Raw genomic sequence first — 230,686 nt, 5'->3', positions numbered from 1 at the left:
AAAATACTGTTTTCTAATAGTTTCTCTTCAAGATGGGGAACTTGAATTGGCTCCAATCTTGTATATACTTCCAATGCTGAAAGACTTGCGTTTCTTTCTATCTTTGTGATATTTTGCCTTATTAATATCATGTCTTCTATTGTGGTCATTGTGTCTCCTCTGTCTTATTTTCTTAAAGACTAGATAATTAGTAATTTTTCCTAAAAAATATATACTTTTACTAATTGTATTTATTATCAGTAATTATATAATTACTTTTTAGAAAGATTTTTAACTAATGGTTTATCTGTGCACTCTATGAAGCGTAAGATCAATCGGGTTGGCACTAATACTCTTACAGTTAGTTTGCCTAGTAAATGGGTGAAAGAAAATGGATTACAGGCTGGTGATGAGATTGATCTTGTTGAAAATGGAAAAGAACTTTTATTTAATTCTAGTAAGCCATTAGCGTTAGGGAGTATTACTGTTGATGTTTCAAATCAAGATACGTTTGGAGGGTGGATGGTCTATGTCCCTTATAGGTTAGGTTATGATGTGATTAGGATTAATTTTAACAGTTCTGATCATCTTAAGCGAATTTATGATTATCTTCCTTACTTGATTGGGTTTGAGATTATTGAGCAGGGTGAAAAGTATTGTGTATTGAAAAATATCGCGTTTGGTATTCAAGAAGAATTTGATTCAATGTATCATCGATTGGTTAATGTGACAATTAGTATGGGTATTGAGCTTTTAGAGCTGCTAGCGGAAGGAAAATATGATAAAATTGAAAAATGTATTTTGTTAGAGAAACAAGCAAACAAATTAGACCTGTTCTGTCGACGAATGCTCAATCTTCGAGGATATAAAGATTCTAAAAAAACAAACTCAAAATATCGTATAGTCTGTTTATTAGAAGAGATTACTGATCAATATCGTAACATAGGTAGATATGTTTTGGGGAAATATGGTGTGTCTGCTCTTGGTAAGAGAAAGGTGAGCGATTCCCTTCTTCATTTTTTCAGAAAGATTTCGGATTTAGTTCAATACTGTGCAAGGATGACGGAACATTATACTCCTCATGAGTTGACGATATTTAAATCAAAAATGAACTTGTTAGAGCTAGAAATGGTTTCGTTATCAAATAGCAATACTGAAAAAGATCGAGCAATCCTATTGTTTTTGTCGCAGGTTCTTTATTCGACACATAATATTGTGGAAGAGATATATTGATTAATTTATACCTACTAACTCTTTCTTTAACAAACCTTATAAACCACTTTTAATGGATTTGTATTTATGTGTGGCATATTGGGGTATGTTGGACCAAAACCGGCAGGTGCTTTGATTCTTAAAGGGTTGCGGTTGTTAGAATATCGTGGTTATGATTCTGTGGGTATTGCGACGATCGAGGGCAATCATATTGATTTGCGTAAAGATGCTGGTCGGGTTGATGCGGTTGAGAAAACAATGCATTTCGAGCAGATGAAAGGCACATATGGTATTGGGCACACACGTTGGGCCACACATGGGCCGCCAGTACAGAAAAATGCTCATCCGTTTGTAGATGAAAGTGGTCAATTTGTTTTAATTCACAATGGTATCATTGAGAATTATCTTGAACTTAAAGAGGAGTTGCGATCACAGGGTGTTAATTTTAGTTCTGATACCGATTCTGAAGTGTTGGTTCATTTGATTGCAAAAGTATATCGTGGTGATTTACTTAAAGCGGTTTTTTCTATTTTACCTCGTTTACAGGGTGCTTATTCTCTGTGTGTGCTGCACACTGGATCACGAGAAATTATTGGAGCGCGTAATGGCAGTCCGCTTATTGTGGGGGTAGGTGAGGGTGAGAATTTTTTTGCGTCTGATGTTGCTGCGTTGGTAGAGTATACTCGTCGTGTAATTTATGTGCGTGATTTTGAAGTTGTGCGTATTACAGATCAGGATGTAATATCCTACACTTTTGAAGGAAAGCAGGTTGCTAACGAGATTAAAGAAGTACATTGGAGTATTGAGCAGGCACAAAAACAGGGTTATAAACATTTTATGATCAAAGAGATCAGTGAACAGGATAAAGTTGTGGAAGAGTCTCTCAAAGTCCGTTTTTCTTGCGCACGTTCGTGGAATCAAGTCTATATCGTGGCTTGTGGTGGGGCAAGTTTTGTGAGTGTGCTTGGAAAATATATTATTGAACAGGTGGCTCAAATTCCCGTGTCTATTGATCTTGGTTCTGAGTTTCGTTATCGCGTGCCAATCGTGACGAAAGGGGATTTAGTTGTGGTTATTTCTCAAAGTGGCGAGACGGCTGATACACTTGCTGCTGTTCGTTTAGCTAAACAAAGAGGAGCACATACTCTTGGTGTGATTAATGTTGTGGGCAGTACGATTGCGCGTGAGGTTGATGAAGTAGTCTATACACGTACTAATGGTCCAGAAATTAGTGTTGCTTCGACGAAAGCATTTTTAGCGCAATGTATTGCGATGTATCAATTAGCGTATCATCTTGCAGGCAAGACGTTTGAGTTTGAGGGTTATTCTTCTCATATTATATCTTTAATTGAACTCTCGGCAAGTATAAAATCTGTTTCACAGCGTTATGCTTTGTATCAAAATTTCTTATTTATTGGTCGTAATCGCAATTTTCCTCTTGCTTTAGAGGGCGCGCTCAAGTTGAAAGAGATTGCGTATATTCATGCGGAAGCGTATCCTGGTGGTGAACTAAAACATGGTCCATTGGCATTGGTGTGTGAAGATATGCCTACCTTTGCGATATGTCCTCAAGATGAGTTTCATGATAAAATGTTAAGTAATATTCAAGAAGTAAAGGCTCGACGTGGAAGGGTAGTGGCGTTGGGAACTATCGGAGATGGGAAATTAGCGGCACTTGCGGATGATATTTTCTATTTGCCTAAAGTGGATCCTTTGTTGTATCCTTTGTTGGAATCGGTAGTGTTACATTTATTTGCGTATCACATTGCTGATATGAGGGAATGTGATATTGACAAGCCGAGGAATCTTGCGAAGTCGGTTACGGTGGAATAAAATGAGAGACGCACGAATTTTTATAACCGGTGATGATAAATGCTTTTTACAATTTGGTGAGCGTTATTGGCCTGTGACTTCTTCAGAACATGAGAGATTAGTAGATTTGTATTTTCATCGATTTATGTTGGAAGGATCATTCACTGACACTTTTGTTACCCATCAAGATGTTGCAGATCTGTGTGGTGTTCAACCATTTAATGGAGATTATGTGATTAATACGGTAGGGAGAACTTCTCAACCCGCACAGAGCTTATACGATAAGGGGTTGGTCATTGCTAGAAACACTAACCGCACTAATCTTGTTGCACCAAAATCTCTGATAGGGCGAATATGGGATTATTTTGGTTAAGTCTTGTTCTTATTTTCTGCTTATTCTTTATTTTTTAAATTCATTTCACGGTTTCTTTTCCATAATGTTTAAAAGCCCATTTCTCGCCCTTGTCTCATGGTCAATCCTGCTAAAAAAATTGTTGTCATAGGGGGTGGTACGGGCAATTTCGTCGTTCTTTCTGGTTTAAAGAAATATGATGTTGATATTAGTGCAGTTGTTTCTATGGCGGATGATGGTGGCAGCACAGGTATTCTTCGTGATGAACTAGGTGTTCTTCCGCCTGGTGATGTACGTCAATGTTTAGTTGCCCTTTCTGAATCAAGTGATTTAATGCGCGATTTGATGAATTATCGTTTTGAAAATGGCGGTCTTAAGGGCCATAGTTTTGGCAATATTTTCTTATCTGCGTTAGAGAAAGTGACGGGCAGTTTTGAGCAGGCTGTTGAAGAAGTAGGGCGTATCCTCTCGATTAAAGGAAAGGTGATTCCTGCAACGACTAATCAAGTACGTTTGCGCATGGTGCTTAATGATGGAACTCTTCTTAATGGGGAAGGGGAAATTTATACTTCAGATAAACTGGATCAAGGATATAAAAGCATTTACCTTGAACCAAAACCGCGCGTTGATTCTCATGCGGTAGAAGAGATCATGAACGCTGATGCAGTGGTAATGGCTCCTGGCGGATTGTATACTTCGTTGATTCCTGTCTTATTAGTGGATCAAATTTGTAAAGCACTTTTGCGTACTAAAGCAAAGAAAATTTTGGTGCTCAATTTAATGAACCGGAATGGTCAGACCACTGGGTTTAAAACAAGTGATTATGTGCGTGAGATTACGAAGTTTACTGATGAAGATATTTTCGATTTCATTCTTGTTAATACTGCGTCACCTTCTGCGTCGGTTCTGAAGAAGTATGCTGCGGAGAAGGAGTTAGTTGTTGATGATTTGAACGGAGATAAGAGAATTATTCGGGCAGATCTATTAAGTAAAACAGTCAATGAACGTAAAGCAAATGATGTTTTGGCAGCTCAACGCGCGTTGATTCGTCATGATCCGGACAAGGTGGCAAAACAGGTGATGGATATTGTTGGTCGTTGAATCATTGAGGGGTATGGAATGTTAATCATTTTTGATCTTGATGACACATTAGTTGATACTGCTAAAGTAGCACGTGAGTATAAAACAAAAGATGCAATCAATGCTATGATTACAGCTGGACTAAAACTTCCCTTTGGCAATGATGATGCTCTAAAACAATTACGGGAAATTGATTCAACTGCTCCCACCGGATCTGAAGCAATAAAGATATTTCTGTCTACGATTAAGTTTGAGAAAAATACAGACAAAGATAAATTTGCTCTTATTGCAGAGAAAGCGTATTATGGCAATCTAGACAAAAATACCTATTCTGCTCTTCCTGGTGCGGTGGAATTACTTCAATCACTTCAGGGTCAGCATACATTAGTAATTGTTTCAAAAGGCGAGGAGAAGCTTCAGTATCATAAGATGGCGACGGCGGGTATTGCTACTTCTTTATTTCGTAAAATAGTGGTTATTTCTATTTATGATAAAAAAACCGCGTACCAAGAAGTTCTCAAACATTTTCAAATATCTCCAGTTAAAGCTATTGTTGTTGGTGATAAATTTGATCTAGATTTAATGCCGGCAGCATTGTTAGGCATGAAAACGATTCACATTCAATGGGGTCGCGGTAAACATGACGAGAAAGGGAAGAAAATGGCGACTGCTTCTGTTCGTAGTCTTAATGAGATTCTTGATGTGTTGGCAAAAATTGAGAAAGGGGCATTATGATTATGGTGGATGTAGGAAACATGAAAGTCGTGATTTTAGCAGCGGGAAAAGGCACCCGTTTAGCACCTCTTACAGATACTCTTGCAAAAGTTCTCGTGCCAATCAATGGCAAACCCTTTTTATCCTATGTATTAGATAACTTAATTGCTGCAGGATACAAAGAAATCGCCATTGTTGTAGGATATCGTAAAGAACAGATCATTGATTTTGTCATGAGGCAGTATAAAGCACCCACTTTAGTTTCGTTTACATTTCTTGAACAACAAGAACAAAAAGGAACGGGAGATGCGTTACGTTGTGCAAAGACATTTTGTGGTAGAGATTCATTTGTTGTGGTAGGTGGCGATGGGTTGCTTTCCATTGAAGATTTCAAACGTCTCAACCATAATGATGGTTTTTGTTATATTATGGGCAAAGTTGTTGATGAACCCGAACGCTATGGTATTCTAGACGTGAAAAATGGGTTTTTAGAACATGTTGTTGAAAAACCTCGTGAATTTATTGGGAATCTTGCAAGTGCCGGGGTGTATACTTTTACTTCTGAGATTTGGGATACATTAGATGGTCTTCAACCTTCTCAGCGAGGGGAGTTTGAACTTACTGATTCTATTAATATACTTGCAAAACGTAAGAAAGTTAAAGTGCTCACAATTCATGATTATTGGTTGGATTTGGGTAAGAAGGAAGATGTTAACAAAATTGAATTGTTTCTTGGAAGTCTTTCTCGCTAATTTTTTAAGCATAATCTTTATGTAGAAATCATGTTCTTCTTGTTCTATGCATGAATCCATCTACGAACCAGCTGAAGATTCTTACTTGTTACAAAAAGCAGTAGAAAAATATGCGTTTGGGAAAGTATTGGATGTTGGTACTGGTTCGGGAATTCAAGCGTTAACTGCTTTAAAGTTAGGTTGCGTTAAAGATGTTACTGCTCTTGATCTTAATCCGGAAGTTATTAAACATCTTCAAACTATCAAAAAACAGCGGAAATTATCAAGACTTAAAGTTATTCACAGTGATTTATTTGAAAACGTTCCAAAACAACAATTTGATGTCATTATTTTCAATGCACCGTATCTGCCTCAAGGAAGAGATGATGTTGCAGATATGGCGTTGTATGGGGGGAAGAAAGGTTGGGAGATTTCAGAACGCTTTTTCGAGCAAGTTGATTCTTATTTGAGTTCTAACGGAATTATTCTTTTCCTTTTTTCTACACTTACTAACAAGAACAAGATTGAAGAAATTTTGCGAAATCATCTTTTAGATTGGGTAGAAGTAGGTAGACACAAAATTTCATTTGAAGAGTTGTATGTATATAAAATTACCAAATCTCAACTTCATCAAGAATTAGAGCAAAAATGGGTATCTCGTTTGGGGTACTGTGCTAAAGGAAAACGTGGTGTAGTCTATGTTGCTTATCTTAGAAAAAAGAAGGTTGCAATTAAAGTTCAGCGTGCTGATTCTGGGTCATTAGCGGCGCTTGATCGGGAGGCGCAGATGTTACGGATCGTGAATACAAAACAGATAGGTCCAAAACTCATTGATCAAGGGAAAGATTACATTATCATTGAATTTGTTGAAGGATTGTTATTTGAAGAATGGTTAAAAAATCAATCTTCTCCAATAATTCACAAGATGTTAAATGCAATTTTAATGCAGTGTTATATCTTAGATACTCTCAAAATCACTAAAGAAGAAATGCATCATCCTTTTAAACATATAATTATTACAAAAACCAATAAGCCTGTTTTTCTTGATTTTGAGAGAGCAAAGTATACTGATCGACCAACTAATGTTACTCAAGTAGTTGAATATTTTTGTCGATTAGAACGACGTTTGAAGTTGTTGGGCGTAGAAATTGATTGTGATATTTTACGAAAGCTGTCGTTTGAGTATAAACAGGGGTATTCTAAGGACTATTTTCAAAGAATAGTCCGAAAATTATCTTAATAGTCTCATTCTAGGATCTTTTAAGATTATAATTTTAGTTAAATGCACTCTTTTTTTATTTTTTCTACCTCGTTTTTTCAAATTTTTAAAAAACGTCAATCCAAACCTATATAAATCAAAATCTCTTTTCTAGAACTAAAATTCATAAAAGAGGTCTTTAAGATGAAGCGAAATTTTGTATTGTTGTCTTCTGTGTTTATTCTTTTAGCGTTGATTCTTGTCATCGCTGGTGAGCAGTTGACTGTGACGGTTAATTCTCCCGTTGCTAACCAGAACATCTCTGGCACCTTTTTGCTTAACGCAACTGTGGGTAATGCAACAGGGGGTAATGCGACCAATGTCACATGGAGCTTTTGGAATGGAAGCAATGGTTTTACCGAAACTAACTTCACTAATTTAACTGGTGGTGGTGGGTCTAACTTTTCATGGCTTTACCCTGCAAACACCTTAACTTTAAATGATGGGGTTTACAATCTTACTGTGTATGCAGTTAACAATACTGGTCAGATTAATGCTTCTGTAAACATTACGGATGTTCGTATTGATAACTCAGCACCATTAGTCGTTATTAATTATCCTATTGACGGAGAATCTTTTAATGCGACAAATGAGTCAACTATTCTTAATGCAACAATTACTGATAGCGTAACTAATATCATGGTTGTTACCTTGAATGTGTCAAATAGAAGTGGACAAGTTATTCTTAGTCCTGCAACTGTTGCGGGTAGCGAATACCGAAATACGACTTTTAATCTCTCTGTTCTTGCGGAGGGGGCGTATAATTTTACGGTTATTGCTAACAACTCGGCAGCTCGCTTTAACAGATCGGTAAGCTCTCAATTTTTCATTGATATAGCTAATCCATACTTTGTTACATTTAGTTGTTCTGATGCAACATTAGGAAATGATCCTACTTGTACTTGTACTGCAGCAGACAATACTGATGGTAATGTAACAACTAGCGTTAGTGGTCATATTGATGTTGGAAGCACAGGCGGGCATACAGCAACTTGTGTCGCTACTGATGACATGGGTAGAACTAATTCAACTACCGCTGGATTTACTATTAATGCAGCTGCTTCAAGCAGTAGTGGCAGTAGCGGTGGTGGAGGGGGAGGAGCAACTGTAAGTAATTATGCCTCTAAGACTGTAGTTCATACCTTTGCGCATGTGGCAGCTGGTGAGACAGTAACGATGCAATCAACTGATGCCTCAGTTGCAGTTAGTTCTGTTGCAATTACTTCCAATGCAGAGATATATGGGGTAAGAATGGTTGTTGGTTCTTATGGATCCAAACGCCCATTAGGAACTCCTGCTCTTGAAGGGACGGCATATCAATACTTAGAGATTACTAAAAGTGGTTCCAATCCTGATGCAGTTACAAACGCGAAAATTAAATTTTCCGTTCCTAACTCTTGGGTTGATTCAAATGGTGTTATGCCTCGTGGTGTAGTACTGTATCGATATGTTGGTCAGAAATGGGTAGCATTACAAACCACCTATTTGGGAACAGGGCATACTGCTCAAGGAGAAGTTCATCTTTATGATGCACAAACTCCTGGGTTTAGTTTCTTTGCTATTGGTGGAACAAAAGGTAGTTCTGCTCCAACTACGTCAACTACTCCAACTCCTGTATCTGCTCCAAGCAAACCTGTGGTTGCGCAGAGTGGGCAAGAGGAAGATGTTGTAGCTAACTCTGGTTCAGGCTCAAGAGAAGCAGCACCTGTTGCTGATGCTCAAGAAGCTCCTGCACAAGTAGAGGAAGAATCTTCAAGTTGGGGTTGGATTGCAGCTGTTGTAGTTGTACTCGTTATTATTGTTGTGATCTTTTTTACGAGTGGAAGCAGTTCAACTAAAAAAACCTCTAAGAAGTAAGTTTTTACTTTTTTTGTTTATTTTACTTTTTTATTCTATTTTTATTTATTCTTTTATTACTTATTTTTGGTGATGTTGAATCTATGCTGTAAATAATTTTATGATGTAAATTTGCTGGTGAATTTTATACTTTTGAAAATTTCTATGGTGATTGTTCTTTTTTGTAAAATGTTGTGCCTTGTTCAGGGGTATTAATTGCTTGGTGTAGTTCAACTGGTCTCCAATTATCTTGAACTAATGTTGCATCCAGCCATTTTGCTAGTTGTTCGGGGTTACCAATTGTAGCGGAAAGACCAATTAATTGCGGTTTGATAGTGGTTTTGAGAAGAGTGAGGATGACTTCAAGGGTTGGGCCACGGCTTGTGTCATGTAATAAGTGGATTTCATCAATAACTACTGTTCTAATTTGTGAAAGCCAGGAGATTTTATGACGTAATAATGCGTCGAGCTTTTCTGTGGTGAGAATTAATAAGTCATATTTTTCTAGGCGAAGATCTGGTTCATCCATATCTCCTGTGGCTATAGTTATTTTGTAAGGTGTATTTTGCAGGAGCAATTTGTATTCTTTGTACTTTTCATTTGCAAGGGCTTTGAGGGGAACAAGGTATATTCCTTTACCTTTTTCTAGTTGGTTAATGAGTCCCATTGTAGCTACAAGAGTTTTTCCTGATGCGGTGGGTGCGCAAATAAGTAAAGAGTTGTTATCTAATAATCCTGCATTGACCGCTTTTTCTTGGATGGGGGTAAGGGCTTTAAATTTAGTATAATATTGTTTGAAAAAATCAGGTAATGGTAGGGTGATAAGGTCCATGGTATGTCTTCTTTTTTCCAGCAATATATTAATATACTTCTACTTGGGGCTGCTTTTTGGAATTACCCTTAGTGCAAGTTCAGCCCAAAAATATGGAACTTTGTTCTATATCTCTCCATTTGTCATTCCCAAATGATGAATGCCTAAAAGTTTAAAATTTGTGATAAACAGGTCTTTATTGTAGGGTTTGTCTTTTTCTAGCCTCGGTTTTTGCGAAAGGCTTATAAAACATTTTTCGGATTGGTAGGTTACACATAGTAAACCCTGGCTAATGCTATACAATAGTATTGGTCACAGATTTACTCTAAATTCGAAAAGAGGCATACCTTAGTTTAGGTGTGTTGTTCGTAATTTTTAGAGTAAATCTGAAAAGTAACAACTATATATTCAAACACGGAGGTGTGTTTTGAAATGAAAATAAAAAGAGTGGTTAAACGCCTTTTCGCAGTAGGAGCTGGCGTAGGTATGCTTGGTGCTACCGCAATGGGCGCAATGGCTGCCGATTTGAAGAACTATCCAGACATGTTTGTCAAAGATGGTGTATTCAATGGCTATTTTGTTGTTGGTGAAGCAGCTGCTTCAGTTGACAACCTTGCAATGACTGATATTGCTGCAAGTATGATGTACCATAAACCTGTATCTGCAGGCGCTGGTAAAGTTACTGTTGAAGGCGACGTTGTTGAAGTTTCCAAATCTGGAGATCTTCTTGAACTTTACGAAGACATTGGAACAGTTCGTGAAACCTTAACCGGTTCCGATCTTGAAGCTTTGAAATCGTATACCATGAGTACTGATAAAGGAACAACTCCTGTTAATCAGTTCATGCGCTTACAGAAACAAACTACCACTGGTACTTTTACAAGAACCAAATTATTCTCTGGATCCGTAGGCTTCCTTGAGAATGATAACGACGTTTCTGCAGAATTCCTCTACTTTGGAGACGGAGATTATGTCTTTGAGTATGAACTTGAATTCAGTGAAGGTCTTGAATCAGATGTAGTATCTGGTACTCTTGACGACGTTGAAGACGAGACTATCTGGGTTCTTGGAAAACAATTTACCATTGTTGACACTGCTGCAACTGCTGCAAGCGGTGGACCAATCTCATTAACTCTTGAGATGATGGGCGGTGCTGTTCGCGACGTAGCTACTTTAGGAACTCCTAAAAGTTACACCATCGACGGTCAAAACTACAATGTTGAATTGTCTTTCGCTGATTCCGACGAGTGTAAATTCGTTGTTAACGGTGAAACCACTGATCTTTTAACTGACGGTGAAACTGATCGTTTAGCTGACGGAACTGAAATTGGTGTAAGTGAAGTTCTTTACCAAGATTTCGCTGGTGGTATTCAATCATGTGAGTTCTTTTTAGGAGCTGACAAAATTGAATTCCAAGACACCAACACTGCTGATGGATTATTCTACACTGCTGGCGTTGAAATTAACGAAGAAGATATCGAAGACGCTCAAGTACGCATTGTAGCTTCCAACACCAGCGCACTTGCTACTGTTGAGATCACTGATATTAAATATCAACTCAAAGCAGACGGCAAATCCGGTGACGAAGCATACATCGCAGCAGGACACGGCTTACGTGAAATGCTTGACGAACCTCAAGGTATGTTACACAATGGTTGGGACGTAACCTTTAAAGGCGTTAATGAGGGAGATTCAGAAACCTTCCAAATTGATGCAAACGGTGACGATGCGTACACTATTCGCTTTACCAACTTAGCTGGTAATGAATACAATGTACCATTTGTTGATAACTCCGGAACAAGCTTTGTTTGGGGAGACGACAACGACCGACTTTGGTTTACTGAATTTGAGTCAAGCTTTAACGGTAGTGATGCTAACGGAGAAAGTTACAATGCAAGTTACTTCGTTATCGATGAAGATTCATATGTAGTATTATCAGACGATCCAATTGCATCTGCTGATGAGACAACCTACACATATGTACTTCGCTTTGATAGCTTAGATACTAGCAACAACGAGATTCAATTTAGTGATCTTTCAAATGGTCAAACCTACGAAGATACCTACGATGCTGCTACCAACGCAACTGTTGCTGCAGTACTTTCAGACTGGAACAACATGAGTTCTGATAGTATCACTCGTTTAGGAGTAGGAGAACTTATTGTTGGCGGTAAAACCTATGAGTTTGTTGTTGATGAGACTACCGGTAACGTGAGTATGGACTTAGATCAAAGTGGACTTGTTACTAACACCACTCAGTCTGCTCTTGTAACTCAGTATGGTCTTGTTGTTAACATGTTAAATGGTAACGCATCATCTGCTGACTTTGGGCAAACCTTTAACGGTGTTGCTGGGTCTTCAGTACAACCATCTAAAAACCTTGTAGCTCAAGCTGCAGCATCTGGTAATGGTCAATCATTTAACATTACCTTGAGTATTGACTCTGATAACCTCGACGAAGCAACTGTTGATGAAATCACTTGGGTTGATATTCAAAAAGCAGCAAGCAACGAAGTTGACTTAGATGTAACCACTACTGTAACAACTCTTAACACAAGCGTAACTATGGTTGATGTTGAAGGCGTTGATGAAGAACGCGGTCGAACTCTCTACGGACTTCTTTTAGTGCAAACTGAAGAAGAAAGTGGCGACGATACCGGCGACGAGCTTACTGTAACTGTTCCTAAAGAACAAGTTCAAGCTCAAGTCTTCATCGAAGCTGGCGCAGTTTCAAGCGCTGTTGATGCACGTGGCGACCTTGCTCCAGTTACTGTTGTTGACGCAACAAAACTTGACAGCGAAGTAAACAACGTAGCAGCTCAGAACTTGATTGTTGTTGGCGGACCTTGTGTAAACACCGTTGCAGCTCAACTTCTTGGCAACCCTGCTGACTGTACTGAAGGATTCACCCCTGGACGTGCTCGTGTTAAACTCTTCGAACATGCTAACGGAAACGTAGCAATGCTCGTAGCTGGTTACACTGGTGCTGACACTCGCCTTGCTGGCCGTGTTATCGGTCACAGAGCTGGTGAACTTTCTGGTATGGAAGTAGAAGTTGAAGGTACAACCTACCAAGATGCTCGTGTTGGTGCTCCTATGCCTGCTGCAGCTCCTGCAGCTGAAGTAGAAGCTCCAGCAGCTGGTGAAGAATAAACCGAATAGGTTTTTTTCTTTCTTTTTTTCTTTTTCTCTCTTTTTCTAATATAATCTTATAAAATGGGTATCGTTTTTTCAGGGTATGGCTAAATTACAAGAAGCACTTATTATTGGTGGGTTTGCAGTGGCAACTTACGCTGGAATTGTAGGGGCTCAATATGTTGGCACAACTGCGGCAGTGTACACTCGTGAAATTCTTTATGGAAGAAATGATGCAGTTGAAACTGCAACTAATGCAATTGCTCGTGTAGATAAAGTAGAGGGAAATTGGTTTTTTCTAGCTGGAACTAATGCTGCGGTTCAGCATTATTTAGATAGTGATTTGTGATTCTATGGTTTTTCTAATCTTTGACAGCAAGTCGGGTATAGAAAAGAATGGACCCGCCCGGAGCTTCGTGAGTCCTAACGAACGAAGAAACGAACGCAGTGACTGTTTCGAACCGGGGATCTTCCGCGCTCTGAGAAAAGTAAGTTTTTCTGGATGAAAAACCAGTTTTTCAAGTCAGGCGAACGTCATGTGTGGGCATGAGCCATCATTGTTGCCAATTTCCTGCTCATGTAAGCCACTAGACCACGGGTCCATCCGAAACAAAAGACTTATATTCTTTTATAAAGTTTATTATCTTGAATGTTACGTCATCATGAATTTTGGTGTCGTGTTCCTGGTGGGAAGGAACTGTCTCATATTGCGATCTCTATTACTCTGCGTTTCTTTGCGTTGTCGTTGATTAGTTTGTTTATTCCTCTTTATCTTTATCATGAGTTAGGGTACTCTTTGACGCAGACGTTACTTTTCTTTATCTTCTATTCTTTGATTTTTGCAGTGTTTACGCCTATTGCCGCAGCGTTTGCAGCACGGTTTGGTGTTAAACATGCAGTATTATTTAGTCTTCCTTTCTATGTTGCATTCCTTGCGGGTCTTTCGCTTCTCAAGACTGTAGCGATTCCTTTGGTGGTTTTATCTTCGTTAGTGGGAATTTCTTTAGCATTTTATTGGATGGGAATGAATCTGCTTTTTTATCATGCAAGTGATCAGAAACATCGTGGAGAGGAAGTGGGTAAAGTAAGTTTTTATAAAATTCTTGCGACGGTGGCAGGTCCTCTTCTTGGTGGGTTATTGATTAGTTTGGTTGGTTTTCGTATTGTTTTTGTTATTGCTTGTGTTATTCTTATTGGTTCAGCAGCAATTTTGTTTTTACGCAAAGAAACACATATTCGATATCATTTTTCGTTTAAAGAGGTTCTTGCAAAAGACCACTGGAAGGATTCATTTTTCTTTATGTCCAAAGGAACTGATTCGATGGCAACCTCAGTATTATGGCCATTATTGATTTTTTTCATTTTGGGAGATTATTTTAGCTTAGGTATTGCCGAAGCGGTTCTTGCTGGTGGTTCAGCAGTGTTAATGTGGATTATTGGGAAATATAGTGATCATATGAATAAGCATACATTAATTCATGTTATGGGTGTTTTAGAATCATTAGCGTGGGTTGCGCGAGCATTTGTTGCAACGCCATTTCATGTTTTTGCGGTTTCTATTATTGGCGCAATCATTAATGGGGTGCGTATTCCTCCGCTTGAAGCTGTTGAATTTGATAAAGCACGGGGCCATAGTGTGAGTTATTTTGTGAGCAGAGAGGTTTTTATTTGTCTTGGTCGAGTTCTGATGTTGAGTTTTGTGTTATTAATCGGAAGTATTCAGGGAGGAGTTTTGTTTCAGGCGTTTAGTGGTCTTGCAGCGTTACTCTTTTAATGCAGCATACTCTTTTAATAAGTCCTTATTTTAAGATGTAAAAAATGGAAAAACCACCTATCCCTGATCCAGAAGCGCAATTTTTAGAGGGTCTTGTAGAGCTACAATATGGGTTAGATGTAGAGAAAAAGCTGCGAAGTTTGTCTTTGAATGTTTCTTGGGCGGTAGGCTGGCCTGAAAAAAATACGGCGTTTTGGAATGCTGAAGCATTTTTATGGCGTACTAAAATTGATGGATCTACTCGCGCGTTTATTACGCAAAAACTTTCTTTTTTGCACGGGAAAAAAAATCTTGATTTGGGCTGCGGGTCTTGTAGTTATCTTTCTTCGGTTGGTTTAGATGTTTCACCTAAAATGTTGGCATTTAACGATGAATGTTATGAAAAGGTGCAGGGAGATTTAGAAAATCCTTTGCCTTTTTCAGATCAATCTTTTGGCAGCACTACTGCTGTATTTGTTTTAAATTATGTGTCACATTTAGATTCTTTGATTAAAGAAGTTTGGCGTGTTTTGGAGTTGGGGGGGACATTTGTTGTAGTGTTATCAGCTCGTCCTATCAACGATTGGCAACGGCAAAAACAAGTTTGGACTAAGTCAAAACAAGAATGGTGTGAAGATCTTGGGAAAGTATTTTCTTCAGTTCTCGTTGAGGAGCAACAGGGTCTTTTATTTTTTACATGTGTAAAATAAATTTAAAAAATCCTAAAAAAAGTATTTCCATTTAAAATGTTAAATGAAATCAAATGTGTTTGAATTTATTTTTTTAATCTAGAGTTTGGATCATCCAGAACCATAGATATATAAATCCATTTTTCTTTCTAATACTCAGAGGTGTGATTATGAATCGTTCATCAATTCTTGCTCTTATTGTAGTAGCACTTGCGATAGTTATTGTTGCTGGTTTTTTTATTAACTCTTCTTTTAGGGATGCTGTTTCGGGAAAGAATCAAGCTCAAACTGATAGTGATGGTGATACTATCCTTGATCAGGTGGATAATTGTCCTTATGTTGCTAATCAGAATCAACTAAACCGAGATGGTGATATCTATGGGGATCTTTGTGATCGTTGTGTTTTAGTATCTGGTGAAGATAATTTTGATTCTGATGATGATAGTTTTGGAGATCTTTGCGATAATTGTCCTCAAAAATCGAATCGAGATCAAGCAGATCGTGATAGTGATACTGTTGGTGATGTGTGTGATGAAACCCCTCTTCCTGTTGAACCTGTAGTAGCGCCACTTGCTGAGTTTTGCCATTATGTTGATATGCAAGGGCGTACTGTTCCTGATCGTATAGAAAATCGGTTTGATCTTACGTTAGGCGGGGTTGTAACTCACAAGGGGATCTTTCGAAATGCTTGTTCTAACATCAATGCTCCTCTACCTCAAGCTGTAGATTGGCGAGATATCGGAAAACAGCACCCGATTTCTTCAAAAAACTATTATTGTTCTGACAAACCTAAGAACCCTGATGGGTATGCTGCTAATCGGGCAGGTGGAGATAATCTAGTTAAGATTGAAGCTGATGTTGTTTGTCGGGAAAGATTAGGCTGTGATGTTTCAACAGGTCGTTGTTGTGTTGCTCTCCGTGCCGAAAATTTACGATGTGAAGGGACTGTCTTTAAGAATGAAACATTTACCAGTTGTGGATCTGATCCAGTAACGGTTATTTCTGATTGCGCAACGATGGGTCAGTATTGCAATGCTAAAGGAACTCGACAAGGGTTTGGTCCTGGATGCATGCCTAAAGAGTAGTTTCTCTTTAGTTTATTTTTCGGTCTATTTTTTATTTTTTGATCTGATTTTTGGTTTATTAAAAAGAAAATTTTATTAACGCTATATGCTATTGGTAACATAAAGAGGATATAAGATGAATTTATGAGCAGCGCACATTCTGATAAGGGTCATAAGGAAGAAAAGAGTTCTAAAGATAAACCTAAACGGCCGCTTACGCGCAAAGAGCTTCTTGCTCAATTTGGGTTTAAAGATGAAGAAAAATGCGAAATTTTGGCTACAAAAAATGTAGGAAGTGATTTTGCTTCAACTGGGTTTCCTAAACCAAAAAAATCGTTTCGTCTTTCTTATGAGGTGTATGATCTTAGTCTTGAGGAACCTTATTTTTGGGTTCTTGAAGAGCTTCGACAAAGTTTTGCTATTGTTGAAAAATTAGAAGATACATTTGCTGCAGCGGAAAATTCTGCGTTTTTTGGCGTTACTCAGCAAAGATTAGGCGCTCAACAAGATAAGATTTCTCAATTTTTGGCAACGACGGGAAAAATGATCAAAGAATTGTTTCAGATGGTTCGTGAACTACGTATTATTGATGAACGTCTAGAGTATTACATTGAAGCAGAAAAAGAACTCGCTAAACCACTTAAATCACGGGGAAATAGCGCAGAGATTACTCTTAAAGGAATTTTTGTGGATTTAGTGCAGGGCGGTGGTAAGAGTGCTGCATCAGTTTATGGGATGGCTCGGGAACTTGAATTTATTACACTTCCAGATTTATTCTTTGATGCTCCTGGGTTTAAAGATTCAGGGGAACTTGAAGCACATGTCAATGGGTTGGGGAAAGATTTTAACAAAAATGTTTTACGGGTTCTTGCAAGGCATCTTCAACAGTTCATGCAATGGAAAAAGAGCACCCATATGGAACATGCAAGTCGTAAGCGGTTCATGTTGAACTACTTAGAACAACATTATCAAATCATCAACATGTACTTAGAGTGGGTTAAACCCTATCTTCGACATGTGGAACGTCTTTCATTTAAAGAAGCAAGTATGCGTTCTCCTGACATTATCTCTGCTTTTGAAGGAAGTATGCTTGATATTGAGTTATTAGCACGTAAACGAGTCGTTGCTGGAAAACTTCATGATGAACATGGTCATGAAAAAGAAATTGGTGCTAATGCGTGTGTTTTGGCAACATTTAACTATCGCACTCGACCAGAATTGAAAGTAGTTCAGGAAGGATATCAACGAGGACCAGTACATATAGGCAGGTATGAAATGAATTATCGGGTGTATACTTGGTCTGATGAACAAGTTGAAAAATATAAAGAACTTAAGAAAGAAGAAGCACTTCATCTTATGGGAAATGTCTCGGCATCAGTGCAACAAGCTATGGAGGCATTAGGCGATGATTTGAAAATATATCTTGCACAAGCTCGTGATCAACGTGAATCTGCTAAAAAAGAGCATCATGATGGTGGAAAAGGGCATGCAACGAAAAAGGGGTTTATGCGAAAATTATTTGGTGATTTTTATCATGATGAAGGAAGTCATGGGGAAGGGCATGGCGGGCATGGCCATGGGGGACATGATGCTAAACATGCTAAAGAAGTAATGGATAAGTTAGATAGTCTTTTGGACGGTTCTCTTAAAAAGTATGCAATTCAAAACTGTTGGCCTGCGTATCATAATTTTAAGAAAGCACATAAAATGATTACATGGTGATTTAACGGTTGTTTTTTAGTAAGTTAAATGCACTTTTTTTATTCTTAGGCTGGTATTAGATATTTTTATAAAAAAGGAATAATTATAAACTGTTTGATCTTACTTTCTTTCTAAAAAGAAGGTGATATTATGTCTTTAACGAAACATCAAACTATAGGTATTGTTCTGGTCATCTGTTTGGTCGTTGCTCTGGGAGCGTATTTTATTTCCCAACGATCTGTGGGTGATGGTTTTCAAGAGAGAAGTGAAGAAAGTGAGAATACTGCCTTTGCTGGTCAAGCAATTCAGGTTCAGAAAGCAGGAATGAAAGCTCCATCACTAAAAATGCCAGCTCGTCTTGCTGAGAGTTGTGTTCCTCAAGCAGCTACTGCGTGTTCAAAAGTAAATGGAAGAACAACAGCGACCATTAAAGGGCGCAACGTCGTAGGTACCGATCAATGCACGAATGGTCAATCGTGGACTTATGGTTGTGTTGGTGAAGGTGCTGGATTGCAATATTATAGATGCGTAAACACCTGCCAAAATGGATGTGGTGCAACGTCTTGTAATGCTCAACCAGCTCGTGATGGTGATATTACTGGTGATAATCTTATTGCTTATGATGATGCTCAATGCTTAACTGAATGGTTTAATATGCGAGCTAAACCAGCCTGTGCAGTTGTGGAGTCACGCCGTGCTGATTTGGATTGCACAAGTGGAGCTCAGCTTAATGATGTTTTCATCTTAACCAAACGTGTTTTAAGTGGTAAATGGCCTAACGATAGAGCCGATGTAGCTATGCCTGTCGATTCCAATGTTGATGGAAAAGTAGATTGTTTTGAAACGGACAGCGATGCTGATGGTGTTATGTGGGTAAATGATAATTGTCCTGCTGTTGCTAATCCAGGTCAGGCAGATACTGATGGTGATGGTATAGGGGATATGTGTGAAGCGAGTTGTACTCCTGGGCTTAATTGGCGTAATTACAATAGAACAACTTCTCCTGAGTTATACACTGGAAACTATACTGTTTGTGCTGGTGACGAAGAGAATCTTCTTACAAATGTAGCAAGAACAGTGGTTTTTTCATGTACTGATGCTGTTAAATGTGAATCGCTATGTAGTCCTGGATTTAGATTAAATCAGGAAGGGGATCAGTGTGTCGCTGATCCTGCACAAGTTGTTGTACAACCGTTCTGTCGTACAACCGCAACAGGTGTTGAGTCTGATAATGGTAATCTTCTAAATACCTGTGAAGGTTCATTACGAACGTACAATTACTGTTGGAATGATAGAGTTAATACTCAACAATATACTTGTGAGATGGGTTGTAATGCTCAAACACAAGATTGTTGCAGATCAGTTAGTGCTGTTAACTTACGTTGTGAAGGGAACATGTTTGCAAACGAAACTACTACCAGTTGCGGTACTACTGTAACATTGAACTCTAATTGTGCTCACAGTTGTGTTGTTGAGAGGCCTGCAAATGCTCCTAGAGAGTGGAATCCAGGTTGTCAAAGAATTGTGAATTGATTAGAGATTTTGTTTTCATTTTTTATTTTTCCTTTTTTTTGAAGGTTTGCATTTAACTCGTTTTTCGTCCTAAATGTTTAAATTTTGGAGTTGTTTTCTATACTGAATGGCTAAGGACTCCAAAGAATCATCAACGAAAGATGCCATTTCTACGCTTCAACCAGAGGATCGTATCAAGAAGTTAAAACAGCTTGAAGGGGAAAAAAAGAAAGAAATCGCTGAAATGGAGAAGCTGATTAAAGAAAGCGAGAAAGAGATTACCGAACAACGTAAGTTTGTTGAGAAAGTTCCTATCCCTCAAGTAGCTCAGCAGGATTTGCTCGGATTAAGTGAAGAAGCAAAGCAGTTGCTTAAAACACATCGAGGGGTAGATTCTCTTAAATCTGATTTACTTGATTCTGTTGTGCCGGTTGCTGGAGTATCCAAGCGTAAGTCTAAAGAAGATGAGGGAGCAGGAAATCTTGAACAGACTGTTGCTCGTGAACCAACTCGTGACTTACCTCATCCAGCGATGTCTCAATATTGGATTGAGGCGCAGCGGGCTCCCGCAGTTTTTGATTCAGCATATGTTGCTCATCTTAAACATACACCTGCTATTGATTTATACAAAGAGATGTCAGTTATTGGGGAATTGGTTTCCCAAAAGGGATATGCAACTGCTGATGAGATGAGGCGGGTTGAGCATATTGCTGGTGCAATGGAAGAGAAGATAAAAGATGTACAACGAGGAAAATATTCTTCGTTTACAGAAGATGTTGCTAAGGCAGCATTGGTGACACAGACTTTGGGTTCAAAGATTCGCGATGCCTATAAAGCGACGAGTAGTCATGTTGGGCATGATTATTACAAAGGGAATTGAGAACTGTAATCTTTTAAGAACTATTTTTTTAAGAACTATTTAATTTTGTTGGCAATTTATTCTAGCCGTAAAGCATAAATACCCTCAAAATATTCTATCCTTTAAAGAGGCATTGATCTAGATATGGTTACGTTTGGTTCTGGGTATTATAATCCTATGGAAAGGGGCTATGCGGAGCATGGTCATCATGGTAGTGCTCACGATCATTCTCATGATACAGTGGGAACGGACAATGTAGGAGTAGGTATTGGGGATATGGGGATGAGTTTGGGTCTTGGTCCTGTTCCTAATGTTTCAGCTATTGCGGCAAAATTGCGTCCAGGGGGAAAGAAGCTTGAATTTGTGTTTACGGGAAGCGGAAAAGGTTCTGGGCAAGGTCAGACTCCTGAGATGTATGGCGAGAAACAACGTCAAGCATTACGTGAGATTGCGAAATCAAATCAAGTTGATTTCACTACACACTCTACAATTGGGGTATATGGTCTTGCAGGAATGGATCAACAAGGTAATTTTTCTAAACAAGCTAAATCTCATTCATTAAATGAAGTAAAACGAGCAATTGAGTTCGCTGCTGATGTGGCACGAGGGGGTCCAGTTGTGGTTCATACTGGAGAGTTTCAACGTCCAATTGCGGATTCACCATGGAACAAAGAAGATCCTCGTTGGAAAGGCAAATTTGAGATTCATGCTGAAGAAGCAGAGAGGGCATCGTATCGAGTCGTGGATACTCGTACAGGATCAACGATTCAGGAAGCGCGTCGGAATAGAAAAGTAGCACGACCAGAATGGAATACGGTTAAGCAAGGCGAAGAGTATGAAGAAATTGATATTCATGGCAAAGTCATAAAAGATCATAATGGTAATCCAATTAAAAAAAGAGCAGTAGGGTTTGATAAAAATGATGGCATAGCTATCGACGAGAATGGTCGACCTATTTATGTGGATTATTTTGGACAGCGCTTACTTCCCGAGCAACGTGTTCCGGAGTATGACAAAAAAACAAGTACATTCAAAGTTCGACAGTTAGGGTGGGAAGATTTGGAGAGAGAGGCAGATCGTATGACGCAACGAGCGCGGGATGCCATTGAGAAGTTTCATCGAAAAGATCTTTCAGAAGCGGAACTTAAAAAGTCATATTGGTATCGTTTTAAAGATGTTAAACCAGAAGATATCAAAGTCAAAGCAGAGGAAGCATACATTATCGAAACACTCGAAACAAATGCGGCGAATGCGCGTGGATGGTCATATCAATACGGCTCGGGGTTTGAAGATTCTGTTGATGCGATCAAGAAGTTACGCAAGGCAAAAGAATTTTATGAAAAATTAGAAAAAGAGACTGATCCTCAAGAGAGATGGAGATTAGAACAAGAAGTGAATCGCTTACGTTTACCTGGTGGTCTAGTTCCTCCTGAGACTATGTTACCTTCAAAAATAATTGCTGACCAGATTAAAGAGTTTGAGTCGCGTATGAAACAGGCTCGGGAGGCGTCAGCATCACAGTGGGCGCAGGCAGAAGAAGCGATAGAGACAATTCGACATGTTCAAAGCGCGGATGCATATGCGTTTAATGAGGCGTGTGATGCGTATGCACGTTTGGCTCTTACGGCGATGAAACAAACTGAAAAATTAAGACAACAAGGCAATTTGAAAAAACCCATTCAAGTAGCTATGGAAAACTTGTTTCCTGAGCAATATGGGTCTCATCCAGATGAGTTAATTCACTTAGTTCAAAAGAGCAGGGAACAGATGACGGAATTGTTGGTCAAAGAGAATAGGGATTTTTCAAAAGAAGAAGCGCGAAAACGAGCTGAACAACATATTACGATCACGTTTGATACAGGGCATATCAATATGTGGCGAAAATATTGGAAAGGTGATCCTGGCAAATCTTTGGCGGAAAATGATAAAGAGTTTGATCGCTGGATGTTAGATAAAGTCGGAAAAATGGCACCGTTTATTGGTCACGTGCATATTGATGATAATTATGGGTATCATGATGATCACCTGGCTCCTGGTGAAGGAAACACGCCGATTCGGGAGATGGTGAAATTGCTTAAAGCAAAAGGATACAAAGGGGAAATTATTATTGAACCAGGAGCAGATTACACGACAGATACATCTGGTTTTAATTCAGTGATGAAAACATGGAGGCATTTTGGCATGCCGGTCTATGGTCGCGGAATGGCAGGACGCGGTGGCGGACGAGGAAGATCGTGGGAAGATGTGGGGTATGGGTGGTTTGGACAGAATGCGCCACCTTATTTCACATTTGGGGGGTATTCGCCATCAGAAGATTGGACGTTGTGGAGTGGTGTTCCTCTGGAATAAATTTTTGGAATTTTGGGATGACTTCTTGTTCTTGTATGTTGTGATAGGTTTTGTTTTTGGTTTCTTTCTTGCAATTTTCTCTCATTTTTTGAATACCATTTTGTTTCTGTTTTAGGGTTAGATGTTTGATGAGATGTTTGAGTGTTTGGATGTTTTTTTGTTTTCCTTTTTCAAAGATGGCATACGCACTTTTTGTTTTCCAATGATGGGATTTGAGAAATTGATATTCAAACAAAAGCCAAGTTTGATCATTTTTTGCGTGAACATGAAGAAGTGATATAGGGTATTGTTGTGCTTCTATTTGCAGTGCTTTAGACCAATGCCAGAAATCCTGTTGACCAAGAATACTTAAATCGGCATCACGCAGTATTTTTTCATGTTTGGCATGGAGGGGTGTGGTGAGATTCGTTGCTATAATTGCTTCTTCTACGATCTTTGCTTGTTCATAGGTATAGGGGAAAGGGCATTGACACATATATTCAAACGCTTTTTTTGCGGCGTCGATTTCGTTATTTTCATACTTTGAAACGTATCCTACGTCGTGAAACAATGCTGCGATTATGAGTAATCTTGTATGTGAAGAAGAATATTTTTCAGCGAGAGCAATTTTTCTGGTTGCGGTAGCAACAGCCATGGTGTGTTCTTGATGGTGGTATGCAAATGTTGAAGGAAGAGTTTGTAGAATTGAGCTGACTTGATCTTGGGCATGCATAACGTGAGCAAGAGTTATTGTTGCATGTGAGCAAAAGACCATTGGATCTAAATGGGGGTAGCTCTTTAGAAGCTCTGTTTCCCCGCAGGGAAGGCGAAATAGTGGGGAATAGGTCGGGGATGAGGGCAGGGAAAGTAGCGGGTAGTGGAGAATTGAGTGGACTTATACGGAAGCATTCGTAAGCAGAATCTCCAGAAGGTTTTTAAAGTGCCTGAAGATTTAACTACTATTGAGTAAGACAAAGTTTGTCCTAGAACAATGCTCTAGAATTAGACTTGCATTACCTTTAAAATACACAGCCTTGCGTGATTACTATGTTTCGACTCTTTTCCACTCCCGATTGGTTTGCAACATGGGATTTGTTGTTCTCTTCAATAGGTTTTGTTATAGCGTTGCTTATTGCTGCGTATAGTTATCGCTTATATCGAATTCACAAAGATGAAAATAAGTTTGCTTACTTTTCGTTTGCGTTTGTTCTTGTGGCAGTAAGTCTTGCTGCGAAAATGATTACTGGTAGTGTTCTTGCGTATCAACCCCTTCGGGATGTTACAGCCGTCGTTCTCAAACCTCTTGCTGGACCTAGTTTACAGTTTTCAAATCTATTATATCGAGCTGTTTTTTTTGTGGAAATGGTTTGTATGTTAGGCGCATGGCTTTTGATCTTTTTTATCTCTCAAAAGTCACGAGACCGGCTTCATACGTTTCATGAATTAACTCAAATTGGTCTTTTTATTTATTTGGTGTTTTTGATTTCAATTATTAGTAATTTTAGATCAGAAGTGTTTTACTTGACTAGCACTGTTTTACTCTCGTTAATTGTGTTAAATTATTATAAAAATTATAATGATAAACAACGCAATCGTAATGCCTGGCGGGTTATGGTTTCATTCCTGCTTATTTTTGTAGGAAATCTGATATTAATCCCAGTATTTCTTGTACCTGGGCTTTATGTTGCAGGAGAAGTATTAATCCTTTTAGGGTTTTTATCACTTCTCTACACGTATCATTCCGTTACTCAAAGGTGAATTATGACAGGCAGACGATCTCGATTGGAATTGGTATCAGACATCCTTGTTGCTATTCAAAATAAAGGTGGAAAGATTAAACCTACTCATTTGATGTATAAATCTAATTTATCACATAAACTACTTAATTCATATCTTGATGAACTGGTTGAGAAAGAGTTAATCCAAATAGTTGAGGAACAGGCTCGCAAGCGTGAAAAACCTCTTAAAACAGTTATTATCACTGATAAAGGTCTTAACTTTCTTGCTGAATTTAGGCGCATGCGCGAATTTACTGATGCGTTTGGTCTCTAGATTGCCTAATACTGCTTTTCTAATAGTTTAATTTTAAAAGTTTAATTCTAATAGGTAGTATCGTAAAAGATATAAACTCGCTTTTGTTTTACCCTTTGTGGAAAAACATCTTCGATCTCCTAAAAAAGCAAGCATGCTTCCAAAAGTAAACACGCCTCATTTTAAGGATTCAACAAAATTAGAATCAATCATTGTTTTTGAGAAAGTTTCTAAGATCTTTCAAAAGAAACTTATCCTTGATGAAGTGTCTTTAAGCATTCATCGCGGTGATTTAGTGGGTTTAATTGGTCCAAGTGGCGCAGGAAAAACGACTTTGTTCAAATTATTTTTAGAGATTAGCAAACCAGATTCAGGTACGATTTTTTTCCGAGAAGAAGACTTACATCGGCGAACAGGTTTTGCAAGTCAGGACTATTCATTTTATCCTCTTTTGAGTCTACGTGAGAATATTGAATATTTTGGTACAATGGTAGGTCTTTCTTCCAAAGAGATTAAATCTAAAACTGCTTCTTTGCTTTCGTTGGTGGGGTTATCTCATGCTCGCGACACTCCGGCAGGAAATCTTTCAGGAGGTATGAAGCGTCGTTTTGATGTTGCGCTTGCTCTTCTCGGTGACCCAGAATTTTTGATTGTTGATGAACCTACAACTGGTCTAGATGTGGTAACAAAAAAGCAAATTTGGGAACTTCTTGCGGATATTAACCGACAGGGAAAGACTATTTTAGTTTCGAGTCATGATTTAGATGAAGTTGAACAATATTGTTCTTCGATTCTGTTTTTGAATAATAAAAAGATTATTCCCAATGCGGAATTACAAAAAGTTCTTCATTCATTATCAAAACCAACTCTAGAAAATCTTTTTCGGGTGATTACCCATGCGTAGACTCATAGCTTCTCTACGTAAAAATGCGCGAAATCTTTTGCGTAATTGGACTACGGTGAGTGTTATTTTTATAGGTCCATTTATCTTACTGCTGATTTTGATGTTCTCCTATTCTTCTTCTGTTAGTGGAGTAAGGGTAGGGTATGTTCTTGTTGATCAATATGATGGAACATCTACTCAAAAATTTGTGGAGACGGAGCTACTTTCGTATTCCTGGAGACCGCAATTAATGTATTCTATTAGTCAGTGTCATACTGCTTTGCGAAACGGACAAGTTCATCTTTGTTTGTTGTATTCTGCAAAGAAAATGGATATTTATTACGATCCGGCTCGTGAAGAGGTAGGTTTAATTTTACTTGCGGATATTCGACGTAATCTTGCTGAAATTGAACAAGAACGAATTCGAACTCAAACAGGAGAAGTCCTTGATGATATTAAGAATACTGATTATTTTCTAGAACAAAGTAAAGTCTTGGGTAATCGCTTGGTTGCTGATTTAGATGCTGCTGATGTGACGCTGGTAGGTGTGCTTGACCAAATTGATCTAGCAAGGCAGAATATTACTGGTCAACGTGCTCAACTTTCTTTTACGCGAGAAAGACTGGTTTATTATAATGGACGAATACAAGATCCTTATCTTAATAATGTTGCGTTAACCCGAAATTCACTCACAGTAACTCGTAATCAATTAGTGTGGCTCCAAAGTCAAGCAGGGCAAAATGCGCAGCTTAAAGCAACAATAGGGCAAGCAATTAATCAAATCATGTTTGTTGATGATACGTTGCTCCAAGCTGAAAATGATTTACGTTCAGCGCAAACTGATTTGACGCAGGGTATTGCAACAATTGATTCTGCTACGGAAGCATTAGTACAAGCTGATGCGACGTTACTTACAACACGAAATGATGTTGAAAATGCTCGTTTGACTATTGGGAAGCGTCGTAATGAAGTCACTGCGTTGCTTATTGATCTAGACAAAGAGCAAGAAAAATTAAATCGAATTGGTAATCAGAATGTTGATGATCTTATTGGTGTTAAAAAAGTAGATGTGTATGCTGTTGATCGATTGAATCAAATCTCTCCAACTCAAGGTGATATAAAATATAAAGTTCCTACTATTTTAGCGATGCTGGCGATGTTTATTTCTATTATTTTATCAAACATCTTATTTCAAGAAGAAGTTCATGGGAAAGCGTATCTTCGTAATCGACTCATGTCGTTTCGGGGTAGCCAGATGTTATTTGTTGGGTCAATTTTACTGACTTCTATACTCATTACTTTTGTTGAGTCTATCTTGTTTTTGACTATTGCGGAAGTTTTCTTTTCATTTGCTCATTGGAGTATCTTCACTGTGAGTGTAGCGCTTCTTAATTTGATCGTGATTTATTCTATTGTAGGAATAATTATTGGGTATCTTGTTTCTGAGAAAGCATCATCGTTGTTGGCATGTGTTTTTGTGATTTTAATCAATATTCTTTTAGGGGGTATTTTTGTTCCTATTGAAAAAATTGTGTCTGGTGTTGCTTTTGTTTCTTCAATACTTCCTATTTCAAGTTCAATTGGCATTTTAGAACGCGCATTGTTTCATTCGGTGTCTGCTATTTCTCATTATGTTGCTCTCTTTTTTGGTGTGGCAGTGTCGTTGATTTTGCTGGTTGTGGTGCATCTTATTGTTAAAAAGAAGGAATAAATCTGATTTGATTAGGGTAAGGGCAGTTCGTTTTTTTCTCACTTTTTGAGATAAGGTATTTAAAATTCCTCTCTCTTTTAGGCTTATGGCTTCTTCCTCTCGTACATCTCCTGAAAAGATGGCAGAAATGACTTCTCCTCATTCTATTGTTTCTCCTATCCCCTCTTCTCCTCATTCGTCTGTCTCTGTTACATCTTCACCAAAGAAAAAACCATCATTAAAACTAAAATCCACACTAGAGAAAGCGACTTCTCTAAAAGAACCCACTTCTTCAAAATCTGTTAAGATTATTGTGGGTGTTGATGAGGCGGGTAGGGGTCCAGTTCTTGGTCCGATGGTGATGGCGGCGTTGGCATTTAAAGAAGAGGATATTCAAAAGCTTGCGTGGTTGGGTGTTAAAGATAGCAAGTTACTTAGTTCTGAGGTGCGTGAAGGATTATTTGATCGTATCCATGAAGTTGTTCATGATTTTCGTATTGAGGTGATTGAGCCAGATGCGATTGATCTTTCTTTGTCGGAATCGAATTTGAATTGGCTTGAGGCTGATACAAGTTCGCGTATGGTGAGTGAGCTTGCGCCTCATACAGCAATTATTGATTGTCCGAGTGTGAATTTGATTTCTTATAAAAAATATTTTTTAGATAAAATCCCTCCTCCTCTTAAGAATTCGATTTCATTGGTTGTAGAACATAAAGCAGATGTCAATTATTTAGCGGTGGCAGCGGCGTCAGTGATTGCAAAAGTGATTCGTGATCGATGGATTGATCATCTTAAGCGTGAAATTGGTATTGATTTTGGGTCTGGATATATGTCTGATCCTAAAACGCAAAAGTTTCTTCAAGAGTATCATGACCAATATCCTCATCTATTTCGTAAACGATGGGAATCATTTCGTAAAGCCCAAGAGGCAAAAAAACAGCGCAGTCTGGGTGATTTTTGAGATTTAAGTTTAGGTAATGTTTAGAGTACTGTAGAAAGTCTCGCTCCGACCCTCGCTGGTTGTTTTCTCGTTAGGAAAATTCAGGTTTATTTCGATAGCGAGGGCATAGTCAATGCACCCAAGTGTCGTCGTCGCTGGCGCTAAGCGCGACTTTTTCTACAGAACCAATGTTGAGGTAATGTTTATTAATTTAGAATAATTCCTTGTTTGAAAAGTGAAAAGGGGTTATGATGACGGTCTTTCTTCATGTTACAACAGCAAAATTACGGTTTTTACTAGATCTTGGTTTTATATTAGAAAAAGCGAATACAGTATATGAATTAGGGCGTTATGTTGGACAAGGGGTCGTGTGTATTTTGTATGTTTCTGGTAAATTGCTGCTTCAGGGAAAAGTAGTTGATGTTGCGAAAGTTACACTCCTTTTAGAGAAGAAGGGATTCACAAAAGCGGATTCTTCGAACAAAGCATCTTTGAATCAGTCTGAATCTTCTCGTTATGACTCTAATTTTGATCCTGCAAAAGAATCCGGATGGGTTATTGGTAGTGATGAAACTCTTAAAGGAGATACGTTTGGGGGAATTGTAGTGGCAGCAGTAAAAGCTGATGCAACACTGCGTTTGAAATTGCTGGAGTTGGGTGTTGATGATTCTAAGAAGTTGAGTGATGAAGAGATGATACCTCTGGCTCAGAAGATTCGGGCTTTGGTGTCATGTGAGGTGCGAAGTTTGTTGCCGGAAGAATATAATACGCATTCTAATCAAACTCTTTTACTTAATATGCTGCATAAAGAATGCGCACTTGCATTAGGAGAAGGAACACATATCGTTGATAAATTTCCTGGGTGTGTTGTGGGCAACATTATTGAAGAAAAAGCAGATAGTAGATATGTTGAGGTGGCTGCTGCTTCAATTATTGCTCGGGTAGCGGGGTTAGAGCAGTTACGATTTTTGTCTGGACGGACTGGGTTTGTTGTTCCAAAAGGCAGTACTCATGTCCGCGAGGCGTTAGAGATGGTTAAAAGAAAAGGATTAGATCCTACATTGCTGGTGAAAATGAATTTTAGGAATGTGAAGGATGTTTTTGATCGTTAAATGCAATCCGGTTAGTTTTTTCCCTGATTTTTGCTTATTTTTATCTTTCCAAAACATTTATATATCATTTTACCCTCATTAAATTATAAAAAGTAGGTGATCTTATGGTTAAACATTCTAAAAAGGTTGATAATAACAAACACAAGACGCTTTTTGCAGTTCTTGGCATTTGTCTTTTGGTTGCAGTTGCAGCGTTTTTCTTTTCGGGTAGAACGGCTTCAACTGAAGAAGGGGCTTTTGCTGGTCAAGCAGTGTCGCTTGCAGGAAGTGGAGCCCCTATAACTCTACGTTATGTTGTTGCTAGTTGTAATCCTGCTCCAAATGCAGAAAATCCAACGGGTATTGCTGTTGTTGAGAAAGACGGCAAAACCATGAGAGGATATCAGAATGCTTGCGCAGGGGGAAAACTGGTAAATTATACCTGTAATGCTGATGGCAAGTCGTATCAAAAAGCAACAAAATCGTGTGATGCTGGTTTAGTTTGTTCTGCTGGTCAATGTATTCCTGCTGTATGCCAAGGCAATGTGGCTGCAAATTCTGTTTTATGTGCTGGTGATGATGCTGGTCTTGCTCGTAATACTAACAGAGTTTTAGTTGGCGCTTGTACTGATGCTACCAAATGTGAGTATGTTTGCGCAGAAGGTCGTCAATTATTGTTAAATAGAGTAAATCGACGTATGGAATGTCAAGTACCTGGTGCTGGAATTCAACAGGGACTTTTGTCGTGTAGTAATGTTCCTGTGAATGCAACGCCATGTTTGTATAATGCAACTGCTTGTGCCCAGGGTAGAAATGCGACCGAATGCATTCCTGATAATACTAGATTAGGCGTGAATTCTGCTCGAGATGCCGTAGTTGTAGCAAATATTTCTGCTTGTACAGTAGGTAGGAAATGTGAATATACTTGTAATGCAGGGTTTGTTGCACAGAATGGTGTGTGTGTAGTTGCACCTGTTGTAGTAGCTCCATTTTGTCGTTGGCTTCCTGCAAATACAGGAGCTGAAACGGAACAAGGAGTGTTTAGAAACACGTGTGTTGATGGTCAAAATACTGTTTATTCTTGTGCTTGGAATAGTAACCAGCTAAGACAGAATTTAGATGTTTGTAGGGATGGTTTAGGTTGTAATGCAGACGGTGTGAACTGTTGTAGAACTGACTATAACAATTTTAGAGAAGTAGCTGCACCTTCTTGTAATGGAACAGTTCTTTCAAGAAGCTACGGGACAACCTGCGACCGACCTTGGGTATATACTACTGATTGTAATCGAGACAGTGGGAACGGTCGAGTGTATACTTGTACTACTCAGTCGACTAACCCTAGTTGTGGTACATGTGGTGGGCCTGTATGTAGTAACATGACTGGTGGGATTTATGCTGGAAATATTACTGCTGGAAATTTAGTATGTCCTCCAGGTGTAAATCGTGAAGCAGGATCACCTACGGGAGATCTTGTCACTGGTCCAGGCTGTCCATAGATCGTGTGTTGATTCTTTGAGTTTTCTTATTTCTCTTTTTCTTTTTTCTCTCTTATTTTCTGTTTTTGTGTTCTCTTGCTTTTGGTATTCTCTATGCTCTACTGCTCTTATTTTCTACACTCATAATGTTTATAAAGCAGATTCGACTCCACCTATTTGATGGATGCTTCTCAATTAACCCCAGAACAACGCAAGGAACTTGAGGAAAAAATAAAATCAATGAGTCCGGAACAGCTGGCGGCGTTGCAAAAACAACAGTGCATTTTCTGTCAGATGATTTCTGGCAAAATTCCTGCAAAAAGAGTGTATGAGGATGATCGTACTATTGTCATTTTAGATATTAATCCCGCGGCTAAAGGGCATTTGTTGTTAGTCCCAAAAGAGCATTATGCGATTATGCCCCAAGTTAAAGAGGCAGATTTGTCACATTTTATTGTTCTAGCAAAACTGCTTTCACAAGTACTATTGCGAACATTACGATCTACAGGTACAAATATTTTCGTTGCCAATGGTCTTGCAGCAGGTCAGCGATCTGCGCACTTTTTGATTCATATCATTCCACGAAAAGAACAGGATGGGTTGTTTGTTGTTCACGAAAAGCTGCTGGAAAAAGATATGATTATGAAAATTCGTACTGCGCTCGAGCCAAGTATTACTAATGCTTTTGGCACTCATTCTGGTACTGTCCATTCTGGCAATATTGCTCAAGAAAAACATCATCCTGTTGAAATAGAATCACATGAACGGGTGTTTAGCCGTGACCCAGGGTTAAGTACAGTAGAATCTCGTGGTCATGATAGTGAACATGATGAAGTTGCGGAAGCGTTGGGTAAAAAGAGCACTTCTAAATCTCATAATACTTCTTCAAAACCAAAGAAAGAGGTTGTAAAAGAAGTTGTAAAAAGAGTTGGATCAAAAAAGAATACAAAAAAAGAAAAAATTGTTGAATCAGAAGAAGAGGATACTGATGAAGAAGATGAAGAACAAGTAATACCAACTTCAACGAGTGATAAAAATAATGTGTCATTAGATGATATTGCTAATTTATTCAAATAATAATTTGATGAATGAGTAATTCAATAAGTTTAACGAATGGGCGATAAAAAAAGGTGAACATAATTGAAATGTGATTATTGTGATATTATCGAACGAACGAGCAGGGCGGAGATTCTCTTTGAAGATGAGGAGATTATTGTCGCAATCAAAGATCTTGCGATAACTCCTGGTCATTTAGTTGCGTTTCCTCGTGTTCATTGTACTATTTTGGAAATGATGTCGCATGATCTGTTAAGCAAATGTATGATTGCATCGACTAAAGTGAGTACGGCGGTTTTTGAAGGATTGGGAAGTCAAGGGACAAATGTTCTGATTCAAAATGGTCTTGGCGCAGATCAAAAAGTTCCTCATTTTGGTATTGAAATAGTACCGAGGTTAGAGAAGGATGGTGTGGCATTGCAGTGGGAAGGCAAGCCTTTGCCTGAAGATGAAATGGATCGGTTATTTACCCAAATTTCAAAAGATGCGGCTGCGTTTATTAAAGAGGGATTAAAACAGAAACCTGTGGTAAACAGTGAGAGAACGGTTCGAGAGGTAGATGATTTTTTAGAAAATGAAACTGGTGAAAAAAATTCTAAACATGGTCATTCTGAAAAGAAAAAGGAGAAAGAAACTAATTATCTGATTAAGTCGTTGAGACGGATACCATAAATTTTCAAGGTATTTTGTACTTATTTTTGATTGGATTTAGTTTTGTTGAAAACTTACCCTTCGGGTAGGTAGCGGCTGTCGAGCACTGGGATGTTTTTTCTCGTGAAAATGACATTCCCCGTAGGGGGCGTCCCCCATGTCGTCTTTAATGTTAGAAATAAAAAGCTCGACCCTCATGCCGCTACCGAACTTTTCAACAAAACCACTGGATTTAGTTTTCCCAAGAATTGAATTCTTTATATTTTTCTTGAAATTCAGGTGGCATGCTGGGAAAACTTCTAATCACTTTTCGACAATCTTTGCTGTTGCAAAGGCATTCCATGTCCCATTTAGGTGTATGCACAACGGTAGAATAATCAATCGTTATTTCTTCATTTTTTTGAATCTGGTTAAGCGCAATAATCTTGTTAGGAAGTTTAAATGCGGCATTAGGGGTACAAGAATGATTTAGATACCATCCCCATTCTTCTTTGCTTGGAGTTAACCATCTATCTTTTGCTAGATGAATTGACCGATGAGTTGCTTTTTTCCATGGTTGTATATTTTCTGCAAAAACAAATAACTCTTGATATGGATTAAACTGCGCTTGCGCAAAAATACCATCTCCTGCGCCATAGGTCGTTTTACGAACAATCAAAGTTGATTCTTCTGGTTTCATGGTTTACTCATAAATCCATTTTATAGTGTTTTACTCTTTTTTGTAAATAAATAAACAGCATTCTCCATCTAATGATTTTTCAACATCCATTTCAATACGCACATTATACTCAGCTTCTAATTCTTCTTTAAGTGTTTGTGGATTTTCAAAGTGATATGGTCCTGCTGAGAGTTTTTCTTTATTGCATAAGAAATTAAGTCCTACACCTTTCTTTGCAAGTTGAATCATTTTTTTAATCATAGAACGGAAGAACATGTCAAAACCTTCAGAGCTAATGTTGAGCGCGCCAATGCAAAATACATAATCGTATTGGGGCAATTCTTCTTTGAGAATATTGCATACTTTGAATGCAGCGGTCGTTGTTGCTACGGGAAATCGTCTTTTTGCATGTTCGATCATTTCAGGTAAAATGTCAACGCCGGTAAATTGAGTATGGATGCCTTGTGAGATTAAGTAGCCGTATAACCCCCCAATGCCGCAGCCTACATCAAGAATAGTAGTATTGTTGAGATCAGCAATGGCTGTCATAACTTTGAAGCGGATGGCATATTCATCTTGGTCGTGCCAGCCCATGGTTCGGATATCGCCCTCGGGATATTTTTGAACGTGTTTTTTGTAAAATGCTTTGACTTTGTCAAGGTTGTATTCTTGAGTTTGATCCTGATGAGGATGAACTGAATTTGTGTTGCTCATTTTGCTCTTCTTTATGGTTTCCCTTTTTAACTCTTGCCTTTGTGTGGATTTAGACAAGACTTTGGACTTAAGCAGGATTCTTGGTCAGGAGGGGTTGTTAATTTAGATAGGGCATGAAAGATGTCAAGCTCGTTTCCTATATAATGCATAATATGGTTCTGACTGGCAGTTCCAAAGTTTCTTCCAGCCGCTATCTCCTGCAAGAAAATCAATTCTATTTGCTTTAAGATTCATAGCTCGTTTGAGGTGTTCGAAAATGAGTAATTTGCCGATATTTTCTATTTTGGGGTCATACCCTCCATTAAGAACATAGTACGTTCCTTTGTAAAGCGCGGCGTATTCGATAGCGATGACTTGGTTATTAAGTGTAATTACGAGTGTGTGGAGGAGTTTTTTTTGATCAAAGTTACTTAAAAATTTCTTAAAAAGATCTGCAAAGCGTTGGTTAGTGAAATCAGATTCTTCCTGAAAACGGGCAATGTTAAGATCAGTAAATAATTTGTAATGGTGTGGGTTAAACGGTTCCCAAGATAAAACATATTGCATTTCTTCTAGTTTACGAAGATCATACAGCAGATTCTTTCGGTGTTTTTTGCTAAATGTTTGGAGGTATTGGGCAATTTGATGGTTGTATTGTTCCAGATCGATGAAATAATGAAAATCGTCTTCTTTAAGATATTGGCTGAGCGCAGGGGCTGTATCGAGTGCTTGGGTTGCAGCTTGAGCATTGATGTCAAAGAGTTTTATGTCTGCAGGAAGAGATTCAATTACTTTAAGTAGCGTTATGGGGTCAAGCCAAAACGTATAATCTTCTCCATATTCACCGTCAAAGCGCCGATAGAGATTTTCTTCTTTTTTATACACAAGGGGTAGAAGACCTACATTATGGTTAGGATCTGCGTTATCTTTTATAACAATGAAGTGTAATTGATTATTTTCTTCATCGTAAAGAGCAGAGACATAGTTCCATTCATCCCACAGATTTTGATGGGGGGAGAATGTGTTCCAAAGTTTTTCGCATTCTGTAATATTGGTAATAATCTCAAAATTCATAGAAATGTAACCTTCATGTATTTATTTAGATTATTATTGGTTATTTGTCTGTAATGATATTATTAGGTTTATTGTATTTATCCTTCACGCAGATATCCCCAGTTGTGCAGTTTATCACTGTCTTCATACCAACGATCACTAATGTCTGTTCGATAAAACATATGGGGGATAAGGATGTTGTGGATTCGGTTATAGGCTTGCTTTTTCGCTTCTCGCATGGATTGTCCTGCTCCACATACGATGAGAATAATTCCGGTGCGACCGGTAACGACCCATTCGCCATTAATCATTTTAACGTCTTCAATATGAACTCCGTTATAATCTGGTTTTTTGAATACAATGGTGCTTCCTTTGGAATGTGATTCAAATGTTTCTTCGTCATAAAATGGAAATGGTGGTACGACAATTCTGATGCCAACTTGAAACCCTTTCTTGGTTTTAATTTCAAATTTTTCTCCATTAGCCATTCGATAGAAGAATTCCCCTATCGGCATGTTAAGTCCTTCTTGTTGGATGGAAATGGTAGGGTAGCCAAATCGAGCAGTGAATTCAAGAGGGTAAATCCCATTGCCATTAACGATGCAGTTGAGGTCAATATATCCATTATATCCTTCTTTTCTAAGAGTTTCTTCTAATTTTTTAAGAGTTGAACTAAATAAACGATTAGGCATACTCCAAAACATGCTTGTACCCATTTCTCCAGTCGATGGACCAAGATTGCCTGGGAAGAGTTTTTTGTGTTCAAAGTTAATATTGACCGGATAGAGAAATTCATTTCCATTAAAAAACGCGCCAACTGCGACTTCAACGCCGGTAATTCGACGTTGCAGTTGAACAACAGTAATATAATTTGAGCGGGTTTTCTTATATGATTCTAAAACCCGAATAACATCAGCGCCATCATCTTCTTCTCCTACAAAAAGAAGACCTTTCTTGTTTTGCGCTTCGCCACTGGGTTTAATAACGTATTTCGCCGGATTATTCTTAACATAATTTATTGCTTCATCAAAAGATGTAAATTCAGCATAGGGGATAATAGCAATACCATGTCGTTTGAGCTCTTCTTGTCCGAATGATCGGTCGTCTTCTAATTTATCAGTATATGCTGATCCACCAATCACTTTTTTCCCTTGTTCTCGTAACTTTTGCGCGATTGCACCTTGACCTAAGACATCATCAAAGACGATAACATCTGCCCAGTCAACTTCTTTTTCCCAATTGTCAATCTTATCAACAAAACCATCACCAATATCATGTTCTGAGATGCTTTCAATAAAATACTTAACGTCATTACCTTCTTTAGAAATCTGCCATGCAGTGTCGCTAATTAGCGCGTCTTTGGAGACAAATAAAAATTTTTTAGGTTCCATACAATGAATTCACTTCGAATAACTTCAATTAATACCTTCGTTTTATGTGTTAGGATATTGTTCTCATATATAAAAATTGTGAGACCACAAGGTAGAGACACATATGTTGGGGCATTTATTTTTGAGAAATTTATTTTTAGGAGTCTAATAGTTTGCTAATAGTCTATTAATTATCTGTTTTATCAATACTTTGTTAACAATGGTATGTTATTACTATATTTCTTTCTTGGTTGTTTTTTGGAATTAAATTTGGTTGCTTTCTATGGGCAGATTACTGTTTCCTGTGTTTTTCTGATTTGGTGTTATTCTCTTTTTTATCCAAACAATTTATAAAAAGTTGTCCTGCCTATATCTCTATGAAATTACAGTTCGTTGCCTATGATTTTGAGTATGTTCTAAAAGAAGATAGAGTCTTGGTTTTGATCTATGGGAAGGATGTTAAAGATCGAAAAGTCTGCATACATATAGCTCATGAACCCTATTTTTACGCCACGATTCCTCATGAGGGACGTGAGACTTTTGAAACAAATCTTGTTAAGATGAAATTAAGTGAAAATGTTGATAATCGTGGTGCGTGTGTCACACGTTTTGAAGTAGTAGAAAAAGAGTTTCTTGGACGAAAAGGCAATTACTACAAAATTTATACTAATTATCCTAAAGCAGTTCCTCTTATTGCAAAAGAACTGGAAAAAAAAGGGGTTGTTACCTACGAGAAGGATATTTTATTCGTTCATCGTTTTTTGCGGGATATTGGGTTGGTTCCTTTTAGTGCTTGGGAAGCTGAAGTAAATCCAATTAGTATAGAGGGTCAAATTAATGCGGAAGATAATAACTTACCTCATAACTTACTTTATAACATACCTCATAATATACATCATTTTGAGACGTCTCACATTACTTCTGGTTCTTTTATTGTACCTTCATTACAAGTTTTAGCGATTGATATTGAGACGTATGCGCATAAGAAAGAGATTGATTTTGTGAAAAATCCTATTCTAATGGTGGCGTTCTATGGGGTTGATGCTGCGGGTGAGAAGTTTGAAAAGGTCATTTCTTGGAAAAAAATCAATCATTCGTTGCCTTATTTGGAGATTGTTGCAAATGAAAAAGAGTTGTTAATGCGATTTAATGAAGTTATTGCCACTTATTCTCCAGATGTTTTGTTAGGTTATTTTACTGATGGGTTTGATTTTCCGTATCTTCTGGAACGAGCATCTCAACATAAAGTGCCATTTACGTTTGGTGTTGATAGATCTGGGTTACAACTTCGCCGAGGAGCAGGAATGCGTGATAGTGAAGTGAGTGTTCGCGGAATATTGCATCTAGATTTACTTAAATTTGTAAAATATATCTTTGGGAAGAATCTTAAGACTGATTCTTATTCTTTGAACGCTGTTGCGCAGGAATTGCTTGGTGAGAAAAAGCACGATGTTAATCTTGATGAATTATCTACTCTGTGGGATCAAAATTCAGATAAACTCTCCTTGTTTGTAGAATACAATCTTCAAGATACCAAATTAACTTATTCTTTGTATGCTAAATTGCGCCTTGATATTGAAGAATTTACTAAAATTGTTGGTCTTCCTCCTTTTGATGTTATTCGAATGAAATTTAGTCGCTTGGTTGAGAGTTATATTCTGCGTCGCGCGATGGAGTTTAATGTTCTTGCGCCAAATAAACCAGATGATGAAGAATTGGGGGAACGGATGGATGAATCTATTGAGGGGGCATATGTATTTGAACCTACTCCTGGACTCTATAAAGATGTAGTTGTTTTTGATTTTCGTTCCCTGTATCCTTCTATTATTACATCCCATAATCTTGGTCCAGAATCGTTCAAAGCGCAAGATGGGACGACGAGGACACCCGTGCCTGGTAAAGAAGAATACTGGTTTTCGTCCAAACGAGGTTTTATTCCTAAAGTACTTGAAGATTTGATTTTGTATCGTAGTGCGATTAAAGAAGAGATCAAGAAAGCAAAAACTCAAGGTAAAGAGATATTTTTTTTGGAAGCGAGATCGTATGCGTATAAAATTTTGGCTAATTCGTTTTATGGTTATCTTGGTTTTTATGGGGCACGATGGTATTGTTTGGAGTGCGCGGCATCTACAACAGCGTATGCGCGATATTATATTCATCGTACGATTGAAAAAGCAGGTCAGGATGGATTTAAAGTGGTGTATGGTGATACTGATTCCTGTTTCTTTCTTTTAGGAGATAAAAAGATTGACGATGCGTTTTCATTTATGAAAAAAATTAATGATGATCTTCCTGGGATGATGGAATTGGATTTTGAAGGATATTATCCTCGCGGTATTTTTGTGGGTATGAAAGGAAGTGAACGAGGAGCAAAGAAAAAATACGCTTTATTGCGTGAGAATGGAACACTTAAGATAACGGGGTTTGAATTTGTTCGACGTAATTGGTCCGTTTATGCTAAAAGGTTACAACAAAAAGTATTGGAACTTGTTTTGAAAGATAATCTTTCTGAGGCATTAGCATATGTTAAACAAAGCATTAAAGATCTTACTGCGGGAAAAGTTCCTCTCAAAGAGTTAGTGATTACAACTCAACTTACTCGCGAGCTTTCAGGTTATACTGCGATTGGGCCGCATGTGCGGGTGGCTCGTTTGATGGTTGAACGGGGCGAGTCTGTTAAAGCAGGGATGATGTTAGAATATGTTATTACGAAAGGTCAAGGTTCTGTGGGTGATCGCGCATCTCTTGTGATGGATGTAAAAGAAGGAGAGTATGATTCTGACTATTATCTCCATCATCAAGTGTTGCCTTCAGTATCTAGTATTTTTGCAGTTTTGGGGTATAGTGAAGACATGCTACTTGGCAAAGGCGAGCAGAAAGGATTAGGTAGTTTCTTTGGGAAATAAAATTACTGTTTTGTGCGAGATGTTGTGACAACTATAAAACTTATTTTGACTTTATTGTTGGTGCTATTTTACAAGTCTGTTGTTCTTTTTGTTTTATCTGTGGCCAGAGTTCTTCATCAAGAATGTAGCCTACACAGCGTGATGTTCCGCAAAGACAGGGGTGCTTTTCGTAGCAATCAAGACCAAAGCCATAGTTAAAGAAGAGTTCTTCCCCTGGTTCGATGGTTCGTTTAGAACAAATCCAGATTTCTCCGTTTTCGTAGCTAATTTCACAGTTAGGGTCACAGGAATGGTTGATGTATTTTGCTGGATTATTACCAATGTCTCCATCAAGATAGGTTCCGTCTTCAAGGTCCATGACATAGACTCTTCCTCGGTGTGGGTCTTGTTTTGCCATTTCTTCATGTTGCTGCTCTCGGCGTATTCCTTCTTCTTGCGAGATAATTTCTCCGACATACTGGATGATCTTTATTCCCGGTGGTATTTGCCTTGCTGCGTATACACCGTTGTTATGAATAGAAGATTGACGAACAACATAATATGGATCAGGCATGATTTTGCTTTGACTTAAAGTGGTTTATATTACTTTCGCTGAAGAGTGTGCTCTTTGTTTTCTTTTGGAGTGATACTTTTTGTAATGTTCTTTTTAATGCTTTCAACTACTACTTTGATTGGTTGTCGAGCATCAATAGTGATATGGGGCAACGTAAGCGGTTCATTATGGTTGTAGAGTTTTGTGAGAATGTGAGGATTGACAAAATGGTCCTGTGATCTTGCTGTTACTCTTTCTTCAAGTGTCTGAAAGGGGACTTCTAACCAGATGAAAAGCGGTTTGTCAAATGCTTCATAAATCATTTTTCTATGTTTGTTTGTATAAAGCGGCGAGGTGAAAATGACTGGTTTTTGAAGACGTAGCTTGTTTACTGCAATTATTGCATCTTTAAGATAAATTTCCCTATCATCATCTGTGAGAGGTGTTGCGTTCTTCATTTTGTCTTTCATCCATTGAGGTAAATGGTCATCTACATCGTAAAGGGTAAAGCCAAAATCCTGTGCGATTATTTTTGATACAGTTGATTTACCAGCCCCTGGCATACCGCTAATAACAATCACTTTATTCATATTCCTTTTATGGAAACAAACCTTTAAATAATTTCAGGTCTCTTGTAACTGTATGGATGTGGGTGGTCAAGCGGTAATTGAAGGCGTGATGATGCGTAATAAGGAACGCTTTGCTATTGCTGTGCGCTTGACGAATGGCAAGATCAAAGTCAAGAAGGAGAAAAATACTGTTTTGCCTTCGTGGTCACAGGTTCCTTTTCTGCGTGGGGTTGTTGGGTTAGGATATCTTATGTATGATGGAATTCGCGCTTTGGTGTGGAGCAGTAATCAAGTTTCTGAAGAGAAAGAGCAATTAAGTCCTACTCAAGTTATCCTTACAATCTTATTTTCTTTGGCTATTAGTGTGGTTGTTTTTGTCGTTGTTCCTTTTCTTGGCGCTCGGGTATTAGGGGGAACTGGGGTATTATTCGATGTACTTGATGGTGTCTTTCGAGTTGCTCTCTTTTTGGGATATTTAATTGCAATTTCGTTTATGGATGATGTGAAACGGCTCTTTGCGTATCACGGAGCAGAACATAAATCCATTGCGTGTTATGAAGCTGGTAAGAAACTCACGGTTAAAAATGTCCGTACATATTCACGATTTCATCCTCGTTGTGGTACAACATTTCTCTTTTTTATGGTTTTATTGTCAATTTTAGTTTTTACACTGATAAATGGAGCATGGTGGGTGGAGTTATTTGGACGAATTCTCTTATTGCCTCTTATTTCAGGTGTAGGGTATGAGTTGATTAAATTAAGCGGTAAATGCTCCACGAATCCAGTTGTGCGAGTCTTAATTGCACCTGGGTTATGGCTGCAGCGATTGACGACTCGCGAGCCGGATGATAAACAGATAGAAGTGGGGATTAAAGCTCTTGAGGCTGTGGTGAAGTAGAAGAAGTGACGTATTTTCGCATAGCATTTTCAAGTTGTTTTTTCTTATAGCCAGAGTCAATACAGTGTACTTGTGGAAATCTCTCTTGAATTCGTCGAGCATCTTGTATTTTATTAATATATGCGGGAAAAAAAAGAAGAATTTGGAAGTCATCCCGTTCATAGAGTTCTCTACCTAAATCAATTCCTCTTTGTAGTTTACCCTCAATTCCATTAAGATCTAGTGCTTTTACCTCTACCCCGAATGGTTGGTTCTTATAAAAAATCAATTCATCATATTCATAGAAATCTTGATTCTGTTTAACAATTAGAATTCCGCTTCTGAGCCTTTGAACTGAATACTTCCCTTTTGTTCGAGGAAAATTGTGATCAAATGTAACTCCTTCGCAACTTGCCAGCCAGCTTTTAACAAAAATTCTGCTATTCTTCCTTTAAGTTCTCCATTCTCTGTGGTATTTTCGATTGACAAACTGCTTAAATCAAAAGTAGATAGTGTTGGACGAGTGATGTTAAGCTTAGAAATCAAATCCATTTATCTTTGTTTTTAATACTATTTTTTAAAGATGGTAGTTCTTAATTACATTGTTTGGAGTAGGGAATTGTTTATAATCTCTGGTGAGATCTACTCTTTTTATGGTTGCGGATGTTGATATTTCTCTACGTTCTTTATTTGGGAAATTAGCTCAAAGAATCGATGATCAACGCGATTTAGGCGAAGTTGCTCTTACTGCTATCTTAGATAGCCAACTCACATTTACTAGCACAAGTGGTGATCTTAATGAACGTCGGTTTCAAGAAGTACGGGCTATGTATGGTGTTTTAACTGCGGTGATTGCCCAGATTGATGGGGGAAGTTCAATCGTTACTGTTCGTGGTGATTTGTACCAAAAAATAGAAGCTGAATTACTGCGTTACCAACTAGGTCCACAAAATCGTGTTAATACCAATGGTTCTTTGTATGGACCAGAGTTTGAAACATTGTTGTTAAGACCGAGATCAATACCTGATCGTTTGTGCAAAGATGGATTGAGATTATATCATGCTGTTACAAATGAACGTGTTCCCCAAGGAACACGAAATATTCTGAATCATGATTATCGGCTTGTTGAAAGAACATTGCGGGATGGAAAATAATGACCAAACATAAAAATTTACTTTCAGGATATCGCCACGTTTTCCTTCCTCTTACGGATGTTTATGATGCTGGCGGGAGGCAAGTGCTCCAAGATCTAGGAGAAGAATCTGGTGGGAAAAATGCTATTGTTATAACCCTTGGTTCTACATACCGTATTGAAGAACTTACACAAAAAAATCCCTTGGGTGGAGCACGGGATGCATTGAAATTTCTGACTGAATTGCGAAAAATTGGTGGAGAACAAGTAGGCGAAGGGGTTCGTGTCTATTCTGTTTCGGAAGGCTTAGATGTCATTTCGTTAGGTTCTGGTTTTGAGGAAGATGAAATATCCCTAGAATCATTAGATAGGAGAGTAAGCGAGTTAATATTTGATATTAATGAGAATAATCGTCTCCGCTTTCTTACTCCTAATGAAGCTGAACTTTGGCGTCTTGAAAACAGAGGTCTTCATGGTGAGAAACCGCGATGTCTTTTTGCAACTCCTGAAATAATTAATAGTTGGGTTGTTGAGGGTAATAGTGATCTAGAAGCCGCATTATATACTAAAGGTCGAGTAGTTGGTATCAATGAAGCAAGAGAAATGCTTGGTCAAGATGTTTTATTTCATAATCAGTTTATTCACTTTTCAAATGGGACTTATGCTCGTATTACTGGTGATCTTGTTAGGAGGGGTAGGGAAGTAATAGATTACAAAAATCAACGGGTTGTTCTTCTTGATGGTAAGGCTGATAAAGATCATACTATTACTGCTGCTGGTCGAAATCAACATGGGGTTTTAGGAATAAATCCTAAAGATCATGAACAATTTTTGGCATTTCAATATGCTTTACTTGATCCTGATATCTCTTTAGTGTTCTTATGTGGTGGTGCTGGCTGTGGAAAAACTGTGTTAAGTTACGTTGCAGCAATGGATCAAATCATGAAATTCCAAGGAGGAAAAGCAGAAGGCAGAGGAAAGAGGCAAGCAGGACGTGAACCTTTCTATGATCGTTCTATCTTAATTAAGTCCATTGATTTAATGGGTGGAGCATCGCGTGATGTTGGTTTTTTACCTGGAACTTTAATGGATAAACTTGGACCTCATCTCAAGCCTTATTCGGATGCTCATAGATTATCTAATCTACGATCAATTCCTTTTGGAGAGATGTTTGCAGAACCAGATCCAACTAAAAGAGATCAGCGCAGACTTATTGATGGGGGATATCTTCCTGCTCATACTTCACCTGTTGAGTTAGTTCATACGGCACATGCGCGAGGTAGGTCTTTTCATGATGCGTATATGATCCTTGATGAAGCACAAAACCTTACACCTTACGAGGCAAAAACACTCATTCAGCGTTTGGCAGAAGGATGTAAAGTTGTTCTCTTGGGTGATCCTTTTGGTCAAATTGATAATGTAAATTGTTCTCCAGACTACAACGGTTTAGTACATGCTATCAGGCATTTTCGTGGGAAAGCATATTCAGCAATGATAACGCTTCCACACTCATACAGGAGTCCAATGGCTCGCGATGCTGAAACGTGGGCGGCTCATCAGCCCCGTAGTCGTTGATCTTATTTTGTTCTTTCTCTCTTTTTAGTTTTCCCCCCTCTTATTCTCTCTCTCTTTTTCCATTTCTCTCACCACAACTCACTCACATGGTCTTGCTTTCTCACTCGAATCACATGATCCACAAAGCTTTCTATTTTGGCTTCATGTGAAACAAGAATAATTTGGCGTAGACCTAATTTTTCAAGAACGTCACGCACGCGGTCGAGTTGTTCTGAACTAAATCCATCGGTTGGTTCATCAAGGATGAGAAAATCTTTGGTTTTAATTTCGTGAATGACATCGTTAATGACTCTATTGAGTGCAAGTCGATAGGCAAGGGCACAGGAGGTTTTCTCACCGCCGCTTAAATTAGAAAAGGTAACTTCATAGCCATTTTGCTCTATAATAGGGTTGAAGGTTTCATCAATACGTGCGGTTATAGTGTCGTCTTGCATGAGGATGGAAAACCAATCTTGAAATAGCTGGGCAAAGAGTTGATGAATTGTTACCATCACATGCTTTTCAATAGTAAGTGTGAGGGGAAGGAAATGTTCTTCGAGCCAGAATGATGTCTGTTGGAGTGAAAGGGCGTTTTGTTTTTCTATAGTTAAACGGGCTATTTCTGTGGTTATTTCTTTGAGTGATTCTTCTAGGGAAGTGTATTCTGTCTCTAGTTTTGTGAGAAGAAGCGCTTGTTTGGTTTGCTCAAGTGCATTCTTTTCTTCTTCTTTGCGGCATTCTTCAACTTTTATGCTAATATCACGATACTTTTCATATTCTGAGTCTACTTTCTGATGTTGTATTTGACATTGTTCTTTTTCTTGTCGTAAAGAAGATATGCGCGATGTAAGTTGAGTGGATTGTTCTAGAAGTGATTTTCGTATTTGTTCTTCTTCAAGATGTATTCGTAATTCTTTTATTTTTTGGGTTCGGTTAATTTCTTTTTCTTCTTTTTGAATAATATTGAGTTTGCTCATATGCGCATTATTCTGGCTTAGAAGGGCGCTGCGTTGTTCTTCAATTTTAGTTTGTTTTGTTCTTTTTTCGTATAATGAACTTAATTGTGCGCGAATTTTGATATGTTCCTGGTCAATTTGGACTAGTTGTTGTTGTTCTTGCGCAGCTACACGGATGTTTTCATTAATTTGTTTTAGTTGTTGCTCAAACAGGGTTAATTTTTCTTGATTTTCTTGTTTTTTGTGTTGTTCGGTCTGGAGAATTTGTTCTTTATATTCTGGTTTTACTTGCTGTAAACACGTTGGGCAGTTATCAAGTTGATGAAAATTCTTTTCGATTTTTTCAATTTGAGCTAGAATGGTTTTTACTTGGGCTATTTTTGAGACAATCTCAGAGTAGGTTTCTTGTAAATTAGGTGTTGACTGGATTTTTTTGAGAAGTTCCAATCGTTTTTGTTCAAGATTGGCGCAAAACTCTTCTTTTTGCGTAAGTGTTTCTAGCTCTTTTAGAATTATTTGATATTCTTGTTGAACTTGTTCAATTTGTTTTTGAATTTGTGAGCATAATTGCTGTAATGAAGCTTGTGTTGCGATGATTTCACGTTGTTGTGTTTCTAAAATGCCTAATTCTTGTTGAATGAGAAGTATATCGCGCGGTTCTGGGGAGAGTAAAGCAATTTTTTGCGTAATCTGTTGGTACTGTTGTTCGTAATTATGTATCTGTTTTTCTATTTGGGTGAGAGTGGCAGAAAGTGTTGATTTTTCATTGCGTAATTGCAGAGCTTTTTGATATTCAAGCTCTATTAGGTTACGTTTTTCTTTGATGTTCGCTTTTTCTTTTTCTATCTCTTGAATTATTGGTTTTATACTGACAATTTCTTGTTCTTTCTCTTTTCGCAGATTAATGGTTGCTTGTTCTTTTGTTTGATATTGAGCAAGCGGTTCTGCTTTGGTTTTTGAAATGGTGATTCGAGAACGAAGTGTTTTAAGATAACTTTGGGTATTTTCTCGAATAGTTTTGTATTTATCAATGTTAAAGATTTTACGCAATATATCTAATCGTGATTGCGCATCTTGTTCAAGAATAAGTTTCATCTCTTCTTGTGGGGTATAAACGGTGAAGCGGTAGAGATAATTCTTAGTTTTACTAAGAACTTCTTGGGGATAGCCTAGGAGGGTGAGAACTTCGGATTTGAGTTCCACAGGCATGAGTTCTTTTTTAATATCGTTACGAATAATATGTCCAGCTAATTGTTTGATGGTTTCATTTTCTTTTTTTAATGGTCTTTTGATCGTGATTTGGTCTTGTTGCAGCGAAAATACCAGTTCTACATACCCGTTAGTAGTTCCTTTGCGAAGAAGAAGTTCAGCAGGTAATTCTGTTCGTGAACTGCCAAAGAGCGCGAATTCAATTGCAAGAAGAATGGTTGATTTACCGACGCCAATATCTCCTGCAAGAAGAGTAATACCAGGTTGAAAATCTATGGTTTGATGCTGATATGAACGAATGTTATGAAGCGTAAGTTGATGTAATTGCATTGTGTTAGTGATGGCTTTTCGATTTTATATTGATTGTGGTGATACATTTCTGTTTGATGTGTCCTGTTTTCTTTATGGTTTTTTCTCGTCGAGAAATAGTTTTTATATGTTTTGAAATAATTTTTTTCTGACAATTATGTTTTATTTTTATTTTATTAATCGTAATGTTTTTATATTACCAAATTCTTTGACTGTTTAATGAATAATAATTTAAATTCTATTTTTACAAAAGAAGAGTTAGCATTGTTTAAACGCCTTAACACACCTCAAAAGATTCAGGATTATTTAGATCTAATTCCAATTAACTTTGAGGCAGATGGCGAAACATACATGTCTGCAAAGAAGGTTTTAGAACGAAACATTGCGCATTGTTTTGAAGCAGCTCTGCTTGCAGCGGCTATTCTTCGTTATCATGGTCAGAAACCTTTGATTTTAGATCTTGAGACAAAGGGCGATACAGATCATGTTGTTACACTTTTTCAACAGAATGGACGATGGGGAGCAATTTCCAAGACGAATCATTCTGTTTTACGATACCGTGATCCTATCTATAAGAGTGTGCGAGAACTGGTTATGTCTTATTTTCATGAATATTTCACTAATGCTGATGGTAAAAAACGTCTTCGTGCGTACAAAGTTGTTGATTTGACTAAGTGGGATAAAGAAAATTGGATGGGTTCAGATAAAGATCTGTGGAATATTATCCATTTCTTAGAAAATTCTAAACATATCCATCTTATGGATCCTGTCCATGTACGTCGTTTGCGTCCAGCGTCTCGTTTTGAGATCAAAGTGGGTGAACTTGTTGAATGGGAAGACCCTGCAGATGCAGTGCCTGTTGTAAGTAAATCTAGTGAAGATGAATCATGTGTTTCTGTTGGTGGTACTGCTGTGATTGAAGAGAAGAAACCAAGTGTGTTGACTTTGCAGATGAAAGAAGGATAAAATCTTTTTTGTATTTTAATGCTAGTTTAATACTATTTTTTACCGTTTATTTTTTTATCTGTTTCTATCTGTTTCTATCAATAACTGTTTATACTTGCTATTTATCCAACCAAAACATATTTAACGGTATGAAATATACTTTCTTTGATAGATGGTAAGATAATGGCAAGAATAATAAGAATTACTGCACGTGAGATTCTTGATAGTCGGGGTAATCCGACGGTTGAAGCCACGGTTGTTACTTCAAAAGGAATAGGGGTTGCAAGTGTTCCTTCTGGTGCAAGCACTGGTGTTCATGAAGCATGCGAGTTGCGAGATGGCGGCAAGCGTTATGGTGGTAAAGGGGTTCTGAAAGCGGTTGCACACATTAATGGGATTATTGCTCCATCACTGAAAGGAAAGGATTGTGGTGAACAGTTTGCTCTTGATCAATTACTTTGTTCTTTGGATGGGACATCTAGTAAGAAAAAGCTAGGGGCAAATGCCATTTTAGCTGTTTCATTAGCCTGTGCACGGGCAACAGCTGTAGAATTGGGTCAACCGTTGTATGTTTATTTACATTCTTTAGTTCAATCACGCCGATCTTTGGTTGTTCCTCGTTTATTCTTTAATATTATTAATGGGGGCAAACATGCTGATAACTCTTTAGCGTTTCAAGAGTTTATGATTGTGCCGCGAATGAAAACGGCACGCGAAAATGTGCGTGTAGCAAGTGAAGTATATCATGTTTTGAAAAAAAATCTTCATCAACAGTATGGTTTGAATGCTACGAATGTGGGCGATGAGGGAGGATTTGCACCTCCCGTTAGATCAGTTCGTGAGGCACTTGATGTGTTGGTAAAAGCTATTGCTGATGCAGGATACAAAGGCAAAGTGGATATCGCTTTGGATTGTGCTGCGTCTGAGTTTTATAATAATGGTAAGTATATTGTTGATGGTACAAAATTGGGTAATGCTGAGTTATTAAAATTGTATCTGGATTTAGTCAAAAAGTATCCAATTATTTCTATTGAAGATCCTTTTGAACAAGAAGATTTTGAGTCATTTGCTTTATTACGTGAAAGAGTGGCAAAACAGAAAGTGCAGGTTGTGGGAGATGATCTTACAGTTACGAATGTACGACGCATTCGTATGGCTCTGGGACATAAGAGTATTTCGTGTTTGCTGCTTAAAGTGAATCAAATTGGTACTTTGTCAGAAGCAATTGCCGCAGCTGATTTGATGTTTTCTGAAAGTTTAGGAGTGATGGTATCTCATCGTTCGGGTGAGACTACTGATACATTCATTGCTGATCTTGCTGTTGCTCTTGGTTGCGGTCAAATTAAAGCAGGCGCACCATGTCGTGGTGAAAGGGTTGCGAAGTATAATCGATTGATGGAAATTGAAGAAGGAATGAACTAGAAATAGCTTTTTGGTTTCCTATATCTCCTTGCTCACTTCTTTATTCTACTTCCCTAACCTTTTTATCTTAGTGTTGTATCCTTGTTGGTATGGATCAGACTTTGTTTCTTTCGACTTGTAAAAAAGCGGGATATACGCCGTTCCATTGTTCTCGTTTTTCACAGGCACTTGAATTTGCAGCTCCATTTTTGCAGAGCACTAAACGTCTTGGTGGGGATAGTGTTTTTGATCATAATCGGCGGGTAGCAGAGATTTTGTTAGATAATAATGCTCAACCAGAACTGATTATAGCAGGAATTTTACAGGGCGTGTTGCGAGTTACTGGTAGTCATGAGGTTGAAGTTAAATTTGGGCATGAAGTAGTGGCGTTGTTGCGTGGACTGGATGATCTTTCTACAATCAAAGCAAAAAATACAAAATTGGAAGCAGAAGCTCTACGTAAAATTTTATTGACGACGCTTAAAGATGTTCGAGTTATTATCATTAAGTTGGCGAGCAAATTAGATAATTTGCGTACTATTGCTGTTTTAAATGCAAAGGATCAAAAACGCATTGCGCAAGAAGTGCTGGATGTGTATGCCCCGCTTGCGTCGCGCTTAGCGCTGGAACGGCTACGAAGCCAGTTAGAGGATTTGGCGTTTAATATTGTTAATCCTCGTAAATACAGGGAGATTTTGTCGTTCTTAGAAGAATCTCGTGAAGAACGTGAATCTGATGTTGCTCAAGCAATAGAACAGATCAAAAAAGTATCTTCGGGGAAAGTTGCGTTAGTTTCTATTAAAGGTCGTCCTAAAAATGTGTATAGTATTTTTCGTAAGTTTACGTTACGCGGTGTGCCTTTGCATGAGCAGTATGATCTATTAGGGATTCGCATTCTGGTTGCTGAAGAAAAAGATTGTTATGCTCTATTAGGATTGCTTCATGAGACTTTTGAACCTATTGAGGGACGTCTCAAAGATTACATTGCTCACCCTAAGTCTAATCTTTATCAGTCATTGCATACTGGTCTTAAACTTGCTGATGGCAAAATTGTGGAAGTACAGATTCGCACACCTGAAATGAATGAGTTTGCCGAGGAAGGAATTGCAGCACATTGGAAATACAAAGGGATCAAATCTGATTCGTTATTTGAGAAAAAAGTGTCGTGGCTTAAGGGTGTATTAGATTTACAGCGATCAGAAGAAGGCAAAGATTTCTTAGAAAGTGTCAAAGTGGATATTTTTGGTGATAAAATTACTTGTTATACTCCTAAAGGTGATGTGAAAGAGTTGCCTACGGGTTCTACTTTGCTTGATTTTGCGTATGTGGTGCATGAACATATTGGTAATACTGCGGTTGCGGGTCATGTTAATGGTCGATTTGTTCCATTAAAACATGTGCTGATGGCAGGAGATGTTGTGGAGATTTTAACCAACAAAAATCAACGTCCACGACGTGGTTGGCTTAAGATTGTTACATCTGCGAAATCTCGTCAAAAGATTCGTAAGGCACTCAAAGAATATGAAACGCTTGCTCCCACTCATTTTCGCGCTCCCAAACCGTTGGTTGCGGAGGGGAATGGCGTGTTGGTGGAGTCTGCTCAATTTCCTACGGCAACATGCGTGCTTGCAAAATGTTGTCACGTTCTTCCGGGGTCGGCGATAGTTGGTATTGTTAATAAACGGCGGGTTGTGTCGGTTCATAATCCAGAGTGTCGTGATGCGCTTAAAGAAGAGCAACGATGGGTCGATGTTAACTGGAAGGAGACGTTTAATCAAAAGATTCGTTTTTTTGTTGAAGCATTGGAACGAAGTGGGTTACTTGCAGATTTATTACATACCATTGCGCGAGCAGGATTCGAGATTAAAGAAGCGAAAGCAAAAATGCTTAATGAGGGGCATGCAATTTGTTCGTTTTTAGTTGTACCCCGAGATTTAGAAGAGGTTAAAGATATGGTGCGGCGTGTCCAGAAGGTTAAGGGTGTGAAGAAGATTTATTTTGAGTAGAATTTTTTTGAATAGGGTTTTTAAAACAAAGGCTATTTTTGAGAGTTATGGTTGATTTTCCTGTACGAGACCCAATTTTACGGTCAAAATCGTATCAATTTATGGGAGATGAGGTACCTTACTCTCTTGAGTTTCTTTCTGATGGAAGATTAGTTGCTCTCTTTGCAGATGAAGATGAGCAACGAAATGAAGGTCGTTCTCTAGAAGAGGATAGTGATGTCATTTTTCCTCTAGGTTTGAGAATTATTAATCCTAACGATCTTTCACGTTCATCGGGTGTAGTATATAAAGAAAGTATATTTGCTATTTATTTTGGTGTATTCCAATCACGAGTGTTTGATGGATCTCTTGGAGTAGGCAGTGATGATTCACTGTTTGTCCATGGCGTAAATGAGTTTGGACGATATACAACCTGGCAGGTTAATTCACGGAATTTCTCTTCTACAGAAATGAATCGAACCATTATAAAGACACTTGAAGATAAACTGAGTGTTGATCACACATTTTTTAGAGGCATGCAGATCTGTCAGGTTAGAGAATTTGAAGGGGTTCAGTACGTTCTTATGCGAGAGAGTAGCAGAGATGAACGCTATATGACTCGGATTGTTGCACTTAAAGATGGTGAGATTTATGGTGTGCCTACTCCTGAAAGTATTCGATCTGTTGATATATCTTATTTTAATGCGTGGAATTCAAGTGGAAGAATTGCTGTAGATGAAACCGGATTATATTTTAAAGATACTTCAACTATTGCTCGTGTGCCGCTATGTCCTACCGAAACGGATTGGCGTGAACCAACAGCTATTGTTAACCCTCAAGATAAACAGAGGCACTGTGTTGTCACGGCTCATGCAGTTGGTTTAGGAAGAATGTATGCGTTTATGCAGCTAACCGGAGAAGATACAGCGTGTTTAATGGGATATGACACTAAAACTGGAGAAGAATTGCATCGTGTTGCGTTACCTTTCGGAGTTGAAATTCCTCATCCTGAGTTGAGTTTGGCGATTAGCCAACGGGGGGTTCTAGCGTTGGGTGATGCACAGAGCAGAAAGATCTATTTCTATGACTTGTAGTTAACAACTCTTCGTATTTTTTCCGCATTGTTCATAATTCTTTTTAGCATCTGCGGTGTTATTTGTTGGTCTTTATCAGATTGTGCAACTTCAATAAATGGGCTCATGCTTACTTCGATGATTAATCCGTCTGCACCGGCGGCAATGCCAGCATAGGCAAGAGCCTCTACTAATTCTGCTTTTCCTGCAGGATGTGATGGATCAACAATAATGGGGTATTTGAAATTTGGATCTTTCTTACAGGCGGCGATGAAGTTGACATCAAGAGTGTATCGGCTGTATTCTCCATCAGCAAAGGTGCGAATGCCACGTTCACAGACATAGATTTGTCCTTTATGTCCGTGATGATGCAGGTAGCCAATGGCTCCCATTAATTCTTTTTTTGTTGCCGCAAAACCTCGCTTGAGTAGGATTGGTTTGGTTGGTGCACGTTGCGCAATCTTTTTGAGTAATGCAGTATTATGCATATTTCGTGTGCCAATTTGGATAATATCAGTGTGATGCGCAACTTCAATAATATCTTCGGTGTCGAGAAGTTCAGTCACCACAGGAAGTTTGGTGAGTTGTTTTGCTTTATCTAGCAGATGAAGTACATCATGACCGTGACCTTGAAATGCTGTGGGATCGGTACGCGGTTTGAATGCGCCGCCGCGAATGTGCGTTGCGCCAACTTTCTTGACTGCTTTGGCTATGGTGAGAAATTGTTTTTCAGATTCTATGGAACAAGGTCCGGCGATGATGATGAGTGGTTTTTGGGATGGCATGGTAGAGAAAGAAAAGAACTAGAATAAAAAACTAACTGATATGCTTAATCATATCAACCATTCGACAGCTATATCCCCATTCGTTATCATACCAGGCAACGACTTCTAATAATCGTTTGTTAACTACTGTGGTGAGCAAGGAGTCAACAATGGTTGAATGAGGGTTATGGATGATATCTGTTGAGACTAATTCATCAGTGCTGTATTCCAAAATGCCTTTCATTTTGCCTTTGGCTGCCTGAAGCAAAAACTTGTTCACCATTTCTGGAGTTACATCTTTTTTGGTTTCAATACTAAATGTAGTCACGCTACCATCCACAACAGGAACGCGAAACGCTGAACCGCGCACTTTGCCTGTTAATGAAGGAATAGCTTGAATCACGGCAATATCTGCTCCACTTGAAGTTGGAATGATGTTAATACCTGCAGCTCTTGTTCGTCGTACGTCTTTATCTCCTGCGCCATCAACGAGATGTTCAGTTGCAGTATACGCATGAACTGTGGTGAAAAAACATTGGTTGATACCGATAGCATCTTGTATTACTTTGAGCACCGGCGCAACACAGTTTGTGGTACAGGAGGCGTTGGAAATAATATGGTGGGTTGATTTTTTGTAATCTTTTTCATTAACACCCATCACTAACGTGACAGCGTTTTTAGGCCATTCTTTTGGATCACATTTACAAGGAGCAGAGATAAGTACTTTTTTTGCACCTTGTTTGAGATGAATTGATGCATCTTGGGGTTTGGTGAAATGTCCTGTGCATTCTACAACAACATCTATTTTATGTTTTTTCCAATCTAATTTAGTTGGGTCTTTTTCACCTGTAACGATTATTTTCTTTTTGCCGATGATTAATGAGTTTGCAGTGTAAGAAACATTTTCGGTGAATGGGCCATGCACAGAATCATATTTGAGAAGGTGAGCCATCATTTTGGTTTCACCAGGATCATTAATGGCGACGAAATTGATTTTTTTGTCGTTCCAACCTGCTCTTAGAACCATTCTCCCTATTCGACCGAATCCATTAATAGCTACGTTAATCATGAAACATCAACCTCTTTTAGTGTCTTTTTTGTAATTATTGGGGGATATAATTTGATTTTTATTGAGTGAAAGAAAGATTTTGTGGTATTTATAGGTTTGGGAGAGAGGAGAGATATTTGCAAAAGATTTTAAAAATAGCCTATGGACATATTTTTTATGGATTTAGAACGGCGATTACAAACAATAGCACAAATGGAGAATATTCCCGTTGAAGATTTTGATATTCGAGGGGCTCAAAAATTCTTAAATCAATATGTTTATTATAATCCTATCGTGGAAATTCATTTGGAATATGAGTCCAGACAGTTGTCTGCTGTTAGTGTAGGAATTGCGTCTCCTGAGATTTCTGATAGTTATGAAGTATATTAACTCTAAATAATTAATTCTCCAGATATTTTTTAAACCAGCCTCACAATTCTTCCTCTATGCACAAGCAGATTCAAACGCATACTCTCAAACCTATTGATTATGCGCAGGATATGGAATTTAAGAAGGAGTTCGTGGAACGCTATAGTGCGCTGACAGATTGGGAGGAGTTTAAACGGTATTCATTGTCTTATTTACGCCGATCGATTCGGGTTAATACCCTTCTTACGACGGTTGAGGATGTGAAGAAGAGTCTTGCGGCAAAGGGCTGGATTTTAGAACAAATTCCGTGGTGTCCTGAAGGTTTTTGGATCTCTAATCCTGAACGCAAGGATGTGGGAAATCTCTTAGAGCATCAAGTAGGGTATATTTATGTTCAAGAAGCGGCGTCAATGGTTCCTCCTGTAGTTCTTGCTCCACAAGAAGGTGATATGGTCCTTGATATGTGTGCTTCTCCTGGAAGTAAAACAACTCAGCTTGCAGCAATGATGAAAAACACAGGTGTATTGGTGGCAAATGATTACAAAGGATTACGTTTACAATCTCTTGGTATTAATGTACAGCGTTGTGGGATGACAAATTGTATCATTACTCTTATGCATGGAAAACGCTTTCATGGTTTTCTCTTTGACAAAATTTTGGTTGATGCGCCTTGTTCAGGAACAGGAACAATTCGTAAGAGTCTTAAAACAGTTACGATCTGGAATGCAAGCATGATTACTAAACTTGCTCGGCAGCAAAAAGAGTTGATTACGACTGCGTTTGCAAATTTGAAACCTGGTGGAGAAATGGTGTATTCTACTTGTTCAGTTGAGCCAGAAGAAGATGAAGGAGTTATTGATTATTTGCTTAAATCTGAGCCCACAGCTCAGGTTGTACCTGTGAAGTTGCAGGGATTGGTCTTGGGCAAACCGGTGATGTCGTTTAAAGGAGTTGACTATCATCCTGATGTGAAACATTCTTTACGGTTGTGGCCACAGGATAATGATACGGAAGGTTTCTTTGTCTGTAAGATAAGAAAGACGGCATAGAGGTTATTTTCTCATATTGAAATTCAGCAAAGTGTTAGGTTATGTATCGGTTTCCTATATTCTCTAAAATCAAAGTATATATAAGTTTGAATCTTATTATTAGGTTTAATGCGACACTGTGCTGCTGTTTCATTGTTCTCTGTTTTAATGGGCTGTGGTTCTGCACGCGCCTATGATGTTCCTAAACCAGTAGTGAATCCTCTTCAATGTGATGTTAGCAAGGTTGGTCCTGTTCCTGCTCAAGATCATATTATTGATCCCGTTAACTCATTCACACCTGAAGAATTTGATGCGATGGTTGCGCCAATTCATGATTTACCGGGATATAGGCAATTTCTTGCAGGAAGCGGTATTACCTATCCTCATTTTTTGAGTGAACGGTTTAGTGTTGCATTTAATGGTGTTTTATATGGGAGTCCTTTAGGTACATTAAATCGTGGGTATGGTGTTTGTGATGAATTTGCAATGTTAGCAATTCCATTTTTATTGAACATGAAGTTTGTTAGAGATGTGTATCTTGTACATGTTCGCGCTCTAAGTTCTCCTCTCCAAAATGAGGTGCAAGTTGCGCATTCTCTCGTAATCTACTCTACTTTTGAGGATCGCTGGGGACATATTTCTCAAATAGTTGGTGATCCGGTTTATTCTTCACTTGATGGTTTGATTACAGCTTTAGATACTCAATCGTACATTTTATGTGATAAGACGGTTCAATTTCAGAAAGCAGAGTATCATTTACGTAAAATTGATCAGGTAGGGGGTTGGGTATATAATGATGATTTATCGTTTCTTTTGAACCCAATGGGGGAAAATGTGCGTAATCAACAACCTATGCCTAGTGGAGCAATTGTTTTCTTACATGAGTAATTTTTTTATGTAGATCGACGTATTTTTTTGGCAGACTCAGTGATATTTTTATAACAATAACCTCTCCACCAACACAATCTTTTTAAGTGGTTCTAATAGTATATGCTTTATGTTCGGTCTTTCTGCATCTATCAAGTCTAAAGTGGAAAAAGAAGTGTCAAATTTCTCCAAGATGCTTAAACGCAGTGTTAATTTCCGAAAGGAAAATGTGCTGATTATTAGCGACTATGGTGTTGGAGATAAAAACTTGTCAACTATGCTGGCATATGGGTATTATCTTGCAGCGCACAAGAATAATCTTCCAGTTCATTGTGTATTTCAAGAACCAAAGAAAGAGTTTATGTTTTTAGATACACATGTAATCAAAGCGTTGGAACTGCTTGAAAAAAATAGTATTATCATTGTTGCGGTGTCGGATCAACTTGGTCGTTTAGGTATGATTCAATCATTTGAGGACTTTTGCAGGCATCAAGGGCATCGGTTTATTCTGATTACTGGTTTAGCGCAAATTTCATTAGATCATTTTCCATTGCTCTTTGAGTCTATTTGTGTTAGTCCTGAACGTTTACGTAAACAAGGAAATGTGCTCAAGAAGAAAGCAGATAAAGCAAAAGAAGTACGATTTAAGACCGAGGCAGGTACTGATTTTGTGGTTGCGATAAACACGAAAAATACGTTTCTTAATGTTGGCGAATATAACGATAAAGGGACAGGGGGGGCTATTCCTGCAGGATGTGTTTGGATTCGTTTTAATGACGATCCTGAATTATGCACCAAAATTAATGGGACGATTGTGTTGGATGGAAGTGTAACAACTGATTTGAAGAGTATTCTCCTTGATGAACCACTCACTCTTAAAGTTGAAGAAGGAAAGATTGTGTCTTGGGAAGGAAAACATGCGTCTCTTTTTGATGATATGTTTGATCGTTTTGAAGAACGTGGGTATGATATTTCACAGTTACGTGTGGTTCGGGGTGTTGGAGTTGGTATTAATCCTCGTTCGTTATTAATCGGATCGCGTAGTCTTGACTTATTGGCGTTAGGAACAGCCTATATTGAATTTGAGGTTCATGGTCGTGCGGGAACCTCACCACTTTTCTTAGCGCAAGTGTTCAAGAATCCAACAATTATTGTTGATGGAGAGAAAATTAAACTCAAGTAGGAAGTTTTTAATATTGTCACTTCTTTGTTTTGTGAAGAGGTGATAGTAATGGTTAGTATAAATTATGTCGCAGTTCTTGTTGCTGGCTTAATTCAATTTGTTCTTGGTGGTTTGTGGTATGGTCCGCTTTTTGGCAAGCTGTGGATGAGATTGATGAAAATTGATCCTAAAAAGATGAAACCAACTCATATGGCGTGGCGTTATGTAGGGGGATTGTTAACGGCACTTTTGATGACGTTTATTCTTGCACACTTTGTAAGTTATGCTGTTGCTACAACTGCTCTTGAAGGGGTGTTTGTTGGTTTGATTGCTTGGTTAGGTTTTATTGCTACTGTAGCATTTGGCAGTGTGTTGTGGGAGCAGAAACCATTTTCATTGTATGTGCTTAATGTAGGATATTATCTTGTATGTTTGTTAATTAGTGGTGCAATTTTAGCAGTTTGGATTTAGGTTTTTCTCTGATCTTTTTTTTATCTTTCTTTTTTCTCATCGTTTTCAGGATCAAGAATCACTGATGGTCGTCCTTCTTTTGGTCCTTCATAGAGGCAGAACTCAACTCGTTCAAAGTCTGGATCAAGGTTTTCTAACGAAGTCATGAAAGGATTACTGTGCTTATTAACAGAGGTAGTAACTATGGGGATGTTCATTTTTTCAATGTAGGCATGCAACCAGTGTTGAGGAAGGCGTATTCCTACTTTTGCGAGATTATCGTTTACATTTGGTGAAATTACTTTCTTGTTTTTAAGTGGAAGAAGAATAGTATACGGTCCAGGAATTTTTTCAAGAGCACTTTTACTCTTACTGTTTAGAGAACAATTCTGTTCTATCCATTGTTTTGATGGAACCCATATGGAAAATGGTTGGGTAGGGCGATTTTTAAGTTTACGAATGAATTCTACTGATTTTGTATTGAGTGCATTGCAGCCAATTCCATAAACGGTGTCAGTGGGATAAATAAATACAACACCAGCTTTTATTTTTTCGCAGAACTCTTCTGCTCTCATTTGAAATTCTGTCTGAGTTACTATTTCCATATAAAAGAAGAGGGAAGGGCTACTTTAAAAATTGTAGTGATATTATAAGAGATGTGTGGGTGATAGATGCAGCCCTTCCCTTTTTGAGGTGTGCAACAATGAATCCTATATTTTATCTTTTATAACGGGAGCATGATTTCTTCCATTGAAGATTCATCTATAAAATATTCATCAATATAGGTTTGTGTCATCATAGTATTTTCCTCATATTTTTCTTGTAGTTCTAAGATATGTTTCATCATATTCATCGTAACCAGCCTCCGCTTAGTTGTACATCAAAAGAGTCTTCTTTGTGCATGCGTGTACGAAAAGTTAAATCCTGTACTTGTTTTTCAAACAAATTTCGAATGGTTCTTGTTGTTAAGTCAACCATGTAAATCACCTCTTTTGATAGAATTCTGATGGTAGTGGTGGTTTATAAGCCGTTTTCGGACTTGACCAGTGCGGTTAAATTGTGTCCAGTGGCTTTTTTGAATAGTTTGTGTATCTGGCTAGTCTATTACCACAATCTATTTAAGAGATTTTACGGTTATTTTTGTATGACATTAGGACATAATTGTGGGTTAGTTGTCACTCATTCTTTACATGATGCTTACAATATGCTTCGAGAATTGCAACATCGAGGAAGAGATGCCGCAGGTATTGCTGCTGTAGGAAATGGTCGTATTGATGTCTTGAAATGGGTTGGTCCAGTAGATGCGTTTGGCTTAGATGATCTCCATCGTAATTTTAGATTTGATCAAGGATATCATACGTTTATGGCTCATGTTCGGTATGCAACAAGAGGAAAAAAAGATCAACTTCTTAATGATGCCCATCCACATACTTTGGGTGGAAGGGTTCTTGATCGAGGAAATCATGTGCTTATTTTAGATTGTGATGCAGCTATGGTTCATAATGGTCAAGTTGACGAACAATATTTGACTGGTGTGGATAAATCTGCTTTGCGTACAACGTGCGACACGGAAGCTCTTCTTCATTTCTATCGGGATCATGGGATTCGAGGTATTCTTCGCGAGATTCCTGGCGCATATACTCTAGCTGTTGCTGATCGTCGTCATGGCGCTGTTCAAGTTTGTCGTGATCGTACAGGTATTAAACCCGGCGTTTTAGGTTGGAAAGATCAACGGTTTGGTGTTGCTTCAGAGGGCATTGCGTTTCGAAAAAACGGTGGTACTCCTCGTGAAGAACTTGTGCCTGGGTCTGCGTATTATTTATTTGCAGATGGTAGATATGAAACAGAAGAGGTCGTCTCTTTTTCTCGTCTTTCACGATGTTTTTTCGAATGGTTTTATATTGGTCATCCTGAAACCGTTTTTCGCGAAATTCATGTAGGTTCATTACGTTCTAGGTTAGGTCGTATTCTTGCAGAGGAAGTAGATATTCCCAATGCTGATTTTGTAACGTATCTTCCTCGTTGTCCTGAGATTGCTGCTGATTCATTTGCCCGTGCTAAGGGTTTGCCTTTTGTCGATGTATTCTATAAACAACAATCAGAGAGAGTATTTCAAGGTCCGAATGATGCTCAACGTCAAGAGTTGCTTCGGCGTAATTTGCACCTTGTGGCGGGAGCTGAGCAGATTTTAGCTGGAAAACATGTTATTCTTGTCGATGATAGTGTTATTCGTGGAACAAACTCTCGTTATGCTATTGATCAACTTAAAGCAGCAGGCGCGCGTGACGTAACACTTTTGAGTTATACGCCGCCGATAGGAATTATTGGAAGAGATCAAGTACAAAGGGGGTGTGATTTTGGTGTTGATATGCCTGCTACTGATACGTTTGTTGTTCGCACACTTGATGGAAGAAATAGGACGTTAGATGAAATAAGTGCACAAATTGGCGTTAAAGTTCATTATTTATCACAAGAAGGTTTTGAACGTGCTTTTAGAAGCTTTGGTGTTTCTCTTGATGAGCTTTGTACCTTTTGTATTGGGGGAGAGCATCCTTTTGCAGGTATAGTTCAAATTGGAGAAAAAAGGTAGTGAAGATAGGTAATAATGTTTTAATGTTTCTAAAACAAAGAAATTAGAAGAAAAATCTAAACTAATCGACCATTAACGCTGGCTTCTTGACCTGGGCGGGAAGTTACACGAACACGTCCAAGTTTTGTTTCAACGACTGCGCCTTTCGTAATAACGTTACGACGAACAAGGTTTTGATTTGCAGTGTTGTTTACAACATTTAGGATTGGGGTTTTTGCAGTTTTTCCGCTTTTATCAGTTACGTTAATTTCTTTTACTTGAAGAAGGGAATATTTGTAATTTGCGCCTACAACTCGTTTCTTTTGCATTCTTTTTTGAGTTGAGACTTTTGTCATTGACACGTAGCCAGCAAGTTCAGAGTTGCGTTTGCTACGGGAAGCGTGGAAACGTCCACCGCTTGGTTTACGTTGAGATCGAAATTGAGATCGTGCCATAATAAGCTTAAATTAGGGGGTGGTTTTTAAAGCTTTTGGTAGGGTTGCGCTTTGCAGATGAACTTATGATTTTTATGCAACTCTTTGTCATTTAAAGCAATCTTGTGCTGCTTCTGATGTTGATGGTTCTGTCGCTGGGTGAAATTAAATTACAGTTTGTATTTTTAAGGGGGAGTTATGTGGGAGTAAGCAGTAACTTTTTTTCTTGTACTTTTCGAGGTCAATTTTATAAAAAAGTATTTAGTTTGCTTGTTGATGAACATTGATGATTTAATCCCTGGTTCGCTGATTGTAAATTATCACGAGCATTCAGATATTCGGGCACTTATTAGAGAAGAATTTAGTCAAGGTAGGCTCAGTGGAGGTAAACTTTTCGTGAATCATTTTAGTGATTTTGTATTAGGATATGTTTTAGAACTTGCTCCACTAGGTTTCGCTACTTTTGGATTGAATCAGGATTCACTATCAGAAAGAGGCATTTTTGCAGTGGCTGCTGCTGTAACGTATCTAAGTCGAGCAATGGTTATTAAAAATTATACACTAAATCGAGAAAAAACACGCAGACATTTTCTTCCAGATGACATAAGTCGTGAAAACCAAATTGAAGATATTCAACTGTATTTTAACGATCTCTAAATAGTTTTCTTTCCTTTCTTTTTCTCGCCAAATAATTTCTCTTTCAAACTTTCTTTACCTTCCCAATCTAATGCGTTATCCAGAACTTCTTGAATGGTGTGAACTGGAATAATTTTTACGGTGGCAAGTTTGGCTTCGTCAAGAACGATGTCTTGTATGTTGGAATGAGGTACAATAATTATTTTGATGCCTGCGTCAATAGCGGCTTCAACTTTTGATGATACTCCTCCAACAGGTAATACGTCTCCGCGTACGGAGAGTGAACCAGTCATGGCAACATCTTGTCGAATAGGGATGTCTTTTAATGCAGAGATAATGGCTGTGGCAACGGCAATAGACGCGCTATCACCTTCAACGCCTTCGTAGGTTTGCAAAAATTGGACGAAAATGTCGTATTTTTCTTTGATGTCTTCTCCAAAATATTTAAGGATGATAGCAGAGACGTTTTTGACGGCTTCTTTGGCAATATCTCCAAGTTTTCCTGTTGCCACGATTTCTGATTTTTTACCGCCTGGGGTTACTTCTGCTTCAATAGGAAGAAGGATTCCAGAGTGGGCACTGCCTTCGCCAATAACAGCAAGACCGTTGACACGACCAACACGTTTACCTGTGGTCATGATGACTTCGTATTCTTTCTTGCGTTCGATGTATTTATCCGCAAGTTGTTGTTCAAGAGGGCGGGCAAGTAATTTTGCTGCTTTAACATGTTTACGTGTAACTTCTACGCCTTCTTCTTTGGCAAGATCTCCTGCGGCGCGTACCAGACCTCCTAAATTACGTAAATGGAGTGTAAGATGCCCTTTGCGGTTAGCACGGCGTCGCGCTTCTTCAATAATTGCGGCAACACCGTCGATGGTGAAATGGGGAATTTTATTATTTTCTTTTTTGACTTCTTGAGCTACAAACCGAGCTATTTTTTCTCGATTTTCTGGAGTATCGGGCATGGTTTCATTCATGTAGATTTCATAGCCATATCCGCGAATACGTGAACGTAATGCAGGGTGCATATTCTTAAGAGTCTCAAGGTTGCCTGCAGCAACGAGTACAAAATCACAGGGAACTGCTTCAGTGCGTACCATTGCCCCTGCTGAGCGTTCTGATTGGCCGGTGATGGGGAATTTTTTTTCTTGTAATGCTGATAAGAGTTCTTGTTGTGTTCGGGGATGAAGGGTTGCAATTTCATCAATAAATAACACGCCTAAGTGCGCTTTGTGAATCATTCCAGCAACGACACGTTGATTAGCAGGTGTTCCTAATCCTCCTGATTGAAAAGGATCGTGAAGTACATCTCCTAGTAATGCACCTGCGTGAGCACCGGTTGCGTCATAGAAAGGAGCTTGCTTTTTGCCAAAGTTATCAACAATAACTTTTGGTGCGACAATAATGCCTTGTTTAAACATGCGTGGACCCATACTTAACATCATGGCGAATGCGGCAAGAAAGATCATACCGCCTAAGAAAAATGCTGCAAACATTATATCTGATTTGTAATGGTAGCGAATCCACCAGGGCGCAATAAGAGTGATAATAGCGACAATGAATAAGAGAAAATTGTTACTTTTGAGCATCTCTTTCGCATCAATTTGATATTTTTTGACTTCTTCTCTGCCTTTCCCTGCTGGTGTTTCTTGAATAGTAGGATTATTTTCATCATTTGGATTTGGAAAAGAAAGAATATCTTTAAGATCCGATTTAGGGAGAAGTTCAGCAAGCGCCATGCCTAACATACTTTTTCCTGTACCTGGATCACCAATTAAGAGAACATGACGACGTTGTCCTGCTGCTTTACGAATAATATTGACTGCTTCTTCTTGACCTATTACTTGATCCACTAATTTTGCAGGCACTTGGATACTTTTCGTCGGTTTCATGTAGGGAAGAACTCACTTTCGACTTTAAAAAGGTTGTGAAGGGTACATGGCAAAGAGGAAATTTATGCTACTTTGGTCTTTCGCGCACGTACGGTGACGGCAATCTCTTCAAATGCTTTTTTTTGTTCCATTTCTACGCGGTGTTGATTTTCTAGATGAAGTAATGGCACAAATGTATACACTTTTTCATCTTTGCCGCTATTGGGTGGAAGAAGTTTGCTAAATGTGATCGTTGTTTTGTTTTCTTTTTGTGTATAATAAATTAATTTTTGATAAACATCGCGAATTGCTTCCATGATGTCCATTTTACGTTCAGGTAATTTGAATTTGACAGGCCTAATTTTTTCTAAGAAGCGTTTTTTACTTTCCATGGCATGTTGTAATGCTTCAATTAAATCATTCATAGATACTTTACGATTACGAGGTTGAGGGTTACGTGGAATGAGTTGATATTTCTCTTTGACGCGTTTTTCTCCGTCGTTTCCTTCAAAAATTTCATCTTCCAGTTCGTCAAGGTTTTCAGTTTGACTCATGAGAGCATCAAGACGGGTAAAATCTTTTTCAAGTAAGTTGGAACATTTGAGTTTGAGTAGAAATGCTGCGGCGAGAAGAATTTTTCCTGAAATCTTGAGGTCGTGCTCTTTCATCTCTTTAATAACTTGAATGTAACGTTGAGTAAGAACAGTGATATCGATATCCCACGGATCCATTTCTTCTCGCTTAACGAGATCTTGAAGGATAGTCTTCCAGCTAATCTCCTCTTCTTCTAAAAGCATGTCAAAGATTTTTTGATCCACGAGTAAGTTAGATCGGTTTTGATATATAAAAAGTATGGTTTTAGAGAAGTAGGGGTATGAATGGGCCTGCCTAGAAATGTAATCTTCTATTTGAACTGGGTCGAGTCACTTCGCTTTGCTCGTTCGTGACCCGTTTTTGCATCCGGGAATCGTTGTTGAATAAAGAAGTATGAATGGGCCCGCCCGGATTTGAACCGGGGACTAACGCCTTTCAGAGGATTTCTCCTTGTAAGGGCGCTGTCATCTGTGGCGGAATTGATTTTTCCGTAACCGCTAGACCACGGGCCCACTATGTCGTTGTCAGACTAATGGTTCTTTAAAAAGGTTTTGTATTCTTTGGCATTTAATCTTATCACAATCTATATAAACCATAAAATGATTCTTTCCTACTAAAAGAGGGATTAGATTATGTATTTTAAAGTTAAGGATATGGATATTGCTACAGGTAATGTTTTGGTTGCTATTCTTAATCAGAAAGATGCGCAACGCCTTGATCTTCATATCGGTGATAGGATTACGATCAAAGATCATCCTAAAGAAATCACTTGTATTCTTGATATTGCACAGCATGATAAAGTTGTTCCAGAAGGATCAATTGGTCTCTTTGAAGAAGTGCTGGCGTTACTTCATGTAAAACATGGGCAAAAAGTTCGTGTTCGATATGCAGGAAAACCTGAGTCTTTGGCTCACATTAGAGAAAAATTATTTGGCGCAAAGTTAGGGTATAAAGAGTTATATTCCATTATTGATGATATTACGAATGACCGATTAAGTGACATTGAAAAAACGTATTTTGTTTCTGCTGGATTTGTACATGGGTGGGATATTCATGAAGTTGTTGATATGACTAAAGCAATGGTAGATACGGGGGAGAAACTTAAGTTTGGATCTCTTACATTAGATAAACATTGTATCGGTGGTCTTCCTGGTAATCGTACTACAATGATTGTGATTCCTATTATTGCAGCAGCGGGATATACTATTCCTAAAACAAGTTCACGCGCAATCACGTCACCTGCCGGTACTGCTGATACGATGGAGTGTTTGGCACAAGTTGTTCTCTCGGAGAAAAAGATTCGAGAGGTTGTTAAAAAGACGGGCGCTTGTATTGTTCATGGTGGTTCAATGAACCTTGCTCCTGCTGATGATAAAATTATCATGGTGGAACATCCTCTTTCGATTGATGCGGAAGGTCAAATGCTTGCGTCGGTGATGGCGAAGAAATATTCTGTTGGCGCAACGCATGTTTTGATTGATATCCCTATGGGAAAAACTGCGAAAGTCAAATCACATAAAGAAGCACTTCATCTTAAGAAAATGTTTACTTTAGTAGGAAAGCATTTGGGGATGAAAGTGCGTGTTGAAATTACCGATGGTTCGCAGCCTATCGGGTTTGGTGTTGGTCCTCTTCTGGAAGCAAATGATGTTATGGCGGTGTTACGCAATGATCCTAAAGCTCCTCAAGATCTTAAGAAGAAAGCTATTGCGATGTCAGCTCATCTTATTGAAATGGTGTGTAATTGTCCTTATGCTCATGCTCATGCTCGCGCGAAAGAAATTTTGGAGTCAGGAAAAGCGTTTACGAAGATGCAAGATATTATTCGTGCACAAGGTAAACAAAAACAGTTTTGTTTAGGAAAATATACCTATGTTGTTACTGTTCCAAAATCGGGAACTATTCGTGAAATTGATAACGAAATTATTGCAAAGATTGCTCGTGTTGCGGGTGCTCCATTAGATAAAGGGGCTGGTGTTTTTTTACATGCTGCCGTGGGCGCAAAAGTTGCTAAAGGCACTGCTTTGTATACTATTTATGCTGAAAGCGAGATTCATTTAGGCTTGGCAAAAGATATCCTTACTCATTCTATTGGCTATAAGGTGGTCTAGGTGGGGAAGAAGAAACAATCTTCTGTTCTTTTTGAGACCGAAGAAGATATTATCCAAGTTTTTGAACATGAAATTCATAAAGTTGAGACGACACTGGAAAGAATTGATCAGCTCTACAAGAAAGATTTGAAAAAATTAGATAAATTTTCTGATAAGATTGCGGAAGTAGGTGGCAGTTGGAGATTCATTACGACATTTCTAGTTGTGTTGGTTTTATGGATTGTTACTAATGGGATTTTACTAAGTGTGCCTTTTGATCCATTTCCTTTCATTTTATTGAATCTTGGATTATCAATGGTTGCAGCGTTACAGGCACCTGTTATCTTGATGAGTCAAAATCGCGCAGCGAAACGCGATCAAGCTCGCGCTGAATTAGATTTAGAAAAAGATGTGCGTGACTTGCGTATTGATCAGAAACAGCTGGAGATTTTGATACATTTGAAGAAAGAAGTGGCTGAGTTGAAGAAGAAAGTAGGGAAGTAGATTTCTACACAACATTCATCTCTACTCTTCAAAAATCATCTTCTTAGCAGGAAAGACATAATCCTCACTCATGATAGCTGTCTCTACTTTGATGATGCTGGGGAACTCTCTTGTTAAATCGTTGATGATCTTAAGATATTCATGGTAACTTTTACACATGCTTTCTAATTCGATGTCCCATGAGCTGATTGTTTTAACAAAGTGTATAATTGGATGTTGCTTTCGACAATATTCTAGGAACTTTTTTTCATCTTGCTTAGTGAGGTTTTGAAAGTAACAGAACGTCTTGTAAAATTCATATCCTAATTTGTTGTAATTGATACGAGCACCATATCGTGCGATAATCTTCTTCTCTTCTAACTTGTGCATACGATGTCGTACTATGTCAATAGTTGATTGTGTTTGCTGCGCAAGTTGAGTCAGGGAGATCCGTCCGTTGGCAAAAAGTGCTCGAAGGATTTTCCTTTCAACTGCATCTAAAGTGTAGAATGTCTTAGGTTGGGTGAACATAGTTTTCCATACAGATTCGGAAGGTGTAAGAAAAGTTTTATTCTTGAATCCAATTTCAACAATTGATGCTATCTGGCTTGCGGTGATCAGTTCTTTGAATTGACTAAATAATTCATTCTTGAGCTCGAAGAATTCTTGATTTGAGGTGACAAAATAGGTAAGTCCTGCATTCCAAGCACCGTCAGCAAGACCTAACCAAAAGAGGCGTTTATCTTGGGTGACATATTTTACAAATTCCTCACGTAGTTTTGGTTTGTTGGCAAGAGTTAGATATAATTTTGCGCTGTGGTAGCCTAATTGTACTGTGTCAATCCAGATAGTGTGTCCTTCGATAACACCTTTTTGCTCAAGAGTTTTGATACGGTATCTGACAGATTCTTTAGAACGGTGGATCTTTTTAGCTAATGTCGTTTCTGCCTGTCGAGCATTGTGGTCTAATTCTACGAGCAGTTTTGCATCAGTATTGTCAATTTTGTACATAATTTAGTAAATCTCTGTTATTTATTATTAACTTTTCCATTAAATTACTAAAAATCTACTAGAAGTTTAATATATAATTTATCACTTCGAAGTGATATTCATGTCAAAAGCAATCATTCCCACGTTAGATGAACTTGAGTTAAAGCTTCAAACATTTGTTACTGGCTGGAAAGGTCCAACTGCAATTTTGGGTGGTCACTATCCATTAAACAGGGAGGGGGTAGCTGCTGTTGGTGACAACCAAGATGAAGGATTTGGCTTGTTCTCTGAATATACTTTTGATCTAGCACTACGTCTTGCAAAGCGCGGAATAGCTTATGATAAGAACGTAGGGATTGCTGTTGTGGTGGATGACCATTCGCTTCAAATAAATCCTCGTTGGTATCAGAAAGATGATGGTGATGTTGATTCTACTATGGTTCCTGTGGTGGAGTTAATGAGAGGACATATTAAGGGTGGTCTTGTTCCTTTATCTTATCGTTTCTCTTTGTTGGCGGAAGCTTTAGATGGAAGAATTCTCATAGCTTCACGCTTGAGTTTGACCGCACTCTGGCCGGAGAGTGAATATCGACGTAAAGCGATATTGCGAGATGGGCAAGATTTAGGTTGCAGTGCTGATTATCGAGAAGTGGTGAGTGAATTGTGTGGACAAGGATATCGTAATCTTATTGCATTGATTCCTTTACGATGTGAACGTGCAACCTGCTCGGGAATTGATTTTGCACTTCAAAGAGAAGCAAAAGGCATGAGGGTCGTTCAGGCATATTTAGATTCTCGTTCAACAAATACTACTCCTGAAAGTCTTGTTCCTGAAGGTGGAATTCCTGCCTATAAATGGGGATAATTATCCCGTGCTGCCAAAGCCTTTGTCACCACGGCTGGTGTCGGGAAGATCGTTTGTTTCTTGGATAGTGCACTGTTGATATTGTTGAATGAGCATTTGGGCAATCTTCATTCCTTTTGTGATAACGAGGGGTTCGGTTCCGGTGTTATACATAATAATTTTAATTTCTCCTCGATAGGATGCGTCAATTACTCCTCCTAAGAGTTTTATTCCATTTTTGACTGCGAGTCCGGAGCGATCCCAGAGTAATCCAACATAGCCAAAAGGAATCGCCATGGCAATGCCGGTGGCAACAGCGTGGCGTTCGTTAGGTAAGATTGTGACATGTTCGTTGGAAAAGAAATCTAATCCTGCGTCACCTGCGTGTGCATATTGTGGCAAGATGGCGTCAGGTGAGAGCTTTTTGATGGGAAGATGCATGCTAAGAAAACAAATAAAGTGGTATTTAAGAATTTAGATAGTATTCTATATCTTCCTACAGAACACCAAGAACCCAGTATGTCCCAACATCTCAAATTCTGGACGGACAATATTCTCTTCGACGCGCCATTGGCGTTCCATTAATTCGACAACCTCAAGTAAGGAAATGCCACTTTTGGGAATGGTGTCAACGAATGTTTTGACTTGAAGAATATTGGGTAAATAGATAACGAGAAATCCTCCCATGACTAATGCTTTTTCTGCATGTTCTAATACTTTCCACGGTTCGGGGAGATCAAGAGTTATGAGGTCTACGTCTGTTTCAACAATTCCGTTGTTGATGTTTTCTTTTTTGAGGACAATATTGTTAAATCCCACCATTTGGATGTTTCTTTCAACGATGGCTGCATGTTCACCATTGGTTTCGTATGTAGTAATATGTTTGCAAATGTTCGCAAGAGAGAGGCATAATGAACCTGTGCCTGCTCCAGCGTCAACAACGATTGAATCTTTGTTGATGCCAGTTTTGGCGATAATAAGACCAATATCTTTTTGCACCATGATCTGCGGTCCACGTTTGAGATTTTCCCAAAGGTCAACAAAAGAAGGTTTGATAATGGAGAATACTTTACCAGTGCTTGCACGGATTCTACCGTCTTGTTTTAGATCGCGTTTATTGAGCATACCTTGCGGGGTGATAAAATCATCTGTGATGGTTTTAAGAAGATATTTTTTGTTCGTGGTGAGTTCCACTGCGACTTTTTCAATGTTTTTCATACTTTTCCCTCTTGTAGTATTATTTTTTAATTAGTTTTGTTAATTATTATTCCATTCTTTGAGTACCATCATGGTCTCGGTTTCTGCGATGCACTCTTTTGATCGTACTTTGTTGATAAGGAAATCGTTAAGGTCATCGATGGAGGTGCACGCCAGCTCGATAACGAAATCGTATCTGCCCATCAACCGCTTGATATTTAAGACTCTTTCGTCTTTGGCAATTTTTTCTTCAATATCACCTACTCGTTTTTCTGTACTGCGTTCAGTGCGGGTATCAACTTTAACAAAGATGACTGCTTTTTGGGTTTTGCCGAGTTGTTTATGGTTAAGTTTGATGGTAAATTTCTCAATGATATTGGCTTCTTGTAACTTGCGAATACGGTTGAGTACTGTGGTTTGTGGAATCTGTATTTTCTTGGTAATCTGGTGAGTGGAGAGAGAGGAATCTTGTTTGAGTATTTCAATAATCTTTAAGTCAGTTTCATCAATCATTATGGTTCAAATGAGTCATTATGTATATAAACATATTGTTTTTTGATTCAAACAAGTGGTATTTTAGTGGTCAAATTAATATGTGGTAGTGAGCTGGAAAGAATAGGTTTGATGGGTGTAGATGGAGGAAAAACATGGAACCTGAAAAAATGAGTTTTGGCTATGGTCGTCTTTGCGGTTCAGCAGCGGGGGAAAAATCTGATTTTGTTGATGCAATACGTAGGGAACAACCTACGGCAGTTTTCGCTAAGAAATTATTAGGTCATATCTCTGATGATGAGATTTATACATTTGAATTTCTTGATGGAAAAAGAAGATATCATACCTGTAGCCTGGCAATCGATCCTTGGGCGAGTCCAGCTATTAATGGCGACATGATGCAACGATTCAAAGAAGAATTCGGCATGCCTCTTGTTGGAGGATATATTGACCGTCCGAAGGAAACACTTTATCGCTTTTTTGATACGGGGGAACATGGTTGGTGGCATGAAATACGTCAAGGTGAACATGCTGGTGGACAGTCAATTCTTCCTGCAACAACATATCAAGCGTGGAAAGATGAAGTTTCGCGACTCTCTGGCGAAATTGACGTAAAATACGCTATTGGCAAAAAACAAGAACATGGTGTTTTCGACATAGGCACAAGTACAGATCGTGTTGTGTTGAAATTTCAGTCACGTGATGTTGATCTTGAGAATATACTTGATTTTGTCTTAGATGATCTGGCAGGAAAATATCATTCGCGTGAAGATCTAAGTGATTCCGTTCGCTGGACAAAGAGAGTGGAGTTCTACGACAGGTAACAATTTTAAAGTAACTTCTTTTTTTCTTTTATTATGCCTTTTAACAACGACAAAAAAACCTTCCTTGCCAAGCTTGACAAAAGCAAGAAAGGAAGCATCGATGAGCGAGCAATCCCTTTTATTGAATCTGTTAATAAGCATCCTGATCTTTATACGACTTCCACTTGCTCTGGTCGCACGTATTTTTGGAGTGGATCTGGCAAGAAGAATGAAACCGAATGGATTAAAGTAAGTCATGATCCAATTGATTTGTCTTTTTTTGAACTATCTGCTACGCAAAAAAGCAGGGGTATGGTTTGGTTGCGTATGGAGACGTTTATTTTGCATGTTTGTTGTCGAGATATGGCTACAGCAAATCGTTTTGTAGAAGCGGCGCGAGCAATCTGCAAAAAAAGTTGTATTTTAACAGCTTCTAAGAAAATTATTATAGAAATTCGCGATAGTGCAGTTGTAGAGATGCCGTTTTATGACCGAGGAGAGTTGGTTTTTGCAGGTGATAAAGAGTGGCTCGTTTCGTATTGTAACGATAAATTGGAGAAGAGTTGGAAGCGGTTGGCGAAATTAAAAAAGATGGTAGAAGAGTTGCCGGCTCAAGAGATGGGAATATTCGAACAAACTACTGTTAAAACCAAAATTAAAAAGGGAGAAAAGGAAGTAATTTATAAAAAATAAATTAAGTGAGTTCTTAGCGTTTTCTTTTTGCTAGCATTACCGTTACTGCAAGTATTAATGCAATAAAGCCTAATACTAAGAGTATTCCTAACATGGCTACATAGGTGTCGCTTTCACGAAATGAAGCACGAAGAACATTAGGTTGCACTGCAGGGGTTGTCGAGGTTGATGCTGGTTTAGTTTGCACTGTTTGTTGGTTCACAAAGCGTTGCAACTGTTGAGCGTAATCCTGCGAGTTAGATATGGTATATTGGGATCTCTCTGGAGTGGTTGTGGTTGCTGATTGTGCACAATCTTGAATTTTGAGAGTAACTTCTTGTGTGTCAGCAAGCTTATTTTCATCTCTAAATACTTGGACCACGAGGATATAGGTTCCTGCTTTGGCATTTTCGAAATTTAACAAAAATGTTTCTTCAACATCGTTGTTGTTTTCTGTAAATTCATCAATATCAATCTCATCTTCATGCGCTTCAAGGTTGAGCTGGCTGTTAGAAACACGAATGACTACGTCATCTTCATCACTTTTACCTTGGTTTTCAACAGTTACTTCAAGTCGAGCAGTGCGAGAACACTGAAGTGTTGATGGGGCAAGAACTGCACGATCAATAATTAACTGGTGGTTTTCTAAATCAAGGCCAACGGTTATATTTTCAACAGTACTGTATTCAACTCCATTATTGTCTTCGCCTTCTACTAGAACTTCAACTTCAAATGAGTCTTTATCAAGATCTTCTCCTGAAAGATCGATATCTACTGTGAATTTTTCGTCATCACCGCTGCGGATGTCTTCTTCATCACTATTCTCATCAATATCTTCACTATCTACATCAAGTATTGTAACGGTGACTTGGACATCTTCAATGCTGATATTAGCATTATTTTGTACCGTAATCTCAAATTCGTTATTTTCTTCAATTTCTAGATCCCCATCGGTATTGCCATTAACTTCTATCTTTTCAATTTGAAGTTGGGCAAGAGCTGAAATAGAAACTAAAGAAAGAAAGATAAAAAAAACAACGCTTGTCAGGATTGAGTTTTTGTTCATAGTATTTTACCTGTTTTTTGATTTTCGTTTGCTCTGTTTATCGGCGTAGCAACAGTACGAAAAACACGACAATTAAGGTAATGATCAATACTACTGCAATCACAATTCCTGCGATGAACAAATCTTCAACGGTGTACGGGTCTTCAAGAGTACGAGGTACTTGGTATGAAGGATTTGCGTTTGGTTGTGTTACTGGTTGTTGTGCTTGGGTAGGAGGAAGGGTACTTGTTGTTACAACTGTTCCACTCCGATTTTGAGTTGTTTGATTTTGTGGGGTGGAAGGAGCAACTTCTGGTTCCTCTTCTTCTTGTGTTTCCTGACCATCGCATTCTTCAACTTTTAATTCTACTTGTTTTTGATCAGATAATTCTCCTGTGCGAACATAGGCAGTGAGATCAATTTTGTATTCTCCTGCTTTAAGATTGCTAGGAATATTGTACGTGAAAGTTTTTTCGAAGGTGCTATCTCCTCCATCAAATTCTTCAAGTTCAATGTTTTTTTCTTCTTGATCAATTTTTAGGCTGTCAGATTTTATCTTAAGGGATGCAAAATTTTGTTTTTTTGATCCAAAGTTTTCTAGTTCTGTGCTTAGGCTAAAACTAGGATTACAGCTACTTACTGTGGTAGGTTGAAGTTGAGCTTGTTGGATACGAATATCATCTTTTTCACGGATAGTGTCAAGATCGATTTCTCGTTCAAGAAGATATTTTGCTCCGTTGCTATCTTCTGCTTCAATTTTAATGTTAAGAGTATACACATCTTCGTCTGCTTCAGGATCTACGTCGAATTCGAATTCGTAGGTTTTTTTCTCGTCAGCGGTAATATCTTCAAGATTGTCAAATTCTTCATCAAATTCATCAGTGTATAAGCCGCTGTCATCAGACTCGATGGTGATTTGGATGTCTTCTAGATCTCCATCATTGTAATCTTTGTTAAAGAGATTTTCAATTTTGAAAGTAAGTTGAACGGTTGTTCCAATTTTTACTTTTTCTTCAAGATCATATGTGGTTGGGGTGCCTTTAGCTTCACAAAAGGTTCCTTCATCACATGCATCTTCACTTTGACTGTCATCTTCATCGGTTTTGTATTCGATTTTGAGTTCATCAAGGCGAAACATGCTTTTCGTATCTTGGATTAATTCAACTTGGTCTAGAACATTATTATTTTGTTTTACTTGGATAGTTCCAATTTTAATTTTACCAGCGTCTTGTTCATGAGGGGCACTCACAGTAAGATCTAGAGTTTGAGTTTGACCTGCTGGAACTAAAACTTGCGCAGCAGATGTTCTAAAAGAGTAGTCAGCAGGTAAACCGGTAACAGTTACTTGCACAGTTTCATCTTGCGCGTTGGTGTTATTGATACGAAGAGTAATTGTTTTGTTGATAGTTTCATCATTCTCATCGTCAAATTGAGAATAGTCAATCTCAGCGGTGATGTTGTTGAGAGCAACGTCGTTGGCGTCAACAATACTTACGTCTGCAAGAGCACTTACAGCAGTAAATAACAATAGAAATGATAATAGTAATACAAATTTGTTTGTTGCGATTTTAACCCCTCCCCACCATCTTGTTTTTATTCTCAAGTAGTTACTTTCTTTAAAAATCTATCGGTGGGTGTGTTTGATTCTTTGGATAATTCCTCATGGGCAAAGTAAACTGATCCTGATAATAGTAGGCAACTTGTTAATTGCAATATAGATAATGGGGTAATTGGTGATGGATTTTTTAGAAGCTAAAAATAAAAATTACAAAAAAGAAAATTAAAAAAGTCTATTTGTGACCCATGTAAAAGAATTTCTCAATGGATACATCAGTATCTTTAAAGTTGCCCGAGCGAGGATGGCTACCTGGTGCTGCTGCACCACCTTGAGAACCGGAGCTAGGCATAGGTGGAACATGCATTGATGCTGGTGCTTGAATAGGTACTGATCCTGCAGGTTGATTTGATACTACTGTTGCTGCGGTAGGAAGGCGTTGGTAATTTAACTTGATTTTAAGTCCTTCTACTTCACGTTCCATAGCATCCATCTTTTCTTGAAACTCTCTGATTTTTTGCACTAAGAATTTGCTATTTTGTTCAAGAATATCTTTAACACGATCTTGGCTAAGGTCGATTTGGGAGCTTGCGTCACGACGTGGTTGTGCTACTTCTTGCACTGCACTTAATGTGGAACGCATTTCACGGTAATCGCCTGCGTGTTGACTTTTGAATACTTCTTCTGCTTGCATTACTGCGTTTTCTCTATCGCTTGCTAGTCCCTTTTTCATAAGTTCAAGAGCAAGAGCATTTATTTTCTGAATTCTTTCTACATCCATTATATTCACCCCTTTTTTTGTCAATATTTCTCTACCTTCTTTATTGACAATTGGCTGCGGAGAACGACCTTTTTGTGTGTGGTTCTACGAGTTTTTGGTAGGTGTTTGTGGATAGTTCTTTCTTATTAATGTTTTCTATTCCAGAAGAGTTAGATTGTTTTTTAGAGGGGATAAAAACTTATAAAGTAAAAACTAGATTCTAGTCTATGTTAAAATAGACCCTTTTTTATCCACAGACAAGGGGTATTTTGAAGGGTAACACACCATTTGTCCCTAATGCTACAAGAACAAGTGCAATGATTAATCCTACAAAGAGCCCTCCCATGAAATATTTAAACTCAATAATCCCTAATTGGCCTCTTTTTTGCATGTTAAAATGATTCTTAGCACTTTTATAAATCTTTCTGTGAGCTTTATTTTCGAAAGATTTATAAATGACTTTTGAAGATCATATATAAATTTAGCGTTCTAGCAGGTTATTTTGGCTAGGGAAGGATAAGCTGTATGATTCGTAAATCCATCAAAGAATGTCCTGAATGTGCCAGTAAAAACATCCATCGTGATGTTGAACGTGGTGAAACCATCTGCCGTGATTGCGGTCTTGTTCTTGAAGATCGTATGGTTGATTTTAGTCAGGAATGGCGTGATTTTGATGATGATAGCGGTGGAAGCCGACGACGTACAGGGGCTCCTAGTTCCGAGACTCAATTTGATCAAGGTTTAGGAACAGAAGTAGGTTCTTCATCTGATCTTTACAAATTAGGTTCTGAAAAAGAACGAGATCGTTTTTTCCGTTTGCGTAAATGGAATATTCGTATTAGCACGGCAATTGAACGTAACTTGAAAGTTGCTTTGGCTGAGCTGAAGAGGGTGAGTTCATTTTTACGTCTTCCTCGTTCTGTTGAAGAAGAAGCAGCGCGAATTTATCGCCGCGCAGTTCAGAAAGGGTTAGTTCGCGGTCGTTCTATGGAATCGGTCATTGCTGGAGCATTGTATGCTGCGTGTCGACGTCATGAAATTCCTCGTACTCTTGATGAGATGGGTGAAGCGTCTGGTATTGAGAAGAAAGAAATTGGGCGAACGTATCGTTTTGTTACTCGTGAACTAGAGATTAATATCAAACCAAGCAATCCTGCGGATTATATCCCTCGGTTTGCGTCTGCGTTGAAGCTTTCGGCTGAAACACAATCCCATGCTGTTGAGATTCTGGAAATGGCGCGTGATATTGAGTTAACCTCTGGTCGAGGTCCAACGGGTATTGCTGCTGCTGCATTATATGTCGCTTCTTTAATTCATGGTGAGAAACGAACTCAACGTGAAGTTGCTGATGTTGCTGGTGTTACTGAAGTAACCATTCGTAATCGATACAAAGAATTGATTAAGAAATTGAAGCTCGGCAAGAATGTTGAGAAGGTTAAGAAGAAATAAATTTGGATTTATCATTTTTGTCTCTTTCCAGTAGTAATACTCAAAAGCTTTTTAAAGAAAAGCTATTTTCTCTGATTTATGGATTATCTTCCTCCTGCAAGACGTGGACCTCATTTTGAAGCAGCTCACAATAGGTGGATTGCTCAAGCGCAAGCGAGTGGTAATCCTGAAACAATGTATGATTTCGCTGGTTTTATGGAACGACCAGCTCCACTTCAAGTCGGTCGTCCTAAGATGGGTGCAGATTATCAAGCTGATTTAGATGGACGAGTTGCTGCGGCTAGCGAACCAGTAGCTCCTACGCAAACAGATAAAGAATATTTGCCACCATTACCGGCAGAGATTAATTTAAATATAGATTTTTTTCGTTTTCCTAATTTTAATAGCGTTCTATATCCATCATTTTCTTATTTCAGACCTCAAAAGTCCAAACTTCCTAGAATTAGTGATTTGTTACTCCCAAAAATTTTAGAAGATTATTCTTATGATATTTCCTCTAAAGATTTTCAAAAATATATAGTACCAGCCGATACTCCTGCATAAACATCATAAAATTCTTAAGTGAATTCTGATTTATTAATCTTACAATGCAACTAACACCAGAGCAAAAGAAACAACTCGATGAACAAAAGAAACAGTGTGTATTCTGTAAATTAATATCTGGTGAGATGAAGGCAAAGACTGTTTTTGAGGATTCTAAAACTATTGCCATGCTTGATATTTATCCTGCTCTTAAAGGTCATACTCTCTTCATGCCTAAAGAGCATTATCCTATTGCGCCTTACATGTCTCCAGAAGAATCTGCATATCTGTATGGGTTACTGCCGCAGATGACCAAAGCCGTTATGGGTGGCATTATTTCTACGGGCTGTAACATTTTTATTGCGAATGGTGGCGTTGCTGGTCAACAGGCACCACATTTTTTGATTCACATCTTACCTCGTGAGGAGAAAGATGGTTTCTTCAATTTCTTTTTTGACAAACGCAAAGCAGTCATGAAAGATGATAAAAAGCAACTGTTTGTACAAAATTTTCCTGCAATGATGGGAGCTCACTTTAAACGCAGTCCGGCGAGCTGGCATACTGGATCTGGCGGACGATCTGATAAATTAAAAGATGTTGCAACAAAGAATACGTTGCTCTATGAAGATGAAAAAGTTTTAGTGATTGTTCCTGCCAAAGGTGTTGTCGAAGGACATATAGAAATTTATTCTAAAGAAGAAACAAAAGATTTCAGTAAGTTAAATGGGGAGAGTGGGGCGCATCTGTTTACTGTCGCTTCCATGGCAGCATCTGCTCTTTTTGAAGGTCTAGGTGCGCAAGGAACAAACATTGTGATTAAATCTGGTAACAGCGATGACAATCCTGGAAGTGGATTGGTTGCGCATGTGTTAGCTCGTTTTGCTGATGATTCATTGAAAGATATGCATTGGCAACCAAAACCAGCAACGTATAATTTGGATTCTATTCAATCTAAGATCAAAGATAAGACGTGGAATATTAAAGCAGAGAAAGTGAAAGAAGTTGCTGTGGTGAAACCTGCTGTTAGTGTTCCTGCTGTCGTCGCTGCTGAGCCAAAGACATTGGCACCTCATCAAGATGAGATTAAGAAAGCGATTGAAAGAATGTATAAGTAGATTTTAGATAAATAGATTTATTTCTTCGATATAAATTTCTCTGGCAATATTTCTACAATAGTTCCTTTCTTACCAAAATTAATATCTATATCTAACCTTTTACAAATCTCTCTCATTGCTTTTTTGGTTTGTGTTTCAATTTCAAGATAGGTTGGAATATTTTCTACGGTATCAAGTTCGAATTTAATGTTGCCTAACTCATAATGTATCCGATGTTTGCGAAAAGCTTTTTCTTTTTGAAAACCTATTTCTTCAAGAATTGTAATCATGTTGTTATAATTATTCACTTTAACTTCCAATTCTTCTCGAGAGCCCATATCCGATTTGCTCGCCGGTTCTTTGTAGGTAAGAGTAATTTCATCTCCTGCTTTTCGTACACGTAAATACTTTTGATGAGAATCGCTGCTATGGAAACCTTCTTTTACAAAAGAATGAGATTCAATCTGCTGGTCGTACACCAACTTTGCCCCAATATTTTGTAGTTTTCTTTTTATTTGGGGGATGTTGATATCTAGAAATTTTAACTCTACTTCAATCATGGATTCATAATGCTTCTACTTCTTATAAAATTTTCCAGAATTTAAAATTTTAATCATCTTGCCGTATCTCTTAATCCTTAGAGACATATCTTACAAATTCTTCTGGGTTCATAACCTTTGAAACTAATGCTTTTACTCCTAATTCTCTGATCTCTTCTGAGCTAATTATTTCTTTTCTTTTAGCGTAGGCATACGCAATTTCAATAGTAACTGAATATCCTACATAACCCTCTTTTGCATAAACATAGAGAACATCGACTTGATCAATTTCAGGAAAGTGTTTTAATGTTAATTTTTTCTTGAGTTCTTCGTTTTTCTCTGCTCTTTCATCTTGGAAATCAAAATCAGGGTAGAAACCTTTTACGTGCAGGGTGTCAAGTGTATGTTTTATCTCTTTTACTGAATCATAATACTTGCGTGAACTAGCGATAAAAACTGATTTCATGGTGCTCCTCTATTTTTTCTTAATCGCAACTACTTCGATCTCAATATCGCAACCAACTTTTACGGTTTTGCTGATTTCTACTAATGTACTTACTGGCTTAGAATTTGCAAAGTACTTATTTCTAATGGCTGAAATCTCTTTAAATTTGGAAATATCAGTAACATAAATCACGGCTTTGACAACATGTTCTAATGATGCTCCTGCTTCGTGAAGAATTTTTTCAATATTTTGAAATACGAATTCCGTTTGCTTGATTATGTTATCTGGCGCGACTGCGTTTCCATCTTTATCCATGGCGATTTGTCCTGTAACAAAGATCATTTGAGAATCGCCTACATCCACACTAATTCCATGAGAATAGGAACCCATTGTAGGTGTGAATTCTTTTGGGCAGAGATATTTTTTCATTTTGTTCTTACTTTTTTTTAATTTATCTGCATTTCTTCTATCTGCTTTTTGAGATTTAATACGTCGATTCGATCTAGTCTGACTCCTTTCTGTTCGACGATCTTTGCAGCCATGAGTGATCCTAATGCGGCGGCTTTTTGTAATGGCCAGTTATGACAGTAGCCGTACAAGAATCCTGCGGCATAGGTGTCGCCAGCACCGGTTGTGTCAACTGGTTTTGCGGTAAATGCAGGGGCCATGATTATTTCCCCGTCATGAGCAATTAATGAGCCTTCAGCACCAAGTTTGACAATTGCAGTTTTACAATGTCTTGCTAACTCAGTGAGAGCATGAACATCGTCTTTTCCCGTAAATTCTTTTGCTTCTTGTTGGTTTGCAAAAATAATATCTACTTTATCTTTAAGAAGTGTCATGAGAAATTCTTTGTTACGACGAATTAATCCTGGGTCTGCTAGATCTAATGAGACAAGAGTGCCATGTTTTTTTGCGTATTGGATCGCATGAAGAACGACTTCTCGTGTTTTTCCTTCTAATTGATATGCTTCAAGCTGTAAGATTTTACTTTTGGCGATGTCTTCTTCAATGACGTCTTCTTTGCCTAATTCGATTGCTGCTCCTAAATGAACCGAGAAAGTGCGTTGAGCATCAGGAGTAATAAATGCGATGGCGTGTCCGGTTACGGCGTTGTGTTTGGTGAAATTACGAAGTACTTTGTGATTTCTCATCTGTTCAATATAATAATCACCATGTTTATCGTTTCCTACTTTTCCACAACAAATAACATTTCCTCCCAACAGACCAATTCCGCGCAAGGTATTGGCAACAGAACCTCCTGGGCATTGTTCAATGGTTACTTTTTGTTGTTCAATTTTATGCAGTATTGATTTTGCTTTATCATGATCTACAAGATGCATTTCTCCTTTGCGTAAATCCATTTCAATGAGTTTTTGATCATCAATTTCAATGAGTAGATCCATGAGCAGGCTACCCATTCCAATTACATCGTTTGTTTTGTTCATCTTTTTCTCCTCTTCTATCTCTCTTACAATTACTCGACAAGGCGCGCCATCTGCGTTTGATATGTTGAGTGGCGCAATGATGCACTCGCCGCGTTTACCAACGAGTGTCTCTAATTTGGTGAGATTTTCAACGATTAAAATATCTTTCTGAAAGAGAAATTTATGAACATAAAATGGGGCATTATCCGTTGTGTATGAATCTATGCCAACAATGCGGACTTTTCGTTCAACTAAACGCTGTGCTAATGGTAGGGAAATAATGGGATTTTTTTCAAAAAATTGTTTTGTTCCTATTTTTTTGATATGCCCCGTATAAAATAATACAATATCTCCTTCTTTTATTAAATGGAGATCTGGTTGATCTAGGGTGAGAACGATACATTCGCCAATAAATGTTTCAATAGGAAATTGATCTAATTTTTTGCCTTTAGCAATCATATGGAATGGCGCATCAATGTGAGTTCCAATATGACTGTTGAAGGTGATGCGTAATTCATTCCATCCTTCTTTTTCAATTGTGGCATAGTGTTCAATAACTGTTGCAGGATCACCTGGGAAAGGGGGAATGGAAGAATTGAACGGAAGCGTAAGGTCGTGGTATTTCATAGGTTAATATCATAATGGAAGAATTGGTTTATATGTATTTTCGTGATGTGTGAGAATAATCTTCTAAATACATAAAAATAGGCTCTGTTTTGAGGGAAAAATGTACCATTTACAATCTACTGAGGATAATGCTAAACCTAATCTAGAAACGTTAACTCATGCAAGCGGAACTAAAATCATGAACGCTGTTGCAGATGGTCATTTCTATCAATGTGGTTTTGTTATGCACACAAGATTAGAAGCAGAGGGTTGGGATCACACAGATCTTATTCAAGGAAGACTTTGTTCTGTTAGTTTTAGTGAAAACGAGAACGCGTTCTTTCTTGATTTTGAGGCACAACATACTGGTGAGGAGGCTCTTTATAGGGATATTCTTCGACTTCCATTACAGCGAAGTAGATTTTCAATTATTGCTCCACAGACTTCTAATTCTGGTTTGTATATCGTGTGTGGTAGTACCTATAAACTTCTTTTAGCAATGAACGTGAACGGTTCTTCAATCTTAAGATAATGTTAACAAAAAAGAAATGGAAAAAAATAAATTAAACTAAAAATATAATCCTAATACCGATAATGGTTTGGTTTATATGGTCCGCCTTTGGCAATATCTAAGTATGCTGCCTGTGAATCGGTTAGTTCATCAATCTCAACGCCTATTTTCTTTAAGTGTAGTCGAGCTACTTCTTCATCAAGAATTTTAGGCAGAACATACACGCCAATTTCATGTGGCTTCGTCCATAATTCAATTTGAGCAAGGGTTTGGTTAGTAAACGAGGTGCTCATAACAAATGATGGATGTCCCGTTGCGCAACCAAGGTTGACAAGTCGACCTTCAGCGAGAATGTAAATTTCTTTACCGTTGCTAAATGTGTATTTATCGTATTGTGGTTTGATATTAAGCCGTTTTGCGTCAGATTTTGCATTGAGCCAATGCATATCGATCTCATTATCAAAATGACCTATGTTACAGACAATGGCTTGATCTTTCATCATGGTAAAATGTCGATCAACGATGATGTCTTTATTGCCTGTGGTGGTGACAAAAATATCCCCTTCTTTTGCTGCAAGATCCATTTTTTTCACTTCATACCCTTCCATGGCTGCTTGAAGTGCATTGATAGGGTCAATTTCGGTAATTATGACGCGACAGCCGTACCCTTTGAGTGATTGGGCGCAGCCTTTACCAACATCTCCATACCCTGCAACAACAGCGACTTTTCCTGCGAGCATAACATCAGTTGCGCGTTTAATTCCATCAACTAATGATTCACGGCAACCATACAAGTTGTCGAATTTTGATTTAGTGACGGAGTCGTTAACATTAATTGCGGGGAAGAGTAATTTACCTTGATCGCGTAGTTGATAGAGACGATGTACTCCGGTAGTGGTTTCTTCCGAAACGCCTTTCACTTCTTTTGCGACATTAGTCCAGTGTGAAGGGTTTTTAACATAGAACGCTTTGAGGCATTTCATTAGTTCTTGGTAATCTTCGCCTTCGTGACTATAATCTTTGCTTAAAATGGTGTGATCTTTTTCAATTTCAACTCCTTTGAGAATCATCATGGTTGCGTCGCCACCATCATCTACAATTAAAGTTGGACCTTTTCCATTGCCAAAATCAAGCGCTTTTTCAGTGCACCACCAATATTCTTCAAGTGTTTCTCCTTTCCAAGCAAAGACCGGAATTCCTGCATGAGCAATTGCTGATGCTGCATGATCTTGAGTAGAGAAAATGTTACATGATGCCCAGCGTACTTGGGCGCCAAGATGAACTAATGTTTCGATAAGCACTGCTGTTTGAATGGTCATATGTAATGACCCTGTGATACGAGCGCCTTGGAGTGGCTTTTTGTGCCCATATTTTTCACGTAGTGCCATCAACCCAGGCATTTCTTTTTCGGCAATGGTAATTTCTTTACGTCCCCAATCTGCTAAGGACATGTCTTTTACTTTGTAATCTTGATGTTGCATATAAACCACCTATTTTTGATTTTGTTGTTCTTTCAAAGAAAGGGCTATTTAAAGATTTAGTATGAGCAGAGGTGGAAAAGGCAGAAAATGCAAAGATAGTAGAAACGGTGTTGTTTTGGGATTTGTTATAATTATTATTATTAAATTATTATTATTATTATTATTCTGCTCTTCGTAATGTTGCGCCAACCTGTCCTGCATAACGAGATCCCATGGTTTGTTCGCTTGGTTTAAGAAATGGTACGAGAACAAGTTCTGCTTGTTTACATCCTGCATGAAGATATACTCCTTCGAGTTGTGTGACATAGTTTTCAAATGTCATTTGTCGCAGATTATTTAATCCATAGGCATGATAAGGCGCATTGGGATGTGTAAGGAAGGGAACTAATGTGAAATGGTTGGGATCAGGATATTGAGTTATAGTCATTGCTGGTCGTAAATTGATTGTTGGTGTTACATAGGCAACACACTTATTAGACGTTGCAAATTTTTCACGTGATGAAGAGATAAAGAATGCTCCTTTTGGAAGATAATATCCTTCAGGGTGGTCACGTAGGTTAACGGTTTCAAAGTCTTGTGAATGGTCTTTATCGCGTGTATCAAGGATCTTTCCTTTCTTATAAACGTGAATAACATCATCCATGTGTAGTTTGAGTGCGTGCTGAAATGTTACGTCTCGCTTACTGAGTTGGCGATCGCCATTATATATTACAAAATCTCCACTATCCATGGCTGCTTTGATGTCTTCTGCAAGTAATTGTTCTAATTGAGTGTGAAAAAATATTTGTCCTATTGGTTCGTAAGGATAGATTCGTACATGGGTGCCAAATGTGTCCAAATTACATCTTGGGGTGAATTCACGATCTCCTCCAATTGTTAAATCTGTACTCGCCGGTCCTGGGTCTAAACGGGTTCCTAGGCGAGCATAACTGCTTCTAGTGGTTATTTCTCCAATAAATTCGCGTTTAAGAAGAATAGCTTGATCCAGAATTGTTCCATACACTTGGTCGGGTTGAAGAACGAATCCTTCTGGAGGGATAGTGATGGCTCCGTCTTGTTCGGTCCAGAGGGTGTCGGTTATTTGAACATCAATAGAATGGGCATTAACATGACGAGTGCCATTTACTCTGAGAAGTCCGAGATTTAACGCTTTGTTAATGAGTTCTGGGGGTAATAGGGACATATCTTATACTCTCGTAATGCACTCTCAAGAAACCACCTCTTGCTTTTTTAGGGCAACGTATATAAATTCTCCCCTGTTTTCATTCTTCATGGTTCAACCTGGCGATCATGTTCGTATCACTACCAAAACTTCAAAGGAAGAAGGTATTCTTATGCCTAGTCCAAAAGAAGGTGTTGTGCTGCTCAAACTTGTAAACGGATACAATATGGGTTTTGAACGGGTTGATATTGAGAGAATTGATCTTATTGTGAAAGGCGATGCACCACAGGCTTTGTCCCATGTTCCTCTAACATCTCGCGCTGATTTACCTACGATTGCTATTTTACATACTGGTGGAACGATTGCAAGTAAAGTTGATTATCGTACAGGTGGCGTTGCGACTAATTTTACTCCGCAGGATTTAGTTAGTTTATTTCCTGAATTAACAGATATTGCTAACATTGATTCTGAACTGATTGCGCAGATGTGGAGTGATGATCTACGTTTTCCTCATTTCAAGCTCATTGCGCAAAAAATTGAGGAGCATGTCAAAAAAGGTGTGAAAGGAATTATCATCGGAATGGGTACAGATAATCTGGCAGTTGGCGCTGCGGCTCTTTCGTTTATTGTTGAATCAACTCCTGTTCCTATTATCTTTGTTGGCGCACAGCGTTCTTCTGATCGTGGTAGTTCTGATGCGGGAATGAATCTTATTTGCGCAGCAGAGTTTATTGCAAAAACTGATTTTGGCGGTGTGGCGATTTGTATGCATGCACACGAAAATGACGATCAATGCGTAATCTTGCCTGCAACAAAAACGTATAAATTACATACTTCTCGACGTGATGCATTTAAATCGGTGAATGTAGGGGCATATGCTCATGTTGACTATGCAACACGAGAAGTGTGTTTCTTAACTCAAGAGTATCCGCGAGTTTCTTCCTCTCTTGTGATTAAACCGAATATGGAAGATAAAGTAGGGTTACTCAAGATTCATGTTCATATGTTTCCGGAACAATTTGAGTTTTTCAGAGGATACAAAGGTCTGGTTATAGAGGGGACCGGCTTAGGGCATACGCCTGGGCAATTGCCTAATGAATTATGTGCAATTCACAAAGAGATTTATCCAGCGTTAAAACGGGTTATCGAGAGTGGCTGTGTGGTGGTCATGACTTCACAATGTATCTATGGCGGGGTCAACATGAATGTGTATTCCAAAGGACGAGATTTACTCGAATTAGGTGTTATTTCTGGTGAAGATATGTTGGCTAATACGGCATTTGTGAAATTGGCATGGTTGCTGGCAAATTATTCTTCATCTGATGTGAAGAGGCTTATTGGTCAAAATTTGCGTGGCGAGATTTGTGAAAAGATTATTTATGAACCTTGATTGTATTTAGGAATGAATCATTTTTTACTGTTCATTACTGTTTTCTTTACTACCTGTTCTTTATCGCAACTTATTTAATCTTGAATTACTTTCTTTGATCTGGTGATATGATGGTTCGACTCAATTTTAGTCTCTTTTTTCGTTTATCTTTCCTATTGGTCGCAGTTCTTTTTATTGTTGGGTGTTCTGGAGCAAAGAGCAGTGTTCCTCCTGAAAAATATTGTTCTACTGATAGCGATTGTGTTGCTGCAACGTGTTGTCATGCAACGGATGCTGTGGGGTTAAATTATGCTCCAACTTGCGCAGCAGTGATGTGTTCTATGGATTGCCAAGAAAAAACACTTGATTGTGGACAAGGTGAAATCAAATGCATTGAGAATACTTGCAGTGTGGTGCTTTCTTCATGAAGAATAATCTCAAGGACATGATTCGTGATTTTGTTTTTGGTATGGAAGATGGGTTAGTTTCTAATTTGGGGTTAGTGTTAGGAGTTTATATTGGCAGTGGTGGTCGATATGGGATTATTCTTGCAGGGCTTTCGAGTATGCTTGCAGGCGCGTTTTCTATGGCGGCAGGAAGTTATCTCTCAGCTAAATCTCAACGAGAGGTTCAAGAACAAGAGATTAGTTCTGCAAAACGTGAAATTAAAAAAAATCCTTCACAACATCTTCAAGAAATGGCACGAATTTTGAAAGCGGAAAAATTTGATAATAATGAAATTCATGCAATTTTATATCACTTTCAACATAATAATCATACTTTTGCAACAAATTATATTCAAAAAAAAGTGGGACTCTCGCAACAGCGTTTTGATCATCCTTTACGTAATGCAGTGGTGATGTTTTTCTCGTTTTTAACAGGATCGCTGTTTCCGATTATTCCATTTACATTCTTAGGACTTGATCTTGCTGCGGTTGTTGCGGTATTTCTTACTATTAGTGCTTTGTTTGCAGTGGGGTTGGCAAAATCTCATTTCACTCGTCGCAATCCTTGGAAATCTGGGCTGGAGATAACGCTTGTCGGGTTAGCAGCTGGTGTGATTGGATATGGTGTGGGTTTGGTTTTAAGCCAGATTTGAGTTTTGTTGCTGATTTTAATTGGATGCGGTCGTTGCTTTTTTATAATTCGGAGGATTTGAGAGGTTATGAAATCTCTTCCTGTTTCGTTTTTTGCTCGTGATTCAGTGGTGGTTGCGCAAGAACTGATTGGTAAAATCATTGAGGTTGATGGTTGTCGGGTACGAATTGTTGAAACAGAGGCGTATAAACGAGATGGGGCGTCGCATGCGTTTACGAGAACGTCACGTAGCGCGTTAATGTATGATACCTATGGTCATGTGTATGTTTATTTTATTTATGGGATGTATTGGTGTTTGAATTTTACAACTGAGAAAGATGATGCGGGGGCAGTGTTGATTCGCGCGGCAGAACCACTCGTGGGATTGGAAGAGATGCGAAAGCGGCGTGGAAAGAGTAAAATTGTTGATTTATGTTCTGGTCCCGGAAAATTATGTTCAGCATTGGGAATTGATGGGGCATTTAATGGAACTAAGGCCGGAGTGAAGATAAAGCTGTTAGATGACGGATTAAGAAATTTTATGGTAGCTAAAGGGGCTCGCATTGGGATCACGCGAGATACACATTTGGAGTGGCGATTTTGGATGGAAGAGAATGGGTGTGTGAGTCGAACGAAATAGTTATTCATTCTCTTCTTTGAGAAGACTATAAATCCCACTTAATGTGAACACAGTTAGGAAAACTCCTAATAATATCTCAGTTATAACCAAATCTCTAAAATAACCGTGGGGAGTAATATCTCCATATCCTGTTGTTGATAATGTAACCGTAGAAAAATAAAATGCATCTTTAAAATTTAGATTTGTAATATTGCCTTCTTCTGAATAATTGGCATTGTCAGAATCTGAAATGTAATTGGTTGAGTTAGTGGGTAATTGTGAATAAGCACTGGAGAAAAAAATTAAAACAAATAAAAATAAACCTGAGATACCAAATAAGAATAGCCATTTTTTCTTGTTTTTTAGGAACCAATAATAATAAACTAATACACTTCCAAAACAAAAAATAACAAAAAAAAGAATGATTGGTAAAGAGACTGAATAAAAAATTGTTAATTCTGCTGCAAAATAAGCTAGTAATATGATGATCAAGAAGAATATACTAACTTTCCAGGGTATACCAAACTGTTCTTTTTTCATAAAAAATGGTGCGGAAGACAGGGTTCGAACCTGCGCAGGCACTAAGCCACTACCCCCTCAAGGTAGCTCGTTTGACCACTCCGACACATCCGCATGAATTTTTTATGCTATGTGGCGACTCAAAAATCAGAATGATTTTTTACTGCCGACACATCCATTGGCACTTTGAGGACTTGTTAAAAAATTGCGAGCTATTTATTAATGTTTATCTTTAATTTTAGAACTTTTGTAATGTCTCTTCTAGGTAGTAACATTTTTAAATAGTGTCTATTTTTCAATTTTTATGGTTTATGACTCCTCAAAATTAGAAGCTGCACGAACTCAATGGCAAAAATTATCAGAACCAGATGAAGCTATGGCTTTTATAGGGTCACTTTGGAGGATGCATGTTCAAGAGAAAGAATATGGAAGATGCTATGCACGCGCTTTAGGAGCAGCACTTCCGGCTACAGTACTTAGTGGAACTTCATTTGGTGTACTTAGAGATGGTGGAGATTATGAACTGTATTTGAGTGGTTTTGTTGGTTTGATGGTTGCAGGTTATGGTTTGCTAAAAGCAATACAATCCAGTGTCTATCAACAACGACAGGCACGAGAAGTTGATATGGCATTGGCAGAACTCTCAGATGGGGATGTTAAGATTGGTCGAGAAGATCTTGGTTTCCTGTGTGATATTTATTTAGAGAAGTAATCCAAATCTATATAAACTTGGTTTTTCTTCAGGATGTTTATGTCTACAAAATGGGAGATTGTGCAAGAAGTTAAAGTTCTCCCTAAATTATCTAATCCTGTTTTTATTGAAGGGTTACCCGGTATTGGTAATGTGGGTAAAATCACGGCTGATTTTTTTGTTGAGGAGTTAAAAGCTGTCAAATTGTATTCATTTTTCTCTCATAAATTTCCTCATTCTGTGTTTGTAAATGAAGATAATCTCATCGATGAACCTAAAATTGAACTCTATTACAAGAAATTCACACCTCAATCTGGTAAAAGAGATTTACTCATTTTAGTGGGGGATATCCAACCTATTGATGAAGAAGGTTGTTATACTTTTTGTGAAGAAATTTTGCGAATTGTACAGCAGTTTGGCGGTTCTCATGTTATTGCGTTAGGCGGAATTGGTTTGCAAGAAACTCCTAAAGAGCCCAAAGTCTTTTGCACGGCGAATGATCTGGCGTTGTTCAAAGAATATACTGCAAAAAAATTAGGTGTGGAAAAGTCTATTTTTAAGGTCGTTGGACCAATTATTGGCGTCTCTGGAGTTTTATTGGGTTTAGGCAAACGGCGAGGTGTAACTGCGGTTGCTCTTTTAGCAGAGACTCATCTTCATCCCATGTATGTGGGTGTTACGGGCGCGCGTGAATTGATTCGCGTTATTAACACTAAATATTCTTACAAAATTAATGTTACTAAACTTTCTCAAGATGTAGTGGCGTTGGAACAAGAGCTGCTTAAACGAACGCAGGAATGGACCTCTGAAATGTTGTCTGGTTCTGTTCCGGGTGCAAAACATATAGATGAAGATGTAACATACATAGGATAAGATATTTCGGATGATTTTGTGTAAGAGACTATTGTTTCTATACTCTTCTTGTGTCCCTTTTAATCATTTTTAGGAAAATTCTTAATGTTAAATGCACTTTCGTTAAATGCTGTTTTTTTTAATCGAACTGGGTAAATATATTTGTTGAAAATAGGTAAAGTTATAGACGGGGCGGTAGCACAAGCTTTATAAATTATATAACTATCATTAACCTAATGCAAAAAAAGAGGTTGGATCGTGTTTTTAGTAGTAACTATACTATTAGGTCTTCTCCTATTTTGTTTTCTGGTTCACGGAAGGGTCAAGTAACAATTTTTATTATTCTGGGGATAGTGGCGTTGCTTGCAATTATCTTAATTATTGCTATTAAAACTGAAATAGTTACCTTCAAACCTGGAGAAATTATTCCCACGGAGAAAAGTCGCGTGGAATCACTCATTACTTCTTGTATTGAATCTATTGGAGAAGATGCGGTTCGCCGTTTAGGAGCGCAGGGCGGATATCTTTCTGTACCTTCTTCGATTGCAGAGAATGCTAATTTACATTTACGTACTTCTCCTCTCTCTTTAGTTCCATATTGGGCATATGGCACGCAAACGATGTATCCTACGTTAGATGAAATCAAAATGCAACTTGATCGGGAAATTGAACAAAAACTTCATGGGTGTGTGTTTGAACCTGATCGACTCGATACTTATCAAATTGAAGAGAGGGATCTTGTAAAAGTTAACACAGAACTTGTTGAGAGCAAAATCATTTTTAATGTGCGATGGCATTTAGTCATTCGGGACAAAAACGGAGAAGTTGTTACTGAAGTGGTGGATCACGTTGCAGAATCTGACATCAAACTTAAACGTGTTTATGATCTTTCTCGGCGAATTGTAGAACGAGAACTGCGTGATCTTAAATTAGAAGATTTGACACAGGATTTGATTGCATTAGAACATCCTGATGTGCCTGTTGCGGGATTTGAAGTAAGTTGCGGGACAAAACGCTGGGAGATTGATACTGTTAAACAAACTCTGAAAGATTTGTTGCGATATAACCTTGCGCGTTTGCAGGTAAAAGGCACTGATATTGTTGAATATCCTGAAGATTTATCATATTATACTAATCATTATGTTTGGGATATTGGCGATGATATTTTGTTTAATGATGATGTGTCAGTGGTTTTTTCGTTTGATGATTCGTATCCTTTTTCGTTTGATGTTACTCCGCGAAGTGGTCGAGTTTTACGTAGCAATCAGTTAGGGCAGAAAAATGCTCTCTTGTCATTTTTCTGTTTGCAATCTTGGAAATTTACCTATGATGTGAGTTATCCGGTTATGGTTCATGTTCGTGATGAAACGACGGGTTATGATTTTAAAACCGCATTTACAGTACATCTTGCGCGAAATATCGCGAATAGAAATGCGGTGCCTACACAAGCTGTTTCTGGAGTCTTTGGGGCATATGGTGATGAAGAATTTTGTCAAAGTGGTTCAGTTCCTTTGATGATGAAGACCTATAAATTGGTAGAGAATTGGCAAACAGGGGTATATTGGCGTGTTCCATTGGAGAATGTTGAGATGTCTTACTCTTGTTTGCGTTATCAATGCGATAATATTGTTTCAACTCAGTATGATTTTGCCGGTATGGGTGATGTTGCGGCGGCGCGTACTAATGTGCCTCAATGCGGCGGCGCGATTGTTCGCGCGACTAAAGAAGGGTATAAAGAAGATTGGAAACGAGTCATTACGACGCCTGATGCAGAAGTTGAATTTGACTTAATTCCTCTCCAAAAATTTCCCATTTCAAATATTGAGATCGTTACTCATTCGTTTACGTCTCCTACTCAGGTTGGTCCCGCAGTTGCATTAGATGATGAGGTTACGGCGTTTGTTTCACTATATTATGATGCAAATCGTACAAAACGCGATCTCTTCGCAACGCATTTTCATGAATCAAAAGCAGTTATTTCTGCGACGCTTGATCCTCATATACAATCGCAACAAAATATTGAATTTTTAGCAGAAGCGGATTTTACATATCCTTTGGAAGTACTCTTACTTAAAGGAGAAGCAGGAGAAGTTGGCGGTGAAATTATCGGCGGCTATAAAGGAAATTGGTCAGTAGCATGGGATGAACTTGAAGAAGCTCACAAAATTATAATTCACACATTAGTCCCAACAGATAGCTCAACGGAGGGGATATTAGAATTAATGGGGGATTTAGCGCAATATAGCTATGCAGTCCCTCTTCCTGAGGTTCAATCTTAAACAATTTCAATCTTAAATGATTAACATGGTAAAAACAAAACACACGAGTAGTCACGCAAGAAGTTACAGGGGTAGTTACGTTAGTAGTACTGCTTGGAAGATAATGGTACTTGGTGTGCTCTTTTTACTGGTGAATACGACGTTGGTTTCTGCGCTTGAGATATCTCATGTGCGTGCTGAAAATGTTACGCAGGATAGCGCAATACTTGCATGGGAAACTGATGAAGCGGCAAATAGTTTTGTTGAGTTTGGCACTGATCCTGCTGAGTTTGTGCGACGTGGTGATGCTGATGAGGTTATTGAGCATCGATTGCCTTTGTCTGGTCTTAGTTCCCAAACGACGTATCAATATAAAGTGCAAAGCGGTGATGTGGTTGATGATGCGCAGGGAAGTTATTATTCATTTCAAACAGCAGCGCAGGATCTTTCTACTTCAGGAGTGGTGGTCGTGCTACCGGAAGTTATCCAAGGTACTTCTCTTTCTTTTAATGGAACAGCAGAGAATGGAGCAAGTGTACGGGTACTTGTAAATGGTCGATTGGGCGCAAGCACGCAGGCAGTTGGTGCAAGTTCTGGTGTTACTGATGGTGAGTTCAAAGTGAGTGGAATTACACTTGATGCAGAAAAAGAAAATCTTATTTTTATTGAAGCAACTGATGCCTTTGGCAATAAAGCTAATACTACTACTGTGGTTTTTGCCGATACTCACAAACCTGTGGTTCAATTGATTCCTATTGAAGAATTTGCAAATGAGAATCGGATCGTTCTTAATGGGACAATTAGCGAAAATTCAAGCGTGGAAATATTTGTTAACAATCGTTCTGTTGCGCAAAGTCCTCCTACTACTTTCTTTTCTTTGGAAGTAAGCTTACAAGAAGGCGATAATACTATTGTGGTTGTGGCAGCGGATCGGGCTGGATGGCAAAGCGAGAAGCAGTTTTTAGTGAAAGCGGATACGCGCGCTCCCACGTTACGCGCAGAGATAGAGAAGGGATATCAATTTTATGAAGGTCGAGCTGAATCTTCCATTTCAGGAGAAACAGAACCTGGAGCAAAAGTGTACTTGTACATTTATCGACCGCAAGGATACGAATTTCATCCTGATTTTAGTCGTGCAGTAAAAGTTGTCGAAGCAGATCAAAATGGGTCGTTTCGCTTTAAAGATGTTGATTTTTCTTTATCTTTGCGTGATCAACTTACGGCTAAAAAATTAACACCTCGAGAAGTTCCCATCCAGTTGTTAGAATATACTATTTTTCCTATTCAGGAAGCAGTTGCTGCAGCACAACAGGCAACATATCATGTCTTTTTAATTGCGGAAGACGAAAGCGGTAAATCAATTTCGTGGCAGCGAACGGTTAATGTTAATTCCTGCGCGTCGGGCGATCTGGCGTTTGGTGTTGAGAATATGGTTAAATTCCAAACACCGTATGCGTTGAATCCAACATTACTTGATGAAGGGCGTCAGGAAATTCAAGCAGTCTTTAAGTTTAATTATTTAGGTCAAGGCACGCCGGTACTTGATAAAAGTGGGGAAGTCTATGAACGAGCTTATAGAATAAAGAATGTGCGTATTGAGAAAGCGTGTACGCAATCAATGCAAGAAGATGAGAAATTTGGTCTTGGTTGTCAACTTATGCCGGGTTCTACTCGACCATTGAAAGGTGAGGAAGCGGTCTATGCAACGTGGACACTGATTGGGGCTGCGGAATTTAGTAAGAAAGAAGACGATTTTTGGAATGATTTTAAGAAACGGCAATTAATGTTTCCTATTAAGATTTCTATTGAATACGAAGAACGGGAAGGCAAAGCCGAGGGTGGAGAGGATAAATGGAGTGGAACTAAAACCCAAACTACTTGTCAAGATATTGGGTATTTTGTGGATATTCCTGTTGATAGCGCTGATTTAATTCCGGACTTTATTGCGAATGATGGTGTTGCAGCATTAAATTGGACAATTACCCAATTACAAACTGCGCGTGAGTATGTCGAAACAGCCTATTTGATTACGGGAGTAAGTTGTATTGCGTCTTTCTTAGGAAGATGGGTAAGTCGTGGTGTGCGTGTGGCAACATCACGTTTAGAATCATATTTTGAATTAGCAAAACCTGAAGCAAAAGCGAAGCAGAAAGGGGAAGGGTTTGATAGCAGCGGTAAATGTCCGCTTAAACAAAATAATTTGTATATGCGTGAAACGCTGGAGAATTGGTATGCTCTTATCAAAGCTGATGAACAATATAAAAAAGATTTACCTCAAGCGGTTGTAGATTGGTATGAGGCTGATGGGGGTCTTGTTGATGGTCCTAACACAAAAGCGCATACTCTTGATGAGCAGTGTGATTCGACGACAACGGCGTGGAAATTTGAAGCAGCGTTGGATACAGCATATCGTTGGACGTGTGATCGCGCATTTTGCCGTGCTGTTCCTGCTGGATGGACAGAGGATAAGACTGAAGAACAGATTAATAATGTCATACAGGAGCAGAATGCATGCGCGGTGACGGGACGTGGTGCACCATTGATTCCATTGGAGAATTGTCAGGAAAGATTGAAAGCAGATTCTACTGGTTTAACTATAGACACTAAAGATGTTGCAAAATGTTGGACTAAAGGAGATGGAAGTGATACTGTCTTTTTTATGGATCCTAGTGAACAAGTTCCTCGTGATGAACAAGTAGGCGTATTTCATCTTCGTTCCGCGAATAAATTATTAGGTGGGCTAGAAAAATCTGAAAGACTTGTTGTTTATCAACCCCCTGGATCTGAGGGTCTTATTGCTGGAAGAGATATTTCTTGTCAAGAAGCTTGTACTGACCCCTATAAAGGAAGGTATGGTGGTGAGTTTAAAACTGATTCTGATCTGGGACATTTAGGAAAAGGCTGTTATAAAGAAGGTAAAGATGAAAGTGGAATTACTCAGTTATATGATAAAAATGGTAAAAAATTAGGTACTGTTGATAAAACTGAACGGTATGCCACGGGATATACTAAAGATTGTTTTATTGAATCATTTACTGAAAATAAAGAGCCTGAATTCTATCAATGTGTATGTATGGGTAAGAAACCGGATGCGTCAATAGAACCAAGTGGAGACCGTAGTTTACGCACTGCTGTAGAAATTGGAAAATACAAACCCGGTGTTGAGGAAGAGTGGTTCTATCGAGAGGAACGTATCTTTAAAGAATCAAATGGCAAGTTTGGAACAAATTATCCAACGATTCGCTATTATCATGGACGTGATTTTTCTGGCGCGTTTGGTCAGGATTATTTGATTGATTATATTCGTGGTGAGGATAAACAGGTTGCAAAAGTAGATCCTCATGCTGGTCTTATTGAATCCGTGCAAACAATGTGCACCTCAGGTATTCTTAAACACATGGTGATGATTGAGAGTATCTTAGTTGGATTACGTAATTGTTTAGTTGAAGCGAAATATACTGGATTATATGATGCGGGTGCGTGTAAGACCTGGTTTAGTCAGAATGTCTGTGGTTTAGTGTATAAAGGAGTTGCAGCGATGCTTACAAGCTGTACACCTTCAAACTTTGATGATATTGGAAAAGGCGGTGCGTTTGAAGATATTGGCGTTGTGCTTAAGGAAGGCACTCAAGGGATGTCGAGTGCGCTGCAATCATCGGTGAATGATATCAAAAGTGATTATGGTAATGCGCAATTAAATAATTACTTCCAAGGTGGCGCACAGGGATTTGCGCAATCAATGTGTATGGCAGCATTTGGGTTTGATTTTCCTTTATTTAGTGAGGACTTTTTACTAGATGCGGCATATGCGTTTCCAACACATAGTTCTGTTGTGGTTGCTCCTGCATTTCGTGAGTTAAGTACATTTAACCCTGCAAAAGAAACAGCCATTCATAATTATGAAATTGGTGTTATTGTTATGCCTGGTTGTAAGATTACTCGTTCACAAGTGTCTTTGGAATGCATTGGTCCGGAAGATCGAGGATTTTTTGGTGTGGATGAATCGTGTAATGGCAAAGGTTGCGATTGTTTACGCGCGAGCAAAGCACCCGAATTTGCTGGTGAACGTGAAAAAATTATTGATACGAGTATGAACATTCAAGGAGGAAGAATGTTTAGTGTGCCTATTGAAACACCTCAACGTGTCGATTCTCATTTCCGTTACGATCACGTTAAAGTAGAACTGGAATTAGATCCTGGTGAAAATCCAGAATTATGTTTTGATAAAGAGGTTCTTTCTGGTCGTAAAGGAGTATGGTATCAACCAATTACTGATGTTACTCCTCCTGGTGTTGCTACTTGTACTGTTGATGCTGTGTCGGGTCGGTATGATTGTCCTGAATTAGCAAGTCTGTTCGGTACTGGTCAAGCAGCGATTGAATCTCCGTATATGGAATGTTATGATAAACGCAATGATAAATGGGTTGATTGTCGCACTCCTAATATTTTTGTTGCGAGTGAACATGATGATATTCGTGTACGTGTTAATCTTGCTTTGAATGGCAAAGGGATGTGTTTACGACGTACGGTGCGAAATCTTCCAGGTGTTCCTGAAGTAGTGGGGGCTGCGGTCATTCCAGAGAATGTGCAAGGAACATATCTCAAAGAAGATGTATTAGGTCCAGTAACGGAGACAATGTTTGGCGGAATGTCAAATCAATTAGAAAAAGTGAATGGAGCTCCAAGTAATGCGGGATGTCCAAATCAGCCAAATTATTTTGGGTCTCCTGAAACCGTGCAAGATCGTAATGAGTTTGTCTTCTCGTTTACTCAGGTGCAAAACACTCTTGTGCAAGTTACTGTTCCTGCTGATGCGTCGTTAACGTCTACTTCTTCACGTAATGGGTATTCTATCACTGGCGGGTTGCTGCAAAAAGATGGTGTTGCAGCTATGTCATTAGAAAATGCCAACGCGGCACAATTTAATGCAGACGGGTTTGTGATTAGTCAAGTGATTGGTCAACCAGACTTTTCTGCGCAACCATTACAATGTACTTATCGAGTGTCGAAGAGAAGTGTCTATGCAACACAGAATAATTGGAAAGATGTTCAGGTAGTGTATGAGTTATTAGATCAGGATGAAAGCAAGGGCTGTGCGTTTGCAACACAAGTTACTAAACAACCGGCAATTGGTAAAAATCGTCATGTTCAACTTGTGCGTATTCAGCGTCAACCAATGGCTATTGCTGAACTTGGCGGAGTTCATGATTTCTTTATGCAAGAAAATTATGATCGTGTTCATGAGATTGCGACCGAGGAATTGCAGAAATTACAAGGCGACATGAGTAACGTGATGACATTGTATTATGAAATTTTATCGTTGATTATGAAAGGACAAAAACAAGGCAGTATTGAAACGTACGCTGTGAATATTGATAATCTTTTGAAATATTTCTTCTTGCGGGATTATTCTGGTGATATAGCTGCGGGTTATGATAAAGGAAGTGAAGAGACGGATGATGACGATCTTGAAAATACAGATGAGTTTCACAAAATCTATGCGTATTTATGTGAGGTAGATAAGAAGTTTAACAAAGGTGTTGTGAAATATTGTAATGAAGGGAAAGTGGCTGCTGCGAAGAGGGCTTTAGCAGATTCATCTCTTTGTGGTGCTAAGGGGTATACTCTGCCTATTACTGATTCTGTTTATGCGTATAAATGTATTAGCGCAACCGAAGCAAAAGCATGTAAAATTAGTGATGGAGTAGAACTAGCTAACTTTCAAATTTCTGCAGCAAGTGCAGCGACTAAACCAATCTTGGAAGCACAATGTAATTCCGGGGGGGGCTCATCATGATCTCCAACAAAGGTTCAGTTCTGGTACAAGTGGCGGTGATTGCGATTGTTGCGGCGATTACAACAGGGATCATGTTACTGTTAATTTATGTTGGTGCATTTGAGGAAAGTTCAGATCAAGCGCAACAGGTTAGTCTTCTTAATACAGAATTTATTCCTTTAGGTCGCGGCGGTGACCTTCAGATTCGTCAGTTTGATTTTTGCAAGTATGTTGATGTGAAGTTTAATTGTTATCAAAAAACCGATGTGTTTGCAAAAGGCGATGAAATCTATTTACGGTTCTTAGTGCAGAGTAGTACATATGATAATCAAATCATGTTAGTGCGAAATTATCGCATTGTTAATCCTCAGGGCAATATTATTCTTAATTTGGAAGAGAAAAATTCCTATCTGTTAGAACACGAATCTACAAAAGAAAATGAACCTGCGGCGTTTGCAGATTATTTTACGCTTGGAGATAATCCTGATCTGGGTGAATATCAAGTAGAAATCATGGTGGAAAATCCGTTATTAGATAAGCGAATTTCATTAGTCAAGAGGTTTAGGGTCGAATGAAACGTGTTGGAATGAAACGGTTTGGATTTTTGGTTTTATTTACACTGTTAATCTTAGTAGTGGGTGGTTTGGCAGAGAATGATGTTCGATTTTTGGAGACAGGCAGTCGTCTTCTTGGAAGTATGGTAGGTCAACCGTTTACATTACTTTGTCCTGATGGACAAGCAGCGTTGGGGATTCAAGCAAGTGTAGATCGATCAGGTTTTATTGATGCTTTAGGTTTATTTTGTCAGGATCAATCTAATGTTATAATTGGTAATGAGGAATTGGTATTACGTGATTCTGGATGTGCTGGTAGATTTATGAATGGTCTTAGTGCTATTGCTGCGACTAAGAATGGGGTTGAAGGGATTGTTTCAGTTGCTGCGGTATGTGGCGAAACTCCTAGTGTACCTATCCAATCAACGCTACCACAAGCTTATACTGAACATAAATTTACTTGTGATCTTCGTACTCAATCGATTCAAGTTCGCGGAATTAGTGGGTTTTATGATTCACGTACACACATGGTGAAAGGGCTATATGTTCTTTATACTGCTGATGAGAATGTTTTTCGTAATGGCGCATTATTGTGTCGGGCTGATCCTTCTGTTCCTGCTGATTCTGCTGGTGAGGAAGGTTTCAATAATGGTGCTCGGGTAAATCCAGATGGCACGATTGACGTTTTATTAGATCCTTCTGATGAATCAACTTCTGCTCCTGCTCCAGCGACTGATGAGATGTATGCACGTAATGATGTACCAGCGGGTGCTACGGCAACGGATGCAAATAGTGGTTCTGATCTTACTTATACAATTGAATTAGTTCCTGATGAACCTTCTTCTCCTACTTCTGCTCCGGCAGTACATCCTGTTGCTGCTGCTGCGGGGGATGGGGCAGTTGATGAAGAGACGGGAGGTCTTGCTGAGCCTACTGAAGAAGAGATCCCTGTGGAAGATTGTACTAATAATGCTGATGATAATGAGGATGGCAGTGTTGATTGTGAGGATTATGCTTGTCGTGAAGATGATTATTGTAAAGCAATTTATCGTCAGTTAAACTCAGGTCTCTTTTCGGATTCAGATGAAGGATCTTCGAGTCAAGATGGTGTAGAAGATTGTACTAATGGTGTTGATGATAATGGGGATGGTGGTGTTGATTGTGATGACTATGCTTGTGGGGGATATTATTATTGTAAGGCGATTTATCGTGAAATGATACAAGATATATACACTGAGGAAACGATCGCTGCTACTAGTAGTGAAACTGAAGCATATCTTGCCGATATCTGCGATCCAGATGATCAAGAGTGCGTTGATGACTGGCTGGCAAAGAATGCGAATCCTTTAGAAGAGGATATGTCACAATACAGTGGTTCTTCGATTGCTGGTCCTTCAAGTGTACTGCACATTGGCGATTCTCATTCTGTTGGTGCGTATGGAAAAGAGTTACACAGATTACTAATTCAAAAAAATGTTGCAGCTCAAACGTATGCGTGTGGAGGGGCAGCTGCAAGTAATTTTGATAAAGTAAATTATAAAGTGTGTAATGAAAAGCGAGATAGTGGGGGGAAACCAACTGGACCGAATCCGGCAGGATCATTAGTCTTGGTTGGTAGCCAGACACCAAGCAATCTTATTCAGACTCCATTTAATTTTGAAAATCAATTGTCTGCATTTAATCCCGAAATGGTTATAATCTCTTTAGGAACAAACTTTTTGACTGCACAGGGAGTTAATAATCAAGCAGCAAATATTAACTCGCTGGTAGAGAAGGTTGTTTCATCAGGTAAAAAATGTGTATGGGTAGGCGCGCCAGCTTCAACTAATAGAAAAGTAGATACGTTGGGAATCAATCGAGCTCTTAAAGTTCTTGTCGAATCTCGTTGTCGTTTTATTGATGCTAATACTCTTACGGATGCTGTTCAATATACGGGAGGAGATGGAATCCATTATACTGGACAAGGCGGGCTTGGTGGAAAACTTTGGGCAAGAGCAATATATGCGCTGCTCTATCAAGAGTATCTAACTCCTCCTGCAGATGATGAACCATTTGATCCTAGCTCAGAAGGTTATGGGTCTGTTAAACCGCGTGGTGAGTCAGCTCCTGAGACAACCAAAGCGATTTCAGAGATGTATTCTGAATCAGTCAAAAATATTGATAAAGCGTGGAGGCGAGTTTCGCCGTTTATTCTTGCGGGGGAATATGTCTATCAAACTGGTGTTGGCTTTGTGCCGTGGGCAGTATTGTATCCTGCTCCTGTTGTGGCAAGTGTTGCTGACGAAGATGATGGTCCAAAACCTATTTTTGATATTCCCGAGGATAATGTAGAAAAATATGATACTTGGTTTAAAAAATATGGTGAAGAACATAATGTGCCTCCTTCTTTACTTAAAGCAGTTACTTCAAAAGAATCAGGATTTAGCACTCGGGCAGTTAGTACTGCGGGAGCAGTTGGGCTGGCTCAATTTACTTATAAAACTGCCAAGAGCTATTTTGGGGCAAATCAAGTTGTTATGTGTTGTGGAAATTTAGAACCGAATGAGAAAGAAACTAGGCAAGGATGTATGAATGAAGTTGCGAGATGGGGTAGGGTCTGGAAAGAGGGTACCTATATGTGCACTCCACAAAATGATGCGCGATTTAATCCTGAACTTTCAATACAAGCTCAAGCAAAATTATTCGCTAATCTTTTGCAAAATTATCAAGGCGCTGCACTGGAAGATCAAATTAAATTAGCAATTTTAGCGTATCATGATGGTCCTGGTGCGGTAAATGGATACATTCGTATTGCACAGGGTCAAAAAACGTGGTCTGCGGTTAAGAGTGCGATGAATGTTAGAGTGAGAACCTATAAAGGAAAACAAATCGGAAATGGCGATTATATGGAACTAGTGTATGTCGGTCCAATTTATGCTCGCTATGCTGCTTGGAAAAACCAATTTGATTAGGTGTGGCTAAAATAGTGGGACTAGAATGAAAATAGGCGGTTAATCTCATGCCAGAATTACCTGAAGTGGAAACGGTGGTGCGAAAGCTGCGACCTCGTATTGTAGGGAAAAAAGTAGTAGACCTTGTGATTACAGATCGGAAGGTGGTTTCATCAGGATTATTGAAATATGTTCCATTTACAATCAAGGCAATTACACGTCGAGGAAAGTATATTTTCCTCGAAACGAATAAACAATTTATGATGATGGTCCATTTACGCATGACGGGACATTTTCATTATTTGGTGCGGGGTGTACAAGAACAAGGTCATCTTTCACAGGAGTATCGCGCGGGATTATTTCGTTTTCAAGATGGATCAGCGATGACGTTTAATGAGATTCGCCGTTTTGGTCGTGTTGAACCGTTGACATTACCTGAATATGATGAATTATTACATCGTCTTGGTCCAGATCCATTTGATGTGTCGGTGAGGAAGTTTTGTGAATTGTTGCAAGAGTATCCTACGGCAAATATCAAAACAAAATTGCTAGATCAATCCTGCATTGCAGGAATAGGTAATATCTATGCGCAAGAAGCGTTGTATCATGCAGGTATTAATCCTTTGCATAAGATTGGTGAAGTGTCATTACCAAAATTGAAACTATTGCACCATCAATTGGTGCGAATCTTACGGCTGGCGATACAAAAGAATGGTACGACAGTATCTAATTATCGACACCTTGATGGAAAAGGTGATTTTGCTGGATATTTGGCTGTGTATCAAAAAGAAAAATGTCCAAAAGGGCATACTATGGAAAGTGTTAAAATAGGCGGGCGTGGAACGACGTATTGTTCGGTTTGTCAGAGGTGAAATGATGTTACGAAAATTATTCAATAAATTAAAAGCGACGGTAACTGGCAATAAAGAACCAGAGTATAAGAATCGTTTTCTCAAATTTTATCATGAGAATTCAATGCGTCTTAAAAAAGAGAGAAAATCAGCGTATTATCAACGGCAAAAATCGGGAACGTGTGTGAGGTGCAAGAAACCAAGAGTGGAAGGAATTGTGTTTTGCACGTATCATCAGCAGAAACAAAAAGAATATAATGCGAAGGCAAGAGCTAAATGAGTTTATTTTGTTTCAAGATCATATTGTTTGAGAACAATTTGAAATCCAAGCATTGCTTCGGCACCCATTCCTGCTATCTCTCTAGGTAAAGTAGGAGAAGTTAGATCGCGAAATTCTTGTTTTGCTACTGCTACAAATTCATTTCGTGTCATACTTGTTACATAATCGCCTGGCGATGGAACAAAAAAATATTCTGGCTTTTTAGGGGATGGTCCAGGGGTTGTTTCTAAAAATGCTCTGCTTTGGCGGTAAATTGAGACCATATCAGATATGAACAGTCCTTCTGTTCGTATACGAACATATTGGTCTATTGTGGAATCAGTATTCATTCTTCTCATTTTTCATCTAGCTTTTTTAAAGGCTTTGAACAAATTGCTTGCGGACGCAGAAATCTTTATAAATCGATTACAGTACTTGCGTTTTGGTGTCCCGGTGGCTCAGCCCGGTTAGAGCGGACGGCTGTTACTCACAGTATCTGTGAAAAGAGACCGTCAGGTCACGTGTTCAAATCAACCTTTTGGAAAAGCTTGACCAAAACCGTTAAGTCAAGAGGTTAGGAAAGTCACGTCCGGGACGCTTTTTTTTATTTTAAATAAAGATCAATTTTTCTTTACATATCCTATAAATTCTAAGAGTTCCCAAAATCCACTCACCAAATCTTTCTTTTCATAGCATTCTTTTGCTGTTACCCAAAGATATGCGCTATGTTCTCGTGAATTAAGCTGAACCGATATTGGGTGATTTAATTTAATACGAAATGTCGGAAAAGTCAGATGTCCCCAATCAAGATCAATATCATGGATTTTGAGAAATTCAATCTCTTTGGGTGTAGTTTTATATCCTATTTCTTCATTCAATTCTCTCATAATTGCAGTAAGATCAGTTTCACCTGCTTCAATTTTGCCTGCCGGCAAACACCATGCTCCTGGTTGGTGGACGGTGTCGCCGCGTTTTAAAATAAGAAATTTTCCTGCGTACTCCACAAAACAGCCAACGACTCTCATCTTTGTTGCATCCGTGTCAATTCTTCGCTGGTTAGTCGTCTATAACCACTTTGAAAGTTTGCTGGACCATTGAGAATACGAAGACCATCTCCTTGTGTCTGAATATAATGTGCAATTACGTCTAACCCGTTTGAACCTGGACTCGCTATTACATGAGGGTTTCCTTCACCACGTTGGATTAATGCAATATATACTAAGTCTCCTCTATCATAAGCATAATAGCGTAAAAATGGAGGTGTCATGTCTAATGGATCAATTAGTGTTTGCTCGTTCATTTTGTTAATCCTGCTTCGTAAATTTTTTTGGCGATAGTTTTCATCCATTCTTGGTCTTCTCCACTTTTGAAAAGCAGCTCGCCGTATCCATGTACAATGATTTCGATGGAATTAATCTTGATCACAAGTAAGATGGGGGTTTCAAGAATAGTTTCAAATTGTGTTTGGATGGTTTTGAGATTGAGTGTTTGGGGTTTTGAGAGTTTTGCAGAATACGTTGCTTTGGTCTTGCATTTTTCGAGTGTGAATTGAATCTGCATATTTCGTTTTTGCTTTGTTTCTTTAAATCCTTTGTGTTTGATTCATTCTTAGAATAGTGATTTTAGGTTTGGTTATCCTCGTGAGACCGAATGATTTATATACCAAAACATCATCATTTGAGACACTAAGAGGTGATATTATCATGGTTGCTAAAAAGAGGTCAGCTGATGCTTCTCCTCGATTGCTGTGGGGTGTAGAGCTTCACCGCCTTGCTCACTATACTTTTTTTGCAGGAATTGTTGTTTGTATCCTTGTAGGTGTGTTCTTTCGTACAAAATTACCGCCCGAAATGCTGGTTTCAACACTTGTCTTGCTTGGTTTGATAGTTGGTTTGTTTAATCTTACAGCAAAAGAAACTACTCCATTTTTAGTTGCGGCAGTGGCATTAATGCTTGCAGGAATTGTTAATCTTCAATTGTTTACTCTCTTTGGTTTATGGCCAAATTTAGGGAACATTTTGCGTTCCGTGTTGAGTAACATTGTCGTTTTTGTTGTACCTGGCGCAATTATTGTGGGTATGAAAGTTATTTGGAAACTTGCACGAAATTAATTTTTTTGTTTTTTAGACTTTTTTCTTATGTTTTGTTTTAAATACTAAAATCTCATAAATAAATTGTAACTTTGCTTTTTTATGAATGAGGGGATCAAAAGTAAATCCATGGGTTATATTTCTCTCTCTCTCTCTCTCTCTCTTTTCCTTCCTGTTCACACTCCCCTTTTCTTGATTTTTCTTCAGGCTGGACTTTTCATAAAACTTATAAACAACATATACCTCTACTAATCTATCGGGGGATACATGCAACATCAGACAACCAATTGTCCAGGGTGTAAGCAAACGTTCACGTCGTTTCGTTTTGCTGGTCTTCATGCAGTGCGATGTCATTATTGTCGTGCTGTTGTCAAATTATAGGGTCTGACCATGCCGATGTGGAACGTGTGGGGTACCTCTGTCTTATTTTTGAGTGATTTCGTCATTTTTGTTTGATTTGTATTATGGGCTATGATTTATACGATTCACTATTATTCTCTAGATTCTTTGCAAGAAATGTTGTTTATCTTTATTCTACTCGTTGAATAGACGTTTTATTGTTTTTATGATCCTTGATACGCGCTTGGATGTGTATTTTCACTTTATTGTTGCGGGTTGCTTCAACGTAGGTATCAATTTTTATTTCTTGTTCTGATGTAATTTCAATTAATTGTTCTTTTGTGAATTTGCTGATAAATTTTGATGTATCTATCTCTTTAGTGTCTACACATTTCCAAAAGGCAATTTTTGGTTTGTGTTGGTGCCATATCCAGAGTCCGCCGATTCCACAAAAGATAATTACTATGGTGAGTAGAAGTGGGGTTGTTCTGGTAAGGCTTCCAATTTTATTTTTAAGGTTGCTCCACATGGCTTGTCCTATCAATGCTTCTTGGGAATCTGCGTAGGTTGATTCTGAAGCACAGCTTTGTGAGTCATCAGGATATGGTTCTTTGTTACAGTCATTTCGATCTACACAGGTTCTATGTTGTGTTTGATAAGCGTTACATTGTTCAGGAACCCACGTTGAACACTGCCAGTCAGGGATACAATTACAAGATCTGGTTTCAATGGTTTTAATAGCAGTGCAGCTTGGTTTAATTTCGATACAACTGCGTTCTTGGGGTTGGGTTGTGCATGAAGCTGGTTCCCAATTTCCGCACTTTTTAGATGGGTTGCATTCTGTTTGCGGTGGGGTTGGTGGTATCACTTCTATTACTCGCGGGCTTGCTGCTCCTCCCGATCCTCTGCCCCCTCCTCCTCCGCTACTGCCTGATCCTCCACAGCTGCCACAATCAGCAGAACATGATGAACAACTTTCATCTGCATTACACACTGCATCTCCGCAAAAATCTGCTACGTCAGTGATGTTGAGTGTGACATTATTTGAGGTTGCAGTTCCTAAGCTGTCATTTGCTCTAAACACGATCCAGGTTATGCCATAATAATCTGTATTCGGAACGATGGTGACCGTAAAATTAGAAATAGTTACTGTGATATTGTGTCCAATTTGGGCAGTAAAATTAAGTGTGTCGTTTTCGTAGTCGGCAAAATAGGTGGTAAGATTGATGCCGGTGAGGGTGACATCTTCTTCCCACGTTTGATTAGGGATGGTTCTATTTTGGTAGGGGATCGAGTTGTTAATAGTAAGAAGCAATATTTCGCTTACATTCGATGCGCAGGAACTATTATAGTCACGAATGGTGATATCTATGCTGTGGTTGCCTACATTTAAAATTGAGGGTATGAATGAGAATACGCCAGTATTGTTGTTTATTAAAAAGAGGCTGGTATTATCAAAAAAAGCAACTGCATCGCTGTCGCTTTCATTAGCATAAATGGTTGAGTTAAATGCAACATTATGGGGGAGGGTATAATTCGTAAGATTGTAAAATGAAGGCTGGTGATTGTAGCATAATCCTACTGTTGCTGTGCCACCCGTTACTGCGCCAGTTATACTAAAGACAACACTTAGCTGGATAATCTGGATTGCAATAAGTAAGAATGAAAGTAAAAGCAACAATCCTTTGAGGTTCTTCATGCTGAAGGGATTATTTTTTCTCTATAAATAGCTATCTTTTTTGACGATGTGGTTTTGTCTTTCAAGATATGTCTGTTCTATTTTGGGTGGTGGGGATAGGTTTAGCAGGGTCTTAGTATAATCTAAAATTATTATAATTACCTGTTCTCTAGAAGTTCTGACCTAACTGGTCATCGATTTCTTTCGCTACTTTGTTTAGGTCAGTAAAGATGTTTTCAATATCTCTTTGGACATCGCGAATTACTTTTTGCAGGTTGTTGTCTCGCAGTACATATCCTCCTTTTACTCGCATGACTATTCCTGCATCCATAAGTTTGGTCAGATGATGTACGACGGTGCCTCGACTTAAATCTAATTTTTCTGCAACTTCATCTGATGTGATGAGGTCGGAAGTCCGAGCGCGCTTAAGCAGGGTAATAAATACACGAAAACAACTGCTATCCTTATCACGCAGATTAAATAGTCCTAATGATGAGCCAAACCACTGGAGATCTTGGTTGAGGTTTTCTGTGGCAACACGGCGAATTCGCAGAATCGTGACTTTTTGTGTCATATGCGGGATAGGGGTATTTTTCTATTTAAATGTTTGTCCTTGCGAAATGTTTATATATAAAATGCATTCAAGAGCTTCCATGTCGAACTTAGATCAACAAAACGAACCTGTTAAAACGGAAAATGCAGATGCTACTAGCACAACGCAAGAGGCTCCTGTCAAAGATAAAGTTGAAGAACTTACCGATTTGCTTCAACGTACTCAAGCTAATTTTGAGAACTATCGTAAGCAAGTTACGCAACGTATAACTGATGCTGAACAAATGGCACTTAAAAAGTTCCTCATTGAACTGCTGCCAGTTTTAGATACTTTTCATCTTGCATTAAAGAATCCTACTCAAAAAGTAGAAGATGTGCGAGAGGGGATGGAATTATTATACGCTCAGTTGCTCTCTGCTTTAGAAAAAAGTGGAGTTGTAGCGTTGGATTCATTAGGGGCTAAGTTTGATCCCCTCTATCATCAACCTCTTATGAAAGTGCCTTGTGATGAACCCGTGGATACTATCGTTGAAGAATTTCAAAAAGGATACTTGCTTCATGGAAAAGTATTACGTGCTGCACGTGTAAAAGTAAGTGATGGTCCTGGCAAGTCTCATCCAGAGAAGGATCTTAGTAAAACAAAATCAAAGTAAAATTGTAATCAAAATTTGATTAAGAAAAACAAATCAAGAAAAATACCATTTAATGGAGGAAAATATAATGACAACCAAAAAAACCACAACCGGCGCAACGATCGGTATTGACTTAGGTACAACTTTTTCAGCTGTTGCTGTTCTTGAAGGAGGTAAACCCGTAATTATCCCCAATTCAGAAGGAACTAGAACAACTCCTAGCGTTGTTCACATTAAAGATGAGGATGTTGTTGTAGGTCAAGTAGCTCGTAACCAAGCAATTACTGATCCTACTCGTACTATTCGTTCCATTAAACGTAAAATGGGCACAAATGAAAAAGTTACCATTGATGGAAAACCTCATAGCCCAGAACAAATTTCTGCTATGATCTTACAGAAATTAAAACGTGATTCTGAAGCTTATCTTGGTCAAGAAGTTAAAAATGCAGTTATTACTGTTCCTGCATATTTTAATGATTCTCAACGTCAAGCAACTAAGAATGCAGGAGAAATTGCAGGTTTGAATGTACTGCGCATTATTAACGAGCCAACTGCGGCTGCTCTTGCATACGGTCTTGACAAACAAGAACAAGATCATACTATCCTTGTTTTTGATTTCGGAGGAGGAACATTTGATGTTTCTATTTTGGAATTAGGGGATGGCATCTTTGAAGTTAAAGCAACCAGCGGGGATAATTACCTTGGTGGGGATGATGTTGATGAATGTATCATGAATGATATCATGGATCGTTTCAAAAAATCCCAAGGTATTGATTTACGTCACGACCCTACGGCGATGCAACGTCTTAAAGAAGCAGCAGAAAAAGCGAAAATTGAACTTTCTTCAAAAATGAAAGTTGAGATTAACATCCCTTTTATCACTGCTGATCAACATGGACCAAAACACATCAAAGAGGAATTAACCCGCGCTCATTTCGAATCTTTAATTGCGGATATTTTACGTCGATTGGAAGCTCCAGTTAAGAATGCATTACGTGATGCTCAAATGACACAAGGTGATATTAATCGTGTTATTTTTGTAGGCGGTTCAACCCGTATGCCTTGTGTTCAAGATTTAGTACGCAGACTCACTGGAAAAGAAGGCGACAAATCTGTTAACCCTGATGAAGCTGTAGCGATTGGTGCAGCAATTCAAGCAGGAGTTATGTCTGGCGATATTAAAGACATCTTGCTTCTTGACGTTACGCCTCTAAGCTTAGGTCTTGAGACTTTGGGTGGCGTATTTACTCGTTTGATAGAGAGAAATACAACCATTCCTACCAAAAAATCGCAGATCTTCTCCACTGCTGCTGACAACCAAACTGCAGTTACTATTAAAGTTGGACAAGGGGAAAGGTCTATGTTTCATGACAACAAGACTCTTGGTCAATTTGACTTAATGGGAATTCCTCCTGCTCCTCGTGGCGTTCCACAAGTTGAAGTCACATTTGATATTGATGCAAATGGTATTGTTCATGTTAGCGCAAAAGATCTTGGAACTGGTAAAGAACAAAAAATTAAGATTACTGGTTCAAGTGCATTAAGTGAAGCAGAAGTGAAACGCATGCGTGAAGAAGCAGAGAAGTATGCTGCTGACGATGAACGTAAACGTGAACTTATCGAAGCGCAAAACAATGCTGAATCTGTTGCCTATCAAACTAAGAAAGTGCTTGATGAATTTAAAGACAAAGTTGATGATGGCACACGCAAGCGCATTGAGGACAAAATTGCTCACGTTGAGAAAGTTCGTCAAGGCGAAGATGCTGCTGCTATTAATGCTGCTATCGAAGAACTCAACAAAGTGGTTGGCGAGATTGGCGCAAAGATTTACCAAGATGCAAATGCTGCGCAACAAGCTGCTGGTGGGAACGCCGGTATGCCTGGTGAAGATCAAGTTCATGGACATGCGCATGGTGAGAAAGTTGTTGACGCTGAGTTTAAAGAGAAAGCAGGTCACTCTTCTGACAAGCCAGCTGGCAAGAAGAAAGGTAAAGACCAATAGGTCTTGCTTTTTTTTATTTTTTTGTTATAGTTTATTTTTTGAGGGGTTATACACAAACATGATATCTCTTCCAAGTCAATCTCAATGCCTCTCTTATTTTGAAGAATATAAAGTTCCTAGAAACATCTTAGCGCATTGCAAAGCGGTGCAAGAGGTAAGCATGTTTTTAGCACAAGAGTTAGTTAAAAATGGAACTAGAATTGAGGGTAAGCCTGTTGATGTTGATTTTGTGCGTGCCCTTTCGGTCTTACATGATTTGTTTAAAGCGGTGACACTCAAAGAATTAAATCCTAATCATAAATATCATCCTTATGCGTATTCAGATGAGGAGATTGCTAAGTGGAAAGAATTACGATTGCGTTTTGCAGGAAAGTACGAAGGAGAAATTGCATATGAAGTGTTTGGTGAGCAGTATCCTAGGTTGGCGGCGTCATTGCGTAAAGCCAGCGCACCGGGGATTCATGTGGTAGACAAAACATTTGAAGAAAATTTGGTGCATTACATTGATTGGCGAGTGTTAAAGACAGAGATTATAGGGTTGCGGGAGAGATTAGCGTATTTGCGTGAGATGTATCCTCATGCGATCCTAAGGCATGAAGAAGAACAAGAAATGCTGGATTTTGAAGTAGAATTATTTTCGCATTTATCATTCACTGCACAAGATTTAAAACAAGAGTTTGAGAACCATCTTCGTAGAGTTACGGGAGAATAGACCATGGCAGATAAAGATTATTATTCATTATTGGGTGTTGAGAAAGGTGCAACGAAAGAAGATATTAAGAAAGCCTATAAAAAACTGGCAATGAAATATCACCCAGATCGCGCTGCTGAAGAGAATAAAAAGGAGTATGAAGAGAAATTCAAGGAAATTAATCAAGCAGCTTCCGTTCTTGGAGATGATAAGAAACGGGCCCAATATGATCAATATGGTTCTGCTGCGTTTAATGGCGGGGCTGGCGGTCCTGGTGGCAGTGGTTTTGAGGGGTATGATTTCTCTGATGTGATGTCACAATTTGGCGGTATGGGGGATTTTGGAGATATCTTTGATCAACTCTTTGGTGGCAATGCTGGGGGTCGTGGACGAGGTGGTCGACGCGGTTCTGATTTACTCTATGATATTGAAATCACTCTGGAGGAAGTAGCAAAAGGAACGACAAAATCTGTTAAACTCAATAAATTAGCTCATTGTGCTTCTTGCAAAGGTAAAGGGGCTCATTCGTTTACAAAATGTTCATCTTGTCAAGGTTCAGGATATATGCGTAAAATTCAAAAGACTCCGTTTGGTGTCTTCCAACAAACTGCGCCTTGTTCTACTTGTCAAGGTCGTGGTGAGAAAGCAAGTGATACCTGTAAAGAATGTAACGGTGAAGGCGTCGTTCGTGAACGTAAAGAAATCGAAGTTACTATTCCTGCTGGAATTGAGGATGGTATGCGTCTACGTGTTACTGGAGAAGGCGAGGTGGGAGGAGCAGGTGGTCGTGCGGGAGATTTGTATATTCAAGTTCATGTCAAAGCTCATGCTCACTTTGCAAGGCAAGGGGATAATTTGGAAATTACTATTCCTATTTCGTTTACGCAGGCTACACTTGGTGATGAAATTGAAGTACCTACCATTGACGGTACTGCTGTTCTCACTATTCCTGAAGGGACGCAATCAGAAACAACATTTCGCATGAAAGGTAAAGGTCTTGCTCGTATTCAATCCAGTGGACGTGGCGATCAGATGGTAAAAGTGCGTGTTGCTGTTCCTACAAAAATATCTAAGAAACAACGTGAACTGATTAAAGAATTGCAGGAAGAGAAAGCAAGTACGGGATTTTTAAAACGGTTCTTTGGGTGAGGATTTTTCTTTCGGTTTGTTGTTTCATATTTTGATTATATTTACTATTTTCCCGTTTACTTTATTATTTACTTTTATTAGAAAAAAAGAAAGAATTAATATCGTTGTCGCCGAGCCATAAACTGCAAGAATGCACGATCTTCATCATGGAGCTCGTTGACGAATTCTCCATATTGGTTTTCAACATTATATTCTTTTTTAGTTGTCATGGTATCACCTATGGGAGAGAGTATTCACTAGTTTAAGAACCCAAAGAAAGAATCCTCTGAATGTCAGTTCTAGATCCAACTTCTCTTTTTTAGTTAGATTAAACAGAACTTTTTCTGTTGGTTATCCTATGAATCCAATAATGGAAGAACTTTAAAAAGCATTGTTTCCCCCTTCGTAATCATCTCTGTTTCTATAACGATGAATAATGTATCCTCCAAAAACAAGAACGGCGAGTAAAATTGATCCTAATAATATTATTCTCATGTTGGATTTGAGTTTTGTTTCTTGAGCTTGAATGGCATTTCCAACTAAGACATTTTGAGTTGGTGCCGTGCTTTGTTCCTGTTCTTTTTCTTTAAGAAGTTCAATATCATAACTTTTTGAGTCCATAGAATAAATATTCCAATAATTTACTTGTAGTTCAACATTATACTCTCCTGGTCCATACTCTCTTGTATCAAGATATTCCTGGATTCTTTCTCGCATGAGTGGAGGGATATCAATTGGAGATGTTCTAAAAGACTCCAACACGTTTTCATCTCGTTTCAAAATAATATTGACAAATACGTTTTCAATACGTTTATTCCATTTATTGAGGAGCTCAAGAGTGTATTTGTTAATAGTATTGGCTTTAAGATATTGGTCAAAATAGGTGATATCAATCTCCGGTTTTCCAACGATTAAAGTTTTAATTACTTCTGCTTGGTTTCCATCATAATATGTTACTGCAGAAACTTCATACTCTCCATAATCAAAATCATTTTTATCTACCTTTAATTCAAAGATGGCTCCTCGTTTAATCTCCAAACTTTTCTCTTCTGTACTCAAGACGAGCGGAACTTGTTCTTTATCATTAACATAAAATTTTGTCTGAACTTTATTAATATCTTCTTTTCCAACATTCTCTATTTCTGAAATAAAATCGATGTATTCTCCGCGGTCATGAAAATTTATTTTTGTTTTCACATATTTTTGTGGATATGGTCCATGAATCATAATCTGGTGCTTCAGAATGATCTTTGAACTCATGCCTTGATTTTCATTAAACCCTGGTGTCGCTTGGACAATGATCTCTGCGGTAGAAATTCCTGGGGGGATAGATTCTGGTAGCCGCACTGAGAAGTGAACTGCTTTTGCTTCATCATCGGAACGGAAATGAATTTGAGAATCATGAATTGTAACATATTTGGCCATTTCACCTTCAACCGATACAGTCACACTATTTTCTTGGTAATCACTATTTACTACCCATACTTCACCATCAAAAGATTTTTCATACTCTGCTTCAATTGTTGTTTTTGCAGGCCTAATTCCGAGCCCCAATGCCATAGTTGCACCTAGGATGAGAAAAATTAATAGTAATCCCGTTCTTGTTGCAGTTGCTGTTTTCATTGTTGTGATATACTAAATGTAACTGTTGAGTTTTTTGGTCCTATTGGTTCTGTATCTGGTAATTGCACTAATATGTCCGCGAGAAAATCATTCTTGAAATCATGCCAATCAAGACCCCAAACGTGAGGCAATATGGTAGAGTTAACCATGTTGATAAAGCTCGTATTGGAATGTGTTAGATTAAATGCTCCTGTTTCGTTTTCCCGTATTTTGAATTGATAATAACTTGAAGGGAAAGGAACAGAACTAAAGTAGGAAGTAGCAGAGATGGTCACGTTAGCAATAATGTTTCCTACGTTTTCTGCTCTAAATGGTCGCGGTGTTCCTGATGTGGTGTTGGCGCGTGTGAAAAGTGAGACACTACCAAAGTTAATGGTGTCCTGAGTAAGGGTAATTGCTAGATAGGAACTGAGGGTGAAATTGGATACATTTGAATATGGTCCAAAATCTGTTCCATCATTGGCTCGCACTCGCCAGAAATAGGTTTTGTCTACATCTAATTCTGTTGAAATATTATATGTAACATTACCTGAAGTAAGGTTACCAATTCCGGTGACATTTATTTCCAGATTGTTGAACAAAATGTTATCATCTATAACAAGGTTGTAGGTAAGTTGATTACCATCGCTGTCATTGGATGTTGTCCAATTAAATTGCGGGGTTCGTACGATGGTAGTGGTGAGATTTGATGGGGCTACAAGTAATGGCGCGCTAGGTGGACTATTGCCTACTGGTTCATTAAGAATAGTGATCGGTGAGCTCATTACTCCCACAGAATTATCAACGCTATCACTCACAGTGACGTTGACTTTCCAAACATCATGAATTTTAAGTTCACTACTGTTGATAACCAGATTTCGTTGGGTTTGGTACATGGTTTTGAGTTGTTCTGGTGTAAGGCTGCGATTCCAAATTTGAACATTATCTACAAATCCATCTGTGGCTGAACCACTCCATCCGGTTTGCGCTTGTCCTATCTTTAAGGGTGAGTCAGAATTATAAGTTGCTTGATAAGATAAGTCAGAGGAATTATAATTGCCGTTGAGGTAGAATGTAACATTATTATTGTAAAATACAATAGAAACAAGATTCCATTCATTTAATGGTACTGTATTTGTTGTTATTGACACATCTTCGATTCCTGCAGAATTATAACATTGAAATGCGAGCGTCGAGCTCATTCTCATTATACATCCTTCGTATGTTCCTGCTCCTTTTCCTTTTCCCATGACATGTTGGTTGGCTGTTGTCGATATTGGTTTGTACCAAAACATAAATGATTTATTTGTTCCAAAATCAAGGTAATCTTGGTCATTGATTACTATTGTGTCGGTGCCACCATGCAAACTATACATTCCTGATCCGTTGATTCCCCCTTGCGCATACCATGATGGTCCACTTACGACTCCATGATTATGGAAATGTGAATAGTCGGTAGTGTTGGTAGTATTACTTTTAGCTTCAAAAGGCATGTTTAGCAACATCATTTCACTATTGTTGACGAGATAATTAGCGATTGTTGTTGTTCTGGTTTGGTCTGCATCGATGATCGTTGGATACACCATAAGATCTTGAGCAGAGGTATTGTCTTTTGTTGATGAGTTAAACGCTACTGTTACTGTAGGGATAGTATTAGCGCTGATGGTTACAGCAGTACTGGTTTTATTTTGTCCATCACCATGAGCATCGTTGGGGGTTATTTCACAAGCCCATGTTTCGCCTTGTTGTAATTCTCGAAATGAGGTAGTGTTGGTTTTATTTTGAAAGAGAAGTTTTACTTCATCTGTACTAAGACTACGATTAAAAATGAGTAATTCATCTATGTGTCCATCAATGTTATAACTATTACTTGCACCTCTTCCAATCTCTAACGCGGCGGTGTTGGTTGCGGGCGTTGTTCGCGTTCCTGGCGTGCCTTCTACACCGTTAACGAAAATTCTGATTGTGGAGCCATCGTATGTTCCAACAACATGGTTCCACAATGTAGGTGTAATGGTGGCGTACGCGTATGCACTGCCATATGCACTTACCCAAAAATTTATTTGACTGCTGGATGAATAATATATTCCATATCCATCACTCCACCCAGTACCACTTGTTTTAGCAAGGATTGTGTCAAAATTAGCAGGGCTAACCTCATTCTTGGTCCAGAATGAGATACTATAATTGGTTACGAAGTTAAGACTAGCATTATTTTTTATTGAAATATAATCATCAACGCCATCAAGTCGATATGCCCCTTTGCCATCAAATCCACCGGTGGCATTCCAGAATGCTCCACTGGTATTGGTTCCATTATTATTGTACCCAGAATAATCTTTTGTTTCGCCGCTGTAAGTTAAAGAGTAATTTTCAAATGGCATGTTGAGAACAGCGATTGATTTATCGTTGACTTTCCAATTGTAAATGTTTTTGACAGGGTCATTTTCAAAATCCGTTGTAGATTGATTGTAACATGCAAGATCAGTAGATGTTGAAGTAGTTGCATCGAGTGACTGAATAATTGGTTGAAATTGAGTGGGTATGTGGTTATCACCAAATGTGATAGAATTACTGCAAGTGCTATTTGAAGATTCGAAGGTATCATGGATTGTTACGCAGGCTTTCCAGGTTTCGCCGAGATAGGTTTCATTTTGTACAATAACATCGGTTTGATTTTGATAAAGTAGTTTTACTTGGTCTGGTGTAAGTGTGCGGTTGTAAACGCGAAAATTATCAATTGCTCCTTGAAAATATTCTGTGTAAATTTCGGCAAATCCGCCTCGTCCTATACGAAGAAATTTATTTGGAAATGAACTAGGGGTATATGTTAATGAAAGATCATCTACTAGCGTGCCATTCTTATATTGGCGCAATATTTTGTTTGATCCATCAACTGTAAAAATAATATGTGTCCAAACATTAGTATCTGCGGCAAGAGTGACTGTTTTTATTTCATGATTAAGTCCATCTCCAATATTTATCTGGTTTCCATCCCAACTAAAGGGGTCATCTTTATTTTGGGAACCGTCGTTTGTGAATGCAAACGCTTCATGTCGTGTTCCATTTCGCATTACCCAATATTCAACACTAAAATTTTTTGTTATTTGGGGGACTTGTTCAATCTGAAGGTAATCGTTTGCTCCATCAAAGATATAGGCGCCTGTTGTACCATATCCAATGGTGCGATTCCAGACAACACCTCCATTTTCCGAGCCGTTATGCGCGTATATAGAATAGTCATATGCATTGTTGGTGTTAGTGCCATTTACTCGTTCAAATGGCATATTTACTACTAATAATGGCACATTATTTTTGTACCAATTAATAATATTATGAAGTGTAAACCCTTGCTGACTCGAAGAGTTTAGATATAATGTTAAGTTGTCATTATCACTATATGTGTTGTGGGTTGTATTTAAGAGAACGGATGTAAGATTTGGGGTGTAGCTTGAAATGGTGAGTGTAAGAGGAGAGGTAGTGGAAGAATCTGTTGCATTTTGTCCTGTAATTGAAAGTGAAATTGAGTCTCCTGTTGTAAAATTTCCTGGCTGTAGGGTATTAGTAATATAAGAATTTGGATTTACGGAGAGATTTGTTAAGTTAAACTTATTTTGTCCATTTATTGACCAGCGAAAGGAAACATTTCCTGTTGCGTTACTGCTATATGTTGCTTGCGCAATCAAAGGTGTGTCAAAATATGCGATTGAAGGAGTAAGATTATAATTAGTAATGAGATACGTAACCGTTTGATTTAATCTAATGTTATCAATAAACCAGGCTGGTTCGTAAATTGCTCCTGTAAATAATCCTGTAAGCCTAAATTTAAGATCGTGGCTGCCAGAATATGTAGAGGTATCCAATGTAATATTCTCTGCTTGGTAGTCGATACTCAATCTGGACCAGACTAGCGTCGAATCAATAAATGCACTAATGTTGAAATAACTGGATATGCCATAGTAATCAATATATTTTGTATCAAACTTTATGTCTGTTACGTCAGTGAGATCAATGGTTTGCAAAACTTGTGAATAGACTCCAGGGACAATATTAAGGACGGGGCTACCGCCTGCTCCAGTTGAAGTGTCTTGTCCTAAAAGATATACATATGATCCTTGTGTTGGAACGTAATTGGTGGGTGCGACACGTCCTCCTGTAAATTCTGTGTCAGTTTCTGAATATACCCATTCTGTAGTTATGGCGTCTTCAAAACTAGGGTTGGTGATACTACCTAATGTGCGGTAAGGGTTCTGACTCCCAATACCACTGCTGGTATATTGTTCTTCTGGGATTGGTGCTGTTGTTAAGTTTGAGGTTGGTGTTTTGACCGTAGTGTCTACATTTGTTATGGCTGCACCAGTGATACTTTGTGTGTTTTGTGAAGAGGGTGTTTGTGTTACAAATAGGAAACTGATACTGAAAATAATGATTAAGAGCGCAACTGCTTTCCATGCGATTTGTCGGGGGGCTTTTTTTGTCTTTTGTTTAGGTTGTGGTGATTCTACTATCACTTCATAGCGAGGAGTGTTGCTTCTTATAGTCTGAGGCAGGTTGTTTTTTTCTAGTTCTTTTTCCACGCGACGTTGTCGCGATTGCCAAGGGTCGCTAGTCATGTTTTTGTCTCGCCCGTGTTAATATTACTTGTATAGATGCAGGGGTACTTTGAAGCAACTGGGCTATTGCAGGAATTGAAAGCTGATAGGTTGTTGTAAGATATAAAACCACATTTTCAAACACGCTCTTTTTTCTAGATGAAAAGAGAGTTAAAGGTATGATAAATGTTTCTTCTTTGAGAGGAAAAGGTTGTTTGCGATGTTTTATTGCTCGTTGGTAGGTAGCCCACATACTTTTTTGATTTCGATTTAGAAGAAGGGCGATTTGTTGGAATGTAAGATGTTGGTTTTCTTTAAGATATTTACAGAGAGCTTCTGCGGGATGAAGATTGTAATTAAATATTGAACAGGGGATCGTTTTTTGAGGGGATGTTTGGGTATACAAGGTGATTAATTCTTCAAATTTAAGAGAATTTTTTTCTTGTAACCGGCGTAATAATTCTCTAAGAAGATCTTTTTCATGGTGGGGTTCAAGAAGTACAATGGGGCTTTGATTCGCTAAAAGAGGCATGCGTAGTAGGTAATATTCTCTTTTTGTTTTTAAATATTCTTCTTTTGTTGATAAAAATCTATATTTGTTGTCATTCTTTCTATTTATATTAATTTTATTCTTTAAATATTAATAAATTTTCTTGATATATTATTTAGCTAAACTTATAAAGGCTTTGGTCTTTGAAATACACATGGTGTATGCGAAATTTAAACAGAAATGCGCGATTTGTAAAACAAATCAAGTGTTAATGTACTCCATGCGTCAATTTCCAATCTGTTCAACGTGTCAGATGAAGCGGATAAATCAAGAAATTGAAGATCCTGTGTTTAAAAAATTCTTTGATATCCCTGCTGATTTCTATGAAAAATCTCAATTTTTACGTAATATCAAAGAAGCGTATATCCGCTTTGGTTCTTTGACTGAGAATCAAAGAAATGCATTTCTTAAAGCTGTTGAAGATATGAAAAAACCGAAAGTTGAGAAACCTGTAAAAGAAGAAAAACCTGTCGAGATCACGATTGATACGGATATTTCTATGCGGGCGAAACGGTTGGCTGCGAAAGCGAAGAAAGCAGCGAAGAAACAGGCTAAAGAGGAAGAGTAGAATTTTGATTTATTGTTTAATTATTTTGCTAGTAATCTATCTAATGTGTCTTTCATCCAGATTTGATTCATAGTTCCATTGGGAGAATAGCCATTAAATCTTGAATCCTCTGTTCCGTTTTGAAATACGATAACAAGGGGAATTTTTGTTGCACCGTATTTTATAGCGGCTGCATTTTCTGTATCTATGTTAATGCGTACAAATGTTGCTTGTTCTTTGTATTGGGTTGCTACTTGATTAAAGACTGGTTCGAGAAGTTTACAAGGTCCGCACCAACTAGCGTAAAAATCAACAACGGTTGGTTTGGGTTGTCCAATCAATCCTTCTAATTTTGATCCAGTCACATTGGGTGTAGAATAATATAATATCTGGGGTTTTGGTTGGTAATGACTTTTTTCTTTTGCTGCAGGTTTACTTGTTCTTTTTGGTTGTGAATTAACTTCTCTTAAAATAGGCGGGGTTGAAATTAGTGTGGTCGCTGAATAAGGGGCAGACGAGTGTATCAGTTGTGCCACATTTGGATTGGGATCTGTTAGAGTTGGGGCACTTGATGGTGAATCGGGAAATGTTTTAAAATAAACCTCCTGACCATAATACGCAACAGTTCCCGCACTAGCTACACCAAAAGCAATAATAGCTAAGCTTATCAGTTTATCATTACGATAATATTGGGCAATTTTTCTGTCTAATGCTTCCTGTAATTCATTTTCTTTCATGGTGATTTTTATTATAGCTCCGATGGTTGATCATTCTGTTAATTCTTACTCGCACCTTCCTTCAAGTGTTGATTTTTTTGATCTCGGCTTTCTTGCCATTGATTTAGGGTCTATCTACCGTAGCTTCTCTACTATCTCTGGAGTAAGCATTGATTTGTTTTAATCGAGTAATCGCACTTCGTACACTGCACAAGCTTTGTCATCAAAACGACGAAGATCTACTCGGCTTGATCCTTGCCATTTGCTACTGTCTTTAATAGGATCCCCCGTTCCCCTTTCTTGTGAAAAGAAGAGTTGTGCTTTGTAATCAAGAACGGCTTGTGAAACAAATCTATTTTCATCACATACTACAACGCGATAAGAGTCCTTTTCTTGGTTAAAAGCAATGTTTTGTTCAAACTCTTTTGCAACTGTTTCTGGTGTTACTCCCGTTGGAAGTGGGCACCAAACTTCCATTTCTCTACGTCCATAATCCCAAATCTCCCACCGTGTAAGTACATGGTCATTATTGAAATCAATTTCACTAGCCAGTGATTCAGCTCGTTCTTTGTTTTCCTCTAAAATTTTAAATGGGATGTAGAAACCGCTTTGAGATTCATTACATTTGACTTCTTTTCCATTAGCACTAATTTCAAAGGATCGTGCTTTGGGAAGGTACCCAGTTTGATGTGCGAGCACTTGAATAAAATCGTTTCGTGCAAGGGGATCTGCAACATAACTTTCTCCTATTAGCTGTGGACTAAGATTGTCGAGAATTCCATCATACTTTGGTCCTCTTGAATTTTCATTTTGACGAGATGAAAAATTAAATGAACCGTCTTCATTTTCTCTTGTTGCAGAGATTTGAGTAGTTCCATCTTCATACACAGTGGTCGTCTGTTTCCAATTGTCAGCAAGATCTTGGTTTGTGATTTGTGGTGTTGATTTTGGTATATCTGCTTGTTCAAATCGCTGGTAGGGATTTTGTGATCCGCAACCTGCAACGATTAATGTTAATCCAGTTAATGTTTGTTTCATTTTTTATTTCCTCGATGATTATTCAAATTCTTTGCACCAATTAGCTTCTCGAAGTGCTCGGTCTGCGCATTGTTTTTTGTGGTCTTCGTAGAGTGATCTTTCACACACTGCAAGATCAGCTAGGTATTGTTTATTACACTTAGAATCATCACTCGTAGCTTCTACTTCTTCGTCAAATTGGCTTCTTGTTTCGTTAAATCGCTCTCTATTTCGCTTAACTGTGTCCTCAAATCTTTGGCGGTTTTTCTCTCTTAATTCATCAAAACGCTCATTACTTCTGCGTAGGGTGTCATCAAATCTGCGGTCTGATTCTCTCACTGCTTCGTCAAAACGTCTATCGGATTCTTCAACTGCAGCACTAAACTTTTGATCCATTTCTCTTACAAGACGACCATAGGTTGCTTTTCCATCTTCACGTTTTCCATCTTCGAGTTCTTTGCCTTCAATCTCTTTAGTGTAACTGGGCTTACTAGAAACATAGCAGACAAATCGCGCAAATGAATCCAGGCCTCGTTCAGTTTTTGTATTTCCTATTTCATGGGCATGGTATTTTCCTGCTCTATCCTGAGTAAGTGAAATCTTAAATGCGTTATAACTTTGAGTTCGGAGTAGGTTCTCTCCTTTATCTTTAAAATAAGAGCTAGTAGCTTTGAACTGAGCATTGCCTTCTGGTTGTGGATTTTCTCCAAAACCATTTGTGAAAGGGCCGCAGGATAATGTTTCATCGATTGTAACTCCACGTTTTTGAAGCGATGCGATTGCTTCTTGACGTTGGGTGTCATTAATGGTCTCAGATTGATTAACCCCTGGTGCCGTTCCACCACACGCAGCTAGCGTCAATGCAGTTAAAGTTGAATAAAGTGTTTGTTTCATGGTTGTCCCTCACTTAATTGTAATTAACAAGTGACAACACTACTTTTTATTATATTTAATTTATAGAAGTTATATAACTTATAGAAAATTTTAAAAATACCATTCTTATTTTACTCTACATGCAACGTAAACTTGTCAAACAGGGAAATAATGCACTTACGGTTACTCTGCCTGCTAAATGGCTTCAAGAACATAATCTCCAAGCAGGAGATGTAATTGAAATAGAAGAAGAGGAAAATCGGTTGGTGGTGGCTGGCAAAGGTGCGTTACGTCGCAATGAGATTACTCTCACGCTATCGCGCTCAATGCCGATTCATTTAATGAAAATAAAGTTGAGTAATGCGTACAAAAAGGGATATGATATAATCCAGGTTCATTTTGAGGATCATTCTATATTTAAAGAAATTGAGAATCTAACTCGTAATCTCATTGGGTTTGAGGTTGTGGATGTTGCTGATAAAAAATGCACGCTTCGAAATATTTCAGTCGAGATGGAGAGTGAATATGAATTACTTTTCAAAAAAAGCTTCTACTTGTTAAAAGAAAATATGCGTAAGATTGGTGAAGATTTAGTAACAAATTCGTTTAAGCGAGGCAATGAGGTCCATGAATATCGCGAGATTATTACTCGGTATGCAGACTATGTTAAACGGATTTTCAACAAAAATTTACGCTTTCGCGATACTTGCATCTTTGAATATCTTATCGTACGCGACCTTGAGAAGATTTCTAACGAGGTAGATTATTTATATCATTATCTTGAGAGTTCTTCTATCAAATCATCTGAGAAAACAAGGGCAATAGTAACTTCAATTTTTCAAACTGTTGACGAACTTTTTAGTTCTTATTTCAAAAAAGACATTTCCTACTTAGAAATGTTTGCAAAACGTAAAGACCATTTTATGAATAAAGAGTTGCTAGCTTTACTTAAAGATCCTAAAATAGATCATCATGTCGTCCTGCGTTGCGCAAAAATGATGAGGCGCTGTCAAGATATTGTTGGGCCGTTTTATGCGGTGTATCTTTAAACTGCGTTTTGTATGGCGTGTGGAGCTACTAAAGTTTTTCTTGCAGCTTTCTCGAGAGCTTCAACTTGCGTAGCAGAATAGGCTTTTCTTGCATGATCCAAAGCTCTGTCTAAATGATATTCAAAACTTTCTTGCCATGCTTCTATTGTTTGGAATGTTGAGGGGCGATCAACAATATGTCGACAAACACGCAACTCTTCATACACGGTTACAACATCATATATTCTCTTAAACTCTGCACCTTGTTGCTGGTCTGTTATGCCTGATAATGCAATATAGCGATCAAGTTGTCGTTGTTGTTCTTGAGTGCTTAATTTGTGAGAGCGGGCTCCTAGATATTTGGTAATATCTTGTTGGGGTATTCCCCTTCGTGTCCTCTCTAGGTCAGCAAATACGATTTCATTATCTTCATTAAGCAAGAGATTTTTTGTGTGACAATCACCATGAATTAAAGCCTGGTGTTGAGTAGCATATCTGTCTAATTTTTTCATAATGCCCATTCGTTGCATTTGTTGGTAAAGCGAAGTATTCTCATTAGCAATTTCTTGTCTTGCACTTTCACTATAAGGGACGAATCTCATCCTTGTGGAAACAACTTCTTCGGTGTTATGGCTGGGTGCAGGAGTTTGATGAAATTCATACACTGCATTGGTGATCATGTCCAGTACTCTCTGGCCTGCCCTTCCCTGTAGTTCTTGAGCCGTTGTTCGTAAATTTGCAAATGGCGTTACTAATACGTAGGATGCATTTTCTCCTGTCTTATCTTCAATTGCACAGATGGTTAGTGTGTCATATGTTTCTGTTTGGTCATTATTTTTCTCTATTCTTGCTGTTACTTTGGTTGCTCGCGCTTGTCCAACGGTTTTCACCTGTGAATATTGCGCGAACCAGTTTGTTAATGTTAGTTCAGTATCACGTTCTTGCTTATCTGAAAAGAATTTCACGAAGGCTTCAATGGTTTGATCTGACCCGCTTTGTGGATCTGTACCTAGATAGAGACTTATGCGAACATTGGGATTTTTAGAGCTAGGATCTACTATTTGTTCAGTGATTGATACTTTTTCTAAATCTGCTGCTTGTAGATATGCTTCTACTCTTTTACTGTCGCTTCCTACGTGGTGCTCAAGTGACATTGAATCATTAAAAATCTCTCGAATTAAACCTGCATACTTATCACGATCAAGATAATCACCCCATTGATTTTGAACAAGTTTAAGGGCATTCATTGCAGTTACAGCTTCGCGTGTTTCAGTGCGATCAACACCAATGATATCTTCAAGGGTACGTTCTTCTCTGATTGCTTGTACCGCGTCCCATTGGTAGGGGGGAAGATTGATGTCGAGGACGGCGCGTGCTTGTGTTCTTTTTCGCTGAGTAGTATATTCTTTTTGGAGAAATTTTTTGAAATTATGGTAGAAATATTTGCCTTCTCCTTTTTCATCTGTACCTAAATGGGTAGAATCCATATCATGCCAAGAATTAGTTCTAAGATAGGTATTGATCCAGTCGCCAATAGATTCAAAACCTGACCAATCTCGAAGGTTGTATGATATTACTCTGCGACGGATTCTTTTTCTTTCTTTTTCGTCAGAGGTTTGAGAGCTTATCCAAAAATTAAATGAAGAATAAAATGAAGCACCTCCTCCTTGCTTATCGTTGAGAAGTTCTGGGGTGCTCATTTTGTGCCAGTGCGGATTTTCATTGTAGAGTTTTTTCCAGTCAGTAATAGTGGTTAAACTAGAGTAGTCATTTCTGGTTCTTAATGCCATTACTTGCAAGAACTGCTCTTTTTCTTCTTTAGTTCGGGCAGTACGTCTTGTCCATTTACGATAGTTGGTCCAAAATGAGTTAGAATCAGGTGATTCCTCCATTTCGTTGCGAGTACGTCCTTTCCATTCGGGGTGATTTTTATTACGAAATTCAATCCACTCATCGACCGTTCTTAGATTTTCATAGCGTTCTCTTTGTCGGCTAAATATAGAATTATAATTAACTTCGCGCTGTGAGGTATCGCTTGTGTTACTTTTATTCCATTTTTGAAATTCTTTGTAAAAGACATTTCCTCCTAATTTAATGACTTGCCATGCTGAAAGACCAGCCCATTCAGGATGCTTTTCTTTTTCCTCAATCCAATCTTCAACGGTTTTGAGACTATTGTAATCTGGACGTGTCCTACGCTTTGATAGGGTGTGATCTTGTATAACTTGAGTTACATTTCCTATGATACTCTCCAAATCAGGTGGATTTTGACTCATTTCTCCCCCTCATCTTTTAAGAATTTAAGAAGTGCTTGCTCAACCACATGACTTTTATTGCGAAACGAACTACTGCGTGTGAATGTGCGTAATTTTTCTACTGTTTGTTCGTCAAGCGAGCAGGTGAAGACTTGTTTCATAGGCTAATAATTATTATTAGTATTATTTAAATCTTTCCACAATTAACCACTAACAAGTAGTAAACTAAAAGTTCTTCCCTCCTACGGGAAAAGGGAGACTTATGTTATCTGCTTCTCTTAGTGTTATTATGAAAACCAGAGACACGTTATCTTCATTGGAAATTGAAGTTGGGTTAGAGCAGGGAACCCTCACTGAAAGCCAAATCGGCGAATTCGTCGATCTAGGTTATGTTACACGACGAGAAGGACAAGTGGCATTGTATTCATCTGCTGTTCCGGATGTTTCATTTAATTACAGTTCACGTACTATGAGGCAGATTGAGCCTGATGTGTTTGTGACTCCTGGATTTGTGGATTATGTAAACCAAAGTGTACGAAATAGGATAACTCCAAATGTAGGCGAAGTAGAAATGCCTCGTTATTCTGGACGAAGTCAAGTGGGATATTCAAGCTAAATTCTTTTAAACTAATTTTCTTTTTTTTGGATAATGGATCCAATTTTGCGTTCACAATATCAACATCTTCTGTCTGAAGTTGAAGAACCAATTCGTGAAATTGTTAATGCTATTTGGGGTTTAGAATTTGTTGTGGATACGGGCTATAGTTGCTGTGGGCATGTAAGAACAACTAACTTTATGGGTGGTATAGCAAAAGGAGTTGCAAATTATCCTCATCGAACCATGCTTGAAATTGCATATTCATTAGATCCTGCTCATCTAGGGCGACGTTTGGGATTTGATCAAGCGTTACGGGCTGTGGTTGTTAATAAGCATGAACAGAAATTATGTTTTAATAATATTTGGGAATACGAATCTGCTACATTGCCTTATTCTCGTGTCCCTCAACCAAATTATTCAGTACTCTATCAGGGAGATATAGGTGGAAAGGACAAGACAACGATGCAACGTGTTCTTGAAACTGAAGAGCTTCTCGTTGATTTCTGGGAGGCTGTTGCAACAGCGGTGAGACACTATAATCCACGAGATAAAATTGGTCCTATCAAAGGAAAAAGCTTTCAGCAAGTTATTAACTGGGCGCATTGGGGTACAACACATCCTAATATTGTTACGGGAAGATTTGGTTAAAAGAGTTATGCTTCTTTTTTTTCGTTATCTTCTAAACTCTTTTTTCGCATTACAAATGTTCCTATTGTAATTGTTAGAATTAAAAGTATGGCATATGTTGAAAATTCAGGTACTGCGGAGACGGCGGTGTAAGTGGTTGTTACGTTGTATAATAATGGTACTACGCTAGCGTTTTCTGTTTCAAATGAAAATTTGTATTGGAAATATTCGCTGTTGTTAAGTGATGGGGTTGCTGTTAGGTTTCCTTGGTAGGGAATAAATGTGGGGTTTAAGCATGAACTATCACTACAGCTTCTCATACTTACATTCATTTTGAGAACGCCTCGTTTATAGATGTCTTGAATTTCTTGTGCACTTAGCGTGCGATTCCACATAGCTACTTCATCCATCCATCCACTAAAATATTCTGTTCCACTTTTTCCTAAACGTAATGCGGTTGCTCTGTTTTCAGGCGCTTTTCCTGTTCCGTTCGCTTCTTCTATTCCGTTAATATATAATCGATTTGTTCCTGAACTATCAAAACTTGCAGCGATAAAGTACCATTCATTTTCAACAATAGTGGTGTTACTGCCAATCCAGTTGGATGTTGTGTTATATACTCCTAACCAAATTCGGTTGGTTGTTACTAACCCTTGGTTTAAAGTAAGAGAGTAATATCCTGCTCCATCGTCAACAATGAGCCACTTGTGATCTCCATTTACCAATGAAAAATTTGCCCATAATGCAACTGTTGCTTTGGAGGTAACATTTAATGCGTTTAAGCTTCTAAGTGTAATATAATCTCCTCCTCCATCAAAATTTATTCCTGATTTAAACTTCCCTGTAATACCACAAGATACTCCTACTGGAGTTCCGTGAGTAAAATATCCTGATTTATCCTCACTTTGGTTATTACAGTTGGTATCGTCCATATGTAACAATAGTGCATTATCGCTCATATTGATGGCTCGCAGTAGCGTTCCTGTTTCGGTCGTTCTGTTGTCTGGTAATGGGTTTTGGTAGAGAACTTCCTGAGTCCACGAAAGCGAATCCCAAGAAGAAATGGCATTGGAATCAAATACTTGGCTGGTATAATTTCCCGCGCTAAAACTAGAATTAAGTTGCACAGCAGTGCCATTATAAAACGTGTTATTGTACGTTCCGGAGTTAAAATCTGTTTGGGTAATTGTTGTTAATGTCAGAGCAAAACCAAGAGACATAAATATAGTAAAAACTATCAAAATCCATTTTCCTCTTTTGCTCATTTTAGTAGAGGATAATTTAGTTCGTTAAATATCTATCTATTTTTGATATTTTGGATATGAAGAATTGCTTACTTTCTTTTGATCTCTTTAATTCCATTCATGTATGGGACTAAGATATCGGGAATTTTGATAGTGCCGTTCTTCGTTTGACAGTTTTCCAGAATTGCTACCATGGCACGTGATGTCGCAACAACAGTACTATTAAGAGTATGAACTAATTTATTTCCGTCAGCAGTTTTGTATTTCATGTTAAGCCCGCGTGATTGATAATCAGTGCAGTTTGAGCAGGAGACAACTTCGCGGAATTGTTCTTGGACAGGCATCCATACTTCTAGGTCATATTTTTTCGCAGCAACAATGCCAATATCGCCTGTGCAAATGTTTACTTTGTGAAAATGCAAGCCAAGGGAGGTAAAAAATTCTTCGGCGTTTTTGATTAATTCTTCATGCAGTTTCCATGAATCTTCTGGTTTACAGATGATGACTTGTTCTACTTTAGTAAATTGATGACCACGAAAAATTCCTTTTGTATCTTTGCTGCTTGATCCGGCTTCTTTACGAAAGCATGGGCTTAACCCGATCATTTTGATAGGAAGCTGTTTTTCATCGAGTACTTCGTTCATGTACATCGCAGTAAGGGGGTGCTCACTTGTCGCAATGGGGTGGAGGTCTTCTTCTTGAACTTTGTAGAGTACTTCTTCAAAATCGCCAAGAGGAGCAACGCCTTCGTAGGGTTCACGACGAATCATATAAGGGGGAATGAGAAATTGGTAACCTTTCTTGAGCATAAAATCAACGGCGTAGCGTTGGAGCGCGAGATCGAGCAGTGCTCCTTCGTTTTTAAGAAACCAGAAACGAGCCCCTGATATTTTTGCAGCGCGTTCAAGGTCTGCGATATCTAATTCTGTTAATAGGTCGACATGACTTTGGAGTGGGAACGTGAAGGTTGGTTTTTTACCAAATAACTTAACAACTTGGTTTTGAGTATCGTCAACGCCGTAGGGGACGCTTTCATGCAATATATTTGGCAGTGAAGAGAGGTTTTTATGCAGGGTTGTTTCAAGAAAACTCATACGCGCTTCTTTTTCGGTGATGAGTTTAGGAACTTGCGCAGCTTCTTCTAATAGTTTTTTAGCGTCTTGGCCTTTCTTTTTTGCTTCAGAAATCTGAAGGCTGAGTTTATTGCGGCTTGATCTGAGTGTGTCAATTTCTTTTTTTAATGAAAGCCATTCTTCATCAAGTTTGATGGTCTCGTTAAGAAGTGCAAGTTTTGGTTCATCTTTACGTTTTTTGAGATCTTGTTTGACGAGATCAGGTTGTGTACGAATGAGTTTAATATCTTGCATGGGCATTGGTGAGAAATAGAGATATTTAAAGGTTGGTCTTTAATTCGCAAATAATTGATAAAATCTATTTTTGACCGGTTACTAATTCTACTGCTAGTTTTGCAGCTGTGACGCCTACATGTTTAGCTAAATACCTTACTCTTGATAGGCCGTCGGAATGTTCTGTGATAATCCTCGCTTTTGAGAGAGCTCCTCGAACCCTATTTCTTAATCTTGTCTTGGTATCTTGGATATCATTGTAGTAAATATATGTTGTCTTATCAACAAGTCCTAGGTGATGTCCGCTTACTAGAAATCTGGCGATAAATTCCATGTCTTGTCCTCTTTTAAAATGAGGGTTAAAAAAGCCAGTCTCTTTTACTGCACTCGTTCTATAAAGCGTGTTAGGCAGAGAAAATGGAACTAATACCTCTCCTAGAATTGCCTCTAATAGCTGTTGTGGTTCTCCATATTGTTTAGATCTTCTTACAGAACTATTGTATCTTGATCTATATTCGGTATTGCCGTAGGCTGCATCAAAAGTTGGATGTGTTTTGAGATATTCTACCCTGTCTTGAATACTTGTAGGTGGGAGTTCATCATCAGCATCAAGAAATGTAATATATTCTCCTCTTGCTTGTTCGATCCCTTGGTTTAATGCACGAGATCTTCCTCCATTGTTACGCTTAAGCATAAGCATTCTGGGATCACGATATCGAGAAAGAATTTCCGTTGATTCATCACTTGAGCCATCATCAACAACGATTATCTCCAGTTTTTGGTAAGTCTGTTGTAATGCACTATCTACGGCTCTTTCTACTGTGCCAGCCATATTATAACTAGGGATAATTATTGATACGAGGTCCATATTATTTTAGAACACTCTCAGAAACCAATGGGTCAAAAATTAGTTTTTATTATAAATTTATCTTTAGTTTACCGCAACCTTTATAAGTAACCACCTATCCCAACCAGCAAACCGTATCACTACCCTGTAGAATTATATGTCAGGTTTGTAGGAGGTTATTAATTATGGAAAAACAAGACATTCAAAAAGCTTTACAAGAACTTAAGAATGAGCCTCAACGTAAATTTGCTCAAGCGTATGATCTTGTGATTAATCTCAAGAACATTGCCATCAAACAAAATCCAGTTGATTTTTTTGCGCTTCTTCATTACGGTCGTGGTCGTAAAATTAAAGTTGCTGCGTTCGTTGATCAACAATTAGCTGATCAAGCAACAAAACATTGCGATCTCGTTATTCGTGAAGCAGACTTTGCAAAGTATGCTGACAAAAAAGTCGGAAAGAAGTTAGCTCGTGAGTATGATTATTTCATTGCTCAGGCAACAATTATGCCAAAAGTGGCAGCTGCTTTCGGGAAATCTTTAGGTACTTCTGGAAAAATGCCTAATCCTAAATTAGGTTGTGTTGTTCCACCTAACGCGAACCTTGAACCACTTGTTTCTAAATTAAATAAAACTGTTCGTCTTTCCGCTAAAAAAGGAACTAATCTTCAGTGTACAATTGGAAAACAGTCACAACCTGAAGAAGAAGTTATTGACAATATTTTAGCTGTTGTTCAACAAACATTAAAACAACTTCCTAATGAGTCTCAAAACATCAAAAACATTGCTCTTAAACTCACGATGAGCAAACCCGTGAGGATCTAACCATGGTAAGCGATCTTAAGAAAAAGCTTGTAGACCAACTTGTAGCAGATATTAATAATCATGCTATTGTGGGTCTTTTGGACATGGAAAATCTTCCTGCTCAACAACTTGCTAAAATGCGTACTACTCTGCGAGCTAAAGGCGTTAAAATGAGTATGGCTCGTAAGCGAATTTTACAAATTGCTCTTGAAAAATCTGGTAAACCAGGTATGAAAGATCTTGCTGATCGGGCTCGTGGTATGCCAGCATTACTTTTTAGTAAAGATAATCCTTTTGCTCTTGCAACATTACTTGCAAAGAACAAATCTGAAGCACCTGCAAAAGCAGGACAAACATCTCCTAAAGATGTTGTGGTTAAAGCTGGGGCAACTTCTTTTGCACCAGGTCCAATCATTTCAGAACTTGCTGCTGTTGGTATTAAAACCAAAGTAGAAGGGGGAAAATTAGCTATCATTAATGATACTGTCGTCGTTAAAGAAGGTGTCGTCATTTCACAAAAAGTGGCGGAAACTTTAAAACGTCTAGACATTAAACCTATGGAAATAGGTTTAAACCTAGTTGCAGCTTGTGAGGCTGGCTTTGTATTTGAGGCGAAATATCTTCAAATTGATGAAGCGCAGTATAGCCGCGACTTTACCCAAGCAGCAACATGGGCTCTCAACTTGGCTGTTGAGATTGCTTATCCTGCTCATGGTGCAGTCGAGACTCTTATTGGCAAAGCCTTTAAAGATGCAAAAGCTGCTTCAATTGAAGCTGCTTTCCTTACAGTGGAAACACGCGAGGAAATTTTAGCTCTATCTGAGCGACAAGCCAATAGTGTTCAACACGAGGCGAAATTAGATTAGTTGGAGGATTGAAAAATGGAATACGTTTATGCCGCAATGCTGCTTCATAAAGCAGGCAAAAAAATTACTGAGCACGATGTTAAAGCTGTTTTACATGCTGCTGGTGTTCAAGCTGACGAGAGTCGAGTAAAAGCACTTGTTGCTGCTCTTGAAGGTGTTGATATCGAAGAAGCTATCAAAAAAGCTGCTATGGCTGCTCCTGTTGCTGTTGCTGCTGCTCCTGCTGCTGCTCACGCAGAGAAGAAGGATGACGGTAAGAAAGCTGCAGAAGAAGCAAAGAAAGCTGAAGAAGCTGCTGCTGCCGGTCTTGGCGCACTCTTTGGATAAGCTTTTTTGTTATTTTTTTCTTTTATATTAGTTATTATGAAGGTGTACATGAATGGTTGATGAGCAGGTTGAGTCGAATACTACGCGAAAAGAGTTTTCTGATGTTCGTAAAGAACAATCATCACTTCGCACACAAGTTTCGACCATTAATAAAGACAAAGAAGATGTTTTCCGTCAGCTTCGATCTATTCGAGATAAAATTGCTGATCGATTAGCTCGTGTCAATGCTCTCAAACAAGAACGTGATGCTCTTACTACTGAAGTTAAGAATCTTAAACAAGAACGTGATAAGCTTAATGATGTTGTAAAAGGGAAAGCAAGTCAACGAAAAGATATTGATGAGAAAAAACAACATCTTATGGGCAAAGTTGATGTGAAAGAAGATCCCTCTCGTTTACGCAAGCAAATTGAACAGATAGAATCTCGTCTTGAAACCGATGTCATGCCTTTTAACAAAGAGCAGGAATTACGTAAAGTTTTGAAAGACTTGCAAAATAAAGTTAAAAAGCTTGGTGAATTAGGTGAAGTTTGGAACGAAGTTAAATCATTTTCCTCTGAATTCTCTGTTGATCGTAAAAAAGCGCAGGAATCTCATAAACTAGTGCAGCAAAAAGCACAAGAATCTCAAGAGAGACACGAACAACTTAATGCGTTGTATGAAGAGATTAAGAAGTTACGTGAAGAAGAAAAACCACTTGTGGCTAAGTATGTTGAGTTCAAAAAACAGTATGATGAGTCTAAGGTTAAACTGGAAGATGTTTCTGGTCGCGCTGGAGAAATGTCTAAACATATTGAGAAAGAAAATACTTCTCGATTTGATCAACAAGTGAAAGTGAAGACTGATGAAGTCAAAGAAAAAATGCGTAAAGGCAAGAAGTTGACGACTGAAGATATTCTGGCATTTCAAGCTTTGAAGGATTAGGATTTTCTGTTGTGTTTTTTCTAAGATATTTTTTAAGATATAATATTATTAAAATTTATTCCATCTTTCCTAACAAATCAGCCTTGGAAATAATCCCTTTAATATCACCTTTTTCTGCGACAAGAATGATTGGGTAGGTGGTGAGAAGTTCAGATATGCTATGGATGCCCGCTTTGAGTGTGACAATAGGGGGTGCGTCTTCCATGACGTCTTTAGCAGTCAACGTGGCAATTTTTTCTCCTTTTTCAAGGAGTGTGTTAAGAAGGATGCTCTCTGTTACTAATCCACAAATACGTTCTCCGGCAAGCACGGGGACTTGAGAAATACCCTTGGCTTTCATTTTCTTGATAACTTCACGGATTGGTTCTTTGTGGTCAACAAAAATAATTTTTGGATTAAGCAAATCTTTTGCTTTAAGTTCATGCTGCTCTTGTAATTCTTCCAGAGCATGAAAGATTTGCTGTGCTTTGGTAAATGTGGGATCAACTTTACCTGCTTCAATTTTCGCGATAAGACTTTGTGAAACACCGGCTTTTTGGGCTAGCTGTTTTTGATTGAGACGAAATTTTTTACGTAATTTGACGATTTCTTCTAGCTTTTGAATCATGATTGGGTGTTTTTATTACTGGAATATATATGTTATGTTTTTATTCAGATATGAATATTCATATGGGAATAATTATGACACGATTGTTTATATAATTCCTCATTTGAAAAAAGAAGTTATGACTTACGAACCTACAACTGCTGTATCGACGCACTATTTACTACAACCGACACCTGCAACTCTTTTACCTTATTCTGCAAATCCTGTTTCTGATCTTTTAGAAAACCCTTGGATAAGAAGACATGTAGATCGAGGATTAGGGGGGTTTACCTTACTAGATCATATCGTTGGTTTGGCAGAACATGTAGCAAAAGCAACTCGAGGAGATACAGATCCAAGAGTAACGCAAGGATTAGCATATCTTCGCGAAACACACCCTCAATTATTTTCTTCAAGAGGAAAACAACAATAAATTACTAAAAAGGTGAATATACTATGACAAGCGGAAATTATTTTTTTACATCGGAGAGTGTTACTGAAGGACATCCTGATAAAATGTGCGATCAGATTTCAGATGCAATTTTAGATGCTATGATTAAAGATGATCCCATGTCTCGGGTTGCTGTTGAGACATTAACAAAAACAGGGTTTGTTGTGGTTGCTGGTGAAGTAACGACAAGAACGTATGTTGATATTCAAAAAGTAGTTCGTGATACTATTCTTGAAATCGGGTATAACAAACCAGAGTTTGGCTTTGAAGGAAGCACGTGCGGCGTTCTTTCTGCTCTGTCTGAACAATCACCTGATATTGCTCAAGGTGTTAATGAAGGAGAAGGTCTTCACAAAGAGCAAGGCGCAGGAGATCAAGGTTTGATGTTTGGGTATGCTGTCAATGAAACTCCTGAATTGATGCCTTTATCACTTATGCTTGCGCATAAAATTACATCTCGTCTTGCGAGTGCTCGTAAACGCGGCGAAATTTGGTATTTACGTCCTGATGGGAAATCACAAGTTACTATTGAGTATGAACATGGTAAAGTAAAACGTGTTGATGCTGTAGTTGTTTCTACACAACATCATCCTGATGTTGATCTGGAAACTATTCGACGTGATGTTATTGAAAAAATTGTTAAACCAATCTGTGGTCATTATGTTGATGAACGAACAAAGTATTTCATCAATCCTACTGGTACCTTCGTTATTGGCGGTCCTGTAGGGGATGCTGGTGTTACTGGTCGTAAAATCATTGTTGATTCATATGGTGGTCATGGACGTCATGGTGGCGGTGCATTTTCTGGAAAAGATCCTACTAAAGTTGATCGCAGCGCAGCATACTATGGTCGTTATGTTGCAAAAAACATTGTTGCTGCTGGTTTAGCTGATCGTTGTGAAATTCAAGTTTCGTATGCAATTGGTGTAGCTCAACCTGTTAGTATTCATGTTGAGACGTTTGGCACTGGTCATGTTGCTGAAGAGAAAATCGTTGATCTTATGAAAAAACATTTTGATTTCAGACCTAAAACGATTATTGATCAATTAAATCTTCGTCGACCAATCTATCGTAAAACTGCTGCGTATGGTCACTTTGGACGTAATGATCCTGATTTCACTTGGGAGAAAACGGACAAAGCAGAAGTTCTGCGACGAGAAGCTGGTTTGTAAGAGTTTTTGATTTTTTAATTTTCTTCTTTCTTAATTTTCTTTTTACTATTTTTCTTTTGTAGGGTCGACAATATCAAAGTGCGCTTGGTTAGGTAATATCCAACCTCGTGCGTGTAAAGAAATCATTCTAAAATAATCATGGATGTCCGTGTCCGCCGGCACCTGGTGCGGGGGCTGCTCGGCCAGCATTTGGTCTTGCAAGATAGTATATAAAACGTGCTCCTACTGCTGCAAGAGCTCCAAGAATAAGGCCTTGATACGTTGGGTCTCGAGTAATTTGATCTGATACTTGTGCTGCTTGAGTATAATAATCTGCAATTTTAGCTAAACCTTGATGTGGTCCGGTATAATTATGTAAGTGAGAAGATAATGCTGCTGATGTTAATGCTGCAGATGTGACTGCTACTCCGTCGCGATAAATGTCATCTACTAATCCTCGGCCTCTATTAAGATCCATGAGTTGATGTGTTGCAACTGCTCCGGTTGCGATAGGAACAAGTGAATCAACGAGATCCTCTAATCCGGGATTGTTACTAAATGCTCCGAAAATAGCTGCACCTGCTTTAGCTGCGCCATATGTAAGTGCTATATGTGTTGCTGCCCTTACACTTTGGCGATGTTGGTAAGCATGTGCGTACTCCATTGCTCCATTAGCAATAGTACGCCCTGCTGCACGGGTGGCATTAGCTATGGCTCTTATTGACATGGGAGAAAAGAATGAAGTCTACTTTAAAAATCTTTCTCAAATTAACTACTTCTTAGGAACAACGCTTCGTTTTCCATTCTCGATTTCGCGCAGCCACATCAAACCTATTTTAATCATTAGGCGGTTGAATTTGTCGGATACTTTGTAGGTCTTTTTGTACAGGTCATATTCAATTAGTCCCATGCCGCGCATAGGGGTGAGAATACGATCGTAAAATTGGCGTTTATTGTATGAAATAAATTCGTCGCGTTCTAATGGGGATCGACCTTTTTCTTTAAGTTGGGCACGTCCTTCATGAAGTTGTGTGGCAAAGACACTCATTTCTGTTTTGGTTATTTCACCGCTGTTCTCCCACATATATTTAATCAACATTTTGGCAACAATTTCTTGTTGTTCTGTGGCGAAAAGTACTTTGTATATATCTTCAGGTAGGTTGAACTGATCAAAAAGAATAACCATAATCTATTTTTAGCTTTATTTCTATATAAATGTTACCGATATGTATACTGGAAGCCTATTTTGCCCCGTTTTCTAACAAAATGTTGTGAAGATTGTTTTCAACATGGGTGATGGCATCTTTGGTTTTAGGAAAAATTTCAGATGGCTTGACAGTCTCACGAAACTCTTTACTGTGATGCAGGGTTTTGTAAATCTCAGGTGTAAGATCCGCAAGAAAAACAATTCCTTTGTGTTTCTTTTTTTGTTTGATGAAATCAACGAGACGAATCAGTGCAGTACTGTCAATAAATGGAACATATTTTAAACGCAGGATTGTGATGGGTTTTTTATTTTCAATATGTTCGTCGAGTTTTTTATCAAATACACTCATTGCGCCGAAAAAGAATGGACCATGAAGGGTGTAGACATTGACTACTTTTTTGAGTTGTTCGTTACGAAAGACAAATGCTGTCCCACTTGGTTCTTCAAAATCTTTCATGTGGGTAATATCAATGATATCCATTAATCGCACAAAAATCGATGCTGCTGCAAGAACCATGCCAACTTCTACTGCAAAGACAAGATCTGTGAATACTGTAAAGCCAAAGGTTGCGAGTAGCACAATGGTTTCTAAGCGACTGATTTTGAAAACCATTCTAAATTCGTGCATGTTAATCATGCGAACTGAAACCACCATAAGAATACCAGCAAGGAATGCTTTAGGAATATATTGAGCAATAGGGGCAAAGAAGAGGAGTATCAAAAGAAGGAAAAGTGCATGAATTATCCCTGCAAAACGGGTCTTTGCACCTTCACGAATATTCACTGCACTGCGAGCAATTGCTGCTGTTGCGGGAATTGCGCCAAAGAACGGAAGCACGACGTTAGCAATGCCTTGTCCTACTAATTCTTTGTCGCTTTTATGTTTAGTATTAGTCATACCGTCACATACTACTGCGCACAGGAGTGCTTCGATGGTTCCTAATAAGGCGATGGTAAATGCGGCGGGAAGAACGCCTTTAACAAGCTGCCAATTAATATTGATCAGTTGAAAATCTGGTAAACCGGAAGGAATTGCTCCTACTTGAGGAATGGCAAGCGCTAAAACAATCACTGCTCCTGTTGAGAGAACAAGAGGAAATAATGATGCGGGAAGGTTACGAAGATAGGGAATACGATGAAGTATTTTTGGAAGCACTAGTAAACAAAAAATAGTGAAAAGGGTAACAATAATTGCCGTGGGGTTAGCGTTAGGGATGTTCTTAATGATTTCAATAATTGTTTCCCAAACATGTTCTTTTGATCCAATGGTAAGACCTAATGAATTGGCGATTTGACCTATGAAAATAATAGCGCCTATTCCTGCGGTAAAACCGGTTACGACAGGCATGGGAATAAATTTAACGAAGCGACCAAGTTTAGCAAAGCCAAAAAGAAGTTGGAAGACACCTGCGAGAAATCCAGCAAGCAGTAACCCTTCTATGCCAAATTTATGAACTGCTGAAAGTATTACTACAGTCATTGCTCCTGTTGGGCCTGTGATAGAATATACTGAGCCACCAAAGGCAGATCCGAGAATACCTGCAATGATTGCTGTGTAGAGACCCATAATTGGATCAACACCTGATGCAATAGCAAATGCGATGGCTAGTGGAAGAGCTACGATGGCGGTGATAAAACCTGCTTTCAAATCAGAAGAGAAGTTGTCTTGGAAATATTCTTTTACTTTGGTTTTAATTTGTGTGACATCCATCAAGGCGCACGTTGCGGGTAGGTTGTATTTAAAGATTGTTATTATCGAGAATTTGATAGGTTTTGTTGATTAAAAGTTTCCTCGCCATTGTAGTTGAGCACCGGTTTCTCCAATGCTTGCTTCTAACCAACTGGTATGTTGCTGGGAGTCAAGATCATAGCGAACTAGAACATCTGTCAATGGTCTTTTGTCTGTTTTTGGATTGTAATTTCCATCAAGGCCTATTCTTACTTTTGGATTGCCAAGGCTTAGAGTTAGGCCAAACAGGTTTTGGTTTGGGTTGTTGGTGTTTTTGTGAACTGGCACAGCAAGATGATATCGTGGATCAGCAACAAATGTTCCTAGATCAATCGTTGCTTGTGCAACAAAGTGGGCAGTTCCTACTCTAGCTCTTTCATCTGTACTATATGCTAGGATTGGAATTACACTAAATGGATTAAGTCCTTCAATGATTACACCTGCTCCTGCAAAATAACATAACTGCTGTCCGTCTGTAGTTAAAGCAGCTATTCCCACAGGACTTACACTACCAGTATTTCCAAAATATTTGAGCGCAAGATTGTGCTGTGTTGTTTGAGCTCCCTGCGAGAGAGTGTAGTGTGCTTGACCTGATGTAGGTCCGCGTTGACCGTCGTAAAAATCAGCATTTGCAATTGTGGGTGCTGTTAATAGTAATGTGGTTAAAGCTAGTGTTTTTGTGGTGTTCATTTTTTTCTCCAATGTAATAATTTATCCATTGTTCTTCCGTTTACTGGTTCGTAATCTATTTTGAATTCAGCAGCTTCAACAACTTTTTTAATAGTTAAAATTCTGGTATAGGCAATATCTCCATGTCTCTGAATTCCATCTTTAGATCTTTGTGGAGTTTCAAGTTGGACTAGGTATTGTTCATATGCGGAGAGTAATGTGGTTTCCATTTCTCTTAGAATTGTGTGAGTGTTGCTTGGGCAATGTTGTTGAAGGTATTCTACAACTTCAAAATTAGTTCCTGAAAGAGTTATCGCATACCAAATATGTTCTCTCGCTGCTGGGTCTGTAACATTTTCTAGATTTTTACGAAGAAGGATTCGATCTATGGCTGCCTGCGCACCTGAACCCTCAAAAAGTGAACCAGCGAGTTTTGCTTCTTCACGACCGTACGGGAAGTCTGGCGTGGCTAGGATTCTGTCTGTAAGTTTTTTGTAATGAGCTGATGCTCTGTTAAGAGTCCATCCATCTCCATCTTTGTCAATAGATTGGAAGTCTCCTCTTAAATATTGAGATGAAAAAGCCACGTCCTCTGTGTATCTACTTTCTCGCCGCCCTTGAATCTGATCTGCAACAATTGCAAGCACGCGTTCTAATGGTTTATCGGTATTAATGCTTCCATCCGTATGTACCTTCCGGCGTAGAAGTCTCTGTGCTTCTTCAGCTAATCGACCACTAGGGTCAAATACATGGAGTAGCTCATATATTTTTGAACTAAGATGTTCATAGGGAGGGGTTGTCATTTTTCACCATTTTTGCCATTTTAATCACTTTAATGTAACAACACCTGCTTGTTGCTTCTACTTAAAGATTTGTGGTGGTAATCACCACCTCTGGACAGAAAGTTTATATTGGGCGTCTCTTTTGGGTGTACTGGTTTTACCCATGTTTCAAGAACTCTTACAAAAAGTTGGACTTTCTCTTAATGAGTCACGCGTCTATGAGGCACTGTTGTTAGTTGGGGAGAGTAATGTTAATACGCTTTCTGTGAAGTCTAAAGTTCATCGGCGTAATGTCTATGATTCGCTTCATAAGTTGATAGAGAAAGGTCTTGCATCCGAGACGTTTGTGAAAGGTGAAAAACTCTTCAAACCCACTGATCCACAACGACTTTCTGAAATAATGAAAGAACAAGAAGTGTCGTTGAATAAGAGCTTGCCTGCGATGAAGAAGTTATATGATTTTGTTGAACCTGATGCAGAGGCATATATGTTTCGTGGAATTGAAGGTTTTAAAAATTATCTTCACCTGATTCTAGAACAAAGAGAGCCAGTTTACTTTATTGGTGCCAAAGCGTTATGGCTTGATCCACGGTTGAAATATTATCTTACTCATTTTGATGCAGAACGCAAGAAGAAAGGAATTAAATTTTTTCATTTGTTTGATTATGAAATAAAGACTGAGAAACCTGAGATTCTAAATCTGGTGGGTAAACCCTACAAGTTTCTTCCCAAAAAATATTCAAGTCCAACTTGTGTGGATGTCTTTGGGGACTATGTTGTGACGTTTGTTGGTGCAAAACCAGGTCAATTGGATGATGAACCTATCCAATTTGTGTTGAAAAATAAATTATTGGCAGATGGCTATCGTAAATTCTTTCAATTTATGTGGGATTTTTGTCCAGAAGAAAAATGATTAACGTGGATATTTCGTATATTTCTTGCATAATCTATCTCTTAGGTTTTGAGCTTCATTCATAGTTATAATCTGATCTTTATCATGGTCTGCATCATGGAGCATTCTTAGTTGAGAATCGATATTGTGTTGATATCTAAAAGGATTAAGATTTCCTTCAATATAGTATCCTTCTTGTATTTTTCTTACTTTAAATCCTCCTGCGTACATCACTGTTAATTCTGCAATTATTGCTTTGAGGTCTTTATGCGCAGTATACCCCTCCTGTAAACGAAGCATGTCGGGACCAAGTTCTGTTGGTTGTGAGGGTTTTTCTGTAGATGGTTGTGAGGTGGGAGATTCTGGAAAAGAGGGTAATTCGGTTGCCTTTTGTTCTTGCTCTTGCGCAAAATCCCGCTGATTGTAGAACTGTGGCATAGGTCCACAGCTTGTAAGAGAGAAGTACATTGCTACTGATGTAAAATGGTGAGTTAGTTTCATTTTTTTATTACCAATATTTTGCTAAGGAATGGTCATCACTAAGAATTTTAAAATCAGTGTATTTTACGTTGAACCCATTAGGGTCCGTTGTGTCAACGAGAACTATTTCTCCTCTAGGGCTGAGATGGCCCGCAACTGCGTGTTTAGTTCCAACTTCAACTAAGAATGCCATATTGCCTACTAGTCTTTCCAGGGTAACTTGAAGAGCGGCTGACTCACCACAGACACCTTCTCGGTCATAAAATACTTGCATTGCACCTCTGTACTCAACAGTATTTTGTCTTTTATCTCTGCCATAGTGTATATTTGATGTGACCCATCTAAAGATAGCTTCGCTTTTTTCTAAATCGTCCGTTATACCTCTTGTTAATTGCCTTGCAAGTCTTTGCATAGGCTGGTCGTATGTAAATGATGATCCATTAGGTTGAACAATTGCTCGAACATAGTTGCTTTCTTCTATTAATTTTGTGATTTTGTCATCGTTATTCCTGATAGAGTACCCTTCGATGATTTCAGGTAATCCTACTGTTTCAATTTTAATTTCTAAATTTTCTTCTAAGCTTTCAATTAATTTTGGTACTTGAATTCTATAATTTGGATGCTTTCCATTTGCAAGACTTTGTTGAGACCGCATGGATGCTACTTGTAAGCACCGGTTTAGAATCAAACCGAATGTTTCTCTGGACCTTGATTGAGCTAACAGTATAACGTAATGTGGTTCATCAAATGGTCCATAAAAAAACCATTCTCCTCTTGTTTGCACCGAAGGACAAGATGCCATTCTTCTTGCTAAGTTTCTCTCTAATTCTGATGCGCTTGGTCCATTAAACTCTGAATCGGTAAGGATACGTGTTTCTAAACCTACTCCCTGTGCAAACGTAAGAGTTTGAAAAAACGGCTCGTGGTCTTCGTCGTCTAGGTTACTGGCTGTAGCAAGGGTTACACTTAATCTATTCCCATTTGCATTAATATTTTGTGATGAAGGAAGAGCCCAGCTCATATAGAGTTCTTTATGGAAATTTTTTTCCACATTAAACCCATAAATGTTATGGTGATCTATTTTTGACATAATTCTAGAAAATAAGAGTTATTTAAAAATTTACTCTTGAATAGTTGTGACTTTTAAGCAATCCTTCTACTCAACGTCAAACCGTCTTTAATGTGAATGATTTCTGTTTCTAGTTGTGGATGATGTGTAACTGCTTCAAGAAAATCTTTAGATTTGTCCATCAGTACATTATCGGTAATTATATGTCCACCAACTTTGACTAGGTGGATACAGTGGGGAAGAGCTGTAAGATATTCGCGTTTTTCAAAGTCGATAAAGATAAGATCAAAATATTCTTTTTTGGTTTTTGTTAATTCGTGGAGATATGTAGGGATATCGGCAAAAATGACTGTTGCATTGATTTTTGCCTTTTCTAAATTCTCTTTACCTTCTTGTTGAATTTTAATACTTTTATCAATTGTCGTGAGATGCGCCCCTTCGCTGCCAAGGACTATGCCACTATACCCTGCTGCGGTTCCTAATTCTAAAATTTCTTGTGGTTTGAATTCTTTAATTTTTTCGTGCAGCCAGACTGCTTTTTCTGGTCCAATAATAGGAATTTTGCGGCGAATGGCTTCTTGTTCAAGCTCGATTAGAAACTTATTCATCTTCAGATTGTGGTTGCCCATAGAACATACCAATGCTAGGTGCTGGATGATTTGGAGCAGTATATTGATATCGTATGCCTGTGACATTCCATGCTGGTTCTATTCTTTCTTTTGAAGCGAATGGTTGGTTGGAGTGAAATCCTGGTTGTTGAGAATATGTTACTACAAGTGTATTGGATCTATCGTCTCTGTTATTTCCAATAAGGCTCTGTCTTGTGATTGTACATCGTTCATTTGGAACATAAATGATTCTGTTTTCTAAACTTAATGTAACACAAGAGTGTAAATCTTTTGTAGGTAATTTTTCTGTGCTCATTATTGCTGCCTCCATAACATCATCGCATCTCCTAATGAATAAAATCGATAATTTTCTTTGACTGCATGTTCATACGCTGGAAGTAATTTCTCCCATGCTACAAATGCACTGGTTAACAAAAGTAGTGAAGATTTAGGGAGATGAAAATTGGTAATCATAGCTTTGATAGGTGCGTTAAATTGATGCCCTGGCGTGATAAAGATTTGCGAATCTCCGGTTGTGGGAAGTACTTTGCCGTTATGCCATTGACAGCTTTCTAAACATTTGACAGTGGTTGTTCCAACGGCAATAATTCTTCCTGAGTTAATGATGTCGGCATTTTCTTGGTCGAGTTCAAAATATTCTTTTCCTGTTTTGTGATTGTGAATATCTCGTACTGGAAGAAATGTTTCAAACGAGATGTCAAGCCGTACTTTAGCAATTTTGATGCCTTTGTGTTTTATTTTCTCGAGTAGTTCTTGAGTGAAATGAAGTCCTGCAGTTGGTGCGGCAAGTGAGCCTTCTTTTTTGGCGAAGACAGTTTGATAATCCTCTTCAGGTACAGTTTGTTTGATGTAGGGTGGAGTAAGAAGAAGAATGTCTTCTGGTGCAAGTTCGTTATCAAAGAAGAGGGTAAACACATCATCTTTCTGTTTAGAAATATAGGCTCGATTGTTTGCAGTGAGAATGATTACGCCGGGATGAAGGTTACTGCCTTTGATTCGACTTTCATAAGCACAAGGGGCAATACGTTTGGTGAGAATAATCTCAACATTTCCCCCTGTTTTTTTGGTTGCAATTAGCTTACAATGCTGTACTTTGGTTTCATTGAGAACAAGAACATCTCCTGGTTGAAGATAGTCAACAATGTTGTAGAAATGTTTGTCTTCAATCTTACCATCTTCGTGAAGTACTAGGAGTTTGCAGTGGTCACGTGGATGCATTGCCTCTTGAGCGATATGTTCGCGAGGAAGTACATAGTTGTATGATTCGAGGTTTATTTGATCCATTGTAACAAATTATTCTCTTAATCCAGATAATGCCCTTTCTACATCCCTATATAATTCTTTAAGATGCACTCTTCTGGTTAGGTTTACATCTTTTTCATCAACGTAAAATAATGCTATTGCATCACTTGTTTGGTTACATATAACTTGGGGTGCTTCATTGAGATAGGTAAAAAAATTGCTCGAGATAGTGGGATCACGAGTTACAATCGCCATTCTTTTTCTTGGATGATATTGCAGATGTCTCTTTGCAACTTCAACTGTATCAATACCACTTATGCCTATCTGCGGTGGCATGCTTACTCTTTCAAAGTTTGCTGGTTTTAATGATTCTTTGACTTGTGAAATCTGGGCATGCAGTTTAACGTATGCCGCAACTGCTTTTAATATTGGTTCGGCGGTTCTAGGTATATTAACGTAACGTCCCGCTTGTTCTGCAAGTTCTGATCCTCGTCTTTCAATTGAGTCTGCATACACTGTTAATTCTCTTATTGTTTCTTTAATGGCATATGTTTTTGGTGATCTTAGAAGACTCATTTGCTGTTCAATTGCTTTTTGTGCTGCGTCTGTATCTGCGACTTCATATTGCTCTCTTATTCCAACAGTATTTCCAATTGCGGATCTGTCAACGAGTACAACATCATTTCTGTGTAAAACACTTTCTAATGAAACTCGTTCACATTGTTTTAACCAATCGTTAAATCCCATTCTTTTTCCTCAATTGATCCATTTTTGTGTTAACTCTTTGAATGTGTTTGTTTTTATCGCGTCGCGTATTTCTTGCATTAATTTGCTAAAGAATGCTAGGTTGTGGTACGTTGTGAGATTGTAAAATAAAAGTTCATCGGCTTTATACAAATGATGTATGTAGCCTTGGGTGTACGTTTTACATACATAACAATCACAGTGTGAATCTAGTGGTTCTTGGCTTTCTTTAAATTTTGCATTTAATACTCTATAGCGAAATTTATTTTCTACTGTGCCATCACTTTCTGGTCGAATAAAAATGTAGCCAACACGTGCTAATCTTGTTGGAAGAACACAATCAAATGTATCGATACCTAACGCGACGTACATGAAAATGTCATCCACACTGCCAATGCCCAGAAGATGTTTTGGTTTGTCTTGGGGTAGGAATTTGAGCGCATGTTCAACGAGGTCTTTGCTTTCTTCTTTAGGATCACCAAAGATGCTGCCAATGCCAATAGCGTCGAATGGTAATGAAGCGACAAACTTTGCAGATTCTTCACGGAGGTCTTTGAAACGACCTCCTTGCACGATGCCGTAGAGTGCTTGTGTTTTGTCTATGTTAAGTTTTTGAAATTCAGCAAGGCTACGCTGCTCCCAGCGATGTGTTCTTTCAAGAGATTTTTTGGTTGTTTCATAATCCGCTTCAATATCAAGACATTGATCAAACGCAAAGATCATGTCCGCGCCTAGTGCTCTTTGGATTTGCATGGATTTTTCTGGTGTGAAAATATGTTTTGATGCGTCAATATGAGATCGGAAGATAACCTGGTCTTCTTCAACTTTACAGAGAGTTTTGTTAAGACTAAAGACTTGAAATCCGCCAGAATCAGTGAATATTGGTTTATTCCAAGTGCTAAACTTGTGGAGTCCACCAAACCTTGCTACTGTTTCATGCCCTGGTTGCAGATAGAGATGGTAGGTATTACATAATGTGGCTTCGAATTGTAGTTCTTGGAGTTCTTTGAATGAGAGTGCTTTAATGGCTGCCTTAGTGGCAACGGGAATGAATGCTGGGGTTTTGAGACTTCCGTGGGGGGTTGAGATAATACCTAGACGTGCTTGAGTGTGCGCTTCTTGGTGGGTGATCTGGAAGTTGAACATAGGTAGTCTGGAACGGGGATTTTATATAAGGTTTATGTGTTAATTTTGCGGGATAGAAATAGTGTCATTTAAACGTACTTTTTCGCTGATAGGGAATGTAACATATTGGCCTGCATGAGCTTGACTGATGGTTTTTCCGTCTTCATTTTGCATCTCTTGGATGGTTTGGTTAGTGTTAGTGGTTTTTCCTTTTATATGGATAAAATCGCCAACTTTAAGGTTGGCACATAATTTCACAAAAGCGACGTTATTTTTGGCATAGTAATTTTCAATTTTTCCAACTTCTGTTTCCATTATTTTTTCTTTACGTTGCCGTGGTGCATCTTTACAAGCTGGTGAGCAAGTCTTGTTCATGGTTTTTGCGCAATCTTTACATGAGATAAAGAGTTTGTCACAATCAAGATTATGGCAGTTGTAATACTGCTGGTTTTCTTTTTTGCAGTGTGTACAATGGGTAATAGCAGAATCGGTGTGATGAACTAATCGATCGTCAAAAACAAAAAGTCCGCCTTCCCAATGACTTTTGGAAGGGGTGTCGTTTTGCACTTGATTAATATAATTAATAATGCCGCCTTGTACGTGGTAGACATTCTCAAAACCGTGATGCTTCATATAAGCTGTGGCTTTTTCACAACGAATACCACCAGTACAATACATTACGACTTTCTTGTCTTTGAATTGTGAGAATTGGTCGTTAATTGTTTTGGGAAATTCACGAAATGATTTAATTGGCATTTTAAGCGCATTCTTGAACCTGCCTACTTCGTATTCATAATCGTTACGCGCATCGATGATGACAAAATCTTCTTTATTCTGATACATAGACTCTAGTTCTTGCGGTGTGACATATTGGGCGCTTTGTCGTCCGTCAATAGGGTAATCGAAGGCACAGACTTCTTTACGTACTTTGACGACGAGTTTGTGATAGGTATTTTTGTCGTTTTCTTGTTCACGGAAGGTGAGATTTGGAAAGACAGATTGTAAGTATTGTTTGAGCTCTTCAATGTGGGGTTTGGTACCACTTACTGCACCATTGATACCTTCCGTGGCTATGAGAATTCTTCCTAAGATGTTTCTCTTCGCGCAGAATTGTTTTAGCGTGTCACGTAGTTCTTCAGGATTTTGAAGCAGGGTGTAACGATAAAACGAGATGGTGTTGTAATTCATACTGGTCTTATTTATCCCTCTTTTTTTTAAAATGTAGGACAGATTTTTAATTAAGAAGAGATCTCATCTTTTTATGGTTATTTCTTACACTCGTATTCTTGCTGACGCACTGACAAAAATTCAGTTGGAAAAATACCAACAGTTTATTGTTCATCCTGATGAGGTAGTACGGGATTTAAGCAATACTGATGAGATTATTTGGAAGTATGGTGAAGTAAAATGGGACATTGTTGAGTTACTTAATGCGCGCTACGCGACACATTATGATCTTTACAATTGGATTAATGAGAATCCTGCTGATGAAGTTGCATACTTTTTGAATGAAGCTGGTTCAAATACATTAAGTTATTCTGATTATAAAGCTCCATTTCGATTTCACCTTTGGTTCGGCGCAAAGGGATTTATTATTGGCATTGAACAGAAAGGTAAGGGATTTGATGCTCGCAGAGTTGATGAAAAACGATTGAAAGAAAATGAAGGGGCGGCGTTTGATTTCTTTCGCAATTGTCAGGGAGAAGTATTTTTTGATGATGCAAAGGAAGCGAGGGTGGTGTATTTTATGGTACGAGTCGGGTAAGATACTTTTGAGGGTCATGTCCTGATTCTTTGAAGTATCCACGTTCTGTTGTTAAATTCTGTTCATAGCCCTCTGCAACTGCTTTCATTCCAATAAGTCGTCCAATTTCAGTTTCAATTAGTGGCCGTGCTTGAAATTTTCCATCTTTTACTCCTACGAGAAGGGTGCCATATCGTAATCGATCTACATAATCTGCCATGTCTTTCTTTGGAATTACAAATGGATTAATTGGCACTGGTCTTGGTTTTCGGGCATATTTTACACGTAAAGCGTGATATGCTGCGATTTCATGAGGGCTAAAAAAGACTTCGCTTGCACCAACACCAATTGTTTTAATTCTTCGTTGACTTTGATAGAGTGTATCTTCTGGATTTGCACTTCCTTCAAGATCCCAGACCATGCTATAGGCTTTACTTTCCTGTCCTTTCGGAACGCGTGGTACTCGTAGAAGTTGAAATTTATATTGTTTAGGGGGATCATGGCGTGAAGGTGCTTGCATAATAAACCCCGTTCCGTAGTTGAATTGTTTACCAATAATTTCGACAAGATCAGTAAGTGAGACATCAAGATCTTTTAATAATGGTTCAAGGCTGTTATCTTGTACATATTTTACGTTACGTTCAAGCTTTTTTCGTCTTTCTATTAACGCAGTTGCAGATAATGGTTTCTTCGTTCCATATTCTTTTTGAGTCTCTAATTCAGTTTCAAGGATTGGTAAACCAAGTTTTAGAAAAGCAAGATTTTGAAATAGACGTAACTCTACTCCTTCATGAGCATTCATGAATGTTACAACTCTTCTACGACCGTCATTACCCTGCCAGCGATAGCCAAGGAATACTTTGTCAATATTTTCTTCTTTTGCATTATGAAGTCTGTCAAATGCAGCTTTAAGTACCACTTCTGGGTTCCACGGAACGGTTTCACGTCCTGTTTTTGATACGCCAGATTGTGCGTCTGCACCTATTACTTTCCTACGTACATCAATAGAATCAAGATTTACAAATGGGCCTGTTTCATATGCAGTTAGTTGATGTGCATCTCTTCCAACTATTCTATAAGCATGAATGGGTAAAATCAAAAGTTGATCGTCTCGTACCTCTTTTGCTGCTTGAATTGTTTTCTCATGATCAACATTGTATGTTCCATCAACAAGCGTACCGAGATCTGCTTCATGGGTAGCGATAACGACTTTTCCATCATCAACAAGTCTTGCGAGTGCTCTTTGTGTGAATCGAGTAGGGCCAACTGTATTTGATACTATTTCAGTTCTGGTCCAAGGATCGAACATATCTGCTCGTGCATCTGAAAGGCTAATTATCATTATCTTCTCTTTTTTCCATACCTTTTTTAAAAGCCTTCTGTTCTGAATTGGTAATGTACACTCTTAAGCATCTTCCTGAGGATTTTATTGTAGTAGAACGTGCATCACTTAAACTCACAGAAAAAGGTCTCTATCTCTACGTTCGCTGTATCAAACGTGAACGTACAACATTAGAAGTTATTTCTCATCTAGCAAAAGTCTTAGGAATTTTTGAAAAAGATATTGGTTTTGCTGGTACTAAAGACATGCATGGAATAACTACTCAGTTTCTCTCCTTGCGTAGTGTTAAAGCAGAAAGACTCTCCAACCTCAAACTTCACCACGTCCAATTAGAAGTTGTGGGATATGGCGCAACTCCTCTTTCATTAGGTGATTTGGAGGGTAATTATTTTGAGATTACTGTCCGTGATTTGGATGAGAAGAATGTGTTAATCCCTCTTATATTAAGTCCAAACTATTTTGACGAACAGCGTTTCTCAACCAGAAATATTCAAGTTGGTCGTGCTTTGCTTAAGAAAGATTTCAAAACAGCCGCAGGATTGATTGATCATACCTCCTGTGAAGAATATTTGGCTGCGCATCCTACTAATCCTGTAGGAGCAATTAGAACACTGCCAGATCGCTTAATTCGTTTATATCTAAATGCGTATCAGAGCTATTTGTGGAATGAAGCGGTGGGGTTGTATTTGCGTTCTGTCGGCAAAAATGTTAAAGAGGTTGCTTACTCTGCTGGTTCGTTGGTGTTTATTGATAACCAAGAAGACTTTTGTGGTTTGCAGTTTCCTCTTCCTGGCTTTGGCAATATGGGCAGCAATGACCCTGCCATCGAGCAAGCATTGAATACTATCCTTACTAAAGAAAGCATGACTGGGGCTAATTTTGTCATTCGTCAAATTCCTAATTTAAGTCTTGAAGGTGAGCTGCGATCGATGTTTGTGCCAGTGAGTAAGTTAAAGATTGGTGAATATGAGAACGATGAATGTTTTGACGGGAAGTATAAAGTGAAGGTTTGTTTCTTTTTGCCGAAGGGAAGCTATGCAACGATGTTTGTGAGACGGTTGTTTACGACTTAATGGTTGAGTAAATTAGAATGGAAGAACGAAAATTACCTGTGGCGTATCATGGATCAGAGTTAGAAATTGCAGCCTACGTTCATGCTGGTGCTTCTGATCAATGGCTTTTGTGCCTGCATGGTTTACAGACTAGTAGAGAATTATTTCAGGGCTTATTACAAAGATCTCCTCTAAACGGTTATTCCTCTCTTAGTATTGACTTCGTCGGTTTTGGCGACTCTTCTAAGCCTCAAGGATTTTCCTACGATTTACGTGATCAAGCACGAATTTGTGAACGTCTAATTTCTGATTTAGGTATGAAAAATATTTACGTTACTGGTCATAGTATGGGTGGTATGGTAGGAACATTGCTCTTAGATATGATCCCAGACAAAATAACTGGGTTTGTCAATCTGGAAGGAAATCTCGTAGCAAAGGATTGTGGTGCAAGCCGAGATGTAGCTCAAACTCCCTATGAAGAATTTCGCCAACATGGTTTTGATAGACTTAAAAGAAACATTGCTGAGTCGGAAGGATCAAACACTCAAGGGCGAGTCAAATGGGTTGGTCAAATTCCTGCCCACGCGTTTTATCGCGCATCTACATCAATTGTTGCGTACTCTGATAGTGGGGAATTATTACCTCTTTTTCTCAAAGCTCCTGCAAGAAAATTATATGTATATGGAAACCGCAATGAGTATAAAATTGCACCACTCGAACGCCGTGTCGATGTAGCGAGAATACCTAAAGCAGGACACTTTATGTTTCAAGATAATTTTGAAGCTACGGCACAGGTGATTGAAAACTTTGTGTTAACTTCTCAATAATCTTCACTTACTGCACTTCTTACACACGCCTGTCACATTGATCTGGACATGACATATCTCACCTAGATTTCGTTCTTTGAGAAAATCGATTTTTTCTACGTTGATGTGTTCGATGTTGCCGCATTTCTCGCAGATGAAATGGGAATGGTTCTTAAGGTTGCGTGAATAGACTGTTTTTTTGCCGCAGGTGAAAGCATGAAGACTTCCACTTGTTGCACAATCTTTGAGGAAACGATAAATTGTTGCAATGCCAATCTGGGGATATTTAATTTGGACTTTGGTAGCTAGTTCTTCAGCGGTGAAAAAGGTTGAAAATTGATTTAGGTTGGAGGAAATAATTTCTTTTTGTCTGGTTTGGCGAGTTTGTTTCATTGGCATCTTAGTTTCTTATTGATAATCAAAATCAGTAACCTATTTATATCTGTTTAGCTTTTCTGTTCTTATGAACTTAATCATATTATACACCATTTTGAGTGTTTTGGCTGTCTCTTTAGTCTCATTTGTAGGGATCTTTTCTTTATTTCTCCAACGCAAGAATCCTAAAAAAGTATTATTAATCCTTGTGAGTCTTTCTGCTGGGACATTATTTGGTGGGGCATTCTTGCATTTGCTTCCAGAGGTTGTGGAGAAAAATGGGTTTACGCTTCAAGTCTCGCTTTTCTTGCTGTTAGGGGTTGTTGTTTTTTTCATTTTAGAGAAACTCATCCATTGGCATCATTGTCATCATCATGGAATTTCTGAACCTCATTGTCATTCTGAGAGTAATTCATCTAAAAAGAAACATGAACATCAAGTTTCTCACCATTCCTCAAAAGCGATTGCTCCACTCAATCTTATAGGAGATGCAATGCATAATTTCTTAGATGGGTTAGTTATTGCAGGTAGTTATCTTGTTGATGTGCGCGTAGGGGTTGCGGCAACGATTGCAGTTATTTTGCATGAAGTTCCTCAAGAGATTGCTGATTTTGGTGTTCTGATCTATGCTGGTTTATCTAGGGCAAAAGCATTGATGCTTAATTTTGCGTCAGCAGCAGTTGCTATTTTGGGAGCAATTGTGGGTTTGTTTTTTAGTTCTGCTTCAGAAACATTTAGTTCGTTTATTTTGCCTTTTGCTGCGGGTGGTTTTGTGTATATTGCGGGTTCAAATTTAATTCCTGAATTACATAAACACGGGGAAATGGAAGAATCAATTTGGCATTTCATTGCGTTAGTTGCAGGAATTGGATTGATGGTTGCAATTACATATTTGGAATAGGTATAGGTCTAGAAATATAGATATAATTTTATAAACAATTTTTTATTTTCTTTCTCATGCTTATTCGACACGCTACTCCTACCGACATTCCTGCTTTAATTGAAGTTGATCGTGAGGCCTATGGGGAGACTGGTGCATCAAGAGAATACTTTACTAAGAAGTTTTCTTCGTTTGCTCAAGGTATTTTTGTTGTGCAAGAGCAGGAGAAGGTTGTTGGTTTCATCGTTGTTGAAGTTTATGGGAATAATGATGTTCCCGTCGATTTTTGCAATCTTAATGTACGATCTATCTTACCTCTAAAATGGATGTTTATTGCGGCATTTACCACGGCAACTAATTATAAAGAAAGAGGGGATGACACAAAACTTCTCGAAGCTGCGGAATTGCTAGGTAAAAAACAAGGTTGTATTGCAGTGTATGTTCCTCTCCCCCCAGATCATCCTTTTGAAGGCAATGGGGTGTTTGAGTTTTGGCGAGCAAATGAGTATCGTCCCGTAGGAAGCATCCAATGGATTGCGCCGACTGAGAAATTGATTGGCTGCGATCTCTTTATGAAGAAATTGTAAGATAATTTTTTAATCAGATCTCTCTTTTCCTTACTCCATGGAAATCTCTTCTCTTCCTATTCTAAAACAAGATGAACGAGGAACTATCTATGACTTAGGCGGGAAGGCAAAGTACATCGTGCGTAAACAAGGATCCATTAGTGGGGATCATATGCATAATGTTGAAGAAATTTTATTTCTCTTGAATGGAAAAGTCGAATTAACACTTGGTAATGTTATTTCAATCGTGGAAGCACCCGTGAAAATTTCTATTCCTGCGCATACACATCATAAACTTCTTGCAATAACTTCCATAGAACTGGTGGAATTTCGCGACAATTGACGTTTTTAACTAATAATGTTTATATACATCAAAACCTTCCTCTATCTATGCACAATCAACTAGAAAAACTAGGTTTAACTCCTGGTGAGAGTAAGGTTTATCTTGCTCTTTTGAAGCGAGGTCCTAGTAAAGTTGGTGATGTTGTTAAGGAATCTGGTGTTTCTTACTCTAAAGTCTATGATGTATTAGAACGTCTTGTGGGCAAAGGTTTAGCAAGCGAAGTTCTTATTAATGGTATAAAACAATATCGAGCATTGGAACCGTATCGTTTATCTGAATTATTAGCAAAACGGGAGAATGAAATTGCAGAACAAAAAAAGATTTTTTCATCTCTTTTACCGGATTTACAGAAGATTTCCAAAGATCAAGGTCGTAGTAGTGCGGAAGTTTTTGTAGGCTTTGAAGGACTTAAAACAGCCTATGAAATCTTACTAGAGGAAAAAGGAAAAATTTTACGTTTTTTCTATCCCCCTCATGATGAGAAGGCAGCAACTTTTTTTCAACGTCTCTATCCTAAAATGGTTGAGGCGAAGATTGAAATGCGAGGAATAGGGACAGTTGCTCCTGTCAATAAACTCCCTGTCAATATTAAGATTCGTACCGTTTCTTTTCCTGTACCGGGAACTATTGATGTTATTGGAGATAAAGTATTAATTTTGTCTTGGTCAGATACGCCTACGGCAGTGTTGATTCATTCTGTTGAGATTGCGAAACACTTTGAAGAGTATTTTGATGGGGTTTGGTCAAAAGCAAAATAGTGTTACTTTTAAGTAGTATTTTGTGAGAAGATTTTTAAAATAGAGTTTGTAATAGTTTGATTATGTCTGGATCAACCTCACTTCAACCAATCAATTTTGCATTATATCTTGCTGAAGATTTATGCCGTACTCGTTCTGCGGACTTAGCTTTAATGGGTTCTCAAGTAGATGCATATCTTAAAGTACGTCCTTTGTATTCTGGAATTTCTCATATCGGGAGTGATGGTTTTCCTGCTCCTCGTTTAACATTAGAAAGAGGAGGTTTTTTGAGCAAAAGAGAGACTCAAGAAGTACCAACTGATATCTATGTTGCTGGTCGTTCTTTAGATGCTGTTGTAGTAGATTTAAATTCTCGATTCCGATGTTCTTCAAAAGATGGTACTTACAATTTAGGTAGCGATGTAGATTCTTATCGTACATTATTATCAACAACAGATCTTATCACCCAAATTAGTTTTTGGTTTGGGCGTATTTCTGGTTTGGTACATTTAAGACGCGTTCTTGAGAGAAGTAATGGTGTCCAAAAGTCTGATGCCTCTTTCATCTCGGATTATACTCCTCTGTGCAGGGAGTTTAAAGGATGGAAACTCAGACCTCATTTTCCTTCGGGGACCCAATACTCTTTGCTCTTACCTTCTTAATTGAGACCATAACCTTTTTAAAAACAGATAAGAGTTGGTCTTCTAATTGGGCCTGTAGTCTAGCCTGGATAGGACATGTGGCTTCGGCTGAAATAATCCAGATGACACCATAGGACCCCGGTTCGAATCCGGGCAGGCTCAGTTTTTTTCTTCATTCTTTTTTCATTCTCCCTCCATAACATTATTAAAGTCTACAATTGTAATGTATCTTTAAGGTGGATAAAATGGATGTTAATGTCACGCAAACAGTTGCAATTCTTGTTGATGGTAATAATATTGAACGTAGTATTCATGAGGATAGTGGAAATACCAATACAATGGTTAATTTTGATATCTTGATTCCTAAGTTACTTAATAATCGGGGTTTGAATCGCTTGCTTTATTTTCGTGAAGGTAAAGCAATTTCTTCAAAATTGGCAGAACGGCTTCATACTCATTATTATGGGTCGGTTATACCTTGTCATAAGTCAGCAGATATTCCGTTGACGATTAAAGCAACGCAGTTGTCTTCTAAAGTTGATACTATCATCATTCTTTCAGGTGATTCCGATTATGTTGATTTAGTTGCGCATCTTAAATCAGAAGGTGTGCGTGTGGAAATTGCAGCAGTGAAGAGAACCGCAGCAAAAACACTTATCGATGAAGCAGATTATTTTCATGAAATCACAAGGGATGATTGGTTTGCGTATACGCAGCCGACGCAACAGAGGAGGCAGAGACAATGAAACTTACAGCAAAAATTCAGGGCGATGATATGCAGTTAATCGAGGTGAGTTTAACAAAAGATACGCCAGTTCGAGCTGAACCAGGCTCGATGCTTTACATGGAAGAGGGTGTTAATTTAGAAACAACAACGGGGGGCGGGTTGTGGAAAGGTGTCAAACGGATGATTACGGGTGATCGATTGTTCATTTCTACTTTCTCATATGCAGGCACAGGCTCACGTAAAGTTGCGTTCGCTGCTCCGTATCCGGGAAAAATCATTTCACTTGATATTGGAAAAGAGACTTTCTTGTGTCAGAAAGATTCATTTCTTTGCGCGCAACAGGGAGTAGAAATCGATATCGCGTTTACCAAACGGTTAGGTGCTGGTCTCTTTGGTGGAGAAGGTTTTATTCTTCAAAAGTTATCTGGTTCTGGGCAAGCATTTATTCACGCTGGTGGGAATGTGATTGAGAGGACGCTGAAAGCTGGTGAGACGCTACGGGTGGATACAGGATGTATTGTTGCTTTTGCTGAAGGTGTGGATTATGATATCCAATTTATTGGAGGGTTTCGTAATGCATTGTTTGGTGGTGAAGGTTTGTTCCTAGCTACTTTACGTGGTCCGGGTAAAATTATGTTACAAAGTTTACCATTAGCTCGTCTGGCTGGCCGTATTCAACAAGCTGGCGGACGTGAAGAAAAACGAGGAGTAGCTGGTATTGGCGGCGGCGTGCTTGGCGGGATATTGGGCGGGGATAGCGAGTAGGAATTATTTTTTTATCATTTTCTTTCATTACTTTTATAACTCAATCATTTTTTTGCAATTTTATGAGTAAATCAGAACCTAATCAAGACAGAATCCTTCTTGGTGGTCTTTATCGTTTTCAGGCTCCTACTAGTAAAGAATTATTTGATCAATATGGTATGTATGATCTTACACTTCGTTCACAAGGAATGATGTTTGAAATATTTGATACGGGGTTAACTGTTGATGAAGAAGACGAGTACGTTGTTATGCGAGTTGTCAAAGCTCCTTTAGAATATACTGCTGCTCTTCTTGCTGTGGGGAATCAGGAATTTGATACTGATAGGAACACTATTCTTGCTCGTATTAAATATGATTGTGTTGTTTCTTCTGTTTCACTTGAACAAGTTTTAAGAGATGTACAAAATGAGTTTTGCTACCAATCTGAAACAGAACAAGGAGAGTCCAATCCTGAAACAGTGTTAAAAATATATGAGATTTCAAAAAGTGATATTTGTGAAGAATTAGATTTACCGCCTCGTACTTCACTGACATCTCTTGCATCTCTATTACACGTTACGCCTGCTTATCTTAAAAGTGTACTTCCACGTTCTTCAAGATTGCAGAAAGGTCCTGATCTAACAGCAACATTAGTTAGTTTGGAACGATATAGAACTCATAAAAGTGAAACAGAAAAAGCTGGTCTGGATTAAACAGCAACTTTAAATAAAAACTGCTCTTTTTATTCTTTATTATGGTCCTTGAAAAACTGGGAGATTCACTCAAGAATACGCTCTCCAAAATTACCAATGCGATGTTTGTAGATGATACTCTGATTAACGAGGTAGTGAAAGATATTCAGCGTTCGCTTCTTCAGTCGGATACCAATGTTAAACTAGTGTTCGATTTGAGTAACAAGATCAAAGAACGAGCAAAAGATAAAACACCTGCAGGTATTACCAAAAAAGAACATATTCTCAAAATAGTGTATGAAGAGTTAACTAATTTCTTGGGTAAGGATCCGCACGATGTGGTGATTAATGCTAAACCAACGCAAATTATGTTGGTAGGCTTATTTGGATCAGGAAAAACTACCACTGCGGGTAAACTTGCTAAATATTACAAAAAACGCGGTTATAAGATTGCGGTGATGCAGACGGATACGTGGCGTCCTGCGGCGTTTCATCAATTAAAACAACTTGCTGCAACGGTAGGAGTTGATTTTTTTGGTCTTGAGAAAGAGAAGAATGCGGTGGCGATTTACAAGCATTTCATGCCGCAACTTAAAGAATATGATCTTGTTATTGTTGATACGGCTGGACGTGATGCGCTCTCAGATGATTTGATTGCGGAGTTGAATGAGTTGAATGAACTTGCGAATCCACAAGAAAGGCTTTTAGTTATTTCTGGTGATATTGGGCAAGCTGCTCAAACACAAGCCCAAGCATTTCATGACACGTGTAAAGTAACTGGTGTTATTGTTACCAAGTTAGAGGGTACTGCTAAAGGTGGTGGAGCATTATCTGCCTGCGCTGTTACAAATTCACCTATTATTTTTATTGGAGTTGGCGAGAAGATTGATGATTTAGAATTATTCCATCCACAGCGTTTTGTGGGACGGATGTTAGGTATGGGTGACCTTGAGTCGCTGCTGGAGAAAGCGCGTGAAGTGATTAATGAAGAGGATGCCAAAGATATGCAGGCAAAGTTTTTGAAAGGTGATTTTACATTACTTGATCTTTATTCTCAAATGGAAGCGATGAAGAAGATGGGTTCATTTGGCAAAATCATGGAGATGATTCCCGGTATGGGTCAATTAAAGATTCCTAAAGAAGCATTAGAGATGCAAGAAGAGAAATTAGTAACCTGGCGTTATATGATGGATAGCATGACAAAAGGGGAATTAGAAGATCCTGAAATCATTGATGGTGGTCGTGTTGAACGTATTGCTGCTGGGTCTGGTATGAGAGATTCAGATGTGCGTGATTTGCTCAAACAATATCGTCAGAGTAAGAAGATGGTCAAGATGTTTAAGAACGAGAAGGACATGAGTAAGATGATGAAGAAGTTTGGCGGCGGGAAGATGCCAGGGATGTAGGAATAAATGAATTTAAGGGGTAGGTGTTAAAATCGTGTTTATTGATATTGGGCTTTTTATAATTATTTCTCAGGCATTTCCTTTCATTATACTTTTTTTCTATGAATTACATACGCGTCCTAAAATTCGTAAGAACCTCGGTGAAAAATTTAATCTAGTTCAGGAAGACCTAAGAGCTTACGAGCTTCTATTCTTTTCTTCTGCAGGAGTACTTTCAATATCTACTTCTATTGTTTTTAAGATTTGGCAGAACGAACTTGTCAGTCCGTTACTATCTTTAGGATGCTTTCTCATTTTTTTATTGATTGTTCTTGTGGCACTTTTAAGACTCCGGATGTATGTTTTTAACGAAACTTCTTCATTAAGCCCATCTATATTAGCATTTCATTGGGCTTTCATGCCTATGTTGTACTTTTTTTTAGTGATATTAAATAATATTAACTATTTTAAAGGAGATGGTCATTTACTTTTTGACAATAGAATTTTATGGTTACTCTTTCCTTACATATTTTTGACTTCTTTAGTATTTAGAAAAATAGTAAAAAGTTAAAATAAAAAAATCTTCTTACTGTGGCATTCCAGGGAAGCTAGGCATGTCTTGTGCAGCTGCAGGTAAGACAAACGCTGAGGCGTCGACACTGCGTTTAATTGATGTTGCTTTTAAGCTGCTCTGGATTGGTTTACTCGTCGTCATTTCTAGCAGAATACCATCGGCAGTATAACATACTGTTGCTTCGCTGTCTTGGTTGATGATTTCGTATGAGCTTCCAGTTTCACCAGCGATGTTACATGCACCTTTGTAGACCGGATTCACTTTGTTGGTTTCTACGTCTTTTTCAAGTTGTTCGCTTGCAAGAAGAGTGTTTGTTTGCATTTTATAACACATCCAAGATCCTGCCATGTTAGTACAAGAATAGATCATGTCTCCATCAAGGATGGTTTTACTTTCGCCTTGTTCCATTTTCATGTGATACGCAAGTTTAGGTAAATCTTGAACAAGCGTGAATTGGGAGTTTGCCTGTGGTGAGGTCATAGTATAGTCAGCAGTGTATTTTGTTCCTTTGCCACTGAGGAGTTCTTTGAGAGATTTACCTGCAGTAACGTCTACTTTTGCTTCTACTTTAGTATCGGCTTTCGCTTCAATTTTTGCAGCTTCATCGTTGTTTTGTTCTGGTGCTTCTTCATTTTCTTCTGTAGCTTGCGGGCTTTGTGTGCATCCTACAAGCAGGAGCGCGACAAGAAGAACACTGATCATACTAAATAGAATCTGTTTGTTCATATTTTCACCTATTTTTATTTCGTTTTGTAAACTTAGATGAAAAATAAAAACAAGAAATATAAATATGCCGATTAATTCTGCTCATGTTTGAGCCCGATTTCTTTACGAAAACCACATTCTTTGCAATATTGAACTTCATACATTCCATCTGCGAATTTATGCTGTCCGGTGTGAAGCGGCATCATACAGTCGGGGCAACGGTTGGTGTTCATGGATTAAGAGGTAGGCGGGTAATTTAAGAGCCTTTTGGTTTCCAGTACTCTGTTTTTGGAAATTATTCTTTATGGTTCTTTGGAAAAAAAGCGTTACAGATTGAAAAAAAAGCAGAATACTCTGGCTTATCAAATTGAGCATTAACTGGTTTTCCAAGACAATTTCCATCAATAGGTAATTCAAATTCAAACCAGACTCTTAGCGAGTTTACTGTTGGTAATTTTAAATTTCCATACTGTTGGATTGCTGTGAGATAATCTAAAACACACCCATCTCTTGTTTCAACTAAAAGTTGTTTATAATCTTCTCCGCTTGGTGTAGAATGAAGAAAGAGTAAGTCCATTTCTCCTTCTCTTTGAATGAAAAGTGCTTCGGCGTCTGTTGTAGTGCCATATTGGATTTGAAGTCTATTCAATTTCCCTCGAAGTAAATTTGGCTGAACTTGAAGTAACGTAATTCCTCTCTCTCGTGCAATTCGTTCACACATCATTTCTAGAATGGTCATTATTACAACTCGATAATTTTTCCAGTTTTTCCTACGTTGATGACTTTGGTTTTGCCTACCATTTCTTCAATACCATGGGTTTCGTGGATATGGCCGCAAATATGGATGTCAGGTTGAAATTCTTCTAATGCTTTGCGTACGCCAGAACTTCCTGGAAAAATAAAGCTGATCATGGTGTCAGAAGGTTGAACGTGAGTGACCATAATTGTTTTTTTAACATCGTGAAGTTTGCTGCGGGCATCTTTAAGAGTTTTGAAAAACTCTTCGTCGGTGAGTTGGTGAACACCAATATCACCATAGCCGCAGCCAAAAATACCAACATCGCCTTTCTGGATAGTGTACCCATGAAGATTTTTTGCTCCATATTTGTCGATAATAAAGCCAATTTCACTCATACCTTCGTGATTGCCTGGTAATACGGCAACTTCAAGACCTTTTTCTTTGAATGGTCCGACAAGTCCTTCTACGTTGCCTTTATGATCAGCAAGATCACCTGCGAGAATGACAAGATCAACGTGTTCGTCAGCGCCTTTTTGGGCCATTTTCTGCATGAATTTACGATCACCATGAATGTCGGAGAGGGCAAGGATTTTCATAAGGGGCTAGGAGGGAGGCTACTTTATAAAAATTTTGTAATTATTACTTGCGGGTGTCGACAATTAAATAATAGGTTAGAATTTAACGGTCATATTTGCCCATGTTAGATTGCATTACTAGTTCTATCTCTTGGTTTGTCATGTCAGGTGTGATTGGCATTATGGGGAGTGTTGTAGCTGTAGGTATATCACACATTTTCAAGAAATATTCGGTTGCAACTCGTCGCAATTCTTTATTGGGATGAGTTAGTGGGGAAGGAAGAGCAGTAAAATCAAGTGATTGAAACGATTCAGGATGTTGCATTAAAGCTTCAACTTGATGAGCATGATCTGGACTTATCCACCCCTCGTTGCCAGGTACAAATGCTTTGGCTACATGTGGTCTTGGAACTGCTTGGTATCTCTCAACCATGTCCATTGTGAATTCATAGGCAAGCTGTAATGTCTTCGGTGTATCAATTCCGTTGTGTCCAAAGACCATCAATACTTCGGGAGTGATTCCCAAGTCTTGTCGTGCTGATCGTATTGCTTCTAAACACTTGTTTTTAGTATTATGTCCTTTCTTTACGGCCTGCCATATTTGCGGTGTCATACCATCAATACCAAATCCAACGGCGTTAAAACCAGCTTCAACAAGTGCTTCAATACTTGGTGGTTGTTTGTCACGCGTTCTAAGAAAAGAATCAATAGTTGCGAGACCTCGAAGAGTTATTTCAAAATCGGGGTTATTTTTTCGAATTTCTTTAATTCCATTTGCGAAGCGTACTAATTCATGGGGTGTTTGAAAAACATCCAGATTTGACATGTAAATTTGGAGTTTGTCTATGCCTAGTATTTTTGCTCTGCTTACTAAATATTCAACATCTTTTTGCACAACTAATGGATTGCGATATTCTTCTTTAATTTTGATTACTTCTCCCGTTGTCGGATCTTTGGTTGTTCTTACTGCTGCACAAAAGTCACACGCGAATTTACATCCTTGTGAAACATACAATGAGATTTCTCGTGAAAGATATTCTTTCATTGATTCGTCATCAATTTTTTCATATGCTGGAATCAAAGAAGTTTGGCGTGACGAAGGTAAAGCTCTTTGGTCTAAATCAAGAATTCTAGCTACATTTTCATCATTATTTCCACTATGGGTAGATGCACCAAATAATCTTTCTAACTGTTGAGGACTTAATCCTGAAACAACTTGGCCTCCTATAAAGAAAGTCATTTCTTGTTGTGTTTCTCGTGCGATATCTTCATGAAGTCTTATTACTTGAGGAACATATGGTGAACCAAGTAAATTAGAACCAACATAGCGTGAGGAAATAGTTCTTGGTCGAAAATTTTCATCATGGAACGTAACGTCAACACCTGCTTGTAATAGTCTCGAACCTATTGTGAGCAACGACGTAGGTAAATATATATGCCCAATTCTGTCTTGCTCAACTGGTGGTGCATAGGTATGGCGTGGTTGGATGAGGTCTATTTGCATTTTAATTACTTATCAGTGACATTCTAAAATTGTTTTTCTTTTATAAAGTTAAGTATATATAACTGGTTTGCTTTTCCCTCAGAATGCTTACAGTCCAAGAAGAGAAAATTCTTCGAGCAATTAAAGTCTGTTCTGATAATGATCCTCTCAATCCTGAGTTTCCTCCAGAAAACCCTCGCTTTCCTGCGACCCCAATGTACAAAATTACAGTTCCTGGTTTTACAAATGTGTGGATTAAAGATGAGAGTTATAATCCTAGCGGAACACATAAAGATCGGATGGCATGGGAGATGGTGGTAACCTATAGAGATTTCTTATTAGCAAAAAAGGCAGGACGATTGACAAAGTTACCTCAGATGTCCATTATCACATCTGGTTCTGCAGGGTATGCAATTCAGAACCGATTTAGGGAATACGGTTTGCCGAATCTTAAATGTCTTGTTGATATAGATCTTGATCCAGCAATAAAACAAGAACTTAAAAAAATTGGTTGTGAGATTTATACTGCGTCTCTTTCTTCAAAAGCGTTGAATTGGGAAGATATTCTTAAATTAACGCAAAATCGGGATGGTATTGATATTACTTCATCAGATGCACTTGATCCTAATACTCGTTTCTATGATTGGTTGAGTTATGAAATCATCAACTCTTCTCCAGATTATTGTTTTATTCCTTTTGGTACAGGAAACCTCTATGAAAACATTTTGAATGTTTGTAAGAAGGAAATAACTGCAGCAGTCCATGATCCTCGTTTTCAGGGAAGTGTAGAACAATTGCGGAAATGTAACTTTATTGGTGCAACAGTGAATCGAAAAGCAAGTAAAGCTGAAAAATTATATTCTCCTCATTTACCATTCATTCATTTTGGTGACCAGTGGATTCGATTATATCGTTATGCAATGTATTGTGGTAATGATTCTGATGTATGTCCTCTACAAGAGAAGTATTTGGATCAAGCTGTGACCTTAGGTAACCAGTGTGGGCTTGCTTTTGAACCATCGGGGATTGCAGGATTAGGGATGCTGTTACAGATGAAACAAAAAATTCCTCGAGATGCAAAAATATTAATTGTTAACACTGGCAAGTGTAAAATACATTCTTAGATAAAGAATGAACTCTAATCCACATGTACGCGTCCTTTCAACTTCAGATCTAACATTAAATCTTCTAGTTTTCTTAACTCATATTTGACTGCGTCAACTTTACGGCGGATCTCATTATCGCGAAAGTCGAATTTGAGCATTTCGCCATAGATGCTATCTACGGTGTCGCGAATTTTAGTTACTTCATTTATTCGTCCTTTTCCTGCACAATAGACGGCGCGTCGGGTTAATTCACCTGGTAGATCACATAAACCCAGAATGTAATGCTCAGCAAGAACTTTGATGTCAGAAATAACCCCTTTTTTAACGAAATCATAATAGAGGATTGCTTCTACATATTCCTGGATGGCAATTTTGTAACTGCCTTCATATGCCATTTTTGCGTTGTGGGTGGCAATTCGTTCAAGTTCTTTGCGTTCTTTTTCAATTTCTTTGACTAATGCGGTGGCATTGTCTAACTCATCACGATGCACTGCATAGATGATTTGTTTACTGAGTTTGAGCACATCTCGGCTTTTTTTGATAAGGTGTTCGCGTTCTTCATCGTACGCTTGGAATTCTTTTTGCAGTTTGGAGAAATTAATCATAGTATTTGAAAAGCGAGATTGATTTATAATCTTTTGTACGTTTATATTATTCGATGTAATTTATATATTCTAACAGTACTATCTTAATGATGTCTGATCCTCTTGTTCAATTGTTGATAATTCTTTATGCTTCTGTGAGTATTATTTCGGTGATAGGTTATATCCCTACAATTAAAGATTTGTGGCATCATAAAAAAATGAGTATTAATATCGATTCTTACTTTATTTGGACTGTTTGTTATGGGGTTACTTTTTTGTATTGTCTTTTTGTTCTTCCTGATCTTTGGTTTGGGATTTATGCAGGACTCAATTTGCTTTTGTGCAGTGTCATTACCCTTCTGGGTGTAACCCTGCATTCATCACAAAAACGCAGCTTAAAACCATTACTTTCAAAAACAAAGAAAGTGTAAGCTAAAAGATGTAGCTGGATTAGCCGAGACCATACAAAAACAAAGCTTTTGGGGTTTAGAAATCGTCTGACGATTTCCAAAACCATCTGAAACTCTGTTTCAGGGTTTTAAAGCCAATAGCTTTGGAAACATTTATAAATCACCCCTTTTCCTATATCCTTACTCATAAGAGGGGGTTATCACAATGGAAGAATCACGTCCTTTAGACGCATTAAATCACGCTCGCAACAAAATCGTTATGGTTGACTTGAAAACAGGCGTTCGCTATGTTGGCAAACTCAAAGCATTCGATATTCATATTAATACTGTGCTTGATGATGCTGAAGAGCATTATAACGGCGAAATTCGTCGCAAGTTAGGAACAGTCTTTATTCGAGGAGATACAATTACTATTATCTCTCCTGCATAAGGTGATTATACATGACCAAAGGAACCGCAAGCCACGGACGAAAAACTGGTAAGAAAACTCATATCCAGTGTCGACGCTGTGGAGGACATTCATTTCACATTCATAAGAAACGCTGTGGGAAATGTGGCTATGGGGCAACGCCTCATACGCGTAAGTATAATTGGAACAAGAAAATTACTGCGTAATTTTCTGGTCCAAAAATCTTTGATTTTTGAGAACAAGAAAATTACTATGTAATTTTCTGTGCTGAAAAGTTTTACTTTTCATGAACAAGAAACTTACCCTGTAAGTTTTTTTTTCTTCTCTTTTTTGATAGTTTTATTATTCTTATTGAGTTGGTTTCTAGATTAGTCTTTATTTTTATAGCTTAGAATAGGTTCTTATAGATTAGAAGGCCGATTCGTTTTTTCTTGTACTCAACTAACTAAAAGCATATTACCTTCGCAAATAACATAATTTGATCTAACCTAAATTAAACTATTCTCCAATCCTATTTTGCTTGAATACGGATTGTTTCGTTATTTTCACTGCTGTTTGTTTGAGCCGATCCAAAAAAGGTTTGACACTCTTCACGTATCTTGGAGAATGATGCTTTGGCACAAATCGAAGGGTCATTTTTAGCTTTAGCTACTTGTACAAAGCAACGAGCACGGTAGAGTTCGTCTGAGTTAAAGATTTTATTACAAGTAGATTCATTTTGTGTTTGTACTGCGATTTTAGTGACACATTGATAATAAGGGTCGATAGTCCAAATACATAATTTATAATCATTTATTGCGTATGCTAATTCCTGATAACAACGGCTACGTTGTTCTCCAAATTGGATAAATCCACATTCAGTTGAAATAGTGGTCTGTTGGGCCATCTGAAAATGGCAGTTATTTTTCCAATAAGGGTCGCTAATAGTCTTACACCCTTTGGTTTCATTATTTTTGAGAATAATTTGAACTTGACAGTACGCTTTGGATTGAGGGTTTTCTATCTGTTCACAAACACTTAAATCCCCATTGGTTTTTACTTGTTCTACAAAACAGCTTTCTTTGAGACTTTGTATCTCTATTTTATCGCAGTTAGAGGTATTAAAATAACATTCGTCACGCGCAGGGTTTTCAAGTGCAGCACAAGTGTCATTAGGATCTTGGCAGGCAACAAGAATTAACGAAATTGCAAGTAAAATAGTGATTATAAACCAACTTTGTTTCATGAGTTATGAAGTTATTTTGGCTCTTATAAATCTTATGGAGAATTAATACCATAGCTCATCTTTGGTTTAGGTATAGAAAGATATAAAAAGATCCTTCCAAAAATCAATTTTATTACGAACGTGTTGGTAGCAAAAAATCGTTGATTTTTAAACCGATACGCTGGTTAGAGTAAAATTATGCGGACGTGCCGGAGCGGTCAAAGAGCTGTATTTTTAGGAATTCAGCACGACTTAACGGGATAGGCTTAGGTTGATTATAGGTTGTGTTAATAACATCCATTCCTATAATTGAAAGATACCTATTAGCTTAGTGCTTACCCAGGTTCGAATCCTGGCGTCCGCATTCATTTTTTTTAATTAGTCAGGTTCAAAAACGTATGTTTTTGTTTACCTGGCGTCCGCATTCATTTTTTTAATGAGTTTGACTTTTTATATTTAATTTCTTAAGAATTACTTATACAATGCAAAAGATTTGCTAATCTCATCAACATCTTTTTTATTGCCAAATACCAATATCCCTAAATATTCTACTTGGTCTGCCTTCTTTTGTTTGGTTTTTTCGATAACAACATTGTCGTTGGTTGTTTCTTGCATTTCCCGTGTGAATTGGGCTATTTCAAGATTTCTGTTATGCGCGTTTTCAATGAGGTCTTGTAGTTGTTTTTGTGAAGATGCAGTTTTGATCATAATCGCATGTTGAATATTGAGTTTAATTTTTTCTCCGTCTTTTGTTTCGATGGTATCTTGCAATAAGAGTTCTCTGCCCATACGAGCAGCGAAGGCAGCGTTGAGATGCGCGATTGTATTCATCTCCTGCCATGGTTCTAGTTTTGCTGCTTTGTTAATTACTGCTACTGCAATTTTGGTTTCTTTTGCTTTGCCAGTCTGTGTTTGAGAAATATGTTCTGGTTTTACTGTTGGGAATAAGATCACGTCACGAATTGATTCTACTCCGGTTAAGATGATAGCCATGCGGTCAATACCGAATCCTAATCCACCTGCTGGTGGCATGCCAAATTCAATAGCAGTGACAAAATCTTCGTCCATAGGATGCGCTTCTGCTGATCCAGCACGTAGGCTTTTAGCTTGGTCTTCTAATAACTCTCGTTGAAGTAATGGATCGTTTAATTCGGAGTACGCATTGGAGATTTCCATGCCCATACAAAAGGATTCAAAACGTTCAATAAGTCGTGGATCCTTGCGATGTGCTTTACATAAAGGCGTGGTCTCTTTTGGATGATCAATAATATGGGTTGGTTGAATAAGATGTTCTTCTACAAAATGTTCGAAAAGATGTTGTACTGCACTGCCCCAACTAAGCGGTTTTTCATATTCAATGTTTTCTTTGTTAAGTATTTTTTGTAATTGTTCTATACTTGAATTTGATGCATCTATTTTTGTGTACTGCTTAATAGCGTCGAGCATGGTTAAGCGTTTCCAAGGGGCTTTAAAATCAAGTGTTACTTCTTGGTTTTTATAGATACGTTTTACTTTTGTTGTTCCATGTATTTTGATACAAGCTTTTTCATAGACTTCTTCGAGATAGACCATCATTTTAGAGTAATCTACATACGCTTGATAAATCTCTAAAGACGTAAATTCTGGGTTGTGAGTTGTATCTACATCTTCATTGCGAAAGTTCTTGCAGATAGTGTACACTTTTTCAAATCCACCAACTAGCAGACGTTTTAGCGGCAATTCTGGAGCAATAGAAAGATACATTTTCATATCCCATGTGTTAATGTGGGTGATAAATGGTTTTGCGTTAGCGCCGCCATAAATTGTTTGAAGGGTAGGTGTTTCCACTTCTAAGAATCCTTTTTCATTGAAATAATCTCTAATTGCTGTTGTGATCATACTTCGTTGTTTGAATACTTCTTTACTAGAGGGATTACTAATCAAATCGAGATAGCGCTGTCGATAGCGAATTTCCACATCTTTAAGACCATGGAACTTTTCAGGAAGAACTAACAATGATTTACATAGGATTTGCGCTTGGCTCACTTGGATGGTTACTTCGCCCATTTTCGTTTTGAAAATAGTACCTTGAACACCAATGATGTCACCAAGGTCTGTCTTTTTAGTGAGTTGGGCATATTGTTCTTCACCTACATTATCTTGTGTAATGTAAATTTGGATTTGTCCCGTTTCATCTTGAACATGAAAAAAACTTGCTTTTCCCATGACGCGGCGTAGCATGATACGTCCAGCGATAGAAACATGTTGTTTAGTGTGTTCTTCGGGGTTGAGTTTTTCAAATTGATTTTTAAGTTGTTGGGCGTGATGGGTTTGAGAATAAGTATAGGGGTAGGGATTTACATTGTTTTGACGTAAATCTTGCAGTTTTTGGAGTTTAACTGGGTCGAGTTTAGGGTTGACCATGTGAAAAGATGCAGAGGGGTGTTTTTATAAATGTTTACAAAATAAATGTTTTAGTAGACGTTTTCATTTTGACTATTGAGATTTCTTTGTGGGGTTAGTCGCACTACCTTTTTATACTCAAAAATATTCATTTTGCGTATGGGTGCAAAAAGAGGACAGATAACGATCTTTATCATAATTGGAATTTTAATGGTGAGTGCGTTCATTTTCATCATCATGCTTTCTTCTAATACTCAAAAAGAGCAGCTTAAACAAGCGGAAGAAAAAATATTCACCGGCGCATTCAAGTTTCCTCAATTACGTATGGGTGTCGAAGACTGCTTGCGTGATGATCTTGACACAGGACTGAGACTGCTTGGAAAGCAAGGGACATTATGGCAAGGCGATCCTGGGGGTTTTTCCGTCTATGAAGAAGGCAAGACCGGACTTCTTCATCCGTCTGGTGATCGTGTCGCCTATGGCATTGCGCGTCAAGAGTATCCACAACCCCCCGATCGAGAATCTTATCAAGAAGCCTATCCTTGTCCCAACGATGAAGATAGTCCTTACTTTTGTCAATACACATTTCCCCATCCTGATGCTCAATTTGGTGCACGTCCATTCTTAACCACAGGTAAAATTGAAACTGCACTTGCAAAGTATATTGAAGAAAAAACTCAAGACTGTGTCAAAGAAATTATTGAAAGTAAAATTCAGTTAGGCTACCAATTAGAGCCAGGAAAATTGAAGACAAATGTTAACTTGGGGTACGATGCTATCGATGTTACCTCAGAATATGAAATGACCTTTCGCAGCGGAGAAGATACGGTTTTTCTTCCCACGACGTTTGATTTCACCTATCCAACCCCATTTTTCCGCTTTGCATCGGCTATTTTAACATTAGTTCGCGAGGAGCAACGGTTCATGGAGTTTGATATGGGGGATGAAGACATGCGAACGAGTGAAGTATTTGAATATCAATGGAAGCCAGCTGTACCTGATCAAGTAGTACCTGATAGCTGTGTTGATAACCGTGATGGAACCTATACTTGCACTTGGAAAAATCCTAAAGAGTGGATTGAGCAGACGATTACACAGGTTGAGGTTGTCAAAGATCCAACCACAGGTGATGACATTTTTGAATTTCATACCTCGGTTCTAAGCCCGCTCAACCAACAGCCGTATCTTTTCCGTCTTGCCGTTCAAAATCGTGCACCTGCATTAGATTATGTGTCACGTAACGCCTGTCCTGCGATTTATGATTATTTGGTTATTCCGGGAGATAATCAGAAAGGCGATCTTGATATTACACTTAACGCTCAAGATCCAGATAATCCTTCTCAGGTGATCCACTATCGTTTTACAAATCCACAAGATGAACTAGAATGGGATGGTGCTTGTATCAATGGGGTTTGTGGTGATCGACCAGTTGTTGTGGAATTTCCTGCTGATGATGAAGATCTTTCTGCTGAGAAATATGTTCTTCGTGCAGAAAGAATTGCTGCTCTTTTTGGCGATCAACCAGGTTTATATGGTCTTATAGGTCATGCCTCAGACGGAAAAGTTGAAGACAATCAAACCATTCGTGTTCTAATTGATCGACCTATGACCATGGATGTCAAGATGGATATGCCTGAATACAGGTTTACCCAAAACGATGATCCCACAGGCCCACCGCTTCGTTCGTATGCACAGACTATTGATGCACAAGGCGACGATAAGGTCTATCTCGCTTCTATCGAAGATCCTGTCTTTGTCACGATTGAGTATCCGGAAAATCCCTCTTTGAACAACCGACAACTCCAACATTTACGTTTATCTTATGTCAATGATGAAGAAACAGAGAAATTTGAATATACTAAAGATCTTCAACCTACAAATGTAAATGGTCACTTCCAATTTGCTTTGCCTTGGTTTCGACAAGATCTCAATGGCATTGATTGGTATAAAGATGGGGGAAATGCTGATTTGATTTCTCGTTGGAAAGATGAAACGGGAAGTCCTTCTCCTAATTTGCTTGGGCCGGATGCACGAGGGGAGAATTCTTTTTCAGCGTTTCAACAAAAAGGGTTGGGGACACTCACACTTGAACTTGATGTTGCGTATTGTCCGACTGATGCCACAACGACAACATCGACAGAAAGTATTGCCGTGCGTGTTGATGGGTGCGTACCTCATGTTAATCCAGAACATCCTTGGCCGTATCCGAAACATTATTTGAAATATCAACTTAATGCCGATGGCACTACAAATTTTGACATCCCCCCCACAGAAGATCATACGTTTAACCCTTTCTTGGCAACACATGCGTGTTGCAATCCAGTTACTCGTGAACCATATAATCGTGAAGACCGAAAAGAGTGTTTTGCAGGCGAGTCGCAGATGGGTTGTTTTGGAACAGCAGATGAATTAGGTAGCATTGCTCGTCTTGATGCTACTGCTGGCAGTGGTTTAAGAGCTGGATATATTCTTGAAACGAGCAAGGAAGTTGGAACCTGTGACGGACTACGAGGCAATACGTGTACTAATATTAATTTTGTTGCCGAATCAATTGAAGATGAAGATTTGAAATGCTTTGATGTCTCGCGGGAAACTGATCCAGATGTTATTTCTTCTTGTGACAAAGTTGCGCCAGCGTGTGCTGGTCGCTCTCCATGGACATACCAATTGGCAGGTGATGGTGCGGGAGCAAGTCCAGGATTCTGGTGTCATGGACCTGTAGGATGTGGGGATGAGAATAGACAAGTTTGTTCAACAGCAATTGTGGAAGATGTTGCAGGTAGAGGACGGTTTAATGTAGAGGATTTTAAAGATCTCGGTGAGGAGGATTATCATTGCGGGTGTGATCCAGAAACCGATGTCAATGAAAACGCTAAGAAATGTATTAACTTAAATCAGGGGTTACCCGGTGAATGTAGAATAATCAGAAGAGGATCAGTCAGCTGCGTGCCTAATTAGTTTTAGGTCGACCGACACATAATCTAAATTCCAACGATCCCCCTGTTTCTCCCCCATCAATGTATAGTCCTGCTGAAGGTTTTAAATTCGGAAGTGGACCTGATCTCGAGATTTCGCTCCCATTCGCAAAGAATATTGTCTCTTGTGGTGTTGCTTCAAATTGAATAGTAAAATGGTCATTCAAAACCTGTTGATTTAGACAGGGAACGGTTCGATCATCATTACTATCAACAGAAAGTCCGCAGTACATCTGATTGGGATCTAAAGGGATATCTAGAAACATCCCTATATTAGCACCTTCGCCAGTCTTTTCACCTAGGCCAATGCCAAATCCGATACCTCCCGTTCGAATACCGCGAAGTTCAACAATAAGACCTTCATTCAAATCTAAAAGCTCACGATCCACAAAATAGCCATCATGCCTTCCAGCAAATACAATAACCCCTTCCTCGCCGGGAGTAAATACCTCTGGTCGATTTGCTTTCCATTCATTTCCCATCGTATTCCCATTCAGACAATCAATCAATTCCATAGGTTCCGGGCGCAATTCTCGCACTGGTCGATCATCTCGACAGCCTGCAAGAACTTCTTCTGCTAACCGCCCATCAACTATTTCAGGAGGAAGTGTTCCCGCTGTATTAAGTTCAATAAGCAACGATGTATCTTGTGGTCGTGCCGGTACTCTGCTAAAAACAGCATAATCGGCATTTGGGTTAATTGGATATCGTTCATCAGCAATTTCTTTAGCAAGATTAGCAACATATGAAATAGACCATCCAGAACCGAGAGCTCGATCAAGAATTTTCTCCAAAAAGAATCGTGCAAAGTCTTCACTCTCGATCACTTGTTGACCAGTCATACGATTATCACAGTGATATTGGCCATCAGTAAAATACCATTGATTAAGATCAAAAAGAATTTCTTCATTTTCCGGAGTAATTTTGACAGGAGAATCAAGTTCAATATTACGTTGGCTTAAAGCAAATTGACGTTGGGCATACTCTTTAGCTTGAAGACCTTGTTCAACCTCTCCCCCATCTTCAAATACTGCAATACCAGCAAGTCCCAAATCTCCATTAAATGCTTTACATACATCTCTTGATTTCTCGCCACGAAAGCTGAGACAATCAACTGTAAAGGGGACTGATTGAATTTGACCCTCTAATGTAACATATACGGGATCTATTTCACGAAAAGAATAACTTCCATTATTGTTAAAACGTCCTACTGATTCCGTTATACTAAAAGGAGTTTTAGGATTAGAATCGCCAACTTTATCAGAACCAGGTGCTCCTTCGCCACATGCACTTAATGCAATGGCAAGTCCAGCATAATGTAGCATACGCATTGTACTTGCTAAAAAGGGACGATTCTATTTAAATCTTATCGCGTGTACCACACGCGCATAATCACAGGTATAGCAGGCAAGATTATCACGGCCAGAATAATTGAGGTGCTGACCACATCAGAACTCGTGATCTGGTAGATTCGCGTCATGCCGACATCAAGCACACCAAACCAGAGATAAACTAAATACAGCAGAATTGGAATATCTTTCCTGAAAGCGTGCTGTAACGCTTCTTTCCAAAAACTCTGATCAAGTTTTGCCACGTCTTAAGTATAGGTATTAGAATATATAAATTCTACTCTTGCACAAAACCACCGATCCAACAGCACTCCAAAAATCAACTAAAAGTATTGCTGTGCGTGTTGATGGGTGCGTACCTCATGTTAATCCAGAACATCCTTGGCCGTATCCAAAACATTATTTGAAATATCAACTTAATGCCGATGGCACTACAAATTTTGACATCCCCCCCACAGAAGATCATACGTTAACCCTTTCTTGGCAACACATGTCTTCTGTAGGGAATTCTATTCATAAACGCAATAAGGCTAGAACGAAAGATAAAGTGCCCTGGCCGGGATTCGAACCCGGGTCACTGCCTCTCTTCGACAGAAGAGCTCGAAAGCTCCGCTTTCCGCCGCGAAAGGGCAGTATGATAGTTTACCCTTGCGTGTCGTAAGACATACAATCCGGGCTACACCACCAGGGCGTTTAGGGCGTTGGAGTGTGAATGCTTTAAAAACCTTTTGGCTTATTGAAAATGACTTGCCTAAACCTAGGAAAAATGGTTTTTGTTGTTTCAAATCTAAATCTAGTATCTATTCTGATTTTGGCTCATTTTTTTGTTTTCGTTTCTTTGGTGCTGATTTTGATGGTGTTACCTCAGGAGTAGTGGAAACTGTTGCAGTTGGTTTTTTTTCACGATGAAGTATTAAGTAAATGATTGGTAGAATTCCAATGGTGTTTAGGAGTAAAATAAGAATAAACCATACAGTATGTTTATTACGAGCAGCATGCCAGAGAGCAAGTCCTTGCCATAGTAAGTGCCAGATAAGTAGGAACGCGATTATACCTACGGTAAGAATAGGTCGTTGATAAAGTTCATATAACATACATCTTCCTCCAAAATGAATTAAACGCTTTTTACAACTTTTTATAGTTTTCTGTAGTAGAGTTAGTTGTCGGTGTATTTTTTGCTATCTTGCAATTTCATGATACTTATGTTTTTCTTCTTAGTCTTTAGTGCCAATAATTATTTAAGCAATGGTTGCGCAGATTTCGTTATGAAGATGTTAATGAAGATGTTAATGAAGATGTATTTGTTTATTGTATTTGTAGTTTTATTTAGTTTATCTGTGTTTGCGAGTGAAGAGTTGGCTTTTAGCTTATCTCAACAGGACACTCTTCTCTCTACTTCTGGTGTTGTAGGTAATCTTTTCTTATGCGGAGAAGATGAGCCTGCTGTTGAGTCTACTTTGCGTGGTGTTGTTGCTGATCTTAAAACATTTCACCAGTATGACCCAAATCGTGATTGTTACTGGCAATATAGTGCGTTGGATTTAACTTGTGACGAAGATGCGTGTTTCTTTCGTTTATCTCAACCGGTTGTGACTCCTTATCGGGTCGTGGTGTTTGTTCCGGAATTATCTCATCTTTTTATCTCAAAAGAAGTATCGTTTTCTACGAGAGGGACATTTCGCCTTTCTTTGCAAAAAGAGGGGGTTGCAAATCTTTCTTCTACAACTTCTTTTTTTGAGAGAGAGGAATGGATTTGGTTTGTACGTCTTATTCCGTTGCTCTTAGTTCTTGAAATTGCGATTGCATTTCTCTTTGTGCGACTTTATAATCTCACTGTGCGAGTTGTTCGCACATTATTTATTCTAGATATTATTCTGTTAGTAACATTGTGGGCGTTATGTTCTTGGTTGTATATCTCTACAGGGGTTTTATGGAGTTACGTATTGATTGCAGTACTATTGCGGTTCTTCATTACTATTGAAACAATGTATTTTGTTCATAAAAATATTCTTCAACGAGAAGGTGTTTGGCTATTGGTTTTGTTGATGCACGTCTTTAGTGGTATAGTTGGATTAAGTCTGGTGTGGCTATTGTAATTTTCTTTGATCCTACAGAAATCTAACTCTTACATGATTTAATCTGCTTCTGTATCTAACCCTATCTTTACGGTTTCTTTACTTTTTTATCCATTGCGAGAACTTTTCCTAGGTCTTCAACAATGTCAGAGGCAATAAAACTATATCCTTTTTTGTTTTTTAACAAGATGTCCGCAACATATCCATTAATGTAGGATGCGGCAACTGCGCTTTTGAAAAGATCTCCGCTTTTCGCGAGAAATCCTGCGCAAATACCTGCAAGCACATCACCTGTTCCTGCTTTAGTCATGCCTTGATTTCCGGTTCTATTAAATGCGATTTTGTTCTTCGAGATAATAATGTCTGTTGGTCCTTTTACGAGCAAAACATTGTCGTTTTGTAAGAAATAACGAAGGTTGCCTTGGAGAATTTCTGCTTTCTCTTTTGGATTTGCTTCACGTAATTTTGGTAAAAGAAACTCTTTGTTACTATTAATCAACATTTGTTCGAGTTCCTTTTCATGTGGGGTAAGAATAGAGTTACTAAATTCTTTAAATGAGAGTCCTTTTAGAGCATCTGCGTCTATTACTTTTAACTTTGGGGATTTACGGATAAAATATTGACAGAACTTATCTGCATGTTTGGTTATCCCGTTACCAATAAGTATTGCATCATATTTTTCAACTTGTTTGACCATGTCTTTTGCAAGTTTTACAGTGAACGCGACTTTGATTTTTTGTGTGAGTAGATCTGGTGAATAACGATTAATTGCCCAAGCGACTTTTTCTGGTGAAGCAACGGTTACAAGATCGCATCCAGAACGCAACGCTGCAAGACCAGCAAGAACAACTGCTCCGACGTACTCTTCTGAACCGCCAATGATTAAAACGTGACCGTTTTCTCCTTTATGAGAAGTTTTTTTACGATCCATTAATTTACGTAGCTGGTTAATGTTCATGGAACGCCTCTTTATGCTACAAATACCTATTTTTTCTTTTATATATCTTTATTGTAATCTAAAAGTAGTGTAAATTTCAAAGTCTTATTTTGCTCTTTTTTGTTCTTCTAAACAAGTCCAATAATTTCTGGTAATATCTATAGGAGGGAGTTGCGGATTGGCTCTTGTAATAATCTGGTTTAGAGTGGAATTACTGGTAAATCCACATAAATTTATCTGTTCAGTCACTGCTTCCCAAAGAGTTATCTCTTGGTCGTGATCTTTATCAAGACAATATATTAATTTGGGAAGTGGGAGGCGAATTGTGGCGGGCTGTTCTTTTTGCATTAGGAGATATTCATCAATACTTATCTCTTTTTGAGAGTCATACACGCAGGTGGAACCATCTCGAAATGGGGCAGTTTTGGAAGCATAAACGGCAAGAACTATTTGTAAAGGTTGGGTATCCTCAATATTATATTTGGGGGATTTTCTGTTCTGGTTTGGGGTTTGGTAATCTGCAATGAGTGGTGTTTTTTCTAGATCGGAAGTATAATTAATCTGATATGTGGCGCAACTGGGTGTTGTCGCGATTGTGCCTGCGGCAAATAGAGCTATACTAGCGAAGTGAGTGTTCATTAAATCTGGTGCTAGCATTGTTTTTATAAATGTACTTGGATTGTAGCTATGCTTGTTGGCTCATTGTTTTTCTGCTTCATCTGTGTAGGAAATCTTTTAAAGCAGGTCTTTTTCTAGAAAATGTGGCCCCGTAGCTTAGCCTGGTGGAGCGCCGGTCTTATATGGCAGCGTTCCATGCGCTTGTTTAAGCAAGCCGGTGGTGGCGAGTTCAAACACAGCTTTTAAGAAAACCTGGGAAAAAAGCGGGCATGTGCTTCGCTTAGCCCAGCAGGTTGCTGATTGAAAGTCTCGCCGGGGCCATTCTTTTAATTTCCATACTTTTTTATACTATTTTTTTCTTCTAAGATGAGTGAAAACAAAACATCGTATGTTTGTGTATCTGCTCTTAGTCTTTATTATTTTAATAAATATCATTCCTGTTCTGATAGTTCATTCTCCTGCTTCTTTCTTAACCCTTCTCTCAACCCCTGATCTTGTTCGTAATTTCTTGATTACAAGTGGGGGATGGGGTATTGTATTATTTGTTGTGTTAATGGGTGTTTCTATCATTTTACCAATTCCAAGTACGCCTATTGCTCTTGCGGGAGGATATGTTTATGGTCTTTTTTTTGGAACGCTACTAGCTCTTGTTGGTTTGGTAATAGGTTCATGCACAATATTTTTCTTGGTACGGCGGTATGGTAAACCTCTTCTTGAAAAGCTCGTTGATGCGCATCATATTGCTCATTTCAATCATATTTTTGCACGACGCGGTCCTGCGGCTGCGCTTATTTCTTACATTATCCCCATCTTTCCTAGCGACACGGTAACTCTTCTTTTGGGTCTTACACCTATCTCATTTAGGACTTTTTTGTTTATTCTTATCGGGGGACATATTCCTCGTTATTTAATTTTGAATGGTGTTGGTGACACGTTTCAGGTTGGTTTTTCAATGTATTCCGTGTTGTTCTTGGCGGGAGGTGCAGCACTGCTTTTTACAGTTATATTTCGACGTAAACTCAAGATGTTGTTTTTCAAAGAATTACATGCTTTTGAGAAAACTATTCGTTATAACCATAAAAAGAAACGTATTGTTTGAGCTTAATTTTGTTGTTGGTTAAGTTTTAAATCAGATGAATATAGTCATTTAGTATTCATCTTTACTTTCTTTGTCTAAAAATTTCTGTGTTTATTTTTTAAATGTAAAATCGATCATCAGTGGCAAATGATCTGAAAACGCGAAATGAAGAACGGAATATCTCTTGACATTGATTTGTTTTGATGTAAGAATATAATCCAATCTTCGTGTGGGGTGCCAAGCTGGTTCAGTAAATGGTATAGATTCTTTATCTAATTTGATTTTATCACTCAGATGTGTTCGTTTGAGCAATTCAGCTATCTCTTCTTCTCCGTTAAATGTATTAAAATCTCCCATTAGGATGACGGGATTTTTGATTGAGTTTACTATATTGATTAATTCTTTAATTTGGAGCATGCGTGTTTCTTTTCCAAGGGCTAAGTGAGCAGCGAGTAGAGTCACTTTATGCGGGCATTTAAGGGTTGCTTCAATCACAACGCGTTTTGTGCCTTCATGCAAAACATGGTATTTATGACTGATTATAGGGTACTTAGAGATGATCGCATTTGCTTGTTTGTTAAGTACTGGAACATGGTGGAATAATTTCAACCATCCTTGTAAGGGATATTTTACTCGTTCAACAAAACTTTTTAGATGAAGACTTTCCTCAACAAACCGAACTTCATCTTTTCCATGGTTTCGAAAAGACCCAGTGTCAACTTCAATAAGAGTAAGAATATCTGGTTTGATTTTTTTAAGTTCTTCAACTATTTCTTGATTTATTTTTTTTGGAGGAAAGAAAATACGCCAAAAGTAGAGATATTGGTACCATATTCCTTCCATTCCTTCACAATATTCAATATTATAGGAAATTAATCGAACCACAATATGATGGTACAAAAAATGATATATAAACTTGCGTTAGTACTGGTTAGTTACTTTTTTGGTCTTTTAATAATATCTTTTTGCCTTTGCGAGTAAGGTTATGTGACATAAATATTAATTCAAAATTTCCATAAATAAAATGTTCTGGTCGCAGCGCAGTTATGGAATGAGATAGTGTGTACACTATTTTTTGAAAAAATGACCGTGGTTTAGTAGAGGAAGTTAATTTTGTTTTATAGCCGGCAGCACGATATGATTCGTTGACTAACTTGCTGCAAAAATAACCTTGTTTGGTTTGGCTAAAGTCCCAATCGTATGCTTTGCCAAGTTGAGCTTTCGCAAATTTGATAGCATGACGTACAAGGTACCGTTTATGTTTTGTTTTTTTTGGAAGGCGTAGAATGACAAGCGTATCGTAGGTTGTGAAAATATGATCTAATGTAGAGTAGCGAACTCCTGTTCCTACTGCTTCAATGCATTTTTTTCTGCCGATATAGAGTGTTGCATGTGTCAATGCTCCACCAATTACGGGGGCAGAAAGCTCATGCAGGTTGCCTAAGAGCAGGATATCTCCTCGACGAAGATGGAAGCGAGTTTGAATTTGATCTTTTCTTGTGAGTAAATTGCTTCGTTTCTGTATTACTATTCCGGTTACAAAATAGATTATGTTGGGAATAATTTTTTTGTAGAAGGGGTAGTTTTTAGGAAAATTAGTGATTAAATGAGATCGCATGTATTATCTAATTAAATAAAAGAAGTTAATAAATCTACTCACGGGTTGTACTCTCTTATTCTCTTAGTGCTTATTTTAAAATTCCGTACCCAATCAATCTAAATCGATCTCCTACTCGACGAGAGATAGTGATACGATCGCCAACACTTGCGCAAATTGGTTTTTTGAGAACACAGGTTGTATTCTTTTTAGAAGGATCAACAACAACGCCCACGGTTGCTGCAGAATTAACATTAAGCATAAGTACTTCTTGTTTGGCGAGGGGTTTTACTTCTGTTTCTTCTTTCGTTCCAACAACGCGTTCGAGTAAAAATGTATCCAACGCAATTTGATAATGGACTGGGGGAAGTTTTCCTGGCTTTCCTACAAGGCATCCGGTAAGAGCATCTGATTTAACGATAGAAGGATCAAGATCAGTTTTGAGAGCCATACTTCCACCAGGCATAATCTCTTCTACTGGTTGTCCCCCTGAGAAAATTTGCACTACTTTAGTATGGAGGGGTTTCCAGATTTTTTTGTTTTTTTCTTCAACCATATATCCTGGTGCAATTTCTACTTCATCGCCAATATGAAAACTTCCTTGTTTGACTGTTCCACCTAGAACTCCTCCGGTGAGCTGGGCAGGTTTAATTCCTGGTTTGTTAATATCAAATGATCTCGCAATGAGCATGCTGGGAAGATCTTTGGTATTACGAGTTGGTGTAGCAATATAGGTTTGGATGGCTTCAAGTAACATATCAATATTGACATTAGCTCGAGCAGAAATAGGGATGATAGGGGCGTCTTTAAAAGGCGTATTGGAAAGGAATTCTCTGATTTCTTGGTAGTTTTGTAATGCTTCTTCTTTACTGACAAGATCAATTTTATTTTGGATAACAATTACGTTCTTAATTCCCGTGATTTGGAGCGCCATGAGATGTTCTTTGGTTTGAGGTTGAGGGCATTTTTCATTTGCAGCGACAAGTAAAAGTGCTCCATCAACAATTGCTGCTCCCGAGAGCATGGTTGCCATAAGGGATTCGTGACCGGGCGCATCTACTAATGAAATTTTGCGTAAGTGTTTAGTAGGTTTATTGGTTTTGAAACTTTTTTCTTTTGTGGTGTAAAAATTATTTTCTTCGTCAAGATAAATATCAAAATCAGCGTAGCCTAAACGAATGGTAATACCGCGTTTGAGTTCTTCAGAATGTGTGTCTGTCCATTTCCCACTTAGACGTTCGGTAAGAGTGGTTTTTCCGTGATCAACATGACCTACTAATGCGATATTTATTTCTGGTTGAGTATGTATGTGTTCTTTTTTTTCAACACTTTTCTTGGCTTGAGTCATCTGGGTGGTGTGAACAGGAGTTTATTTATAAACTCTGCTCTTGTAAGAGAGTACGTTTAGAAAACAAGCGGTAATGATGATTCTTTTTTTTACAAAATTATGGAGGGATGGCTGTTCATTCCAGAGTTCTTCGTGTTACTTTTAGTGTGTTATGTTAATTAGTAAACAGTTAAAGAAAGAAATAGAAAATCTATGCTTCGCGTTTTTTAAGGCGAGTCATGTATCCTGCAATGATATTTCGCAATTTTTTGCCTTGTACCGTGGTAAATTTGTTGGTAAGAAGCTTATTTTGAGTAAAATCTGCAGAGAATTTTTCTCCGTGCATTTTGAGGAGTTCTTTGGTTTTTCGTTTGATACGTGTAGTTTTAATACGTCCCATAATTGGTTTGGAGAGTAGGTTATTTATAAATATTGTGGTGGGGCGAAGAGATATGAGAAATCTTATTGTGCATCTGGTTTGGGCTTATTGAGTTCTGCTTTTAATTGCTCTTCTATCGAAGCCATCTGGCCTATCAAATTAAGTCGTCGTTGTTCGAGTAAATCTCGTACAGCAAAATTGGTTTGCAATCCATACGCAGGAGCTAGTGTTGCAGGATCAACACCTTGAGATCGGAGATAGAGGTCAAGACATTTTTCTTCAGGGAGAATACTACCTTTTGTGATAGAAAGATAGTCTTGGGGATACCCTTGATAAGAGGGGTTTGTTAGTCTGCAGCCAAAGCCAAGATATTCTTGGGTGGTTGGGTCACTAGTAGGCTGAAATAAAAGAACATACGTTAATTCTCCCTCTCTATTTTCTATTCCCTCTTCAAGAATTAGCTTTCTGGTTTTTGGGTCACAGCTGGTTTGTCGAAGTTCTTTTTCTTTAAAATCTATGAAATTGAGATTATATTCTACGGTACGGTCATCAACTACTTTTTCCCAACGGGCGTATTTCAATAATGATGGCGCTTTCTCATCAGAGTTTGTATTGTATGATAAACTTGTGTGTATATCTTCACTTTCAAACCTAGTGTTAATTTCCGTCCTAGAATGGTTATCATCACATCCTAGAACGGCAGCGAGAGTAAGAAAAGGAATGTATTTTTGCATAATGAGGAGGGATGAGGTGTATTTTTAATGTTTTTGTATTTTAGGGTCATATCTGTAATTCATATCAATTACAAAGTGTATTTGGTTATTTTATTCTTTTTAGTCGTGTTGTGTTTCTATTACCATAATCTATATAAGGCATGACTGTGTAGGGAAATTACCGGGTGATATGATGAATCCATTATCTAATCTACGACTCGGTTTAACGTATGCTGATGTGCTTTTAGTTCCAAAACGAACTCCTCTTTCTTCACGTGCTGAGGCAGATGTTACTTCTCGATTTACTAAAAATATTGTTCTGGCTACGCCTTTGGCAAGCGCAAATATGGCAACTGTTACTGAACATAAAATGGCGATTGCGTTGGCTCGAGAGGGGGGAATTGGCACAATCCATCAGTTTAATACTATTGTCGAACAGGTTGAAGAAGTACGTAAAGTAAAACGAAGTACAAGTTATATTATTGATAATCCTGTGTGCTGTTCGCCTTACATTACTATTGCGGATGCAGTTTATATCATGAAAGAAAAAGGTGTTACGAGCTTATTGGTTACAAGCTCGGATGAACTGGTAGGAATTTTCACTTCTCGCGATTATTTATTTGAGACAGATCAATCTCGCAAAGTTCAGGATGTGATGACACCGCGTAATCGCTTAATTATTGCCCAATATGGTGTGCCATTAGAAGAGGCAAAACGAATTTTACACGAACATCGAATTGAAAAGCTTCCTATTTTGCGTGAAGGAAAAGTATTTGGATTAATTACTACAAAAGACCTGCATCGGTTAGAGTTTTGGCCTCATGCTACACGTGATGAGAAAGGTCGTCTTCGCGTTGCTGCTGCGGTGGGAGTAAAAGATACGCTTGAGCGCGCAAAAGCGCTTGTTGATGCAGGGTGTGATTGTATTGTTCTTGATGTAGCACATGCTCATTCAGATTTAGTTATAGAACAGGTCAAATCACTTAAACGAAATCTCCCAGTAGATATTATGGTTGGTAATATTGCTACTGCGCAGGCTGCCCGTGATTTAATTGAAGCTGGCGCAGATGGGTTAAAAGTAGGTATCGGTCCTTCTCCGGTGTGCACAACCAGAATTATCGCAGGGGCAGGTATTCCTCAACTTACTGCTGTTTTAGATGTTGCACGTGTTGCGCAGGAGTATAATGTTCCTGTTACTGCAGATGGCGGGTTAAAATATCCGGGTGATGTAACAAAAGCATTAGCTGCCGGAGCAAGTAGTGTATTTTCAGGCACTTTATTTGCGGGAACTGATGAATCTCCTGGGATGATTATTCTTAAAGATGGAAAACGGTACAAAAAGTATCATGGAAGCGCATCGTATGAAAGTAATCACACTCGAACAGAAACGAAGTTAGGAAAACAAGTCAAAGAACGTCTTGATATCTTTGTTGAGGGTGTTTCTTCATTGGTTGATTATAAAGGTCCAGTGAGTGAGGTCGTAAGCAGTCTCGTACATGGTCTTAAAAGTGGGTTGAGTTACTGCGGTGCTCATACAATCAAAGAGATGCAGGAAAATGCAGAATTTATTCAAATTACTGGTGCTGGTTGGGAAGAAAGTAAAAGTAGCGGAATGAAGACCAGCGAGTAAAATGAATAAAATTAGGATGAATAAAGTAAATAGTCGCTTTTTTTCTTTTTCTCTGACTGGATTGTCTTTATTCTCCAAAAATACTTTGTTTAAATTGTTCTAAATTCTCAAAAATATCTTTTGTTTCTAGTCCTTGCGCGAGAAATTCTTCTTTGGTTGTTAATCCGGTGAGAACAGCGCAAAAACGAATTCCTGCATTCTTGCATGCAGCAAAGTCGTCGAGATGATCTCCTACTGATACTATTTCTTTTATGCCAATTCCTTTTATTTTAAGAATTTCAAATGGTTCACGAAATACTGCGGGATTAGGTTTGCGATCTTCTTCTCGTTGTGGCGCAGTAAGAAATTCGAATGGCACAATGTATCCTGCTTGATTAAGACGTTCTTGAGCCATTTTAACTCGGTTGGTGACAATTCCCTGTATAATCCCCTCTTGTTTAAGTTGTTTAACTACATTGTTTCCTTGTGGGGTACTCTCAAAGTGCAGATCTTTTGCAGTACTTCGATATCTGGCTAAAATAAGATTGGCAAGGGGTTCGGCGTTGTAATACCCAATAGGGTTGGGGAAGAGTTTAGTAAAAATTTCTTCAAATGGTAAATTCTCTTTTTGGATACTCTTAATGAATGAATCTGAGGGAATTTCAAAAGAAATATTTTTGGCAACTTCTTGTGCTGTTTTCTTTATTAATTCAAAGACGAAAGTGTTGGTACTTAGAAGGGTGTTATCAAGATCGTAAATAACTGCTTTATATTTTAGTTGTGGGCTGTTGGCTTGACTTTGTGTGTTAGTGTTGTGGTTATGTGTCATAGTATATTGCTCCTGACTTTTCATTTGTGAGTTATTATTTTGTGGGTAATTATTATTATTATTATTATTATTATTATTATTATTCTCGTTATTACTATTGCTCTTAGGGTCATTTTTATTATAGAAATTATCTTTCTTTTCTTCTTCTCTCTTGTTTTCTTCTGCTACTTCTTTTTTAGTATCTTCCCAAGAACATTTTCCTTCACGTGAAATAATCTGTTCTCGTTTTGGTCCTACCCCCACTGCGCAGATTTCTGCGTTTCCTTGTTTTTCTATTTCTTGGATATAGAGTTTAAGATTCTGCGGAAGATCATCCCAACGAGTACAGCGTGAAATATCTTGTTTCCAACCGGCGCAGTGTATCCATTCGTATGGAACGCATTGAGAGAGTATTTTGTCATCGGCAACGTATTCTTGTATGATTTTTCCCGTAAAAAATATTTCTCCATTATATTCTCTGGATGGTCCAAGATATTTGTAGGAGATACAGAGAGGTATGGTCTCAAATTCGGAAAGGATGTCAATCTTGGTGAGAATGCATTTAGGTCCATTAATTTTGCTGGTGTGGCGAAGCAAGACCGCATCCATCCATCCACATCGTCGTGGTCGTCCAGTCGTGGAGCCAAATTCGTTTCCCTGAGTTCTGATTTTTTCACCTACTTCATCAAACAATTCGGTGGGAAATGCTCCAAGTCCAACTCGGGTGATATACGCTTTGATGATATTATATTCTTCATCAATGATAGGGAGACCTAATCCTACATTCGCTCCTCCCCGACTGGGATTTGAGGATGTAACATAAGGAAATCCTCCGTGATCAACGTCTAATAAGATCCCTTGTGCGCCTTCAACTAAAATTTTCTTCTCTTTTTTACACAATTCGGAGAGAATCATTTCGGTATTTGCAACGTATTTTGAAAACTTTTGGAAAATAGAAAGATACATCTCTGCGATGATTTGGGCAATTTGATGGATAGTGCAGCTAAGTATATTTTTGATATACTCTTCTTCCTCTTGAGCAGAGATTGTTTTGAGAGTCTTTTGTTTTTGTAATAAGATCTCAGCAAAGCGTCTTTTTATTTGATCATTGGAAAAATAATACGTGCTCTCTAGAATTTTCCATTTTTGATTAAGGGAGATAGTAAGTTTATTTTTGAAAAGTTCAGGATCGTTAAGGTCATTTATTCTTACTCCACAACGATCAAATTTGTCTACATAACAAGGTCCAATTCCTCTCATCGTTGTTCCAATTTTAGTTGATCCTGTTGCTGCTGTTTCTCGTGCTGAATCAATGATAATATGGGTAGGAAGAATCAGATGGGCATTTCCGGAAATATAAAGAGAGGAAATAGCATACCCACGTTGTTGTAATAAATTTAATTCTCCAACTAGTACGAAAGGATCTATAACCATTCCTGATCCTAAGATTGAAACCATATGTTTCCAAGTAACAGCTGATGGAAGCAAATGAAAAATATGTTTTTCTCCATTGAAGTAGACTGTATGACCTGCGTTATTTCCTCCTGTTGCTCGAGCTACTACGTCAAAATGCGGAGCCATCCAATCAATGATTTTGCCTTTTCCCTCATCACCCCATTGTCCTCCAAAAACCCCGATAATTTTTGATTTCATCTTAGTTCTTCTCTGTTGATGATATGTTGGTAACGGCTGTGAACGGGATGTTAACTTGTGAGAAATATTCTACAAGAGGTATTAATTCAGATAATTGATTGATATGATAAGGGGTTTGTGCCAGTGGTTCTTGCAATGCAACATATTTTATGGCTGTATTTTGGTTGCTTTGATTAAATACATTCTGATCTTGATCTGTGTTTTTTCCTACAATGATGGCTGTTTGATTTTTGTCTATTATAATTTGATTTACTTCTTGTGAAGTATACACTTTTGAAAATCTTTTTTGCAACCAGTAGGGGACGTCTATTCCTCTTATTTCCAGTCCTCTTTTTTCTAACATTTCTATAATTTTAAGCTCTGGTAAATCATTATTTATTGAATCGGGTACGTTATTTTGCGAGTTAGTGGTTGCTTTAAAACAGTGAGGGAAATTTAGGATGATAGTTGTAATTGGCACATTTGGTGAGTGATATTTTTCACGAAAATTGTTCCACCGTTCTAGCGCAATATCCACTAATCTTGTACAAAGACCTAGATAGGATTCAAAACTCAGGTTAGTAAGACGTCGTTTTGTTTCTGTGGTTATGGGGAGTTGTGTAATGTGTTGTTGCAATTCTTCTAATGTATACATTTTTCCCTTGGAAAGATCTTTTACCATTTCATAGGGTTTAGGGTATCCTTCTACTCGTAATACACTTTGAATTGCTTCACTAAGAATAACAGCGTTGGAATACACTTCGTCTTTCATTAATGTGCGGTTAGGTGTAATTCTTCCAATCTCTTGTCCTAAATGCGTTAGCGCAACAAAAGAATGGGCGATGGCTTCACCGATTCCCCGCAATGCCTCGTGATCAGAGAGATCGCGTTGCAATCTTGACATTTGAATTTTGTTCATAAACCCTATTAATTTTGCATTTGCTTCTCGAGTACTGCCTTCGGCTACTTCTAATCTCCAGGGGTTAATTTTTTGCGGCATTGTGGAAGAACCTATTTCGCTGGTTATATTTTTTTGAACAAGAAGCCCTTGGGAGATATACATCCACAAATCGATGCACAGATCACAAATAATATTATTAATACTCAGAATAATGCTGCATAATTCTACTATGCCGTCATGGGGTTCGATTTGTGTGGTGAGAAGATTTGGACTAAAACCTAATGAAGTAATAAAATTTTCAGAGAATGCGATCCAATCAACTGGTGCGGCGCTATATTGCATAGCAGCAAATGTTCCTACAGCACCATTTAATTTTGCAGGTAGTTTATATTCTGTTAACCGTGTCAGATCTTTGCGGAGTCGTTCAAGAAAATTGGCAACCTCTTTGCCAAATGTGGTCGGTACAGCGGGCTGACCATGGGTTTTTGCGAGCATTATGCTCTCTTTTTCTTGAAGGGAAAGTATGGAAAGTGAATCGAGAATATTTACTAATTCAGGAATGAAAAAAGTTCTAAGCCCTTCTCTGATCATAAGATTATGGGCAATGTTATTTACATCTTCTGAGGTTAATCCAAAATGGACAAATTCTTCAATATCTTTTAATGTTGAGGTTTGTATTTTTTCTTTAATGAAATATTCTACTGCTTTGACATCATGATGTGTTGCTGAAATTGTTGACGTACCAAAATGGTCTATGTTTTGAATATGTATTGCATCATTTAGACTAAAAGAGCTAAAAATTGAACGTAAGAATTCTTTTTCTTGGGGTGTAAATTGACGTAGTTGAATAAACGCAGGAGTTTGACTTAACGCGATGAGATATTCTACTTCAACAAACACTCGGAATCTATGGAGTGCGAATTCAGAGAAAAATTGTGAAAGGGGTTTTGTAAAAATATGGTGCCGTCCATCTATGGGAGAAATTGCCTGGAGTGTATGGATTTGTAAATCCTCAGAGTTCAATACCTATCACCGTGGTATTGTTGCGTAAGACTGCTTTTTATACTTTGTTATTATCAAGAATATATGGTTTGGGCGGTATTGGAAAATGTTCTTATATGTTTTTTATTTTAAATAATGTATGGTGTAATACTTCATCTCTTCTATTGATTCTTTAATATCATCTAAAGATCGATGTGTTTCTTTCTTTTTTGGGATAGCTTGCTCGCCGTGTTTACGTTGAATGAGCTCTTTAATGGTGCTGACATCAATAACGCGATAATGTAGATAGTCATTTACTCTGGGCATGTATTTTCGCACAAAACTACGATCCTGCCAGATAGAATTGCCGCAAAGTGGGGAGCTTTGTGGTTGAGTGTATTTTTTGATGAAATTGAGTAGTTGTGATTCTGCTTGTTTGAGTGTGAGTGTTGCATCGAGCGCTTCTTGGGTGAGTCCCGATGCTTTGTGGTGTTGCTTGCACCAATCGTTCATTTTTGAGAGCTGCTCTTTTGTGTGATGAATAATGATCGGACCTAATTGTGCGACGTGATTAAATTGATTGTCAGTGATGATTACGCTGGCTTCAAGAATCGTGTCAACGTCGGGGTCAAGACCAGTCATTTCTAGATCGAGCCAGACAAGGGTGTCTTTTTTTGACATGAAGGAAGGAAAATAATTAAAGAATATAAAAGATACGTTTTCAACAACTCTCTTACGGTTTATACCGTTCCATGTTCCTTGGGAATGGAATTGCGTCTTTAATATTATCCAATCCGCAAATCCAGCGTACGATACGTTCAACGCCCATGCCAAAGCCGCCGTGTGGTACGGATCCATAGCGACGGGTGTCTAAATAAAATTCGTATTGAGTTGGGTCTTCGCCTTGTGCAATAAGCCGTTCTTTAATTTTGTCTAAGTCTTCTTCACGTTGTGATCCCCCAATAATTTCACCATGGCCTTCAGGTGCTAGAAAATCGCATCCTTGTACGGTACGAGGATCTTTTGGATCTTCTTTCATGTAGAACGCTTTGACTTTTTTAGGATAGTTAGTACAAATGATTGGTGTGTCGTAGAGAGTGGTAAGATTCTCTTCTTCAATGGTACGTAAGTCTTTTCCCCATTCAATGTCCATCTTGAATTTTTCTTTGAGAATTTTGAGGGCATCTGTATAGGTGATGCGGGGAAATGGTTTTGTAAGTGCTGGTTCAAGTTTCGTTACATCACGACCCATGATTTCAAGGTCCGGTCTATGTTTTTCAAGAACACGTTTGAGGATGTGTTTTAATAGTGCTTCACCATGGTTTTGGATGTCAGCAAATTCTGACCACGCCATTTCCATTTCAGCGTGCCAATATTCAGTAAGATGACGTGATGTTTTAGATGGTTCTGCGCGAAAGCTTGGTGCGATCGTGTAGATTTTCTCAAGTGCAAAGATTGCTGGTTCAGCGTAGAGTTGCCAACTTTGAGAGAGAAAAACATCTTTTTTATCAAAGTATTTAACTTCGAAGAGTTCGGAGCCACCTTCACATTGAACGGCTTGAAAGATAGGTGAATGGTATTCATAGAAACCTTGGCCTTTGAAGTATTCATCAATAGCACCAAAGATGGTGGAACGAATCTTGAGCATTGCTGTCATTTTACGACTACGTAACCATAAGTGCCTATTGTCAGCAAGAAATTCAACGGATTGATCTTTAGTGATAGGAAAATTTTCAGATTTGCCAACTAACAAGTAGTCTTTGACATGAAGTTCAAAACCGGTAGGGGCGCGTTCGTCTTTTTTGAGTTCACCTGTAAGTGTCATGCACGCTTCGACTTGGACATGATCAATTTCGTCCCAACGAGTTTCGAAATCTTTTCTATCAAGAACACATTGAATGATGTTGGAAGAGTCTCTTAATGTAATAAATTTAAGCTTGTTGGAGCCGCGTTCGCGATGCACCCAACCGCGAATAGAGACGGTGCCTTGACCTTGTGTAATGGCTTGTTGAATGGAAAGGAAATGGGGTGTGGATGTCATATTTTTCTAACCTCGTGTGGCATTATAAAAACCTTTTCTTCTTAGGGTGGGTGTTTTCTGATCCGTTCCGTTCCGAATTCACGCTGTAAAATAGTGTATACTCCTTCTCCTCTCAAATGCATCGAGGTTCGCTGTGCTTCTTCACCACTTCCTCCAATGGAAATATCTACACTGGCAAGCGCATCAAGACCCTCATCAATAATGAGTGCTTGAATTTCGTGTTCTGCTGATGAGTGGTACATCCATGGGGTACAGGTTTCTCGATCCATGCCTTTAGGAGTTCCAGCACGTAGATCATACCGCTTTCCTTGCGCTCTTGAAATTCCTAATACTTGCGAAAATAAGTCTCGTTGGGAGAGACGTCGTGGTTCACACGCTGTTACGACGCCAATAAATCGTCCTTCAAGACCAAAATAGTACGCACAGACAACAGTGATTCCTTCGGGAAGAGTTCGTACTTTGGTTTTTCCTTCAGTGGCGGTTTCGTGAATGTAAAATCTAGGTTGAATTCCTAAATCCGCTGCATGGCGGTAGACATATTCTTGTTCTGGATGTAATTGCATTTCTGTACCCTTCCTCTTGCTCTTCATTGAGTTCATTACTGGTTCTGCTATTAAAAGATATTTCATTAATTATGGTAAAAAATGCGGAAAAAACATCAAATTTATATAAAAATGGAACATTTGTTCCATAATGGTATATGAAATCGACGAAAAAGATCGTAAAATCATCGAGATTTTGAAAGATCATGCAGAATATACGACCCGTATTATTGCAAAGAAGACGTTATTGCCGATTACAACAGTGCACAACAGAATTAAGAAATTACAAACTGAGGGAATTATTCGTAAGTATAGTGTGAAATTAGATTATGAAAAATTAGGGGAAAACTTTCGAGCATATGTTTTGATCTCTGTGAATTTGCATCTGCTTAAAGAAAAGAAAAAAACACAGCATGATGTGGCGAAAGAATTGAAAAAAATGCCCTTTATTGAGAGAGCAGATATTGTTTCTGGTGGTACAGATATTGTAGCGTTGATTAGGGTTCATGATGTTAAAGAATTTGATGAAGTGCTTTTAGGTAAATTGCAACTTGTTGAAGGAATTGAGAAGACACAGAGCTTAATTGTGATTCATCGAACGTAGATTTAAAAGTCTGAGCCGTTTTATCTCTCCTATGCGCACCCAACTTCACCGAGCTCTTTCAAAATTAGGTTTCTGTTCTCGTGCACAGGCTGTGCCATTAATCAAAGACGGTAAAATTCGTATCAATGGGATTGTGGCAACTGGTCCTTTAGTTTGGGTGGATATGGAGAAAGACAAGATCACAATTCAGGGTGGTATTGCTAAAAAAGAAGGAGATGCATTAAAAAAACCGGTATCCATGGCTTTGAATGCTTCTCAAAAAGTATATTATGCGTTTCACAAACCGAAGGGATATGTCACGACACGCGATGATGAACAAGGTAAGCAGACAATCTATGATTTATTTCCTGCTGCGTTGAAAGATCAATGGCTCTTTGCTGTTGGTCGATTAGATAAAGACTCTGAAGGACTGTTGTTGTTGACCAATGATGGGCCATGGTCACAGGGATTATTAGATCCTGATTCTCATGTTGAAAAAGAGTATTTAGTTTGGTTAGATCATGAGTTAGCAGAGTATGATCGCAAGCAGTTAGAGAAAGGAATCGTTTTGGATGGGGAAAGAACCTTGCCATGCGTGATTCGCAAGAAAACAGATGGTTGGTCAATTATTTTGCAGGAAGGTCGCAATCGACAGGTGCGTAACATGTTTGCATTCTTTGGGTATAAAGTATTGCGGTTAGTACGAGTGCGGATTGGGATGTTGGAGTTGGGACGATTGGAAGTGGGAAAAGTAGAGAAGATACGACCAGAATTGGTAATCAGAAAATAACACCAAAAGATACCTTTATTAATTCCATTTTTCTTTCATATACTTTGATGACGGTGATGAAAATTCCTCGGGTGATGTCGACGCAACACCCTGATAATGTGACAATTCCTTTCTTTTCAGAAAAGTCAGTTATGGAAGGCGAGGATGAAGTCAAAGAAGCCTATTACTCATTTTCTAATTTAGGTGTTGATGAACAACTTTGGGACGCAGAAGGTAAAGAAGTAGATGCGTTTGTAGTTAAGAAGTTACTTTCTCGCTATGAAGATTATTTTCGCAAGAATGTGCTGGGTCAAGATAAATTTTTGACGTTTCGTGTACCTAATCCTGATGTAGAGAAGAATGATGGGAAAATTTTACTTGAATCTCTCCACTCGTTGCCACGTAATTTTGATTTAGGAAATTTGTTTTACGGTAAACCTATTGCACCTGTTTTTGAAGCAGTATTGCCTATGTGTTCATCTGAGAAAAGTCTAATTCGGATACATGAATATTACAAACAATTTGTGATTAAAAGTCAAGACCGTAAATTGTATGATGACGATATTACTCTTAAAGAATGGGTTGGTCCTCTTCATCCTACTGATATACGAGTGACTCCTTTGTTTGAAACGAAAGAAGCAATTCTCAATGCGCATAGTTATGTTGAAAAATACATGAAACACGAAAAAATCAAAGAGCAACAACGGGTGTGGTTTGCACGTAGTGATCCTGCACTTACCTATGGCTCAACTGCAACAGTTCTCTCGGTTAAGATCGGTTTGCAGCGACTCGCAGAGTTGGAAAGAAAAACATCTGTGGAAATTCTTCCGATTTTGGGTTGTGGCTCGGCGCCATTTCGTGGAAATTTTACACCGCTTAATGCTCATAAGATGGTTGCAGGGTATCCAAGTATGCAGACCTTTACTGTGCAGTCTGCGTTCAAATATGATTATGATGCGCGTGATGTAGCGAATGCTGTTGATATGATCAAATCTGCTCCACGCACAGCTCCTATGCCAATAGATGAGAAAATGGCGTTGCCGTATATTGAAAAATTAGAAGCAGAGTATCAAAAACAAGTCAAATTACTTGTTCCTACGATTCATCAAATGAGTGTGCATATTCCACAGCGGCGAAAACGTAAATTACATATTGGGTTGTTTGGGTATGCTCGTGGAAATGGTGCGTCGTTACCTCGAGCAATTCCGTTTTGCGCTTCGCTGTATTCTCTGGGATTGCCACCTGACATTTTAGGTGTTTCAATATTATCAGGAAAAGATTTGGATCGGATGCGTGAGTCGTATCATAATGTAGATAATGATATCAAAACCGCATTGCAATATTATAATAAAGATAACTTGTCTTATTTTCCTCAACCGATTCAGAAAGCAGTCAAAAAAGCGCTTACTCTCTTTGATTATGAAGTTAATGAAGAACATGCTGCGATGTCAAATCGGATTTTGACTTGCGTTAAGAAGAATGATCATGCAGGATTACATGAAGGGATTTTGGCAGCAGGAAGAATAAGACGATTTTTGGGATAAATTTTCTCTTTTACAAGGTTTTAAAAAATACGTAGTGTTTTGTGTTATTGCGAGCCAGTCGCCTAGCCTGGACAACATTTTAGGCAAACTAAATTGTCAAAGTTGAAGGGTACATAGGGCACAAGCCTCCTATTCTCTTTTTGAGAAGAAGTAAGCTTGTCTTCGGGGGTTCAAAACAATCTTTTGGAAACAAGAGATTGGGAACGTCCTCCCTGGCTCGTGTTTTTACTGATTATTTACAAACCTCGAGACCCAATGAAGAACTCCTGAGTACTTCCATCATGGAATATCTACAAGACCTGAGGGCGAGAATGTTTTTTTGCTTTTTTCGAGACTGATTCGTGACAGTGAAGATTTTTAAATCGGGTAAGCTTGTTTTCTATTATGGCTGATGTATATCTCTCTGTGGCAAATACGACTGATTGGTCGCGTCAATTTGCTCCTCGTTTAAGTCGGGCTCTGGAAGCGAAGGGTCTTTCATGTCATTTAGCTCAACGCGATGCTAATCAATTTAATATGCGTTTGCAGGTGCAAACAGCGGATATGCAGGCGTTGCAGGGTTGTAAAATAGTTGTTGCTGTTGCTGATGGGTTTACGGCAAATTGTGGTGCTGAGATAGGTTATGCTTGTGGTATGAAACGTCGTGTATTGATTTTGACAACAGGTCAATCCAAATTGCCATTGATGGTCGAAGGCATGGCTTCCCAGATTCTGAAAGTAGAAAGCTTTGATGCCATTAAAGATTATATGGATAATTTGGTTGCTGCGATTAAGAAATCAATGTGATCTTAAAGAATTAAAATTTTCTTGTTGTGATTTTAATCATTTTATGCAGGTACTAACGATTCTAATCCAGAAAGTCTCTGTCTTTGTGGTGCAATTCTTCCATTGGGTTTTTTGAGATATTCGTTTCTCCCCTTCCATAAACCAGATCTTTTATCCAATCCTCTTTGTGTGTATCTTTCAACTTCTTCTGAGGTGGGGGGTCTGATTCTGGATTGAGCGAGGTCTTGGGCAATGAGTAATGGTAAGAAGAAAAAAGAAATCTGGATGTCTATCTCGGGGAAGTGTTGACTAAGATACTCTTGGATCCTATTGTCATCGCCTCGTGCTGTAGTAGATAATCCGTGATTAAATGCAATTTCATACTTTATTTCTTTACCTATTCTCCATTCATGGTAATTTAATGCACGATAGACTATTTCTAGGGTTAATCTCATGCTTATTCTCTTTTTGATGTATTTTTAAAATCTATCAATGACTAATCTCTCAGTTTTCTGACTTTTATGTCGCACTTTTCTCATAAGATTAATATTCTTTAACGTCTTATTCTTTGATTACTATGTACGGTTGTCGCAGTAGCTATGGTGGGTCACATTCGTCGTCTAGATACTTCTCTGCGTTATCTCATTCTCCTACTGGTGGATCGTCTGGGTTGGAGAGAATTGCTTATTCTGCGTCTGCTCTGGTATCTGGTGATCATGCGGGCAGCTATGTACATTTTCCTCGCATCATGCCTATGTCGCCAATCTCTATGAAAGAATTATCTCATTCGTCTGAACCGTCTGTGCGGTACAATATGGCTGCTGCTTCTTGCTCTGAGAGTTCATATTCCGCATCTACAAAAACTCACTATGAATTATTCACGCCACACAATGAATATCATTTTCAACCTGAACAGTTTTTAGAGAGGGGAAAAGAGGGTGGTTTTGTAGGAAACGCACAAGAGATTCGTTCTTTTGTGGAAGAGGCGTTTGAGAATCTGATGGAAACGCCTTTTCCTACAGACATTCGTTTGACGGTTTGTGATGAGACAGAGTTTCGAAAACTAGCTCCTCACAAAGGAGTAATTGGTTTGTCGTTTAATCGTCATAAAAGTGGGATGGTGTCGGAAATTTTTGTACTGGAAGGCTCGTTAGGTAGGGTGTTGTTAACGGTGGGACATGAAATCGGACATGTGTTGAGTCATTCGTTGAAAGATAAAGCAGTTGAAGAAGCCAAAGCCTATGCTTTCTCATTTGCTTGGATGGATGTGATTAAAGAATTCAATATTGCTGGTTTGGGTAATGCGTTGGTGACAGAGTTACCTGCTCTTAATGGTGTGCATGATAAAGGCTTTGAAATAGTTTTACGTGGAATAAAATCAGGGAAGAATGCATGGGGTGTGTATGAAGAGATCATCGAAGATGGGTTGGGGATTTTGATTGCGTAATCTCTTATTATTTTTGATCTTGAGCAACACGTAGATAAGAACTAGTCAATGAAATTATTTCTACTGATTGATCTTTTCCTTCAAATTCGTTATACTGTGGTACTTTATACTCTGGTAGAATTGCCATGGTGTAAGGTTCTTCTCCTCTTGCTTGTGAGATGAAATATCCTAACGGTAAAACAGTATTTACATCAGGTCGCCAGAATGGTTTTGTGGGCACATGTGCAGCACCCAAAAACCCTACTATCTTTGCTAATGGGTTGTGAGAATAAATTCTTTGATGGATATTTTCTGCGATTTGTTTATTGCGACCAGTATGGTCTCCTCTTTTTTGGTAGCTAAAATCATCTACAAAGTGAACTTGATATCCTAATTTATGGGCTTCTTGAATTGTTTCTATTAGTTGACTTGGGTCAGAATATCTTGCAACAGCTTTTTGTAGTTCTGGAATGGATTGCGGTAACGTATCTGCTAAAGGTTGTAACGCTGAATCAACTTCTAATACTAAATGTGTGTATCCTTCTTTTGCAAGCGCAGGTAAGATATTTTTACGGAAAATAATATTATCTTCTGTGATATAATGAAATTCTCCTATTAACACTGTTCTTTTGTCTTGTGAGCCATCAACTACTTTTTGCGCTATTGATGATCGAAATGAATCGACTGTGTTTGCGCTAGAACAAGCCATTACTGTGCTAATTATTGTTGCACTCAAGATTTTTTCAAGCATGTTTTCAAATTCTATTATGTTTTTTATAAATTTTGCTTATTTAGTCCCTAGAAAGTAGTTATCGTTTACTTTTCGATTTAGGAGTCAAATATTCTGTCTCTGCTCAACACCATATAACTATAAATATCACCTCATTCTTTTTGGTCGTATGCCTTCGTTATTGTATGACTTGACTCGTACGTTTGGGTCCTATTCTAAAGCGCAGGAGATTTTATTTCTTCTCAAAGATGTCAAAGAGGTTGTGCGGCATGGTTTTTATGAAGAACAACTTGAGAGAGTAGAAGATTTTTGTGCAGCTCATAAATTAACTTTGGTTAAGTCAACATTTAAAGTGCTTCTTGCTGATGCACAAGCGTATTCAAATAAAGGGGTTCGTGTTCCTGCTGAGGATTCTCGTGATGGGATGTATTTTGTTTATATCTCCAAAGATGATGAGAAAGCGTATCTTGCTTCGTATTATGAATTGATGAACGATCAAAAACAACTTGGTCTTTTGTTGGGGTATCCGGAATGTTGTGTGGAGTTTTTCTGTGCAAGCTTTTCTGCTAAAAATCCTAATCCGCAACATGCAGCACTTAACCCTTGGACGAATTTGTCGAAAAGGTCTTCTGACTGTGTGCTGTTATCTCATTTTCCATGCAGCTCACGTTGTCCATCTAGTATTACCATGGCACGGGCATTTCATAATTTGATTAAACAAGAAGATCCGGTCAGGGCAGATGAGATGTTTACGGTCTTGCAGGAACTTTAGGGTGTTTCTACATAAGAAAAATTTAATAAGTTTTTATGAGTAGTTTTTTTGTATGCATAACAAAGAAAAGGAGAAGCCTCGAATTTATATAATCAGTTTTGCCAGTGTTTATCCGCTTTATGTCGCTAAGGCTCAGAAAAAAGGACGCACAAAGATAGAAGTCGATGAAATTATTCGTTGGTTGACGGGGTACAGTCAAAAAGAACTAGAGGTCCAACTTGAAAAAAAGATCAATTTTGAGATGTTTATTGCTCAAGCTCCTCATCTTAATCCTTCACGAGTTGCGATCAAAGGGGTGATTTGCGGAGTTCGAATCGAAGACATTGAAGAGTCAACTATGCGAGAAATTCGCTACTTGGATAAGTTAATCGATGAGTTAGCAAAGGGTAAAGCCATGGAGAATATCTTACAAGAAAATCAGCGAGAAAGCCTCGATCTTTAGATCGAGGATGAATCGCAATTTAGCGCTGATTTTCTGTTCCAAAAACTCATCATTGTAGCGAGGGGCGTAAAGCCACGGACTTTAGTCCGTGGATAGCTCCAAGCAGGTGAGTTTTTGTTACGCAAATAAGAGTTTCTCATTTTTCTTGACAAAGGTACTTAGGTTTTAGAGAATATCTCAATTATTAGATTTAGTTTTTCTCCCAAGTATGAATCTCTGTGAGGGACTTATTGATTTATCCTTTCGGTGAACACAGCCCATCCAGCAGCATGGCCGACGCTTGCCTTTGAGAAGATCTTCACGTAATCTATCGATATGCTCTTTGTGTGTTTCCTGTTTCTGGACTGATGTAACCCAACAAATCCATTCGTTGCGGGCAAGCGGGGTAAGATCATTCCAGGCGTCTTGTATTTCTGAAGATGAAGTTAGTGCTTTTCGCATGTCAGCGGGAACTTCATGGACTACGCCTGTGGCGAGTTCTTTTTTAGGCATGGAATCTGTGTGGTTGATCTTTTATTTATACTTTTTCGATGTAGGGCTACTTGATATAACTCCAATAATAAACTCAAATCTTAATCCTTGTCAATAACAATTTCTCAAAGAAATGCACCCAGATAGGTCCAAGTAACATGGTGCCGGCGATAATTGAAACGGTTAATTCATGACCAAATTGGGTGATAATACCGGAATGTAATCCCACGGCACTTAAGACGAAACTAAATTCGCCAATGTGGGAGAGAAGTGCACCGGAATACAAACTTTCACGCCAGCTGTCTCCCAAGAGTCGAAAGAAGCCAGCGTTGATGAATGTGTTAAGAATGAAAACGATTGCTACTAAGAGCATGATGAGACCCACGTTTTGTTTGAGAAAGTCAATGTTAATAAGCATACCAATAGAAACGAAAAAGAGTGCAACGAACACAATACGAAATGATTCAAGGCTATCTTTGACCCACGGTGTTTCTTTAGCATAGGATACGAGAATTCCTGCGATAAATGCACCAATACCTGCGGAGAGATTAAAGAGGCTACTAATTGTGGCTAGACCAAAACATAATACAAATGCGCCAAAAACTTGGATTTCATGGTTGCCTTTGATATGGGAAGTAAAAGGAAGGCGAATACTACCCTTTGTGAATGTATAATATAAAATGGAAAAGAGGATGGCTGCTCCGATGATTTGGAGTAGGACAGTGGTTGCACTGACTTTATCTTCGCTAAAAAAAGAAAGAATGATCATCATGGGCACAACGGCAATGTCTTGAACAAGTAAGATTGCAAGGAGGTTTTGTCCTAGCTTTGTATCTATTTGTCTCTTGTCTTGTAAAATTTTAATGAGAATGGCAGTACTTCCATTTACTATGACAAAACTCATTAGTACTACTCCTCCAATTGGCCAGCCTAACCAGAGCCCTACCATAAACATGGCGGCGAAACTTAGGATCCCTTGCACTAAAATCCCAAAAATGGCAATACGCCATTTGGCGATGAGTTTTGGCAGTGAGATTTCCATGCCAATGAAAAACAAAAGCATGACGACACCAATATTTCCTAGACTGCTAATCATATCTTTATTTCCAAAGAAGCTAAATACGGATGGTCCAAAGAGAATTCCTGCGAGAATGTATGCAATAGCAACTGGTTGCTTGAAGTAGCTCATAATTAGGCCAACACCTAGTACAACTAGTGAACCTATTACAAAATAGATCAGGAGGGGATCAGCAGCTATCATCTCTTTTTTCTCTCTTTTTAAAAATTGAAAGTTAAGATGTGATATTTAAGAGTTTGGATTTAGTTCTCTATTTTGCGATTCAATTCACTTTTCTTCAAGGATAATTCCCACGGGACAATGGTCTGAGCCGGTTATTTTTGGCAAAATAAATGAGTCCTGAATGCGTTTACGTAGTGAAGGTGAGATTAAAAAGTAGTCAATACGCCAACCAATGTTGCGTTCGCGTAAACCGTTCCAGGCGCCCCAGTAGGTGTAATGGTTGCCTTCTTTGTGGAATTCGCGAAATGAATCGATAAAGCCTGCGTTGATGAAATTATTCATGCCATCAATTTCTATTTGAGTAAAGCCCGCAGTTTTGTTATAGTTACTTTTAGGGTTGGCAAGATCGATTTCTTTGTGCGCAACATTAAGATCGCCGCAGATGATAACTGGTTTAGTTTTCTCAAGCTGTTTAAGGTAGTGGAGGAAATCTTTGTCCCATTCGCTGCGATAGGTAAGACGGGGTAATCCACGACCGGAGTTTGGGACGTAGACATTGACTAGATAGAATGTATCAAATTCGACCGTTATCACTCGACCTTCTTGATCGTGTTCTTTTATGTTGATTCCATAGGTAACGCTTTTTGGTTTAATTTTACTAAAGATGGCTGTACCTGCATAGCCTGGACGTACTGACGAATTCCAAAAGTGATGTTCATACTCTTTGAGAATAAGGTCAACTTGATCGGGATGAGCTTTGGTTTCTTGGATGCAAAATATATCTGGTTTTACGTCGTGCCAGATTGGATCGAGACATTTTTTTTTAAGACAGGCTCGAATGCCATTGACGTTCCACGATATTATTTTCATGATGATACGTGAGGGGGGCGATTATTTAATCGTTTTGTTACATAATTAGTCACTTGATAGTGACAATTTAACAAAAAGTTTATAAACTAGGCCTCATTCTTGATGTTATTACTAAATGAGGGTGATTAAAAATGAAACAATACGCATTACCAATTATGGTGGCTGGAACTCTAGCTATGCCTGCTCAAGCAGCAGAACCAACTCCTCGAAGTGATCGCTTCGAACTTGCGCAATATGCCCGCGATAATGGAAATAAAGAACCTGTTGCATTGTTACAAGGCACTGCTCTTCAAGGATATCATGTAGTCTTGCCAAACTTTGCAGATATGGGTAACGTAGGCTTACGCTATGTTCCTGCAGTAGGAGCAGAAGGAGAAAAAGCAGGTTTTAGACCATTTGATTACTTTATCTTATCTGTTAATGACAAAGGGATTTTAACAACTTGTCAAGATCGAGGTATTGATGGATTTGCTAATCCTATGCCTGGCGATATGATTGGAACTGCTTCTTATATGATTCACGCAGCACCTGAAGTGAAGAATTTTAGCTTTGATACTCGCGAGGGTGAACGAGCTGTTATGCTTTGTGGTGATCTTGTGCGAGTTGTTGCAGAAGAATTACGAAAAAATCAAGAGCCTAAGAACATCGTTGGTGAACAAACACCTGATCAGGTTACTCGTCTTTAAATCTTTTTATTTTTTTATAGTTCTTTTTGCGCCGCCAGTTTTATATGGTGTAAATTCTGTTTTTGCTTTCTGATTTTTACGAGGATCATAACCTAATGGTTCTGGTTCTAACTCATCATAACCACATTGTCTACAACGTAGAAATCCAACGTCATATACTTCAACTTGGGGGGATCCACATTTTGGACAGAGGCGTGGTTTCATTTTTAGTAGTCTTGTGGGCAGGTGTAGCAACGTCCTTTCGTGGTTAGGTATGATTTGCAGCAGCTGGTTATCGCTTTATCTGAAATAGGTTTAATAGTGATATCTACAATATCTAAAAATAGCTCGTCCATCTCCTCTTTTGTTAACATCTACCAAGTGAAAGGGAGGGGGGGTTTAAATTTGTTTTGGGGCTGAATGAGATAAGTCTGATGTAATGTTAGTCCACTTCTTTTGTCTGTTTTTTGAATTTCATTTGGCGTTTCTTTTTGTTGTATGACAACACGTAGTTATGCACACTGTCGCGCACACTACGAATAAAAAGCATCATGGGGCTATTGGTGTTAAAGAGGTGTGGATTTTCTTCACGAGGCAGATAAATCTCTTCTTCTCTTTTTGCTAGACCAAAGAGGGGAATTTGGAGTCCTAATTCTTCAAGTGCTTTGCAGGCCATGCCTAATTGTCCTTTTCCTCCATCAATAATGATTAAGTCCGGAAATGGCTTAGATTCATCACGCAGGCGTTTGTAGCGGCGTTGTATAACTTCATACATGGCAGCAAAATCATCTTGTCGACCTTGCACGGTTTGGATTTCGAAACGTCGGTATTCTGATTTGTTTGGTTTACCGTTGACCCATTGGGTCATGCCGGCAACTACATGCTCTCGCCCTAGATTGGAGATATCAAAGCATTCGATTACTAATGGGAGATGAGGAAGGCAGAGTTTTTCCTGAATTTCTTTAAGAGTCGCGTTTTCAAGCCCATATTGAGCATTTTTTTCCGCAAGCATGAGCAATTCTTTTTTCTCTCCGCGTTGAGGATACGTAATTTTAACTGTGCTTCCTTTTATTTTGGAGAGATATAATTCTATAGTCTCTCGTTCTGGTTCGTTTTGCCAAAAGACAGTATTGACCACAAGTTCATGGGGAGGGGGATTTTGAGAGTAATAGAGTGTAATAAACTCTTCGAAGAGGTCTTCTTGTGTTTCAAATCGAAAATTCTTTTTACCTGAAATCACTCCACGCACTACTGAAAAAATTTCAATACTAGACCGATTTTCTTGAGTGGTGTAGACAATAAAGTCCTGGTCGATGTTTTTGATAAGATCTACTTTTTGTTTTTGCGTGAGATGAAGCAATGCGTCTTTTTGTCGACGTTTCTCTAATGCTACTTCGTACTTCTTCTCTTGTGAAGCTTCTTTCATTTCCTGTTCTAATTTTTCTACACTTTGACTGATATCTCCTTTGAGAAATTTGGTAGCATCATTGACCTGTTCTTGATACTGTTCTTTGTTGACGTTAAGGATGCATGGTGCAGTGCACAAATTTAAGTGATAGTTAAGGCAGGCGCGTTTAGGCATGGTACGGCAAACCCGTAATTTGAAAAGTTTTTGTGCAAGATCAAAGACTTCCCGACGGGCACTGCCATCTGTATACGGTCCAAATAATTTCCCTTTGGCATTGTTATTGCGAGTGGTGGTAAGACGAGGGTAGGGCTCTTGAGTTAACGTGATGTATGCATAGGTTTTAGAGTCTTTGAGATTGATATTATATTTTGGGCTGTGTTTTTTGATGAGGCGATTTTCGAGCAGGAGGGCTTCCACTTCATTATCTACAATAATTACTTCAATGTTTTCGATTTGTCGTACTAATACTTGTGTTTTGATAGCGTGTCGTTCTGGATTTTGGAAATATTGCGAGACCCGTTTGCGTAAATTCTTTGCTTTACCAATATAAATAATTTTATTGTCTTTATCTTTGAATTGGTAGACACCAGGGTCTTGTGGAAGAGTGTTAAGAGGAATCATGGTTGATGTTGTGTTCTGAAACGGGGATATTTAATCTGTGTCTTATAGTTTTAACTCTAAGAAATGATTGCTACACATAAATTTATGCGTTGCCTTGTGGCTGTTTAGATGTCCATTTGTGGTTTGGATTTGAATCATTTAAATCTGGTTTATCAAAACGGTACAGGGGAGTCTGATCATGCTTCATAGAAATGGCAGAAAGGGAATTAGTTATAAATTTTAGGGTAAATTGGCTTTCAGGATATTTTTTGAAATTTAATGTTTTCGGGTTTTGATTAAATTCTAATTTGGAATCTAATTTAAAAAAGTCATTTGCTCAGAGGTTAATGGGATAGTTGCTACTAAATCATCTAATGGTTGAGTGGGTGGTAATGTAAGGTCTGCTGAATTTAATGAGAGAGTAGGAGTATTTTCTTTCTGGATGTGTTCTGGTTGACTTGATTGATAGGGCATTTGCAAGAAAGCATGAAGTGTTGTAAGCGTGGTGTTTTCAATGACTAAGAGTCCTGGTCGTTTTACAGGATCAGGATGAAGCGCTTGCGTGAGTACGCTGAACTGGTCTCGCAACGCTTGCGCTGCGTGAGCTGAGAGCGCATTTTGTTGGATATATTGTTCGGCAGCGGCATTCATCACTTTGTTAATACCTACAAAATCATTTCCAATATAGAACAACGCTTTCGCTTTATCAAGAAATGGCAGTTGGGAAAATTTTCCTCCATGTTCTTGTGCAAGGGCATCGTAAAATAATTGATCTGTGATGAGCTCATATCCTACTAATCCTGCTTTAAATTGTAATATTGGTTCTCCTGGTTCTTCTTGTTGGGCTAATTCTTTTGGGCTGCTATATTCTATTGTGCCATAAGAATGGGAATCGAGTGCTTTTAGAGCAAGATCAGGAATGGAGGGTCGCAGTCGAGAAGAATGAAGAAGTTTAGCAATTCCTAAGTCAATAACTCTACCTCTTCCTAAACCTGCTGTGTTAGAGGAAGTATACATAATATTTGAGGGTTTGTAATCTGCATTAATAATTCCTAATTCCTGAGCGAGAAGGCGTTGTCCCACAAGACTGTCGTAAAATGCTTTAAGTATGTCTGAGATCTCAAGAGAGGGTGTTGTTATTGTTCTATTATCCAAATTTTCTCCAGCAATATATTCCATTTTTATTGCTACGTTGGTTACGGGGTGACCTTGCGAAGAGTCTTTAACGTAGGCTACGTCTGATATTTCCGGAAAACAATCGCTAATACTATGCGCTGCTCTGGTAATACGCGCTTCAGCGATGGCGAGTGCTTGATAGAATTGCTCGTTTCGTGCAAGAAATTGAGGTTGAGTTACTTTGAGCGCGTATGGTGTTCCATTTTCTTCAATACGATATACTTCTCCCATTCCTCCTCTTCCAAGTAATTGGTTGTGTAAGATTCTTTGTCCAAAGACAGGGTGAGTAAACCGATAGCCATCAGGTTCTAGAGCAGGTGTGTATGTCATTATAATTATGTTAGAACTAGCACCTACTCACTTAATCTCATCTTTCTCCGTGGGGGGGAATTAACTTGGTGAAGTGAGTGTGGATGTAAAAGAACAGAAGAGGTATAGTTGCTTTATTTTGATGATTATTGTTTCTTTGTGATTATTCTCATAATCTTCGCAATGGCAGTTCTCCTTCGAAAAGTATTAAATCCTCTAAAAGTACTTGTGTGGCATCTTGCAACTGTGATAAGGAAGGTCGTTTTCTTGCGTGGTATTCTATACTTTGATGGAGAACTTTAAACAGGTCTTTTATATCTTGATATGGTGTTGATTTTCCCATTCTCGTTTCTAGATTTGATGTTACTTGGTCTTGACCGTCATCTAACGCTGTATGCAGAACTCCACGTTGGATAGCTGTATGCATGATGGACATCATAATTATATGATTTTTCATCCGAAAATCTAGTATTCCCATTTTTTGGGCAGCTTCGTTATAGAGTGATTTTGCTGTGAGAAGTTCATATCCCACTAGTCCAGCTTTAAATGTCGCAATGGGTACAAGAAGTTCTTCACGCTTAGGATTTTTACCTCTTAACTCTTCTGGAGAAGTGTATTCCATAGTTCCGCCGGAATGGGCATCTAAAATATCAATTATATGTTGAGGTACACTATATCGTAAAGGTGACCATTCTAAAAGTTTTGTCACTCCTAAATCTAGCAATACTGCTTTACCAAGCCCTGGTTTTTCTTTTGTTTCGTAGACTACATTACCTGGCTTATAATCTGGGTGAACTATTCCAATCTCTCTGATGAGTGCTTGTTGGCATTGAAGGGTATCATAAAATACTTTGAGTAAATCTCTTATATCTGGTGGTGATTTCTGATCTTGAAGCAATTGATCTACATTCGTTCCTCCAATTAAATCCATTCTGATGGCAACATTTCTTAAATGTCTTTTTGAGTTTGGAGCATAATCCGGAATAGAATCGTACTCATATACTTTGGGTAATGCATCACTTACTTGCCCTGCAGCATAGGCAATACGTGCTTCGGCGAGCGCTAAAGATTGGAAATGATCTGGGTTTGTTTCAAGTAGATCCGGTCGAACTACTTTTACAGCGAATCCTTGTCGGTCTTTTACAATACGATATACTTCTCCCATTCCTCCTCTTCCAAGTAGAGCCTCTTGTGAGATCATCTCTCCAAAGACAGGTTGTTTAAATCGGTACGGCGTTATTGGTGTTTTATCAAGGTCAAGCATGAGGAGATAGAATTAGCTGTTTTTTATAAATTTATTACTTAAAAGTGACTAATTTTGTCTTTTAGGTGTGTGTAAGGTGGTGGACTTATAGCTCGACTTACAATGCTACAACCTACCTTTTTAACAAAATTTCAATTCATCAAAACAATAATTAAAAAAAGAGAGAAAAAAAGAACAATCTTATTCTTCAAAGAGGGTATTTACATCAGGCGCATTTTGCGTCCCTGCTTGCGCTTCAAAACTTTGTTTAGTTTCAAATCCGCCCCAGCTTGCCATAATTGAAGTTGGGAAGCGACGTACTTTAATATTAAATTCTTTGACAGCTTTGTTAAAGAGGTCACGTTCTACTTTAACACGATTTTCCGTTCCTGCTAATTCATCTTGAAGCGAAAGATAATTCTCATTGGCTTTAAGATCAGGATAGTTTTCTGCAACTACTAAAAGACGTGACAACGCGCTATCCATTTGTTGACCTGCTGCTGCGAGATCTTGAGGAGTTGTTGCTTTACCAATAGATGCCCGAGCTTGGGTAATTTCGGTAAGCACTTCACCCTCATAATTTGTATATTGTTGTACTGTTGCTACTAAATTGGGGATAAGATCCGCACGTCGCTGATAGGCTGTTTGTACGTTTGCCCATTTTTCGTTTACAGTTTCATCAGCACTGACGAGTCCGTTGTAACTAATCATTGCCCAAAATGCAACGAGTACAATGAAGATGCCAACGCCGATAAGTATTTTATGGCTTGTTTTTAATGTCATGGTTTCCTCCTATTTTTTCTTATTTTGATTCCTGTTTATTGTTCATTTTGTAGGACCTATCCTTTTTTGAATTTAGCATTAGCAATTTCTGCTAATTTAGGAATTTCATCGTGATCTAACCACATTCCGCCGCATTTAGTACAAATATCTAAGATGACGTTGTCTCTTTTTATTTTTTTCATGCCAACGCTACAACGTGGGCACATGAATGTTTTTTCAGTGATCATGATATTAACCTCCGTTTTGTTACTTATTCTAACTAATTTACCAGCTTCCTCCGCCGCCGCCCCCGCCGAATCCTCCTCCTCCGAATCCACCAAAGCCGCCACTTCCTCCGCGTCGGCCTCCTAGTAATACTGCGCCTAGTGCCGCGTTAAAGTAATCATTGTCTTTCCATTTACGAGGAGCATGATTACGCCATACCATTTTTATTGTAATGAAAATACCCACGATGATGAAAAGAAATCCGAAGACAATAAATTTACCAATGCGTTCTGCAGCAAGGTATTCTGGTGTCGGTTCTGGTTCTGGGCCACTTTCAAGATACACCTCTACTTGATCCATGGCATTAAGTACTCCTTTGCCATATTCCCCAGCACGAAACGCTTCTATTAAATTATCTCGTCCTATTCTGCCGACTCGTGCATCATTTAGGATAGGCTCTAACCCACGTCCCACTTCAAAACGATACTTTCGATCTTCTACAGCAATAAGTAAGAGAAGACCGTTATTTTTTTCTGTGTCACCAAGATGGCCCTGTGCTACTTCGAGAGAATAGCTTTCAATATCGCGACCTTCAAGAGAATTGATCGTTACGATGGCAATTTGAGCTGAACCTTGTTGATTAATTGCATCTAATTTGGTATAGAGTTGCTGCTCTTCGTCTTCACTAAAGATACCGGCATAATCATTCACATATGTTTTAATTTCAACAAGTGCTTGTAAAGAGTTTGCAAGAAGCAATAGGAACAAAATACAGACCAATTGCGTATGCTGTTTTTTCATGAGTGTATTGGTGAATATGTTTGAGTTTAAAAAGTGTAATGGTCTTCTTCTTCTTCTCTACCTTCGATTTCGTTATTGTTCTTACTATTATTATTATTATTATTAGATTCTTTTTTAACAAATTTTTGTAATGCAGGGATATAGTAAAATATGTTTCCATCAGCAAAACTTACTTGATATGTAACTATGTCTACACTGGCTGCGGCTAGTACCTGCACGTTGACAGCCAATTCACGTAAATCAAGCTGTGTTTTTTGTTGGCCGAACTCTTCTTTGATTTGTTCACGTTTCTCTTTATTTTTCTCTATCAATTCAGCAAGCTTTTTCTTTAAATCCCGAGCTTTATCTTCCCATGTTTTTTTTGTTGTAAAAGATGATGCTTCCACACTTTTTCGTTTCGCGTCGTCAATTTTATTCATTAAGTCTTGTTCTTTGCGTTGGAGATCTTTGTAGAGGTCTTCGCTATGTTGGGTTTGAATATCTTTAAGATTCTCAAACGACTCATAATGTTTTTCTTGAGCTTGTGCTAACTCTTTTTCTAATATCTTTGGTAGTAATTGGATACTTTTTTCTAGAGCAGCACGCAGACTCAATTCTTTCTTTGAAACACTCATTTCTGCTTTTTCAAAGCCTTCGGCTCGTAGATGCCAGTGTGGTCCAATTAAAAGTGGGAGAATAATTCGATTCTTTTCTTGGGCAGTTTTAATGGTAACTTCGTAGAGGATGTAGGTCGCGTTTTCTTGCAGATCCTCCATTTTATATTTCATGGAAGCCGGTTTTCCCGTGTCAGGCAAATGATTGTTTGCATCAAGTAAATCTTGTTTTTTACTAGGGATGGTGATTGATGTGAATGCATGCGTTTGGGCGTATTGCACAACCATGCTTTCAAAGAGGAATGTACCCTTAGCAACGAGAGAGATATTTTTCTTTTGGGAAATGTTTTGATCTAGTGTGCAGATAAGTGTTGGTGTTGCGTAAAGGCGTTGATGTTGTTTATCGAGCTTGATGGTGTAGACTCTATTTTTGAGATTGTATTCTAGTTTTTTCTCTTTCAAGTAGGTTTCAAAAAAGATGCTGATTAATTCTGGATCCATGTTGTTTCACGATGTTTTTTAGTTGTGTTATTGATTGTTAATGTTATTTTGTAGCATCTTTCAGACTTATTGATATTTTTTTGCTGTATCGTTCCAGCCCCGTAGGTTCTCAATAAAGCAACGACTTTATTGGAACCCCAGAACGATCGTTGTCGTTCTCGTGGGGTCTTCCCCCGGAACTTCTTTGATGTTTATCTCCTCAAGCTTCACTTTTGTGATGCTACAAAATGTTATTTCGAACTATTTTGTTTTGGTGTCAAATATCTCTTGGTCGAATTGCTTTATTTCTTCTACACGTTTGGCGGCGTGGGTGAAATCTTCAATAATATCTTCTTTCTCAGTCATTACTGCGTCAAAGATAGAAGCTTCTACGCTGCCTTTGGTTTTAAGCTCGCTAAGGACTGTATCCATCTCTCCAATACTTAGGGTGAAGAGGTTAATTTTTTCATAGAGACGGTTAAGGATGTAGGCTTCAACAGTATTCATAATCGCAAGGTTGTGGATGATAACGTCTTTTTCTTGTCCGATACGATGGATGCGACCAATACGTTGTTCAACCCGCATGGGATTCCAAGGCAAGTCATAGTTGATTAAGACATGGGCAAATTGTAAATTACGACCTTCAGAACCTGCGTCAGTACAAATGAGGATTTGTTTATCGGACTTGAATTGGTTGATGGCGACTTCTTTTTCTTGTGGATTCATCTTTCCATTAAAGACAACGGTGCTAAATCCAGCAAGTTTAAGTTCCATTTCTAACATTTTTTGAGTATGGATAAATGTGGTAAAAATAATTGCTTTTTCATCTTTGGTTTTATTGAGTAGTTTGATGAGATAATCACATTTTCGATCTCCTTGAATACGTTGAGCTTTGAATAAAATTGCTTCAAGAACACGAATTTTCTTTTCGTCTTCAAGTGTCTCTTTATAGCGTTGTAATGCGGCAATGCCGGTTTTAAGTGAGCTGGTGATTTGACGCGTAAGCATGATCAAGGCGAAGGTTAAGAGGCCCTTTTGACGATAGCGTACTGCCATTTGTTTGAGTTCTTCTTCACTAAGCAAGGCTTGATCTTCGGTATCTTGTTCTTCATCAAGATCTTTATGTTTTTCAAATTGTTTAATTTCATCGTATTGGGTTTTGATGAAACTGAGCACTTGGTTGTAGAAATCCATCTCTTCTTTGGAAAATTCTAATAAATGAGTTTTGACAATCCTTTCAGCAAATTTGATCCCGGTGTCTCGACGTAAGTTACGTACCATAATTTTACTCAATTTATCTTGCAGGACGTCTTTATTTTTGATTTTAAGACCTTCTTTATCGGTTACGAATTCTTCACTAAATTTAGCTTTGGTTCCAACAAATCCGGGGTGAAGCAGATCTAGAACTGCCCATAATTCAAAGATATTGTTTTGCAATGGTGTTGCGGTGAGCATAAAACAGCGTTCTTTTTTGATATTTTTAACGAGTTTATAGTTGAGGGTTGCACTATTTTTGAGTTTGTGCGCTTCGTCAATGACAAGCAAGTCCCAGACAATATTTTCTACTTTTGGTGCATGCCGTGGTGTTTTTGCTGTATCGATGGAGGCGATAACTAGATCATAATCTTCATAAATGTCTGGTGTGTTGGCAATTTCAAAATGTTCACCAAATTTTGATCTCATTTCTTCTTGCCATTGGAATTTGAGTGTGGCAGGAGTAAGGATGAGTACTTTCTTGACGAGTTTACGGGAGAGAAGTTCTTTTATGATCATGCCTGCTTCAATGGTCTTTCCTAATCCCACTTCATCAGCTAAGAGAGCTCGATAGGAAAAATTGTTAAGAACGTGCAGGGCGGTGCGTGTCTGGTGTGGGAGGAGCTTAATTTTGTCTTGGTAGAGAGGAAGAGCTAGAAGTTTGTCAGATGCTTCAAGCGCAGAGAGCTGGTGGGCGATGACGCAGAGTTTAAATTGGTCAATGCTCACAATCTGCTCTCTAGGCAGTGTTCCTTGCGGAATTGTTGGTTGTTGTAAATGAAACTGTACCATAGAAAACTATCAACTCATCTAAAAGAAGTATGTTTATAGTTGTGAGAGAAGTATATAAATCTTTCTTGGAATTTGTGTTTGTCGAGGTTTTTGTTTTTCTAAAAATTTAAATAGGTTCAAAATACTATTTTTACTAGTTATGAGGTGAATATAATGGCTTTAGATGAGGCATCAATGGCTGGTGCGATGGTTGGTTTGTTAATGACGTTTGGGTTGTTTATCTTTATCTTAGTTATTGCATTGTATGTTTACACATCCCTTGCTATAATGAAGATTGCTCAACGTTTGAAGGTGAAAAACCCTTGGTTAGCATGGATTCCTATTGCTAATTTGTATTTATTAACGCAGTGTGCTCAAGTACCTTGGTGGACAATGTTAGTGATCTTGGTTTCTTGGGTTCCTTTAATTGGTGGTCTAGCTGTTGCTGCCGTGAGTGTATGGTGGTGGTGGAAAATTGCTGAACGCCGTGGCAAAGAAGGCTGGTGGGGCGTATTGATGCTCATTCCTATCGTGAATTTCGTGATTATGGGAATTCTTGCTTGGGGAAAAAAGTAGATTTTTGATTTTGATTTTATTTTTTTGTTTTTGTATTTTATTCTTTTGCTGACTGGTTTGAGAAAGGAATTGTGAAAGAACATTAACATTTTGTATTATAATATTCTTTCCCATACAATTCAAAGATGGCTGGTGTGCTAATCACAAGAGGCTTAGCGTTTTCTAAATCAAGTAAAGCTAAAATCTTCTTCACCGAGACCTTCGTATCTCCTGTATCTATCTCTAAAAATGGTGGAATGCTGGGGAAAGTGTCAATATCAAAGTCCACGCCGTTGTATTCATACGATGTACGGTGAGAAATAATTTTAGCAACTTGTTTAAGCCCGAGTCTTTTGAGTAATTCAAGTGCTTCTTCTTTACGACTTACTTTGATTTTAACAGATTCTTTCTTGCCATTCTTTGGATTTTGTTCAAAACTTAGTTTAATTGTTCCCTCATCAGTGAGACGTATTTCTTGTTGATTTCTTCTCAAGCGGTGATCAGGATAGTCAAAGGAGTAGAATGTTCGTGTGTCGTCAAAAACTTTGGTAGCACCTAGTTTAGAAAGGAGTAGATGGAGCTTTTTAGGATTGACATCAAGAATTTTAATTTCAGATTCGGTGTAGGAAGGCATAGATGAATAAAATGCTTTTATCTTTTAAATCTTGTTTTTGAGAAATACTGCTATATGCCAAGAAAGAAAAATAAAATTAATAGTAAACGTAGCTCTCTCTCTCTCTCTCATTACACAAAAGGAATATTGCCTAATTCTCCCATTGTTGTTTTTATTTGATCTAAAATATGTTGATATGGTTCTAGACGTCTTGCGGAACATAGTGACATTAACGTACCTTTATGACTAAAAGTGGTATTAGCTACAATGTTCGTCGTCTCCCAAGATGCAGAATAAACGCCACCTTCACTGAGATTAAAACTTAATCTTCTTCTCCTTTCTCTGAGTTTTGTGACTAGTTCTTCAATATCGTTTGCAGTATAAACGTACGGAGGATTTCTTGTTTCTCCTTCTTGTTTTCTCTCTTTTCTCACCATTAATGTTAATTCTTCAATATCTGGTAATCTACCTCTTAAAACGTAATTCTTATTGGTGATGGCAATACCATCTATTGAAGTAATTTTACAATAGTTTGTTCGTTCTTCTTTTTGCTCTTCTCTATAAATTCCGATGATATAATGGATCATATTCGTATTACTTTTTTGATTTTTAGAAGGTAATTATAAAATTAATGTGTTTTTATGATTTAAATCGTCTTCTTGCGATTGTGGTTCTAGGTGATCTTGATGTTGAGCTTCGTTGGCGAGGTTGTTCTTTTCGGCTTGATAAGCGACGTTGAGGAGTAGAACGATCTTCTTGTTTTCCTGCAAAAACTAGCTCTTTTTCTTCATCAGTCATTTGGTAATACTGCCCAGGCTTGAGATGACCTAGTTTTAATCGACCAATTTGAATTCGGATAAGCACTTTGACCATGTGTTCAAATGATTCCATCATTTTACGTACGATTCTGTTACGCCCTTCATGGATGGTGAGTTCGATTTCTGTAAGAGAGAGTCGTTTAACTTTTGCTTCTGATGTCATACGATCTTCGATCATGATGCCTTTGCGTAACATCATAATCTCTTCGTTAGAGATTGATCTTTCTGTTTTGACATAATAGGTTTTCTCGATTTCATAGCGTGGATGCATAATACGATTGGCAAAGTCGCCATCGTTAGTCAGAATGATTAGTCCTCCCGTAAATTTATCGAGTCGTCCTACCGGATAAATGCGTTGAGGGATGTCAATAAGTTTTGTAATAATGCGTTCTTCATGAGGGTCTTCTGTTGTGGTTACATACCCAAATGGTTTGTTAAGCATGATATAGACTTTACGTTCAGAATGGATCGGTTTTCCATCAATTGTGATGCGATCAAATGATTTTGCTTTATCGCCTAACTTAATTGGTTTGTCATTGACTTGCACGCGTCCTTGTTCGATAAGCTCTTCAGCTTTACGGCGCGCACAGTAGCCGGAGTTGGCAATGATTTTCTGCACGCGTTCAAGTTCATCCATGGGGGTAAGAAAATAGGTTGTTCTTTATGTATCTTTGGGGATTTTAACTAGATATTTTCCATTTGTTGACTATTTCCAAGAGGGGACTATCTGCTTTTTTAATAGTGAGAAATCCTGCAACTTGATGGATAGTTGTGGCGTTGTACATGGCGTGTGGATCTCCAAAATAGGTCCCATCTTGAGCAAAACCACAAGTATATGATACATTTGGTGAAGAACTATGACTGCCGTTCACATTTCTTGTAAATACTTCTGGTTTTTGACCAACATCCCATGCTTTCACTATTGTTCCATTTCTCGCTGTTAACTCTTCAAGGGATCCCGCATAAGGGATCGTTAATCCATCATCACGAATCGCAAAGAGAGGAAAGTAGCCTTCAATAACACCATTTTTAGAACGAGGAAAAACTCTTTGCGGTTTATCCTCATGTTGATATTGTTCAGGAACTTCAATTGATCTTTCTTGGTAGAGACCGGTATCTCCTGTTCCGTCGCCTGGTGCAAAGATAATTGCCACTAATTCTGCATGTTGGGTTCCATTATATCGTACTTGAATGGTTGTTCGTGCTGTGTTTGGTTTCTCTGGAGTTGGAGTAAAAGGCGAAACTTGGCCGAATTGAATCTTATTTTCATGATATGTTTGGTAGCCACGTAGTACTGATTCTAACTGCGGAAGAAGATGGGGAAGGGTAATAAGATCCATAAATTGTTTTTTCTCTGCTTTTTTATAAGAATTCTCTATTTTTTTTGGGACACATACACCAACATGTGCTCTCGAAAGAAGTTCATAGCTTTAGGTAGCTTATTCTGTCCATCAATACTTTTCTTGTAGGCTTTACGCAGATGGTTGGCTTCTTCTTGGGAAATACCGCTGGTGAGAGTGTAATTAATCTTGGGTTCGAGAATAGTTCGTTCGTGTTCAATAATTTCTTTGATCCCTACTTCTTCTGGTTTGGTGAAAGCAGGAGTGCCTTTTTGCAGACCAAAGATAGAAGTAAGGATGAGATCGTAAGATAGGGTATTTTTTTTGAGAAATTCTACTGTTTGTATAAATTCCTCTTTTGTCTCCGTGGGAAAGCCAAACATAATATAGAGACCGTTACAGATTCCTACTTCATGAGCATTTTTGATGACTTCGAGTGCTTCGGATACGTTTGTGCCTTTTTTCATAAGATCAAGGATGCGCTGGCTGGCTGATTCCATGCCCCACACTACGATACGTAAGCCGCCATCATGCAACGTTTGCAATGTTGCTTTGTCAAGATCTTTCATTGGCCGTAGTTGGCAGATCCATTGTACATCGTACTTCTTACAAATGGCTGCTAAATCGAGTAAGCGTTTCTTGTGAATCATCTCATCAATAAAGAAGACATATTTCATCTTGTTGAGTTTGATCGTTGCTTCAATGTCTTCCAACGAGAATTCAGTATACTTTTTGTTTTGATGATGACTGCAGAAAGCGCACTGCATATAATAACAGCCAACGGTGGTTTTAAGAGGGAAAACCGGTTGTGGGGTGAAATAGTCATTTAGTGGAAAAGCGGTAAAGTCTAAGGGGAACGCTGGCTTTAATTCGTTGTGATCGATTTCATGTTGTTCAAGGTAGTTGAGAAGTTCTACTTCATTTTGCAAAAAGAGTGTTGCTGCCTCTTTGAGATGTTTGGTGAGGGCGCCACCGCCTACAATCGTTTTGATATTATGTTCTTTGAGTTTTTGGAGAAGAGGTAAGGTGTAAAACGCTTGGCTTGAATATGTAACACTGAATGCGACAGTGGTGGGTTTGTGTTGAAGAATTTCTTCTACCATTTCGTTGAGCAGATCGGGATCTTGCTGCGCGCGGATACGTTTATGATTCTCTGAATATATTGGCGCACTGTCTTTGAGAAATGTGTGGCTTTGTTGGTCATAGTCTTGAAAATGATTTGGAAAAGTTTTGCTATATTGATAGAATTGTGGAAAGCGTTTCTGATGCCAGATAAGATTCAAATCGAGGATTTTGATTGGTTTAGAGGAATTGTGAGTAAGGAAGGAATACAAATAGGCTAACGCATACGGTGGACCGGCAGGAGTGCAAAACGGCGGGTGAATCAGCAAGAGGGTCATAGGCAGTAGTTTTTAGTACTGTTTTAAGAAACTTTTGAGAGAAATCAGAATAAAAAAAAGAATACTATTTAAGGATTCACAATTGTTGCGAATCCACCATAACACATGCGTTTGTGGTCAGCAACAGGATTTTGCATCATGTCTTCTACCATTTTTTTGGTTCTTGGGTCGCTTTGCACTTTCTTATTAATTTGATCACGGTGTGCTTTTGTTTTGTATCCCACTACTGCTGACACTAATACCTCTCCAGATCTAAGAGCAATAACCATAGGAAATGGAACAACACCTTTTGGTTTGAGGTCATCACCAATAAACTCACGATATTCTAATGCGCCATATTCTCTCATCATTTTGCCAAAACGTGTGGAGATTGCGCAATATTTTTTCAAGTTCTTTTTGGGAACTGGCAATACAAATAAATCAATATATCCTTTCATTTTTATCCTCCTTATAGACTTTTTCCATCAAATTTAATGATCGGGATGGTGTCAATATCTATATCATCAAGACAGCGTATATTAATTGCACGCATGGGTTTTTGGTCTGGACCAACGCCGGCACCAAATGACAAAATGCCACAGGTTGTGCAAAAGTAATGATGAATTATTTTCTTGTTGAATTGATAATCTTTGAGATCATCTTTTCCTTTCACGAGTTTGAATTTCTCTTCTGGAATGAAGACCAACAAGCTTCCTCGCTTATTACAAATTGAACAATTGCATGCCATAGCTTGTTTTAATTCCATCTCTGCTTCAAAACGAACTTTTCCACAATGACAGCCACCAGTATATTTCATGATAATACCTCTTTACAAATCAACCAATGTTGTAAATCCACCGACACTCATCCGTTTCATGTCAAATGGCATGGGGTTCCACTTCTCTGGGGACATAGATGGATCTTTCATGACTTTAGCATTAACACTATTACGATGTGCTTTGGACTTATAGACAATAAATGAGAAAATGACGGTCTCATCTGCTTTAGTCTTAGCTAGAGTATAAAATGGTACGCAATTCATCTTTGCAGCGGTTTTCAAGTCGTCGCCGACGCATTCTATATAGCGTAATGCCCCATATTTCATCCAGAGCTTGCCGCCAGCCGCAGCCATTTTTTTGTAGGCAGCTAGCTTGCTTTTCTTTATAGGTATTACAAATCCATCAACGTATGCCATGTTAATCATCTCTTTTTGTTTTTTATCTCATGTAATTTAGCTCCAAGCCACACACTTGGTATTGCTAAAATCACGAGCATAATTGGATACCAATGAGCAGATAAGTCCCACCCAATAATTGTTCCTAGAATAGCAAACACGGTTCCAATACTACCTAAGATTATTGCATGGCGCATGGGTTGAGTAGGTGCTACTCTTGCAGTAATGTAACCTCCTGCAATGGTGTAGATGGTTCGATAAATTAATGCGAGTACTAGCATCCAAGTTGTAAAGAGTCCTGCTTCACTTATCGGTGGAAAGACACCTGCTGTTTCTAAAATCAAATCAGTAAGAACACTTAACACAAAGACGGTGATAAACCCGACAGCGATTGCTCCAATACTTTTCATTGTATGTTTCATGATAGACCTCCTATTGTTTGACTCTTACGATTTCTGTCATCATCTTTGTGCTGACGTAAGCCAGAACATCCACGTCTGGATCATATAATTCAATCATGTCTAGGTCAGTGCGATCAAAGACACGTGCTCCGTGGATTGGTTTGCCTTTTGTAATTGACTCTTTTAGTTTGCTATATGTTGCGGGTTCGAGATAAAAATCAATATCGCCTACCTGCGCTCGATAGGGATCTGGTTTGCGGATATAGAGGTGAGTATAGGTTGTTTGGGGAATGTCTCCTTGGGTAGGGATAATAATTGGCGTATGTAAGCGATAATATTTCTGATTGACATTGTTCGATTCTTCCGTTAGTTCCTTTCGAAATTTTGTTAATAAGTTGTATTCTTCATCGTAATGACAAAATATTCCCATGTTTCCTGCATTCGCAAGATATTTTCCAAATGATTGTTTGCAGAGTTTATGGCTTGCAGTATGAACGTGGTTTACGGCTTGAAGAAGGTCTTCTTTGTTTTTGATTGGACTGAAACGGTAGAGTTTCATTATCGCAGTGAGATTTCGCTTAGACATAGGTGTGAGAGGTTGAAATTATTTATTAAATTACTGCTTAGCTACTTTAATTACTTCTTCAGCATTCCTTTCAAAAACTGTCCTGTATATGACTCTTTCACTTTGGCTACTTCTTCCGGTGTGCCTTGGGCAATAATCACGCCGCCTTTATCGCCGCCTTCTGGACCAAGATCAATGAGATAATCACAGCATTTGATGACGTCGAGGTTGTGTTCGATGACAATCACGGAATTTCCCTTCTCAACAAGACGATTAAGAACGATAATAAGTTTACGCACGTCTTCAAAATGAAGACCGGTCGTTGGTTCATCTAAGATGTATAGTGTTTTGCCTTTCTTGACTTTAGCCAACTCTTTGGTAAGTTTAATCCGTTGGGATTCCCCTCCAGAAAGTGTTGTTGAACTTTGACCTAATTTAATATACCCTAATCCTACATCATAGAGAGTTTGCAATTTACGTTTCATGCCAGAGATGTTTTCAAAAAAAGTGAGTGCTTCTTCAACAGACATGTTAAGTACTTCAGCTATTGATTTTTCTTTGTAGGTAACTCCTAATGTGTCGCGATTGTAGCGTTTGCCTTTACATTCTTCACATTGCACGTACACATCAGGCAGGAAATTCATTTCTATCTTGATGACGCCATCTCCTTCACAGGCTTCACAACGACCACCACGCACGTTAAATGAGAAACGACCTTCTTTATAGCCGCGAGCTCGTGATTCTTTGGTTGCAGCGAAGAGGAGACGAATTTCATCAAAGAGTTTGGTATAGGTTGCGGGGTTAGAACGTGGTGTTTTCCCAATTGGGTCTTGATCAATGACAATAATATCTTGCACGGTTGGTGGAACTACGAGTTTACCATAGGTTCCCACATGGTCGTGCACTTCGCCGAAATGCTTTTTGAGCGCTTGACGTAATGTTTGATTGATGAGTGTTGATTTTCCAGAACCAGAAACACCGGTGATCCCGCATAATACTTCTGTAGGAATAAAGACACTGACATCTTTGAGATTGTTTTCTTTTGCACCAGTCAGTTCAATATAATGGGTTGCTGTTTTACGATTCTCTGGCGTTTCAATTTTCTTAGTACCTATAAGATACTGACCCGTAAGACTGTTGTCATTTGATGCAACTTGTTGTGGTGTGCCTTGCGCAGTGATATAACCACCATGCACGCCGGCACCAGGACCCATATCAATGACATGGTCTGCTTGACGAATGGTGTCTTCATCATGCTCAACAACGATCAAGGTGTTGCCAATATCACGTAGACGATGCAATGTGGTAATGAGTTTATGATTGTCACGTTGATGTAACCCAATTGATGGTTCGTCAAGAATGTAGACTACTCCCATAAGATTGGCGCCAATTTGCGTTGCGAGTCGAATACGTTGCGCTTCACCACCAGAAAGAGTTCTAGCACTACGTGAAAGAGTAAGATACCCTAATCCTACGTTGTTAAGGAAGGTGAGTCGATCAATAACTTCTTTAAGTACTTGTTTTGCGATCGCTTGTTCTTTTGGTGTGAGTGTTTTAGGAATTTGTTGAAAGAATGCAAGACTATGCTCTATGCTTAGATCAGTGACATCAATAATTGATTCTCCTTGTACTTTAACCGCGAGAATATTTTCTTTAAGACGTTTACCACGGCAGGTTTGACAAGGGCGTGAGATCATGAGTCGTTCAATGTGTTCTTTGCGATGGTTTGATTCAGTGGATTTATAGAGGCGCATAGTTTGGGGAATAACGCCTTCCCATCCTTCTTCCATGTTCATCTTAGCGCCGTTACTCCAACGACCTTTGAGAGATTCATCAGTACCATACAGAAGAACTTCGAGTTGTTTTGGTGTAAGTTTTTTGATTGGTGTGAATAGATCAAATTTGTAGGCTTTGGCAACGATTCCTATCTGTTGCGCACGCCATTTTAAGTCGAATTTTCCATAAATAGCAATGGCACCATCCATGATACTAAGTTCTTTGTCAGGGATTACCAGATCAGGATCAAGTTCCATGTGTTCACCTAATCCTAAGCAGGTGGGACAGGCACCAAATGGTGAGTTGAATGAAAACATACGTGGTTCAAGCTGTTCAAAGATAATATCGGTGTGAGTGGGACAGGCACCGAAGGTGGAGTAAATGGTTTCTCCTGCACCACGTTCAAGTTCTTTCTTTTTATTATCTTCAAATTTTTGATCTGGATCAAGGACGATTAGTGTGCCGTTGGCTTTGTGTAATGCTTGTTCAACAGCTTGGCTTAATCGTAGACGGTTTTCATCATTGACGGTGATACGATCTACCACTGCTTCAATCCAATGTTTTTCATAGCGTTCCAGTTTGACTTTTTCTTTGACTTCATCAAGGCGATAAATTGTGCCATTGACACGAACACGAGTGAAGCCGTCTTTACTTAAATCTTCAAAGACTTTTTCGTGCGTGCCTTTAATACCTCGAATGATTGGTGCGAGAATGAAGAGCTGTTTATTGTAATCAGCCATGATCAGATTAACGATCGTTTCGGGAGAGAGAGGTCGTAATGCGGCATTACATTTTGGACAGTGGATGATGCCGATTCTTGCGAATAGAAGTCTGAGATAATCATAAATTTCAGTAACGGTTCCAACAGTGGAACGTGGGTTTTTACTTGTGGTCTTTTGTTCGATAGAAATTGCTGGCGAGAGTCCTTCAATGGAATCCACATCGGGTTTGTTCATCAGGCCGAGAAATTGACGAGCGTAGGCACTCAAGGATTCGACGTATCGTCGTTGCCCTTCAGCGTAGATCGTATCAAACGCTAATGTGGACTTGCCAGAGCCGGAAAGACCAGTGATAACTGTGAATTTGTTTCGAGGTATTTCTAGGGTAATGTTCTTGAGATTGTGCTCTCGAGCTCCGCGAACGATAATCTTATCTAGCATAGTATATGGTTTCGAGTGGGTGTTTTATAAAGGTTGTTGAGGGTTTTTGGGCAGAAAGGTTTAGGAGTGAGCCCCTTTCTTACGTGAGTTTTCTGCAATCAATTTTTCTTCGCTCTTTGTCTTACGTTGAAGTTTTTTGATGTCTTGTTCTGGCGGAAGATTTTCAGGCTGAATGCCACTTTTTCCAAGAAGGCCTCTCACATCTTTGTTATTTTTCACATGTTCTTGAGTAATATGGGGTTCACCATGAAGATTTTCTTTTTGAACATTAAAATTGGTAATCTCAGTGGCAAGGTTCTTTGCCGTAATGGTAATCGTAGGAAGAAAATCTGCGACAGGTCGGTTGTGTGGAACACCTAGCTTTTTCTTCATATCAATCGTAGTTATACCTCCAAAGAGTGCTTGATCACCTTTGCTACGAATACGTGCAAAGCCTTGTTCATCAACGCCTCTTTCGAAGATAAGTTTTGAGAGTTCAGATTCTGACGCAGCTAGTTTCTTTCTTGCGTTAAGACGTTCAATGAGGGCGATTCTTTCTTCAATGAGTTCTTGTTTTCTGGTCTGAATAGCAAAGTAACTCTGTGCGAATGCAATTTGATCTTTCCGCGGATCACCATTTTGAGCGATTAGGTAACAAGCATAGCGAGTGAGCATGAGATCTTCTATATCTCTTGATGCACCTTTACCCATCGGTATCAATTTGCTGACGTCAGCAAAATGATCAGTTATTTTTTGGTCGGAATTTTCACAAGCGATTTTTGCTTTTTCAACAACATTTAGAAAATTTCTCCATTGTTCATATTCGAGAAGTTTTTGCAGGTCACGTGCAAACCAGTACTCAATTCCGTCAACAGTCTGCGATGCTTCTTCAAATGATGTTCTTAGTGAAAAGATTAGTTCTTTTTTCATAGATTGGGCTTACTTTTGGAGTTTATAAAGAGAATTCGCAGGTGACCAGTGTGGGGAGTGCAAGCTGAATTTGATTAATATTTCAACCGTACACAAATTGTGTACAGTTCAAGCTGATTGAAATTCTGCAACTAATGGTTGCAGTTTTGAATTCTGGCACTGGTGGTGGGAGTTCTGAAGTTCTTGCACCAGTAATCAAATCTTAAGATGGTTTTTTAATGAATTATGCTTTCGTAGCTTAGAATGCCATTACTCACAAAGTCCAAATACATTGTTGGCTTATCCTGTCCGCGTTATTTATGGATGATGTTTCACGATTTGGATAAAATTCCTGAGAATGATGCCGCAACGCAGTATATTATTGATCAGGGAAAGGCAATTGGCAAATTGGCAAAGAAGTTATATCCTAACGGAATTGATTTGCCAGATGATCCAAAAGACTTCTCTTTGAATTTACAGAAAACGAAGGTGGCTTTAGCATCACGCCAAGTTCTTTTTGAAGCGGGTATACTCGTTGATGAGATATTTGCTCGAGCCGATATTTTAATACCCGTTGGTGTTGATGAGTGGGATATAGTTGAAGTAAAGGGTTCAACAGAAGTTAAAGAGGATCACCTACACGATTTATCATTTCAGAAGTATGTGTATACTCAATTCGGATTGAAAATTCGTAATTGCTCGGTTTTGCATATCAATAAGGAGTATGTTCTTGATGGGGAACTTGATGTTTCACAGCTCTTGAAGCAGACGGATGTGACAGCTCAAGTTGAAGAGCTTGTTGCTAGTTTGCCTGACCTTATTTTTGAAATGATGGCTATTATTAATTCAACTTCTCCTCCCCAAGTACATATTGGTAATGGTTGTCACAATGGTCTTGATTGTAAGTCAGAAGACTGCTGGAAATTCCTACCTGAGAGCCATGTCTTTGAATTGTATTATGGTGGCAAGAAGTCTCTTGAACTGTTTCAAGCGGAAGTGGTGCGGATTCAAGATATTCCTTCGGAATTCAAGCTTACTGACAAACAACTCATTCAGAAGAAATGTGCTGTGTCTGGTGTTCCCTATGTAAATTCTACTGGATTGGGAAAATTTTTGGGGGGTTTAGTGTATCCACTGCATTATCTTGACTTTGAGACGTTTCAAACTGCGGTTCCGTTGTATCAGGGAACCAAACCATATCAGCAGATTCCGTTTCAATTCAGTGTGCATATTGATGATGGCAATGCGATTGAACATTTGTATTATTTGCATGACTCAGCTGATGATCCACGCGAGAAATTTCTCTCCGCTTTGAAGGAGGCTATTCTACCTACCGGAACAATTATTGTGTTTAATCAATCGTTTGAAATTGCCAGGTTACGAGAGTTAGCCGCAGCATTTCCAGCGTATTTTGCATGGGTTGAAGAGATTGTTGTTCGTATTGTAGATTTAATCGTGCCATTTCGTAGTTTTGATTATTATAATCCAACGCAAAAAGGAAGTTGCTCTATCAAAGAAGTATTGCCTGCATTAACTGGAAAAGGCTACAAGAATCTGGAGATTAATAATGGTGGACTTGCCTCTGTATCGTATTGCGAGATGGCATTTGGTTCATTGAGTGTTGAGGAGAAGGCGAAGGTACGAAAGGATTTGCTGGACTATTGCGGATTGGATACCGAAGGAATGGTCTGGATCGTGAAGAAGTTGGAGAAGTTGGTAGAAAAGGGAAAGGATTAAGAGGGAAAAGGGATTCGAGGTACGGGTGGGGATAAGGTAACATGGAAAATTACAGCCAAAAACCAGAGGACAAAGCGAGACACGATTTAATTAATCCTTTGCTCACAAAATGTGGTTGGAAGGTTGAACACTTTAAAACTGCGAATATCTATGCCTCTAAAGGAGTTGCTGTTGAGTTCTTTCAGTTAGGCAAAGGAGTAGGTGAAGCAGATTATGTTTTATTTGTTGATGGAAAGGCATGTGGCGTCATTGAAGCTAAAAAAGAGGGGATGACCCTAATAGGTAAAGAAGCTCAATCTAATAGATACGCTCAGAAGTTTCCAGAAGATTTTCAATGTGTAGAAATGCCTCTTCCATTTGTTTATGAATCTACAGGGACGGAGACTCGTTTTACCAATCTATGGGATCCAAAACCAAGAAGCAGAGAAGTGTTCGCATTTCATAAACCTGAAACCTTGGAAAAATGGATTGTTGAAGGAAAAAATACATTACGAAAACGGTTAACTCAATTTCCTGCATTAGAAAATAAGAAATTATGGCCAGCACAAGAAACAGCGGTTCTTAACTTGGAAAAGTCATTTGCTGGAGCCAAACCTAAAGCGTTAATTCAAATGGCAACGGGGTCTGGAAAGACATTCACAGCAGTAAATATCTGTCACAGGCTTATAAAAAACGCAAAAGCAAAACGAATTCTCTTTCTAGTTGATAGGGGAAATCTTGGAGTCCAAACAGAGTTAGAATTTGAGACATTTACAGTACCCCAAGACGGAAGAAAGTTTACTGAGTTGTACAACGTTCACAGGTTGGAATCAAATGCAATTCTGGACTCTGATAAAGTGTGTATTTCTACCATCCAGAGAGTTTACTCTATGCTTCGTGGAGAAAAGAAGTTTGAAGAGATTAATGAAGAGAGATCTGGGTTTGAAGATGATTACTCGTTTGAACCGATTCCATTAGAATATAACAAAATGCTTCCTCCAGAAACATTTGATTTCATCATAGTTGATGAGTGTCATCGCTCAATATACAATCTATGGAAACAAGTTTTGGATTATTTTGACGGTTTTTTGATTGGATTGACGGCAACACCCTCAAAAGGCACTATCGGATTCTTTGATAAAAATCTGGTAATGGAATATGGTCATGCACAAGCAGTTGCAGATCAAGTAAACGTTGATTTTGATGTATATCGAATACGAACGAAAATTACCAAAGAAGGTTCTCTTATTCCAAAAGGAGAAACTATTCTAAAAAGAGATATGAGGACAAGAAGAAAACGTTGGGAAACGTTAGATGATGATGTTAAATATAATGAATCAGAACTGGACAGAAAAGTAGTTTCTAAAGATCAAATAAGAACAGTTATTAGAACTTTTAGGGATAAAGTACGAACTGAAATTTTTCCAGGACGAAAACATGTTCCAAAAACATTGATTTTTGCCAAAGATGATGCACATGCAGAAGAAATTGTCCAAATTATCCGTGAAGAATTTAATGAAGGAAATGAGTTTGCACAAAAAATAACCTATAAGACAGAGGGAGATACGGATGCGTTACTTCGATCATTTAGAAATGATTTCAACCCTAGAATAGCTGTTACCGTTGACATGATTGCAACAGGGACAGACGTCAAACCATTAGAGATCGTTTTCTTTATGCGCTCTGTCAAAAGTAGAAATTATTTTGAACAGATGAAAGGCCGTGGCGTTCGTGTCATGAAAAATGATGATTTCAAAGCGGTTACACCAGATGCGATGGCAAAAGAACGCTTTGTGATCATTGATGCAGTTGGAGTTTGTGAGAGTGAAGAGTTAAATGAGACCAGGCAGATGGATCAAAACCCTACGGTCTCTTTTCCCAAATTATTGAAAGCGTTACGATATGGTAAACCTAAAATTGAGAATTTATCTTCTATGGCTTCACGATTATCTCGGCTACAGAAAAAATTAACAGAGAAACAGTTAGAGGAGATTGAGAAAATTACTTCAGGCTTTGCTTTGTCTGATTTTGCTTCTGCATTTGTTGATGCTATTGATGAAGATCAGATCTTTGAACAGGCTCAAAAAGAATTTGGTGATGGCAGTTTATACAAAGAGTATGCACCGAAGAAAAAAGAGTTGGATGAAGTAGCACAAAAACGGATGATTCTCGCGTTACAGCCATTCATTGGAAACGCTAAACTCATGGAACGACTCCCTGAAATAAAAGAGGAAGTTGAACAAATAGTCGATGATGTTTCCATAGATGTAGTAGAGGAAGCAGGATATTCTCCTATGGCTAAAGAAAAAGCGAAGTCGGTCATAACCTCTTTTAAAAAATTCATTTCTGACAACAAAAAAGAACTAACTGCTATTCAAGTATTTTACAACAAGGGTCGATTACATTGGGACGACTTAAAAGAAATGGCCGATGTCGTTATGGGCTCTCCATATGGGTTAACGACATCTAAACTATGGCAAGCGTATAACCAACTGGAAGATGGAAAGGTGCATGGAAAGTCTCAGAAAGAGAAAATTGCAGATTTTATTTCTTTGTTAAAGTATGAGATTGAAAAGGTAGAAGTATTAGAGCCGTTTAGTGATAGTGTGGATAAGAAATTTAGTTCGTGGTTGGGTAAAAAGATTGCTTCTGGAGTTAGTTTTAGTCAAGAACAACTAAACTGGCTTGAGAAGATTAAGCAGCATATTGCTGATTCGGTGGAAATTACTCCTGATGATTTTGATGACGCTCCGTTTGTTCAATTAGGCGGGCTCGGAAAAGCGTATACGGTGTTTGGAAAATCATTTGATAAGATTCTTGAAGAGTTGAATAGCGAGTTGGGGGTTTAGGGATGGCTTTGTCCATTAGTGTACAAGAGATAGTTAAAAAAAATGAAAGAAATCTCCTATCTAAAAAAGATGACTGGCTTAGAATTCCCATCTCTGAAGTTGCTGAAATTTTAAATGGATTCGCTTTTAAGTCCAGTCAATTCACAACTGATAAAAGTAAGGGGATGCCTTTAATCAGAATTAGAGATATAAAAGATAGCGTGAGTAACACCTATTTTAATGGGGATTATCTAAAAGAATATGTGGTTATAAATGGAGATATTTTAATAGGGATGGATGGGGATTTCGATATTGCCATTTGGCAAGGCGAGGATGCTTTACTGAATCAACGAGTTTGTAAAATTACGGTTAATGAAAAAAAGTTTAATAAAAAATTCTTATATTATTTAATGCCTGGTTATTTGCAAGCGATACATAATGCGACTTCTGCAGTTACTGTTAAACATTTATCATCTAGAGATATCGCAAGAATCCCTCTTCCAAATCCTCCTATTAAAGAACAACAACAAATTGTTGATGAAATCGAAAAACAATTCACTCGTCTTGATACCGCGGTTAAAGATTTGAAAAATGTGAAAGAGAAGTTAGGGGTTTATAGGAAGAGTGTGTTGGGGTCCGCATTTGAAAAGAAATGGAAGTATGAAGAATCAAAGAATTTCTTTAGCTGGTCTAATGGAAAGGGTCTTACTCAGAAACAGATTAAAGAGGGGGTATATCCTGTTTTTGGAGGTAATGGGATTAACAGTTATCATCAAAAATATCTAACCGAAACAGAATCGTTGGTTATTGGTAGAGTGGGAGCTCATTGTGGAAATGTCCATATCGCTCCTTCAAAATCTTGGATCACAGATAATGCCATTTTTTCTTTGGAGGTATCTAAAGATAAAATACTAGGTTTTTATATGTATTATTTCAGGTCAAAAAATCTAAATTCATTAGCAGGAGGTACCGGTCAACCTTATGTATCTCAAACAGTCTTAAATTCTATCAAAATACCCATTGTAGATAAAGAAGTCCAAAAAAGTACGTTAGAATTAATTGAATCTCGCTTCTCAATCATCGACAAACTTGAGCAATCAGTAGATTCAGCATTAATTAAAACAGAACTATTGCGCAAATCCATCCTAAAATCTGCGTTTGAGGGAAAGTTGGTGAAAAATGAATAAGAAAGGACAGAATGTTGGGGGAATAGTTGAAGCATTTGTAGCTATAATTTTTTTAATAGCTATGATTCCCATACTCTGGAAGCTTGCAGATTTGTCAACTCCTGAACCCACAATCGTAGTTGATCAAGCTGCGATTGAGCTAAGTAAAAACTTATCAGAACAGTTAGCAATATGCCAGAAAAACTACGAAGAACTCAACAGCACCATGCTCACAAAGAATGATATTATCGAATTAACTGGAGCAATTAGGCAAGTAAACCAAAATGTAATCACTATTTATGAGAATAACAATAATTATATTCAAAATTATTTTTCATTTACAATAATACTGAGTATATCTTTAGCAATTACTTTTTCAATAGGGCTCTTCGCATTATTAGATTGGACAGTTTTTAACTTTGAATTGAGAAAGGGCCTATTTGAAGCAATCAAGAAAAGATTTCAGAACAAAAAAGAATAGAGGATAAAACATGATTGATCCCATATTTAGAATAACACAGTTGACTCTACCCGTAGCTACGATTTTAAGCACGGCATGGGTTCTCGTTAGCGGAAATAATTCTGGCGCCCTATTGTTTTTTATAGGTGGGGTAATTTTCACTATTATTTTAAGACTCATGGAACAAGCAATTTTCGAACATAACGTAACTCATGGCAGATATCGCAATCTGTAAGTGGCACCCAAAAATGACTGATTCAAAACAACTTGTCCAAAAATTATGGAACTATTGCGATATTCTACGAGATGATGGTCTATCTTACGGGGATTATGTTGAGCAATTGACCTTCCTTCTCTTCTTAAAGATGGATGATGAGAGGTCTAACCCACCATATAATAAGAAGTCAGATATTCCTAAAAATCTAAATTGGCAATCTTTACTTACTAAAGATGGTGCAGAACTCGAAGTCCAATATATTAAAATCTTAACAGAGCTAGGAAAAGAAGATGGAATCATTGGTGTTATTTTCAAAAAGGCCCAAAATCGTATTCAGGATCCTGCGAAACTCAAAAAACTCATTGTTGAGCTTATCAACAAAGAGACCTGGCTCAGTTTAGAAGCAGATGTGAAAGGGGACGCTTATGAAGGTCTGTTAGAGAAAAACGCAGCGGATGTAAAAGGCGGAGCAGGACAATATTTTACACCGAGACCATTAATCAACGCCATGGTTGAAGTAATGAAACCAGAACCAGGTAACAAAATTCACGATCCAGCGTGTGGTACGGGTGGATTTCTTCTATCTGCATATAATTTCATTTCAAAAAATTACAATCTCAACAGAGACCAGAAGCAAGAACTAAAACAAAATACTTTCTCAGGCAATGAGATTGTAGCGATGGCTGCACGTTTATGTGTTATGAATCTGTATTTGCATGGTGTCAACAGTGAAGAGAACCCCATAAATCCCAATGACTCATTAAAAGTCAACCCTGGCGCGATTTATGATATGGTACTTACCAATCCTCCGTTCGGTAAAAAATCTTCTGAAAAGATTGTAACAGAAGAAGGAACAGCTGATAAGAAAGACCTTACTATACTCAGAGATGATTTTTGGGCTAAAACAAATAACAAACAGCTTAATTTTTTACAGCACGTTAAAAGCATCCTCAAAATTAATGGAAGGGCAGCAATAGTTTTACCTGATAATGTATTATTTGAAGGCGGTGCAGGTGAAACCATTCGAAAAAAACTTATGGAGACCTGCGATTTGCACACTATTTTACGACTTCCAACTGGGATATTCTATGCACAAGGTGTGAAAGCGAACGTTCTATTTTTTGATAAGAAAGCAGCATCGAACAAAGCACATACTTCTAAAGTGTGGATCTATGACTTTAGAACAAACACTTATGTGACTCTCAAAGAGAATCCTCTTACTTTTGAAATTTTACGTGATTTCATCACATGTTACAATGTAGAAAACAGGCATCAACGTAAAGAGACTTATTCAGAAAAAAATCTTGATGGACGATGGCGATGCTTTGATTATGAAGAGATCATAAAACGAGACAAGACTAATCTTGACATTTTTTGGATTAAAGATGAAAGTTTAGATGACTTAGATAGTTTGCCTGAACCAAACGTTATCGCAAGCGAATTAGTTGAGGATTTAGAGAATGCGTTGGAACAGTTGAGAGAGATATCAAGTGATTTAAATGATCGATAACGGCATAACTGGTCAAGCAATTGCATTTTCTACAAAATTTGGCTCAATGGCTTTAGACCATCCTTCATTAGATGAAAGAATTCTTGCTTATCTTATTCTGTTAGTAATCATTTTTGCAATAATTTCTTTCACTCAATTCTCAAAAAGAAGAGCAAATAAAATCTAAATTTCTACCCCTCCACCATTCCCCTTTCAAACCACCGATTGTCCCAATGCTTACGTCTGCTTTCTTTCATCTCTAAGTGCGGCAGGTAGACTTTATCTTTTTATGTTAAGACGTTTCGATATCGGCGAAAAGCTTAATATCTGTCATTTTCTTTAATAAATTATGGCTGATACGCTTGGTAAAACTAATTGGAAACAAGTAGTTAAGCATCCATTGTTCGTTGCTCTAATAACAGTTTTAATAACTGCTTTGATTACTGTGCCTAGCACTCATTATTATGATTTGAAAACAATCCAATATGAACATTCATTAGAAGAAAGATTATTAGTTGACTTCATCGGGCAGCATGAATTTATTGGGAAGCCTAATGATCCTTTTAATTTTAATGCGATAGTAATACACAATCCATCTGCTAAACCTATTGGTGTGAAAGACGTTAAAATCTATTTCCCCACTGAGTGGACCGACAAAGCTTCAGAGCAGAAATATGAAGAACCAAAAATTAATAGGCCTGAGATTCCCATTATTACGAATAATTTACAAAATCATTTCCAACCTTATATGGAAATTCAGCCTGGAAAATTTGAACTAATGCGAGGTGTTTTCCAGTTAAAAACTCCTTCTAAAGAAGGAGATTATTATTTGACTTTTTGTGCTATTACTTACGATGAGATGGAATTCTGCACAAAAGATAATCTAATTATTCATGTGCGTTCTAATGCCACTTTAGGCTAAATGAAATATTAACTTATCACTCCAACCGCGAGCTTATTTCGGTCCCAATGCCTCCTCCTTTCTTCTTTCATTTCTAAAAATTCTAAATAATTTACGTCTTCTTGCTCTAAGCCATTTCTAAACATTTCATATTGTTGTTCATCTATCATGTCTAATCACCAACACTCACATCACCTTCCCACCCTTAAATACCCAATCCAATGAACCAACAGAAACTAACATCACAAGCTTTATAAGAGGCTAAAAGCCCAAGTATACTATGTCAGCAAGCTTTACGCCAGGCTGGTTCTCTGGTCCAGATCTGGTTATTGATATTGTGAGTGCGGCAGTGCTCACGCTGCTGTGTATTGTTGCGTTTCGCTATTATCGGTGTTCTAATCAAAAACGAGACTATCTCTGGTTTGCCATTGCGACAGGCTTGCTTTCGCTTTCATTCTTAGCTAAGATCTTTACTAATTTTAATCTATACCAACATATTTGGGCAACTAAAACGGTTGGCGTCTATACCTATCTCTATCATGGTGTACGCACATCTGAGTCGTTTCTCTTTACAACTACATTATTGTATCACTTACTCACTTTGTTAGGACTGTATGTACTCTTTTTACTCTACTATAAGAAACAGCCAATGGCGAGTATTATTCTCACTACGTTATTGCTCTTCATCACAGTTTATTTCACTCACAATACCTACTTTATCTTTCATCTTATTTCACTACTCTTACTTACATTTATTATCATTCATTATTATCATACAGCACAAAAGGATAAACTGGGTAAGATGATTTTTTGGAGTTTTAGCATTATTGCGCTGAGTCAACTCTTGTTTATCTTTTTAGAAATCAATAACATCTTGTATCCCATCGCTGAGGGTATTCAATTGATTGGATACATCCTCTTACTTATCTCTATTATTATGGTACGATCTTATGGCCGCAAAACGATCTCGCACTGATATTGTCTGTGATATGCTTAGCGCAATTCAGGCGAAGGGTGGGCGGATGAAACCGACTCACATCATGTACAAAGCAAACTTGTCTCATGAGCAATTAAGCTCTTATTTAGAAGAGTTGTTGGAGAAAGAGCTTGTTGAAAAAGTGATGTCGGAGAAGGAAAATCAATATTTTTTGATTACAGATAAAGGGTCGAAGTTTGCCGAGAAGCTGCGGGAAATGCGTCAGTTCGAGAAGAGTTTTGGGTTCTAATCCTAAAAGTAAGAGTTATAAACCTCTGAGCTCTTCTCAGACCTGATGTCGTGGAAAAGAGGTCAGGTAGTAACTATTATTGTTCTTATTTCTCTATTCTTCTCAAGCACTGTTCTCGCTTCGGTCGATTTTGTCAATCCAACAATTTCCGATGGGAGTGCTACGACAAATACTTCTATTCTGGTCAACGCAAGCATTACGTTACCGGCTCTCTCTTCGTTAATTTATTCGTGGAATAATTCTAATTTTACTATGTATAATACTTCTCTTTATTTGTTCTACAGTTTTGATAACATCTCTGCGTTAGGCGAAAATGATTTCTCTATTGTTGATATGACTGGTCGATCAAATAATGCTGCACCACAAGGTGGAGCTCGATTTATTTCTCTGGGGAGGTATAATGGTGGGTATGAGCTGGATGGAATTGATGATCGGATTACCGTCAACGATATGCCTATTACTAAGAGTCTTCCATTTACGGTGAGTATTTGGTTTAAAACGAATACTGCGCCCGATAGCACAGGAGTAATTAACAAATATACACCTGCATCGTGGAATGGGTTTCAAATCATGCTGGATAATACTCCAGCAATTTGTTCCTGGTATTTACGAGATAATTCCAATTATGTTGCCATTGCGCAGACTCAGGGTGTTGGTGCTGTAAGCTGTCCTTCGATTTCGTTAGGAAGATGGACGCAGGTTGTTGTGAGCGTTAATACCTCTGGGATGTACATGTATCTTGATGGAATCTATGCACAGAGTTCGGGCTGGACGGGAAGTGCTGGAGCAACAACGGAAACGATCAACCTAACCATTGGGAGATATTCGACTCTCCATTTTAATGGGACAATCGATGAGTTGAGAATGTGGAATCGCACCTTAGATTCCTCGGAGATTTATCAACAGTACGTTTCAAATCTACGCAAAATTAACACCATGACCTGGCAGCTCTATGTGAATCAATCCAAGAATACGACTGCTGGTCTTGCGAATGGAACATACATCTATAAGATTTTTGCAGAGAATACCACAAACACGCAAGAATCCGCACAACGTAGTGTAATCATTGGTTTATTAGCTGATATCCCTGAGTGGGGTTCACTAGGTTTCTTGGGTATTCTCGTCGTTCTTGGCTGTGCGCTGTGTTACAATCGATATCAGCGAGAATAGTTGGAATCGGCCCTTCTTCTTTTGGTTTTAAAGTAAATGTGATATATTCTCAATTTTTGTTCTAGGGAAGTTCCTGCTTGATCCTTCTACCCAATCTGTGCGATAACGAGGAAGGCTCCCCTCCGGAATTGTTACTTTGTATAATCGGTCTACTTCTACAATGCTAAGGGTAGAGAATAAACCATTGTTACGTAATTTTCCCCATTCAATTGTTCCTGAAAATACTAATGGGTCTCCGGGTTCATCTTTTTTTCCTTCGGGCCACCAGGGGAGATATGTCGGATCCCAGCGTAGAATTTCAGCAGCGGTATAGGCAGCATCATTGATCGTTGTGCCATAATGAAATACGTGGTTAGCAAACCAATATCCAAAATCAACCCATTTACTATCTCTTTCTACAACTTTTAATGGTATGTGCATCCAGGTACTATCCGTACTCGTTGTACGAGTAACTCTTTTTTTGTCGAATGTTTTAGTTTTAGGATCATACCCCTCACAAAAACTAACTTGGGCAATGCCGCTATAATATCGCACTCTGTCATTTAGGTTGGGACGTTGTGAAAATATTGATGAATCAACAATAACCATATCTGGAAAAAAAGAGAATTATTTTATAAATATATTGTCACTTTAAAGTAACTAATTCTTTCTTTAATTGTTCAATATTCTGATATCGAATTGTTTTAAACCCATACGACGCAGCAGCTTTAACATTCCTCTCCCCATCATCAATAAATACACATTCAGACGCTTTAAGACCTAACATTTTACACACTTCATCAAAATTTTTCTTAGATGGTTTGAGTGAGTGTAGTTGCCAGGAATAAATTTTTGCGTCAAAGATTTTTTCAATACCTAATGCTTGAGGAACTGTTGATTCAAAGATGGTTGTATTGGACAATAAACCTAATTTATACTTTTTCTTTAAATTCTTCAGCAATTTATCCATACCCTCAAATAACGTAGCGTTG

240 protein-coding genes and 8 tRNA genes (2 of these 248 cut by a window edge) are annotated in these 230,686 nt (G+C 38.3%); 126 read left to right on the top strand and 122 right to left on the bottom strand.

Features of this window, described 5'->3' with window-relative positions:
* Window positions 1–149, bottom strand: the 5' end (the start) of a protein-coding gene (locus HYV86_04315; GenBank protein MBI2573056.1) for a hypothetical protein. Its footprint begins 400 nt before the window's first position; only the first 149 of its 549 coding nucleotides appear in the window; the start codon lies at window positions 147–149; its stop codon lies beyond the left edge, outside the window.
* A 148-nt stretch (window positions 150–297) separates the two neighbouring features.
* On the opposite strand from HYV86_04315, the gene HYV86_04310 reads away from it, so the two are divergent.
* From HYV86_04310 to HYV86_04275, 8 genes are all read left to right on the top strand, one after another.
* Complete coding sequence (locus HYV86_04310; GenBank protein ID MBI2573055.1) at window positions 298–1,212, top strand: phosphate uptake regulator PhoU; 915 nt, start codon at window positions 298–300, stop codon at window positions 1,210–1,212.
* A 66-nt stretch (window positions 1,213–1,278) separates the two neighbouring features.
* Window positions 1,279–3,024, top strand: coding sequence for a glutamine--fructose-6-phosphate transaminase (isomerizing) (gene glmS, locus HYV86_04305; GenBank protein MBI2573054.1), 1,746 nt, complete (start codon window positions 1,279–1,281; stop codon window positions 3,022–3,024).
* Window position 3,025: 1 nt separating this feature from the next.
* Entirely contained in the window at window positions 3,026–3,376 is a 351-nt protein-coding gene (locus HYV86_04300; protein MBI2573053.1) for a hypothetical protein, read from the top strand.
* Window positions 3,377–3,472: 96 nt separating this feature from the next.
* Window positions 3,473–4,456, top strand: a complete 984-nt coding sequence (locus HYV86_04295) for a YvcK family protein (GenBank protein ID MBI2573052.1) — start codon at window positions 3,473–3,475, stop codon at window positions 4,454–4,456.
* 18 nt (window positions 4,457–4,474) lie between these two features.
* Window positions 4,475–5,170: an HAD family hydrolase gene (locus HYV86_04290; GenBank protein ID MBI2573051.1), complete on the top strand. Its 696-nt coding sequence runs from the start codon at window positions 4,475–4,477 to the stop codon at window positions 5,168–5,170.
* 2 nt (window positions 5,171–5,172) lie between these two features.
* The gene (locus HYV86_04285) at window positions 5,173–5,901 is read left to right on the top strand and encodes an NTP transferase domain-containing protein (GenBank protein ID MBI2573050.1); all 729 of its coding nucleotides are present in this window, start codon (window positions 5,173–5,175) and stop codon (window positions 5,899–5,901) included.
* Window positions 5,902–5,947: 46 nt separating this feature from the next.
* Window positions 5,948–7,120, top strand: a complete 1,173-nt coding sequence (locus HYV86_04280) for a methyltransferase (protein ID MBI2573049.1) — start codon at window positions 5,948–5,950, stop codon at window positions 7,118–7,120.
* Window positions 7,121–7,282: 162 nt separating this feature from the next.
* Window positions 7,283–8,995: a PGF-pre-PGF domain-containing protein gene (locus HYV86_04275; GenBank protein MBI2573048.1), complete on the top strand. Its 1,713-nt coding sequence runs from the start codon at window positions 7,283–7,285 to the stop codon at window positions 8,993–8,995.
* Between the two features lie 142 nt (window positions 8,996–9,137).
* On the opposite strand, the gene HYV86_04270 is transcribed toward HYV86_04275, so the two are convergent.
* Window positions 9,138–9,806 (bottom strand): DEAD/DEAH box helicase, encoded by a 669-nt coding sequence (locus HYV86_04270; GenBank protein ID MBI2573047.1) that lies wholly within the window; start codon window positions 9,804–9,806, stop codon window positions 9,138–9,140.
* Window positions 9,807–10,217: 411 nt separating this feature from the next.
* Between HYV86_04270 and HYV86_04265 the strand changes: the two genes are divergently transcribed.
* From HYV86_04265 to HYV86_04225, 9 genes are all read left to right on the top strand, one after another.
* On the top strand, window positions 10,218–12,938 hold the full coding sequence (locus HYV86_04265; protein ID MBI2573046.1) for a hypothetical protein: 2,721 nt from the start codon (window positions 10,218–10,220) through the stop codon (window positions 12,936–12,938).
* A gap of 85 nt (window positions 12,939–13,023) precedes the next feature.
* Window positions 13,024–13,269 (top strand): hypothetical protein, encoded by a 246-nt coding sequence (locus tag HYV86_04260; protein MBI2573045.1) that lies wholly within the window; start codon window positions 13,024–13,026, stop codon window positions 13,267–13,269.
* Window positions 13,270–13,569: 300 nt separating this feature from the next.
* Window positions 13,570–14,694: an MFS transporter gene (locus tag HYV86_04255; GenBank protein MBI2573044.1), complete on the top strand. Its 1,125-nt coding sequence runs from the start codon at window positions 13,570–13,572 to the stop codon at window positions 14,692–14,694.
* Between the two features lie 44 nt (window positions 14,695–14,738).
* A complete protein-coding gene (locus tag HYV86_04250; GenBank protein MBI2573043.1) occupies window positions 14,739–15,383 on the top strand; it encodes a class I SAM-dependent methyltransferase in 645 nt (214 codons plus the stop codon).
* 149 nt (window positions 15,384–15,532) lie between these two features.
* Complete coding sequence (locus HYV86_04245) at window positions 15,533–16,447, top strand: thrombospondin type 3 repeat-containing protein (GenBank protein MBI2573042.1); 915 nt, start codon at window positions 15,533–15,535, stop codon at window positions 16,445–16,447.
* Between the two features lie 123 nt (window positions 16,448–16,570).
* Window positions 16,571–18,148, top strand: a complete 1,578-nt coding sequence (locus tag HYV86_04240) for a hypothetical protein (protein ID MBI2573041.1) — start codon at window positions 16,571–16,573, stop codon at window positions 18,146–18,148.
* Window positions 18,149–18,277: 129 nt separating this feature from the next.
* Complete coding sequence (locus HYV86_04235; GenBank protein ID MBI2573040.1) at window positions 18,278–19,660, top strand: thrombospondin type 3 repeat-containing protein; 1,383 nt, start codon at window positions 18,278–18,280, stop codon at window positions 19,658–19,660.
* 106 nt (window positions 19,661–19,766) lie between these two features.
* On the top strand, window positions 19,767–20,519 hold the full coding sequence (locus HYV86_04230; protein MBI2573039.1) for a hypothetical protein: 753 nt from the start codon (window positions 19,767–19,769) through the stop codon (window positions 20,517–20,519).
* A gap of 123 nt (window positions 20,520–20,642) precedes the next feature.
* Window positions 20,643–22,847 carry a hypothetical protein gene (locus HYV86_04225; GenBank protein ID MBI2573038.1) on the top strand — a complete coding sequence of 735 codons (2,205 nt, stop codon included), beginning with the start codon at window positions 20,643–20,645 and terminating at the stop codon, window positions 22,845–22,847.
* On the opposite strand, the gene HYV86_04220 is transcribed toward HYV86_04225, so the two are convergent.
* Complete coding sequence (locus HYV86_04220) at window positions 22,783–23,601, bottom strand: HD domain-containing protein (protein MBI2573037.1); 819 nt, start codon at window positions 23,599–23,601, stop codon at window positions 22,783–22,785. The two genes, HYV86_04225 and HYV86_04220, sit on opposite strands and share 65 nt — an antisense overlap.
* Window positions 23,602–23,873: 272 nt before the next feature.
* Here HYV86_04220 and HYV86_04215 point away from each other — a divergent pair, with 272 nt between their 5' ends.
* The 9 genes from HYV86_04215 to HYV86_04175 all read left to right on the top strand — a co-directional run bounded on the left by HYV86_04215 (window position 23,874) and on the right by HYV86_04175 (window position 32,664).
* Complete coding sequence (locus HYV86_04215; GenBank protein ID MBI2573036.1) at window positions 23,874–24,584, top strand: hypothetical protein; 711 nt, start codon at window positions 23,874–23,876, stop codon at window positions 24,582–24,584.
* 3 nt (window positions 24,585–24,587) lie between these two features.
* Window positions 24,588–24,878, top strand: coding sequence for a hypothetical protein (locus HYV86_04210; protein ID MBI2573035.1), 291 nt, complete (start codon window positions 24,588–24,590; stop codon window positions 24,876–24,878).
* Window positions 24,879–24,975: 97 nt separating this feature from the next.
* Entirely contained in the window at window positions 24,976–25,761 is a 786-nt protein-coding gene (locus HYV86_04205; GenBank protein ID MBI2573034.1) for an ABC transporter ATP-binding protein, read from the top strand.
* The gene (locus HYV86_04200; GenBank protein MBI2573033.1) at window positions 25,754–27,451 is read left to right on the top strand and encodes an ABC transporter permease; all 1,698 of its coding nucleotides are present in this window, start codon (window positions 25,754–25,756) and stop codon (window positions 27,449–27,451) included. Before HYV86_04205 ends, HYV86_04200 begins: the two co-directional genes overlap by 8 nt.
* An 85-nt stretch (window positions 27,452–27,536) precedes the next feature.
* On the top strand, window positions 27,537–28,391 hold the full coding sequence (locus tag HYV86_04195; protein MBI2573032.1) for a ribonuclease HII: 855 nt from the start codon (window positions 27,537–27,539) through the stop codon (window positions 28,389–28,391).
* Between the two features lie 227 nt (window positions 28,392–28,618).
* Window positions 28,619–29,482: a hypothetical protein gene (locus HYV86_04190; GenBank protein ID MBI2573031.1), complete on the top strand. Its 864-nt coding sequence runs from the start codon at window positions 28,619–28,621 to the stop codon at window positions 29,480–29,482.
* A 104-nt stretch (window positions 29,483–29,586) separates the two neighbouring features.
* Window positions 29,587–30,957 carry a hypothetical protein gene (locus HYV86_04185; protein ID MBI2573030.1) on the top strand — a complete coding sequence of 457 codons (1,371 nt, stop codon included), beginning with the start codon at window positions 29,587–29,589 and terminating at the stop codon, window positions 30,955–30,957.
* A 159-nt stretch (window positions 30,958–31,116) separates the two neighbouring features.
* Window positions 31,117–32,013, top strand: coding sequence for an HIT family protein (locus HYV86_04180; GenBank protein MBI2573029.1), 897 nt, complete (start codon window positions 31,117–31,119; stop codon window positions 32,011–32,013).
* Between the two features lie 63 nt (window positions 32,014–32,076).
* Complete coding sequence (locus HYV86_04175) at window positions 32,077–32,664, top strand: HIT family protein (GenBank protein ID MBI2573028.1); 588 nt, start codon at window positions 32,077–32,079, stop codon at window positions 32,662–32,664.
* A gap of 211 nt (window positions 32,665–32,875) precedes the next feature.
* On the opposite strand, the gene HYV86_04170 is transcribed toward HYV86_04175, so the two are convergent.
* From HYV86_04170 to HYV86_04155, 4 genes are all read right to left on the bottom strand, one after another.
* Window positions 32,876–33,322 (bottom strand): SET domain-containing protein-lysine N-methyltransferase, encoded by a 447-nt coding sequence (locus HYV86_04170; protein MBI2573027.1) that lies wholly within the window; start codon window positions 33,320–33,322, stop codon window positions 32,876–32,878.
* Between the two features lie 30 nt (window positions 33,323–33,352).
* Entirely contained in the window at window positions 33,353–34,015 is a 663-nt protein-coding gene (locus HYV86_04165; GenBank protein MBI2573026.1) for a class I SAM-dependent methyltransferase, read from the bottom strand.
* Window positions 34,016–34,138: 123 nt separating this feature from the next.
* A complete protein-coding gene (locus tag HYV86_04160) occupies window positions 34,139–35,068 on the bottom strand; it encodes a GNAT family N-acetyltransferase (protein MBI2573025.1) in 930 nt (309 codons plus the stop codon).
* Window positions 35,069–35,145: 77 nt separating this feature from the next.
* Window positions 35,146–36,438, bottom strand: coding sequence for a phosphoribosylamine--glycine ligase (locus HYV86_04155; GenBank protein ID MBI2573024.1), 1,293 nt, complete (start codon window positions 36,436–36,438; stop codon window positions 35,146–35,148).
* Between the two features lie 356 nt (window positions 36,439–36,794).
* On the opposite strand from HYV86_04155, the gene HYV86_04150 reads away from it, so the two are divergent.
* A complete protein-coding gene (locus tag HYV86_04150) occupies window positions 36,795–39,323 on the top strand; it encodes a ribonuclease H-like domain-containing protein (GenBank protein ID MBI2573023.1) in 2,529 nt (842 codons plus the stop codon).
* Between the two features lie 40 nt (window positions 39,324–39,363).
* Here HYV86_04150 and HYV86_04145 read toward each other — a convergent pair whose 3' ends face one another.
* Entirely contained in the window at window positions 39,364–39,876 is a 513-nt protein-coding gene (locus HYV86_04145) for an SET domain-containing protein-lysine N-methyltransferase (GenBank protein ID MBI2573022.1), read from the bottom strand.
* Between the two features lie 29 nt (window positions 39,877–39,905).
* The gene (locus HYV86_04140; GenBank protein MBI2573021.1) at window positions 39,906–40,445 is read right to left on the bottom strand and encodes an AAA family ATPase; all 540 of its coding nucleotides are present in this window, start codon (window positions 40,443–40,445) and stop codon (window positions 39,906–39,908) included.
* 52 nt (window positions 40,446–40,497) lie between these two features.
* Here HYV86_04140 and HYV86_04135 point away from each other — a divergent pair, with 52 nt between their 5' ends.
* The gene (locus tag HYV86_04135) at window positions 40,498–41,322 is read left to right on the top strand and encodes a DUF1385 domain-containing protein (protein ID MBI2573020.1); all 825 of its coding nucleotides are present in this window, start codon (window positions 40,498–40,500) and stop codon (window positions 41,320–41,322) included.
* Here HYV86_04135 and HYV86_04130 read toward each other — a convergent pair.
* Both HYV86_04130 and HYV86_04125 read right to left on the bottom strand, forming a co-directional pair.
* Entirely contained in the window at window positions 41,294–41,590 is a 297-nt protein-coding gene (locus tag HYV86_04130; GenBank protein ID MBI2573019.1) for a hypothetical protein, read from the bottom strand. The genes HYV86_04135 and HYV86_04130 overlap by 29 nt on opposite strands.
* Window positions 41,591–41,628: 38 nt before the next feature.
* Window positions 41,629–41,853: a hypothetical protein gene (locus HYV86_04125; protein ID MBI2573018.1), complete on the bottom strand. Its 225-nt coding sequence runs from the start codon at window positions 41,851–41,853 to the stop codon at window positions 41,629–41,631.
* Between the two features lie 101 nt (window positions 41,854–41,954).
* On the opposite strand from HYV86_04125, the gene HYV86_04120 reads away from it, so the two are divergent.
* Complete coding sequence (locus HYV86_04120) at window positions 41,955–42,455, top strand: hypothetical protein (GenBank protein ID MBI2573017.1); 501 nt, start codon at window positions 41,955–41,957, stop codon at window positions 42,453–42,455.
* Window positions 42,455–44,008: a PhoH family protein gene (locus HYV86_04115; protein ID MBI2573016.1), complete on the top strand. Its 1,554-nt coding sequence runs from the start codon at window positions 42,455–42,457 to the stop codon at window positions 44,006–44,008. Before HYV86_04120 ends, HYV86_04115 begins: the two co-directional genes overlap by 1 nt.
* 68 nt (window positions 44,009–44,076) lie before the next feature.
* Here HYV86_04115 and HYV86_04110 read toward each other — a convergent pair whose 3' ends face one another.
* Window positions 44,077–46,482, bottom strand: coding sequence for an SMC family ATPase (locus HYV86_04110; GenBank protein ID MBI2573015.1), 2,406 nt, complete (start codon window positions 46,480–46,482; stop codon window positions 44,077–44,079).
* Between the two features lie 198 nt (window positions 46,483–46,680).
* Here HYV86_04110 and HYV86_04105 point away from each other — a divergent pair, with 198 nt between their 5' ends.
* From HYV86_04105 to HYV86_04090, 4 genes are all read left to right on the top strand, one after another.
* Window positions 46,681–47,427: a hypothetical protein gene (locus tag HYV86_04105; protein MBI2573014.1), complete on the top strand. Its 747-nt coding sequence runs from the start codon at window positions 46,681–46,683 to the stop codon at window positions 47,425–47,427.
* 162 nt (window positions 47,428–47,589) lie between these two features.
* Window positions 47,590–48,828, top strand: a complete 1,239-nt coding sequence (gene eno, locus HYV86_04100) for a phosphopyruvate hydratase (GenBank protein MBI2573013.1) — start codon at window positions 47,590–47,592, stop codon at window positions 48,826–48,828.
* Between the two features lie 89 nt (window positions 48,829–48,917).
* Window positions 48,918–50,813, top strand: a complete 1,896-nt coding sequence (locus HYV86_04095) for a bifunctional (p)ppGpp synthetase/guanosine-3',5'-bis(diphosphate) 3'-pyrophosphohydrolase (protein ID MBI2573012.1) — start codon at window positions 48,918–48,920, stop codon at window positions 50,811–50,813.
* Window positions 50,814–50,860: 47 nt separating this feature from the next.
* Complete coding sequence (locus tag HYV86_04090) at window positions 50,861–51,886, top strand: hypothetical protein (GenBank protein MBI2573011.1); 1,026 nt, start codon at window positions 50,861–50,863, stop codon at window positions 51,884–51,886.
* On the opposite strand, the gene aroF is transcribed toward HYV86_04090, so the two are convergent.
* Together aroF and gap are read right to left on the bottom strand one after the other, a co-directional pair.
* Window positions 51,874–52,650, bottom strand: coding sequence for a 3-deoxy-7-phosphoheptulonate synthase (gene aroF / locus HYV86_04085; protein ID MBI2573010.1), 777 nt, complete (start codon window positions 52,648–52,650; stop codon window positions 51,874–51,876). The genes HYV86_04090 and aroF overlap by 13 nt on opposite strands.
* Before the next feature lie 31 nt (window positions 52,651–52,681).
* Window positions 52,682–53,698 (bottom strand): type I glyceraldehyde-3-phosphate dehydrogenase, encoded by a 1,017-nt coding sequence (gene gap, locus HYV86_04080; GenBank protein MBI2573009.1) that lies wholly within the window; start codon window positions 53,696–53,698, stop codon window positions 52,682–52,684.
* 156 nt (window positions 53,699–53,854) lie between these two features.
* Between gap and HYV86_04075 the strand changes: the two genes are divergently transcribed.
* The 5 genes from HYV86_04075 to HYV86_04055 all read left to right on the top strand — a co-directional run bounded on the left by HYV86_04075 (window position 53,855) and on the right by HYV86_04055 (window position 57,574).
* Window positions 53,855–54,067 carry a hypothetical protein gene (locus tag HYV86_04075; GenBank protein MBI2573008.1) on the top strand — a complete coding sequence of 71 codons (213 nt, stop codon included), beginning with the start codon at window positions 53,855–53,857 and terminating at the stop codon, window positions 54,065–54,067.
* 110 nt (window positions 54,068–54,177) lie between these two features.
* Window positions 54,178–55,095, top strand: a complete 918-nt coding sequence (locus tag HYV86_04070) for an RsmB/NOP family class I SAM-dependent RNA methyltransferase (GenBank protein ID MBI2573007.1) — start codon at window positions 54,178–54,180, stop codon at window positions 55,093–55,095.
* 108 nt (window positions 55,096–55,203) lie between these two features.
* Complete coding sequence (locus tag HYV86_04065) at window positions 55,204–55,962, top strand: hypothetical protein (GenBank protein MBI2573006.1); 759 nt, start codon at window positions 55,204–55,206, stop codon at window positions 55,960–55,962.
* 109 nt (window positions 55,963–56,071) lie between these two features.
* Entirely contained in the window at window positions 56,072–57,124 is a 1,053-nt protein-coding gene (locus HYV86_04060) for a hypothetical protein (GenBank protein ID MBI2573005.1), read from the top strand.
* Window positions 57,125–57,172: 48 nt separating this feature from the next.
* The gene (locus HYV86_04055) at window positions 57,173–57,574 is read left to right on the top strand and encodes a DUF1761 domain-containing protein (protein MBI2573004.1); all 402 of its coding nucleotides are present in this window, start codon (window positions 57,173–57,175) and stop codon (window positions 57,572–57,574) included.
* A gap of 20 nt (window positions 57,575–57,594) precedes the next feature.
* Here HYV86_04055 and HYV86_04050 read toward each other — a convergent pair whose 3' ends face one another.
* Window positions 57,595–58,158 carry an L-threonylcarbamoyladenylate synthase gene (locus tag HYV86_04050; GenBank protein ID MBI2573003.1) on the bottom strand — a complete coding sequence of 188 codons (564 nt, stop codon included), beginning with the start codon at window positions 58,156–58,158 and terminating at the stop codon, window positions 57,595–57,597.
* A 539-nt stretch (window positions 58,159–58,697) separates the two neighbouring features.
* On the opposite strand from HYV86_04050, the gene HYV86_04045 reads away from it, so the two are divergent.
* Window positions 58,698–60,143, top strand: a complete 1,446-nt coding sequence (locus HYV86_04045) for a hypothetical protein (protein MBI2573002.1) — start codon at window positions 58,698–58,700, stop codon at window positions 60,141–60,143.
* A gap of 56 nt (window positions 60,144–60,199) precedes the next feature.
* On the opposite strand, the gene HYV86_04040 is transcribed toward HYV86_04045, so the two are convergent.
* Window positions 60,200–60,577, bottom strand: coding sequence for a 30S ribosomal protein S8e (locus tag HYV86_04040; protein MBI2573001.1), 378 nt, complete (start codon window positions 60,575–60,577; stop codon window positions 60,200–60,202).
* A 255-nt stretch (window positions 60,578–60,832) separates the two neighbouring features.
* On the opposite strand from HYV86_04040, the gene HYV86_04035 reads away from it, so the two are divergent.
* Entirely contained in the window at window positions 60,833–61,213 is a 381-nt protein-coding gene (locus tag HYV86_04035) for a hypothetical protein (GenBank protein ID MBI2573000.1), read from the top strand.
* On the opposite strand, the gene lonB is transcribed toward HYV86_04035, so the two are convergent.
* From lonB to HYV86_04020, 3 genes are all read right to left on the bottom strand, one after another.
* On the bottom strand, window positions 61,210–63,084 hold the full coding sequence (gene lonB / locus HYV86_04030; GenBank protein ID MBI2572999.1) for an ATP-dependent protease LonB: 1,875 nt from the start codon (window positions 63,082–63,084) through the stop codon (window positions 61,210–61,212). The genes HYV86_04035 and lonB overlap by 4 nt on opposite strands.
* Before the next feature lie 62 nt (window positions 63,085–63,146).
* Entirely contained in the window at window positions 63,147–63,881 is a 735-nt protein-coding gene (locus tag HYV86_04025) for a segregation/condensation protein A (protein ID MBI2572998.1), read from the bottom strand.
* A 174-nt stretch (window positions 63,882–64,055) separates the two neighbouring features.
* A tRNA-Val gene (locus tag HYV86_04020) sits at window positions 64,056–64,169 on the bottom strand.
* Window positions 64,170–64,289: 120 nt separating this feature from the next.
* Between HYV86_04020 and HYV86_04015 the strand changes: the two genes are divergently transcribed.
* Together HYV86_04015 and HYV86_04010 are read left to right on the top strand one after the other, a co-directional pair.
* Window positions 64,290–65,768, top strand: coding sequence for an AMP phosphorylase (locus HYV86_04015; protein MBI2572997.1), 1,479 nt, complete (start codon window positions 64,290–64,292; stop codon window positions 65,766–65,768).
* Entirely contained in the window at window positions 65,769–66,251 is a 483-nt protein-coding gene (locus HYV86_04010) for a DUF1003 domain-containing protein (GenBank protein MBI2572996.1), read from the top strand.
* 21 nt (window positions 66,252–66,272) lie between these two features.
* On the opposite strand, the gene HYV86_04005 is transcribed toward HYV86_04010, so the two are convergent.
* Window positions 66,273–67,241: an Lrp/AsnC family transcriptional regulator gene (locus tag HYV86_04005; protein ID MBI2572995.1), complete on the bottom strand. Its 969-nt coding sequence runs from the start codon at window positions 67,239–67,241 to the stop codon at window positions 66,273–66,275.
* Window positions 67,242–67,341: 100 nt separating this feature from the next.
* On the opposite strand from HYV86_04005, the gene HYV86_04000 reads away from it, so the two are divergent.
* A complete protein-coding gene (locus tag HYV86_04000) occupies window positions 67,342–68,085 on the top strand; it encodes a hypothetical protein (protein ID MBI2572994.1) in 744 nt (247 codons plus the stop codon).
* Here HYV86_04000 and dut read toward each other — a convergent pair whose 3' ends face one another.
* From dut to HYV86_03985, 3 genes are read right to left on the bottom strand one after another with little or no spacing between them, the layout of a single operon-like run.
* A complete protein-coding gene (gene dut, locus HYV86_03995) occupies window positions 68,086–68,505 on the bottom strand; it encodes a dUTP diphosphatase (GenBank protein MBI2572993.1) in 420 nt (139 codons plus the stop codon).
* Between the two features lie 45 nt (window positions 68,506–68,550).
* Window positions 68,551–69,282, bottom strand: a complete 732-nt coding sequence (locus tag HYV86_03990) for a tRNA (adenine-N1)-methyltransferase (GenBank protein ID MBI2572992.1) — start codon at window positions 69,280–69,282, stop codon at window positions 68,551–68,553.
* 39 nt (window positions 69,283–69,321) lie between these two features.
* Entirely contained in the window at window positions 69,322–69,774 is a 453-nt protein-coding gene (locus tag HYV86_03985) for an Lrp/AsnC family transcriptional regulator (protein ID MBI2572991.1), read from the bottom strand.
* A 134-nt stretch (window positions 69,775–69,908) separates the two neighbouring features.
* Between HYV86_03985 and HYV86_03980 the strand changes: the two genes are divergently transcribed.
* Both HYV86_03980 and HYV86_03975 read left to right on the top strand, forming a co-directional pair.
* Window positions 69,909–70,577, top strand: a complete 669-nt coding sequence (locus tag HYV86_03980) for a hypothetical protein (GenBank protein MBI2572990.1) — start codon at window positions 69,909–69,911, stop codon at window positions 70,575–70,577.
* 33 nt (window positions 70,578–70,610) lie between these two features.
* Window positions 70,611–71,249, top strand: coding sequence for a hypothetical protein (locus tag HYV86_03975; protein ID MBI2572989.1), 639 nt, complete (start codon window positions 70,611–70,613; stop codon window positions 71,247–71,249).
* Between the two features lie 13 nt (window positions 71,250–71,262).
* On the opposite strand, the gene HYV86_03970 is transcribed toward HYV86_03975, so the two are convergent.
* The 4 genes from HYV86_03970 to HYV86_03955 form a co-directional block, all read right to left on the bottom strand.
* The gene (locus HYV86_03970) at window positions 71,263–72,294 is read right to left on the bottom strand and encodes a hypothetical protein (protein ID MBI2572988.1); all 1,032 of its coding nucleotides are present in this window, start codon (window positions 72,292–72,294) and stop codon (window positions 71,263–71,265) included.
* Between the two features lie 37 nt (window positions 72,295–72,331).
* The gene (locus HYV86_03965) at window positions 72,332–73,876 is read right to left on the bottom strand and encodes a hypothetical protein (protein ID MBI2572987.1); all 1,545 of its coding nucleotides are present in this window, start codon (window positions 73,874–73,876) and stop codon (window positions 72,332–72,334) included.
* 187 nt (window positions 73,877–74,063) lie between these two features.
* Entirely contained in the window at window positions 74,064–74,609 is a 546-nt protein-coding gene (locus HYV86_03960) for a hypothetical protein (GenBank protein ID MBI2572986.1), read from the bottom strand.
* Window positions 74,610–74,835: 226 nt separating this feature from the next.
* Entirely contained in the window at window positions 74,836–74,979 is a 144-nt protein-coding gene (locus HYV86_03955; protein ID MBI2572985.1) for a hypothetical protein, read from the bottom strand.
* A 134-nt stretch (window positions 74,980–75,113) separates the two neighbouring features.
* Here HYV86_03955 and HYV86_03950 point away from each other — a divergent pair, with 134 nt between their 5' ends.
* From HYV86_03950 to HYV86_03940, 3 genes are all read left to right on the top strand, one after another.
* Complete coding sequence (locus HYV86_03950; protein ID MBI2572984.1) at window positions 75,114–76,037, top strand: transcription initiation factor IIB; 924 nt, start codon at window positions 75,114–75,116, stop codon at window positions 76,035–76,037.
* A 78-nt stretch (window positions 76,038–76,115) separates the two neighbouring features.
* Window positions 76,116–76,580, top strand: a complete 465-nt coding sequence (locus HYV86_03945) for a hypothetical protein (GenBank protein MBI2572983.1) — start codon at window positions 76,116–76,118, stop codon at window positions 76,578–76,580.
* Between the two features lie 44 nt (window positions 76,581–76,624).
* The gene (locus HYV86_03940; GenBank protein MBI2572982.1) at window positions 76,625–77,674 is read left to right on the top strand and encodes an HIT domain-containing protein; all 1,050 of its coding nucleotides are present in this window, start codon (window positions 76,625–76,627) and stop codon (window positions 77,672–77,674) included.
* A gap of 17 nt (window positions 77,675–77,691) precedes the next feature.
* Here the strand turns inward: HYV86_03940 and cyaB are convergent, their stop codons facing one another.
* The 4 genes from cyaB to HYV86_03920 all read right to left on the bottom strand — a co-directional run bounded on the left by cyaB (window position 77,692) and on the right by HYV86_03920 (window position 80,691).
* Complete coding sequence (gene cyaB, locus HYV86_03935) at window positions 77,692–78,213, bottom strand: class IV adenylate cyclase (protein MBI2572981.1); 522 nt, start codon at window positions 78,211–78,213, stop codon at window positions 77,692–77,694.
* A 70-nt stretch (window positions 78,214–78,283) separates the two neighbouring features.
* Window positions 78,284–78,658 carry a hypothetical protein gene (locus HYV86_03930; protein MBI2572980.1) on the bottom strand — a complete coding sequence of 125 codons (375 nt, stop codon included), beginning with the start codon at window positions 78,656–78,658 and terminating at the stop codon, window positions 78,284–78,286.
* A gap of 9 nt (window positions 78,659–78,667) precedes the next feature.
* Window positions 78,668–79,066: a RidA family protein gene (locus HYV86_03925; protein ID MBI2572979.1), complete on the bottom strand. Its 399-nt coding sequence runs from the start codon at window positions 79,064–79,066 to the stop codon at window positions 78,668–78,670.
* Between the two features lie 17 nt (window positions 79,067–79,083).
* Window positions 79,084–80,691 (bottom strand): cyclase family protein, encoded by a 1,608-nt coding sequence (locus tag HYV86_03920; protein ID MBI2572978.1) that lies wholly within the window; start codon window positions 80,689–80,691, stop codon window positions 79,084–79,086.
* A 100-nt stretch (window positions 80,692–80,791) separates the two neighbouring features.
* Here HYV86_03920 and HYV86_03915 point away from each other — a divergent pair, with 100 nt between their 5' ends.
* Window positions 80,792–81,202: a hypothetical protein gene (locus HYV86_03915; protein ID MBI2572977.1), complete on the top strand. Its 411-nt coding sequence runs from the start codon at window positions 80,792–80,794 to the stop codon at window positions 81,200–81,202.
* 50 nt (window positions 81,203–81,252) lie between these two features.
* Here the strand turns inward: HYV86_03915 and HYV86_03910 are convergent, their stop codons facing one another.
* Both HYV86_03910 and HYV86_03905 read right to left on the bottom strand, forming a co-directional pair.
* Window positions 81,253–82,662: an adenosylhomocysteinase gene (locus HYV86_03910; protein ID MBI2572976.1), complete on the bottom strand. Its 1,410-nt coding sequence runs from the start codon at window positions 82,660–82,662 to the stop codon at window positions 81,253–81,255.
* Window positions 82,663–82,822: 160 nt separating this feature from the next.
* Entirely contained in the window at window positions 82,823–83,845 is a 1,023-nt protein-coding gene (locus tag HYV86_03905) for a hypothetical protein (protein ID MBI2572975.1), read from the bottom strand.
* Between the two features lie 88 nt (window positions 83,846–83,933).
* Between HYV86_03905 and gatD the strand changes: the two genes are divergently transcribed.
* The 4 genes from gatD to HYV86_03885 all read left to right on the top strand — a co-directional run bounded on the left by gatD (window position 83,934) and on the right by HYV86_03885 (window position 86,910).
* The gene (gatD, locus tag HYV86_03900) at window positions 83,934–85,214 is read left to right on the top strand and encodes a Glu-tRNA(Gln) amidotransferase subunit GatD (GenBank protein ID MBI2572974.1); all 1,281 of its coding nucleotides are present in this window, start codon (window positions 83,934–83,936) and stop codon (window positions 85,212–85,214) included.
* Between the two features lie 107 nt (window positions 85,215–85,321).
* On the top strand, window positions 85,322–85,621 hold the full coding sequence (locus HYV86_03895; protein ID MBI2572973.1) for a hypothetical protein: 300 nt from the start codon (window positions 85,322–85,324) through the stop codon (window positions 85,619–85,621).
* On the top strand, window positions 85,618–86,292 hold the full coding sequence (locus tag HYV86_03890) for a VIT1/CCC1 transporter family protein (protein MBI2572972.1): 675 nt from the start codon (window positions 85,618–85,620) through the stop codon (window positions 86,290–86,292). Before HYV86_03895 ends, HYV86_03890 begins: the two co-directional genes overlap by 4 nt.
* Window positions 86,293–86,358: 66 nt before the next feature.
* Window positions 86,359–86,910 (top strand): DNA-3-methyladenine glycosylase, encoded by a 552-nt coding sequence (locus HYV86_03885; GenBank protein ID MBI2572971.1) that lies wholly within the window; start codon window positions 86,359–86,361, stop codon window positions 86,908–86,910.
* Here HYV86_03885 and HYV86_03880 read toward each other — a convergent pair whose 3' ends face one another.
* Together HYV86_03880 and HYV86_03875 are read right to left on the bottom strand one after the other, a co-directional pair.
* Window positions 86,911–87,471: a hypothetical protein gene (locus HYV86_03880; protein ID MBI2572970.1), complete on the bottom strand. Its 561-nt coding sequence runs from the start codon at window positions 87,469–87,471 to the stop codon at window positions 86,911–86,913.
* Window positions 87,436–87,522, bottom strand: a tRNA-Leu gene (locus tag HYV86_03875). The genes HYV86_03880 and HYV86_03875 overlap by 36 nt, the downstream gene beginning before the upstream one ends.
* A gap of 190 nt (window positions 87,523–87,712) precedes the next feature.
* Between HYV86_03875 and HYV86_03870 the strand changes: the two genes are divergently transcribed.
* The 8 genes from HYV86_03870 to HYV86_03835 all read left to right on the top strand — a co-directional run bounded on the left by HYV86_03870 (window position 87,713) and on the right by HYV86_03835 (window position 101,600).
* Window positions 87,713–88,120 (top strand): hypothetical protein, encoded by a 408-nt coding sequence (locus HYV86_03870; protein MBI2572969.1) that lies wholly within the window; start codon window positions 87,713–87,715, stop codon window positions 88,118–88,120.
* A 39-nt stretch (window positions 88,121–88,159) separates the two neighbouring features.
* On the top strand, window positions 88,160–88,972 hold the full coding sequence (locus HYV86_03865; protein ID MBI2572968.1) for a PAC2 family protein: 813 nt from the start codon (window positions 88,160–88,162) through the stop codon (window positions 88,970–88,972).
* Between the two features lie 215 nt (window positions 88,973–89,187).
* Window positions 89,188–91,230, top strand: a complete 2,043-nt coding sequence (locus HYV86_03860; GenBank protein MBI2572967.1) for a hypothetical protein — start codon at window positions 89,188–89,190, stop codon at window positions 91,228–91,230.
* Between the two features lie 25 nt (window positions 91,231–91,255).
* Window positions 91,256–97,006: a hypothetical protein gene (locus tag HYV86_03855; GenBank protein MBI2572966.1), complete on the top strand. Its 5,751-nt coding sequence runs from the start codon at window positions 91,256–91,258 to the stop codon at window positions 97,004–97,006.
* Entirely contained in the window at window positions 97,003–97,560 is a 558-nt protein-coding gene (locus HYV86_03850) for a hypothetical protein (protein MBI2572965.1), read from the top strand. Before HYV86_03855 ends, HYV86_03850 begins: the two co-directional genes overlap by 4 nt.
* Window positions 97,557–100,490 (top strand): transglycosylase SLT domain-containing protein, encoded by a 2,934-nt coding sequence (locus HYV86_03845; GenBank protein MBI2572964.1) that lies wholly within the window; start codon window positions 97,557–97,559, stop codon window positions 100,488–100,490. The genes HYV86_03850 and HYV86_03845 overlap by 4 nt, the downstream gene beginning before the upstream one ends.
* Window positions 100,491–100,537: 47 nt before the next feature.
* On the top strand, window positions 100,538–101,341 hold the full coding sequence (gene mutM / locus HYV86_03840; protein MBI2572963.1) for a DNA-formamidopyrimidine glycosylase: 804 nt from the start codon (window positions 100,538–100,540) through the stop codon (window positions 101,339–101,341).
* Between the two features lies 1 nt (window position 101,342).
* A complete protein-coding gene (locus HYV86_03835; GenBank protein ID MBI2572962.1) occupies window positions 101,343–101,600 on the top strand; it encodes a hypothetical protein in 258 nt (85 codons plus the stop codon).
* Window positions 101,601–101,602: 2 nt separating this feature from the next.
* Here the strand turns inward: HYV86_03835 and HYV86_03830 are convergent, their stop codons facing one another.
* Entirely contained in the window at window positions 101,603–101,929 is a 327-nt protein-coding gene (locus HYV86_03830; protein ID MBI2572961.1) for a hypothetical protein, read from the bottom strand.
* A gap of 97 nt (window positions 101,930–102,026) precedes the next feature.
* Here HYV86_03830 and HYV86_03825 point away from each other — a divergent pair.
* Window positions 102,027–102,176 (top strand) — tRNA-Asn (locus HYV86_03825).
* Window positions 102,177–102,199: 23 nt separating this feature from the next.
* Here HYV86_03825 and HYV86_03820 read toward each other — a convergent pair.
* Genes HYV86_03820 through HYV86_03810 form a run of 3 tightly spaced genes read right to left on the bottom strand, consistent with a single transcriptional unit; the run spans window position 102,200 to window position 103,139 of the window.
* A complete protein-coding gene (locus tag HYV86_03820) occupies window positions 102,200–102,604 on the bottom strand; it encodes an NUDIX domain-containing protein (protein ID MBI2572960.1) in 405 nt (134 codons plus the stop codon).
* The gene (locus tag HYV86_03815; GenBank protein MBI2572959.1) at window positions 102,601–102,879 is read right to left on the bottom strand and encodes a hypothetical protein; all 279 of its coding nucleotides are present in this window, start codon (window positions 102,877–102,879) and stop codon (window positions 102,601–102,603) included. The genes HYV86_03820 and HYV86_03815 overlap by 4 nt, the downstream gene beginning before the upstream one ends.
* Window positions 102,876–103,139 carry a hypothetical protein gene (locus HYV86_03810; protein ID MBI2572958.1) on the bottom strand — a complete coding sequence of 88 codons (264 nt, stop codon included), beginning with the start codon at window positions 103,137–103,139 and terminating at the stop codon, window positions 102,876–102,878. The genes HYV86_03815 and HYV86_03810 overlap by 4 nt, the downstream gene beginning before the upstream one ends.
* A gap of 143 nt (window positions 103,140–103,282) precedes the next feature.
* On the opposite strand from HYV86_03810, the gene HYV86_03805 reads away from it, so the two are divergent.
* A complete protein-coding gene (locus HYV86_03805) occupies window positions 103,283–103,690 on the top strand; it encodes a hypothetical protein (protein ID MBI2572957.1) in 408 nt (135 codons plus the stop codon).
* A gap of 246 nt (window positions 103,691–103,936) precedes the next feature.
* Window positions 103,937–104,050, top strand: coding sequence for a zf-TFIIB domain-containing protein (locus HYV86_03800; protein MBI2572956.1), 114 nt, complete (start codon window positions 103,937–103,939; stop codon window positions 104,048–104,050).
* Between the two features lie 148 nt (window positions 104,051–104,198).
* Here the strand turns inward: HYV86_03800 and HYV86_03795 are convergent, their stop codons facing one another.
* Both HYV86_03795 and HYV86_03790 read right to left on the bottom strand, forming a co-directional pair.
* Window positions 104,199–105,707, bottom strand: coding sequence for a hypothetical protein (locus HYV86_03795; protein MBI2572955.1), 1,509 nt, complete (start codon window positions 105,705–105,707; stop codon window positions 104,199–104,201).
* A 148-nt stretch (window positions 105,708–105,855) separates the two neighbouring features.
* Window positions 105,856–106,260, bottom strand: a complete 405-nt coding sequence (locus tag HYV86_03790) for an ArsR family transcriptional regulator (GenBank protein ID MBI2572954.1) — start codon at window positions 106,258–106,260, stop codon at window positions 105,856–105,858.
* Between the two features lie 79 nt (window positions 106,261–106,339).
* Between HYV86_03790 and HYV86_03785 the strand changes: the two genes are divergently transcribed.
* The 4 genes from HYV86_03785 (at window position 106,340) to dnaJ (ending at window position 110,712) form a co-directional block, all read left to right on the top strand.
* Window positions 106,340–106,891, top strand: coding sequence for a nucleotide exchange factor GrpE (locus tag HYV86_03785; protein MBI2572953.1), 552 nt, complete (start codon window positions 106,340–106,342; stop codon window positions 106,889–106,891).
* A gap of 67 nt (window positions 106,892–106,958) precedes the next feature.
* Window positions 106,959–108,872, top strand: a complete 1,914-nt coding sequence (gene dnaK, locus HYV86_03780; GenBank protein MBI2572952.1) for a molecular chaperone DnaK — start codon at window positions 106,959–106,961, stop codon at window positions 108,870–108,872.
* A gap of 58 nt (window positions 108,873–108,930) precedes the next feature.
* Window positions 108,931–109,584 carry a hypothetical protein gene (locus HYV86_03775; protein MBI2572951.1) on the top strand — a complete coding sequence of 218 codons (654 nt, stop codon included), beginning with the start codon at window positions 108,931–108,933 and terminating at the stop codon, window positions 109,582–109,584.
* Window positions 109,585–109,587: 3 nt separating this feature from the next.
* On the top strand, window positions 109,588–110,712 hold the full coding sequence (gene dnaJ / locus HYV86_03770) for a molecular chaperone DnaJ (protein ID MBI2572950.1): 1,125 nt from the start codon (window positions 109,588–109,590) through the stop codon (window positions 110,710–110,712).
* 360 nt (window positions 110,713–111,072) lie between these two features.
* Here dnaJ and HYV86_03765 read toward each other — a convergent pair whose 3' ends face one another.
* The 3 genes from HYV86_03765 to HYV86_03755 are packed head-to-tail and all read right to left on the bottom strand — an operon-like array spanning window position 111,073 to window position 117,417.
* On the bottom strand, window positions 111,073–112,314 hold the full coding sequence (locus tag HYV86_03765; GenBank protein ID MBI2572949.1) for a hypothetical protein: 1,242 nt from the start codon (window positions 112,312–112,314) through the stop codon (window positions 111,073–111,075).
* Window positions 112,311–116,906, bottom strand: coding sequence for a hypothetical protein (locus HYV86_03760; protein MBI2572948.1), 4,596 nt, complete (start codon window positions 116,904–116,906; stop codon window positions 112,311–112,313). Before HYV86_03760 ends, HYV86_03765 begins: the two co-directional genes overlap by 4 nt.
* The gene (locus HYV86_03755; protein ID MBI2572947.1) at window positions 116,899–117,417 is read right to left on the bottom strand and encodes a hypothetical protein; all 519 of its coding nucleotides are present in this window, start codon (window positions 117,415–117,417) and stop codon (window positions 116,899–116,901) included. Before HYV86_03755 ends, HYV86_03760 begins: the two co-directional genes overlap by 8 nt.
* A 172-nt stretch (window positions 117,418–117,589) precedes the next feature.
* Here HYV86_03755 and HYV86_03750 point away from each other — a divergent pair, with 172 nt between their 5' ends.
* Window positions 117,590–118,003, top strand: coding sequence for a hypothetical protein (locus HYV86_03750; GenBank protein MBI2572946.1), 414 nt, complete (start codon window positions 117,590–117,592; stop codon window positions 118,001–118,003).
* A 20-nt stretch (window positions 118,004–118,023) separates the two neighbouring features.
* On the opposite strand, the gene HYV86_03745 is transcribed toward HYV86_03750, so the two are convergent.
* Window positions 118,024–118,719, bottom strand: a complete 696-nt coding sequence (locus HYV86_03745) for a thioredoxin family protein (protein ID MBI2572945.1) — start codon at window positions 118,717–118,719, stop codon at window positions 118,024–118,026.
* Between HYV86_03745 and HYV86_03740 the strand changes: the two genes are divergently transcribed.
* On the top strand, window positions 118,718–118,882 hold the full coding sequence (locus HYV86_03740) for a hypothetical protein (GenBank protein ID MBI2572944.1): 165 nt from the start codon (window positions 118,718–118,720) through the stop codon (window positions 118,880–118,882). The genes HYV86_03745 and HYV86_03740 overlap by 2 nt on opposite strands.
* Here HYV86_03740 and HYV86_03735 read toward each other — a convergent pair.
* The gene (locus HYV86_03735; GenBank protein ID MBI2572943.1) at window positions 118,879–119,736 is read right to left on the bottom strand and encodes a hypothetical protein; all 858 of its coding nucleotides are present in this window, start codon (window positions 119,734–119,736) and stop codon (window positions 118,879–118,881) included. The two genes, HYV86_03740 and HYV86_03735, sit on opposite strands and share 4 nt — an antisense overlap.
* Window positions 119,737–119,754: 18 nt before the next feature.
* The gene (locus tag HYV86_03730) at window positions 119,755–120,609 is read right to left on the bottom strand and encodes a hypothetical protein (protein ID MBI2572942.1); all 855 of its coding nucleotides are present in this window, start codon (window positions 120,607–120,609) and stop codon (window positions 119,755–119,757) included.
* A gap of 119 nt (window positions 120,610–120,728) precedes the next feature.
* Here HYV86_03730 and HYV86_03725 point away from each other — a divergent pair, with 119 nt between their 5' ends.
* Window positions 120,729–121,637, top strand: coding sequence for an AbrB/MazE/SpoVT family DNA-binding domain-containing protein (locus tag HYV86_03725; GenBank protein ID MBI2572941.1), 909 nt, complete (start codon window positions 120,729–120,731; stop codon window positions 121,635–121,637).
* Here HYV86_03725 and HYV86_03720 read toward each other — a convergent pair.
* Entirely contained in the window at window positions 121,634–123,892 is a 2,259-nt protein-coding gene (locus HYV86_03720; protein MBI2572940.1) for a phosphotransferase, read from the bottom strand. The genes HYV86_03725 and HYV86_03720 overlap by 4 nt on opposite strands.
* A complete protein-coding gene (locus HYV86_03715; protein ID MBI2572939.1) occupies window positions 123,889–124,032 on the bottom strand; it encodes a hypothetical protein in 144 nt (47 codons plus the stop codon). Before HYV86_03715 ends, HYV86_03720 begins: the two co-directional genes overlap by 4 nt.
* Before the next feature lie 128 nt (window positions 124,033–124,160).
* Here HYV86_03715 and HYV86_03710 point away from each other — a divergent pair, with 128 nt between their 5' ends.
* Together HYV86_03710 and HYV86_03705 are read left to right on the top strand one after the other, a co-directional pair.
* Entirely contained in the window at window positions 124,161–124,487 is a 327-nt protein-coding gene (locus HYV86_03710) for a hypothetical protein (protein ID MBI2572938.1), read from the top strand.
* Between the two features lie 33 nt (window positions 124,488–124,520).
* Window positions 124,521–125,117, top strand: coding sequence for a hypothetical protein (locus tag HYV86_03705; protein ID MBI2572937.1), 597 nt, complete (start codon window positions 124,521–124,523; stop codon window positions 125,115–125,117).
* 5 nt (window positions 125,118–125,122) lie between these two features.
* Here the strand turns inward: HYV86_03705 and HYV86_03700 are convergent, their stop codons facing one another.
* From HYV86_03700 to HYV86_03690, 3 genes are all read right to left on the bottom strand, one after another.
* Window positions 125,123–126,361, bottom strand: a complete 1,239-nt coding sequence (locus HYV86_03700) for a LamG domain-containing protein (GenBank protein MBI2572936.1) — start codon at window positions 126,359–126,361, stop codon at window positions 125,123–125,125.
* Between the two features lie 68 nt (window positions 126,362–126,429).
* A complete protein-coding gene (gene serS / locus HYV86_03695) occupies window positions 126,430–127,707 on the bottom strand; it encodes a serine--tRNA ligase (protein MBI2572935.1) in 1,278 nt (425 codons plus the stop codon).
* Between the two features lie 64 nt (window positions 127,708–127,771).
* Window positions 127,772–128,554, bottom strand: a complete 783-nt coding sequence (locus HYV86_03690; GenBank protein ID MBI2572934.1) for a glycosyltransferase family 2 protein — start codon at window positions 128,552–128,554, stop codon at window positions 127,772–127,774.
* 164 nt (window positions 128,555–128,718) lie between these two features.
* Between HYV86_03690 and HYV86_03685 the strand changes: the two genes are divergently transcribed.
* From HYV86_03685 to HYV86_03670, 4 genes are read left to right on the top strand one after another with little or no spacing between them, the layout of a single operon-like run.
* A complete protein-coding gene (locus HYV86_03685) occupies window positions 128,719–129,357 on the top strand; it encodes a hypothetical protein (protein ID MBI2572933.1) in 639 nt (212 codons plus the stop codon).
* A 2-nt stretch (window positions 129,358–129,359) separates the two neighbouring features.
* Window positions 129,360–130,202, top strand: coding sequence for a 50S ribosomal protein L10 (locus HYV86_03680; GenBank protein ID MBI2572932.1), 843 nt, complete (start codon window positions 129,360–129,362; stop codon window positions 130,200–130,202).
* Between the two features lie 15 nt (window positions 130,203–130,217).
* Window positions 130,218–130,529, top strand: coding sequence for a 50S ribosomal protein P1 (rpl12p, locus tag HYV86_03675; protein ID MBI2572931.1), 312 nt, complete (start codon window positions 130,218–130,220; stop codon window positions 130,527–130,529).
* A gap of 52 nt (window positions 130,530–130,581) precedes the next feature.
* Window positions 130,582–131,451 (top strand): hypothetical protein, encoded by an 870-nt coding sequence (locus HYV86_03670; GenBank protein MBI2572930.1) that lies wholly within the window; start codon window positions 130,582–130,584, stop codon window positions 131,449–131,451.
* 55 nt (window positions 131,452–131,506) lie between these two features.
* Here the strand turns inward: HYV86_03670 and HYV86_03665 are convergent, their stop codons facing one another.
* A complete protein-coding gene (locus tag HYV86_03665; protein ID MBI2572929.1) occupies window positions 131,507–132,058 on the bottom strand; it encodes a CBS domain-containing protein in 552 nt (183 codons plus the stop codon).
* A gap of 118 nt (window positions 132,059–132,176) precedes the next feature.
* Here HYV86_03665 and HYV86_03660 point away from each other — a divergent pair, with 118 nt between their 5' ends.
* Both HYV86_03660 and HYV86_03655 read left to right on the top strand, forming a co-directional pair.
* Window positions 132,177–132,470: a hypothetical protein gene (locus HYV86_03660; GenBank protein MBI2572928.1), complete on the top strand. Its 294-nt coding sequence runs from the start codon at window positions 132,177–132,179 to the stop codon at window positions 132,468–132,470.
* A gap of 23 nt (window positions 132,471–132,493) precedes the next feature.
* Complete coding sequence (locus HYV86_03655; protein MBI2572927.1) at window positions 132,494–133,660, top strand: methionine adenosyltransferase; 1,167 nt, start codon at window positions 132,494–132,496, stop codon at window positions 133,658–133,660.
* Window positions 133,661–133,796: 136 nt separating this feature from the next.
* Here the strand turns inward: HYV86_03655 and HYV86_03650 are convergent, their stop codons facing one another.
* The 5 genes from HYV86_03650 to HYV86_03630 form a co-directional block, all read right to left on the bottom strand.
* A complete protein-coding gene (locus HYV86_03650) occupies window positions 133,797–134,366 on the bottom strand; it encodes a hypothetical protein (protein MBI2572926.1) in 570 nt (189 codons plus the stop codon).
* Window positions 134,367–134,411: 45 nt separating this feature from the next.
* Entirely contained in the window at window positions 134,412–134,825 is a 414-nt protein-coding gene (locus HYV86_03645) for a hypothetical protein (protein MBI2572925.1), read from the bottom strand.
* Window positions 134,826–134,880: 55 nt separating this feature from the next.
* Window positions 134,881–136,557 carry a SulP family inorganic anion transporter gene (locus tag HYV86_03640; GenBank protein ID MBI2572924.1) on the bottom strand — a complete coding sequence of 559 codons (1,677 nt, stop codon included), beginning with the start codon at window positions 136,555–136,557 and terminating at the stop codon, window positions 134,881–134,883.
* A gap of 69 nt (window positions 136,558–136,626) precedes the next feature.
* A complete protein-coding gene (locus HYV86_03635; GenBank protein ID MBI2572923.1) occupies window positions 136,627–137,265 on the bottom strand; it encodes a hypothetical protein in 639 nt (212 codons plus the stop codon).
* Complete coding sequence (locus HYV86_03630) at window positions 137,262–138,047, bottom strand: hypothetical protein (GenBank protein ID MBI2572922.1); 786 nt, start codon at window positions 138,045–138,047, stop codon at window positions 137,262–137,264. The genes HYV86_03635 and HYV86_03630 overlap by 4 nt, the downstream gene beginning before the upstream one ends.
* Window positions 138,048–138,189: 142 nt before the next feature.
* Between HYV86_03630 and HYV86_03625 the strand changes: the two genes are divergently transcribed.
* Entirely contained in the window at window positions 138,190–138,939 is a 750-nt protein-coding gene (locus HYV86_03625) for a helix-turn-helix domain-containing protein (protein MBI2572921.1), read from the top strand.
* Here the strand turns inward: HYV86_03625 and HYV86_03620 are convergent, their stop codons facing one another.
* From HYV86_03620 to HYV86_03585, 8 genes are read right to left on the bottom strand one after another with little or no spacing between them, the layout of a single operon-like run.
* The gene (locus HYV86_03620; GenBank protein ID MBI2572920.1) at window positions 138,940–139,419 is read right to left on the bottom strand and encodes a hypothetical protein; all 480 of its coding nucleotides are present in this window, start codon (window positions 139,417–139,419) and stop codon (window positions 138,940–138,942) included.
* Window positions 139,420–139,426: 7 nt separating this feature from the next.
* Entirely contained in the window at window positions 139,427–140,488 is a 1,062-nt protein-coding gene (locus HYV86_03615; protein MBI2572919.1) for a transglutaminase domain-containing protein, read from the bottom strand.
* A gap of 53 nt (window positions 140,489–140,541) precedes the next feature.
* A complete protein-coding gene (locus tag HYV86_03610) occupies window positions 140,542–141,075 on the bottom strand; it encodes a class I SAM-dependent methyltransferase (protein ID MBI2572918.1) in 534 nt (177 codons plus the stop codon).
* Window positions 141,068–141,391, bottom strand: a complete 324-nt coding sequence (locus tag HYV86_03605; protein MBI2572917.1) for a hypothetical protein — start codon at window positions 141,389–141,391, stop codon at window positions 141,068–141,070. The genes HYV86_03610 and HYV86_03605 overlap by 8 nt, the downstream gene beginning before the upstream one ends.
* Entirely contained in the window at window positions 141,391–142,380 is a 990-nt protein-coding gene (queA, locus tag HYV86_03600) for a tRNA preQ1(34) S-adenosylmethionine ribosyltransferase-isomerase QueA (GenBank protein ID MBI2572916.1), read from the bottom strand. Before queA ends, HYV86_03605 begins: the two co-directional genes overlap by 1 nt.
* Window positions 142,381–142,389: 9 nt before the next feature.
* Window positions 142,390–143,085, bottom strand: coding sequence for a hypothetical protein (locus HYV86_03595; protein MBI2572915.1), 696 nt, complete (start codon window positions 143,083–143,085; stop codon window positions 142,390–142,392).
* Between the two features lie 9 nt (window positions 143,086–143,094).
* On the bottom strand, window positions 143,095–144,228 hold the full coding sequence (tgt, locus tag HYV86_03590) for a tRNA guanosine(34) transglycosylase Tgt (protein MBI2572914.1): 1,134 nt from the start codon (window positions 144,226–144,228) through the stop codon (window positions 143,095–143,097).
* Between the two features lie 39 nt (window positions 144,229–144,267).
* Complete coding sequence (locus HYV86_03585) at window positions 144,268–145,395, bottom strand: rhodanese-related sulfurtransferase (protein MBI2572913.1); 1,128 nt, start codon at window positions 145,393–145,395, stop codon at window positions 144,268–144,270.
* A 73-nt stretch (window positions 145,396–145,468) separates the two neighbouring features.
* Here HYV86_03585 and HYV86_03580 point away from each other — a divergent pair, with 73 nt between their 5' ends.
* The gene (locus tag HYV86_03580; GenBank protein ID MBI2572912.1) at window positions 145,469–145,972 is read left to right on the top strand and encodes a hypothetical protein; all 504 of its coding nucleotides are present in this window, start codon (window positions 145,469–145,471) and stop codon (window positions 145,970–145,972) included.
* Here HYV86_03580 and HYV86_03575 read toward each other — a convergent pair.
* Complete coding sequence (locus tag HYV86_03575) at window positions 145,953–147,293, bottom strand: hypothetical protein (GenBank protein ID MBI2572911.1); 1,341 nt, start codon at window positions 147,291–147,293, stop codon at window positions 145,953–145,955. The genes HYV86_03580 and HYV86_03575 overlap by 20 nt on opposite strands.
* Before the next feature lie 53 nt (window positions 147,294–147,346).
* Between HYV86_03575 and truD the strand changes: the two genes are divergently transcribed.
* Complete coding sequence (gene truD / locus HYV86_03570) at window positions 147,347–148,366, top strand: tRNA pseudouridine(13) synthase TruD (GenBank protein ID MBI2572910.1); 1,020 nt, start codon at window positions 147,347–147,349, stop codon at window positions 148,364–148,366.
* A 17-nt stretch (window positions 148,367–148,383) separates the two neighbouring features.
* Window positions 148,384–149,172, top strand: a complete 789-nt coding sequence (locus HYV86_03565; GenBank protein ID MBI2572909.1) for an alpha/beta hydrolase — start codon at window positions 148,384–148,386, stop codon at window positions 149,170–149,172.
* A gap of 3 nt (window positions 149,173–149,175) precedes the next feature.
* Here HYV86_03565 and HYV86_03560 read toward each other — a convergent pair whose 3' ends face one another.
* Window positions 149,176–149,544: a transcriptional repressor gene (locus HYV86_03560; GenBank protein ID MBI2572908.1), complete on the bottom strand. Its 369-nt coding sequence runs from the start codon at window positions 149,542–149,544 to the stop codon at window positions 149,176–149,178.
* A gap of 70 nt (window positions 149,545–149,614) precedes the next feature.
* On the opposite strand from HYV86_03560, the gene HYV86_03555 reads away from it, so the two are divergent.
* From HYV86_03555 to HYV86_03505, 11 genes are all read left to right on the top strand, one after another.
* A complete protein-coding gene (locus HYV86_03555) occupies window positions 149,615–150,427 on the top strand; it encodes a ZIP family metal transporter (GenBank protein MBI2572907.1) in 813 nt (270 codons plus the stop codon).
* Window positions 150,428–150,483: 56 nt separating this feature from the next.
* Window positions 150,484–150,993 (top strand): hypothetical protein, encoded by a 510-nt coding sequence (locus HYV86_03550; GenBank protein MBI2572906.1) that lies wholly within the window; start codon window positions 150,484–150,486, stop codon window positions 150,991–150,993.
* A 37-nt stretch (window positions 150,994–151,030) separates the two neighbouring features.
* Complete coding sequence (locus HYV86_03545) at window positions 151,031–151,315, top strand: hypothetical protein (protein MBI2572905.1); 285 nt, start codon at window positions 151,031–151,033, stop codon at window positions 151,313–151,315.
* A 47-nt stretch (window positions 151,316–151,362) separates the two neighbouring features.
* Window positions 151,363–152,073, top strand: coding sequence for a TrmB family transcriptional regulator (locus HYV86_03540; GenBank protein ID MBI2572904.1), 711 nt, complete (start codon window positions 151,363–151,365; stop codon window positions 152,071–152,073).
* Between the two features lie 62 nt (window positions 152,074–152,135).
* Window positions 152,136–152,714 carry a hypothetical protein gene (locus HYV86_03535; protein ID MBI2572903.1) on the top strand — a complete coding sequence of 193 codons (579 nt, stop codon included), beginning with the start codon at window positions 152,136–152,138 and terminating at the stop codon, window positions 152,712–152,714.
* Between the two features lie 48 nt (window positions 152,715–152,762).
* A tRNA-Arg gene (locus tag HYV86_03530) sits at window positions 152,763–152,855 on the top strand.
* A gap of 83 nt (window positions 152,856–152,938) precedes the next feature.
* Complete coding sequence (locus HYV86_03525) at window positions 152,939–153,439, top strand: NYN domain-containing protein (GenBank protein MBI2572902.1); 501 nt, start codon at window positions 152,939–152,941, stop codon at window positions 153,437–153,439.
* Window positions 153,436–154,185, top strand: a complete 750-nt coding sequence (locus HYV86_03520; GenBank protein MBI2572901.1) for a TIGR00266 family protein — start codon at window positions 153,436–153,438, stop codon at window positions 154,183–154,185. Before HYV86_03525 ends, HYV86_03520 begins: the two co-directional genes overlap by 4 nt.
* A gap of 62 nt (window positions 154,186–154,247) precedes the next feature.
* Window positions 154,248–154,877, top strand: coding sequence for a hypothetical protein (locus HYV86_03515; protein ID MBI2572900.1), 630 nt, complete (start codon window positions 154,248–154,250; stop codon window positions 154,875–154,877).
* A gap of 41 nt (window positions 154,878–154,918) precedes the next feature.
* The gene (gene ffh, locus HYV86_03510) at window positions 154,919–156,262 is read left to right on the top strand and encodes a signal recognition particle protein (GenBank protein MBI2572899.1); all 1,344 of its coding nucleotides are present in this window, start codon (window positions 154,919–154,921) and stop codon (window positions 156,260–156,262) included.
* Window positions 156,263–156,296: 34 nt separating this feature from the next.
* A complete protein-coding gene (locus tag HYV86_03505; GenBank protein ID MBI2572898.1) occupies window positions 156,297–156,812 on the top strand; it encodes a hypothetical protein in 516 nt (171 codons plus the stop codon).
* A gap of 15 nt (window positions 156,813–156,827) precedes the next feature.
* Here the strand turns inward: HYV86_03505 and HYV86_03500 are convergent, their stop codons facing one another.
* The 5 genes from HYV86_03500 to HYV86_03480 form a co-directional block, all read right to left on the bottom strand.
* The gene (locus tag HYV86_03500; GenBank protein MBI2572897.1) at window positions 156,828–157,541 is read right to left on the bottom strand and encodes a hypothetical protein; all 714 of its coding nucleotides are present in this window, start codon (window positions 157,539–157,541) and stop codon (window positions 156,828–156,830) included.
* Window positions 157,542–157,612: 71 nt separating this feature from the next.
* Window positions 157,613–157,753 (bottom strand): hypothetical protein, encoded by a 141-nt coding sequence (locus HYV86_03495; protein MBI2572896.1) that lies wholly within the window; start codon window positions 157,751–157,753, stop codon window positions 157,613–157,615.
* Between the two features lie 62 nt (window positions 157,754–157,815).
* Window positions 157,816–158,259 (bottom strand): hypothetical protein, encoded by a 444-nt coding sequence (locus HYV86_03490; GenBank protein ID MBI2572895.1) that lies wholly within the window; start codon window positions 158,257–158,259, stop codon window positions 157,816–157,818.
* A gap of 2 nt (window positions 158,260–158,261) precedes the next feature.
* Window positions 158,262–158,855 (bottom strand): metallophosphoesterase, encoded by a 594-nt coding sequence (locus tag HYV86_03485; GenBank protein MBI2572894.1) that lies wholly within the window; start codon window positions 158,853–158,855, stop codon window positions 158,262–158,264.
* 82 nt (window positions 158,856–158,937) lie between these two features.
* Complete coding sequence (locus HYV86_03480; GenBank protein ID MBI2572893.1) at window positions 158,938–160,338, bottom strand: radical SAM protein; 1,401 nt, start codon at window positions 160,336–160,338, stop codon at window positions 158,938–158,940.
* 83 nt (window positions 160,339–160,421) lie between these two features.
* Between HYV86_03480 and HYV86_03475 the strand changes: the two genes are divergently transcribed.
* Entirely contained in the window at window positions 160,422–161,441 is a 1,020-nt protein-coding gene (locus tag HYV86_03475; protein MBI2572892.1) for a PLP-dependent lyase/thiolase, read from the top strand.
* A 14-nt stretch (window positions 161,442–161,455) separates the two neighbouring features.
* Here the strand turns inward: HYV86_03475 and HYV86_03470 are convergent, their stop codons facing one another.
* Window positions 161,456–162,028 carry a hypothetical protein gene (locus HYV86_03470; protein MBI2572891.1) on the bottom strand — a complete coding sequence of 191 codons (573 nt, stop codon included), beginning with the start codon at window positions 162,026–162,028 and terminating at the stop codon, window positions 161,456–161,458.
* An 86-nt stretch (window positions 162,029–162,114) separates the two neighbouring features.
* On the opposite strand from HYV86_03470, the gene HYV86_03465 reads away from it, so the two are divergent.
* The 3 genes from HYV86_03465 to HYV86_03455 all read left to right on the top strand — a co-directional run bounded on the left by HYV86_03465 (window position 162,115) and on the right by HYV86_03455 (window position 163,032).
* Window positions 162,115–162,438 carry a hypothetical protein gene (locus HYV86_03465; protein MBI2572890.1) on the top strand — a complete coding sequence of 108 codons (324 nt, stop codon included), beginning with the start codon at window positions 162,115–162,117 and terminating at the stop codon, window positions 162,436–162,438.
* Between the two features lie 184 nt (window positions 162,439–162,622).
* The gene (locus HYV86_03460; GenBank protein MBI2572889.1) at window positions 162,623–162,847 is read left to right on the top strand and encodes a small nuclear ribonucleoprotein; all 225 of its coding nucleotides are present in this window, start codon (window positions 162,623–162,625) and stop codon (window positions 162,845–162,847) included.
* A gap of 11 nt (window positions 162,848–162,858) precedes the next feature.
* Window positions 162,859–163,032: a 50S ribosomal protein L37e gene (locus tag HYV86_03455; GenBank protein MBI2572888.1), complete on the top strand. Its 174-nt coding sequence runs from the start codon at window positions 162,859–162,861 to the stop codon at window positions 163,030–163,032.
* Window positions 163,033–163,337: 305 nt separating this feature from the next.
* Here HYV86_03455 and HYV86_03450 read toward each other — a convergent pair whose 3' ends face one another.
* On the bottom strand, window positions 163,338–164,051 hold the full coding sequence (locus HYV86_03450) for a hypothetical protein (protein ID MBI2572887.1): 714 nt from the start codon (window positions 164,049–164,051) through the stop codon (window positions 163,338–163,340).
* A 179-nt stretch (window positions 164,052–164,230) separates the two neighbouring features.
* Between HYV86_03450 and HYV86_03445 the strand changes: the two genes are divergently transcribed.
* Window positions 164,231–164,394: transfer RNA gene (locus HYV86_03445), tRNA-Leu, on the top strand.
* A 107-nt stretch (window positions 164,395–164,501) separates the two neighbouring features.
* Here HYV86_03445 and lysS read toward each other — a convergent pair.
* The gene (gene lysS, locus HYV86_03440) at window positions 164,502–166,433 is read right to left on the bottom strand and encodes a lysine--tRNA ligase (protein MBI2572886.1); all 1,932 of its coding nucleotides are present in this window, start codon (window positions 166,431–166,433) and stop codon (window positions 164,502–164,504) included.
* Between the two features lie 138 nt (window positions 166,434–166,571).
* On the opposite strand from lysS, the gene HYV86_03435 reads away from it, so the two are divergent.
* The gene (locus HYV86_03435; protein MBI2572885.1) at window positions 166,572–169,370 is read left to right on the top strand and encodes a hypothetical protein; all 2,799 of its coding nucleotides are present in this window, start codon (window positions 166,572–166,574) and stop codon (window positions 169,368–169,370) included.
* Here the strand turns inward: HYV86_03435 and HYV86_03430 are convergent.
* The 4 genes from HYV86_03430 to HYV86_03415 form a co-directional block, all read right to left on the bottom strand.
* On the bottom strand, window positions 169,363–170,718 hold the full coding sequence (locus HYV86_03430; protein ID MBI2572884.1) for a hypothetical protein: 1,356 nt from the start codon (window positions 170,716–170,718) through the stop codon (window positions 169,363–169,365). The two genes, HYV86_03435 and HYV86_03430, sit on opposite strands and share 8 nt — an antisense overlap.
* 35 nt (window positions 170,719–170,753) lie before the next feature.
* The gene (locus HYV86_03425; protein MBI2572883.1) at window positions 170,754–170,981 is read right to left on the bottom strand and encodes a hypothetical protein; all 228 of its coding nucleotides are present in this window, start codon (window positions 170,979–170,981) and stop codon (window positions 170,754–170,756) included.
* A 303-nt stretch (window positions 170,982–171,284) separates the two neighbouring features.
* Window positions 171,285–171,427, bottom strand: a tRNA-Glu gene (locus HYV86_03420).
* A 109-nt stretch (window positions 171,428–171,536) separates the two neighbouring features.
* Window positions 171,537–171,830: a hypothetical protein gene (locus tag HYV86_03415; protein MBI2572882.1), complete on the bottom strand. Its 294-nt coding sequence runs from the start codon at window positions 171,828–171,830 to the stop codon at window positions 171,537–171,539.
* Window positions 171,831–172,001: 171 nt separating this feature from the next.
* Here HYV86_03415 and HYV86_03410 point away from each other — a divergent pair, with 171 nt between their 5' ends.
* Complete coding sequence (locus HYV86_03410) at window positions 172,002–172,832, top strand: hypothetical protein (protein MBI2572881.1); 831 nt, start codon at window positions 172,002–172,004, stop codon at window positions 172,830–172,832.
* A gap of 67 nt (window positions 172,833–172,899) precedes the next feature.
* Here the strand turns inward: HYV86_03410 and HYV86_03405 are convergent, their stop codons facing one another.
* Window positions 172,900–173,769, bottom strand: coding sequence for an NAD(P)H-hydrate dehydratase (locus HYV86_03405; protein MBI2572880.1), 870 nt, complete (start codon window positions 173,767–173,769; stop codon window positions 172,900–172,902).
* 84 nt (window positions 173,770–173,853) lie between these two features.
* A complete protein-coding gene (locus tag HYV86_03400) occupies window positions 173,854–174,387 on the bottom strand; it encodes a hypothetical protein (protein MBI2572879.1) in 534 nt (177 codons plus the stop codon).
* 124 nt (window positions 174,388–174,511) lie between these two features.
* Between HYV86_03400 and HYV86_03395 the strand changes: the two genes are divergently transcribed.
* Window positions 174,512–174,687 (top strand) — tRNA-Ile (locus HYV86_03395).
* Window positions 174,688–174,736: 49 nt separating this feature from the next.
* Window positions 174,737–175,465 (top strand): TVP38/TMEM64 family protein, encoded by a 729-nt coding sequence (locus HYV86_03390; protein ID MBI2572878.1) that lies wholly within the window; start codon window positions 174,737–174,739, stop codon window positions 175,463–175,465.
* Window positions 175,466–175,555: 90 nt separating this feature from the next.
* On the opposite strand, the gene HYV86_03385 is transcribed toward HYV86_03390, so the two are convergent.
* From HYV86_03385 to HYV86_03365, 5 genes are all read right to left on the bottom strand, one after another.
* Window positions 175,556–176,329 (bottom strand): endonuclease/exonuclease/phosphatase family protein, encoded by a 774-nt coding sequence (locus HYV86_03385; protein MBI2572877.1) that lies wholly within the window; start codon window positions 176,327–176,329, stop codon window positions 175,556–175,558.
* Between the two features lie 46 nt (window positions 176,330–176,375).
* A complete protein-coding gene (locus HYV86_03380) occupies window positions 176,376–177,062 on the bottom strand; it encodes a hypothetical protein (protein ID MBI2572876.1) in 687 nt (228 codons plus the stop codon).
* 70 nt (window positions 177,063–177,132) lie between these two features.
* Entirely contained in the window at window positions 177,133–178,350 is a 1,218-nt protein-coding gene (locus HYV86_03375) for a translation initiation factor IF-2 subunit gamma (protein MBI2572875.1), read from the bottom strand.
* A gap of 229 nt (window positions 178,351–178,579) precedes the next feature.
* Entirely contained in the window at window positions 178,580–178,768 is a 189-nt protein-coding gene (locus tag HYV86_03370; protein MBI2572874.1) for a 30S ribosomal protein S17e, read from the bottom strand.
* Between the two features lie 62 nt (window positions 178,769–178,830).
* Window positions 178,831–179,481, bottom strand: a complete 651-nt coding sequence (locus HYV86_03365) for a hypothetical protein (GenBank protein ID MBI2572873.1) — start codon at window positions 179,479–179,481, stop codon at window positions 178,831–178,833.
* 169 nt (window positions 179,482–179,650) lie between these two features.
* On the opposite strand from HYV86_03365, the gene guaB reads away from it, so the two are divergent.
* Window positions 179,651–181,090, top strand: a complete 1,440-nt coding sequence (guaB, locus tag HYV86_03360; GenBank protein ID MBI2572872.1) for an IMP dehydrogenase — start codon at window positions 179,651–179,653, stop codon at window positions 181,088–181,090.
* A 67-nt stretch (window positions 181,091–181,157) separates the two neighbouring features.
* On the opposite strand, the gene HYV86_03355 is transcribed toward guaB, so the two are convergent.
* The 5 genes from HYV86_03355 to HYV86_03335 form a co-directional block, all read right to left on the bottom strand.
* On the bottom strand, window positions 181,158–183,530 hold the full coding sequence (locus tag HYV86_03355; GenBank protein ID MBI2572871.1) for an adenylosuccinate synthetase: 2,373 nt from the start codon (window positions 183,528–183,530) through the stop codon (window positions 181,158–181,160).
* A 1-nt stretch (window position 183,531) separates the two neighbouring features.
* Window positions 183,532–185,433, bottom strand: a complete 1,902-nt coding sequence (gene purB / locus HYV86_03350) for an adenylosuccinate lyase (GenBank protein ID MBI2572870.1) — start codon at window positions 185,431–185,433, stop codon at window positions 183,532–183,534.
* Between the two features lie 102 nt (window positions 185,434–185,535).
* Window positions 185,536–186,072 carry an oligoribonuclease gene (orn, locus tag HYV86_03345; protein MBI2572869.1) on the bottom strand — a complete coding sequence of 179 codons (537 nt, stop codon included), beginning with the start codon at window positions 186,070–186,072 and terminating at the stop codon, window positions 185,536–185,538.
* Between the two features lie 52 nt (window positions 186,073–186,124).
* Window positions 186,125–187,432, bottom strand: coding sequence for an asparagine--tRNA ligase (asnS, locus tag HYV86_03340; GenBank protein MBI2572868.1), 1,308 nt, complete (start codon window positions 187,430–187,432; stop codon window positions 186,125–186,127).
* 41 nt (window positions 187,433–187,473) lie between these two features.
* Window positions 187,474–187,995, bottom strand: a complete 522-nt coding sequence (locus HYV86_03335) for a hypothetical protein (GenBank protein MBI2572867.1) — start codon at window positions 187,993–187,995, stop codon at window positions 187,474–187,476.
* A 130-nt stretch (window positions 187,996–188,125) separates the two neighbouring features.
* On the opposite strand from HYV86_03335, the gene HYV86_03330 reads away from it, so the two are divergent.
* From HYV86_03330 to HYV86_03310, 5 genes are all read left to right on the top strand, one after another.
* Complete coding sequence (locus tag HYV86_03330) at window positions 188,126–188,578, top strand: Lrp/AsnC family transcriptional regulator (GenBank protein MBI2572866.1); 453 nt, start codon at window positions 188,126–188,128, stop codon at window positions 188,576–188,578.
* Window positions 188,579–188,609: 31 nt separating this feature from the next.
* The gene (locus HYV86_03325) at window positions 188,610–189,347 is read left to right on the top strand and encodes an rRNA pseudouridine synthase (protein ID MBI2572865.1); all 738 of its coding nucleotides are present in this window, start codon (window positions 188,610–188,612) and stop codon (window positions 189,345–189,347) included.
* Window positions 189,348–189,394: 47 nt separating this feature from the next.
* A complete protein-coding gene (locus tag HYV86_03320; GenBank protein ID MBI2572864.1) occupies window positions 189,395–190,870 on the top strand; it encodes a phosphoenolpyruvate carboxylase in 1,476 nt (491 codons plus the stop codon).
* A 51-nt stretch (window positions 190,871–190,921) separates the two neighbouring features.
* A tRNA-Arg gene (locus tag HYV86_03315) sits at window positions 190,922–191,090 on the top strand.
* 164 nt (window positions 191,091–191,254) lie between these two features.
* Window positions 191,255–191,656: a nucleoside 2-deoxyribosyltransferase gene (locus HYV86_03310; protein MBI2572863.1), complete on the top strand. Its 402-nt coding sequence runs from the start codon at window positions 191,255–191,257 to the stop codon at window positions 191,654–191,656.
* A gap of 41 nt (window positions 191,657–191,697) precedes the next feature.
* Here the strand turns inward: HYV86_03310 and HYV86_03305 are convergent, their stop codons facing one another.
* A complete protein-coding gene (locus HYV86_03305) occupies window positions 191,698–192,090 on the bottom strand; it encodes a hypothetical protein (protein ID MBI2572862.1) in 393 nt (130 codons plus the stop codon).
* Between the two features lie 122 nt (window positions 192,091–192,212).
* Between HYV86_03305 and HYV86_03300 the strand changes: the two genes are divergently transcribed.
* Complete coding sequence (locus HYV86_03300) at window positions 192,213–193,082, top strand: hypothetical protein (protein MBI2572861.1); 870 nt, start codon at window positions 192,213–192,215, stop codon at window positions 193,080–193,082.
* Between the two features lie 7 nt (window positions 193,083–193,089).
* On the opposite strand, the gene HYV86_03295 is transcribed toward HYV86_03300, so the two are convergent.
* Entirely contained in the window at window positions 193,090–193,812 is a 723-nt protein-coding gene (locus HYV86_03295) for a hypothetical protein (GenBank protein ID MBI2572860.1), read from the bottom strand.
* Between the two features lie 148 nt (window positions 193,813–193,960).
* On the opposite strand from HYV86_03295, the gene HYV86_03290 reads away from it, so the two are divergent.
* Together HYV86_03290 and HYV86_03285 are read left to right on the top strand one after the other, a co-directional pair.
* Entirely contained in the window at window positions 193,961–194,563 is a 603-nt protein-coding gene (locus tag HYV86_03290) for a DUF483 domain-containing protein (GenBank protein ID MBI2572859.1), read from the top strand.
* 52 nt (window positions 194,564–194,615) lie between these two features.
* Entirely contained in the window at window positions 194,616–195,005 is a 390-nt protein-coding gene (locus tag HYV86_03285) for a DUF2200 domain-containing protein (protein MBI2572858.1), read from the top strand.
* 177 nt (window positions 195,006–195,182) lie between these two features.
* On the opposite strand, the gene HYV86_03280 is transcribed toward HYV86_03285, so the two are convergent.
* The 3 genes from HYV86_03280 to xth all read right to left on the bottom strand — a co-directional run bounded on the left by HYV86_03280 (window position 195,183) and on the right by xth (window position 197,586).
* Window positions 195,183–195,497 carry a YdeI/OmpD-associated family protein gene (locus HYV86_03280; protein MBI2572857.1) on the bottom strand — a complete coding sequence of 105 codons (315 nt, stop codon included), beginning with the start codon at window positions 195,495–195,497 and terminating at the stop codon, window positions 195,183–195,185.
* A 73-nt stretch (window positions 195,498–195,570) separates the two neighbouring features.
* Window positions 195,571–196,737, bottom strand: a complete 1,167-nt coding sequence (locus HYV86_03275; GenBank protein MBI2572856.1) for a cation:proton antiporter — start codon at window positions 196,735–196,737, stop codon at window positions 195,571–195,573.
* Between the two features lie 84 nt (window positions 196,738–196,821).
* Window positions 196,822–197,586, bottom strand: coding sequence for an exodeoxyribonuclease III (gene xth, locus HYV86_03270; protein MBI2572855.1), 765 nt, complete (start codon window positions 197,584–197,586; stop codon window positions 196,822–196,824).
* Window positions 197,587–197,717: 131 nt separating this feature from the next.
* Here xth and HYV86_03265 point away from each other — a divergent pair, with 131 nt between their 5' ends.
* Window positions 197,718–198,272 (top strand): hypothetical protein, encoded by a 555-nt coding sequence (locus tag HYV86_03265; protein MBI2572854.1) that lies wholly within the window; start codon window positions 197,718–197,720, stop codon window positions 198,270–198,272.
* A gap of 6 nt (window positions 198,273–198,278) precedes the next feature.
* Here HYV86_03265 and HYV86_03260 read toward each other — a convergent pair whose 3' ends face one another.
* The 10 genes from HYV86_03260 to HYV86_03215 form a co-directional block, all read right to left on the bottom strand.
* Complete coding sequence (locus HYV86_03260; GenBank protein MBI2572853.1) at window positions 198,279–198,476, bottom strand: hypothetical protein; 198 nt, start codon at window positions 198,474–198,476, stop codon at window positions 198,279–198,281.
* Between the two features lie 2 nt (window positions 198,477–198,478).
* A complete protein-coding gene (locus HYV86_03255; GenBank protein ID MBI2572852.1) occupies window positions 198,479–198,625 on the bottom strand; it encodes a hypothetical protein in 147 nt (48 codons plus the stop codon).
* Between the two features lie 68 nt (window positions 198,626–198,693).
* The gene (gene uvrC, locus HYV86_03250; GenBank protein MBI2572851.1) at window positions 198,694–200,280 is read right to left on the bottom strand and encodes an excinuclease ABC subunit UvrC; all 1,587 of its coding nucleotides are present in this window, start codon (window positions 200,278–200,280) and stop codon (window positions 198,694–198,696) included.
* A 294-nt stretch (window positions 200,281–200,574) separates the two neighbouring features.
* Window positions 200,575–201,765 (bottom strand): hypothetical protein, encoded by a 1,191-nt coding sequence (locus HYV86_03245; GenBank protein MBI2572850.1) that lies wholly within the window; start codon window positions 201,763–201,765, stop codon window positions 200,575–200,577.
* Between the two features lie 148 nt (window positions 201,766–201,913).
* The gene (locus HYV86_03240; protein MBI2572849.1) at window positions 201,914–203,008 is read right to left on the bottom strand and encodes a hypothetical protein; all 1,095 of its coding nucleotides are present in this window, start codon (window positions 203,006–203,008) and stop codon (window positions 201,914–201,916) included.
* A 180-nt stretch (window positions 203,009–203,188) separates the two neighbouring features.
* Window positions 203,189–203,770, bottom strand: coding sequence for a LemA family protein (locus HYV86_03235; GenBank protein MBI2572848.1), 582 nt, complete (start codon window positions 203,768–203,770; stop codon window positions 203,189–203,191).
* A gap of 56 nt (window positions 203,771–203,826) precedes the next feature.
* Window positions 203,827–203,997 (bottom strand): zf-TFIIB domain-containing protein, encoded by a 171-nt coding sequence (locus tag HYV86_03230; protein MBI2572847.1) that lies wholly within the window; start codon window positions 203,995–203,997, stop codon window positions 203,827–203,829.
* A gap of 37 nt (window positions 203,998–204,034) precedes the next feature.
* Window positions 204,035–204,775, bottom strand: coding sequence for a TPM domain-containing protein (locus tag HYV86_03225; protein MBI2572846.1), 741 nt, complete (start codon window positions 204,773–204,775; stop codon window positions 204,035–204,037).
* A 26-nt stretch (window positions 204,776–204,801) separates the two neighbouring features.
* Window positions 204,802–205,869, bottom strand: a complete 1,068-nt coding sequence (locus HYV86_03220; GenBank protein ID MBI2572845.1) for a hypothetical protein — start codon at window positions 205,867–205,869, stop codon at window positions 204,802–204,804.
* A gap of 240 nt (window positions 205,870–206,109) precedes the next feature.
* Window positions 206,110–207,894 carry a DEAD/DEAH box helicase family protein gene (locus HYV86_03215; GenBank protein ID MBI2572844.1) on the bottom strand — a complete coding sequence of 595 codons (1,785 nt, stop codon included), beginning with the start codon at window positions 207,892–207,894 and terminating at the stop codon, window positions 206,110–206,112.
* Between the two features lie 153 nt (window positions 207,895–208,047).
* Between HYV86_03215 and HYV86_03210 the strand changes: the two genes are divergently transcribed.
* Window positions 208,048–208,449: a hypothetical protein gene (locus HYV86_03210; GenBank protein ID MBI2572843.1), complete on the top strand. Its 402-nt coding sequence runs from the start codon at window positions 208,048–208,050 to the stop codon at window positions 208,447–208,449.
* 82 nt (window positions 208,450–208,531) lie between these two features.
* On the opposite strand, the gene HYV86_03205 is transcribed toward HYV86_03210, so the two are convergent.
* The 12 genes from HYV86_03205 to dinD all read right to left on the bottom strand — a co-directional run bounded on the left by HYV86_03205 (window position 208,532) and on the right by dinD (window position 218,563).
* A complete protein-coding gene (locus HYV86_03205) occupies window positions 208,532–209,062 on the bottom strand; it encodes a CYTH domain-containing protein (GenBank protein MBI2572842.1) in 531 nt (176 codons plus the stop codon).
* A 110-nt stretch (window positions 209,063–209,172) separates the two neighbouring features.
* Window positions 209,173–209,628 carry a hypothetical protein gene (locus HYV86_03200; GenBank protein ID MBI2572841.1) on the bottom strand — a complete coding sequence of 152 codons (456 nt, stop codon included), beginning with the start codon at window positions 209,626–209,628 and terminating at the stop codon, window positions 209,173–209,175.
* 52 nt (window positions 209,629–209,680) lie between these two features.
* The gene (locus tag HYV86_03195) at window positions 209,681–210,496 is read right to left on the bottom strand and encodes an rRNA pseudouridine synthase (GenBank protein MBI2572840.1); all 816 of its coding nucleotides are present in this window, start codon (window positions 210,494–210,496) and stop codon (window positions 209,681–209,683) included.
* A 43-nt stretch (window positions 210,497–210,539) separates the two neighbouring features.
* Window positions 210,540–211,199, bottom strand: a complete 660-nt coding sequence (locus HYV86_03190) for a hypothetical protein (protein ID MBI2572839.1) — start codon at window positions 211,197–211,199, stop codon at window positions 210,540–210,542.
* 35 nt (window positions 211,200–211,234) lie between these two features.
* Window positions 211,235–212,599, bottom strand: coding sequence for a radical SAM protein (locus tag HYV86_03185; GenBank protein ID MBI2572838.1), 1,365 nt, complete (start codon window positions 212,597–212,599; stop codon window positions 211,235–211,237).
* 68 nt (window positions 212,600–212,667) lie between these two features.
* Window positions 212,668–213,036 carry a DUF1428 domain-containing protein gene (locus HYV86_03180; GenBank protein ID MBI2572837.1) on the bottom strand — a complete coding sequence of 123 codons (369 nt, stop codon included), beginning with the start codon at window positions 213,034–213,036 and terminating at the stop codon, window positions 212,668–212,670.
* Between the two features lie 11 nt (window positions 213,037–213,047).
* On the bottom strand, window positions 213,048–213,395 hold the full coding sequence (locus HYV86_03175; protein MBI2572836.1) for a GFA family protein: 348 nt from the start codon (window positions 213,393–213,395) through the stop codon (window positions 213,048–213,050).
* Between the two features lie 12 nt (window positions 213,396–213,407).
* Window positions 213,408–213,773, bottom strand: a complete 366-nt coding sequence (locus HYV86_03170) for a DUF1428 domain-containing protein (protein ID MBI2572835.1) — start codon at window positions 213,771–213,773, stop codon at window positions 213,408–213,410.
* Window positions 213,774–213,778: 5 nt separating this feature from the next.
* The gene (locus HYV86_03165; protein MBI2572834.1) at window positions 213,779–214,174 is read right to left on the bottom strand and encodes a hypothetical protein; all 396 of its coding nucleotides are present in this window, start codon (window positions 214,172–214,174) and stop codon (window positions 213,779–213,781) included.
* A 10-nt stretch (window positions 214,175–214,184) separates the two neighbouring features.
* The gene (locus HYV86_03160) at window positions 214,185–214,739 is read right to left on the bottom strand and encodes a hypothetical protein (GenBank protein MBI2572833.1); all 555 of its coding nucleotides are present in this window, start codon (window positions 214,737–214,739) and stop codon (window positions 214,185–214,187) included.
* Between the two features lie 50 nt (window positions 214,740–214,789).
* Window positions 214,790–217,654: an excinuclease ABC subunit UvrA gene (uvrA, locus tag HYV86_03155; protein ID MBI2572832.1), complete on the bottom strand. Its 2,865-nt coding sequence runs from the start codon at window positions 217,652–217,654 to the stop codon at window positions 214,790–214,792.
* A 60-nt stretch (window positions 217,655–217,714) separates the two neighbouring features.
* Window positions 217,715–218,563, bottom strand: a complete 849-nt coding sequence (gene dinD / locus HYV86_03150; protein ID MBI2572831.1) for a DNA damage-inducible protein D — start codon at window positions 218,561–218,563, stop codon at window positions 217,715–217,717.
* 243 nt (window positions 218,564–218,806) lie between these two features.
* Here dinD and HYV86_03145 point away from each other — a divergent pair, with 243 nt between their 5' ends.
* The 8 genes from HYV86_03145 (at window position 218,807) to HYV86_03110 (ending at window position 227,340) form a co-directional block, all read left to right on the top strand.
* Window positions 218,807–220,279, top strand: coding sequence for a DUF2779 domain-containing protein (locus tag HYV86_03145; GenBank protein ID MBI2572830.1), 1,473 nt, complete (start codon window positions 218,807–218,809; stop codon window positions 220,277–220,279).
* Window positions 220,280–220,320: 41 nt separating this feature from the next.
* Window positions 220,321–223,107: a DEAD/DEAH box helicase family protein gene (locus HYV86_03140; protein ID MBI2572829.1), complete on the top strand. Its 2,787-nt coding sequence runs from the start codon at window positions 220,321–220,323 to the stop codon at window positions 223,105–223,107.
* 2 nt (window positions 223,108–223,109) lie between these two features.
* Window positions 223,110–224,273, top strand: coding sequence for a restriction endonuclease subunit S (locus tag HYV86_03135; GenBank protein MBI2572828.1), 1,164 nt, complete (start codon window positions 223,110–223,112; stop codon window positions 224,271–224,273).
* Window positions 224,266–224,733 (top strand): hypothetical protein, encoded by a 468-nt coding sequence (locus HYV86_03130; protein MBI2572827.1) that lies wholly within the window; start codon window positions 224,266–224,268, stop codon window positions 224,731–224,733. Before HYV86_03135 ends, HYV86_03130 begins: the two co-directional genes overlap by 8 nt.
* 10 nt (window positions 224,734–224,743) lie before the next feature.
* Window positions 224,744–224,947 carry a hypothetical protein gene (locus HYV86_03125; GenBank protein MBI2572826.1) on the top strand — a complete coding sequence of 68 codons (204 nt, stop codon included), beginning with the start codon at window positions 224,744–224,746 and terminating at the stop codon, window positions 224,945–224,947.
* A 13-nt stretch (window positions 224,948–224,960) separates the two neighbouring features.
* Window positions 224,961–226,439 (top strand): SAM-dependent DNA methyltransferase, encoded by a 1,479-nt coding sequence (locus HYV86_03120; GenBank protein ID MBI2572825.1) that lies wholly within the window; start codon window positions 224,961–224,963, stop codon window positions 226,437–226,439.
* Window positions 226,429–226,605, top strand: a complete 177-nt coding sequence (locus HYV86_03115; GenBank protein MBI2572824.1) for a hypothetical protein — start codon at window positions 226,429–226,431, stop codon at window positions 226,603–226,605. The genes HYV86_03120 and HYV86_03115 overlap by 11 nt, the downstream gene beginning before the upstream one ends.
* Window positions 226,606–226,767: 162 nt before the next feature.
* Window positions 226,768–227,340, top strand: a complete 573-nt coding sequence (locus tag HYV86_03110) for a hypothetical protein (GenBank protein ID MBI2572823.1) — start codon at window positions 226,768–226,770, stop codon at window positions 227,338–227,340.
* Between the two features lie 8 nt (window positions 227,341–227,348).
* On the opposite strand, the gene HYV86_03105 is transcribed toward HYV86_03110, so the two are convergent.
* Window positions 227,349–227,489, bottom strand: coding sequence for a hypothetical protein (locus tag HYV86_03105; protein ID MBI2572822.1), 141 nt, complete (start codon window positions 227,487–227,489; stop codon window positions 227,349–227,351).
* A gap of 110 nt (window positions 227,490–227,599) precedes the next feature.
* On the opposite strand from HYV86_03105, the gene HYV86_03100 reads away from it, so the two are divergent.
* From HYV86_03100 to HYV86_03090, 3 genes are read left to right on the top strand one after another with little or no spacing between them, the layout of a single operon-like run.
* Window positions 227,600–228,295 (top strand): hypothetical protein, encoded by a 696-nt coding sequence (locus HYV86_03100; protein MBI2572821.1) that lies wholly within the window; start codon window positions 227,600–227,602, stop codon window positions 228,293–228,295.
* A complete protein-coding gene (locus tag HYV86_03095; GenBank protein ID MBI2572820.1) occupies window positions 228,270–228,545 on the top strand; it encodes a hypothetical protein in 276 nt (91 codons plus the stop codon). The genes HYV86_03100 and HYV86_03095 overlap by 26 nt, the downstream gene beginning before the upstream one ends.
* 45 nt (window positions 228,546–228,590) lie before the next feature.
* Window positions 228,591–229,715, top strand: a complete 1,125-nt coding sequence (locus HYV86_03090; GenBank protein MBI2572819.1) for a LamG domain-containing protein — start codon at window positions 228,591–228,593, stop codon at window positions 229,713–229,715.
* Window positions 229,716–229,742: 27 nt separating this feature from the next.
* Here the strand turns inward: HYV86_03090 and HYV86_03085 are convergent, their stop codons facing one another.
* Complete coding sequence (locus tag HYV86_03085; GenBank protein ID MBI2572818.1) at window positions 229,743–230,303, bottom strand: hypothetical protein; 561 nt, start codon at window positions 230,301–230,303, stop codon at window positions 229,743–229,745.
* 37 nt (window positions 230,304–230,340) lie between these two features.
* Window positions 230,341–230,686 carry the 3' portion of an HAD-IA family hydrolase gene (locus HYV86_03080; protein ID MBI2572817.1) on the bottom strand. It continues 251 nt past the right edge of the window, so the window shows 346 of its 597 coding nt (coding positions 252–597); the start codon falls outside the window, past its right edge; its stop codon occupies window positions 230,341–230,343.

Source organism: Candidatus Woesearchaeota archaeon (assembly GCA_016188115.1).
Classification (GTDB): domain Archaea; phylum Nanobdellota; class Nanobdellia; order Woesearchaeales; family GW2011-AR9; genus JACPIK01.
Note: the sequence above shows the minus strand (reverse complement) of the source record. Positions and strands in the feature narration are given on the sequence as shown.

Bases quoted from the DNA above. Each gene is read 5' to 3' on its own strand.
- HYV86_04310 (MBI2573055.1), top strand. From the start codon at position 298: ATGAAGCGTAAGATCAATCGGGTTGGCACTAATACTCTTACAGTTAGT.
- glmS (MBI2573054.1), top strand. From the start codon at position 1,279: ATGTGTGGCATATTGGGGTATGTTGGACCAAAACCGGCAGGTGCTTTG.
- HYV86_04300 (MBI2573053.1), top strand. From the start codon at position 3,026: ATGAGAGACGCACGAATTTTTATAACCGGTGATGATAAATGCTTTTTA.
- HYV86_04295 (MBI2573052.1), top strand. From the start codon at position 3,473: ATGGTCAATCCTGCTAAAAAAATTGTTGTCATAGGGGGTGGTACGGGC.
- HYV86_04290 (MBI2573051.1), top strand. From the start codon at position 4,475: ATGTTAATCATTTTTGATCTTGATGACACATTAGTTGATACTGCTAAA.
- HYV86_04285 (MBI2573050.1), top strand. From the start codon at position 5,173: ATGGTGGATGTAGGAAACATGAAAGTCGTGATTTTAGCAGCGGGAAAA.
- HYV86_04280 (MBI2573049.1), top strand. From the start codon at position 5,948: ATGCATGAATCCATCTACGAACCAGCTGAAGATTCTTACTTGTTACAA.
- HYV86_04275 (MBI2573048.1), top strand. From the start codon at position 7,283: ATGAAGCGAAATTTTGTATTGTTGTCTTCTGTGTTTATTCTTTTAGCG.
- HYV86_04270 (MBI2573047.1), bottom strand. From the start codon at position 9,806: ATGGACCTTATCACCCTACCATTACCTGATTTTTTCAAACAATATTAT.
- HYV86_04265 (MBI2573046.1), top strand. From the start codon at position 10,218: ATGAAAATAAAAAGAGTGGTTAAACGCCTTTTCGCAGTAGGAGCTGGC.
- HYV86_04260 (MBI2573045.1), top strand. From the start codon at position 13,024: ATGGCTAAATTACAAGAAGCACTTATTATTGGTGGGTTTGCAGTGGCA.
- HYV86_04255 (MBI2573044.1), top strand. From the start codon at position 13,570: ATGTTACGTCATCATGAATTTTGGTGTCGTGTTCCTGGTGGGAAGGAA.
- HYV86_04250 (MBI2573043.1), top strand. From the start codon at position 14,739: ATGGAAAAACCACCTATCCCTGATCCAGAAGCGCAATTTTTAGAGGGT.
- HYV86_04245 (MBI2573042.1), top strand. From the start codon at position 15,533: ATGAATCGTTCATCAATTCTTGCTCTTATTGTAGTAGCACTTGCGATA.
- HYV86_04240 (MBI2573041.1), top strand. From the start codon at position 16,571: ATGAGCAGCGCACATTCTGATAAGGGTCATAAGGAAGAAAAGAGTTCT.
- HYV86_04235 (MBI2573040.1), top strand. From the start codon at position 18,278: ATGTCTTTAACGAAACATCAAACTATAGGTATTGTTCTGGTCATCTGT.
- HYV86_04230 (MBI2573039.1), top strand. From the start codon at position 19,767: ATGGCTAAGGACTCCAAAGAATCATCAACGAAAGATGCCATTTCTACG.
- HYV86_04225 (MBI2573038.1), top strand. From the start codon at position 20,643: ATGGTTACGTTTGGTTCTGGGTATTATAATCCTATGGAAAGGGGCTAT.
- HYV86_04220 (MBI2573037.1), bottom strand. From the start codon at position 23,601: ATGGTCTTTTGCTCACATGCAACAATAACTCTTGCTCACGTTATGCAT.
- HYV86_04215 (MBI2573036.1), top strand. From the start codon at position 23,874: ATGTTTCGACTCTTTTCCACTCCCGATTGGTTTGCAACATGGGATTTG.
- HYV86_04210 (MBI2573035.1), top strand. From the start codon at position 24,588: ATGACAGGCAGACGATCTCGATTGGAATTGGTATCAGACATCCTTGTT.
- HYV86_04200 (MBI2573033.1), top strand. From the start codon at position 25,754: ATGCGTAGACTCATAGCTTCTCTACGTAAAAATGCGCGAAATCTTTTG.
- HYV86_04195 (MBI2573032.1), top strand. From the start codon at position 27,537: ATGGCTTCTTCCTCTCGTACATCTCCTGAAAAGATGGCAGAAATGACT.
- HYV86_04190 (MBI2573031.1), top strand. From the start codon at position 28,619: ATGATGACGGTCTTTCTTCATGTTACAACAGCAAAATTACGGTTTTTA.
- HYV86_04185 (MBI2573030.1), top strand. From the start codon at position 29,587: ATGGTTAAACATTCTAAAAAGGTTGATAATAACAAACACAAGACGCTT.
- HYV86_04180 (MBI2573029.1), top strand. From the start codon at position 31,117: ATGGATGCTTCTCAATTAACCCCAGAACAACGCAAGGAACTTGAGGAA.
- HYV86_04170 (MBI2573027.1), bottom strand. From the start codon at position 33,322: ATGAAACCAGAAGAATCAACTTTGATTGTTCGTAAAACGACCTATGGC.
- HYV86_04165 (MBI2573026.1), bottom strand. From the start codon at position 34,015: ATGAGCAACACAAATTCAGTTCATCCTCATCAGGATCAAACTCAAGAA.
- HYV86_04160 (MBI2573025.1), bottom strand. From the start codon at position 35,068: ATGAATTTTGAGATTATTACCAATATTACAGAATGCGAAAAACTTTGG.
- HYV86_04155 (MBI2573024.1), bottom strand. From the start codon at position 36,438: ATGGAACCTAAAAAATTTTTATTTGTCTCCAAAGACGCGCTAATTAGC.
- HYV86_04150 (MBI2573023.1), top strand. From the start codon at position 36,795: ATGAAATTACAGTTCGTTGCCTATGATTTTGAGTATGTTCTAAAAGAA.
- HYV86_04145 (MBI2573022.1), bottom strand. From the start codon at position 39,876: ATGCCTGATCCATATTATGTTGTTCGTCAATCTTCTATTCATAACAAC.
- HYV86_04140 (MBI2573021.1), bottom strand. From the start codon at position 40,445: ATGAATAAAGTGATTGTTATTAGCGGTATGCCAGGGGCTGGTAAATCA.
- HYV86_04135 (MBI2573020.1), top strand. From the start codon at position 40,498: ATGGATGTGGGTGGTCAAGCGGTAATTGAAGGCGTGATGATGCGTAAT.
- HYV86_04125 (MBI2573018.1), bottom strand. From the start codon at position 41,853: ATGGATTTGATTTCTAAGCTTAACATCACTCGTCCAACACTATCTACT.
- HYV86_04120 (MBI2573017.1), top strand. From the start codon at position 41,955: ATGGTTGCGGATGTTGATATTTCTCTACGTTCTTTATTTGGGAAATTA.
- HYV86_04115 (MBI2573016.1), top strand. From the start codon at position 42,455: ATGACCAAACATAAAAATTTACTTTCAGGATATCGCCACGTTTTCCTT.
- HYV86_04110 (MBI2573015.1), bottom strand. From the start codon at position 46,482: ATGCAATTACATCAACTTACGCTTCATAACATTCGTTCATATCAGCAT.
- HYV86_04105 (MBI2573014.1), top strand. From the start codon at position 46,681: ATGAATAATAATTTAAATTCTATTTTTACAAAAGAAGAGTTAGCATTG.
- eno (MBI2573013.1), top strand. From the start codon at position 47,590: ATGGCAAGAATAATAAGAATTACTGCACGTGAGATTCTTGATAGTCGG.
- HYV86_04095 (MBI2573012.1), top strand. From the start codon at position 48,918: ATGGATCAGACTTTGTTTCTTTCGACTTGTAAAAAAGCGGGATATACG.
- HYV86_04090 (MBI2573011.1), top strand. From the start codon at position 50,861: ATGGTTGATTTTCCTGTACGAGACCCAATTTTACGGTCAAAATCGTAT.
- aroF (MBI2573010.1), bottom strand. From the start codon at position 52,650: ATGCCATCCCAAAAACCACTCATCATCATCGCCGGACCTTGTTCCATA.
- gap (MBI2573009.1), bottom strand. From the start codon at position 53,698: ATGATTAACGTAGCTATTAATGGATTCGGTCGAATAGGGAGAATGGTT.
- HYV86_04075 (MBI2573008.1), top strand. From the start codon at position 53,855: ATGGATTTAGAACGGCGATTACAAACAATAGCACAAATGGAGAATATT.
- HYV86_04070 (MBI2573007.1), top strand. From the start codon at position 54,178: ATGGAATTTAAGAAGGAGTTCGTGGAACGCTATAGTGCGCTGACAGAT.
- HYV86_04065 (MBI2573006.1), top strand. From the start codon at position 55,204: ATGCGACACTGTGCTGCTGTTTCATTGTTCTCTGTTTTAATGGGCTGT.
- HYV86_04060 (MBI2573005.1), top strand. From the start codon at position 56,072: ATGTTCGGTCTTTCTGCATCTATCAAGTCTAAAGTGGAAAAAGAAGTG.
- HYV86_04055 (MBI2573004.1), top strand. From the start codon at position 57,173: ATGGTTAGTATAAATTATGTCGCAGTTCTTGTTGCTGGCTTAATTCAA.
- HYV86_04050 (MBI2573003.1), bottom strand. From the start codon at position 58,158: ATGGAAATAGTAACTCAGACAGAATTTCAAATGAGAGCAGAAGAGTTC.
- HYV86_04045 (MBI2573002.1), top strand. From the start codon at position 58,698: ATGACATTAGGACATAATTGTGGGTTAGTTGTCACTCATTCTTTACAT.
- HYV86_04040 (MBI2573001.1), bottom strand. From the start codon at position 60,577: ATGGCACGATCTCAATTTCGATCTCAACGTAAACCAAGCGGTGGACGT.
- HYV86_04035 (MBI2573000.1), top strand. From the start codon at position 60,833: ATGAACATTGATGATTTAATCCCTGGTTCGCTGATTGTAAATTATCAC.
- lonB (MBI2572999.1), bottom strand. From the start codon at position 63,084: ATGAAACCGACGAAAAGTATCCAAGTGCCTGCAAAATTAGTGGATCAA.
- HYV86_04015 (MBI2572997.1), top strand. From the start codon at position 64,290: ATGTATTTTAAAGTTAAGGATATGGATATTGCTACAGGTAATGTTTTG.
- HYV86_04005 (MBI2572995.1), bottom strand. From the start codon at position 67,241: ATGTACAAAATTGACAATACTGATGCAAAACTGCTCGTAGAATTAGAC.
- HYV86_04000 (MBI2572994.1), top strand. From the start codon at position 67,342: ATGTCAAAAGCAATCATTCCCACGTTAGATGAACTTGAGTTAAAGCTT.
- dut (MBI2572993.1), bottom strand. From the start codon at position 68,505: ATGCATCTTCCCATCAAAAAGCTCTCACCTGACGCCATCTTGCCACAA.
- HYV86_03990 (MBI2572992.1), bottom strand. From the start codon at position 69,282: ATGAAAAACATTGAAAAAGTCGCAGTGGAACTCACCACGAACAAAAAA.
- HYV86_03985 (MBI2572991.1), bottom strand. From the start codon at position 69,774: ATGATTGATGAAACTGACTTAAAGATTATTGAAATACTCAAACAAGAT.
- HYV86_03980 (MBI2572990.1), top strand. From the start codon at position 69,909: ATGGAACCTGAAAAAATGAGTTTTGGCTATGGTCGTCTTTGCGGTTCA.
- HYV86_03975 (MBI2572989.1), top strand. From the start codon at position 70,611: ATGCCTTTTAACAACGACAAAAAAACCTTCCTTGCCAAGCTTGACAAA.
- HYV86_03970 (MBI2572988.1), bottom strand. From the start codon at position 72,294: ATGAACAAAAACTCAATCCTGACAAGCGTTGTTTTTTTTATCTTTCTT.
- HYV86_03960 (MBI2572986.1), bottom strand. From the start codon at position 74,609: ATGGATGTAGAAAGAATTCAGAAAATAAATGCTCTTGCTCTTGAACTT.
- HYV86_03955 (MBI2572985.1), bottom strand. From the start codon at position 74,979: ATGCAAAAAAGAGGCCAATTAGGGATTATTGAGTTTAAATATTTCATG.
- HYV86_03950 (MBI2572984.1), top strand. From the start codon at position 75,114: ATGATTCGTAAATCCATCAAAGAATGTCCTGAATGTGCCAGTAAAAAC.
- HYV86_03945 (MBI2572983.1), top strand. From the start codon at position 76,116: ATGGATTATCTTCCTCCTGCAAGACGTGGACCTCATTTTGAAGCAGCT.
- HYV86_03940 (MBI2572982.1), top strand. From the start codon at position 76,625: ATGCAACTAACACCAGAGCAAAAGAAACAACTCGATGAACAAAAGAAA.
- cyaB (MBI2572981.1), bottom strand. From the start codon at position 78,213: ATGATTGAAGTAGAGTTAAAATTTCTAGATATCAACATCCCCCAAATA.
- HYV86_03930 (MBI2572980.1), bottom strand. From the start codon at position 78,658: ATGAAATCAGTTTTTATCGCTAGTTCACGCAAGTATTATGATTCAGTA.
- HYV86_03925 (MBI2572979.1), bottom strand. From the start codon at position 79,066: ATGAAAAAATATCTCTGCCCAAAAGAATTCACACCTACAATGGGTTCC.
- HYV86_03920 (MBI2572978.1), bottom strand. From the start codon at position 80,691: ATGAAATACCACGACCTTACGCTTCCGTTCAATTCTTCCATTCCCCCT.
- HYV86_03915 (MBI2572977.1), top strand. From the start codon at position 80,792: ATGTACCATTTACAATCTACTGAGGATAATGCTAAACCTAATCTAGAA.
- HYV86_03910 (MBI2572976.1), bottom strand. From the start codon at position 82,662: ATGCAACATCAAGATTACAAAGTAAAAGACATGTCCTTAGCAGATTGG.
- HYV86_03905 (MBI2572975.1), bottom strand. From the start codon at position 83,845: ATGTCCCTATTACCCCCAGAACTCATTAACAAAGCGTTAAATCTCGGA.
- gatD (MBI2572974.1), top strand. From the start codon at position 83,934: ATGGTTCAACCTGGCGATCATGTTCGTATCACTACCAAAACTTCAAAG.
- HYV86_03895 (MBI2572973.1), top strand. From the start codon at position 85,322: ATGATGGTTCGACTCAATTTTAGTCTCTTTTTTCGTTTATCTTTCCTA.
- HYV86_03890 (MBI2572972.1), top strand. From the start codon at position 85,618: ATGAAGAATAATCTCAAGGACATGATTCGTGATTTTGTTTTTGGTATG.
- HYV86_03885 (MBI2572971.1), top strand. From the start codon at position 86,359: ATGAAATCTCTTCCTGTTTCGTTTTTTGCTCGTGATTCAGTGGTGGTT.
- HYV86_03870 (MBI2572969.1), top strand. From the start codon at position 87,713: ATGGTTTATGACTCCTCAAAATTAGAAGCTGCACGAACTCAATGGCAA.
- HYV86_03865 (MBI2572968.1), top strand. From the start codon at position 88,160: ATGTCTACAAAATGGGAGATTGTGCAAGAAGTTAAAGTTCTCCCTAAA.
- HYV86_03860 (MBI2572967.1), top strand. From the start codon at position 89,188: ATGCAAAAAAAGAGGTTGGATCGTGTTTTTAGTAGTAACTATACTATT.
- HYV86_03855 (MBI2572966.1), top strand. From the start codon at position 91,256: ATGGTAAAAACAAAACACACGAGTAGTCACGCAAGAAGTTACAGGGGT.
- HYV86_03850 (MBI2572965.1), top strand. From the start codon at position 97,003: ATGATCTCCAACAAAGGTTCAGTTCTGGTACAAGTGGCGGTGATTGCG.
- HYV86_03845 (MBI2572964.1), top strand. From the start codon at position 97,557: ATGAAACGTGTTGGAATGAAACGGTTTGGATTTTTGGTTTTATTTACA.
- mutM (MBI2572963.1), top strand. From the start codon at position 100,538: ATGCCAGAATTACCTGAAGTGGAAACGGTGGTGCGAAAGCTGCGACCT.
- HYV86_03835 (MBI2572962.1), top strand. From the start codon at position 101,343: ATGATGTTACGAAAATTATTCAATAAATTAAAAGCGACGGTAACTGGC.
- HYV86_03830 (MBI2572961.1), bottom strand. From the start codon at position 101,929: ATGAATACTGATTCCACAATAGACCAATATGTTCGTATACGAACAGAA.
- HYV86_03820 (MBI2572960.1), bottom strand. From the start codon at position 102,604: ATGAGAGTCGTTGGCTGTTTTGTGGAGTACGCAGGAAAATTTCTTATT.
- HYV86_03815 (MBI2572959.1), bottom strand. From the start codon at position 102,879: ATGAACGAGCAAACACTAATTGATCCATTAGACATGACACCTCCATTT.
- HYV86_03810 (MBI2572958.1), bottom strand. From the start codon at position 103,139: ATGCAGATTCAATTCACACTCGAAAAATGCAAGACCAAAGCAACGTAT.
- HYV86_03805 (MBI2572957.1), top strand. From the start codon at position 103,283: ATGGTTGCTAAAAAGAGGTCAGCTGATGCTTCTCCTCGATTGCTGTGG.
- HYV86_03800 (MBI2572956.1), top strand. From the start codon at position 103,937: ATGCAACATCAGACAACCAATTGTCCAGGGTGTAAGCAAACGTTCACG.
- HYV86_03795 (MBI2572955.1), bottom strand. From the start codon at position 105,707: ATGAAGAACCTCAAAGGATTGTTGCTTTTACTTTCATTCTTACTTATT.
- HYV86_03790 (MBI2572954.1), bottom strand. From the start codon at position 106,260: ATGACACAAAAAGTCACGATTCTGCGAATTCGCCGTGTTGCCACAGAA.
- HYV86_03785 (MBI2572953.1), top strand. From the start codon at position 106,340: ATGTCGAACTTAGATCAACAAAACGAACCTGTTAAAACGGAAAATGCA.
- dnaK (MBI2572952.1), top strand. From the start codon at position 106,959: ATGACAACCAAAAAAACCACAACCGGCGCAACGATCGGTATTGACTTA.
- HYV86_03775 (MBI2572951.1), top strand. From the start codon at position 108,931: ATGATATCTCTTCCAAGTCAATCTCAATGCCTCTCTTATTTTGAAGAA.
- dnaJ (MBI2572950.1), top strand. From the start codon at position 109,588: ATGGCAGATAAAGATTATTATTCATTATTGGGTGTTGAGAAAGGTGCA.
- HYV86_03765 (MBI2572949.1), bottom strand. From the start codon at position 112,314: ATGAAAACAGCAACTGCAACAAGAACGGGATTACTATTAATTTTTCTC.
- HYV86_03760 (MBI2572948.1), bottom strand. From the start codon at position 116,906: ATGACTAGCGACCCTTGGCAATCGCGACAACGTCGCGTGGAAAAAGAA.
- HYV86_03755 (MBI2572947.1), bottom strand. From the start codon at position 117,417: ATGCCTCTTTTAGCGAATCAAAGCCCCATTGTACTTCTTGAACCCCAC.
- HYV86_03750 (MBI2572946.1), top strand. From the start codon at position 117,590: ATGGTGTATGCGAAATTTAAACAGAAATGCGCGATTTGTAAAACAAAT.
- HYV86_03740 (MBI2572944.1), top strand. From the start codon at position 118,718: ATGGTGATTTTTATTATAGCTCCGATGGTTGATCATTCTGTTAATTCT.
- HYV86_03745 (MBI2572945.1), bottom strand. From the start codon at position 118,719: ATGAAAGAAAATGAATTACAGGAAGCATTAGACAGAAAAATTGCCCAA.
- HYV86_03735 (MBI2572943.1), bottom strand. From the start codon at position 119,736: ATGAAACAAACATTAACTGGATTAACATTAATCGTTGCAGGTTGCGGA.
- HYV86_03730 (MBI2572942.1), bottom strand. From the start codon at position 120,609: ATGAAACAAACACTTTATTCAACTTTAACTGCATTGACGCTAGCTGCG.
- HYV86_03725 (MBI2572941.1), top strand. From the start codon at position 120,729: ATGCAACGTAAACTTGTCAAACAGGGAAATAATGCACTTACGGTTACT.
- HYV86_03720 (MBI2572940.1), bottom strand. From the start codon at position 123,892: ATGAGTCAAAATCCACCTGATTTGGAGAGTATCATAGGAAATGTAACT.
- HYV86_03715 (MBI2572939.1), bottom strand. From the start codon at position 124,032: ATGAAACAAGTCTTCACCTGCTCGCTTGACGAACAAACAGTAGAAAAA.
- HYV86_03710 (MBI2572938.1), top strand. From the start codon at position 124,161: ATGAAAACCAGAGACACGTTATCTTCATTGGAAATTGAAGTTGGGTTA.
- HYV86_03705 (MBI2572937.1), top strand. From the start codon at position 124,521: ATGGATCCAATTTTGCGTTCACAATATCAACATCTTCTGTCTGAAGTT.
- HYV86_03700 (MBI2572936.1), bottom strand. From the start codon at position 126,361: ATGAGCAAAAGAGGAAAATGGATTTTGATAGTTTTTACTATATTTATG.
- serS (MBI2572935.1), bottom strand. From the start codon at position 127,707: ATGCAAGATATTAAACTCATTCGTACACAACCTGATCTCGTCAAACAA.
- HYV86_03690 (MBI2572934.1), bottom strand. From the start codon at position 128,554: ATGGACCTCGTATCAATAATTATCCCTAGTTATAATATGGCTGGCACA.
- HYV86_03685 (MBI2572933.1), top strand. From the start codon at position 128,719: ATGGAAAAACAAGACATTCAAAAAGCTTTACAAGAACTTAAGAATGAG.
- HYV86_03680 (MBI2572932.1), top strand. From the start codon at position 129,360: ATGGTAAGCGATCTTAAGAAAAAGCTTGTAGACCAACTTGTAGCAGAT.
- rpl12p (MBI2572931.1), top strand. From the start codon at position 130,218: ATGGAATACGTTTATGCCGCAATGCTGCTTCATAAAGCAGGCAAAAAA.
- HYV86_03670 (MBI2572930.1), top strand. From the start codon at position 130,582: ATGGTTGATGAGCAGGTTGAGTCGAATACTACGCGAAAAGAGTTTTCT.
- HYV86_03665 (MBI2572929.1), bottom strand. From the start codon at position 132,058: ATGATTCAAAAGCTAGAAGAAATCGTCAAATTACGTAAAAAATTTCGT.
- HYV86_03660 (MBI2572928.1), top strand. From the start codon at position 132,177: ATGACTTACGAACCTACAACTGCTGTATCGACGCACTATTTACTACAA.
- HYV86_03655 (MBI2572927.1), top strand. From the start codon at position 132,494: ATGACAAGCGGAAATTATTTTTTTACATCGGAGAGTGTTACTGAAGGA.
- HYV86_03650 (MBI2572926.1), bottom strand. From the start codon at position 134,366: ATGTCAATAAGAGCCATAGCTAATGCCACCCGTGCAGCAGGGCGTACT.
- HYV86_03645 (MBI2572925.1), bottom strand. From the start codon at position 134,825: ATGGTTATTCTTTTTGATCAGTTCAACCTACCTGAAGATATATACAAA.
- HYV86_03640 (MBI2572924.1), bottom strand. From the start codon at position 136,557: ATGGATGTCACACAAATTAAAACCAAAGTAAAAGAATATTTCCAAGAC.
- HYV86_03635 (MBI2572923.1), bottom strand. From the start codon at position 137,265: ATGAACACCACAAAAACACTAGCTTTAACCACATTACTATTAACAGCA.
- HYV86_03630 (MBI2572922.1), bottom strand. From the start codon at position 138,047: ATGACAACCCCTCCCTATGAACATCTTAGTTCAAAAATATATGAGCTA.
- HYV86_03625 (MBI2572921.1), top strand. From the start codon at position 138,190: ATGTTTCAAGAACTCTTACAAAAAGTTGGACTTTCTCTTAATGAGTCA.
- HYV86_03620 (MBI2572920.1), bottom strand. From the start codon at position 139,419: ATGAAACTAACTCACCATTTTACATCAGTAGCAATGTACTTCTCTCTT.
- HYV86_03615 (MBI2572919.1), bottom strand. From the start codon at position 140,488: ATGTCAAAAATAGATCACCATAACATTTATGGGTTTAATGTGGAAAAA.
- HYV86_03610 (MBI2572918.1), bottom strand. From the start codon at position 141,075: ATGAATAAGTTTCTAATCGAGCTTGAACAAGAAGCCATTCGCCGCAAA.
- HYV86_03605 (MBI2572917.1), bottom strand. From the start codon at position 141,391: ATGAGCACAGAAAAATTACCTACAAAAGATTTACACTCTTGTGTTACA.
- queA (MBI2572916.1), bottom strand. From the start codon at position 142,380: ATGGATCAAATAAACCTCGAATCATACAACTATGTACTTCCTCGCGAA.
- HYV86_03595 (MBI2572915.1), bottom strand. From the start codon at position 143,085: ATGGGATTTAACGATTGGTTAAAACAATGTGAACGAGTTTCATTAGAA.
- tgt (MBI2572914.1), bottom strand. From the start codon at position 144,228: ATGTTCAACTTCCAGATCACCCACCAAGAAGCGCACACTCAAGCACGT.
- HYV86_03585 (MBI2572913.1), bottom strand. From the start codon at position 145,395: ATGAATTACAACACCATCTCGTTTTATCGTTACACCCTGCTTCAAAAT.
- HYV86_03580 (MBI2572912.1), top strand. From the start codon at position 145,469: ATGGTTATTTCTTACACTCGTATTCTTGCTGACGCACTGACAAAAATT.
- HYV86_03575 (MBI2572911.1), bottom strand. From the start codon at position 147,293: ATGATAATTAGCCTTTCAGATGCACGAGCAGATATGTTCGATCCTTGG.
- truD (MBI2572910.1), top strand. From the start codon at position 147,347: ATGTACACTCTTAAGCATCTTCCTGAGGATTTTATTGTAGTAGAACGT.
- HYV86_03565 (MBI2572909.1), top strand. From the start codon at position 148,384: ATGGAAGAACGAAAATTACCTGTGGCGTATCATGGATCAGAGTTAGAA.
- HYV86_03560 (MBI2572908.1), bottom strand. From the start codon at position 149,544: ATGAAACAAACTCGCCAAACCAGACAAAAAGAAATTATTTCCTCCAAC.
- HYV86_03555 (MBI2572907.1), top strand. From the start codon at position 149,615: ATGAACTTAATCATATTATACACCATTTTGAGTGTTTTGGCTGTCTCT.
- HYV86_03550 (MBI2572906.1), top strand. From the start codon at position 150,484: ATGCTTATTCGACACGCTACTCCTACCGACATTCCTGCTTTAATTGAA.
- HYV86_03545 (MBI2572905.1), top strand. From the start codon at position 151,031: ATGGAAATCTCTTCTCTTCCTATTCTAAAACAAGATGAACGAGGAACT.
- HYV86_03540 (MBI2572904.1), top strand. From the start codon at position 151,363: ATGCACAATCAACTAGAAAAACTAGGTTTAACTCCTGGTGAGAGTAAG.
- HYV86_03535 (MBI2572903.1), top strand. From the start codon at position 152,136: ATGTCTGGATCAACCTCACTTCAACCAATCAATTTTGCATTATATCTT.
- HYV86_03525 (MBI2572902.1), top strand. From the start codon at position 152,939: ATGGATGTTAATGTCACGCAAACAGTTGCAATTCTTGTTGATGGTAAT.
- HYV86_03520 (MBI2572901.1), top strand. From the start codon at position 153,436: ATGAAACTTACAGCAAAAATTCAGGGCGATGATATGCAGTTAATCGAG.
- HYV86_03515 (MBI2572900.1), top strand. From the start codon at position 154,248: ATGAGTAAATCAGAACCTAATCAAGACAGAATCCTTCTTGGTGGTCTT.
- ffh (MBI2572899.1), top strand. From the start codon at position 154,919: ATGGTCCTTGAAAAACTGGGAGATTCACTCAAGAATACGCTCTCCAAA.
- HYV86_03500 (MBI2572897.1), bottom strand. From the start codon at position 157,541: ATGAACAAACAGATTCTATTTAGTATGATCAGTGTTCTTCTTGTCGCG.
- HYV86_03495 (MBI2572896.1), bottom strand. From the start codon at position 157,753: ATGAACACCAACCGTTGCCCCGACTGTATGATGCCGCTTCACACCGGA.
- HYV86_03490 (MBI2572895.1), bottom strand. From the start codon at position 158,259: ATGACCATTCTAGAAATGATGTGTGAACGAATTGCACGAGAGAGAGGA.
- HYV86_03485 (MBI2572894.1), bottom strand. From the start codon at position 158,855: ATGAAAATCCTTGCCCTCTCCGACATTCATGGTGATCGTAAATTCATG.
- HYV86_03480 (MBI2572893.1), bottom strand. From the start codon at position 160,338: ATGCAAATAGACCTCATCCAACCACGCCATACCTATGCACCACCAGTT.
- HYV86_03475 (MBI2572892.1), top strand. From the start codon at position 160,422: ATGCTTACAGTCCAAGAAGAGAAAATTCTTCGAGCAATTAAAGTCTGT.
- HYV86_03470 (MBI2572891.1), bottom strand. From the start codon at position 162,028: ATGATTAATTTCTCCAAACTGCAAAAAGAATTCCAAGCGTACGATGAA.
- HYV86_03465 (MBI2572890.1), top strand. From the start codon at position 162,115: ATGATGTCTGATCCTCTTGTTCAATTGTTGATAATTCTTTATGCTTCT.
- HYV86_03460 (MBI2572889.1), top strand. From the start codon at position 162,623: ATGGAAGAATCACGTCCTTTAGACGCATTAAATCACGCTCGCAACAAA.
- HYV86_03455 (MBI2572888.1), top strand. From the start codon at position 162,859: ATGACCAAAGGAACCGCAAGCCACGGACGAAAAACTGGTAAGAAAACT.
- HYV86_03450 (MBI2572887.1), bottom strand. From the start codon at position 164,051: ATGAAACAAAGTTGGTTTATAATCACTATTTTACTTGCAATTTCGTTA.
- lysS (MBI2572886.1), bottom strand. From the start codon at position 166,433: ATGGTCAACCCTAAACTCGACCCAGTTAAACTCCAAAAACTGCAAGAT.
- HYV86_03435 (MBI2572885.1), top strand. From the start codon at position 166,572: ATGGGTGCAAAAAGAGGACAGATAACGATCTTTATCATAATTGGAATT.
- HYV86_03430 (MBI2572884.1), bottom strand. From the start codon at position 170,718: ATGCGTATGCTACATTATGCTGGACTTGCCATTGCATTAAGTGCATGT.
- HYV86_03415 (MBI2572882.1), bottom strand. From the start codon at position 171,830: ATGTTATATGAACTTTATCAACGACCTATTCTTACCGTAGGTATAATC.
- HYV86_03410 (MBI2572881.1), top strand. From the start codon at position 172,002: ATGAAGATGTTAATGAAGATGTTAATGAAGATGTATTTGTTTATTGTA.
- HYV86_03405 (MBI2572880.1), bottom strand. From the start codon at position 173,769: ATGAACATTAACCAGCTACGTAAATTAATGGATCGTAAAAAAACTTCT.
- HYV86_03400 (MBI2572879.1), bottom strand. From the start codon at position 174,387: ATGAACACTCACTTCGCTAGTATAGCTCTATTTGCCGCAGGCACAATC.
- HYV86_03380 (MBI2572876.1), bottom strand. From the start codon at position 177,062: ATGCGATCTCATTTAATCACTAATTTTCCTAAAAACTACCCCTTCTAC.
- HYV86_03370 (MBI2572874.1), bottom strand. From the start codon at position 178,768: ATGGGACGTATTAAAACTACACGTATCAAACGAAAAACCAAAGAACTC.
- HYV86_03365 (MBI2572873.1), bottom strand. From the start codon at position 179,481: ATGCAAAAATACATTCCTTTTCTTACTCTCGCTGCCGTTCTAGGATGT.
- guaB (MBI2572872.1), top strand. From the start codon at position 179,651: ATGATGAATCCATTATCTAATCTACGACTCGGTTTAACGTATGCTGAT.
- HYV86_03355 (MBI2572871.1), bottom strand. From the start codon at position 183,530: ATGAAATCAAAAATTATCGGGGTTTTTGGAGGACAATGGGGTGATGAG.
- orn (MBI2572869.1), bottom strand. From the start codon at position 186,072: ATGTCAAAAAAAGACACCCTTGTCTGGCTCGATCTAGAAATGACTGGT.
- asnS (MBI2572868.1), bottom strand. From the start codon at position 187,432: ATGACATCCACACCCCATTTCCTTTCCATTCAACAAGCCATTACACAA.
- HYV86_03335 (MBI2572867.1), bottom strand. From the start codon at position 187,995: ATGCAATTACATCCAGAACAAGAATATGTCTACCGCCATGCAGCGGAT.
- HYV86_03330 (MBI2572866.1), top strand. From the start codon at position 188,126: ATGGTATATGAAATCGACGAAAAAGATCGTAAAATCATCGAGATTTTG.
- HYV86_03325 (MBI2572865.1), top strand. From the start codon at position 188,610: ATGCGCACCCAACTTCACCGAGCTCTTTCAAAATTAGGTTTCTGTTCT.
- HYV86_03320 (MBI2572864.1), top strand. From the start codon at position 189,395: ATGACGGTGATGAAAATTCCTCGGGTGATGTCGACGCAACACCCTGAT.
- HYV86_03310 (MBI2572863.1), top strand. From the start codon at position 191,255: ATGGCTGATGTATATCTCTCTGTGGCAAATACGACTGATTGGTCGCGT.
- HYV86_03305 (MBI2572862.1), bottom strand. From the start codon at position 192,090: ATGAGATTAACCCTAGAAATAGTCTATCGTGCATTAAATTACCATGAA.
- HYV86_03300 (MBI2572861.1), top strand. From the start codon at position 192,213: ATGTACGGTTGTCGCAGTAGCTATGGTGGGTCACATTCGTCGTCTAGA.
- HYV86_03295 (MBI2572860.1), bottom strand. From the start codon at position 193,812: ATGCTTGAAAAAATCTTGAGTGCAACAATAATTAGCACAGTAATGGCT.
- HYV86_03290 (MBI2572859.1), top strand. From the start codon at position 193,961: ATGCCTTCGTTATTGTATGACTTGACTCGTACGTTTGGGTCCTATTCT.
- HYV86_03285 (MBI2572858.1), top strand. From the start codon at position 194,616: ATGCATAACAAAGAAAAGGAGAAGCCTCGAATTTATATAATCAGTTTT.
- HYV86_03280 (MBI2572857.1), bottom strand. From the start codon at position 195,497: ATGCCTAAAAAAGAACTCGCCACAGGCGTAGTCCATGAAGTTCCCGCT.
- HYV86_03275 (MBI2572856.1), bottom strand. From the start codon at position 196,737: ATGATAGCTGCTGATCCCCTCCTGATCTATTTTGTAATAGGTTCACTA.
- xth (MBI2572855.1), bottom strand. From the start codon at position 197,586: ATGAAAATAATATCGTGGAACGTCAATGGCATTCGAGCCTGTCTTAAA.
- HYV86_03265 (MBI2572854.1), top strand. From the start codon at position 197,718: ATGAAACAATACGCATTACCAATTATGGTGGCTGGAACTCTAGCTATG.
- HYV86_03260 (MBI2572853.1), bottom strand. From the start codon at position 198,476: ATGAAACCACGCCTCTGTCCAAAATGTGGATCCCCCCAAGTTGAAGTA.
- HYV86_03255 (MBI2572852.1), bottom strand. From the start codon at position 198,625: ATGTTAACAAAAGAGGAGATGGACGAGCTATTTTTAGATATTGTAGAT.
- uvrC (MBI2572851.1), bottom strand. From the start codon at position 200,280: ATGATTCCTCTTAACACTCTTCCACAAGACCCTGGTGTCTACCAATTC.
- HYV86_03245 (MBI2572850.1), bottom strand. From the start codon at position 201,765: ATGACATACACACCTGCTCTAGAACCTGATGGCTATCGGTTTACTCAC.
- HYV86_03240 (MBI2572849.1), bottom strand. From the start codon at position 203,008: ATGCTTGACCTTGATAAAACACCAATAACGCCGTACCGATTTAAACAA.
- HYV86_03235 (MBI2572848.1), bottom strand. From the start codon at position 203,770: ATGACATTAAAAACAAGCCATAAAATACTTATCGGCGTTGGCATCTTC.
- HYV86_03230 (MBI2572847.1), bottom strand. From the start codon at position 203,997: ATGATCACTGAAAAAACATTCATGTGCCCACGTTGTAGCGTTGGCATG.
- HYV86_03225 (MBI2572846.1), bottom strand. From the start codon at position 204,775: ATGAAAAAACAGCATACGCAATTGGTCTGTATTTTGTTCCTATTGCTT.
- HYV86_03220 (MBI2572845.1), bottom strand. From the start codon at position 205,869: ATGGATCCAGAATTAATCAGCATCTTTTTTGAAACCTACTTGAAAGAG.
- HYV86_03215 (MBI2572844.1), bottom strand. From the start codon at position 207,894: ATGGTACAGTTTCATTTACAACAACCAACAATTCCGCAAGGAACACTG.
- HYV86_03210 (MBI2572843.1), top strand. From the start codon at position 208,048: ATGGCTTTAGATGAGGCATCAATGGCTGGTGCGATGGTTGGTTTGTTA.
- HYV86_03205 (MBI2572842.1), bottom strand. From the start codon at position 209,062: ATGCCTTCCTACACCGAATCTGAAATTAAAATTCTTGATGTCAATCCT.
- HYV86_03200 (MBI2572841.1), bottom strand. From the start codon at position 209,628: ATGATCCATTATATCATCGGAATTTATAGAGAAGAGCAAAAAGAAGAA.
- HYV86_03195 (MBI2572840.1), bottom strand. From the start codon at position 210,496: ATGGATGAACTTGAACGCGTGCAGAAAATCATTGCCAACTCCGGCTAC.
- HYV86_03190 (MBI2572839.1), bottom strand. From the start codon at position 211,199: ATGGATCTTATTACCCTTCCCCATCTTCTTCCGCAGTTAGAATCAGTA.
- HYV86_03185 (MBI2572838.1), bottom strand. From the start codon at position 212,599: ATGACCCTCTTGCTGATTCACCCGCCGTTTTGCACTCCTGCCGGTCCA.
- HYV86_03180 (MBI2572837.1), bottom strand. From the start codon at position 213,036: ATGAAAGGATATATTGATTTATTTGTATTGCCAGTTCCCAAAAAGAAC.
- HYV86_03175 (MBI2572836.1), bottom strand. From the start codon at position 213,395: ATGAAATATACTGGTGGCTGTCATTGTGGAAAAGTTCGTTTTGAAGCA.
- HYV86_03170 (MBI2572835.1), bottom strand. From the start codon at position 213,773: ATGGCATACGTTGATGGATTTGTAATACCTATAAAGAAAAGCAAGCTA.
- HYV86_03165 (MBI2572834.1), bottom strand. From the start codon at position 214,174: ATGAAACATACAATGAAAAGTATTGGAGCAATCGCTGTCGGGTTTATC.
- HYV86_03160 (MBI2572833.1), bottom strand. From the start codon at position 214,739: ATGTCTAAGCGAAATCTCACTGCGATAATGAAACTCTACCGTTTCAGT.
- uvrA (MBI2572832.1), bottom strand. From the start codon at position 217,654: ATGCTAGATAAGATTATCGTTCGCGGAGCTCGAGAGCACAATCTCAAG.
- dinD (MBI2572831.1), bottom strand. From the start codon at position 218,563: ATGAAAAAAGAACTAATCTTTTCACTAAGAACATCATTTGAAGAAGCA.
- HYV86_03145 (MBI2572830.1), top strand. From the start codon at position 218,807: ATGCCATTACTCACAAAGTCCAAATACATTGTTGGCTTATCCTGTCCG.
- HYV86_03140 (MBI2572829.1), top strand. From the start codon at position 220,321: ATGGAAAATTACAGCCAAAAACCAGAGGACAAAGCGAGACACGATTTA.
- HYV86_03135 (MBI2572828.1), top strand. From the start codon at position 223,110: ATGGCTTTGTCCATTAGTGTACAAGAGATAGTTAAAAAAAATGAAAGA.
- HYV86_03130 (MBI2572827.1), top strand. From the start codon at position 224,266: ATGAATAAGAAAGGACAGAATGTTGGGGGAATAGTTGAAGCATTTGTA.
- HYV86_03125 (MBI2572826.1), top strand. From the start codon at position 224,744: ATGATTGATCCCATATTTAGAATAACACAGTTGACTCTACCCGTAGCT.
- HYV86_03120 (MBI2572825.1), top strand. From the start codon at position 224,961: ATGACTGATTCAAAACAACTTGTCCAAAAATTATGGAACTATTGCGAT.
- HYV86_03115 (MBI2572824.1), top strand. From the start codon at position 226,429: ATGATCGATAACGGCATAACTGGTCAAGCAATTGCATTTTCTACAAAA.
- HYV86_03110 (MBI2572823.1), top strand. From the start codon at position 226,768: ATGGCTGATACGCTTGGTAAAACTAATTGGAAACAAGTAGTTAAGCAT.
- HYV86_03105 (MBI2572822.1), bottom strand. From the start codon at position 227,489: ATGATAGATGAACAACAATATGAAATGTTTAGAAATGGCTTAGAGCAA.
- HYV86_03100 (MBI2572821.1), top strand. From the start codon at position 227,600: ATGTCAGCAAGCTTTACGCCAGGCTGGTTCTCTGGTCCAGATCTGGTT.
- HYV86_03095 (MBI2572820.1), top strand. From the start codon at position 228,270: ATGGCCGCAAAACGATCTCGCACTGATATTGTCTGTGATATGCTTAGC.
- HYV86_03090 (MBI2572819.1), top strand. From the start codon at position 228,591: ATGTCGTGGAAAAGAGGTCAGGTAGTAACTATTATTGTTCTTATTTCT.
- HYV86_03085 (MBI2572818.1), bottom strand. From the start codon at position 230,303: ATGGTTATTGTTGATTCATCAATATTTTCACAACGTCCCAACCTAAAT.